We start from the raw sequence: 230,686 nt of genomic DNA on the forward strand, positions 1-230,686 counted from the left end.
CGGCTTGTGCAGGTGGTGGTTGGTCTGATCCATGGTCAGGGTGAAGCCGTCCGGCGCGGCAAAGGTCTGCCCGGCCATCGCCGCACGCACTTTATCCACGTCGGTGGTGCCCGCTTTTTCGACCGCCTGCGCCCACATATGGATGCCGACATAGGTGGCTTCCATTGGGTCGTTGGTCACCACGGTATCGGCGTTCGGCAGCTTGTGCGCTTTGGCGTAAGCACGGTAGGCAGCGACGAACTGCTTGTTGGTTGGGTTATCCACCGACTCGAAGTAGTTCCACGCGGCGAGGTTGCCGACCAGCGGTTTAGTGTCGATGCCGCGCAGCTCCTCTTCGCCCACCGAGAAGGCGACGACCGGAACATCGGTGGCTTTGATGCCCTGGTTAGCCAGCTCTTTATAGAACGGCACGTTGGAGTCACCGTTGATGGTGGAGACCACCGCCGTTTTACCGCCCGCCGAGAATTTCTTAATGTTGGCGACGATAGTCTGATAGTCGCTGTAGCCAAACGGCGTATAGACCTCTTCGATGTCGCTATCCTTCACGCCTTTTGAGTGCAGGAAGGCGCGCAGGATTTTGTTGGTGGTGCGCGGGTAGACGTAGTCAGTGCCGAGCAGGAAGAAGCGCTTAGCGGAACCGCCATCCTCGCTCATCAGATATTCCACCGCCGGGATCGCCTGCTGGTTTGGCGCGGCGCCGGTGTAGAACACGTTGGGCGACATCTCTTCGCCTTCATACTGCACTGGGTAGAACAGCAGGCCGTTCAGCTCCTCAAACACCGGCAGCACGGACTTGCGCGACACCGAGGTCCAGCAGCCGAACACCACGGCGGCTTTATCCTGAGTCAGCAGCTGGCGCGCCTTTTCGGCAAACAGTGGCCAGTTAGAAGCCGGGTCAACCACCACCGGCTCCAGTTTTTTCCCCAGCACGCCGCCTTTGGCGTTGATCTCATCAATGGTCATCAGCGCCACATCCTTCAGCGGTGATTCGGAAATCGCCATAGTGCCGGACAGGGAATGCATAATCCCCACTTTGATGGTGTCAGCCGCCTGCACGCTCCACGACAGACCCATTGCCACAACGCTGGCAGACAGCGCGAATGCCTTGATCAACGAACGTCTCTTCATCAGTAAACCCCTAAAAGTAGTGAAAGATTATGTGGGTGAAACAGGGTGTAGCCTTGCCTGCTGTAACATATGGAGAGTGATTTTTCTGACCTCGGCCCGACTGACGGCAATGTGATCGGTCAGGATGCGCTGAGCCTCCTCGCTGTGCTGATGCAATATCGCGCGTAAAATGCGCGCGTGTTCGTGATAGGTGGCGCTAATGCGATCCGCGCGGGTGAAGTCGAGGCGGCGAATAATGCGGATTTTCTCCGTCAGTTCGGCGTGAATACGCGCCATTTCGCTGTTGCCTGCGCTGGCGACCAGCGCCAGATGAAACGCCTCGTCGTGCAGCGACACGGCGTTGCCGTCTGCCAAAGGCGCTTCGTCGATCCAGAAGCAGGTCAGCCGGGTCAGCAGCTGGGCGCAGTCAGCGCCAGGCAGGCGGCACAGGCGTTTCACCGCTTCGCACTCCAGCACGATGCGCAGGTCGTACAGCTCTTCGAAGTAGGCGAAGTCGAACTGCCGCACCTGCCAGCCGCTGCGGAACCACACCTCGACATAGCCTTCGCGCTCCAGGCGAAACAGGGCCTGGCGCACCGGCGTGCGGCTGACCTCCATGCGCTCCGCCACTTCGCTTTCGCTGAAGCGGTCGCCCGGCATCAGGCGAAAGTCGAAGATGTCGTTTTTCAGCTGCTGGTAAACGCGATCGGCCAGCGCTTCCGGCCGATCTTTACTGCGTTTGGCCTCCATGACTATTCCAGCCATAGCAGGGCATCGCCGGGGCTGACCGGGCGGCCTGGCTGGCAGCCGATGCGCTTCACGCGCCCGGCCTGTGGGGCGTTGATCGCCAGCTCCATTTTCATCGCTTCTACGATGATCAATGGCTGCCCGGCTGCCACTTCGTCGCCCGGCTGCACCAGCACTTTCCAGATATTGCCGTTCATGTCGGCGCTGACCTGCAGCGCGCCGTCATCCTCTGGCGCCGGGCACAGCGTCTCTTCGCTGGTCACCGGAGCGCCTTCCTCCTCCTGCGCCCACAGCGCCACTTCGGTCTCAAAGGCGCTGGCCTGCCTGCGGCGGAATTCAGCGATAGAGTGCGCATTTTCGTTAAGAAACTGCGTATGTTCGGCGAAATCAAACAGCGACGGCTCGATGCGAATGGTGGCGCGCCCCTCGCGGAAGTCGTCGCGCAGCACGTCCAGCTCGGCTTCGCTCACCGGGTAGAAACGGACCTGGTCGAAGAAGCGCAGCAGCCACGGCTCGCTGGCGGCGAACTGTTCGTTCTTAAGGAACTTGTTCCAGATTGGCAGCGTGCGCCCGACCAGCTGGTAGCCGCCCGGTGAGTCCATGCCGTAGATGCACATGTACATGCCGCCGATGCCGACGGTACCTTCGGCGGTAAAGGTGCGCGCCGGGTTGTATTTCGAGCTCAGCAGGCGGTGGCGCGGGTCGATCGGCACGGCGCACGGTGCGCCGAGGTAAACGTCGCCGAGGCCGAGGATCAGGTAGCTGGCATCAAAAAGGGTGCTGCTGACCTCTTCACGGCTGCTGAGGCCGTTAATACGCTGGATGAAATCAACGTTGTTGGGCAGCCACGGCGCGCTGGCGCGCACGGTTTCGGCATAGCGCTCAACCGCGCCCAGCGTGGCGCTATCCTCAAAGGCCATCGGCAGGTGAACGATGCGCGACGGCACTTTCATCTGCGTGACGTCGCCGAGATTTTTTTCCAGCTGAAGCAGCAGGGTCATCAGCTGTTTCTGGCTGAGGATCTGGCTGTCGTAGCGAATTTGCAGCGAGCGCACGCCCGGAGACAGCTCCTCCACCCCCGGCTGGCCGGACTCGCGCAGCGCGGTCATCAGCAGGTGAACGCGCAGGCGCAGCGCCAGATCCAGCACGTTGTCGCCATACTCCAGCAGGATGTAGTTGTCGCCCGCCTGGCGATAAATCGCGGTTGGCGTGCTGGTAGTGGCTTTGATCGCCGCCAGAACCGTGGCCGAGCCCTGTGCGGTTTGCGCCAGTGACGGCACGGCAAAGGGGGCGCAGTGCAGGGCGCTCAGGCTGTCGACGCTGCGGTCCTGCGCCTGCTCCAGCGCGTGCGCCTCGTCGAAACCGATCGGATGGAAGCGGATGCGGTCACCCGGTTTCACCTGGCCAACCTTCCACAGCTCGGCTTTGGCGATGGTCACCGGGCAGACGAAGCCGCCGAGGCTCGGTCCGTCACGGGTGAGGATCACCGGGAAGTCGCCGGTAAAGTTGACCGCACCGATGGCGTATTCACAGTCGTGGACGTTGGACGGATGCAGACCGGCTTCGCCGCCGTTGGCGCGTGCCCACCCCGGTTTTGGGCCGACTAAGCGCACCCCGAGGCGGTTTGAGTTGTAGTGCACCTGCCACTCGGCGGCGAAGAACTCGTCAATCGACTGCTGGGTGAAGAAGTCCGGGGCGCCGTGCGGGCCGTACAGCACGCCGATGCGCCACTCGTCGCCATACACAGGCTGCTGCGCCGGGGCCAGCGCGGCGGGTTCAGTCTGCGGGGCGGGCGTGGTGCAGGCGGCCAGCTCAGGCTGGGAGATCGCCAGCATATCGGCGACGCGCAGGGTGCGCCCGGCGTGGCCGCCAAACTGACCCAGGGCGAAGGTCGAGCGGCTGCAGAGGTATTCCGGCACGTCGAAACCGTTGCGCACCGCCAGATAGGTGCGGCAACCCTGCTGAGCACGGCCGAGGGTCAGCGTCTGCCCGGCTTTAACCTTTAGCGGCTGCCAGTACGCCACTTCTTCGCCGTCCAGCGCTGCCGGGCAGGCGGCACCGGTCAGGGCAATCAGCGCGTCGCTGTGAAAACGCAGGGTTGGCCCCTGAAGAGTGAACTCCAGCCCGGCGGCCTCTTTGGCATTGCCGACGATGCGGTTGGCCAGGCGAAAAGCGTAATCATCCATCGGGCCGGACGGCGGCACGCCGATGTCCCAGTAGCCGAGGCGGCCCGGATAGTCCTGAATGCTGCTCCAGGTGCCGGGCTGGATCACCTCGATCACCGGCGCTTTGGGCGTGAAGCCGTCGAGCAGGCGCGTCCAGACGTTGCCGGTGCGGAAGGCCTCGGTGGCGACGATCTGGCGCAGGTAGTCGAGGTTGGTGGCGATGCCGTGCAGGCGGGTTTCACTGAGCGCCGCCTGCATTTTTTCCAGCGCCGCCGCGCGGCTGTCGGCATGGACAATCAGCTTGGCGATCATCGGATCGTAGAACGGCGAAACTTCGGTGCCGGTACTAATCCAGCTGTCGACGCGCACCCCCTCCGGGAAGCAGACTTCGGTCAATACGCCGGGGCTGGGCTGGAAATTTTTCAGCGGATCTTCAGCGTAAATACGCACTTCGATCGAGGCGCCCTGCGGCATCCGGGCCATCTTCGCCCAGTCCGGCTGTTCCCCGGCGGCGACCTGCAGCATACACTCCACCAGATCCAGCCCGGTCACGCACTCGGTGACCGGGTGCTCCACCTGTAAGCGGGTGTTCACTTCGAGGAAAAAGAATTCGTCGCGCGCCGCGTCATAGATATATTCCACCGTCCCGGCGCTGCGATAGTTGACCAGTTCGCCGAGCTTAACGGCGGATGCCAGCAGGGCAGCGCGGGTGGCGGCAGGCAGGTTCGGCGCTGGGGTCTCTTCCACCACTTTCTGATTACGGCGCTGCAGCGAGCAGTCGCGTTCGCCGAGGGCCACAACCTTGCCTTTACCGTCACCGAAGATCTGTACTTCGACGTGGCGCGCCTGGTCGATGCAGCGCTCCAGAAACACCCCTGCGTCGCTGAAGAACTGTTCGCCGAGGCGGCGCACGCTCTCCCAGGCGCTGATGAGTGCGGCCTCATCCGCGCAGCGCGTCAGGCCGATGCCGCCACCGCCCGCGGTGCTTTTCAGCATCACCGGGTAGCCGATGCGGGTGGCGGCTGCGATGGCATCGTCCAGTGAGGCCAGCAGCGGGGTGCCGGGCGTCATCGGCACGCCAGCGGCGGCGGCCAGCTCGCGCGCGCGGTGCTTGAGGCCAAACTCGCCAATCTGCTGCGCGGTCGGGCCGACAAATTCAATCCCGGCCGCTTCACAGGCGACGGCGAAGGCCAGGCTCTCGGAGAGAAAGCCGTAGCCCGGCCAGATCGCTTCGGCACCGCTCTGTTTGGCGGCGGTGAGGATCTTGTCGATTGCCAGGTAGCTGTCGCTGGCTTTATCCCCGCCGAGGGCGATAGCGATGTCGGCATCTTTGACGTGCTGTGCGTTTTTATCGGCGTCGGAGTAGACCGCCACGCTGGTCACGCCGAGGCGCTTCAGGGTGCGGATGGCGCGGCAGGCAATTTCGCCGCGGTTAGCGATCAGAACAGTGCTAAACATGTGATTTCTCCTCGCGGCTCAGCCAGCGACGCCAGCCGCCGAATTCGGTAATGTCAGTGGCCTGCGTCAGCGCCGCAGGTTCGCAGATAAAGCCTTTCACCGTGCGGCCATCGGCCAGTTCCAGCGTACCGATGCCGAGCGGGGCGGGGATCTCCGCCACGAACTCGCCAAAGCGCGCCAGCGGGATATCCCACAGCTCAACGATAATGGCGCTGCCTGCGCTATCGCGTGCCAGGCCCGGCTTTGGCGGGGTAGTGTTGGCCAGCGCGTACAGGCGGTAGCAGGCGGCGGTGGTGGTCTCTTCAACCCGCACCGCATCGCGGCGCGTCAGCTGGTGGTTGAGCGGCATTCCGCTAAGGTGCGCGCCGACCACCGCCACGCGCACGTGCAGCGCGGAGGCAGGCAGATCGTTGGCGAACGGCAGCGGCCTGCCGGTGGCGCCGAGGCTCAGGGCCTGGCGCTTCTGCCAGCGGCTGCCAAAGGTCGCCAGCGCCCGGTCATACCAGGCTGGGGCGATCAGCGTAATGCCCGCAGGCAGGCCGTCGGCGCGGAACGGGCCCGGCAGCGCAAGGGCTGACAGGTCGGCGAGGTTGGTGAAGTTGGTGTAAGTGCCGAACTGCGAGTTGTAGCGCACCGGCTCCTGCTTCATCTCTTCCAGGGTGTGAATGGTCGGCGAGGTGGGCACCACTAAGGCGTCGAACTGGCTCAGCGTCTGTTGGATCTGACGGGTCAGTTCGGCCCGCAGGTACTCAGCCTTAAAGGCATCCACCGCGCTGTAGCTGTTGCCGCTGGCAACGATGCCATACACCACCGGGTCCATCTCTTCCGGGCGCGACAGCATTTCGCCCACCGCCACGGTGCGCTCTGCCACCCACGGGCCGTAGTAGAGCTGCTCGGCGAGTTGAGTGAAGGGGGTGAAGTCGATCGGATGCAGCGTGGCTCCGCCAGCGATTAATTTGTCCAGGGCGGCCTGCCACGCATCCTGCGCCTGTTGGTCACCGAAGAACTCCGGGCTGGCCGGAATCGCGAAACGCGCCGCTTCCGGCAGCGAGGCCGGGGCAAGGCCTGGGTTAACACGCGAGTAGGCGTCGAGGCTGTCATAACCCCCGGCGCAGCTGGCGGCGAGGAAGGCATCTTCCACCGTCAGGGCAAAAATTGAGAGGGTGTCATTCAGGCGGCAGGCGGGCACCACGCCGGTGGCGGAGAGCCAGCCTTTGGTGGGCTTCAGGCCAACGATATTGTTAAACCCGGCCGGAACGCGCCCGGAGCCGGCCGTGTCGGTGCCAAGGGCGAAGCACACCAGGCCGCGCGCGGTGACGGAGGCAGAGCCAGAGCTGGACCCGCCGCTGACGTAGTCAGGATTAAAGGTGTTACACACCGCGCCAAACGGCGAGCGCGTGCCGACCAGCCCGGTGGCGTATTGATCGAGATTGGTTTTGCCGATGGCAATCGCGCCTGCGGCCTTGAGATTCGCGACTGCCACGGCATCGCTTTCCGCGGTGTAGGTAAATGCCGGGCAGGCGGCGCTGGTCGGCCAGCCGGCAATATCAATATTGTCTTTCACCGCAAAGGGGACGCCAAACAGCGGCAGCGAGGCGGGATCCTGCTGCCAGGCGACCAGCAGCGGTTCCAGCTGCGCACGCAGCTGCGCCTTCGTCGCCAGGTAGAGCCAGGCGTTGTCATCGATAGAGAGCGAGGCCAGCAGCGCCTCCAGCGTGGAGAGCACCTCCTGTGGATGCTGCTGATGGTGCTGCTGCCACTGCTGGAGCGTAAACCCGGTGGTCAAAGCCATATGTTGAATTCCGTCTGGTATACAAGATGGAATTCAACAAAGCAAACGATGTGCCAGTTTTTAATATATTGATTTAAAGCGATATTTTAAAAGTCAGAGTGACCGCATGCACGCTCAGTGCGCAGGCTTTGTACAAAGTTGGGGCAAGGGTTGAACCGTTGCAGGGGGCGACCGCTTTTTTGTGGCGCCCCGTGTCTTCAATGCCGGGTCGATCGAAAAAGAAGATCGACCCCTACAAAGGAATGCGAACGTGCCGAGCGAAAAAATGGCGTAGGGGGCGACCGCTTTTTTTGGTCGCCCCGTGTTTTCAATGCCGGGTCGATCGAAAAAGAGGATCGACCCCTACAATGGAATGCGGGCGTGCCGAGCGAAAAAAATGGCGTAGGGGGCGACCGCTTTTTTTGGTCGCCCCGTGTTTGCAATGCCGGGCCGATCGAAAAAGAGGATCGATCCCTACAATGGAATGCGAACGTGCCGAGCGAAAAAATGGCGTAGGGGGCGACCGCTTTTTTTGGTCGCCCCGTGTTTGCAATACCGGGTCGTTCGAAAAAGAGGATCGACCCCTACAATGGAATGCGAGCGTGCCGAGCGAAAAAATGGCGTAGGGGGCGACCGCTTTTTTTGGTCGCTCCGTGTTTTCAATGCCGGGTCGATCGAAAAAGAAGATCGACCCCTACAATGGAATGCGAGCGGGCCGGGCGAAAAAATGGCGTAGGGGGCGACCGCTTTTTTTGGTCGCCCCGTGTCTTCAAAACCGGGTCGATCGAAAAAGAAGATCGGCCCCTGCAGTGGAATGCGAGCGTGCCGAGCGAAAAAATGGCGTAGGGGTCGACCGCTTTTTTTGGTCGCCCCGTGTTTTCAATGCCGGGTCGATCGAAAAAGAGGATCGACCCCTACAGAGGGGTGGGTGTCATTCCGTAAATATTTGTTCAGTTCATGGCACGTTGGGCCGCTCCTGGTTAGCATGAAGGGGATACATTTCGCGGTTCAGGATAATTAAGGCGGTAACGTGGGGAAAGTCATGGCGGACAAGTGGCAGTTATGGGTAGTAGCGGCGTGCTTAACGGCAGCCACCGGCAGTGCCTGGGCGGATTCACTGGATGAACAGCGTACCCGCTACCTGCAAATTAAGCAGGCGTGGGACAGCAAGCAGATGGATACCGTCGACCAGCTGATGCCGACGCTGCGCGATTATCCGCTCTATCCCTATCTGGAGTATCGCCAGCTGGCGCAGAACCTCGATCAGGAGACCGGGCTGGCGGTGAACGCATTTATCCAACGTTACCCGACGCTGCCGCCGGTGCGCTCGCTCTCCTCACGCTTTGTTAATGAACTGGCCCGCCGCGAAGACTGGCGCGGGCTGCTGGTGTTCAGCCCGCAGGCGCCGAAGCCGGTGGCGGCGCGCTGCAACTGGTATTACGCCAAATGGGCAACCGGCGAGCAGCAGGTGGCCTGGGAGGGAGCCAAGTCGATCTGGCTGACCGGAACCTCGCTGCCCGCTACCTGCGACAAGCTGTTTACCGTCTGGCAGCAGGCCGGGCAGCAAAACCCGATCACCACGCTGGAGCGTATCCGCCTGGCGATGAAGGCGGGCAACTCGAGCCTGGTGAATTTCCTTGCTAAGCAGCTGCCGCAGGATTATCAGACCATTGCCAATGCGGTGATGGATCTGCAAAACAATCCGGGCACCATTGAGAGCTTCGCACGCAGCGTGGGGCCGACCGACTTTACCCGCCAGGCCACGGTGATTGCCTTTGCCAGCGTGGCGCGCAGCGATGTGGAAAATGCGCGCCAGATGATCCCGACGCTGGTGCAGCTGCAAAAGCTCGACGAGCAGCAGGCGCAGGAGCTGAAAGAGACGGTGGCCTGGCGTCTGATGGGCAACGATATCACCAGCGAACAGGCGCGCTGGCGCGACGATGTGGTGATGCGCAGCGATTCAACGTCGCTGATTGAGCGGCGGGTGCGCATGTCGCTCGGCAATAACGATCGCCGCGGTATGAATACCTGGATCGCCCGTCTGCCGGTGGAAGCAAAAGAGAAAGACGAGTGGCAGTACTGGCAGGCCGACCTGCTGCTGGAGCAGGGGCGCAAGGATGAAGCGCAAGGCATTCTGCGCAAGCTGATGCAGGAGCGCGGCTTCTACCCGATGGCCGCTGCGCAAAAGCTGGGCGTGGACTATCCGCTGCAGGTCGATAAAGCCCCGGCGGTCGACAGCAGCCTGACCAGCGGCCCTGAGATTGCCCGCGTGCGCGAGCTGATGTACTGGGGGATGGATAACCTGGCGCGCAGCGAGTGGAGCTACCTGGTCTCCAGCCGCACCACCTCGCAGCAGCAGATGCTGGCCAGCTACGCGCGCCAGCAGAACTGGTGGGATCTCAGCGTGCAGGCGACGATCACCGGCAAACTGTGGAACAGCCTGCAGGAGCGTTTCCCCATCGCCTGGCAGCCGCAGTTTGAACGCAATATCAGCGGCAAGAGCATCCCGATCAGCTATGCCATGGCGATCGCACGCCAGGAGAGCGCCTGGAACCCGAAAGCGCGATCTCCGGTGGGCGCAGCGGGCCTGATGCAGGTGATGCCCGCCACGGCGCAGCACACCGTGACTAAATTTGCTATTCCGGGCTACAGCAACAGCAGCCAGCTGCTGGATGCGGAAACCAATATCCAGATTGGTACGCAGTATCTGGAATCGGTCTATCAGCAGTTTGGTCAGAACCGTATCTTTGCCTCGGCGGCGTACAACGCGGGTCCGTCACGGGTGCGCACCTGGCAGGGCAACAGCGCCGGGCGCATTGACGTGGTGGCGTTTGTCGAGACGATCCCGTTTTCAGAAACCCGTGGCTACGTGAAGAACGTGCTGGCGTATGACGCTTACTACCGCCACTTCCTGAATAAATCCGATAAGCTGTTTGCCGACAGCGAGTGGCAGCAGCGCTACTGATCGCTGCTTCAAGTCTGTAGGTGATGATGATATGCTTCCGTACTAGTTAAATAGTATGGCGGCCTATCATGAACGAACATGCACCCATTCCCGTTACCGCAGAGCCAGCCAATGAAGACTGGCTGCGCTTTGTCACGCTGCTACAGCGCGCCTATCAGGGTGAGCTGCATCTGCCGCTGCTGCAGCTGATGCTGACCCCGGACGAGCGTGAAGCGCTGGGAACCCGGCTACGGATTATTGAAGAGCTGATGCGCGGCAAGATGAGCCAGCGTGAGCTGAAGAATGAGCTGGGTGCGGGGATTGCCACGATTACCCGTGGCTCGAACAGCCTGAAAAGTGCGCCGCCAGCCCTGAAGCAGTGGCTGGAGGCGCAGCTGCTAAATGGCTCAGATAAGGTCTGAGCCATCATCGGCTTTGCGCTGATAGATGTCGTTATGGAACGGGCACAGCGCGAGGATCAGCGCCTGATGGTAAACGCTGGTGCGCGTCAGATGGCCTGCGGTAAACGCCCCGATAGCACCACCTTTGTGCTTAATATTCTCAACACCGGTCAGGCGCGCCATCTCATCACCCAGCTCGCGCCCGGCGTGAATGCCCTTCATCACAATCGCCGGCAGGGTGAAGCTGGCAGAGCGTGATTCACCACGCAGCTTATGGTTTTCTATCACCATCCACGCGAAGGCGCTGTCATCTTCAATACCGGCTTCAATCGCGACCCAAAAGTCGGCTTCTGGTCTGACCTGGCGAGCATTCATCACGCGCTGACGTGCGCCAGTTCGCGTTTCTGTGTTTGTGATCGGCTGTGCGGCCACGCCGCTATCGACCTCGACACCTTCAATATGGCAGGATCCCTCGCCAAATATATCGCTGAACGCTTGAGAAATTGCCTTAATTTTGGCGGGATTGATGGTAGCAGCGACAACATGGTACATAATTGTTTGAACCCTCTACGCAAATTTGTCGCAGTATAACGGAAAAAAGCATGTTACAGGTCTATCTTGTTCGCCACGGAGAAACGCTATGGAATGCGGCTCGTCGCATTCAGGGCCAGTCAGACAGCGCGCTGACTGAAAAAGGAGAGCAGCAGGCTCATCAGGTGGGGGAGCGAGTGAAGCAGCTCGGAATTACCCATGTGATCGCCAGCGATCTGGGCCGTACCCGCCGTACCGCCGAGATCATTGCCGATGCCTGCGGTTGTGAAGTGACACTCGACCCACGCCTGCGTGAGCTGAATATGGGCGTGCTGGAACAGCGCCAGCTGGATTCACTCAGCGCTGAGGAAGAGGGCTGGCGCAAAACGCTGGTGGATGGCACCGTCAATGGCCGCATCCCGCAAGGGGAGTCGATGAGCGAAATGGCGGCGCGCATGCATCAGGCGCTCAATGCCTGCCTCGAACTGCCCGAGGGGAGCCGTCCGCTGATTGTCAGCCACGGCATGGCGCTGGGCGTGCTGCTGAGCACCATTCTGGGGCTGCCAGCGAATGCTGAACGCCGTCTGCGCCTGCGCAACTGTTCCCTCTCTCGGGTTGATCATCAACAGAGCGCGTGGCTGGCTTCTGGCTGGGTGGTGGAAACGGCCGGGGATGTGGCGCATCTTGAACAGACGTCACTCGACGAACTGCAGCGCTAATGGAATGCCTGAGATAAACAGGGCCGCAGTGAGCGGCCCTTTTGACATCTGTCTGCTTAATCCTGATTGTGACGGATCGGGATCAGATATTCACAGCGAATATCGACCGGAGGTTCAGCGCGCTTCTTACCGCCGTGGGTGTAGAAACGCTCAATATCCTGACCGTGGCGACGTGTCAGTTTCAGTGTCGGCATACAGGTTCCGTAGATTTGCAGGACAAACTCCTGAAGACCGCTACGCGGCCCTTCATAGGTAAACTGTACGTAATCCCCGCCTTCCAACATCACCCGCTGAGTGGCATGAAGCTGGCTGGACATCTGATCGGACGTCACGGCGGTGGTATACAGGATCTCCTGCTCATCATCTTTTTCCGCACTCGGTCGCGACTGGTGCAGGCCATACAGCACCGGCGGAACCGTATCGGTCTCAGTCAGGAACTGGCGCCAGAAATGCAGGCGCATCTCATCGCGAAAGCGAGAAATCTGTTCCAGAGTGCAGGTGTAGCTTTGGGTTTGCCCTATCAGCTCGGTTTCCGGCAAACTGACCCACGTAGGTTCAGGCAGTTTGCTATCGCCAAGGCGAATAGGAGGCCGCAGGCCATAGGCATTCCAGTCTGATATCCGGCGATACCAGGCAGGGGTCTGGGTAAACTGTTTCTTGAAGGCCCGGGTGAAGGTCTGCTGGGAATCAAAACGATACTGTAAAGCGATGTCCAGAATTGGCCGGCTGGTCAGGCGTAGTGCCACTGCCGCTTTTGACAGGCGGCGGGCGCGAATATAAGCGCCAATCGCATGACCGGTGACGTCCTTAAACATTCTTTGCAGATGCCATTTTGAATATCCTGCCTTCGCCGCCACGTTATCCAGCGATAACGGTTGGTCCAGGTGGCTCTCCAGCCAGACAAGCAAATCTCGAATGATACCGGCTTGGTCCATAAATCGTCCTCATATTACTCAGTGTTGGTGCAGATAAGCAAAGCCGACGAATATTAGCATTAATTGCAAAGCAAGGTGTTGAATTTTAGCGGTAAGAATCCGCTTAATCACTGCAGGTTAACGACAAATCAAGAAATAGTTATAGGTAGGCGTTTGCGTTTAAGTTAACTTACAATGGCATCTATTTTCTTTGAAATGGTAACGTGATGACAATTAAAAAAGTGTTAGTAGCCGCGTCAGTGATAGCCACATCCTGGGCCGCACAGGCTGAACAGGTGGGTTCTGTGGACACCGTTTTTAAGATATTCGGTCCCGATCATAAAATAGTGGTCGAAGCCTTTGATGACCCTGATGTGAAAAATGTGACCTGCTATATCAGCCGGGCAAAAACCGGCGGAATCAAAGGGGGGCTGGGTTTGGCTGAGGATACCTCTGATGCCGCCATCTCCTGTCAGCAGGTTGGCCCAGTAGAGATCAGCGATAAGATTGCCAAAGGCAAAGCGGAAGGGGAGGTGGTATTCCGTCAGCGGACATCGCTTATTTTCAAGAAGCTGCAAGTTGTGCGTTTTTACGATCGGAAGCGCAACGCGCTGGTCTACCTGAGCTATTCAGACAAGGTTGTCGACGGTTCACCTAAGAATGCACTTAGCGCGGTACCGATTATACCGTGGGGAAATAAATAACGTACCTGACGGGATTGACGCGGGTCGAGCGGACCTTTGATACAGGTCGACCGGACCTTTGATACGGGTCGACCGGAAAAGAAGGTCGACCCCTACGGCAGAATGTCAATTTACAGGTGGCCCCTGCAATTAATCCTGCAAATCGCCGCAGAAGCGGTAACCTTCGCCGTGGATGGTGGCGATGATTTCCGGGGTGTCCGGAGTCGATTCGAAATGCTTACGGATGCGGCGAATCGTCACGTCGACGGTACGGTCGTGCGGTTTCAGCTCGCGGCCGGTCATTTTCTTCAGCAGATCGGCACGGGTCTGGATCTTGCCAGGGTTTTCGCAGAAGTGCAGCATGGCGCGGAATTCGCTACGCGGCAGCTTGTACTGCTCGCCCTGTGGGCTGACCAGTGAACGGCTGTTAATATCCAGCTCCCAGCCGTTAAAGCGGTAGGCTTCAACCAGCTTACGTTCTTCACTCACTGCCGCCAGGTTCATGGTGCGTGACAGCAGGTTGCGTGCGCGAATGGTTAATTCACGCGGATTGAACGGTTTGGTGATGTAATCATCTGCACCGATTTCAAGGCCGAGGATCTTGTCCACCTCATTATCGCGACCGGTGAGGAACATCAGGGCAACATTGGCCTGCTCGCGCAGCTCACGCGCCAGCAACAGGCCATTTTTACCCGGCAGGTTGATGTCCATAATCACCAGATTGACGTCGTTTTCAGTCAGGATCTGGTGCATTTCAGCGCCGTCTGTAGCTTCATAAACCATGTAGCCTTCGGCTTCAAAAATACTTTTGAGCGTATTACGAGTGACTAATTCGTCTTCAACGATAAGTATGTGCGGGGTCTGCATGTGTTCGCTACCTAAAATTGCCAACAATATCGAAACAGGGCATACCGCTGTTGGCGCTGGCAAAACCCAGTGTTCAGAGCCAGAAGCATAACAACAGCAGTACAGAATTATGTTCTTGATACACCATCCATTACCGTCAACAACATATGTAGCGCAGCCATTAGGATGAATCCTGCATGCCCCGGCAGTGCTCAAAACGGTGTATATCCTAACTGCATTAACAGCAACATAACAGCAAAGGCAACAACCATTACGCAACAAAACAACGCTTAGTTGACTTATATCAAACCAATTGTAGCACGTTAACACTTTTGTGAAAAACTCTTCCCAGATTGCCAGCTTAGCTCACAAACCCGTAGAGAAGGTCACCTTTTAGCGTGAATAGTTAACAGCAGGTTTACGTTGTTTTTAACAAATGTTAATTGATTGATAGATAATGTTTTTGTCTGTGAAAAAACCAATTTTATAAGTTAATCAATAAAGAATGAGTATAACACTGCATCCAACGAATTTAAATCGGCGGGAAATAGCGTTGCTTTACTGTTAATTAATGCCGTTTGGATTTTTAAGGGCGGGCATGGCAAAGTAGGCGCCGTCATTTTTCTATATTGGGATATCTATGCGTTTTCCTCTGATCCTGGTTGCCCCTGCGCGTGCTGAAAATGTGGGTGCTGCCGCCCGTGCCATGAAAACCATGGGGTTTAGCGAATTACGCATCGTCGATAGTCAGGCGCATCTCGACCCGGCAGCAAAACGGGTGGCCCACGGCGCGGGCGAGATTCTGGAAAATGCCACCCAGTGGGGATCGCTAAGCGCGGCGCTGGCGGATATCGATTTCAGCATTGCGACGACCGCCCGCGCACGGGCGAAGTTCCGCTATTACGCGACGCCGCAGCAGGTACAGACAGTACTGGAAGAGAAGCAGCAGTGGGTCAAAAGCGCCGCGCTGGTGTTTGGCCGCGAGGACAGCGGGCTGACCAACGAGGAGCTGGCACAGGTTGACCTGCTGACCGGCATCCCGATGGCGTCTGACTACCCGTCACTGAATCTGGGCCAGGCGGTGATGGTTTACTGCTATCAGCTCTCCGCGCTGCGCCAGGTGAGTGCGCAAACGGCCGCTGCGGCAGAAGTGCCACAGCTGGATGCACTGCGCCAGCGTGCTGAGAATCTGCTGCATCAGCTGGACGTGGCCGCAGACGAAAAGCTGGCGGACTGGATGCAGCAGCGACTGGGCCTGCTGCAGCAGCGCGATACCGCTATGCTGCACCGACTGCTGCATGACGTAGAAAAAAAACTTATAGATAAAAACGCTGGCAAAAAGTAAAAAATTAGCGCGTTTTACTGCCTTTTTTTCTCTGCGTAACAGAACAGATCGGCGACGAAGCGAAAAAGGCTGAGCGGGCATCGCGGCACGAAAAGTGCCGTTTGATAAAAAAATTGACTTGGCCGACCGTTTGCTTTACTTCTGAAGGCCGACAGATTTTACAGACAGAATAAATCCAAAATGCGTAAACACAGCCTGATTGCCACAATCATTATTACCACCACCATTACCACAGGTAACGGTGCGGGCTGACGCATACAGGAAAAATCAAAAAAAAGCCCGCACCTAACCAGTGCGGGCTTTTTTTTCGGCAAAAATTCAGGAGAGCTTGAACATGCGAGTGCTGAAATTCGGTGGAACCTCGGTAGCCAATGCGGAACGTTTTCTGCGTGTGGCTGACATTCTGGAAAGCAATGCAAAGCAGGGACAGGTCGCTACCGTATTGTCCGCGCCAGCGAAGATTACCAATCACCTGGTGGCAATGATTGAGAAAACCATCAGCGGCCAGGACGCCACGCCGAACATCACTGATGCCGAGCGCATTTTTGCCGAACTGCTGCAGGGGCTGGCTGAAGCCCAGCCTGGCTTTAACGGCGACAAGCTGAAAGCGGTAGTCGACCAGGAGTTTGCCCAGCTTAAGCAGGTGCTGCACGGTATCGCGCTGCTGGGTCAGTGCCCGGACAGTGTCAATGCCGCCATCATCTGTCGCGGTGAAAAGCTCTCTATCGCCATCATGGAAGGGTTGCTGCAGGCGCGCGGTTATGGCGTCAGCGTGATTAACCCGGTTGAGCAGCTGCTGGCCGTCGGCCACTATCTGGAATCCACCGTTGATATTGCCGAATCCACCCGCCGCATCGCCGCACGCCTGATCCCGGCCAGCAATATGGTGCTGATGGCGGGCTTTACGGCCGGTAACGAACGCGGTGAGCTGGTGGTGCTGGGCCGTAACGGTTCTGACTACTCAGCCGCCGTGCTGGCTGCCTGCCTGCGTGCGGACTGCTGTGAGATCTGGACCGACGTTGACGGCGTGTATACCTGCGATCCGCGCCAGGTACCGGACGCCCGTCTGTTAAAATCAATGTCTTATCAGGAGGCGATGGAGCTCTCCTACTTCGGCGCCAAAGTGCTGCACCCGCGCACTATCTCACCTATTGCCCAGTTTCAAATCCCCTGCCTGATCAAAAATACCGCCAACCCACAGGCCCCCGGCACGCTGATCGGCGGCGACGGTAGTGATGAAGATAACCCGGTGAAAGGCATCACCAACCTGAATAATATGGCGATGTTCAACGTTTCTGGCCCGGGAATGAAGGGCATGGTCGGCATGGCGGCACGCGTGTTTGCGGCAATGTCGCGCAGCGGGATCTCGGTGGTGCTGATCACCCAGTCGTCGTCCGAATACAGCATCAGCTTCTGCGTGTCGCAGAGCGAGCTGGCGCGTGCGCGCCGCGTGCTGGAAGATGAGTTCTATCTGGAGCTGAAAGATGGCCTGCTGGAGCCGCTGGACGTGATGGAGCATCTGGCGGTGATATCGGTGGTGGGTGACGGCATGCGCACGCTGCGCGGCATCTCTGCCAAGTTCTTCTCCGCGCTGGCGCGCGCCAACATCAATATTGTGGCGATTGCACAGGGCTCCTCCGAGCGCTCCATTTCGGTGGTGGTGAATAATGACGAAGCAACCACTGGCGTGCGCGTGGTGCATCAGATGCTGTTTGCTACCGATCAGGTGATTGAAGTGTTCGTTATCGGCGTGGGTGGCGTGGGTGCTGCGCTAATCGACCAGCTACATCGTCAGCAGAGCTGGCTGAAGAACAAGCATATTGACCTGCGCGTCTGCGGTATCGCCAATTCACGCGCGCTGCTGACCAACGTGCACGGCATTCCGCTGGAGAACTGGCAGGAACAGCTGAAGGCGGCGAAGGAGCCGTTTGATCTGGGCCGTCTGAATCGTCTGGTGAAAGAGTATCACCTGCTGAATCCGGTGATTGTCGACTGTACCTCCAGCCAGCAGGTCGCCGACCAGTACGCTGATTTTCTCGCCGACGGTTTCCACGTGGTGACGCCGAATAAAAAGGCCAACACCTCAAGCTGGAATTACTATCAGCAGATGCGTGCGGCGGCGGCAAAATCGCGCCGTAAGTTCCTTTATGACACCAACGTCGGTGCCGGTCTGCCGGTGATTGAGAACCTGCAAAATCTGCTGAATGCCGGCGATGAGCTGATCAGCTTCTCGGGTATTCTTTCTGGCTCGCTGTCGTTTATTTTCGGCAAGCTGGATGAGGGCGTATCGCTCTCTGACGCGACGAAAATGGCGCGTGAGATGGGCTTTACCGAGCCGGATCCGCGGGAAGATCTCTCCGGCCTCGACGTGGCGCGTAAGCTGCTGATCCTCGCCCGCGAAGCGGGGCATCAGCTGGAGCTGAGCGACATTGAGATTGAAGCGCTGCTGCCGCCAGAACTGACCGCGATTGCCGATGTGGAAGCGTTTATGGCGCGCCTGCCGGAGCTGGATGACAGCATGGCGGCAAAAGTCGCCAGCGCCCGCGATGCGGGTAAAGTGCTGCGCTTTGTCGGTGCCATTGAAGAGGGCGGCATCTGTAAAGTGAAGATCGATGCGGTTGACGGCAACGATCCGCTGTATAAAGTGAAAAACGGTGAAAACGCGCTGGCCTTCTACAGCCGCTATTATCAGCCAATCCCACTGGTGCTGCGCGGTTATGGCGCCGGTAATGATGTGACCGCGGCAGGGGTGTTTGCCGATCTGTTACGTACTCTGTCGTGGAAGTTGGGAGTTTAATCATGGTTAAAATTCATGCCCCTGCCTCAATTGGCAATGTCAGCGTTGGTTTTGACGTGCTCGGGGCTGCGGTGTCGCCGGTTGATGGCACCCTGCTGGGGGACTCCGTGACCGTGGAAGCGGCCAGCGAGTTCAGCCTGCACAATGAAGGCAGCTTTGTCAGCAAACTGCCTGCCGACCCCAAAGAGAATATTGTCTATCAGTGCTGGGACCGCTTCTGTGAGGCGATCGGCAAGCGCGTACCGGTGAAGATGACGCTGGAAAAAAACATGCCGATTGGTTCCGGCCTTGGCTCCAGCGCCTGCTCGGTAGTGGCGGGCCTGATGGCGATGAACGAACACTGCGGCAAACCGCTGAACGACACGGAGCTGCTGGCGCTGATGGGCGAGTTAGAAGGGCGTATTTCCGGCAGCGTTCACTATGATAACGTGGCGCCTTGCTTCCTCGGCGGCATGCAGCTGATGCTGGAAGAGAACGGCATCATCAGCCAGCAGGTGCCAGGCTTTAGTGACTGGCTGTGGGTAATGGCCTATCCGGGGATTAAGGTTTCTACCGCCGAAGCCCGTGCGATCCTGCCTGCGCAGTATCGCAAAGAGGAGATTATTCGCCACGGTCGCTATCTCGGCGGTTTTATCCACGCCTGCCATACGCAGCAGCCGTTGCTGGCCGCGAAGCTGATGCAGGATGTGATTGCCGAACCGTACCGCACCAAATTGTTACCGGGCTTCGCACAAGCTCGCCAGGCCGCCGCCGATATCGGTGCGCTGGCCTGCGGTATTTCCGGCTCCGGCCCGACGCTGTTTGCCGTGTGCAACCAGCCGGATACCGCACAACGCATGGCAGAGTGGCTGCGTCAGCACTATCTGCAAAATGATGAAGGCTTCGTCCATATTTGCCGTTTAGACACGGCAGGCGCACGTAAACTGGGATAACGCATGAAACTGTACAATCTTAAGGATCACAACGAGCAGGTGAGCTTCGCACAAGCGGTGAAGCAGGGGCTGGGCACACAGCAGGGCCTGTTCTTTCCACTGGAGCTGCCTGAGTTCGAACTGACCGACATCGATGAGATGCTCGAGATGGATTTCGTGACCCGCAGCAGCAAAATTCTCTCGGCTTTTATCGGCGATGAAATTGCCCCGCACCAGCTGAACGAGCGCCTGAAAACGGCGTTTACCTTCCCGGCTCCGGTGGTGAAAGTGACTGAGGATATCTCGGCGCTGGAGCTGTTCCACGGCCCGACGCTGGCATTTAAAGACTTCGGCGGCCGCTTTATGGCGCAGATGCTCGCCTACGTTAGCGATGCCGATGAGCAGATCACCATTCTGACCGCCACCTCCGGCGACACCGGTGCAGCGGTTGCCCATGCCTTCTACGGCATGGATAACGTGCGCGTGGTGATCCTCTACCCGCAGGGCAAAATCAGCCCGCTGCAGGAGAAGCTGTTCTGCACCCTCGGTGGCAATATTGAAACGATTGCCATCGACGGCGATTTTGATGCCTGCCAGGCCCTGGTGAAACAGGCGTTTGACGATGAAGCGCTGAAAAAAGCCATTGGCCTGAACTCGGCGAATTCGATCAACATCAGCCGCCTGCTGGCGCAGATCTGCTACTACTTCGAGGCGGTCGCACAGCTGCCGCAGGAGAAGCGTAATCAGCTGGTCATCTCAGTGCCAAGCGGTAACTTCGGCGACCTGACCGCGGGCCTGCTGGCGAAATCGCTCGGCCTGCCGGTGAAGCGCTTTATCGCCGCCACCAATGCCAACGATACCGTGCCGCGCTTCCTGGAAAAGGGTGAGTGGACGCCAAACGTGACGGTTGCCACGCTGTCGAACGCGATGGATGTGTCGCAGCCAAACAACTGGCCGCGCGTGGAAGAGATTTTCCGCCGCAAAACCTGGCGCTTGCAGGATCTTGGCTACGGTGCCGTCAGTGATGAGACAACCAAAGCCACCATGCGCGAGCTGGCGGATATCGGTTACCTGTCTGAGCCACACGCGGCGATCGCTTACCGCCTGCTGCGCGATCAGCTGCAGGAAGGGGAGTTCGGTCTGTTCCTCGGCACCGCGCATCCGGCGAAGTTTAAGGAGAGCGTGGAAGCAATCCTTGAGCAGCAGCTGCCGCTGCCGGAAGCCCTGGCCGAACGCGCCGACATGGAACTGCTGTCGCATAATATGAAAGCGGACTTTGCCGATCTGCGTGCTTTTTTACTGAAAAAGTAACCTGATGCACAGGGGCTGGCCCTTATTGTGGTCAGCCCTCCCTCCTGGCACCCAAAGCTTCAGCGTAGCGGTTTAAAACCCGCAGCCAGCACGATGCTAACGGGGGGATGAGCTCAGACCGGTTAACAGACGTTTAGCGATAGCAGTCATTTCTGGGGAACCCGCAGGGGCGCCCCTGCGCTCAAACGGCTTCGTGACGTTTAAACACCAGCTCGTTGCCCTTGCTGGCATCCGCATCAAAGAAGTAGCCATCGACATCGAACGTCTTCAGCTGTGCCGGTTTACTCAGTTTATTCTCAATGATATAGCGGCTCATCAGGCCACGCGCTTTCTTGGCGTAGAAGCTGATCACCTTAAATTTGCCGTTCTTCTCATCTAAAAATACCGGTTTGATAATCTCGCCGTTCAGCAGTTTCGGCTTCACCGCTTTGAAATACTCATCCGAGGCAAGATTAATCAGCACGTTATCGCCCTGTTCCGCCAGCGCAGCGTTTAGCGCTTCAGTAAGCTTGTCGCCCCAGAAGCTGTAGAGGTCCTTACCGACCGGATTCGCCAGTTTAATCCCCATTTCCAGGCGGTACGGCATCATCAGGTCGAGCGGGCGCAGCAGGCCGTATAAGCCGGAGAGCATGCGCAGATGCTGCTGGGCAAAATCGAACTGCTTCTCGCTGAAGGTTTCGGCCTGCAGGCCGGTATAGACATCGCCTTTAAACGCGAGGATCGCCTGGCGGGCGTTGTCCGGGGTGAAATCCGGCTGCCAGTCGTTGAAGCGCTCGGCATTCAGTACGGCCAGTTTATCGCTGATATGCATCAGCGAACTGATATCGGCAGGGGAGAGCTTACGGGCGACGTTAATCAGCTTTTGTGACTCATCCAGCAGCGCGGGCTGAGTGTAGCGTTTGGTCGCCAGCGGACTTTCAAAATCCAGCGTTTTGGCCGGAGAAATTACCATCAACATGCGCGCGTCCTTTTAAAATTTTTAGTCGCTCTGATTTCGGATAACAGTGTGCAGCTATGTTAGCAAAAAAGCGCCTTCGCGTGACGAATCGCTGCTATTGGTGAAGGTTTATCACCGAATCTGGCCGTTGTTGCCCGCAGAGCATGCAGGGAAAAATGTGATTTTGTGCGCTGGCATTCTCCTGCTGTGTTACGGGGAACGGCACTGCTTGCATGGCGGGGTGCGCGTGCTATCATCCGGGACAGACATTTTCAACACCCTGACAAATCAACTTTGATGAGAATGACAACTATGACGGACAAATTATCTTCCCTGCGTCAACTCACTACCGTTGTTGCTGATACCGGCGACATTGCGGCGATGAAACTCTACAAACCTCAGGATGCCACCACTAACCCTTCTCTGATCCTCAGCGCTGCACAGATCCCGGAATACCGTAAGCTGATCGACGAAGCGGTGAGCTGGGCGCGTGAGCAGACCAGTGACAAAGAAGAGCAGATCTCCTACGCTGCCGACAAGCTGGCTGTGAACATCGGTCTGGAAATCCTCAAGCTGGTCCCTGGCCGTATCTCTACCGAAGTTGATGCGCGCCTCTCTTACGACACCGAAGGCAGCATCGCTAAAGCGCATAGCCTGATCAAACTGTATAACGATGCCGGCATCAGCAATGACCGCATCCTGATCAAGCTGGCTTCCACCTGGCAGGGCATCCGTGCCGCTGAGCAGCTGGAAAAAGAGGGCATCAACTGTAACCTGACGCTGCTGTTCTCCTTCGCCCAGGCGCGTGCTTGTGCTGAAGCTGGCGTGTTCCTGATCTCCCCGTTTGTTGGCCGTATCCTCGACTGGTACAAGGCGAACACCGATAAGAAAGAGTACGCACCTAACGAAGATCCAGGCGTGATTTCCGTGACTGAAATCTACGAATACTACAAGCAGCACGGTTACGAGACCGTGGTGATGGGCGCCAGCTTCCGTAACGTGGGCGAAATCATCGAACTGGCCGGCTGCGACCGCCTGACCATCTCTCCGGGCCTGCTGAAAGAGCTGTCTGAAACCGAAGGCACTCTGGAGCGTAAGCTCTCTTACCAGGGCGAAGTGAAAGCGCGCCCGGCTAAAATGACAGAGTCCGAGTTCCTGTGGCAGCACAACCAGGACCCAATGGCGGTCCAGAAACTGGCTGAAGGCATCCGTAACTTTGCCATCGACCAGGGCAAGCTCGATAAGATGATTGCTGACCTGCTGTAATAGCCCGCAGTCTTAAACTGTAGCGGGGTGAGCGCATTTGCCGCCTTGCTACAGTTCCCATTGTTTTGGCTATTCCTGAATTCTAATCTCTCTCCCCTCGCTATACATCCTGCTTTGCTATGGTTTATCCTTGCTTCAATCTCCCTTTATCTCACGGCAAAAACCTATGAATACACTACGCATTGGCCTGATCTCCGTTTCCGATCGTGCCGCTAATGGCATCTATCAGGATCAGGGCTTACCGGCGCTGGAAGCGTGGCTGGGGAAGGCGCTGACCACATCGTTTGAAATTGAAAAACGTCTGGTGCCCGATGAGCAGCCGATGATTGAGCAGGCGATCTGTGAACTGGTCGATGAGCTGTTCTGTCATCTGGTGCTCACCACCGGCGGCACCGGCCCGGCGCGGCGCGATGTGACGCCGGACGCGACGCTGGCGATTGCCGACCGTGAGATGCCGGGCTTTGGCGAGCAGATGCGCCAGATTAGCCTGAACTTTGTCCCGACGGCCATCCTGTCGCGTCAGGTTGGCGTGATCCGCAAGCAGTCGCTGGTCATCAACCTGCCGGGCCAGCCGAAGTCAATTACAGAGACGCTGGAAGGATTGAAAGATGAGCAGAGTAATAGCCTTGTCCACGGAATCTTTGCCAGCGTGCCTTACTGCATCCAGCTGCTGGAAGGGCCGTATATCGAGACGGACCCGCAGGTGGTAGCAGCATTTCGCCCGAAAAGCGCCCGACGCGAGACAAATAGCTAAAAATTCATTTTTTCAGGCATAAGATCCAGTGCTCGCTGCTGTGGCAGAAAATTGACGGTATAGTAAGCTCAGCTTTACAGCGGCAACGATACTGTTTTCTTCTGACTCTGGGCCATTCTGACAACATATGCAGACCGATCACGCACGCCGTCTTAACCGACAGGATTACAAAACTCTGGCGCTGGCTGCCCTTGGTGGCGCGCTGGAGTTCTACGACTTTATCATCTTCGTCTTCTTCGCTGCGGTCATCGGCGAGCTGTTCTTCCCCGCGGATATTCCCGAGTGGCTGCGCCAGCTGCAAACCTTTGGCATCTTTGCCGCCGGTTATCTGGCGCGCCCGCTGGGCGGGCTTATCATGGCGCATTTTGGCGACAGTAAAGGGCGCAAGAAGATGTTCAGCCTGAGCATTTTACTGATGGCCCTGCCGACGCTGGCCATGGGCCTGCTGCCGACTTATGACGCTATTGGCATTACTGCACCGCTGTTACTGCTGCTGCTGCGCGTATTGCAGGGGGCGGCGATAGGCGGAGAAGTGCCGGGCGCCTGGGTGTTCGTTGCCGAACACGTGCCGGAAAAACGCATCGGCTTCGCCTGCGGCACGCTGACCGCCGGGCTGACCTTCGGCATCTTACTGGGTTCGCTGGTGGCAACGCTGATTACCACGACCATGAGCCAGCAAAGCATCCATGATACCGGCTGGCGCATCCCATTCCTGCTGGGCGGCGGGTTTGGACTGCTGGCGATGTATCTGCGCCGCTGGCTGCATGAAACGCCGGTGTTTACCCGGATGCAGCAGCGCAAAGCGCTGTCGAGCGAGCTGCCGTTGAAAACGGTGGTGCTGCGCCACACGCATGGCGTGGTGGTCTCGATGCTGCTCACGTGGCTACTGTCGGCCTGTATTGTGGTGGTATTGCTGATGGCCCCCGCGCTGCTGCAGAAACTGCACGGCCTGCCCGCGGCGCTGACGCTGCAGGCCAACAGCGTTGCCACCGTGATGCTGATCTTTGGCTGCATCATTGCCGGGGCGCTGGTCGATCGCATTGGGGCCGGCGTAACGCTGATTGTCGGCAGTGTGCTGATGGCCGCGACCAGCTATACCTTTTTCCACGTCGCGGCCACGGCACCGGCTTATCTGTTTAGCGCCTATGCGCTGGCCGGGCTGTGCGTTGGCGTGGTGGGCGTGGTGCCCTTTGTGATGGTGCGCGCCTTTCCGGCAGAGGTACGGTTTACCGGCATCTCCTTCTCTTACAATATCGCCTACGCCATTTTTGGCGGCCTGACGCCGATCGCGCTGACGCTGGTGATGAAGCTGACGCCAATGGCCCCGGCATACTACGTTCTGCTGCTGGCGGTGATTGGCGTGCTGGTCGGCTGCTGGCTGCAGCGCGATGCCGGCAGACAATCGCTGTTAAAACAGGTCAGTATTCAGTAACTCTCCCAATCGCGTCAAAAAGTGGGTCAGCTTCAGCTGGCCCACTTTTTTGCGGCAAAGTGAAAATTTTTTTACCTTCCCCCCTTGATGCCGCGCTGCGCGGCCCCATCTTATTTGGCATCCGAGGCTACGGACCTGGAAAAAAAGCGCAGGGCGAGCAGTTGAAACTGTAAAAAATGCCCGCATTTATTGGTTCATAACCTGATTTGACATGAATTTAAGTGGGAGACGTTTCAATGGGTAAGATTATTGGTATTGACCTGGGCACAACTAACTCTTGTGTAGCTATCATGGATGGCGGCAAAGCGCGTGTACTGGAGAATGCAGAAGGCGATCGCACTACGCCATCGATCATCGCTTACACTCAGGATGGTGAAACACTGGTCGGTCAGCCTGCTAAACGTCAGGCGGTGACTAACCCGCAGAATACCCTGTTTGCGATTAAGCGCCTGATTGGCCGTCGCTTCCAGGACGAAGAAGTACAGCGTGATATTAAAATCATGCCGTTCAAAATCGTCGGCGCTGATAATGGCGACGCATGGCTTGACGTGAAAGGCCAGCGTGTTGCACCTCCGCAGATCTCTGCTGAAGTGCTGAAGAAAATGAAGAAAACGGCGGAAGATTACCTGGGCGAGCCAGTGACTGAAGCGGTTATCACTGTACCGGCTTACTTCAACGATGCGCAGCGTCAGGCAACGAAAGATGCCGGTCGTATCGCCGGTCTGGAAGTAAAACGTATCATCAACGAACCAACCGCTGCGGCACTGGCCTACGGTCTGGATAAAGGTCAGGGCAACCGCACTATCGCGGTATATGACCTGGGTGGTGGTACTTTCGATATCTCTATTATCGAAATCGACGAAGTTGACGGCGAAAAAACCTTCGAAGTTCTGGCAACCAACGGTGATACCCACCTGGGTGGTGAAGACTTCGACAGCCGTATGATCAACTATCTGGTGGCTGAATTTAAGAAAGATCAGGGCATCGATCTGCACAACGATCCGCTGGCAATGCAGCGTCTGAAAGAAGCCGCAGAGAAAGCGAAAATTGAGCTCTCTTCTGCACAGCAGACCGACGTGAACCTGCCGTACATCACCGCTGATGCAACAGGTCCTAAGCACCTGAACATCAAAGTGACCCGTGCGAAGCTGGAATCACTGGTAGAAGACCTGGTTGCACGCTCTATCGAGCCGCTGAAAGTGGCTCTGCAGGATGCTGGCCTGTCGGTTTCTGACATCAACGACGTGATCCTGGTCGGTGGTCAGACGCGTATGCCAATGGTGCAGGCGAAGGTTGCTGAGTTCTTTGGTAAAGAGCCACGTAAAGACGTTAACCCGGACGAAGCGGTTGCTGTAGGTGCTGCGGTTCAGGGCGGCGTGCTGGCCGGTGAAGTGAAAGACGTTCTGCTGCTGGACGTTACCCCGCTGTCGCTGGGTATCGAAACCATGGGCGGCGTGATGACTTCACTGATCGCTAAGAACACCACCATCCCAACTAAGCACAGCCAGGTGTTCTCTACCGCTGAAGACAACCAGTCTGCGGTAACCATTCACGTGGTGCAGGGTGAGCGTAAGCGTGCAGCGGATAACAAATCGCTGGGCCAGTTCAACCTCGACGGTATTCAGGCGGCGCCGCGCGGTATGCCACAGATCGAAGTGACCTTCGACATCGATGCTGACGGTATTCTGCACGTGTCTGCAAAAGACAAAAATAGCGGTAAAGAGCAGAAGATCACCATCAAAGCCTCTTCCGGTCTGAATGACGAAGAGATCGAAAAAATGGTGCGTGATGCCGAAGCTAACGCTGAGTCTGACCGTAAGTTCGAAGAGCTGGTACAGACCCGTAACCAGGGTGACCAGGTCTCGCACAGCACGCGTAAGCAGCTGGACGAAGCGGGCGACAAACTGCCAGCAGACGACAAAGCGCCAATCGAAGCCGCACTGGCTGAGCTGAACACCGCGCTGAAAGGCGAGGACAAAGCGGAAATCGAAGCCAAAATGCAGGCTCTGATGGAAGTGTCCGGCAAGCTGATGGAGTTCGCCCAGCAGCAGCAGGCCGCTGGCGGCGCAGCTGATGCCACCGACGGTGCGAAGAAAGACGATGATGTTGTCGACGCTGAATTCGAAGAAGTGAAAGACAACAAAAAATAATCGCCCTTGAGCGGGCACGGTGGCAGTCATTGCCACCGGTGATAACCAGCACGGGCGTTGGAGAAATCCTACGCCCGTGCACGCATGTTAAGGGCAGGAACAACAACAATGGCGAAAAGAGACTATTACGAGGTTTTAGGCGTATCCAAATCTGCGGATGAGCGTGAGATCAAAAAGGCTTACAAACGCCTGGCAATGAAATTCCACCCTGACCGCAACCAGGGCGAAGGTGCCGAAGAGCAGTTTAAAGAGGTAAAAGAAGCCTACGAAATTCTGACCGATGCGCAGAAACGTGCGGCTTACGATCAGTACGGCCATGCAGCCTTTGAACAGGGTGGTGGCGGCGGTGGCTACGGCGGCGGCTTTGGCGGCGGCGGTGGTGCTGACTTCAGCGATATCTTTGGCGACGTATTCGGCGATATCTTTGGCGGAGGCCGCCGTCAGCAGCGCGCCGCTCGCGGTGCTGATTTACGCTACAACATGGAGCTGTCGCTGGAAGAAGCGGTACGCGGCGTGACCAAAGAGATCCGCATTCCAACCCTGGAAGAGTGTGACGTTTGCCACGGTAGCGGCGCGAAAGCGGGGACGAAACCGCAAACCTGCCAGACCTGTCACGGGGCAGGCCAGGTACAGATGCGCCAGGGCTTCTTTACCGTGCAGCAGGCGTGTCCAACCTGTCACGGCCGCGGTTCGGTGATTAAAGATCCGTGCAACGCCTGCCACGGTCATGGCCGGGTTGAGAAGTCGAAAACCCTGTCGGTAAAAATCCCGGCCGGTGTGGATACCGGCGACCGCATCCGCCTGACCGGCGAAGGCGAAGCGGGTGAGCAGGGTGCGCCAGCGGGCGATCTCTACGTTCAGGTGCAGGTGCGTAAGCACAACATCTTCGAGCGAGAAGAGAACAACCTGTATTGCGAAGTGCCAATCAACTTTGTGATGGCCGCACTGGGCGGTGAAATTGAAGTGCCGACCCTTGATGGCCGCGTCAAGCTGAAGGTGCCTGCGGAAACGCAGACCGGCAAGCTGTTCCGCATGCGTGGTAAAGGTGTGAAATCGGTGCGCGGTGGTGCTCAGGGTGACCTGCTGTGCCGCGTGGTGGTCGAAACCCCGGTCAGCCTGAACGAGAAACAGAAAGCGCTGCTGCGTGAACTGGAAGAGAGCTTTGGCGGTCCTTCCGGCGAACATAACAGCCCGCGTTCTAAAAGTTTCTTCGACGGCGTGAAGAAATTCTTCGACGATTTAACCCGCTAATCTGCCAGCCTCAGGGCCGATCGATATAAAAAGATCGGCCCTTATCCCTTAATCCTCGTAAATACCGAACCTTTCGCGCTGTATAAACTGTTTTTTTCGAGCGGTTTAACGGCGTATGCTATCCGCTATCTGATTGACAACATCTGGATATTCAGCGGAGTCTGTAATGAATCTCTTTCTCAAAAAACTGTTAAAAAATGACGCCACCGGCGGCGTGGTGCTGATCGTTGCTGCGGCAGTGGCGATGTTTCTCGCCAATAACGCCAGCACGCAGCAGGCTTACCAGGCCATTCTGGCCATGCCGGTGCAGTTCCGCTTCGGCGCGCTGGACATCAATAAAGACCTGCTGCTGTGGATCAACGATGCCCTGATGGCGCTGTTCTTCCTGATGATCGGTCTGGAAGTGAAGCGCGAGCTGTTGATGGGCTCGCTGAAAGGGCGTGAGAAAGCGATGTTCCCGCTGATTGCCGCCCTGGGCGGCATGGTAGCCCCAGGGTTGATTTATGCGGCGCTGAACCACAGCGATGAGCTGGCGATCCACGGTTGGGCAATCCCGGCCGCGACGGATATCGCTTTCGCGCTGGGTATCCTCGCCCTGCTGGGCAGCCGCGTACCTCCGGCGCTGAAAATGTTCCTGATGGCGCTGGCGGTGATCGATGACCTTGGCGCCATTGTGATTATCGCCTTCTTCTATACCCACGATTTATCGCTGGTCTCACTCGGCGTCGCGGCGGCGTCGATCGCGGTGCTGGTGATACTCAACCTGTGCGGCGTGCGGAAAACTTCGGTGTATCTGCTGGTCGGCATGGTGCTGTGGGTGGCGGTGCTGAAGTCGGGTGTGCACGCTACGCTGGCCGGTGTGATTGTCGGGCTGTTAATCCCGCTGAAAAAGCAGGATGGGCATTCACCTTCTATCGAGCTGGAACACGGCCTGCACCCGTGGGTCAGCTGGCTGATCCTGCCGCTGTTCGCCTTTGCTAATGCCGGTGTTTCACTGACTGGCGTCTCCATTGACGGCCTGTTCTCGATGGTACCGCTGGGGATTATCCTTGGTCTGCTGGTCGGTAAGCCGCTGGGGATCACGCTGATTTGCTGGCTGTCGGTGAAGTTAAAAATTGCGGCGCTGCCGGAAAATACCAAGATGGTGGATATTGCCGCGGTGGGTGTGCTGTGTGGGATTGGCTTTACCATGTCGATCTTTATCGCCTCGCTGGCGTTTGACGCCGCACATGAAGAGATGGTGACGCTGGCCAAGCTGGGCATTCTTAGCGGGTCGGTGCTGTCGGCGGTACTGGGCTATGTGCTGCTGTACTTCAAACTGCGCCCAGCCCCGCAGAAGCACGCTTAACGGTTTGGCCCAGCTATGGCGCAGATGAACTACAACCACCTCTACTATTTCTGGCAGGTGTGTAAAACCGGCTCGGTGGCGGGCGCGGCGGAGGTTCTCAACCTCACTTCGCAGACCGTCACCGGCCAGCTAAAAACGCTGGAAGAGCGCCTGCAGGGTAAGCTGTTCAAGCGCCAGGGGCGGGGGCTGGTGCCGTCGGAGCTGGGCCAGCTGGTGTTTCGCTATGCTGACCGCATGTTTACGCTTAGCCATGAGATGCTGGATATCGTCAACTACCGCAAGGAGGCTAACCTGCTGTTCGACGTGGGCGTGGCGGATGCGCTCTCCAAGCGGCTGGTGAGTAAAGTGCTGGAAACGGCGGTGGTGGCGGAAGAGCCGATCCATCTGCGCTGTTTTGAATCGACCCATGAACTGCTGCTGGAGCAGCTCAGCCAGCATAAGCTGGATATGATCCTCTCCGACTGCCCGGTCGACTCCTCGCAGCAGGAAGGGCTGTTCTCGGTAAAACTCGGCGAGTGCAGCGTCAGCTTCTGGTGCCACGCGCCGCTGCCGGAAACGGCATTTCCGCACTGCCTCAGCACGCGCAAGCTGCTGATCCCCGGGCGGCGTTCAATGCTCGGCCGCAAGCTGCTCAACTGGTTTCAAACGCAGGGGCTGGAGGTGGATATCCTTGGCGAGTTTGACGATGCCGCCCTGATGAAAGCCTTTGGCGCGGCGAACCGGGCGATCTTTGTTGCGCCAACGCTGTACGGGCAGGAGAGTTTTCAGCACGAGGGAATTGTTGAACTGGGGCGGCTTGATACGGTAATGGAAGAGTACCATGTTATTTTTGCCGAGCGGATGATCCAGCATCCGGCGGTGCAGCGTATTTGCAATAAAGATTTTTCTCAGCTTTTTACCCAGCCCGATTAATATTCAGGCGGCAATCACTCCTTCGCTAATAATAAGCCTGCTCTTTTATTTCACTGCCATTAATTACTGGAATCAGGCGACTTTTCTGCGGGTAAATAATAGCGAAATTCTCAAATTAATCCCGGCTATTTACCGCGCTATCATCCTTGAATACTCTGTTACGTGAAGTTAACTGAACCTGCTCAGGTTTATTTTTCACTATATTTGAATGACATTCCCGGCGGAACGCTGTTTCTGCCGAGGGATGCGTTCGGGAGAGTCGCCTTGGAAGAGACCAACAATACGCTGCCAGAAGCGGGCAGCGCGGCGCTGCTCCCCATTCCCGCGCTGGCCAGCCACAAAAGTCGTCGGCTAGTGCTCAGCCACTATCAGTATTTGTTCCTGCTGGTCGCGCTGGTGAACCTCAGTCTGTTCAGCTATGGATTAACGGGTGGGCACTGGTGGTCAGAAAAAGGCATTCATCTGATTGAAATCGGCAACATGGTTATTATTAATCTGACGGTGGCGGTGCTTATTCGTCAGCAATATATCATCAACTTTTTATTTCGTCTGGTCTGGCATACCCCGCTGCACTGGCCCTTATCAGTACGCAGGCAGCTGGCGAAAGTGTATCATTTTGGCGGTCTGCACTCCGGCTGTGCACTGTTTGCCTGCCTGTGGCTGATGGTTTTCAGCGCGGCGGTCTATTACCATCACTGCCACGCGCTGCCCAATGCTTCCCTGATGCTGCTGACGGTCACGGCGATGCTGGCCGCGCTGCTGCTGACCATTGTGATTCTGGCGCTGCCGGCTGTGCGTGCGCGCTACCATAATCTGTTTGAGCATGCCCACCGCTACGTTGGCTGGCTGGCCCTGCTGCTGTCATGGCTACAGGTAACCTGCTTTATTCGCGACTGCCACGGCGGGCAGTGGTCATGGCAGGCGTTGATTGAAACACCCGCATTCTGGGCACTGCTGACCATCACCGCCAGCATCATCCTGCCCTGGCTGCGCCTGCGTAAAGTTGCGGTGCAGGTTGAGCGCCCTTCATCGCACGCGGCCATCGTCACTTTCTCGCTGCCGCGGGATCCTTTCCCCGGCTCGTCATTTGCGATTAGTCGGGCGCCGCTGGATGAGTGGCACGCCTTTGCCAACATTCCCCTCGGCAGCGGGTCGGGCTGCCGCATGCTGATCTCGCGCGCCGGTGACTGGACCGGGCGCTTTATCGACTCGCCGCCGGATCACGTGTGGTTTAAAGGTTTGCCGACGCCGGGCGTGGGCAGCGTAGGAAAAATTTTTCACTCAGTGGTGTACGTTGCCACCGGCAGCGGCATTGGCCCGCTGCTGCCGCATCTGATGGCGCCAGGCAAACCCCGGCGCTTAATCTGGTCGACGCGTAATCCGCGTCTGACCTACGGCGACAGTTTTGTGGATGAAATCATTCGCCTTCAGCCCGACGTGCTGATCTGGGATACCGATGCACACGGTAAACATGATTTGCTGCAGTTGGCGTTACAGAAGGTAGAAGAGAGCGGGGCGGAGGCGGTGATCTGCATCGCTAATCGTAAGCTGACGGACTATGTTGTCGGGGGCTGTGAGGCGCGCAGGGTGGCGGCCTATGGCGCGATTTGGGATTCCTGAGCGGTTTGCCAAATTTTGGGCATAAAAAAACCGGCCAGGCCGGTTTCTTTATCAAAGCTCGATTAACACGCTGACATTAAGCCAGTTTGCTGATCTGTGCAGCCAGGTTAGCTTTATGGCGTGCAGCTTTGTTCTTGTGGATCAGGCCTTTAGCTGCCTGACGGTCCACAATTGGTTGCATATCGTTAAATGCGTTCTGCGCAGCTGCTTTATCGCCAGTAGCGATTGCCGCGTAAACTTTCTTGATAAAAGTACGCAGCATTGAACGACGGCTAGCGTTGTGCTTACGACGCTTCTCAGACGTTACAGCGCGTTTCTTAGCTGATTTGATATTAGCCAAGGTCCAACTCCCAAATAGTTCTATGAGGACAATTCAAAGGCCGAGGAATATGCCCTTTTCGCCTTCGGTTGTCAATGGATTTGTGCAAATAAGCGCCGATGAAACAATGGCACTTGGTTACGTTTCGATGGCGCAAGATTCTATCAGCTTCGGCATGGCGAATACAGCTCAATCACAAGAAAAATATCAATACGCTCAGGATCAGCACCATACAGAACGAAATGGCGCGGGTATAGCATGAAAGTGATGAATCGCGGGTTAACCTTCCTGGCTGTACAAGGTATAATCCGCCGATTTCCACAAATTTGAGCCAGCCATGAAGTTTATCCGCGGCATACATAACCTTAGAGAGCAGCATCGCGGCTGCGTACTGACCATCGGCAACTTCGATGGCGTACATCGCGGCCATCAGGCGCTGCTGGCACAACTGTGCGAAGAGGGGCGTCAGCGCAACTTGCCGGTAATGGTAATGCTGTTTGAACCTCAACCGCTGGAGCTGTTTGCAGCGGATAAAGCCCCGGCACGCCTGACGCGCCTGCGCGAGAAAGTGCGCTACCTCCAGCAGGCGGGCGTTGATGCCGTGCTGTGCGTGCGCTTTGACCGCCGCTTTGCTGCCCATACGGCACAAAGTTTTGTCACCGACCTGCTGGTCGATAAGTTGGATGTAAAGTTCCTGGCCGTCGGAGATGATTTCCGCTTTGGCGCTGGTCGCCAGGGTGATTTCCTGTTATTACAGAAGGCTGGCGTCGAGTATGGCTTTGATGTCATCAGTACCCAGACCTTTTGCGATGATGGTAAGCGCATCAGCAGTACTGCAATTCGCCAGGCGCTGTCAGATGACAATCTGGCACTGGCTAACGTCCTGCTGGGGCGTCCCTTCAGCATTTCAGGCCGTGTCGTGCATGGCGATGCGCTGGGCCGCACCATCGGTTTTCCTACCGCTAATCTGCCGCTTAAGCGCACGGTCTCCCCGGTGAAAGGGGTGTATGCCGTTGAAGTGCTGGGGCTGGGGGATAAACCGCTTCCCGGCGTGGCCAATATCGGCACGCGTCCCACGATAGGCGGGCTACGTCAGCAGCTGGAAGTGCACCTGCTGGACGTATCGATGGACCTGTACGGGCGCCATATTGAAGTGGTGCTGCGTGACAAACTGCGTAACGAGCAGCGTTTTGCCTCGTTTGACGCGCTGAAAGAACAAATTGCTAACGATGTGCTCACTGCCCGCCGCTTTTTTGGGCTGAACGCATCGGTTTAAGTGTAAACAGAACCGACATACGGAACCGAGAATCTGATGAGTGACTATAAATCTACCCTGAATTTGCCGGAAACGGGGTTCCCAATGCGTGGCGATCTGGCCAAACGCGAACCGGGCATGCTGCAACGTTGGTATGATGACAAGCTGTACGGCATCATCCGCGAAGCCAAAAAAGGGAAAAAAACCTTTATCCTGCACGATGGCCCTCCTTACGCCAACGGCAGTATTCATATTGGTCACTCGGTTAACAAGATTCTGAAAGACATTATCGTTAAGTCGAAAGGCATGGCGGGCTATGACTCCCCTTATGTTCCCGGCTGGGACTGCCATGGTCTGCCTATCGAGCACAAAGTTGAGCAGATGATCGGTAAGCCGGGCGAGAAAGTCAGCGCCGCTGAGTTCCGCGCTGCCTGCCGTGCCTATGCCGCAGAGCAGGTTGAAGGGCAGAAAGCCGACTTCATCCGTCTTGGCGTGCTGGGTGACTGGGATCGCCCATACCTGACGATGAACTTCCAAACCGAAGCGAACATCATCCGTGCGCTGGGTAAAATTATCGGTAACGGCCATCTGCACAAAGGCGCTAAGCCGGTGCACTGGTGCCTGGACTGCCGCTCCGCGCTGGCGGAAGCGGAAGTGGAGTATTACGACAAAACTTCACCGTCTATCGACGTGATGTTTAACGCCGTTGATAAAGACGCGGTTGCCGCCAAATTTGGCGCTGCTGCGGTCAATGGCCCGATTGCCCTGGTGATCTGGACCACCACCCCGTGGACCATGCCGGCCAACCGCGCTATCTCTCTGCACCCTGAGTTTGACTATCAGCTGGTACAGATCGACGGTCGTGCGCTGATCCTGGCGAAAGACCTGGTCGATAGCGTCATGAAGCGTGCAGGTGTTGCCGAGTGGAACGTGCTGGGCGAAGTGAAAGGCGCCGAGCTGGAGCTGATGGGCTTCCAGCACCCGTTCCTCGGCCACGTTTCCCCGGTGGTGTTGGGTGAGCACGTGACGCTGGATGCGGGTACCGGTGCGGTACATACGGCGCCAGGCCACGGCCCGGATGACTTTGTCATCGGGCAGAAATACGGTATCGAAGTCGCTAATCCGGTCGGCCCGGACGGCAGCTTCCTGCCGGGCACTTACCCTGGCCTTGATGGGGTTAACGTCTTTAAAGCCAACGACCTGATTGTTGAGCTGCTGCGTGAAAAGGGTGCGCTGCTGCATGTGGAAAAACTGCATCACAGCTACCCACACTGCTGGCGCCACAAGACCCCGATCATCTTCCGTGCTACCCCGCAGTGGTTTATCAGCATGGATCAGAAAGGCCTGCGTGCGCAGTCGCTGAAAGAGATTAAAGGCGTGCAGTGGATCCCAGACTGGGGCCAGGCGCGTATCGAGTCGATGGTCGCCAACCGTCCAGACTGGTGCATCTCGCGTCAGCGTACCTGGGGCGTGCCGATGTCGCTGTTTGTGCATAAAGACACCGAGCAGCTGCACCCGGACTCGCTGGCGCTGATGGAGAAAGTCGCGAAGCGGGTTGAGCAGGACGGCATTCAGGCGTGGTGGGACCTCGATCCGCGCGATCTGATGGGCGCCGACGCCGATCACTACGTCAAAGTGCAGGATACGCTGGACGTGTGGTTCGACTCCGGTTCAACCAGCTACTCGGTAGTGGATGCTCGCCCAGAGTTTGGTGGCCATACCCCGGACATGTATCTGGAAGGTTCTGACCAGCACCGCGGCTGGTTTATGTCCTCGCTGATGATCTCCACCGCGATGAAGGGCAAAGCGCCTTATCGCCAGGTACTGACCCACGGCTTCACCGTTGACGGCCAGGGCCGCAAGATGTCCAAATCGCTGGGCAACACCGTGAGCCCGCAGGATGTGATGAACAAGCTCGGCGCTGACATTCTGCGCCTGTGGGTAGCATCCACCGACTACTCCGGCGAGATCGCGGTGTCCGACGAGATCCTCAAGCGCTCTGCCGACAGCTATCGCCGTATCCGTAACACTGCGCGCTTCCTGCTGGCCAACCTCGCGGGCTTCAACCCGGAAACCGACATGGTGAAACCGGAAGAAATGGTGGTGGTTGACCGCTGGGCAGTTGGCCGTGCGCTGGCAGCACAGAACGACATCGTTGCCTCCTATGAAGCGTATGACTTCCATGAAGTGGTCCAGCGCCTGATGCAGTTCTGCTCGGTCGAAATGGGCTCCTTCTACCTGGATATCATTAAAGATCGCCAGTACACCGCCAAAGCCGATGGCCTGGCGCGCCGCAGCTGCCAGACCGCGCTGTGGTACATCGTGGAAGCGCTGGTGCGCTGGATGGCGCCGATCATGTCCTTCACTGCGGATGAGATCTGGGGCTACCTGCCGGGTAAACGCAGCCAGTATGTGTTCACCGAAGAGTGGTTCGACGGGCTGTTCAGCCTGGCGGATAACGAACCGATGAACGATGCCTACTGGGCGGAGCTGCTGAAAGTGCGCGGCGAAGTGAACAAGGTGATCGAGCAGGCGCGTGCCGATAAGCGTATCGGCGGCTCGCTGGAAGCCAGCGTCACGCTGTATGCCGATGCCGCGCTGGCTGCTAAGTTGACCAGCCTGGGCGAAGAGCTGCGCTTTGTGCTGCTGACCTCCGGTGCGCAGGTAGCGGATTACGCGCTGGCAACGGATGAAGCGCAGCAGAGCGACGTGGTGAAAGGTCTGAAAATTGCCCTGCATAAAGCAGAAGGCGAGAAATGCCCACGCTGCTGGCATTACACTAGCGATATCGGCCAGAACGCTGAACACGCTGACGTCTGTGGCCGCTGTGCCTCTAACGTCGCGGGCAGCGGCGAACAGCGTAAGTTTGCATGATGAAAAGACCTGTTCTCTCAAGCGGATTACGCTGGCTGTGGCTGGTATTGGTGGTGATTGGCATCGATTTCGCCAGTAAGCAGTGGATTATGAATAATCTGATGCTGCACGAATCGATGTCCGTGATGCCGTTCTTCAACTTCTTTTATGCTCACAACTACGGCGCGGCGTTCAGCTTCCTCGCCGATAAAGGTGGCTGGCAGCGCTGGTTCTTCGCCGGAATTGCCATTGCCATTGTGGTGGTGCTGCTGGTGATGATGTACCGCACGGCGGCGAGCAATAAACTGAATAACATCGCCTATGCGCTGATTGTCGGTGGCGCATTGGGCAACCTGTTCGACAGGGCATATCATGGCTTTGTGGTGGATTTTATCGACTTCTACGTCGGTGACTGGCACTTCGCCACGTTTAATATTGCCGACTGCGGTATCTGTATTGGTGCCGCGCTGATCGTGCTGGAAGGGTTTATCACCCCGGCCAGCAAGCAGGCTAAGAATAAAGGGTAAGGCATGACTGATTCTGTACAGCATGACAGCGCAGTGCTGGTGCATTTCACCTTAAAGCTGGCGGATGGTTCCACGGCGGAGTCAACGCGCAGCAACGGTAAGCCTGCGCTGTTTTGCCTCGGCGATGGCAGCCTGTCAGAGGGGCTGGAAAGCCATCTGCTGGGCCTGCCGGTTGGCGGGAAAGCGGCGTTCGCGCTGGAAGCGGCCGACGCGTTTGGCGGTATCAGCCCGGATCTGGTGCAGTACTTCTCGCGCCGCGATTTTGTCGAGGCCGGGGAGCCGGAAATCGGCGCCATCATGCTGTTCAGCGGCATGGACGGTAACGAAATGCCGGGGGTGATCCGCGAGATCTCCGGGGATTCCATTACCGTGGATTTCAACCACCCGCTGGCCGGGCAGACCATTCACTTTGACGTAGAAGTGCTGGAGATTGATCCGGTACTGGAGACCAGCAATGCAGATCCTGTTGGCTAACCCGCGCGGTTTCTGCGCAGGCGTTGATCGTGCTATCAGTATTGTCGAGCGAGCGCTGGAAATGTACGGTGCGCCGATCTACGTGCGTCACGAAGTGGTGCATAACCGTTACGTGGTGAACAGCCTGCGCGAGCGCGGGGCGATCTTTATTGAAGATATCGGTGAAGTGCCGGACGCGTCGATCCTGATCTTCTCTGCGCACGGGGTCTCTCAGGCGGTGCGTGCGGAAGCCAAAGCGCGCGACTTGACGATGCTGTTCGATGCCACCTGTCCGCTGGTGACCAAAGTGCATATGGAAGTGGCGCGTGCCAGCCGTAAAGGCACCGAGGCTATCCTGATTGGTCATGCCGGTCACCCGGAAGTGGAAGGCACCATGGGCCAGTACAGTAACCCGAAGGGCGGCATGTATCTGGTTGAAGCCCCTGCGGATGTCTGGAAGTTACAGGTTAAGGATGAAAATAACCTGTGCTTTATGACGCAGACCACGCTGTCGGTGGATGACACCTACGAGGTGATTGACGCCCTGCGTGAGCGCTTCCCGAAGATTGTTGGCCCGCGCAAGGACGATATCTGCTACGCCACCACCAACCGTCAGGAAGCGGTGCGCACGCTGGCACGCGATGCGGACGTGGTGCTGGTGGTGGGGTCGAAGAACTCTTCAAACTCTAACCGCCTGGCGGAGCTGGCACAGCGTGCTGGTAAGCTGGCGCGCCTGATCGACTCGGCTGATGATATTCAGGAAGAGTGGGTGCGCGGCGTCGGCTGTGTTGGCGTGACTGCCGGTGCCTCCGCGCCGGATATTCTGGTGCAGCAGGTGATCCAGCGTCTCAATGAGCTGGGCGGCGTCGATGCTGTCGAGCTGATTGGCCGTGAAGAGAATATCGTGTTTGAAGTGCCGAAAGAGCTGCGCGTTGACGTCCGTCAGGTCGACTAACCGCTAACGGGCGGACCGAAAAAGAGGGTCCGCCCCTACATTGATCGCGATTCTTCCGTAGGGGGCGACCTTGTTTTCCGGTCGCCCCGTGCCGATGATTTCCACCGGCCATGATGAAGACCTTGTTTTCTGGTCGCCCCCGTGCTGCTCATTTAATATCATAGGTTCCGCCATTGGGGTCATGCCACTGGTTGTGATCGTAGAAGAGGTTTACTGAGCGTTCATCGTTGAGAACCAGCAGCGCAATACCACTGGAAAATAACATCCATTTCCCTGGCAGTTGATCGCCATACTTAACATCCCCCTGGGCATAACATGAAGAGTAGCGAGTATCGTCAGCGAAATGGCTTTCAACGGGGTAGGCATGGTTAAAGAAGTTGATCACCTGTTCTTTTGTCGGCCTGAATTTTTTACAGGCTCTGATTTCATAAGGATTTGTTACCTCCTTTAGCGTTTGCCCGATGCTGACAATGTTCACGGACGAAACCGATTGGGCCTCGCTGAAGCCAGTGAGAAACAATAAACTCAGAAGTATGTAGCTTTTAAAATCACAGTTCTTCATTCCCATTTCACTGTGCTCGCTTCCGTTTTGTTTTTTCTGGCTATTTCAGGATGCCTGAAAATTTCGCTGGTATTAATCTTAAGTGTGTCTTTTAATTCGGCAATTAACCATTTTAGTGATTCAGACTGTGGCTGATTTACCGTCACATAAATTTTCCCATCAGGATAGTTTTTCAAATCATCGGTCGGGTAAGTCTCTCCGACAATCTCTATACCAATAGAATCCGTATTTGCTGGAAAACGGTCAGGCCACTCTTTCTTCCTTTCACGATCTGATATTGCCTTTACTTGCCAGGCATTCTCTAACTGAATAGCTTTTTTGAGTTCGGCAGGGGCACCTTTGTGGGTGATCAGGCAGCGTGAGCGCATCCTCCCCACGTGATAAGTCACCCTGAACAGCGACGCGGTTTGATAGATGGTGCCGTCTTTATCAATGATAACGTATATTCATATCTGACCCGCGAGAACGACAGGCTGATGTTTTCGGGTGGCATATCCAGCCTGTAAGTAAAAATTCAGTTTTACTGATAATCCTCACGCGCTGGCGTAAAATTCTTATTATGTGGTTTTAGTTGTGGCGCAGGGGTTAACCCGTGGTTAATCTGGGTGCGCTTTGCATGCATAGACATCTGTCAGGAATGAATAATTATGAGTAATGCAGAAATCCGTATCGCCATTGTGGGAGCCGCAGGGCGTATGGGGCGTCAGCTGATTCAGGCAACTGAACAGGCTGAGGGGGCGCGTCTGGGCGCAGCCATTGTCCGTGCTGGCTCATCGCTGGTTGGCGCCGATGCCGGTGAACTGGCGGGCTGTGGCGCACTGGGTATCAAGGTCAGCGACAATCTGGATGCCGTGGTTAATGACTTCGACGTACTGATCGACTTCACCCGCCCGGAAGGCACGCTGCACTATATGGCATTTTGCCGTCAGCATAAGAAAGCGATGGTGATTGGCACCACCGGTTTTGATGAGGCAGGCAAAGCGGCGATCAAAGCCGCAGCGCAAGAGATTGGTATCGTATTTGCGGCTAATTTCAGCGTTGGCGTCAATCTGGTGCTGAAGCTGTTGGAGAAGGCGGCAAAAGTGATGGGTGACTATGCGGATATCGAAATTATCGAAGCGCACCACCGTCATAAGGTTGATGCACCATCAGGGACGGCGCTGGCAATGGGGGAAGCCATTGCTGATGCGATGAACTGGAACCTGAACGAGCATGCGGTCTATGCGCGTGAAGGTCACACCGGTGAGCGTGAAGCGCAGACTATCGGTTTCGCCACCGTGCGCGCCGGGGATATCGTCGGCGAGCACACCGCGATGTTTGCTGATGTTGGCGAGCGAGTAGAGATTACCCACAAGGCTTCAAGCCGCATGACCTTCGCTAATGGCGCAGTTCGTGCAGCTGTCTGGTTAAAGGCACATAAAAGTGGTCTTCATGACATGAGAAGCGTGCTTAACCTGGATGATTTATAAGTGTTGTGCACCATCGTGATGTGGTTATTTCAATCATAACGTTTTGATTGGATGGGCAATAATTTTATTGCCCTTTTTATTTTTAAGGAAAATAGCTGTTTGTCATTAATATTTAATCATTGCTGCTATAAAGTTATATTACCCTTCTTTTTTACTCACTCATGACGCTAATTTTGACCATTTGGTCCACTTTTTTACTCTGTCACACCAGAAATAATGCAGAAGCTGGCAGGCAACCGTTTTTATTGCCAGGATATGTGCTGTTTTCAGGGTAAATCATCCGACTTTCCACTCAGTGAGTTAAAAAACGCAGAAAAAGTGGCGCGCAGGGTAGACTTTCGCCAGGGCTATCATTAGAATGCGCCCAATTTGCCAAAAACTGGGCAGTCAGGCAGTTTTTGCATTGATTTTGGGGTCATACCTGAATTAATATGCAGATATTGTGACTGTTTATTCCCTGGAGGATGTTTTGATTAAGTCAGCGCTCTTGGTTCTGGAAGACGGAACCCAATTCCACGGTCGGGCCATCGGGGCAACCGGATCGGCAGTGGGAGAAGTTGTTTTCAACACTTCAATGACCGGTTATCAAGAAATCCTCACTGATCCTTCCTATTCCCGCCAGATCGTCACTCTCACTTATCCCCATATCGGCAATGTCGGCACTAACGCCGCTGACGCAGAATCCACTCAGGTACACGCTCAGGGATTAGTTATCCGCGACCTGCCGTTGATTGCCAGCAACTACCGCAATGAAGAAGGCCTGTCTGACTATCTGACGCGCAACAACATTGTCGCGATTGCCGATATCGATACGCGTAAGCTGACCCGTCTGCTGCGTGAGAAAGGGGCGCAGAACGGCTGCATCATCGCCGGAGACGCACTGGACGCCGCCGAAGCCCTGGCAAAAGCCAAAGCTTTCCCGGGCCTGAAGGGGATGGATCTGGCGAAAGAAGTGACTGTGGCACAGCCTTACAGCTGGCAGCAGGGCAGCTGGACGCTGGAAGGCGAACTGCCGGCCGAGAAAGCCGCTGCTGACCTGCCATTCCACGTGGTGGCCTACGACTACGGCGTGAAGCGCAACATTTTGCGTATGCTGGTTGATCGCGGCTGCCGCCTGACGGTGGTGCCGGCGCAGACCCCGGCAGAAGAGGTGCTGAAGCTCAACCCGGACGGGGTGTTCCTCTCCAACGGTCCTGGCGATCCGGAGCCTTGCGACTACGCCATTACCGCGATTAAACGCCTGCTGGAAACCGAGATCCCGATCTTCGGCATATGCCTCGGCCATCAGCTGCTGGCGCTGGCAAGCGGTGCGAAAACCGTGAAGATGAAGCTTGGCCACCACGGCGGTAACCACCCGGTGAAAGATCACGACAATAACACCGTGATGATCACCGCACAGAACCACGGCTTCGCCGTTGATGACAGCAACCTGCCGGCCAACCTGCGCGTGACGCACACCTCGCTGTTTGACCACACGGTGCAGGGCATCCACCGCACCGATAAAGCGGCGTTCAGCTTCCAGGGTCACCCGGAAGCCAGCCCGGGGCCGCACGATGCCGCACCGTTGTTCGATCACTTTATCGAACTGATTAAAGCCTCTAAATAAGATCAGGAGAGAAAGACAATGCCAAAACGTACAGACATACAAAGCATCCTGATCCTTGGCGCTGGCCCGATCGTAATCGGCCAGGCCTGTGAATTCGACTACTCCGGTGCGCAGGCGTGTAAAGCGCTGCGTGAAGAGGGTTACCGCGTTATCCTGGTGAACTCTAACCCGGCTACCATTATGACCGACCCGGATATGGCCGATGCCACCTACATCGAGCCGATTAACTGGGAAGTGGTACGCAAAATCATTGAGAAAGAGCGTCCGGATGCGGTGCTGCCCACCATGGGCGGCCAGACCGCGCTGAACTGTGCGCTGGAGTTAGAGCGCCAGGGCGTGCTGGAAGAGTTCGGCGTGACCATGATCGGCGCCACCGCGGACGCGATTGATAAAGCTGAAGACCGTCGTCGTTTCGACGTGGCGATGAAGAAAATTGGCCTCGACACCGCGCGTTCCGGTATTGCGCACACCATGGAAGAAGCGCTGGCGGTTGCCGCTGACGTCGGCTTCCCGTGCATCATCCGTCCTTCCTTTACCATGGGCGGAACCGGTGGCGGTATCGCATACAACCGTGAAGAGTTCGAAGAGATTTGCGAGCGCGGCCTCGATCTGTCGCCGACCAATGAGCTGCTGATTGACGAGTCGCTGATTGGCTGGAAAGAGTACGAGATGGAAGTGGTGCGTGATAAAAACGACAACTGCATCATCGTCTGTTCAATTGAAAACTTTGATGCCATGGGCATCCACACCGGTGACTCGATTACCGTTGCGCCAGCGCAGACGCTGACCGACAAAGAGTACCAGATCATGCGTAACGCCTCGCTGGCGGTACTGCGTGAAATCGGCGTGGAAACCGGCGGATCAAACGTGCAGTTCTCGGTGAACCCGGAGAATGGCCGTTTGATCGTCATTGAGATGAACCCACGCGTGTCGCGCTCCTCCGCGCTGGCCTCGAAAGCGACCGGCTTCCCGATTGCTAAAATCGCCGCCAAGCTGGCAGTGGGCTTCACCCTCGATGAGCTGACCAACGACATCACCGGCGGCCTGACCCCGGCGTCGTTTGAACCGTCTATCGACTACGTGGTCACCAAAATTCCACGCTTCAACTTTGAAAAATTTGCCGGTGCTAACGACCGTCTGACCACGCAGATGAAATCTGTCGGGGAAGTGATGGCGATTGGCCGCACCTTACAGGAGTCGATGCAGAAAGCGCTGCGCGGCCTGGAAGTGGGCGCGCACGGCTTTGATCCGAAGGTGGATCTTAACGACCCGGAAGCGCTGACCACTATCCGTCGCGAGCTGAAAGATGCGGGCTGTGACCGCATCTGGTACATCGCGGACGCCTTCCGCGCCGGAATGAGCGTGGAAGATGTCTTCGCGCTGACCAATGTTGACCGCTGGTTCCTGGTACAGATCGAAGAGCTGGTACAGCTGGAGCAGCAGGTAGCAGAGCAGGGCGTTAAAGGCCTGAGCTATGACTTCCTGCGCACGCTGAAGCGTAAAGGCTTTGCCGATGCGCGCCTGGCCGATGTCGCGGGCGTGTCTGAAGCGGAGATCCGTGCCCTGCGCGAGCAGCACAACCTGCACCCGGTCTACAAGCGTGTGGATACCTGTGCGGCGGAGTTCTCTACGGACACCGCCTACATGTACTCAACCTATGAAGAAGAGTGCGAAGCCAATCCGAATCAGGACCGTGACAAAATCATGGTGCTGGGCGGCGGTCCAAACCGTATCGGCCAGGGTATCGAGTTCGACTACTGCTGCGTACACGCCTCGCTGGCGCTGCGCGAAGACGGTTTCGAGACCATTATGGTCAACTGCAACCCGGAAACCGTGTCGACCGATTACGACACCTCTGACCGCCTTTACTTTGAGCCGGTCACGCTGGAAGACGTGCTGGAAATCGTGCGCATTGAGAAGCCAAAAGGGGTGATCGTGCAGTACGGCGGGCAGACTCCGCTGAAGCTGGCGCGTGCGCTGGAAGCCGCAGGCGTGCCGGTTATCGGCACCAGCCCGGATGCGATTGACCGTGCAGAAGACCGTGAACGTTTCCAGCAGGCGGTTGAGCGCCTGGGCCTGAAGCAGCCGGCCAACGCCACCGTCACCGCCATCGATATGGCCGTGGAAAAGGCGGCGCTGATTGGCTATCCGCTGGTGGTGCGCCCGTCCTATGTCCTGGGCGGCCGCGCGATGGAAATCGTCTATGACGAAATCGACCTGAAGCGCTACTTCAATACCGCGGTTTCGGTGTCTAACGACGCACCGGTGCTGCTGGACCGCTTCCTTGATGATGCGGTAGAAGTTGACGTTGACGCGATCTGCGACGGTGAGCAGGTGCTGATTGGCGGCATCATGGAGCACATCGAACAGGCGGGCGTTCACTCCGGTGACTCTGCCTGCTCCCTGCCAGCCTACACGCTGAGCCAGGAGATTCAGGATGTGATGCGTGACCAGGTGAAGAAGCTGGCCTTTGAGCTGGGCGTGCGTGGCCTGATGAACGTGCAGTTTGCGGTTAAGGACAATGAAGTTTACCTGATTGAGGTCAACCCACGCGCTGCGCGTACCGTACCGTTTGTCTCCAAGGCAACCGGCATGCCGCTGGCGAAAGTGGCCGCGCGCGTGATGGCGGGTAAAACTCTCGCCGCGCAGGGCGTGACCAAAGAGATCATCCCACCGTACTACTCGGTGAAAGAGGTGGTGCTGCCGTTTAACAAGTTCCAGGGCGTCGACCCTATCCTCGGGCCGGAAATGCGTTCTACCGGTGAAGTGATGGGCGTGGGCCGCACCTTTGCAGAAGCGTTCTGCAAGGCGATGCTCGGCGCGCAGAGCAACATGAAGAAAACCGGTCGTGCGCTGCTGTCCGTGCGTGAAGGTGATAAGAAGCGTATTGCTGAGCTGGCGCGCCGCCTGCAGGCTTACGGCTTCGAGCTGGATGCTACCGCGGGTACTGCTGCGGTGCTGAAAGCTGCCGGTATTGAAGTGCGCCAGGTAAACAAAGTGCACGAAGGCCGCCCGCACATTCAGGACCGCCTGAAAAACGGTGAGTACGCCTACATCGTTAACACCACCGCAGGCCGCCAGGCGATTGAAGATTCCAAACTGATCCGCCGCAGCGCGCTGCAGTATAAGGTGCATTACGATACTACGCTGAACGGCGGTTTCGCCACCGTGACGTCGCTGAACTCCAGCGCCACGGACCAGGTGATTTCCGTGCAGGAGATGCACGCGCAGATTACCGCGTAATTCTCAGGACAACGGGCGGACCGAAACAAAGGGTCCGCCCCTACTTCTGAAGGGGGCAACCGTCTTTTCCGGTCGCCCCTTTTTTATTGTGATCTCAACAGAAGGCTGGCTCCGGCAGAAGCAGGCGAGCGCCTTTTACGACAATGCCACTTTAATCCCCAGCGCGATCAGCACGCCGCCGAGCATCTTGTCCACGACGCGCTGCGCTTTTGCCAGCCCGCGACGTACCGGACCGCTCTGGATCAGGACCACCAGTAGCGGCCACCACAGCGTGGAGAGGCCGAGGATAATCCCGGCGTACAGCAGCTTCTCGTGCACGTCCGAGTTGACGTTCAGCACCTGGGTGAAGATCGACAGAAAGAACAGCGTCGCTTTCGGGTTCAGCAGGTTGCACAGATAGCCCTGCAAAAAGGCTTTCTTCAGCGAGGTCTGCTCCTGCACCACATTGCTCAGATCCATTTTGCTGTTGCCGCGCGAGCGCAGCGCCTGGATACCGATATAGATCAGGTAGCCCGCACCGGCATATTTCAGCAGCATAAACAGCCATGGCGTGGTGGTGATCACCACGGCCAGCCCGGCCACGCAGTAGGCCATATGAGTGGCAACGGCACAGTTTACCCCCATGGCGGTCATCAGCGCGGCGCTGCGACGGTAGCGGGCGGCATTTTTAATAATCAGGAAAAAGTCAGGGCCGGGAGAGATCATCCCGAGTGCCGCAATAGTGGCGACAAATAAGCTGGTTTCTAACATGGCGGCGGTCTGTGGCTGAATGAACGGCGGATTCTACCACGGCCGTTGTTTTTTGCATGGTGAAAAACAGCGGGAAGGTGACGCAATCGATACCCTGATAAACCTTTACCGAATAACCCGGGCTTTCCTATCGACGAAAGTTTCGCCTTTCCGTATGATGGCGCCAATTTTACACCCTGTTGAGTTGATATGATGATTAGCCTGATTGCGGCCCTGGCGGCCGACCGCGTCATTGGGATGGAAAACGCCATGCCGTGGCACCTGCCGGCTGACCTGGCGTGGTTTAAAAAGCAGACGCTGAATAAACCGGTAATTATGGGGCGCCGTACCTGGGAATCTATCGGTCGCCCACTGCCGGGCCGCCTGAATATCGTGATCAGCAGCCAGAAGGGCGATGCTGAAGGCGTCACCTGGGTAACCTCAATTGAAGATGCGCTGAAAGCGGCGGGCGAAGTCGAAGAGCTGATGGTGATTGGCGGTGGACGCATCTATGAGCAGATGCTGACGCGCGCCGATCGTCTGTATCTGACGCACATCGATGCGGAAGTGGAAGGGGATACCCATTTCCCGGACTACGAGCCGGATGAGTGGCAGTCAACCTTCAGCGAGTTTCATGACGCTGACGACAAGAATTCGCACAGCTTCTGCTTCGAGATTTTAGACCGCCGTTAAACATAAAACGGGTCGGGCGTGCCCGTAAAAATACGGGTCGGGCATGCCCGTAAAAACACGGGTCGGACATGCGCATAAAAACACGGGTCGGGCATGCCCGACCCCTACGGGGCGCTGCGATTCGATACCTGAGTAAATACCCGCTTATCCTCCCAGCGCAGCATGGTTAAGGTGCCACCCCAGCAGCAGCCGGTGTCCAGCGCAATTATCCCTTCCGGCGTTCCTTTACCTTCCAGCGAAGCCCAGTGACCGAAGGCAATGGTGTAGTCGCGTGATACCGGGCCGGGAATGGAAAACCACGGTTTCAACGGTGGTGGCGCGCTGTCCGGCGCTTCTTTGGCGATCATATCCAGCTGCCCGTTCGGGAAGCAGAAACGCATACGCGTCAGGGCATTGGTGCTGAAGCGCAGGCGCGCCAGCCCGGTCAGTTCCGGTACCCAGTTGTTAGGCATATCGCCATACATCGCATCAAGGAACAGCGGATAGGTGTCGCTGCTCAGCACCGCTTCCACTTCACGCGCGCAGCTGATGGCGGTGTCGATGTCCCACTGCGGGGTAATACCGGCGTGCGCCATCACCAGCTTTTTCTCTTCATCCACCTGCAGCAGCGGCTGGCGACGTAGCCAGTTGATCAGCAGGTCGGCATCTGGGGCTTCCAGCAGCGGGGTAATACGGTCTTTCGGCTTGTTGCGGCTGATCCCGGCGTAGACGGCCAGCAGGTGCAGGTCGTGATTACCCAACACCATTTTTACGCAGTCGCCCAGATAGCGCACAAAACGCAGAACTTCCAGTGAGTCAGGCCCGCGCGCCACCAGATCGCCGGTTAGCCACAGCTGATCGACCTGCGGGTCAAAAGCCACCTGGTCAAGAAGTGAACGTAGCTCGTCGTGGCAACCGTGGACATCGCCGATTAAATAAGTGCTCATGCAGTAACGCCGGATTTAGTGAATATGGGTGGCAATCGCCAGGCGGAAAACCGGGATATCGACAAGGAACAGAGAGCCATCAGGTTCGGCCATCTGATAGTGGCCCTGCATGGTGCCCATTGGGGTTTCCAGAATGGCGCCGCTGGTGTACTGAAACTCGCCGCCGGGTTCGATGTGCGGCTGCTCACCGACCACACCTTCCCCCTGTACTTCGGTTTCACGCCCGTTGCCGTTGGTGATCAGCCAGTAGCGGCCAATCAGCTGAACCGGGATACGCCCCAGATTACGAATTGTGATGGTGTAGGCGAAGACATAACGCTCATCTTCGGGCGCTGACTGCGATGCAATATAGCTGCTCTGCACCTGGACACAAACTCGGGGCGTATCGATCATGATCAGTTCTCCTGCGGCTGTTCCTGTGACTGTGGGTGCGCAGTCAACCAGTTTGCCAGCTGGCAATATTGCTTCACGCTGATGTTCTCAGCGCGCAGCGTCGGGTCGATGTTTAGCTCCGCCAGCACTTCAGCAGAGAACAGGTGACCAAGGCTGTTGCGCAGCGTTTTGCGGCGCTTGCCAAAGGCTTCAGTGGTGATACGGCTTAGCGCGCGGATATCCTCAACGGGATGCGGGATTGTCTGGTACGGCATCAGTCGCACCACGGCAGAGTCCACTTTTGGCGCCGGAGTAAAGGATTCTGGCGGCACTTCCAGCACCGGAATAACCTGGCAATAGTACTGTGCCATTACGCTCAGGCGGCCATAGGCTTTACTGCCCGGTCCGGCAACCAGACGGTTAACCACTTCTTTCTGCAGCATAAAGTGCATATCTTTGATAGCACCCATGTAGCTGAAGAGGTGGAACATCAGCGGCGTAGAGATATTGTAGGGCAGGTTGCCGAACACACGTATCGGCTGGCCTTTCTCCGCAGCGTAGGCGGCGAAATCAAAGGTCATCGCATCCTGCTGGAAAATGGTCAGCTTAGGGCCAAGGAACGGATGGGTTTGCAGGCGTGCGGCAAGATCGCGGTCAATCTCGATCACCGTCATGGCATCCAGACGATCGCCTACCGGCTCCGTCAGAGCAGCAAGACCAGGGCCGATCTCAACGACCACTTCACCTTTTTGCGGGTGGATGGCGTTGACAATACTTTCGATAATGTAGGGATCGTTAAGGAAGTTCTGTCCAAAACGTTTGCGGGCAAAGTGACCCTGGTGAACGCGACTATTCATTACTGCTCTTAATCATGGTAATGGCGAGGTTAAGCGCCGTCTTAAAGCTGCCCGCATCGGCCTGACCACTGGCGGCCAGCTCTAAAGCTGTCCCGTGATCTACTGACGTGCGGATAAATGGCAGACCGAGGGTGATATTCACCGCCCGACCAAAGCCCTGATATTTTAGCACCGGAAGCCCCTGATCGTGATACATCGCCAGCACCGCATCGGCATGCTGCAGATATTTCGGCTGGAACAGGGTATCCGCAGGTAGCGGTCCGGTTAACTGCATGCCGCGCTGGCGCAGCTCATCCAGCGCCGGAATGATCACATCGATCTCTTCCCGGCCCATATGGCCGCCTTCCCCTGCATGCGGGTTAAGGCCACAAACGTAGATGTGCGGCTGCTCCAGCCCGAACTTGCTTTGCAGGTCGGCGTGCAGAATGGTGATCGTTTCATGCAGGCTGTCGCGGGTGATACTGGCGGCAACGTCTTTCAGCGGCAGATGGGTGGTGGCCAGCGCCACGCGCAGCTCCTCCGTTGCCAGCATCATCACCACGCGTTCGCGATGAGCGCGCTCAGCGAAGAATTCGGTATGGCCGCTGAACGGGATCCCGGCATCGTTGATCACCCCTTTATGTACCGGCCCGGTGATCAGCGCGGCAAATTCTCCGCTCAGACAGCCGTCGCAGGCGCGGGCGAGAGACGCCAGCACGTAGCCGCTGTTCTCCACGCACAGCTGCCCGGCGACCACGGGCTGGGCAAGAGGAAGCGGCAGCACGGTCAGCGTGCCCGCCTGCTGCGGCTGGGCTGGGCTGTCTGGCTGATACTCGCGCAGCGTAAGGGGTAAATGCAAAGCTGCCGCGCGGGTGCGCAGCAGCTCGGGGTTAGCACAGACAACCAGTTCAACCGGCCAGTCCTGCTGGGCCAGCTGAACGATTAAATCGGGACCAATCCCGGCGGGTTCGCCGGGAGTGATCGCGACACGTTGATTACTGAGCATTCGCATCCAGAATCTTCACATAGGCAGAAGCACGCTGTTCCTGCATCCAGGTCTGGGCTTCTTCAGAGAACTTACGGTTGAACAGCAGACGGTAAGCGCGCTCTTTCTTCGCCGCGTCGGTTTTATCCACCTGGCGGGTATCGATCAGCTGAATCAGGTGCCAGCCGAAGGAGGAGTGAACCGGTGCGCTCATCTGGCCTTTGTTCAGGCGCAGCAGGGCATCACGGAACGCCGGATCGAACACTTCCGGTGAGCTCCAGCCAAGATCGCCGCCCTGGTTCGCGGATCCCGGATCCTGAGACAGCTGTTTCGCGGCGTCGGCAAAGGTCAGCTTGCCGCTGTTGATCTGCGCTGCCACTTCCTGCAGCTTCTGACGCGCCTGGTCATCGGTCATGATCGGGGACGGCTTCAGCAGGATGTGACGGGCATGAACTTCAGTAACGGAAATACTTTTGTTATCACCGCGCACGTCGTTCACTTTCAGGATATGGAAGCCAACACCTGAGCGGATTGGGCCGACGATATCGCCTTTCTGTGCGGTGACCAGCGCCTGAGCAAACAGCGATGGCAGCTCCTGGAGACGGCCCCAGCCCATGTTGCCGCCTTTCAGCGCCTGTGGGTCAGCCGAGTAGGTGATCGCCAGCTTGCCGAAGTCAGCGCCGCCTTTGGCTTCGCTCACCAGCTGTTTTGCCAGCGCTTCCTGATCGTCAACCTGCTGCTGCGTTGGGTTTTCCGGCAGTGGCAGCAGGATATGGCTGATGTTCAGTTCGGTGCCGGCATCGTTCTGCGAGGCCATCTGCGTGGCTAACTGGTCCACTTCCTGCGGCAGAATGGTCACGCGACGACGCACTTCGTTATTACGCACTTCTGAGGTCAGCATCTCTTTGCGGATCTGCTCACGATAAGTGGCGTAGTTCATGCCGTCGTAGGCCAGGCGGCTGCGCAGCTGATCGACAGACATTTTGTTCTGTGCGGCGATGTTGGCAATCGCCTGGTCCAGCTGCTGGTCGCTAACCTGAATACCGGCCTGTTTTGCCATTTGCAGCAGGATATTGTCCATCACCAGACGCTCAACAATCTGATGGCGCAGGGTTTTATCATCGGGCAGCTGCTGACCAGCCTGCTGAGCCTGGCCCTTTACTGACTGCATCATGCCGTCAACATCACTTTCTAATACCACGCCGTTATTGACGACGGCGGCGACTTTATCAACGACCTGCGGGGCTGCAAACGCGGTGCTGGCTGTCAGGGCTGCACCGAGGATCAGCATTCTCCAGTTCTTCATACTTTTTCCATTCTTCTATCCGCACTGCGGGTTGGCATACCAAACATTACAACATCAGAAAGCGCGCTGATAAGGCAGGATGCCCTGACGCAGCATTTGACCGGTGCCTAAGCCATAACTCGGGCTGAGACCACGCAGTTCAATGTTGAACGAGATTTTGTTGTCGTACTTACTGTTGTCGTTTTCCCAACCGTTGATTTTGCGCTCGTAGCCAAGGCGGACCGCATAGCAGCAGGAGCTGTACTGCACGCCCAGTAGCTGGTCAGCAGCCTGGTTAGCTTTGGTATCGTAATACCAGGCACCCACCACGGACCACGCATCGGCGATTGGCCAGCTGGCGGTTGCACCCACCTGTGAAATCTCCTGCTGCCACAGCGGGTTGTTATACCCGGTAAGCGTCTGCTGGACATATTCTTTGCTGGTATAACGGTAGTTCAGCTGCACCATACGGTCCGCATCACGGCGATATTCCAGCACGGCGTTGCCCTGCGAAACATCATTCAAACGGGTGTCATACTGCACTCCGCCGCGTGCTGCCCAGCGGTCGCTGATCTTCCAGTAGCTGTCACCTGCCCAAATCAGGCTGCCGCGATCGTCTTCACCAACGGTGTTCACTCCGGTACGAGACGGGGTGAACGAGTAGATTTGACCAATGGAAGCGTTAAAACGTTCAACCAGATCGTTATCAAAAATTCGCGTGGTCACGCCGGTGCTGACCTGGTTGTTCGACGCAATGCGATCCAGGCCGCTGTAGGTGCGGTCGCGGAACAGGCCGGTGTAGTCACTCTGCAGCAGCGTGGAGTCATAGGCACGAATGTCGCTCTGGTCGCGATACGGCGTGTAAAGGTACTGCACGCGCGGTTCCAGCGTCTGGGTGTAACCCGGTGACCAGTCCATGTCGCGGTCGAAGACCATCTTGCCGTCAACCTTGAACTGCGGCATGACGCGGTTAACCGTGCCCTTGAGCTGGTTATCAGCGCTGCTGCTCAGCGAGTTGTAATACTCAATGTCATCCTGCTGATAGTGGGTCGCCAGCAGTTTGGCTTCGGTATTCAGGCTGCCCCAGCCGTTCGACATCGGCAGATCCAGCGTTGGCTCCAGGTGCAGACGCGTGGCATCCGGCAGCCTTTGGTTCACGTTGGTAAACTTCACCGCCTGCGCGTAAACGTGAGTATCGAACGGGCCAACATCATTCTGGTACCAGTTCATATCGAGCTGAGGTTCAGCGCGATAGACATCGTTGTTCGCATTGGTTGAGAAGATCTGGAACTGCTTGGTCGACAGCGTGGCATCCCAGTTGGTATCGGCGTAGCCAATGCTGAACTTCTGCGTCACATAGCCGTCGGTAGTCGATCCATAAACCGAGTCGAGATCGGTAAAGTAGTAGGGATCGCTGACTTTGGTGTAGTCAGCGCTGAAGCGCCAGTGCTGATCGTAGACACCGGCATGGCGCCAGTAGAACAGCCAGCGGTTCGAGTCTTCATCCGTCGGATGCTTATCTTCATAGGTGCGGTCAGAGCCGAGGTAGTCGAACTGCAACAGACCGGCACCGGCGGTGGTCAGGTAGCGGAACTCATTCTGCCACTGCATGCCGCGGCGGCTGATATAGTGCGGCGTAATGGTGGCATCGGCCTGCGGCGCGATGTTCCAGTAGTACGGCAGCATAAACTCGAAGCCGCTGTTACTACCGTATTTAGCATTAGGGATCAGGAAACCTGAACGGCGCTTATCCCCGACCGGCAGCTGCAGGTACGGGCTGTAAAACACCGGCACCGGGCCGAGTTTGAAGCGGGCGTTCCAGATTTCGACCAGCTGCTCGTCGCTATCGTGGATCACTTCTGAACCCGCCACGCTCCAGCTGTTCTGGCCCGGCAGGCAGGAGGTAAAGGTGCCGTTTTCCAGAATGGTGTAGCGGTTATCGTCGCGCAGCTTCATCTGGTCTGCCTTACCACGGCCCTGACGTCCCACCATCTGGTAGTCGCCGTTCCAGACGTTGGTGTCTTTAGTATCCAGATTCGACCAGGCTTTCGGACCTTTCAGGATGACCTGATTGTCGTCATAGTGCACATTACCCAGTGCATCAACCGTGCGGGTCGGGGTAGTTTGTCCGCTGAGCATCCTTTGATGCAGCTGAACTTCGTCGGACTGCAGGCGACTGTTGCCCTGACGAATGTCGACATTGCCGGTAAAGACCGCATCATCGGGATAGTTGCCTTTGGCTTTATCCGCGTCAATGGTGACCGGCAGTTCGTTGGTTTTACCCTGTACTAAAGGACGGTCGTAACTGGGCACCCCAAGCATACATTGAGATGCGAGGTCATCGGCCAGGCCCTGCTGGCTGTAAAGCGCTGAACCGATTAGGGTGGCCAGCAACGTAGGTAGTCTTTTTTTCATACGCGGTATCGAGAATTCCGTGATCACTGGCATCATGCCGACAAACGGTCAGAGACTAACTTACTCAACTGCGTTGCGCTAGTCTTTATCCTGGTTGTTTGACCGCGTACCAATAGGCTATGGGATAAATGACAGGTATGATAATGCAATTTTTAGCCTTCAGCATGGCGAATTGAGGAGTATATGCGCTATTGGGGAAAAGTATTGGGTCTTGTGCTGGGATTATTGTCCGGTGCAGGCTTTTGGGGCGTCGTTTTTGGCCTGTTGGCCGGCCATTTGATTGATAAAGCGCGTGCGCCAAATCGACAGGGCTATTTTGCTAACCAGCAGACGCGGCAAATGCTGTTTTTCCGCACCACGTTCCAGGTGATGGGCCATTTAACCAAATCCAAAGGGCGGGTGACGGACGCGGATATCCAGATGGCAACGCTGCTGATGGACCGCATGCAGCTGCATGGCGAAGCGCGCACCTCGGCACAGCGCGCGTTCCGTGAAGGCAAAGAGGGCGATTATCCGCTGCGCGATAAACTGCGTGAGCTGCGCAGCGCCTGCTTTGGCCGTTTCGATCTGATTCGCATGTTCCTGGAAATTCAGATTCAGGCGGCCTTTGCCGACGGTTCACTGCACCCTAACGAACGCCAGGTGCTGTATGTGATTGCCGAAGAGCTGGGCATATCCCGCACCCAGTTCGATCAGTTTCTGCGCATGATGGAGAGCGGCCAGCAGTTTGGCGGCGGCTATCAGGGCGGCGGTGGCTCTTCGCAGGGCGGCTTTGCCGGTGCACGGCGTGGTCCCACGCTGGAGGACGCCTGCAGCGTGCTTGGGGTAAAAAGCAGCGACGATGGCACTACCATCAAGCGCGCCTATCGCAAGCTGATGAGCGAGCATCACCCGGATAAGCTGGTGGCGAAAGGGTTACCGCCGCAGATGATGGAGATGGCGAAGCAGAAAGCGCAGGAGATTCAGTCAGCGTATGACCTGATCAAGCGCGAGAAGGGATTTAAATAAGGCTGAAAAAAGGGCGGACCGAAAAATAACGTCCGCCCCTACCGTAGGGGCCGATCATCTGTTCCGATCGGCCCGTATCACTGGGTCAATAAATTAAAACTCCGCCGGCTGCCGGAACGTCATTGGCGTGCCGTACTGCGGGTGGCTGATGCTCAGGCTTTCGGCATGCAGCTGCAGCCGGGGTGCCATCGCTTTCGCCGCGTCGTGCGCGTAAAAGTTATCGCCGAGGATCGGGTGGCCGAGCGCCAGCATATGCACGCGCAGCTGGTGGGAACGCCCGGTAATTGGCTTCAGCTGTACGCGCGCGCTGTTATCACTGGCGTAGTCCAGCACCTGATACTCCGTCTGCGCCGACTTACCCGTATCAAAACAGACCTTCTGCTTTGGCCGGTTCGGCCAGTCACAGATCAGCGGTAAATCGACCAGCCCTTTCTCCGGCTGCGGATGGCCCCAGACGCGCGCCACGTAAGTTTTCTGCGGCTCGCGCTCGCGGAACTGCCGTTTCAGCTCGCGCTCGGCGGCTTTGGTTAGCGCCACCACCATCACGCCGCTGGTGGCCATATCCAGCCGGTGCACCGACTCCGCCGCCGGGTAATCACGCTGGACGCGGGTCATGATGCTGTCCTTGTGATCGTCCAGGCGGCCGGGAACCGACAGCAGCCCGCTGGGTTTATTGACCACCATGATGTGCTCATCCTGATACAGGATATGCAGCCACGGCTCCAGCGGCGGATTGTAGGGTGCCATCATCATTTACTGGTGCGTCACAACAATCAGACGCAGCGCATCAAGACGCCAGCCTGCTTCATCAAGATTGGCCAGCACCTGCTCGCGGTTGCTTTCCAGCGCGTCAATCTCATCCTGACGGATGTTAGGATTGACCGCGCTCAGCGCCTGCAGGCGTGACAGCTCGGCGCTCAGCTTTTCATTAGCTTCCACGCGTGCTGCATCAATCACTTTACGCGCTTCCAGCGCGGCCGGCTCTTCTGACAGCTTAATGATCTCATGTACGTCCTGTTGCACCGCATTGACCAGCTTGCTGCCGGTGTGGCGGTTAACCGCATTCAGCTGGCGGTTGAAGCTTTCAAACTCCACTTTGGCCGCCAGGTTGGTGCCTTTGCGGTCTACCAGCATGCGGATAGGCGTTGGCGGCAGGAAGCGGGTCAGCTGCAGGTGCTTCGGCGCCTGAGCTTCCACCACGTAGATCAGCTCCAGCAGCAGCGTGCCGACCGGCAGGGCTTTGTTCTTCAGCAGCGACAGCGCGCAGCTACCGGTGTCGCCGGAGAGGATCAGATCCAGCCCGTTACGGATGATCGGGTGCTCCCAGCTGACGTACTGCGCATCTTCACGCGACAGCGCCTGGTTGCGGTCAAAGGTGATGGTGCAGCCATCTTCCGGCAGACCCGGGAAGTCCGGCACCAGCATATGGTCGCCCGGCGTCAGGATGATCAGGTTATCGCTGCGATCTTCCTGATTAATACCGACGATATCGAACAGGTTGAGGGCAAAGTTGACCAGCTCAATATCGTTATCCTGCTCGGAGATCAGGTTAGCCAGCGCCTGGGCTTTTTCGCCGCCGTTGGAGTTCAGCTCCAGCAGACGGTCACGGCCCTGTTCCAGCTGGGCTTTCAGGCCGTCGTGCTGCTTGCGGCACTGGCGGATAAACTCATCCAGCCCTTCCGGGTTCTCCGGCGCGGCGAGATACTCAATCAGCTGGCTGTAGGCGCTGTCATACACGGTACGGCCGGTCGGGCAGGTGTGCTCGAATGCATCCAGCCCTTCGTGATACCACTGCACCAGCACCGACTGTGCGGTTCTTTCCAGATAAGGCACGTGGATCTGAATATCGTGCGCCTGACCGATACGGTCGAGACGGCCAATACGCTGCTCCAGCAGGTCCGGGTTAAACGGCAGGTCGAACATCACCATCTGGCTGGCGAACTGGAAGTTTCGCCCTTCAGAGCCGATTTCAGAACAGAGCAGCACCTGCGCGCCATCCTCTTCCGAGGCGAACCAGGCCGCCGCGCGATCGCGTTCAATAATTGACAGCCCTTCATGGAATACGGCGGCACGAATACCTTCGCGCTCGCGCAGGACCTGCTCCAGCTGCAGTGCTGTGGCGGCTTTAGCGCAGATCACCAGCACTTTTTTATCGCGGTTGCTGGTGAGGAAGCCCATCAGCCACTCAACGCGCGGGTCGAAGTTCCACCAGGTGCCGCTGTCGCCTTCAAATTCCTGATAAATCTGCTCCGGGTAGAGCATGTCGCGGGCGCGTTCGTCGGCTGACTTACGCGCGCCCATAATGCCGGAGACTTTGATTGCCGTCTGATACTGCGTCGGCAGCGGCAGACGGATCTGATGCAGTTCGCGTTTCGGGAAGCCTTTGACGCCGTTACGCGTGTTGCGGAACAGCACGCGGCTGGTGCCGTGACGGTCCATCAGCATGCTAATCAGCTCCTGGCGCGCTTCCAGCTTGCCTTCGCGATCGCTGTTGGCGGTTTGCAGCAGCGGTTCGATATCCTGCTCGCCCATCAGGTCATTCAGCAGGTTCAGCTCATCGTTGCCGATGGTTTTATCGGCCAGCAGCAGAGAGACCGCGTCGGCAATCGGGCGGAAGTGCTTCTGCTCTTCCACAAATTGCGCAAAGTCGTGGAAGCGATTCGGGTCCAGCAGGCGCAGGCGGGCGAAGTGGCTCTCCATTCCCAGCTGTTCCGGGGTGGCGGTCAGCAGCAGGATGCCGGGGATCTGCTCGGCGAGCTGTTCGATCACCTGATATTCGCGGCTTGGTGCCTCTTCGGACCACACCAGGTGATGAGCTTCATCCACCACCATCAGGTCCCATTCGGCATCGGCCAGTTTTTCCAGGCGCTGTTTGTTGCGGCGCACAAAGTCGAGCGAACAGATAATCATCTGCTCGGTTTCAAATGGGTTATCGCTGTCGAGCTGCGCCTGAGCGTAGCGGTCATCGTCGAACAGCGCAAAGCGCAGGTTAAAGCGGCGCAGCATTTCCACCAGCCACTGATGCTGCAGCGTTTCCGGTACCACGATCAGAATACGCTCGGCACGACCGGCCAGCAGCTGCTGGTGGATGATCATCCCGGCTTCGATGGTTTTACCCAGGCCTACTTCATCGGCCAGCAGCACGCGCGGCGCGTGGCGGCGGCCAACATCGTGCGCGATATGCAACTGGTGCGGGATCAGGCTGGTGCGCATGCCGCGCAGGCCGCTGGTGGCAAGGCGATATTGCTCACTCTGATATTTACGCGCGCGAAAGCGCAGCGCGAAGCGGTCCATGCGGTCCAGCTGGCCGGCAAACAGGCGGTCCTGAGGTTTACCGAACACCAGCTTGCTGTCGAGCATTACCTCGCGCAGCACCACATCGCTTTCCTCAGTATCAAGGCGGGTGCCGACGTAGCTGACGACGCCGTTGACCGTGTTGACTTCGGTAACTTCCATCTCCCAGCCTTCGTGACTGGTAATGGTGTCGCCCGGGTTGAACACCACGCGGGTGATCGGAGAATCATTTCTGGCGTAGAGACGGTTTTCGCCCGTAGCAGGAAAGAGCAGGGTGACCATGCGTGTATCGACGGCAACCACAGTTCCCAATCCCAGTTCGCTTTCCGTATCGCTTATCCAGCGTTGACCAAGTGTAAAAGGCATAAATATTCGGCTCGATTCTCGTCTGGTGTGTTTCAGGTGTTAGCATTCCGCCCGGCGATAATAAGGCCCGGCAGTGAATTCAATCTGAGTGAAAACAGGAAGGGCGCTATGGTACTGGAAGGCTGCCCGTTCGTCACCTGTCAAAAAAGCCCCATTTGTCCGGTCACCAGTGTAGCAAAGTCATCATGCATGAAGGGCAGAATGCCATCGGCCACCGGCTGCAGCTGGCGCTCAAGGTAGTGATCGTAGTCCAGCGGCGTAATGCGCGCTTCCAGCGGTTCCGGTCCGCTGGTGGCAATCACATAGCGGATCTTGCCGCCGTTCTGATACAGCAGCGGGCGGCCAAGCTTTTGATTCTGCTCATCGGCGATGCGCGCAGCGCGCACGTGCGGCGGCACGTTGCGCTGATATTCCCCCAGCGGGCGGCGCAGGCGCTTGCTATAGGTGAGCTGATCGTCCAGCTCGCCATCCAGCAGCTGGCGCACGGTTTCGCGAATGTAGTCCTGATAGGGCTGGCCGGTGAAAATTTTCAGGTACAGCTCCTGCTGGAACTTCTGCGCCAGCGGCGTCCAGTCGGTACGTACCGTTTCCAGCCCTTTAAATACCATGCGCTGATTTTCACCCTTGCGGATCAGGCCCGCATAACGTTTTTTACTGCCCTGTTCGGCGCCGCGAATGGTCGGCATTAAAAAGCGGCTGAAGTGGGTTTCATACTCCAGCTCCAGCGCACTCTCGACGCCGTACTCCGCCTGCAGATGCTGTTGCCACCAGCGGTTCACTTTCTCCACCAGCTGATGACCGATTTCAGCGGCGCGGGTTTCGTCGTGCGCCGATTTTAGCCAGACGAAGGTGGAGTCGGTATCACCATAAATCACGTCATAGCCTTCGGCCTCAATCAGCTCGCGCGTCTGGCGCATGATGTCATGGCCGCGCATGGTAATTGACGAGGCCAGCCGCGGGTCGAAGAAGCGGCAGGCGCTGGTGCCGAGCACGCCATAAAAGGCGTTCATGATAATTTTCAGCGCCTGCGACAGCGGCTTGTTACCCTGTTTTTTTGCCGCTTCGCGCCCCTGCCAGATCTGGTTAACGATCTCCGGCAGGCAGTGGGTGGTGCGCGAAAAGCGGGCGCCCAGGTAGCCGCCAACGGAATCGGCCTCGTCAGGGTGCGCCATTCCTTCCACCAGCCCGACCGGGTCAATCAGGAAGGTGCGGATAATCGACGGATACAGGCTTTTATAATCCAGCACCAGCACCGAATCATACAGGCCGGGGCGTGAGTCCATCACGTAGCCGCCGGGGCTGGCCTGCGGGGCGACTTCACCCATATTTGGCGCGACAAATCCGGCGCGATGCATGCGCGGCAGGTAAAGATGGCTGAACGCCGCCACCGATCCGCCGTGACGATCGACCGCCAGGCCATTGACGGAGGCGCGCTCCAGCAGGAATGGCATCAGCTCGGTGTGCTGGAAGATGCGCGTTACCAGCTCGCAGTCTTTCAGGTTATAAAGCGCCAGCGCGGGCTTGTCCTCGGCGAAGCGCTGGTTGATCTCCTCCATGCGCTGCCACGGATTATTGATCGCTTTCCCTTCGCCGAGCAGCTCGCGCGATACCGCTTCCAGACTGAAAGAGTCAAAGTTCCAGAAGGCGGACTTCAGCGCTTCAATACCGTCTATTATCAGCCGCCCGCTGGCCTGGGCGAAGAAGACGCCGGGCTTAAACCCGTGCTCGCGCCACTCAAGCGCGCCGTTGTGTCCGCGCCCAAGCTGAAGAGGAATGCCGTAGCGGTCGGCGTGCTTTTGCAGCACGCGCAGGTCGAACTGCACCACGTTCCAGCCAATCAGCACGTCGGGGTCATGGCGGGCAAACCAGGCATTGAGTTTTTCCAGCAGCTGCGGGCGGGTATCAACGTACTCAAGGTTGAAGTTCAGCTGGCTGGCATCGCCGTTTTCCGGGCCGAGCATATAGACATCACGCTGGCCGCAGCCCTCCAGCCCGATGCAATAAAGCTCGCCGTGGCGGGTGGTCTCGATATCCAGCGACACCCACTTTAGCGGTGGGCGATAGTCGGGGTGGGGTTTCAGCCGGGTATTGACCAGGCGATCGCCGGAAGGCTGACCGCTGAACCACACCGGGGCGGTGATAAAGCGCTCCATCAGATAGCGCTCGGGCGGGCGCACGTCGGCCTCATACACGGCGATGCCGTTTTCGCGCAGCAGCTTTTCCAGCTTCTGCAGCTGACGGTTTTGCTTGCAGTAGAGGCCGACCACCGGGCGCTGGCGGAAATCCTTCAGCTCAAGCGCGGCAAAGCGCCAGTGCCGCTCACCAGCCAGTAAGGCCGCGGCATCCGCCTGCTGCTCTGCGGGGATAAACGCCACGGACTCCTGCGGCGGTAACACCACCTGCTGTGGCCCGCTGTCGGTTGCCAGCCACAGCACCACCTCACTGCCGGCGGGCGTATCGCGCCAGTGGCGGCTTAACAGGAATCCTGCACGTGCGTCGTTCACCCAAATTCTCCTGCATCATAATTCATCAATGATAGCATGTTTATTTATACAGTGATTGTGTTGTTCACTCGCCGCCATACGTTCCCATACAAATCAGGCCTTGACGCTTTCCAGCTGCCTCTGGAGAATCCAGGGTTCTTCTTACCGTTTTGGAATGATATGGAAGCCTGGCTGCAACATTTAATTACCCAATCACTGGCCTGGTCGCTACTGGCGATCGGCCTGGTGACTTTCTTTGAATCGTTGGCGCTGGTCGGGCTGCTGCTGCCGGGAACGGTGTTAATGGCTTCCTTTGGCGCGCTGATCGGCAGCGGGCAGATTGGGCTCTATCCTGCGTGGGCGGTGGGGACGATAGGTTGCCTGCTCGGTGACTGGATCTCCTATTTTATCGGCTGGCAGTTTAAAGGGCCGCTGCACCGCTGGTCGTTTATCAAAAAACACCAGAAGCTGATGGATAAAACCGAACATGCGCTGCACGCGCACAGCATGTTTACCATTATCGTCGGGCGCTTTGTCGGGCCTACGCGGCCGCTGATCCCGCTGGTGGCAGGGATGCTGGAGCTGCCGGTGCGCAAATTTATTCCGCCGAACCTGATTGGCTGCATTCTGTGGCCGCCGCTCTATCTGCTGCCGGGGATCCTGGCGGGCGTGGCGATTGACGTGCCGAAAGACGCCAGCAGCGGGATGTTTAAGTGGCTGCTGCTCGGCGTGGCGCTGCTGGTGTGGTTCGGCTGCTGGCTGTGCTGGCGCTGGCTGCGGGCGAAAAAGCAGAACGACTGGGCCACGCCGTTTCTGCCGGTTGCGCGCCTGCGCTGGTTAGCGCCGCTGGTGGCGGTGCTGGCGATAGCCAGCTTTACCGCGATTCAGTTCCACCCGATGATGCCGATTTTCCGCCATCTGTTATGGGAGGTGTTTTTCTAAAGTCACCCCGAGTACCGCCGCCTCCGGCACGGCACCGCGCTGCAACAGCGCGGTGCTGCCATCCCAGTAAACCCTTCCGTCAACGATCAGCAGGCTGCGCGGTGCGATGGTCGCGGCATCTTCAATGCTGTGCGACACCATCAGCAGCGTGATATTGCGCTCGGCACAGACCTCATCCACCAGCGCCAGCATCTCTTTACGCAGGGCCGGATCGAGGGCGGAGAACGGCTCGTCGAGCAGCAGGATCGGCTGTTGTCTCACCAGGCAGCGGGCGAGGGCCGCACGCTGGCGCTGGCCGCCGGAGAGCTGATGCGGCAGGCGCTGTAGCTCATCCGTCAGCCCGACGCGCTGGGCGATGTTCTGTAACTCATGCTTGTGCTGGTGGCTGAGCTTCAGCCCGGGGTGCAGGCCAAGGCCAATATTCTGCGCCACCGTCAGGTGCGGAAACAGGTTGTTCTCCTGAAACAGCATCGACACCGGGCGCTGCGCCGGAGGCGTCGCACGATGATCGCAGCCGTTTAGCCGCAGATCGCCGCCGCTGATCGGCAGAAAGCCGGCCAGCAGGCTCAGCAGGGTGCTTTTGCCCGCGCCGCTCGGGCCGAGGATCGCCAGCCGCTCGCCCGCCTGCGCGCTGAAGGTGAAGCGCATCGGCAGGTGGTTGTACAGATAGGTGAGATTAGTCAGGCTTAACATGGCGCCCCGGCAGTTTTTCAATCACGGTGAACAGCAGGAAGCAGAGCAGCAGCAGCAGCAGGGCCGTTACTGCGCCGTCGCTGCTGCGGTACGAACCTATCTGCTGATAGAGGTAGAACGGCAGCGTGCGGAAGTGCTCGTTGCCAAACAGCGCCACCGCGCCGAAATCCCCAATCGACAGTACGCAGGCAAAGGCCAGCGCCTGCGCCAGCGGGCGTTTCAGGGCGCGTAGCTCAATCAGCCGCAGGCGGTTCCAGCCGCGAATATCCAGCGATAAGCAGAGGCGGTTGTAGCGCTCGGCGATGTCGCGCAGCGGGTTTTCCAGCACCTTCATGGCATAGGGCACCGCCATCAGCGCATTGGTGAAAATAACGATGCCGTCCGCGGAGTCCGGTAGCCCGACGCTCTGGTTGAGCAGCAGGAAAAAGCCGGTCGCCAGGACAATACCGGGCATGGCGAGGATCAGCATGCCGCTTAGCTCCAGCGCCTGGCTCCACAGCCAATGCTGACGCAGGCGCAGTTCGCGGCTGCTCCACAGCAGCATCACCGTCAGCAGCACGCTCAACAGCCCGGCCCCGAGGGCGATGCGCAGCGAGGTAAACGTCGCCTGCCACAGCGCGGTCTGCTGCAATACGCCGCTAAAGCCCTGATTGAGCCCGTCAGCGACCACCGCCAGCAGCGGTGGCAGGATCAGCAGCAGCGCCAGCGCGATCAGCACGCCGTCAAGCAGGCGTGCGCGCCAGCTGTCCTGCGGATTACGCCAGCCGCCCAGGCTGTCGCTGCCCGCCGGAATCGCCTTGCTCAGACGCTGGCTCAGCACGACCAGCCCCAGGCAGCAGACCATCTGCAATAGCGCCAGCAGAGCGGCGCGGCCCGGGTCGTAGTCAAAGCTCAGCGCCTGAAAAATCGCCAGCTCGATGGTGGTGGCCTGCGGTCCGCCGCCAAGCGACAGCACCGTCGCGAAGCTGGCGAAACAGAGCATAAAGATCAGCGCGCCTGCCGGCAGGATCTGCCGCCGCAGCCACGGCCATTCGACAAGGCAAAAATGCGCCCAGCCGCCCAGGCCCAGCTGGGCAGCAAGCTGGCGCTGTTCGCCGGGGATCTGCTGCAAGGCCTGCAACAGCAGGCGCGTGGCCAGCGGCAGATTAAAGAAGACGTGCGCCAGCAGGATGCCCTGCAGGCCGTAAGGCGTGAACGAATAGTGGATGCCGAGCAGGGCGCAGAGCTGCGCCAGCCAGCCGCTGCGGCCATAGACGCTGAGAATGCCAAACACGGCGACCAGCACCGGCAGCACCATCGTCATGGCGCACAGCCGCAGCAGGGTGGCGCGCCCGGGAAAGCGGCGGCGATACAGCGCCCGCGCCAGCAGAATCGCCGGTAACACCGACAGCAGCGCCGACAGCAGCGCCTGGCCGAAGGAGAAGCGCAGCACGTGCCACAGATAGCTGTCATGCCAGAGTGCGCGCCAGTCGGTTGCGGGTGCATTCTGCCACAGGGCAAAAAACGCCAGCAGCGCCACGCCGATCAGCAGCAGTGCGGCAATCGCGCCGGGCAGCAGCCAGCCGGGGATTACTGGCTGACGGCGCGTTGCCATGCACTAATCCAGCTGCTGCGCTGGCTCGCTACGTCCCCGGCGCTGTACTGCAAAGAGGTGGCGGGCACGGTCAGGGTGTCGAAACCGGCAGGCAGGGTGGTTTTGATCGCCGGGTACATCCAGTTGCCGGTGGCGATAGTGTCCTGGAAGGCAGGCGTCAGAATGAACTGCATAAACTGCTGTGCCAGTTCAGGCTGCTTGCTGGCCTTCAGCTGCCCGGCCACCTCTACCTGTAGATAGTGGCCTTCGCTGAAGTTAGCGGCGGCGTACTGGTCTTTCTTCTCGGCAATCAGGTGATAAGCCGGGGAGGTGGTGTAACTCAGCACCATATCGCTCTCCCCTTTCAGAAACAGGCCATAGGCTTCGCTCCAGCCTTTGGTGACGGTGACGGTTTTCTTCGCCAGCTTCTGCCACGCCTGCGGGCTGTCAGCGCCGAACACTTTCTGCATCCACAGCAGCAGGCCGAGTCCCGGCGTGCTGGTGCGCGGATCCTGGTAAATGATCTTCAGCGGTCGGTCGCTCTCCACCAGCTCTTTCAGGCTTTTTGGCGGATTTTGCAGTTTGGTTTTATCATAAACGAAGGCGAACCAGCCGTAATCGAACGGCACGAAGGTGCTGTTGTGCCAGCCGCCCGGCACCGTGCTGCCGTGGGTGTCGACAGTGGCCGGGGCAAACAGCCCGGTCTTTTCGGCGGCATCCAGCAGGTTGTTATCCAGCCCCAGCACCACGTCGGCCTTGCTGTTTTTGCCTTCCATGCGCAGCCGGTTGAGCAGCGATACGCCATCCTCCAGCGCCACGTATTTCAGCTCGCAGTTGCACTGCGCTTCGAACGCTTTTTTTATCGCCGGGCCGGGGCCCCAGTCGGCGGAGAAAGAGTCATAGGTGTAAACCGTCAGGGTCTCTTTCGCCGCGAAGGCAGGCAGGGAAAACAGCACCAGCAGAGGCAGTATTCTTTTCAACACGTGGCGTTCCTTGAGTGGGGTGGGCCGCTAATCGCGGCTTAGAACCTATCCCATTAGGCTATTTTACTTGCCATTTTGAACCTGGGCAGTGCTCAAAATCCTCACGTACTGCGTGTACGCTCCGGTTTTTCCGCGCTGTCCGTGTCCAAACTGCCTGCGACAATAACGCCTACTGGAAAGGTTCATATTCTAAATGCTTCATCTTAGTTACGAAAGCGTCATGATTCCGGCGGCGCGAACCAGGCAGACTTGAAGTCAAACCAGCCGAGGGTGTTCATGCGTACGCCGCGCATACTGCGCTGCCCGTGCAGCAGCAGCCAGTGGTGGAACAGCGGATGCAGGAAGTTGCTCTCAATCAGCTGCTTGCTCCAGTCGGCGAGCGGCAGCTTCTGCTGGCGCCACTGCTCCGCATCGCTTTCCCAGTCGATCGGCACGCAGTGGTGCATCAGCGGGATCTCATACAGCAGGGCAAACAGCGAGAACTCCAGCGGCAGGGTAAAGTTGGCGCTGCCGAGCCAGATATCGCTTTCGGCTTCGCCGCGATACCAGCTCTCATAGTCGATCTCCTGAGTGATGAGCTCGACGCCGTGCGCGGCCAGGATTGGCCCGAGCGCGTTGGCGATGCCCTGGTGCTCAATGTGGTCGCTATACCAGGTGATGGTCAGCGAAGTCAGCCCCGGCGGCTTCCCGGCAATCGCCATATCGCGCCGGTGGTGCCAGCGCGGCAGCAGGCCGTAGGCCGGGAACCAGTAGCGCTGATAGGCGATGCCGCTGTGGTTAAGCAGCGCGATCGGGTTGAAGATGGTGCTGATCCAGCGGCGCAGCTGCTCGTTGCGGCCGTGTGCGGAGCGCTGGTCAAACATCAGGAAGTAGCAGCCCTCCTCAAGGCGGCTCTCCTCTGATTTCTCATCGGTATTTTCGCTTTGCAGCTTCACGCCGGAGTAGACCAGCTCGTCGCTGATCTCAGGCAGCACCCAGATGTTGACCTCGTCAATCAGCGCCCGGTAGCCAAAGTAGTCGTCAAACGCCGAGATGCGCAGCTGGCTGTGCTGGTTGCGCTCGACCGCGTAGGCTCCGGTGCCCACCGGCTGGCGGGCAAAGTTGCGCATGTGCGGCCACTCCTTTGGCAGGATCATCGCGCTGACGCTGCCCAGCAGCCAGGGTAGCCAGGCATCAGGGTGGCTGAGATGGATATCCAGCGTCCAGGGCGTATGGCTTTCAATCTGCGCGAAGTGGCTGAACAGCTGCTGCTGTTTCAGGCGCTCCAGGGTGGCGATGACATCGTCCATCTCCAGCTCGCGGCCGTGGTGGAAATGAATCGCCGGGCGCAGAAAGAAGCGCCAGTGCAGCGGGGCGATCTGCTGCCAGTGGTGGGCAATGTCCGGCTCGATTTCCCCGTTTTCCTCATTTATCCGCGCCAGCCCGTTAAAGATCTGGCGGGCGAGGTGGGTTTCGGAGCGGCGCAGCGGCGTGCCGGGCAGCAGATTGAGCAGCGGGCGGTAGTAGAGCACGCGCAGGATATGTTTCCCCTGGCGGAAGCTGCGCCCGAGGTGCGACAGCAGCATCTGGCGCACGCGGTTTTTGTCGCCGACCAGCTGCACCAGCTGATCGATGCGGTCCTGCTCCAGCAGGTCCTCCGCCCGCTGCTGCTGCAGGGCCAGCCCGGTGTAGCGGAAGGTCAGGCGTGAGCGCTTACCGCGCCCGGCTTCCGCCTGCCACTCCAGCCAGCCCTGATCCTGCATGGCGTTCAGCAGGTTGCGCATATGGCGGCGTGAACAGCTGAGCTGGACCGCCAGATCGCTCAGCGTGGTTTCCTGTGACTGACCCTCGCAGCACTGCCAGAGCCGGATAAACTGCTGCTGCAAACGCGGTGAAGACATAAAAGGGGAACCCTGTGTTAAAAGCCGTCTGTTTTTGCTGCCCTATATTACGGTGATAATGCTGGCAGATGAAAGAGTGGGAGGCATTCTTCGGAATGGCACTTGATCATCCAGACCCCGCTGGGGTCATTCTGAGTATGGTGCTTTTCACCGGCCAGCTGGCGTCTACGCCGCTGGCTTTTTTCATGCTTTCTCTTCTAAGCTATTGGTTTAGCACTCTCTCCATTTTTGCAGGTCGAGGCACCCGTAATGAAATCGCTCCTTCGCAATCGCCGTATTCATCCGGTGTACCTGGCTTTTATGGCTGTCTCATTTATGGTCGGCGTCGCCGGGGCGCTCCAGGCACCGACGCTGAGCCTGTTCCTCAGCCGTGAAGTCGCAGTGCGGCCGTTCTGGGTCGGGCTGTTTTATACGGTGAATGCGGTGGCGGGGATTGTGGTCAGCCTGCTGCTGGCGAAGCGCTCCGACAATCGCGGCGACCGGCGCATGCTGATCCTGTTCTGCTGCGTGATGGCGGTGGCGAACGCGCTGCTGTTTGCCTTCAACCGCCACTATCTGACGCTGATCACCGCCGGGGTGCTGCTGTCGGCGATTGCCAGCGTGGCGATGCCGCAGATATTTGCCCTGGCGCGGGAATATGCCGACAGCTCGGCGCGTGAGGCGGTGATGTTCAGCTCGGTGATGCGTGCCCAGCTGTCGCTGGCGTGGGTGATTGGCCCGCCGCTGTCGTTTGCTATTGCCCTGAATTATGGCTTTACCACCATGTTTATCGTTGCCGCAGCGCTGTTCGTTGCCTGCGTGGCGCTGGTGTGGTTTACCCTGCCGTCGGTGCCGCGTGCGGAGAGTAGCGGGGCAGTTCCTATCACCGAGATGAGCGCCTGGAAAAGTGCGGACGTGCGCATGCTGTTTATCGCCTCGGTGATCATGTGGACCTGCAATACCATGTATATCATTGATATGCCGCTGTATATCAGCGGCGTGCTGGGGCTGCCGGAGAAACTGGCCGGGCTGCTGATGGGCACCGCGGCCGGGCTGGAGATCCCGGTAATGCTGCTGGCCGGGCACTCTGTGAAACGCTTTGGTAAACGCACCATGATGCTATTGGCGATCGGCTGCGGCGTGCTGTTTTATCTCGGGCTGGTGCTGTTTCACAGCCGCACGGCGCTGATGATACTGCAGCTGTTTAATGCGGTGTTTATCGGCATTATTGCCGGGATTGGCATGATCTGGTTCCAGGATTTAATGCCTGGGCGCCCCGGCGCGGCCACCACGCTGTTTACCAACAGTATTTCGACCGGGGTCATTCTGGCGGGGGTGCTGCAGGGGGCGCTGGCGGAGACCTTCGGGCATGACGCGGTTTACTGGCTGGCGTTGCTGCTGGCGATAGTGTCGTTTGCGCTGTCGTGGCGGGTGCGGGAGAAAAGAGCGGAGTGATAGATAGGGGTCGACCGGAAAAAAAGGTCGAACCCTACCGTATTTGTAGCGGCTGACCCTCTTTTTCGGTCAGCCCGCCGCCGCATCAACGCAAAAACGCGGGTTGTTTCTGTTCCCAGGCGCTGATATCGGCATCGTGCTGCAACGTCAGGCCAATGGAGTCCAGACCGTTGATCAGGCAGTGGCGGCGGAAGCTGTCGATCTCAAACGGCCAGGCTTTATCCCCGACCAGCACCTGCTGATTGACCAGATCAACGGTAAAACGCATGCCCGGCTCAGCGGCGACCATCCGGAACATCTCATCCACTTCTGCTTCACTCAGCGTCACCAGCAGCAGCTGATTATTGAACGAGTTATTAGCAAAGATATCGGCAAAGCCGGAGCCAATAATCGCCTGGATGCCATAATCGGTCAGCGCCCAAGGTGCATGTTCACGCGAGGAGCCGCAGCCGAAGTTTTCACGGGTCAGCATAATGCTGGCACCGCTGAACGCCGGCTGGTTAAGGATAAAGTCCGGGTTAGGGATTTGCCCCTCAGCGTCGCTGTAGCGCCAGTCATAAAACAGATTGCGGCCAAAACCGGTGCGCGTCACCATCTGCAAAAACTGCTTGGGGATAATCGCATCGGTGTCGACGTTGGCTGCATCCAGCGGCACCACGATACCGCTGTGTTGGGTAAATTTTTTCGCCATAATAATTCCTTACGCCAGCTCACGAATGTCGGCAAAATGGCCGGCTACGGCTGCTGCGGCTGCCATCGCCGGGCTGACCAGATGAGTGCGTCCGCCGCGCCCCTGGCGACCTTCAAAGTTACGGTTGCTGGTGGAAGCGCAGCGTTCACCCGGGCTGAGGCGGTCGTTGTTCATGGCCAGGCACATCGAGCAGCCTGGCAGGCGCCATTCAAAACCCGCATCAATAAAGATCTTATCCAGACCTTCCGCTTCCGCCTGAGCTTTCACCGGGCCGGAACCGGGCACCACATACCCCTGCACGCCAGCAGCGATCTTATGGCCTTTTACCACCGCCGCCGCCGCGCGCAGATCTTCAATGCGCGAGTTGGTACAGGAGCCGATAAACACTTTGTCGATGCGCACATCGGTCAGGCGAATACCGGGTTTGAGATCCATATAGGCCAGCGCTTTTTCCGCAGAGGCGCGTTCCACCGGGTCGCTGAACGACGCCGGGTCCGGGATGAGATCGCTGACGGCGATCACCTGGCCGGGATTGGTGCCCCAGGTTACCTGCGGCGCAATATCGGCGGCATCCAGCGTCACCACTTTGTCGAACTGCACGCCATCATCGGATTTTAGCGTGCGCCAGTAATCTACCGCCTGCTGCCACTCAGCCTCTTTCGGGGCAAAGCGACGGCCCTTAACGTAGTTAAAGGTGGTGTCATCAGGCGCAATCAGCCCGGCCTTCGCGCCCAGCTCAATCGCCATGTTGCACAGGGTCATGCGGCCTTCCATGCTCAGGGCTTCCACCGCTTCGCCGCAGAATTCGACCACGTGACCGTTGCCGCCGCCGCTGCCGGTTTTACCGATAATCGCCAGCGCGATATCTTTCGCGGTAATGCCCGCCGCCGTTTTGCCGCGCACTTCCACCTTCATGGTTTTCGCCCGCGACTGTTTCAGCGTCTGCGTGGCCAGCACGTGTTCGACCTCGGAGGTGCCGATACCAAACGCCAGCGCGCCTAACGCGCCGTGGGTGGAGGTATGGGAATCACCACAAACGATAGTCATGCCCGGCAGCGACAGGCCCTGCTCCGGCCCCATCACGTGTACGATGCCCTGAAACTGATGGTTCAGGTCAAACAGCTGCACGCCGAACGCCTCACAGTTTTTCATCAGCATCGACATCTGGATACGCGCCATCTCGCCGCTGGCGTTGATGTCCCGCGACTGGGTGGAGACGTTATGATCCATGGTGGCAAAGGTTTTTGACGGCTGGCGCACCGGGCGGCCGTGCGCGCGCAGGCCGTCAAATGCCTGCGCTGAGGTCACCTCATGGACGAGGTGACGGTCAATATAGATCAGCGGTGTTTCATTGGGTGCTTCGTGCACGACGTGCGCATCAAACAGCTTCTCGTACAGTGTTTTCATCATTATGCTTCGCGAATAAACCGGGCAATCACGCTGCCCATTTCATCGGTGCCGATCGCTTTACCGTTACCGGCCAGGTCGCCGGTGCGATAACCCTCTTCCAGCGCGCGGTTAATGGCGTGCTCAATTGCGTCGGCGGCGTTTGCCGCATTCAGGCTGTAGCGCAGCAGCAGGGCCAGTGACAGGATCTGCGCCACCGGGTTAGCGATATTTTTCCCGGCGATATCCGGCGCGGAACCGCCCGCCGGTTCGAACAGACCAAAGCCTTTCTCATTCAGGCTGGCGGAGGGCAGCATGCCCATCGAGCCGGTGATCATCGCGCATTCGTCCGACAGGATGTCGCCAAACAGATTTGAGCACAGCATCACGTCAAACTGCGACGGCGCCTTGATCAGCTGCATGGTGGCATTGTCGATATACATATGGCTCAGCTCAACGTCCGGGTAGTCCTGCGCCACTTCGTTAACAATCTGACGCCACAAAATAGAGGACTGCAGCACGTTAGCTTTATCGATCGAGGTTACCTTGTTGCGGCGTTTGCGCGCTGACTCAAAAGCGATACGCGCAATGCGTTCAATTTCGAAACGGTGATAAACCTCGGTGTCGAAAGCGCGCTCATGCATTCCGCTGCCTTCACGCCCCTTTGGCTGGCCAAAATAGATGCCGCCGGTCAGTTCACGCACCACCAGAATGTCGAAACCCTGGTCGGCAATGTCGCGGCGCAGCGGGCAGAAATCTTCCAGCCCCTGATACAGGCTGGCCGGGCGCAGGTTGCTGAACAGCTGGAAGTGCTTACGCAGCGGCAACAGTGCGCCGCGCTCCGGCTGTTCTGCAGGCGGAAGGTGTTCCCATTTTGGGCCACCGACCGAGCCGAACAGAATCGCATCCGCCTGCTCACAGCCTTTAATCGTTGCCTGCGGTAACGGCTCACCGTGGCGGTCAATAGCGATGCCGCCGACGTCATATTCGCTGGTGGAGATGCGCATGTTGAAGCGCTCGCGTACTGCGTCCAGCACTTTGCTGGCCTGAGCCATCACTTCCGGGCCGATGCCATCACCGGGTAATACTGCAATATGGTAGCTGCTGGACATTTATACGGCTTCCTTCTGATCTTTCATCTGCGACTTACGCTGCAATTCCTGCTCGACCTGGCGTGCGCGCCAGATGTTATTCAGTGCGTTAACCATGGCTTTTGCTGAAGACTCAACGATATCGGTCGCCAGACCGACGCCGTGGAATTTACGCTCGTTGTACTGCACCACGATATCTACCTGGCCCAGCGCATCTTTACCGTGGCCTTTGGCGGTCAGCTGATAGTTGATCAGCTCAGCATCGAAATCGGTGATGCGGTTGATCGCCTGATAGACCGCATCAACCGGACCGTTACCGGTAGCGGCTTCGGTTTTCTGCTCATCACCGCAGCCCAGCTGCACGGTGGCGGTAGCAATTACGGTAGAACCGGACTGCACGTTGAAGGTGTCCAGCTTGAAGTATTCCGGCTCTTCAGACTGCTTGTTGATAAACGCCAGCGCTTCCAGGTCGTAATCGAAGACCTGGCCTTTCTTATCGGCCAGTGCTTTGAAGGCCTCGTACAGCGTATCCATGTTGTACTCGGCTTCGGTGTAGCCCATCTCTTCCATGCGGTGCTTCACGGCAGCGCGGCCGGAGCGCGAAGTCAGGTTCAGCTGTACCTGCTTCAGACCGATAGATTCCGGGGTCAGGATTTCATAGTTTTCGCGGTTCTTCAGCACGCCATCCTGGTGGATACCGGAGGAGTGGGCGAATGCGTTGGAACCGATAATCGCTTTATGTGCCGGGATAGGCATATTGCAGATTTTGCTGACGGTCTGGCAGGTACGGTAAATCTCCTGATGATTAATGCGCGTGTGCACATTCATCAGCTGGCTGCGGGTTTTAATCGCCATGATCACCTCTTCCAGCGCGCAGTTACCGGCACGCTCGCCCAGGCCGTTCATGGCGCCTTCAACCTGGCGCGCACCGGCATTTACCGCGGCCAGCGCGTTGCCGACCGCCATGCCCAGGTCATCATGGGTATGGACGGACAGGATCGCTTTATCGATATTGGGTACGCGTTCGCGCAGGGCGCTAAAGATGTTGGCGTATTCGTAAGGCAGGGTGTAACCGACGGTATCCGGGATGTTGATGGTGGTGGCACCGGCATTAATCGCGGCTTCTACCACGCGGCACAGGTCATCGATTGGCGTTCGGCCGCCGTCTTCGCAGGAGAACTCCACATCGTCGGTGTAGTTACGGGCGCGCTTCACCATCTTCACCGCACGCTCAATCACTTCTGGCAGGGTACTGCGCAGTTTGGTGGTAATGTGCATCGGCGAGGTCGCCAGGAAAGTGTGGATGCGGTAGACCTCCGCCACGCGCAGCGCTTCGTAGGCTGCGTCGATATCTTTTTCCACACAGCGTGCCAGACCGCAAACCCGGCTGTTCTTAATCTGGCGGGCGATGGTCTGCACCGATTCAAAATCACCCGGGGAGGAGACCGGGAAGCCGACCTCCATGACGTCGACGCCCATACGTTCCAGTGCCAGGGCAATTTGCAGCTTTTCTTTCACACTCAGGCTGGCCTGTAATGCCTGCTCGCCATCGCGCAGAGTGGTATCGAAAATAATGACTTGTTGGCTCATTGGGTTGTTCCTTGTCGTGTTTACGTCGCCGGTTGCCGCGAGCATAAAAAAACCCGCGCATTGGCGCGGGTTTCTTAGTTTTGCAAGCCTGAATCAGTGATTGATTCCGCCCACAAGTCTACCGCGCAATGAGGATGCGTTTAGTAGTAGACCGAGTAGGCGGGTGGAACGAATCATTGAATCAGACCCCATAAATTGTAAAGTGGCTTTATTGATACCCGATCAAACCTAGGGCTGTCAACCATCAATAACAATCCGCTGCGCATGGTCATTATTCAGCCGACCGGGCATTCGATGCCACAGAGTTTTAATAACAAAACGATCACAATGCAAATAACCGGGCAGCAGTATATTCCGCTTTTGGAATGCCTTATTTTCAGTGTAATTGTCGCTGGCAAGGGTAGGGCGGCAGAGCCTTAATTAACGCTTTGCGCACTCGTGGTGTGGTTTGCCGTTTGCCTGCCAACTTTTCTACGGTTATGGTATTTGCGATAAACGCCCACAAGAATTCATAACTCAATAACGTTTATCCAACGAGTGGGGCTGCGCCCTGTACCTGGATGTTGGAAATGATTTCCAATTTCTGAGCATAAAAAACAGGTTTTGACCTTATCTGTCCGCAGATAAATCAGCACCTTAAAGCCTGGAGGCAAAAATGGAGATGTTGTCAGGAGCCGAGATGGTGGTCCGATCGTTAATCGATCAGGGCGTAAAACATGTATTCGGCTATCCCGGTGGAGCGGTCCTCGATATCTATGACGCTCTGCAAACCGTCGGCGGTGTAGATCACATCCTGGTCCGTCACGAACAGGGCGCTGTGCATATGGCGGATGGTTACGCCCGTGCCACCGGTGATGTCGGCGTGGTGCTGGTCACCTCCGGTCCCGGTGCCACCAATGCCATTACCGGTATTGCCACGGCCTATATGGACTCGATCCCGATGGTGGTGCTCTCCGGTCAGGTGATGTCCTCGCTTATCGGTTATGACGCCTTCCAGGAGTGCGACATGGTCGGGATCTCCCGTCCTGTGGTGAAACACAGCTTTATGGTGAAGCGGGTTGAAGATATCCCGACCATCATGAAGAAAGCTTTCTGGCTGGCTGCCAGCGGTCGTCCTGGCCCGGTGGTGGTTGACCTGCCAAAAGATATGATGAACCCGGCGAACAAACTGCCTTACGTCTGGCCGGATGAAGTGAGCATGCGCTCTTACAATCCGACGACGCAGGGTCACAAAGGTCAGATTAAGCGTGCATTGCAGACGCTGCTGGCGGCGAAAAAGCCGGTGATCTATGCCGGTGGCGGTGTGATTAATGCAGCCTGCCACGAAGAGCTGCTGACGCTTGCCGAGAAACTGAATGTTCCGGTGACCACCTCGCTGATGGGGCTGGGCGCCTTCCCGGGCACGCACCGTCAGTGCGTGGGGATGCTCGGCATGCACGGTACCTACGAAGCCAACATGACGATGCATCACTCCGATGTGATCTTCGCCGTTGGCGTGCGCTTCGATGACCGTACCACCAACAATCTGGCAAAATACTGCCCGAATGCCACCGTGCTGCACATCGATATCGACCCAACATCGATCTCGAAAACCGTGGCCGCCGATGTGCCGATCGTGGGTGATGCGAAGCAGGTGCTGCAACAGATGCTGGAGCTGCTGGGCCAGAGCGACGTGCAGCAGAATTATGACAGCGTGCGCGACTGGTGGCAGAGCATTGAGCAGTGGCGTTCCCGTCAGTGCCTGGAGTTCGACCGCACCAGCGATAAGATTAAGCCGCAGGCGGTGATCGAAACCATCTGCCGTCTGACCAAAGGTGAAGCCTATGTCACCTCTGACGTGGGTCAGCATCAGATGTTTGCCGCGCTTTACTATCAGTTCGACAAGCCGCGCCGTTGGATCAACTCCGGCGGTCTCGGCACCATGGGCTTCGGCCTGCCGGCTGCGCTGGGCGTCAAGCTGGCGCTGCCGCAAGAAACCGTAGTCTGTGTGACCGGTGACGGCAGTATTCAGATGAATATTCAGGAGCTGTCTACCGCGCTGCAGTACGGCATTCCGGTGCTGGTGCTAAACCTCAACAACCGTTTCCTCGGCATGGTGAAGCAGTGGCAGGATATGATCTACTCCGGTCGCCATTCACAATCTTATATGGAATCACTGCCTGACTTCGTGCGCCTGGCGGAAGCCTATGGCCATGTTGGTATCTCGATCAATCGCCCTGACGAGCTGGAATCGAAGCTGACAGAAGCACTGGAACAGTTAGGCAAAGAGCGCCTGGTGTTTGTTGACGTCAACGTTGATGGCACCGAGCACGTCTACCCGATGCATATTCGCGGTGGCGGTATGGACGAAATGTGGCTGAGCAAAACGGAGAGGACTTAATTATGCGTCGTGTATTATCGGTTCTGCTGGAAAACGAATCCGGCGCATTGTCCCGCGTGGTGGGTCTCTTCTCCCAGCGTGGCTACAACATTGAAAGCCTGACCGTGGCGCCAACGGACGACCCGACGCTGTCACGCATGACCATTCAGACCGTCGGTGACGAGAAGGTGATTGAGCAGATCGAAAAGCAGCTGCACAAGCTGGTGGACGTGCTGCGCGTCAGTGAGCTGGGCCAGGGCGCTTTCGTCGAGCGTGAGATCATGCTGGTGAAGATTCAGGCCAGCGGCTACGGTCGCGAAGAGGTGAAACGCTCGGCGGAGATCTTCCGTGGGCAGATCGTTGACGTCACGCCATCGCTTTACACGGTTCAGCTTGCGGGTACCAGCGATAAGCTGGATGCCTTCCTCAGCACCGTGCGCGAAGTGGCGGAAATCGTTGAAGTTGCGCGCTCCGGCATTGTTGGCGTGTCGCGCGGCGATCGTATCATGCGGTAATTTCACCAGGTGACGATCAGAATTGTTTGCTAACCCGGCGTAATGCCGGGTTTTTTTATTTGTCACAAAGCGCCTGCTGCGGATGAAAAGCGGTTGCTCGCCACACTTTTCTGCGGTTAGATGTGACAAATGCTAATCCATAAAGAAGTGTGGGGTTATTGTGAAACTGGATGAAATTGCGCGCCTCGCGGGTGTTTCGCGCACGACGGCCAGCTATGTGATTAATGGCAAGGCTAAGCAGTATCGTGTCAGCGATAAAACCGTCGAGAAAGTGATGGCGGTGGTGCGTGAACATAATTACCACCCTAACGCGGTGGCGGCAGGGCTTCGCGCCGGTCGTACGCGCTCAATAGGGCTGGTGATCCCCGATTTGGAAAATACCAGCTACACCCGAATTGCTAACTATCTGGAACGCCAGGCGCGCCAGCGCGGCTATCAGCTGCTGATCGCCTGTTCAGAAGATCAGCCCGATAACGAAATGCGCTGCGTTGAGCATCTGCTACAGCGCCAGGTCGATGCAATTATCGTCTCGACCTCACTGCCGCCGGAACATCCGTTTTATCAGCGCTGGGTCAATGATCCGCTGCCGATCATTGCGCTGGACCGGGCGCTGGATCGTGAGCACTTCACCAGCGTGGTCGGTGCCGATCAGGACGATGCAGAAGCGCTCGGTGCTGAACTGCGTAAGCTGCCGGCGAAATCGGTGCTGTTCCTTGGCGCGCTGCCGGAGCTGTCCGTCAGCTTCCTGCGCGAGCTGGGCTTCCGCGATGCGTGGAAGGGCGATGAACGACCGATCGACTTTATCTATGCCAACAGCTTTGAGCGCAGCGCAGCGGCGGCCCTGTTCGAAAATTATCTCGACACCCACGAGATGCCGGAAGCACTGTTCACCACCTCTTTCGGCCTGCTGCAGGGCGTGATGGACGTGACGCTGAAACGTGAAGGGCGTTTACCACAGGACCTGGCGATTGCCACCTTTGGCGACCACGAACTGCTGGATTTCCTTGAGTGCCCGGTGCTGGCAGTGGGCCAGCGTCATCGCGATGTGGCAGAGCGCGTGCTGGAACTGGTGCTGGCCAGTCTTGATGAGCCGCGCAAGCCAAAGCCGGGGCTGACGCGTATTCGCCGTAATCTTTATCGCCGTGGGCGTCTGAACCGCAAAGCAAACTAAGACAGTGGGCGCGCAACGTCGCGCCCATTATTTCCGCCCCCGTTTGTCCAGAACCAATCTGAGCCACCTTTGGCCCCCTCCTCACATTTAAGCGTCCGCGCTCAGCCAGACAGGTAAATAAAAGTAAAGCCCAGCCGTCGGCGTCAGCTTTTGATTATAAAACTTAACGTTTATAAATAAGTTGTTGCACCTGTCGCCACGCGCCTGCCGCAGAGAATCTGCATCACGCTGGGAAAGTGTTAGGAAATGCCTTAAAATGCCGCCGGTGTCGCAAAGCGGGCAGTTTATTTTTTACGGTCAAAATGTGGTATTTTTTTGAGCAGCTTAAAGGTGTGTGAGAATTTCCTGCCACTATTCATTAGTTTATTTTTGAATTCTCTCCTCAGGCGGTTTGTTTCTAACTTCCCTACGTTTTATCTCACGAAGAAATAATGCCAATCCGCTATTACTGCGGCTTGACAATGTTTTCCTCTGCTCCGTACACTCTTTTGGTGGGAATTTGTGGAGTAAAGTGGTGATTTTGGGTATCTGGGGGGTGAGGCTGACATGTTCCGGGGAGCAACGTTAGTCAATCTCGACAGCAAAGGCCGGCTTGCCGTGCCAACGCGCTATCGCGAAACGCTGATCGGGGAATCACAGGGGCAAATGGTCTGTACCATTGACCTCCACCAGCCATGCCTGTTGCTTTACACCTTACCCGAATGGGAAATCATTGAACAAAAGCTGTCGCGTTTATCCAGCATGAACCCCGCAGAGCGCCGTGTACAACGCCTCCTGCTGGGGCACGCCAGTGAATGTCAGATGGATAATGCAGGCCGTTTACTGCTGGCGAATACGCTTCGTCAACATGCGAGCCTGACTAAAGAAGTGATGCTGGTTGGGCAGTTCAACAAGTTTGAACTGTGGGATGAACAGACCTGGTATCAACAAGTCAAGGATGATATTGACGCAGAGCAGTCCTCACAGGAACCCCTGTCTGAGCGGCTGCAGGATTTGTCGTTATAGCTATGCAGGATACTTACAAACACAGAACGGTGCTGTTAGACGAGGCGGTAAGCGGCCTCAATATCAAACCTGACGGCATCTACATTGATGGCACTTTTGGCCGCGGCGGACATTCACGCCTGATCCTCTCCCAGCTGGGCGAGCAGGGTCGTTTATATGCTATCGACCGCGATCCGCAAGCTATCGCAGCCGCTGCTGAGATTAACGATCCTCGTTTCAGCATCATCCACGGTCCGTTTTCTGCACTGGCAGAGTATGCCGAAGAGCGCGGCCTGCAGGGGAAGATTGATGGGATCCTGCTGGATCTGGGCGTCTCCTCACCGCAGCTGGATGATGCCGAACGTGGATTCTCCTTTATGCGTGACGGGCCGCTGGATATGCGTATGGACCCGACGCGCGGCCAGTCAGCTGCCGAATGGCTGCTGAAAGCGGAAGAGGCGGATATCGCCTTCGTGCTGAAAACCTTCGGTGAAGAGCGTTTCGCTAAGCGCATTGCCCGCGCCATCGTTGAGCGCAATCGTGAACAGCCGATGACGCGCACCAAAGAGCTGGCCGAGGTGATTTATGTCGCCACGCCGGTGAAAGACAAATTCAAACACCCGGCCACGCGCAGCTTCCAGGCAATCCGTATCTGGGTAAACAGCGAACTCGAAGAGATTGAACAGGCGCTGAAGGGCGCACTGAGCGCGCTGGCCCCGGGTGGTCGACTGTCGATTATTAGCTTCCACTCGCTGGAAGACCGCATTGTGAAACGCTTTATGCGCGAGCAGAGCCGCGGACCGCAGGTGCCACATGGCCTGCCGATGACCGAAGCCCAGCTCAGCAGCCTGGGCGGTCGCCAGCTGAAAGCGCTGGGCAAAATGATGCCGGGCGACAGCGAAGTGGCCGATAATCCGCGCGCGCGCAGTTCCGTATTACGCATCGCGGAGCGAACGGCATCATGATCGGTAACGAGCGCCACAATTTACCCGGCGTCATCGGTGGTGACCTGTTACGCCACGGCAAGATCGCTCTGATTTTGCTGATTGCGGTGCTGGTAACTGCCGTGACGGTGGTGACCACCGCGCATAAAACCCGCTTGCTAACCGCACAGCGTGAACAGCTGGTACTGGAGCGGGATGCGCTGGATATCGAATGGCGCAACCTGATCCTCGAAGAGAATGCGCTTGGCGATCACAGCCGGGTGGAACGTACAGCTACGGAGAAACTTCAGATGCAGCATGTTGATCCTTCGCAGGAAAATATTGTGGTACAGCAATAAGGACGCCCGGACTCAATGAGAGCCGCAAATAAGACGCAGAAGTCGAAACGCACGGAAGATCAGGCCAGCTTTGTCAGCTGGCGTTTTGCGTTGTTGTGTGGCTGTATTTTCCTTGCGCTGGCAGGGTTGCTGCTGCGCGTGGCCTATCTGCAGGTGATCAATCCTGACCGCCTGGTGCGTGAAGGGGACATGCGCTCCCTGCGCGTGCAGGCTGTACCGACCTCACGCGGCATGATCAGCGACCGCGCTGGCCGCCCGCTGGCCGTCAGCGTACCGGTCAACGCCATCTGGGCCGATCCGAAAGAGTTGCACGACAAGGGTGGCATTACGCTCGACAGCCGCTGGAAGGCGTTGTCTGACGCGTTGTCGATTCCGCTCGACCAGTTAGCCGCACGCGTGAATGCCAATCCTAACGGCCGCTTCGTTTATCTGGCGCGTCAGGTCAACCCGGCTATTGGCGACTATGTGAAAAAACTCAAGCTGCCGGGCATCTTTCTGCGCGAAGAGTCACGCCGCTACTATCCTGCCGGGCAGGTCACTTCTCACCTGATTGGCTTCACTAATATCGACGGCCAGGGTATTGAAGGCGTTGAAAAAAGTTTTGATAAGTGGTTAACCGGCCAGCCGGGCGAACGTACCGTGCGTAAAGACCGTAACGGCCGCGTGATTGAAGATATCTCCTCGGTGGACAGCCAGGCGGCGCATAACCTCGCGCTGAGCATCGACGAACGCCTGCAGGCACAGGTTTACCGCGAGCTGAACAACGCCGTGGCGTTTAACAAAGCGGAGTCGGGCACCGCGGTGCTGGTGGATGTCAACACCGGCGAAGTGCTGGCAATGGCTAACAGCCCGGCCTACAACCCGAACAACCTCTCCGGCACGACAAAAGATGTGATGCGTAACCGCGCGATTACCGACATCTTCGAGCCTGGTTCCACCGTGAAGCCAATGGTGGTAATGACCGCACTGCAGCGCGGCGTGGTACGTGAAGGCAGCGTGCTGAACACCGTGCCTTACCGTATTAACGGCCACGAAATTAAAGACGTGGCGCGCTATAGCGAACTGACCCTGACCGGGGTGCTCCAGAAATCGTCCAACGTCGGTGTTTCTCGACTGGCGCTGGCGATGCCTTCCAACGCGTTAGTAGATACTTACTCACGTTTTGGTTTCGGCAAAGCGACCAATTTGGGGTTGGTCGGAGAAAGCAGTGGCATATACCCTCAAAAACAACGGTGGTCTGACATAGAGAGGGCCACCTTCTCTTTCGGCTACGGGCTAATGGTAACGCCGTTACAGCTAGCGCGAGTCTACGCAACGATGGGCAGCTATGGCATTTATCGCCCGCTGTCGATTACCAAAGTTGACCCGCCGGTGGCGGGTCAGCGCGTCTTCCCTGAACCGCTGGTGCGCACCGTGCTGCACATGATGGAAAGCGTTGCCCTGCCGGGCGGCGGTGGCGTTAAAGCGGCGATCAAGGGTTACCGCATCGCGATTAAAACCGGTACGGCGAAGAAAGTTGGGCCGGACGGGAAATACGTCAATAAATACATTGCTTATACCGCAGGTGTTGCACCTGCAAGCAACCCTCGTTTTGCGCTGGTGGTGGTGATTAACGACCCGCAGGCCGGCAAATATTACGGTGGTGCGGTATCCGCGCCGGTATTTGGCGCCATCATGGGCAGCGTGCTGCGCACCATGAACGTTGAACCGGATGCCATACCCACCAGTGACAAAAGCGAGATGGTAACTAACAAGAATGAGGGATCGAGTGACCGATCGTAATCTGCGCGACTTACTGGCTCCATGGGTGCCTGCTGCGCCCGATCGCCCGCTGCGTGAAATGACGCTGGACAGCCGTGAAGTGGCCTCCGGCGATCTGTTTGTGGCAGTGAAAGGCCATGCGGCTGACGGCCGTCGTTTTATTCCCCAGGCCATTGCTCAGGGCGTGGCGGCGGTCATCGCGGATGCCGAAGGTGAAGCGGAAGATGGGCAAATTGTAGAGATGCACGGCGTGCCGGTTATCTACCTTGCCCAGCTCTCACAGCGTTTATCAGCCCTGGCCGGGCGCTTCTATCAGCAGCCAGGCGAAAAGCTCAAGCTCATTGGCGTGACCGGCACTAACGGCAAAACCACCACTACGCAGCTGCTGGCGCAGTGGGCGCAGCTGCTGGGTGAAACCGGCGCGGTGATGGGGACCGTCGGCAACGGCGTGTATGGCCAGCTGGCCCCGGCGGAAAATACCACCGGCTCAGCGGTTGACGTTCAGCATCTGCTGGCATCGCTGGTCAACAAAGGCGCCACGCTGGCGGCGATGGAGATCTCCTCGCACGGCCTGGTGCAGCATCGCGTAGCGGCCCTGCCGTTTGCGGCTGCCGCCTTTACCAATCTCAGCCGCGACCACCTCGACTACCACGGCGATATGGCGCGCTATGAAGCCGCGAAATGGCTGCTGTTCTCTGAGCATCAGGTCGGCCAGGCGATTATCAACGCCGATGATGAAGTCGGCCGCCGCTGGCTGCAGCAGCTGCCTGACGCCGTTGCCGTCACCATGGAAAACAATTTACAGCCTGGCTGTCACGGCCGCTGGCTGAAAGCCACTGACGTTCGCTATCACGACGGCGGGGCTTCCGTGCGCTTTGAGTCAAGCTGGGGCAACGGTGAAATTGACAGCCGCCTGATGGGCGCATTCAACGTCAGCAACCTGCTGGTGGCGCTGGCGACGCTGCTGTCTCTGGATTATCCACTGATGGCGCTGGTCGCTACGGCAAGCCAGCTGTTGCCGGTTACCGGGCGCATGGAAGTGTTTAGCGCGCCGGGAAAACCGACGGTAGTGGTGGATTATGCGCACACGCCAGACGCGCTGGAAAAAGCGCTGAGCGCCGCGCGACTGCACTGTAAAGGGCAGCTGTGGTGCCTGTTTGGCTGCGGCGGCGATCGCGATAAAGGCAAGCGCCCGCTAATGGGGGCGATTGCCGAGCAGTTCGCCGATGTGGTGGTGATCACCGATGATAACCCGCGCAGTGAAGATCCGGCGGCGATTGTGGCCGATGTGCTGACTGGCCTGCTGGACCCCGGCCGCGCCCGCGTGGTAATGGGGCGTGCGCAAGCGGTCACTAACGCGGTGATGCAGGCGCAGGAAGGCGACATTGTAGTGGTGGCTGGCAAAGGCCACGAAGATTACCAGATTATCGGCAGCCAGCGCCTTGATTACTCTGACCGCGTGACCGTGGCGCGTCTGCTGGGGGTGATAGCATGATCGCCTTCACTCTGCAGCAGCTGGCTGAGATCACCGGCGGCACGCTGTACGGCGCTGACCGCAGCATCACCGAAGTGACCACCGACACGCGTAAGGTGAGCGCAGGCTGCCTGTTTATCGCCCTGAAAGGCGAACGCTTCGATGCCCATGACTTCGTCGGTGACGCTATCAGCGCTGGCTGTTTAGCGCTGCTTGTGAGTAAGCACTTACCTGTCGCGGTAGCGCAGGTTGTGGTCGCTGACACCCGCATTGCCCTCGGCCAGATCGCGGGTTGGGTGCGTCAGCAGTCCACTGCCCGCGTCGTCGCGCTCACCGGTTCCTCCGGCAAAACCTCGGTTAAAGAGATGACCGCCGCCATTCTGCGTGAATGTGGCGAGACGCTTTACACCGCGGGTAACCTGAATAACGACATCGGCGTGCCGCTGACGCTGCTGCGCCTGACCGAAGCTCACCAGTATGCGGTGATCGAACTGGGGGCTAACCACCAGGGTGAGATCGCCTATACCACCGAACTGACGCGCCCGGAGACGGCGCTGGTCAATAACCTGGCCGCAGCGCACCTGGAAGGGTTCGGGTCGCTGGCGGGCGTGGCGAAAGCCAAAGGTGAGATTTTCAACGGTCTGCCGCTGCACGGCACCGCTATTATCAACAGCGACAGCAACGACTGGCCGCACTGGCAGCAGACGCTGCACGGCAAAACCGTCTGGCGCTTCTCACCGGAGCCGCAGGCTGACTGTGATTTCAGCGTCTCTGAGGTGAAGTTCAGCGCTAAGGGTACCCATTTCACGCTGCACAGCCCGCAGGGCGACATCGCGATTACCCTGCCGCTGCCGGGCCGTCACAACATTGCTAACGCGCTGGCCGCGGCGGCGCTGGCCCTCTCTGTCGGAGCGCCGCTCACGGCGGTGCAGCAGGGGCTGAGCCAGCTTAAAGCCGTGCCGGGGCGCCTGTTCCCGATCGCACTGGGTGAAAACAAGCTGCTGCTGGATGACAGCTACAACGCCAACGTCGGTTCAATGACCGCCGCCGCGCAGGTGCTGGCTGAAATGCCGGGCTACCGCGTAATGATCGTCGGCGACATGGGCGAACTGGGGGCAGAAGCCGCCGAGTGTCATCGTCAGGTCGGCGAAGCGGCTCGCCTGGCCGGCATCGATAAAGTTTTAAGCGTGGGCACGCTCAGCCAGGGTATCTCTGATGCCAGCGGCGTGGGTGAGCACTTTACGGAGAAGGCAGCCCTGAGCGCGCGTGCGCTGGCGCTGCTGTCACAGCATTCACACATTACCGTATTGGTTAAAGGTTCACGTAGTACCGCGATGGAGCAGGTAGTGCAAACCTTACAGGAGAAAGGCACATGTTAGTCTGGCTGGCCGAGCATCTGGTCTCTTTATATTCTGGCTTTAACGTCTTCTCCTACCTGACGTTTCGCGCCATTGTCAGCCTGCTGACCGCGCTGTTTATTTCATTGTGGATGGGCCCGCGCATGATCGCCCGCCTGCAGGAAATGTCGTTTGGCCAGGTGGTACGTAACGACGGTCCTGAGTCGCACTTCAGCAAGCGCGGTACGCCGACCATGGGCGGGATTATGATCCTCACCTCCATCACCATTTCGGTGCTGCTGTGGGCTTATCCATCAAACCCTTACGTCTGGTGCGTACTGTTCGTGCTGGTCGGTTATGGCATTGTCGGCTTCGTCGATGACTACCGCAAAGTGGTGCGCAAGGACACTAAAGGCCTGATCGCCCGCTGGAAATATTTCTGGCAGTCGGTGATCGCCCTCGGTGCCGCTTTTGTCATGTATATGATTGGCAAAGACACCCCGGCGACCGAGCTGGTGGTGCCGTTCTTTAAAGACGTGATGCCGCAGCTTGGCCTGCTGTATCTGCTGCTGGCTTACTTCGTGATTGTCGGCACCAGTAATGCGGTCAACCTGACCGACGGGCTGGATGGCCTGGCGATTATGCCAACCGTGTTTGTCGCCGCCGGTTTCGCGCTGGTGGCGTGGGCGACCGGTAACGTGAAGTTTGCCGAGTATCTGCATATCCCTTATCTGCGTCACGCGGGTGAGCTGGTGATCGTCTGTACCGCCATTGTCGGTGCGGGTCTTGGTTTCCTGTGGTTCAACACTTACCCGGCGCAGGTCTTTATGGGGGATGTCGGTTCCCTGGCGCTGGGCGGCGCGCTCGGCACTATCGCCGTGCTGCTGCGTCAGGAGTTTCTGCTGGTGATTATGGGCGGCGTATTCGTGGTGGAGACGCTATCGGTGATCCTGCAGGTCGGTTCCTTCAAACTGCGCGGGCAGCGTATTTTCCGCATGGCACCCATTCACCACCACTATGAATTGAAAGGCTGGCCGGAACCGCGCGTGATTGTGCGCTTCTGGATTATTTCACTGATGCTGGTGCTGATTGGCCTGGCCACGCTGAAGGTGCGGTAATCATGGCTGACTATCAGGGTAAAAAAGTCGTCATCATCGGGTTGGGGCTGACCGGCCTCTCCTGTGTTGATTTCTTTGTCGCACGTGGCGTGACGCCGCGCGTGATGGATACCCGTGTCGTGCCGCCGGGGCTGGAAAAGCTGCCAAAAGAGGTTGAGCGCTGGTTAGGTTCGTTAAACGAAGACTGGCTGCTGGCTGCCGACCTGATCGTGGCCAGCCCGGGAATGGCGCTGGCTCATCCGTCGCTGATGGCGGCGGCGGATGCCGGAGTAGAGATCGTCGGCGATATCGAGCTGTTCTGCCGCGAAGCGCAGGCGCCCATCGTGGCGATCACCGGCTCTAACGGCAAAAGCACCGTCACCACGCTGGTGGGCGAGATGGCGAAAGCCGCAGGCTGGCAGGTTGGCGTGGGCGGCAATATCGGCCTGCCAGCACTGATGCTGCTGGCGCAACCGGCGCAGCTTTACGTGCTGGAACTCTCCAGCTTCCAGCTGGAAACCACCACCAGCCTGCGCGCCGCCGCTGCCACCATCCTTAACGTGACAGAAGATCATATGGATCGCTATCCGCTGGGGATGCAGCAGTACCGTGCGGCCAAGCTGCGCATTTATGAGAATGCCGCCGTCTGCGTGGTCAATGCCGATGATGCGATGACCATGCCGGTGCGTGGTGCCGACACGCGCTGCGTCAGTTTTGGCGCCGACGTCGGCGATTATCATCTCAATCACCAGCAGGGCAGTATCTGGCTGCGGGTGAAAGGCGAGAAAGTGCTGAACACCGATGAGATGCATCTGGTCGGTAAGCACAATTACACCAACGCGCTGGCCGCGCTGGCGCTGGCGGACGCCGTCGCCCTGCCGCGTGCCAGCAGCCTGAAAGCGTTAACCACCTTCGCCGGTCTGCCGCACCGTTTCCAGCTGGTGCATGAGCGCAACGGCGTGCGCTGGATAAATGATTCCAAAGCCACCAACGTCGGCAGCACCGAAGCGGCGCTGAAGGGGTTACAGGTAAAGGGAACGCTGCATCTGCTGCTCGGCGGTGACGGTAAATCCGCCGACTTCAGCGCGCTGGCACCCTACCTGCAGGGGGAGCGAATCCGCATCTGGTGCTTTGGTCGTGACGGTGCGGAGCTGGCTGAGCTGCGCCCGGAAATTGCCGTGCAGACGGAAACCCTGGCTGAAGCGGTGCAGCAGATTAAAACCGTACTGCAGCCTGGCGATCTGGTGCTGCTGTCTCCGGCCTGCGCCAGCCTCGATCAGTTTAAAAACTTTGAGCAGCGCGGCGACGTGTTTGCCCAACTGGCGCGGGAGGCTGACTGATGCGCGTTCCTGGTCTGAGCCTTGCCAGCGGTATTTCTGACCTGCTGAGAAACTGGGTCATGGGGTCGCGCGAAAGCGATACCAACTCGATGGTGCTGTATGACCGCACCCTGCTATGGCTGACGTTTGGCCTGGCGATTATAGGTTTTGTGATGGTGACATCGGCGTCGATGCCGGTTGGCCAGCGTCTTAACGATGACCCGTTCTACTTTGCCAAGCGCGATGCGTTTTACATCCTGCTGGCAATGGGGATGGCGCTGGTGACCCTGCGCGTGCCGATGGATTTCTGGCAGCGCTACAGCAATATCATGCTGCTGGGCACCGTTGCCATGCTGCTGGTGGTGCTGGTGGTGGGTAGCTCGGTTAACGGGGCATCGCGCTGGATCGCCCTCGGCCCGTTGCGTATCCAGCCTGCCGAGCTGTCAAAACTGTCGCTGTTCTGCTATCTCGCCAGCTATCTGGTGCGTAAGGTCGAAGAGGTTCGTAACAACTTTTGGGGATTCTGCAAGCCGATGGGCGTGATGGTGGTGCTGGCGGTACTGCTGCTGGCGCAGCCGGACCTCGGTACGGTGGTAGTGCTGTTTGTCACCACGCTGGCGATGCTGTTCCTTGCCGGGGCAAAACTGTGGCAGTTCCTTGCGATTATCGGCTCCGGGATTTTCGCCGTCTGCCTGCTGATTGTGGCCGAACCCTATCGTATGCGCCGCGTCACCTCCTTCTGGAACCCGTGGGAAGATCCGTTTGGCAGTGGCTACCAGCTGACCCAGTCCCTGATGGCGTTTGGCCGTGGGGAATTCTGGGGCCAGGGCTTAGGTAACTCCGTGCAAAAACTGGAATATTTACCGGAAGCGCACACCGACTTTATCTTCTCGATTATCGGAGAAGAACTGGGTTATATCGGTGTGGTTTTAGCCCTGTTAATGGTATTCTTCGTCGCTTTTCGCGCGATGTCCATCGGGCGAAAAGCTTTAGAGATCGATCAGCGCTTTTCCGGCTTCCTCGCCTGTTCAATTGGCGTCTGGTTTAGCTTCCAGGCACTGGTTAACGTCGGGGCCGCAGCGGGCATGTTACCGACCAAAGGTCTGACGCTGCCGCTGATCAGTTACGGTGGTTCGAGTCTGATTATTATGTCGACCGCCATCGTGTTCCTGTTACGCATAGATTATGAAACGCGTCTGGCGAAAGCCCAGGCGTTCACCAGAGGGTAGTTGATGACTGGAAAGCGACTGATGGTGATGGCTGGCGGAACCGGTGGGCATGTTTTCCCCGGGCTGGCGGTGGCACACCATCTGATGGCGCAGGGCTGGCAGGTACGCTGGCTCGGAACCGCTGACCGTATGGAAGCGGACCTGGTGCCGAAGCACGGCATCGAAATTGATTTTATTCGCATCAGCGGACTGCGTGGCAAAGGCATCAAAGCATTACTGGCGGCGCCACTGCGCATCTTCAACGCCTGGCGTCAGGCGCGGGCGATTATGAAAGCCTGGCAGCCAGATGTGGTTCTGGGAATGGGCGGTTACGTTTCCGGCCCCGGCGGTCTGGCCGCGTGGAGCTGCGGTATTCCGGTGGTGCTGCATGAGCAGAACGGTATTGCGGGTCTGACTAACAAATGGCTGGCGAAGATTGCCAGCAAAGTGATGCAGGCCTTCCCAGGTGCCTTCCCTAAGGCGGAAGTGGTGGGGAACCCGGTGCGAACCGACGTGTTGGCACTGCCTCTGCCGGCGGTACGCTTAGCCGGGCGTGAAGGCCCGACGCGCGTGCTGGTGATCGGTGGCAGTCAGGGCGCCCGCGTACTGAACCAGACCATGCCGCAGGTAGCGGCCAGGCTGGGTGACAGCATTACGCTGTGGCACCAGGTGGGCAAAGGCGCGCTGGACGAAGTGAATCAGGCTTACATTCAGGTGAACCAGACGCAGCATAAGGTGTCCGAGTTCATCGACGATATGGCCGCCGCCTACGCCTGGGCTGATGTGGTGGTGTGCCGTTCCGGCGCGCTGACCGTCAGCGAAGTGGCTGCGGCAGGATTACCGGCGATATTTGTGCCGTTTCAGCATAAAGATCGTCAGCAGTACTGGAATGCCCTGCCGCTGGAGCAGGCCGGTGCCGCCAAAATTTACGAGCAGCCGCAGTTCACCAGTGAGGTGGTGGCGGCAACGCTGGCAGGATGGGATCGCGCAACGCTGCTGAAGATGGCAGAAAAAGCCCGCGCGGTGGCGATCCCGGATGCAACCGAACGTGTCGCAGCTGAAGTCAGTAAAGCGGCCAAATGATTTTTGTAGGGGCAGGCAGGTCTGACCCGCAGCAACACAGGTAACAGATGAATACACAGCAACTGGCAAAACTGCGTTCTATCGTGCCCGAGATGCGTCGCGTCCGGCACATCCACTTTGTTGGCATCGGTGGTGCCGGCATGGGCGGTATTGCCGAAGTGTTAGCGAATGAAGGCTATGAAATCAGCGGTTCAGACCTGGCGCCGAATGCGGTGACTCAGCATCTGAGCGCGTTGGGCGCAACGATCTATTTTAACCATCGCCCGGAGAACGTCAGCGATGCCAGCGTGGTGGTGGTCTCTACCGCTGTCTCGCAGGACAACCCTGAAGTGGTTGCCGCACGCGAAGCGCGTATCCCGGTGATCCGCCGTGCAGAGATGCTGGCTGAACTGATGCGCTTCCGCCACGGTATTGCCGTCGCCGGTACGCACGGCAAAACCACCACCACGGCGATGGTCTCAAGCATTTATGCGGAAGGCGGCCTCGACCCGACTTTCGTTAACGGTGGGCTGGTGAAAGCGGCGGGAACCCACGCGCGCCTTGGCAGCAGCCGTTACCTGATTGCGGAAGCGGACGAGAGCGATGCCTCATTCCTGCATCTGCAGCCGATGGTGGCGATTGTCACCAATATCGAAGCCGACCACATGGATACCTACCAGGGCGACTTCGAAAATCTGAAGCAGACGTTTATCAACTTCCTGCACAACCTGCCGTTTTATGGCCGTGCGGTGATGTGCGTGGATGACGCGGTGATCCGCGATTTGATCCCGCGCGTCGGGCGCCAGATCACCACCTATGGCTTTAGCGATGACGCCGATGTGCGGGTGGAAAATTACCAACAGCGCGGCGCACAGGGCTTCTTTACCCTGGTACGCCACGACAAACCGCTGATGCACGTAACATTGAACGCCCCGGGTCGCCATAACGCGCTTAACGCCGCCGCTGCGGTTGCCGTGGCGACGGAAGAGGGCATTGAGGATGATGAAATCCTCAGCGCGCTACTGAGTTTCCAGGGCACCGGGCGCCGCTTCGACTTCTTGGGTGAATATCCGCTGGCAGAAGTGAACGGCCAGGCAGGCAGCGCGATGCTGGTGGACGATTACGGCCATCATCCGACCGAAGTTGACGTGACGATTAAAGCCGCGCGTGCCGGCTGGCCGGATAAAAATCTGGTGATGATCTTCCAGCCACACCGCTACACGCGCACCCGCGATCTGTATGACGATTTTGCCAACGTGCTGTCACAGGTCGATGTGCTGCTGATGCTGGATGTTTACGCCGCCGGTGAGGCACCGATCCCCGGCGCCGACAGCCGCTCTCTGTGCCGCACCATTCGTGGTCGTGGCAAAGTCGACCCGATTCTGGTGTCTGACCATGATGCCGTGCTGGAAATGCTGTTACCGAAGCTGACCGGTAACGACCTTATTTTAGTGCAGGGCGCCGGCAACGTTGGCCGTATCGCCCGCACGCTGGCTGAGCTTAAGTTACAACCGCAGACGATTAAAGAGGAACATCATGGCTGAGAAAGTAGCGGTATTGCTGGGTGGAACCTCCGCAGAACGTGACGTATCGCTGTTATCGGGCGCTGCCGTTCTGCAAGGCCTGCAGGATGCAGGCATTGATGCACATCCGGTCGACATCCGTGATTTCCCGGTGATGCGACTGAAAGAGGAAGGGTTTGCCAAAGCCTTTATTGCCCTGCACGGTCGCGGCGGTGAAGATGGCACCTTACAGGGCGTGCTGGAATTTCTGCAGATCCCTTACACCGGCAGCGGCGTAATGGCCTCGGCCATCACGATGGACAAACTGCGCAGTAAGTATCTGTGGCAGGGCTGTGGGCTGCCGGTGGCGCCATTTGTCGCGCTGACGCGCGCCCAGATGGATGAAGGCCTGACGGCGGATGAGCTGGCCAGCATTGATGCCCTTGGCCTGCCGCTGTTCGTCAAGCCGAGCCGTGAAGGTTCAAGCGTGGGGATCTCGCGGGTGAACGAGGCGTATCAGTTCCCTGCTGCGCTGGATGAAGCCTTCCGCCACGACGATGAAGTGCTGGTGGAAGCCTTTTTAAGCGGCCCTGAGTACACCGTTGGCGTGATTGGCGATCAAATTCTGCCGTCAATCAGAATAAAAACCGCCAGCGAGTTCTATGACTATGAAGCTAAATACATTTCTGACGATACTCAATACTTCTGCCCGTCAGGATTGAGTGCCGAACAGGAAGCGGAACTGAGCGAACTGACCCTCGCCGCCTGGCGCGCGCTGGGTTGCAGCGGCTGGGGCCGCGTAGACGTGATGATGGGCGGTGATGGCCGTTTCTATCTGCTGGAAGTCAACACGTCACCGGGTATGACCAGCCATAGCCTGGTGCCAATGGCGGCAAAACAGGCCGGGATGACCTTCTCGCAGCTGGTGGCGCGCATTCTGGAGCTGGCGGACTGATATGTCCCAGGCTGCTCTGAATGTCCGTAACCGCGAAGCGCAGGAAAAAGCGCGCACCGGGCGCAGTAACGGTTCACGCCTTGCCGGGATGATCTTTCTGGCGATGGTACTGGGCGTGATGCTGGCCGGTGGGTTTGTGGTGCTGAAATGGATGAACGATGCCTCGCAGCTGCCGCTGTCAAAGCTGGTAGTGACCGGGCAGACGCACTACACCACCAATGATGACATCCGCCAGGCGATTTTGTCGCTTGGCGAACCTGGCACTTTTATGTCGCAGGATGTGGATGTTATTCAGCAGCAGATTGAGCGCTTGCCGTGGATCCAGCAGGTGAGCGTGCGCAAGCAGTGGCCGGACGAATTAAAGATTCATCTGGTTGAGTACGTTCCGGTTGCACGCTGGAATGATGTGCATATGGTTGATGCAGAAGGCAAATCGTTCAGCGTCCCGGCCAGTCATCTCGGTAAAGAAAATATGCCGATGCTGTATGGCCCGGAAGGCAGCGAATCTGAAGTGTTAGCCGGCTACCACCAGATGAGTAACGCGCTGGCGGCCAGCAAATTGAAATTGAAGGCGGCGTCCATGACCGCAAGGCGTTCATGGCAGCTGGTGTTAGAAGATGACACCCGTTCTGGAGTTAGGGCGTAACGAGGATATGAAACGTCTGCAGCGTTTCATCGAGTTACTGCCTACCCTGCAACGTCAGGGCCAGGCGGAGAACAAACGTATCAGCTACGTAGACCTGCGTTACGACTCTGGCGCGGCAGTAGGATGGGCACCGGCGCCGATGGCGGCCGCTGACAGTAATCAGCAACAGCAACAGAATCAGGCACAGGCTAAACAACAATGATCAAGTCGACGGACAGAAAACTGGTAGTTGGACTCGAGATAGGCACCGCGAAGGTTGCCGCCCTGGTAGGGGAAGTTCTGCCTGATGGCATGGTTAATATTATCGGGGTGGGCAGCTGCCCGTCTCGCGGGATGGATAAAGGCGGCGTTAACGACCTGGAGTCGGTAGTGAAATGCGTTCAGCGCGCTATCGATCAGGCCGAACTGATGGCGGACTGTCAGATTTCGTCGGTTTACCTTGCATTATCGGGCAAACATATCAGCTGCCAGAACGAAATAGGGATGGTTCCTATTTCCGAAGAGGAAGTGACGCAGGAAGATGTGGAGAATGTGGTACATACCGCTAAATCCGTCCGTGTTCGCGATGAACACCGCATCCTCCATGTTATTCCGCAAGAATATGCGATCGACTATCAGGAAGGGATCAAAAACCCGGTCGGATTATCGGGCGTGCGCATGCAGGCGAAAGTGCACCTGATCACCTGCCACAACGATATGGCGAAAAACATCGTCAAAGCGGTTGAACGTTGCGGCCTGAAAGTTGACCAACTGATTTTCGCCGGTCTGGCATCGAGCTTTGCCGTGCTGACCGAAGATGAGCGCGAGCTGGGCGTCTGCGTAGTCGATGTCGGCGGCGGTACCATGGATATCGCGGTTTACACCGGCGGCGCACTGCGCCACACCAAGGTTATCCCGTACGCGGGCAACGTGGTGACCAGCGATATCGCTTACGCCTTCGGCACTCCGCCAACCGACGCGGAAGCGATCAAAGTGCGTCACGGTTGTGCGCTGGGTTCGATTGTTGGCAAAGACGAAAACGTCGAAGTGCCAAGCGTAGGTGGGCGTCCACCGCGCAGCCTGCAGCGCCAGACGCTGGCTGAAGTGATTGAACCGCGTTACACCGAGCTGCTGAACCTGGTGAATGACGAAATCCTGCAGCTGCAGGAGCAGCTTCGCCAGCAGGGCGTGAAACATCACCTCGCGGCCGGAATTGTGTTGACCGGCGGCGCGGCACAGATTGAAGGATTGGCGGCTTGCGCCCAGCGTGTCTTCCACACGCAGGTGCGTATCGGACAGCCGCTGAACATTACAGGATTAACGGATTACGCGCAGGAGCCTTACTACTCAACGGCGGTGGGCTTACTGCACTACGGAAAAGAGTCTCACCTTAACGGTGAAGCAGAAGTAGAAAAAAGAGCCTCAGTGGGTAACTGGTTCAAGAAAATCAACAGCTGGCTGAGAAAAGAGTTTTAATTTTTACCATAGGGGATCATGCTAGACTTATTTAGTGATCTCCAGGCGAACAGGCACATAACGGAGAGAAATTATGTTTGAACCAATGGAATTAACCAATGACGCGGTGATTAAAGTCATCGGCGTCGGCGGCGGCGGCGGTAACGCCGTAGAGCATATGGTGCGTGAGCGTATCGAAGGCGTTGAGTTCTTCGCGGTGAATACCGATGCTCAGGCATTGCGTAAAACTGCGGTAGGCCAGACGATTCAGATCGGTAACGGAATTACTAAAGGTCTGGGCGCTGGGGCAAACCCGGAAGTCGGCCGTAACTCCGCCGAAGAAGATCGCGAAGCACTGCGTCAGGCACTGGAAGGTGCAGACATGGTATTTATCGCTGCGGGTATGGGCGGTGGTACCGGTACGGGCGCTGCGCCAGTCGTGGCTGAAGTGGCCAAAGACCTCGGTATTCTGACCGTTGCAGTGGTGACTAAGCCATTTAACTTTGAAGGCAAAAAGCGCATGGCTTTTGCCGAGCAGGGGATTGCCGAGCTGTCTAAGCACGTCGACTCACTGATCACCATTCCAAACGACAAGCTGCTGAAGGTGCTGGGTCGCGGTATCTCTCTGCTGGACGCGTTCGGCGCGGCTAATGACGTGCTGAAAGGCGCGGTACAGGGTATCGCAGAGCTGATCACCCGTCCGGGACTGATGAACGTCGACTTTGCCGACGTGCGCACCGTAATGTCCGAAATGGGCTACGCGATGATGGGTTCTGGCGTGGCCTGTGGCGAAGACCGTGCGGAAGAAGCGGCAGAAATGGCGATCTCCAGCCCACTGTTGGAAGATATCGACCTGTCTGGCGCACGCGGCGTGCTGGTTAACATCACCGCTGGCTTCGACCTGCGTCTGGATGAGTTCGAAACCGTGGGTAACACCATCCGCGCCTTCGCTTCTGACAACGCAACCGTGGTTATCGGTACTTCCCTTGACCCGGAAATGAACGACGAACTGCGTGTGACCGTGGTGGCTACCGGTATCGGCATGGACAAACGTCCAGAAATTACGCTGGTGACCAATAAGCAGACCACTCAGCCAGTGATGGATCACCGTTACCAGCAGCACGGTATGGCCCCGCTGCCACAGGAGCAGAAACCTGCGGCGAAAGTGGTCAACGATCCGGGCACACAGACTAACAAAGAGCCTGACTATCTGGACATTCCAGCCTTCCTGCGCAAGCAGGCAGACTAGGAATAACCCGAGAAATTGGGATTCTTCGCTCTTTGTGTTAAACTGTTCGCCCGCCAGTGAAGTAAACTGGCGGTCGGATGGCTAATTTTTGCGAGATAATGCGATGATCAAACAACGGACATTAAAACGTATTGTTCAGACGACTGGCGTCGGGTTACATACCGGCAAGAAAGTCACGCTGACGTTACGCCCTGCGCCGGCTAATACCGGGGTCATCTATCGTCGCACTGACTTGAATCCACCGGTTGATTTCCCGGCTGATGCCAAATCCGTGCGTGATACCATGCTCTGTACTTGCCTGGTTAATGAGCATGACGTACGTATTTCGACAGTCGAACACCTGAATGCAGCCCTTGCAGGCCTTGGCATTGATAATATTGTGGTGGAAGTGAACGCGCCTGAAATTCCAATTATGGATGGCAGCGCCGCACCCTTTATCTATCTGCTGATGGACGCAGGTATTGAAGAGCTGAATAGCGCTAAGAAGTTTGTGCGCATCAAACAGCCTGTCCGGGTTGAAGATGGCGACAAATGGGCTGAGTTTACGCCGTACAATGGTTTCTCACTGGATTTCACCATTGATTTTAACCATCCGGCGATTGACTCCAGCTCCCAGCGCTACCGCATGGAATTCTCTGCGGAAGCCTTCGCGCGTCAGATCAGTCGTGCTCGTACTTTCGGCTTCATGCGTGACATCGAAGCACTGCAGTCCCGTGGCCTGTGCCTCGGCGGCAGCTTTGACTGCGCAATCGTGGTAGATGACTACCGTGTATTGAACGAAGATGGCCTGCGTTTCGAAGATGAATTTGTGCGTCATAAAATGCTCGATGCTATCGGTGACCTGTACATGTGTGGCCATAACATCATTGGTGCGTTTACCGCATTCAAATCTGGCCATGCCCTGAACAATAAGCTGTTGCAGGCTGTTCTGGCTAAGCAGGAAGCATGGGAATGGGCAACGTTTGAAGACGAAGCAACACTCCCGGTGACATTCAAGGCACCCAATCTGGTTCTGGCGTAAGCCTGAACCTACTTATTACGACTGGTTGAGCTGGTACCCTCTCCGGCCAGTGAGGCCAGTCGTTCTAATATTTTCTTCAGCTTTTCCGGGCTTTGGCTCGCGACACTCCGTAAAATCTCCGCGCTATGCTCACTCAGCTGCCTCAAAGGCGGTTTCTCCGCGTCTTTCGCTCGAGTGCTGTTTTCTTGCACAGATTCCTGGCCTTTTGCCGCCAGCGATGGATTTATCCTGATGTCGATTGACGTCAATGATGGTAATATTTGCGCACGTAAAGCTGACAGCAAGCTGGACTGTTCGTAGCGTAAGCGCATCAGCCAGTTAGCATTAGCCGTTTCGATCACCAGAACGCCCTGACGAAAGTTTGCCACGCGGCACCAGGGATGCAGTTGGGCAGGAAGAATGCCCTGCACTGCGCGGTTCAGTTTGTTCAGAGCAATAGCTCGCTGCTGCACGTTTTGCAGCGCGCTCTTCTCCTGAGCATGGTCGAAAAAACTCTCAATTGATTGTGGGCGACTATCGCGCATAGCAAGCTCCGGCGGAACACAGTGATCGGTATTCTTAATCGTTGGCGACAATTTGGCAGACGTTATTTCTGGCCGCATCTCCTGTTGGGGATGGTCGCGGCGAGTCTTGGCCTGCCGCACGCGTCAGCGCACGATCGCCCTACCTTAGCAGAAACCTCGTCGCGAAGCCTGAATATTGGCACGGCGGTGCGTTTTGAGAGCCTGGCGCTGCTGGAGAGTGCGCGTCGCCCTTCATTCAGCGTAGATTACTGGCATCAGCACGCGATCCGCACGGTTATCCGCCACCTGTCATTTACGCTTACGCCATCGGTTTCCCCGGTGGCGGAAGAGACCCAGCCGCTTGAAGCCCATAAGCTGGCGCTGCTCGACACCCTTAACGCGCTGCTGACCCATGAAGCGAAACCGCCGGTCATCATTCGCACGACGGCCCAACGTCAGGTTGAAGCCGTTCCCCGCCATCAAACCGGCCTGTGGCTGGCACAGGTTCACGGCATTCGCGCCGGACCGCTATCTGCACTTAATTCATAACAACCAATCTGTTTAAAATTAAACGTTAAGTGTCCATCGTAAACGCGGTGGCTGAGAGAATTATTTACTATGTTAATCAAATTATTAACCAAAGTTTTTGGTAGCAGTAACGACCGCACGCTGCGTCGTATGCGCAAAGCGGTAGACCTGATCAACAAGATGGAACCCGATTTCGTTAAGCTGTCTGACGACGAGCTGAAAGCGAAAACCGTTGAGTTCCGCGCACGCCTGGAGAAAGGCGAAGAGCTGGAAAACCTGATCCCGGAAGCGTTCGCCACCGTTCGTGAAGCGAGTAAACGCGTATTCGGCATGCGCCACTTTGACGTGCAGCTGCTGGGCGGTATGGTGCTGAACGATCGCTGCATCGCCGAGATGCGTACCGGTGAAGGTAAAACCCTGACGGCAACGCTGCCAGCCTACCTTAATGCGCTGAGCGGCAAGGGCGTCCACGTGGTTACCGTGAATGACTACCTGGCCCAGCGTGACGCCGAAAACAACCGTGCGCTGTTTGAATTCCTCGGCCTGAGCATTGGTATCAACCTGCCGGGCATGCCGGCTCCGGCCAAGCGTGCCGCCTATGCCGCCGATATCACCTACGGCACCAACAACGAATACGGTTTTGACTACCTGCGCGACAACATGGCCTTCAGCCCGGAAGACCGCGTGCAGCGCAAACTGAACTATGCGCTGGTGGATGAGGTTGACTCCATTCTGATTGATGAAGCGCGTACGCCGCTGATCATCTCCGGCCCGGCGGAAGACAGCTCTGAACTTTACATCCAGGTGAACAAAATCATTCCGCGCCTGATCCGTCAGGAGAAAGAGGATTCCGATACCTTCCAGGGCGAAGGCCACTTCTCCGTTGATGAGAAAGCGCGCCAGGTTCACCTGACCGAACGTGGTCTGGTCGCCGTTGAAGAGCTGATGGTCAGCGAAGGCATTATGCAGGAGGGTGAATCCCTCTACTCGCCGGGCAACATCATGATGATGCACCACGTCACCGCCGCACTGCGCGCGCACGTGCTGTTTACCCGCGACGTTGACTACATCGTTAAAGATGGCGAAGTGATTATCGTTGATGAGCACACCGGTCGTACCATGCAGGGGCGTCGCTGGTCTGACGGCCTGCATCAGGCGGTGGAAGCCAAAGAGGGTGTGGAAATTCAGAACGAGAACCAGACGCTGGCCTCGATTACCTTCCAGAACTACTTCCGTCTGTATAACAAACTGGCCGGGATGACCGGTACCGCCGATACCGAAGCGTTTGAATTCAGTTCAATCTACAAGCTGGATACCATTGTCGTACCGACTAACCGCCCAATGGTGCGTAAGGATCTGCCGGATCTGGTCTACATGACCGAAATGGAGAAGATCGGCGCGATCATCGAAGATATCCGCGAGCGTACCGCTAACGGTCAGCCGGTGCTGGTCGGTACTATTTCGATTGAAAAATCCGAAGTGGTGTCCCATGAGCTAAACAAAGCGGGCATTAAACACGAAGTGCTTAACGCCAAATTCCACGCCCGCGAAGCGGATATCGTGGCGCAGGCGGGTCAGCCTTCAGCCGTGACCATCGCCACCAACATGGCCGGTCGCGGTACCGACATCGTGCTGGGCGGCAGCTGGCAGGCAGAGATTGCGGCGCTTGAAAATCCAACCGAAGAGCAGATCGAAGCGATCAAGAGCGCGTGGAAAGTTCGCCACGACGCGGTGCTGGCGTCAGGCGGTCTGCATATCATTGGTACGGAACGCCATGAATCACGCCGTATCGATAACCAGCTGCGCGGCCGTTCAGGTCGTCAGGGCGATAACGGTTCATCCCGTTTCTACCTGTCGATGGAAGATGCCCTGATGCGTATTTTCGCCTCGGACCGCGTCACCAACATGATGCGTAAACTGGGGATGAAACCGGGCGAAGCGATTGAGCACCCGTGGGTGACCAAAGCGATTGCTAACGCCCAGCGCAAAGTGGAAAGCCGCAACTTTGATATCCGTAAGCAGCTGCTGGAGTACGATGACGTTGCCAGCGACCAGCGCCGTGCCATCTATACCCAGCGTAACGAACTGCTCGACGTCTCTGACGTGTCAGAAACTATCGCCAGCATTCGTGAAGACGTGTTCAAAGCCACCATTGATGGCTATATCCCACCGCAGTCTCTGGAAGAGATGTGGGATGTTGCTGGCCTGCAGGAGCGCCTGAGCAACGACTTCGACCTCAATCTGCCGATTGCCGAGTGGCTGGATAAAGAGCCGGATCTGCATGAAGAAACGCTGCGTGAGCGCATCATGGAAGAGGCAAAAGCCCAGTATCAGCGCAAAGAAGAAGTGGTTGGCGTGGAAATGATGCGCAACTTCGAAAAAGGCGTGATGCTGCAAACGCTGGACTCGCTGTGGAAAGAGCACCTGGCGGCGATGGATTACCTGCGTCAGGGCATCCATTTGCGTGGCTACGCGCAGAAAGATCCGAAGCAGGAGTACAAGCGAGAGTCCTTCGCGATGTTTGCCGCAATGCTGGAGTCACTGAAATACGAAGTGATTAGCACCCTGAGCAAGGTTCAGGTGCGCATGCCGGAAGAGATTGAGCAGATGGAAGAGCAGCGCCGTCAGGAAGCTGAACATCTGGCGCAGCAGCAGCAGCTGAGCCACGCTGATGCCGACACGGAAGCCGCGCAGTCACTCTCTGAGCAGACTGGCGAGCGTAAAGTGGGGCGCAATGACCTGTGCCCATGCGGTTCCGGTAAGAAATATAAGCAGTGTCACGGCCGTCTGGCTTAACCCAGCAGCACGGTAACATCGAGAGGCGGCGATGCCGACCTGATGTCAGCCAGTGAAGCGAATAAAATTGCCGCAGCGGATAACGCTGCGGCTTTTTTTTTGCCGCGACTGAGGCAGGGCTCCGCCCCCTCTGCCCCCGCGCTATTGCGGCGGCAGGAAGAAATAAAAAAACGCCCCCGGCCATTCAGGCCGGGGGCGTCAGGGTATTAAAGACCTGCTTTCCGCTACATGGATTCAGGTATTAGTGCTTATGAGACTTAGCCGCAGTGCCCACTTCGCTCCACGCATCTTTCCAGTAGCCGCCTACGCCCGGCTCGTAGTGGTTAGCGCTGGCAGCGTAGATGGTGCACCAGCCGCTGGTCTGGCCTTTATTACACTCATACACTTTGCCATCTTTTGGCTGCAGAACTTTGGTGCCGCCTACGTACTGCTTGATGTTTTCCGGGTAGGTGAACTGATAATCACCGCCGCCAGCCGCTTCGCTCAGGGTCAGATCGAAGCTCTGCTGCAGCATCTGCTGATCGCGGGTGATACCCACTACGGTCAGGGTGTAGTTGCCTGGCTTCAGGTTCTTATTTTGCAGCGCCACGTTAACGCTACCGTCTTTCACCGTTTCGCTGCCAAAGCCGAGCAGGGTGTTATGTTTATCGAACAGCTTGGCGTTAATCACCATCTCACCGGTTACGGTAGCGGTCAGCTCAATAGGTGCGTGGCCATCGGTAATGGTGTACTGATTTTTTACCCCGCCGATCTCCATCACCGGTTTAACTTCTTCGTGCGTGTCCAGCTCAATTTCCACGCGCGTCAGGCCGCTGCCATCGCGGGTATAAATGGTATTCATCCCCTCAACCGGGTTAACTTCGCCCTGGTTATTTTTCTGGCCGGCGCGCAGGTCAGGCTGTTGCGCATTGATACGTGCAGCCAGTGCTTTTGACCAGATGTTGATATCGCCTTCGGCGTCGCTGTTAATGGTGAGGGTGGTGCTCAGCTCAGGGCGCTCATCAGGACCAAATACGCGGGTTTTCACGCTGTCGCCCGCTTTCAGCGCCACTTTTGGCGAGATGGTACCGATGGTTTTTTTCCACTCGGAAGGGACGGTATCTTCAAACTCGACGTCGATCATCTTATAGAAGGTGTTCGCGGTGTTAGATACTTCCCAGTTAGCGTAAATCACGTGGTAACCGCTGCGCTCCGGGATAGTACAGCTGTGGGTGATATCGTTCGGCGGAACAATCTCTTTACCGTCATGCACGCAGAATGGCGTTAATTCAAACGAGTCGCGCGTCAGGACTTTATTTGGGTTCCAGCCTGGCTTGGTGATGAAGTATTTCCAGTTTTGCGTGGCATGTACCGCGGTAAAGTGCCATGAGAAGTTATGTTCACCGGCCTGAATCTTATTTTTTGCCCAGCGTTCGCTGGTCTGCTCATTCAGCCTTGCAGCCAAACTCTCGCTATTGTCGTTATTACCGCTAGCCAGTTTGCCATCCGGCGGGGTGCCCGCACCCGGGAAGCCTTTGTGAGACTCACCCACGCTCTGCGGCTCGTAGGCGGCATTGCCGCAGTCGGTGTTCACCCCTTTCTGGCACAGCAGGTCGCGTGAAGGCGGCTCGGTGACATAACCGTGGGCCAAAGCGCCACCGCTGACTAACAGTGAAGATAATGCCAGGGCGACTTTGTTCAGTTTCATCATTTTCTATTCCATAATTCCAGATATAAAGTGGATACCTGCCACAGGTCAGGTGCTCGTAGCCTAGGGAAAAAATGCAGGTGGGGTTACTTATTGAAACTTAAACAGCGTTAACGCCGCTGGCGGGGAATGGCTCAGGGCTGAAAACGGCTTAAATGACCTTAGCAAAACGGAGAGGTGAAACAGGGGATGTATAATTTCCCCTCTTTATGTCTCCCAAAAGATGACCTTAATGATGAAGATAGTGTTTCCCGCTCTGCTGCTCAGCACGCTGGCGCTCAGCGCCTGCCAGCATCACCAGCCTGCGGCAGCCGTGCCGGTTGCCAGCCAGCTCTCTCAGCTCTCTGCCGTTGTGGCTTCCGCCAGCTGGCTGCGCCAAAACTGCAACCGTAGCGATATTGCGGCGGACGATCGCCTGGCCGCCAGCGCACTCTTGCTGGCCGCAGAGCGGGGATGGGCGACGCCGCCAGACTTTCGTCAGCAGCTGGCGGCGCAGGTTGCCAGCCGCATGAGCGCGCTGGATGCGGATGCTCCCACGCTGGCCGACAAATGTGCGGCGCTGAACCAGTCCAGCGCGCCCTTTATTCACTTTACTCAGAAAAAAGAGTCAGCGGTTGCCGCTCAGCCACAGTAACCAGCCGGCAACGGCCAGAAAAGGGCCAAAGGGCAAAGCGGCGCTGAGGGGGCGCTGCCACAGCAGGCGCGCCATCAGCGCCCAGCCAATCCCGCCAATCGAAGCCAGCAGCAGCAGCTGGGGCAACGGTTGCCATCCCAGCCACGCACCCAGCGCCGCCAGCAGCTTGGCATCCCCCAAACCCAACGCCTCTTTCCCGCGCAGCCAGTACCAGCCATGTGCCAGCAGCGCCAGCACGCCATAGCCCGTAATGGCCCCGGCAACGCTGGCATGGAGCGTAACGGCGGGCAGCCACGCCAGCAGGTTAGCCAGCAGACCAAGCCACAGCAATCCCAGCGTCAGCAGATCGGGCAGTAGCTGATGTTCGGCATCAATTACCATTAGCGGCAGCAGCAGCCAGCTCAGCAGCAGCGCCGCCAGCAGCAGCGGGCCACAGGGGAAGATGGCGCTGACCGCCAGCGTCAGTAGCAGGGTGACCCCCTCCATCAGCGGATAGCGCACGGCAATCCGCTGCCGGCAATGACGGCAGCGGCCCTGTAACCGCAACCAGCTGATGAGCGGAATATTGTCGCGCCACTTCAGCGGCGTTTGACACTGTGGGCAGTGTGAAGCGGGTAGCCACAGGCTGAAACCTGCGGGCGCCTGCGCGGTGATCATCAGCGGCAGTCGCCAGCAGACGACATTCAGCAGGCTACCTACCGTCAGACCCAGCGCGGCCAGCAGCAGCCAGTAAGCGGCATCAGCGAACATCGTTCAGCTCCAGCAGCGTCAGGCGCAGCCGTGTTTCCTGCCGTTCCAGCCGCAGGCGGGTAGCCTGCAGGCGCTGCTGCTGCTCCAGCGATATCAACACATTGATCAGCGGCTTAAACTCCACGGAATCGGCACTGGCAATCAGTCCGCCATTTGCCGCCGGCTGCAGCGACAGGCCGGTGAGCTGATTAAGGGTGGCAATGTCGGGCCGCGCGGGTAATACCGCCTGCATACGCGCCTCAAGCTGCTGCATCTGCTGCCATGCCCGCTGCTGCTGTTGCAGGCGTGCTGCCGCCTGCTGCTGCCACGCAACGGCACCCTGCCGGGCGCTGTAAAGCAGGGTAACGCAGGCCACGACCAGGCACAGCAGCAGCAGAGCCTGCTCGCGCGGCTGTCGAGACTGCCAGAAATGGTGTACGCGTTGCTTCATGGTTTCCTTCCTATAATCAGCTCATTACGTTCCTGCAGATTGACAGTGATGCCCGCGGGTGCAGCCTGCAGGGCTGTCGCTGCCAGCGGTGTGGCGAAGTGTAAGTGCAACTGCTGGCGTGCTGCATCCCATTCCAGCCGCTGCAGGGCAGTTGTATCCAGATTTGCGAGCAGTGCCTGAGATGCCGTCATCAGCGACAACAGCCCTGAGGTGGAAGGGGCGGTTTCCAGCCGCTGCAGCTGGTGGCGAAATGCTGCGCCCGCATCGGTCGGCGACTGTCCGTTAAAATAGTGCTGGTAACGCTGCAGCGCCTGCTGGTTTATCTGCCCGGCGGCGCGGTTTAACTGCCAGCCCTGCCACAGCGGTACGGCAGGCAGGGCCGCAAGCGAAAGCAGCAGCGCGGCAGCCAGGCAGTGCAGGCTTTTACCCCAGCGGATGGCCGGAGAAAATGCGCCATGCAGTAGAGAGAAGCAGGGTGGTTTAGCGGGCAGCGCTGGCCACGCCACCTGGGGTAAACCCGCCAGCGTAGGGTCAAGCGTCTGCAAATGCGCAACATCGCCAGAGGGCAGGCTGACGCCAGCAAAGGGCGCATGATGTGCCAGCCACTGTTCGCCAGCCTGGCTGGCATGCCCCTGTGGCAGGCACATGACGTCCGGCAGCGCGTAACTTACCCTGAGGCCACTTTGTGCGATGTGCGCCAGCGTGGTACGTAACCACTCTGCGTCAATGGCCACCAGATGCTGCTGCCCGGCCTCTTTTGCCAGCACGGTGATATGCAAGGCTTCGATATCGCCCAGCGCAAACCCCTCCAGCTGCCAGCGCAGGGCCTGCGGCGAGATCCTGCCGCCGCCGCCGCTGGCGGTATAAAACAGACAGCGTTCCGAGGGGACCGCAAGCCACACCTGGTCGCCCTCAAGCGCCGGGCAAGGGGCATCCTCCACGCCCGTGCTGCATTCGCCAGAGGCGGAGCGATAGTGCCAGTGCCGCTGGTTTCGCCCGGCACCGCTGAAATAAAGACAAAGTAATCCGCTTTGCCTGCGTGCAAATGTGATCATGTCGTTCACTCACTTAATCCATAAAGCCGGGCAGTGACCCGATAGCTTTCATCCTGCTGTTCAACCCGGCTACGTAATGCACTAAAAATTGTCGGATGATCGCCCCAAATCAGCAGTTCAAAGTAGCGGCTCTCGGTTACCACCACGCTTTGCAGGGTGGCGATAGCAGGTTCGAGCGTCCGGCTGCTTATCCCGCTAACCAGAGCATGAATGTCTTTCCACCCCTCAGGTGGACGGGCATCAAGCAGCGATTGCAGCTGCGTGGAGGAGAGCTGCCCGGCAAACAGCGCGCTGAATAACGGCATCTGGCGTGCAGTCAGGCCATTCACGTTGATGTTGAGGCGGGTTTCCGGCGTCACGCACAGCAGCGGCTGCAGTTTTTGCCATAGGGTGGGGGTGACCGCAGGCAGCGTTCTCAGCTGGCTGACTTCATCAAACAGCCGCCATTTGTTGACCTGCGGGTCGGGTTTAACCGAGGCAATAAGCTGCTGCATCAGGCGGTCGGCTTCTTCTTTCTTCAGGCCAAGCTGGCCCAGCATGCGCAGAAAAAGCTGGCGCGCGAGGGAGGGTAAAGCAGGCTGCTGGTCTTCCGCCACCCTCTGCATCAGCAGCGCATTCAAATTGAAACAGGCCTGACGATCGCGCAGCCTGAAGTGCAGCAGCTGTTCACCAAACTGCTGCTGGCGCACCGCATTAAACGGCTGCTGCAGCGGCTGAGTGGTGAGAAACCACTGCTCTGCACCCAGCAGGTCCCATTTCGCCTGCAGCATAGCCTGCCGGTTGCCCGCCTGGGCCACAGCCAGGTTGCCATACTGATTGCTGGTGGTTGCCAGCAGCGTCATCATGGCGATCATTAGCAGAACCACCAGCAGCGCCATTCCGCGCTGTTGCCGCTGCATTATTGCCCGCCGCTCAGCAGAATGATGGTGGAAAGCAGGCCGTAATCCGGGGTGTGCAGCGTGACCTCTATCGCCTCGGGCAGGTTAAACGCTGCGGGCCAGCCAGCCTGCCAGCTCCCCGCCGACCAGAAGCGTAGCTGCACCCGATCGATCCTCTGAAAGCGGGCTGTGATCTCATTCGACTCAAGATTTTCACGCAGCAGGCCGCTATCAGCCAGCCGCCAGCGCACCCTCTGTAATGAGGATCGTGGTGCGATGCTGACGGGAAGGGTACTGTTACGCCGGGTAAACTGCAGCAGCGCAGCCGGCGTATTACTGATAAATGCCGGGTGCGCGTGAGAGCGCTTTTCATCCTGTGACGGGATCATTGCCTGTGAGAGATCGCGATCGAGCAGTGCAAACAGGCGGCCAATCTCTTCCCGCCTGGTGACGTTCTGGCGGATCTGTTCGTCGCTGCGCATAACCGCCTGCAGGATCTGATAGCCCGTCAGGCTGAGAACGGCAAAAATTGCCAGCGCCAGCATCATTTCAATCAGGGTAAACCCTTGCTGACTGCGCATCATGATTTGCCCTGCCAGCCGTGCAGCGTAGCCAGTGCGGCCTGCTGAGAAGGGTCGAGACGCACCTCAATTTCCAGCGCCCTGATTTGCGCATGACGGGTGCTGACGCCGCGCCAGCGCCAGTACCAGCGCCGCTGCGCCATCGACGTGTTGCCATACTGCCAGCTTTGCGGCGGCCAGACCTGCTGCAGCTGTAGCTGTGCGAGTTGATTATCCGCCACCAGATAAGCGAACTGTTTCTCCTCCAGCCGCGACAGATTACGTACCTGCTCACCGCTGGTTTTCATCAGTGCCAGACCGGCAATCGCCAGCAGCGCCAGCGCGACCATCACCTCCAGCAGCGTCATCCCCCGTTGCTTCATGGTGACTCCGATAACACAGCCTCACCGCTGCGCGCGGTGATGCGGGTGGCGCGCAGCCCAGGGCTGCTAATCCGCAAAGTAAAAGCGGGTTGACTGCCGTCCGCCAGAAACAGCAGTGATGCTGGCAGTGCCACCATTTTGCCCTCCACGATTAAACTCAGCTGCCCGGGCTCAGGCAGGTCGAGCTGCCCCAGGCGCGTGCCAAGTGGCTGCCAGTGGTGTCCAGGAAACGGCGTTTCGCCCTCAGAGTGGCCAGCCGCCAGGCGGAAAAGCGTGGCCTGCTGCTGGCTCACCTGAAGCCGTATCACGCCACCATCGAGCTGCGGCTGGCCGATCGCCTGGCGAATCATCACCAGCAGTTTCTCCGCCTGGGGTCTGGTGCTGGCCGCAGGCAGGGTGGCGATAGTTCCCAGGGCAATGATGCTTAACAGCAGCAGCACCATCATCATTTCCAGCAGCGTAAATCCGTTCTGGCGCGGCATCAGTCGCTTTCGGTCTGCCAGTTAGTTATATCGTCCTCAGTGCCGGCGATACCATCCGCCCCCGCAGAGAAAATATCCACGCTGCTCTGTTTCCCGGGGCTGACCAACTGATAATCATTTCCCCACGGGTCCTGCGGCAGGCGGCGAATATAGCCATCGCTGCGGTAATTATGCGGTACGGGCGGCAGGGCCGGTTTACTCACCAGCGCTTTCAGCCCCTGCTCGCTGCTGGGATAGCGGCTGTTGTCCAGCCGGTACATATCCAGCGCATTTTCCAGCGTCACGATATCGCTGATGGCTTTCTGACGATCGGCACGATCTTTATTGCCCATCAGACTGGGGATCACCAGGCTGGCAAGAATGCCGAGTATCACGATCACCACCATCATTTCGAGCAGGGTGAAGCCCCGCTGCCTCTGTTGATTAACGCCTTGTTCCATAATGATTTATCCTACCAGGTTGTTGAGTTGTAAAATGGGTTGCAGGATCGCCAGCACGATAAACAGCACCACGGCGGCCATCACCACCACCAGCAGCGGTTCGAACAGGCTGACCGCCAGCGTCATCTGGCTGAGAAACGCGCTATCCTGCATATCTGCGCAGCGCGCCAGCATGCTGTCCAGCTCGCCGCTGCTCTCTCCACTGGCGACCATATGACGCATCATTGGTGACAGTAGCTGCGTCTGATCAAGCGCCAGCGTCAGGCTGCTGCCTTCGCGTACCTGCGTGGCGGCCTGTTCAAGCTGCTGGCGAATAAACTGATTGGTCAGCACCGTGGCACCGATGCTCATCCCCTCCAGCAGCGGCACGGCGCTGTTGCTGAGAATGCTGAGGGTGCGCGCATAGCGGGCGAGGTTGAGATTGAGAACAATACGTCCCACTATCGGCAGCCGCAGTGTCGCCTGATGCCAGCGCAGGCGGTGTCGTGGCTGGCGCAGCAGCAGATGGGCAGCGCCAGCCGCCAGCAGAAGCAGCACCAGCAGTGGAAATCCAGTGCGACGCACCAGATCGCTGAGCGCCATCAGCAGGCGGGTCGACAGCGGGAGCGCCTGCTTCATGTGCACAAACTGTTCCACCACGGTAGGAACCACGGCGGCCAGCAGCACAGAGATCACGCCAATAGCCACCAGCGTCAGCAGCAGGGGATAGATCAGTGCCTGAGTCAGCTTACTTTTGAGCTGCGCACTCTTTTCGCTGTAGTCTGCCAGCTGCTCCAGCACGCTATCGAGCTTGCCCGAGGCTTCGCCGGCAGCGATCATCGCCTGATAGAGTGGGGGAAAGATGGCGGGGTAGAGCGCGACCGCGTACGCCAGCGTCGCCCCCTCCAGCACCTTCTGGCGCAGGGTATGCAGCATGGCGCGGCCCGCAGGGCGGGTGGTCTGATTTTCCAGGGCCAGCAGCGCCTGTTCCAGCGGCAGTGCGGCAGCGATCAGCGTGGCCAGCTGGCGTATCAGCAGCACGCGTTCCCCGGCGGAGAGCGCGCTGCGTTGGAGGCTCAGGCCTGCCCGCTGTACACGCAACTGCAACGGCTGCAGCTGCTGTTCGCGCAGCCGCTGGCGTGCCAGCTGCGCAGTGTCGGCTTCCAGCACCCCGCGCACGCGCTGTCCCTGGCGGTTAACGGCCTGATAACGAAAACGCATCTTAGCTTTCATTCCTTGTCACGCGCAGGATCTCTTCCAGCGTGGTGACCCCCTCCTGCGCTTTTTGCAGTCCATCCTGCTGCAGGCTCTGATAGTCAGCGCTGACCAGTTGATGCAGCGGCTGCTCGCTATGCGGGTGGCTTATCGCCCGACGCAGGCTGTCATCAATGATTAACAGTTCGTGAATGCCGATACGGCCACGATAGCCGCTGTGATGGCAGCGTTCGCAGCCCACCGCCTGCCAGAGCGTCAGCCCGCTGGAGGCGGAGGGGAAGTAGCTGAGCTGGGCCGCCGTCGCCGCCACCGGCTGGCGACAGGCCTGGCAGAGCCGGCGTACCAGGCGCTGAGAAAGCACACCCAGCAGCGAGCTGGCCAGGAGAAAGGGTTCAACGCCCATATCTCGCAGGCGTTCAATGGCGCCAAGCGCGCTGTTGGTGTGTAGCGTTGACAGCACCAGATGGCCGGTCAGCGAGGCCTGCACGGCAATCTGCGCGGTTTCGCTATCGCGGATCTCACCGATCATCACCACGTCGGGGTCCTGGCGCAGGATCGCCCGCAGCCCGCGCGCAAAGGTCATATCGATTTTGCTATTAACCTGAGTCTGCCCGATCCCTTCCAGCTCGTACTCGACCGGATCCTCAATGGTCATAATATTTTTATCATCGCCGTGGATCAGCTTCAGTCCGGCGTACAGCGTGGTGCTTTTACCTGAACCCGTAGGTCCGGTAACCAGTAAAATGCCGTGCGGGCTGTGCAGCAGACGGGCCATTTCCCGCTGCGCTGCAGCCGTCATGCCAATCGCCGCCAGACTCAGCGTCAGCCCATTTTTATCCAGCACGCGCAGTACAATACGTTCGCCATGCTGGGCGGGCAGGGTTGAGACGCGGACATCAATATTTCGCCCGCCGAGGCGCAGCGAAATACGGCCATCCTGCGGCACCCGCTTTTCGGCAATATCCAGCCGGGCCATCACTTTAATGCGCGACAGCAGATAGCGGCTGAGCTGCACCGGTGGCGATAAAACCGGGCGCAGCATGCCATCAATGCGAAAGCGTACCGACAATACTTTTTCAAACGGCTCAATATGAATATCGGAAGCCCCCTGCTTGATCGCCTCGGTGAGAATGGCATTGATCAGGCGGATCACCGGCGCACCGTCATCGCTGTCCAGCAGATCGTTATCCTCCGGCAGGTGCTGGACCGCCTGATCGAGGTCAAACTCACTGCCCAGTGATTCAAACAGCTCGGCAGAGCGGCTGTTCTGCTGGTAAACCTCCGCCACTTTCTCACGGAAGGCGGCCTCATCAAGCGGCATCAGCGAGCTTTGCGGCAGATAGCGCCGTGCTTCGAACAGCGCGGATGTGCTGCTTTTGGGATGAAAGCACAGGGTCGCGTCAGGCAGCAGCAGCACCTGGTACTGCTGTACCCAGTTAAACGGCAACAGCGGCTGAGTCATGATGCATCCGCCCGCCAGAAGGTCGCGACATCCTGCTGCAGCTGCTGGAGCGCGTGGTTACTCTGGCGCACGTTAAGCTGCTGCTTCAGCGCTTTCTTGAGCGGCAGGTCTTCATTTCCCTCATCAAGCTGCTGACGAAAGGTGTTCAGCTTATCTGAGCTGGTGCGGTCAAAGGCGTGCTGCTGACGAATGATGGTGGGGCGAATAAACAGCATCAGATTACGCTTGCTCTGCTTGTCGGAGCTGTAGCGAAACAGGTGGCCAATCAGTGGGATATCACCCAGTAACGGTACGCGACTTTCGCTACGGTTGTGCGCAGTATCGAGCAGGCCGCCGACCACGACGGTATTACCGCTGTCCACCAGCACCGCGTTTTTGACCATGCGCGTATTAAACGTCATGCCAAGCGGGTCACCGCTGCTTTGATCGGCCACGCTGGAAACCTCCTGCTCGATCTCCATCAGCACCGAATCGCCTTTGTTAATCTGCGGCTTCACCTTCAGCTTGATGCCGACACTTTTGCGCGCCACCGAGTTGAATACCCCGTCGCCGCTGGTGGTTTGTGAACCGGTGAGAATGGGGACATCCTGACCGACGGTGAATTCTGCTTCCATATTATCCAGCGTCACGATGCTGGGGGTGGCGAGAATATTATTCTGTCCATTGGTTTGCAGGGCGCTGAACAGCCCGGCCCAGTTACCACGATAAAACCCGGCGGCCAGCCCGCTGGTCTTGCTCAGCGCACTGGCAAACCCTTTATCCGGCAGCGTGGTAATAGGGGCATCAGTGCCCGGGAACTGCGTGCCGCCAGCGTGACGGTTAAACCACTGTACGCCCAGCGCCAGGCCATCGGCGTCCTGAACCTCCACGATAATCGCCTCCACCTGAACCTGCGGGCGACTGATATCCAGCCGTTTGATAATCTCTTCAAGGTCGTCCATCACGTCAGGCGGCGCGTTAATAATCAGCGAGTTAGTGTGCGCATCGGCTTTCACCACGATATCTTTCATCATGGTGACGCCGCTGGCGGCCTTACCTTCGGCTTTGTCCTGCAGCGAACCGCTGACGCCGGTCAGAACCTCCAGCAGATTGTCAGCCTTGGCATGCTGCAGGTAAAACACGCGCGAGTTGCTGTGGCTGTCATTCTTCGTATCCAGATCGTGCGCCGCGTCAATCATCTGCTGACGCGCCTGCTCCTCGCCGGTAATTAACACGGCGTTGGTCCGGGTGTCTGCCACCGCTTTGGCGCGCAGTTTGCTGCTGCTACCGGGCTGAGTGCCGCTATTTAACTGATTAAGGATTTCGGCAACCTGCGCGGCGGAAGCCCAGCGCAGTTTGACACTGTCAACGCTGTTGTCTTCCGGCTGGTCGATACTCTCGACTATGGCTGACAGCTGCTGGATAACTGCGGCTCGGCCGGTCATCAGCAGCACGTTTGAAGGGTCGTAATGCACGACGCTGCCAGCCGCAGCGTCATTGAGCTGGCGCAGCAGCGGGGCCAGCTCTTTGGCGGTAATATAATGCAGCGGGAGCACGCGGCTAATCATTTCATCCCCGCTGGCCTGACCGTCAGCGGAAACCAGCGGGAGCGCAGCACCTTTGGCATTTTTAGCCGGGATAACCTTGACCACCCCATTGTCCATGCTGATGGCGGCAAAGCCATGCACGTCGAGCACGCTGAGGAAAAACTGGTAATACTGCTGGTCATTCAGCGTTTCGTAACTGCGCACGCTGATTTTCCCTTTTACCGTCGGGTCGATGATGATGGTTTTGTTCAAAGCCTTACTGACCGTGGTAATAAACTCGTCAATATCGGTATTTTTGAAATTAGCCTGGTAGCCCTCTGCATGAGCGCTGAGGGAAAACAGAAAGCTGGCCAGTAACAGCAGCATGCCACGGCCCGCCGGACGACATGGGGAGAAAATCATCGGCATAAATGTTCCAGAGTAAAGCGACTCATTTGATATAAAAGGCTTCATAGCGACCGTTATGGCGAATCACCACGCGGTCGGGAAAAATGCGTACCACAGAGGCTGGCGTGCCCGGCAACTGCTCTGCGATGCTCACGACCAGCTGCTGATTGCCGTGCTGGAAGACGGCCATCGAGAGCCGGGCATCGCTGTTGCTAAGCAATCCGCTTAACCTGAACGGCAGGGAACTTGGCACGGCGTGCACTATTTGCTGCTCTTCATCCCCCGCCGGCGCGGCAGCCGTGCTGGCCTGGGTGGCGAACCACGCCAGCGCCTGCAGCGTCGCATAAGGTTGTGCTGGCGGCGGCGGTGGGGCCGGCGCATGACGCTGCGCCACCGGTGAAGGTTTGCCTTCGTAGTGAAGCGCAGCGGTGAAAGAGGTTAGCGGTAATAGCAGACTGAAAATAATGATCCTGCCTGGTGTTAACACCCGACGACCCAAAAAAAGAAGATCCTGACCAACCGGTAATATCATGATTAATAGTGTAAAACCTTAAAGATTAAATTAGCGAATAGCATTTAAAAACCACTGCCTTAGGGAAGGTCGATTAAGCTTATCTTTCTTTTCTACGGCTTTTACAGCACTGCTTTCGCAAAAGTCATTGTGCCTGGATTCTGCTGCGATCTTCATCAATAAAGGTTTGTTAAGCTTTAATCCATAGTAAGGGACGGTGATCAAAATATCTCCCGGCAGTTGATGGCGTTGTAGCAGCGCCCGTAGTTGAAAAACTAACTGGTGATAGTTATTATCCCGAATGTATTGATGGTTCTCGTACCAGACGATATTGATAATTTCTCTTTTGTTATTGATGTTGGTCAACATGCAGATTAACAACCGCTTTTGCGTTTCACTTAACGGGATGCTGAGCTTTTTGCTGGGAATATTAAGCATATTGAGCTGGCAATCCACCGTTAAAACGTTATCGAAATGAATGTGATCAATATCGAGAATCTTTTCGCATTGCTGAACACTTAGCATTGTAGATATTCCTTGGTAATTTCCACGTCACCTGATTTTTTTAGTAGATCTGACCAGGGCAAATGTTCATGCAAAATGTTCTGATTAACGGACACTTTGATGTTGAAATGCAATTGACCTGAATCGCCATCTGATTTGAAGGATATAGATAACTCTCATCACCCTGCAATACAAGCTGTAGAGGTTAATTTGTAAAGTTATCTATATATATGATTTATATGATTTTTGTATGTTTTATTAATGAATTAATTAAAGTTTAAAACTCATTATTACCTTGCGCAAAGGACTTTTTTTTCATTATGTTTTCCTGTGAAGTTTATGAGGGTGCCAGAGAGTACGCTACCAACTCATTTTCTTCAGGATAGGGTTTCCTGCAAGGTGGTGAAAAAAAACAGCCAGCACATGCATGACAATCAGTATAGACAGCGTCACGCAGGAGATAATATGCAGCTGATGAAATGCGCTGGTCAGAGCTCCGCCCTGCAGCGGATGGGGAAGCTGGATGAAATTAAATATGTTGATATCCCGTTCCATCATCATCACACCGGTAAAAAGCACCAAAGCGGTATTGATGTAGATAATGATATGCACTGCATTGGCTAAAGCATGGTTGCCGGATTTTCTTTTAATATTGGCTGATTTTCCTGATTTGATTGCGTAAAATATACGAACAGCAAAGAAAGGAATAAACAGTGTTGTCACGGATACATTGATAAACCCTACGAACTCTTTTACATGATCTGAAGTATTTCCCAAGAAAATATAAAAGCCACTTGCCATCGCCCATATAATAACGATGGCGGAAATCCAGTGTAATAACACTTGCACCGGTGAGTACTTAGTCATTGTTTTTCCTTCTGCTATGGTGTTCAGCACCATTCATTTTACTGATGCCAGGATGATTTATAGTGGAATACACTAAGCAAATACTCGCTGCGGGATAAAATTAAACTCTCTTATTCAACTTATTGTCCGGGCTGTTTACACCTGCATCCTGTAAAGATGTGTATGTGCGGCGGCAGGACAGTACTGTCAATCGATGATAAAGTGGCGCGGTTCGAATTAAACCCTGGCAGAGTGAATAAGCATGAAACATTTACAGGTAGCAGTAGGCATTATCCGTAACGGCGCTCGGCAGATTTTTCTGGCTCAGCGCGCCGCCAGTTCGCATATGGCAAACATGTGGGAATTTCCGGGCGGTAAAATCGAGAGCGGTGAAACGCCAGAGCTGGCGTTGAAACGTGAGCTGCAGGAAGAGACCGGCATTGAGGTGCTGAGCGCCAGCGCATACGGGATTGCCGACCATACTTACGCTGACCTGCGCGTGACGCTGCACTTCTTTCTGGTTGAACAGTGGAATGGCGAGCCGTATGGGCGGGAAGGGCAGCCGTCACGCTGGGTGGATCAGGCAGAGTTGCAGGCCGATGAGTTTCCACCGGCCAATGCGGAGCTGGTGGTGCGCCTGAAAGCTGAAGCGCATCAGGCCACGCCGTAACCTTAACAGCTAGTCGCGATCGAGCAGTTGCTCACTCCAGCTTTCGTTGTCATTCAGACCGTCGCTGCTGGGAATACGCTTCTCTTCAGCGGCCCATTCGCCAAGATCGATCAGCTGGCAGCGCTTGCTACAAAACGGACGCCAGCTGCTAAGTTCATCCCAAATGACCTGCTTGCCGCAGGTCGGGCAGTTCACCATGGTTACATCACTCATACAATTACCTCAACAACAGGCCAGCTCAAAATCGAGACGGGCGGGAACTTCACCCCGTTCGCTATCCAGCGGCAGAAAACGGATGGCATAACGGCTTTTATGACCGGAAACCTGCGGATAAAGAGAGTCGTCCAGCTTTAACTGCAGGCGCAACAGGTCAGCACCCTCGGCGTTATCCTGGAAGAAACCATTCAGGCTGGTGTGGTTGCGGAAAATCCCGGACTGACGGATCAGGTCGAGGATCATCGTCAGTGCATCGCGCATTGGCGCCAGGGAGTTCACCCAGATGGCCACCTGCTGGTCACGTAGCGGTTGTTCAATATGAAGCCAGATATGCAGCGTCGGCAGATCAAAGCTACAGCAGCCACCCGGAATGCTTAAACGCTGACGCACCAGAGCAATTAAACGGTCTTCGCGCAGCTGCTGGCCCATGCGCGGGGCGGCCATCAGCGCCGCACCGCGGGTTTTCAGGTCGGCACGCAGGGCATCAATCGTGGCGGTATCGACGCCGGGAACTTCAGACCATGACTGCAGTTTTTGCTGCTGACGCTCCAGCTCTTTAAGGATTTCGGTGCGCAGTTCACCACGCTCAAACACGTCCAGCAGCTCGGCGGCATTGCGGAAAAATGTCAGCGCGCCCAGGTGATCAACAATGTTCTGGCTGGCGCTAAGTTGCTTGAGTAAAAATTCGATACGCAGCCAGGTACGCATTTTTTCGTTCAGTGGATGTTCAAAAAGAACCGTTGTGCTCATGCTGTTAATCCCGATCGGTTGCTGCTGCCAGCGCCAGATAGCGCTGATGGAGTTCAGCAACGCGCGCGATCGCCGTCTCGGGCGATCCGCTGTTATCAATAATGTCATCCGCCACTGCCAGACGCGCTTCACGCGAGGCCTGAGCAGCAAGAATATTTTCCGCCTGTTCACGGCTGATACCGTCGCGGCGTAGGGTGCGCGCCAGCTGGGTTTCACGGTCTACGTCGACCACCAGCACCCGGTCAGCGAGGTGTTGCAAATGGTTCTCTACCAGCAGCGGAACCACCCACAGGCACCAGGCCGAGCGGGTCAATGCTAACTGCTTACGCGTCTCTGCATGGATAAGAGGATGTAACAGTTTGTTAATCCAGCTTTTATCCTGCGGCGAACTAAAGATTTTCTGCCGCAGCACGCCCCGGTTCAGCGAACCGTCCGGGTGCAGAATCTCATCACCAAAGCGTTGAGAAATGGCCGCCAGTGCCGGCTGCCCAGGCGCTACCACCTGGCGCGCAATCACGTCGGCATCAACAATATCAATGTCCAGTGCGGCAAAAGCGTTAGCAATGGTACTTTTTCCACTGCCGATGCCGCCGGTTAGCGCAACGATATAAGGCATGCTTTCAAGTTCTCGCTGCTTTGTTGACCTGATTTTACACCGCCCAGCTCAATTTTGAGGCGCAGATCACAAAGCAGTTTTACAGGTAAATTTAACGGATTGTAGCGTAAATAAAGCAAATTTCGCAGTCTTGTCGGCGCGTTTTTAGCGCGTATGATAGCGTCACTGGAACAGGCATTCAGCTTTATCCGCGTCGCGTAACCCTGAAGGGAGCGCGCCCGGATCACCGCCATCAACCAGGATAATCGTTATGCGTATCGAAGAAGATATTAAGTTAGGCTTTAAGGATGTTTTAATCCGTCCAAAGCGTTCCACCCTGCAAAGCCGTTCTCAGGTTGAGCTGGAACGTCAGTTCACCTTCAAACACTCCGCTATCAGCTGGTCCGGCGTTCCTGTCATTGCCGCCAATATGGATACGGTGGGCACGTTCAGCATGGCGACTGCGCTGGCTTCCTTCAATATTCTTACTGCCGTCCACAAGCATTACAGCGTTGAGCAGTGGCGTGAGTTTGTCATCCGTAGCACCCCCGAGGTATTGCGCCATGTTATGGTCTCAACCGGGACGTCAGATGCAGACTTTACCAAGCTGCAGCAGATCCTGGCCTTGTCTCCGGCGCTAAATTTTATCTGTATCGACGTGGCAAACGGCTATTCCGAACACTTCGTGCAGTTCCTGCAGCGTGCGCGTGAGGCCTGCCCGGGGAAAACGATCTGCGCCGGGAATGTGGTGACGGGTGAGATGGTGGAGGAGCTGATCCTCTCCGGGGCCGATATTGTTAAGGTGGGCATTGGTCCGGGTTCCGTCTGCACCACGCGGGTGAAAACCGGCGTCGGCTATCCGCAGCTTTCCGCCGTGATTGAGTGCGCCGATGCGGCACACGGCCTGGGTGGGCAGATCGTCAGCGATGGCGGTTGTTCCGTGCCGGGTGATGTGGCGAAGGCCTTTGGCGGCGGCGCTGATTTCGTCATGCTGGGCGGCATGCTCGCCGCCCACGACGAATGCGAAGGCACGCTGGTTGAGGAGAACGGCGAACAGTTTATGCTGTTCTACGGCATGAGCTCCGAATCCGCCATGAAACGCCACGTCGGCGGAGTGGCGCAGTACCGTGCTGCCGAGGGAAAAACCGTTAAGCTGCCGCTGCGTGGGCCGGTTGATCAGACCGCGCGTGACATCCTTGGCGGGCTGCGCTCAGCCTGTACCTATGTAGGCGCAGAGCGTTTAAAAGAGCTGACCAAGCGCACCACGTTTATCCGCGTTAACGAGCAGGAAAACCGCGTCTTTAATCGTTAAAGATTGCTGTTGACCAGGGGGCCGTCGTGCATCCAGCGCGACGGCCTAACCCAGCGCATCACCGAGGCGGAACACCGGCAGATACATGGCAACCACCAGCGTGCCGACAATCGCGCCAATCACCACCATCATTAGCGGCTCCAGCGCGGCTGCCAGCGCATCCGCCAGCTGATGAGTTCGCTGTTCATGCCAGCCCGCCAGCCTTGCCAGCAGCGCATCCAGTGAACCTGACTCTTCCCCCACTTTCACCAGCTGATAGCACAGCGGCGTAAACAGCTGATGCGTCTTTAACGCCTGGTGCAGCGGATTGCCGTTTTCGATATGCCGCTGCAGCGCAGCAATAGCTTCGCGCCACAGTAGCGGGGACAGCGTCTTCTCTACCGCCTGCAAACTTTGCAGCAGCGTCAGCCCGGCGCGCTGGGTGAGCGACAGGGTGGTAAAGATCTGGCTCAGCAGGCTGCCACGATACAGGGCGGCGATCAGCGGCAGCCGCATCAGCAGCCGCTGCTCGCGGCGCTGCCAGCCAGGGGACTTTTTATGCAGCCTGCGCCAGAGCAGAACAACCGCGATAACCAGCGTAATGCCCGGCAAGGCCTGCTGCTGGATGAGCTGCGAAAAGGCGATCACCGCGGCGGTAAACGCCGGCAGTGGGGCATTAAATGTCTGATAAATCGCGACAAACTCCGGCAGAACAAAGACCAGCATACCGATGCTAATCAGTAGCGCCACCGCGAGGATAAACAGCGGATAGCGCAGCGCCTTTTTCACCTTCTGCTGCAGCTGCTGCTGCTGTTCCTGTTGCAACGCCAGCTGCAGGCAGCACTCATCCAGCTCTCCGGTCAGTTCACCGATGTGGATCAGTGCGGCGTACAGCGGCGGAAATACATCAGGCCAGGCCGCCAGCGCGTCTGAAAAAGGGATACCTGATGTAATCCGCTGCTGGAGTTCCAGCAGCAGGGCCTGCCAGCAGGGTTCAGGATGCCCCTCACCCAGCAGCTGCAGGCTGGATGCCAGCGGCATTCCCGCCTTGAGTAAGGTTGCCAGCTGGCGCACCAGCGCGGTTTTTTGCGCCCCCTTCCACTGACGTTGCCCACAGCGCTGGCGCGGGGATATCTTCAGGGGCAGCTGGTGATGCGCGGCAAGGTCGGCCGCAATCTGCCCGGCGCTGGGGGCAAAACTGCAGCCGTGATGCAGGTTGCCGCTATCGTCCATGGCCTGCCAGCGAAAGAGGTAGCGCTTACTCATCACAGCCTCCGGCAACGCGTGTCAGCTCCTCGAGGGTGGTATCGCCCCGATTCACGCAGTGAAGTCCCTCAACAAACAGTGAATTCAGCCCCTGCTCACGCGCGATTTTCTCCAGCTCTTCAGGCATGGCCGAGCTGGCCAGCGCATTTTGCAGCCGTGCAGATATCGGCAGCATTTCGAACAGCGCCAGGCGGCCGTAAAAACCGGAAAAGCAGCGATCGCACCCTACGGCGTGCCAGTTCTGAATGGTTCCCGGCCAGATATGTGATGGCAGGTGAGCGGTAGCCTCGGCGGGCTGACGGCAGTGCGGGCACAGTCTTCGCACCAGACGCTGGGCAATCACCAGTTTCAATGCTGAAGCCAGCAGATAACCGGGTACGCCCATCTGTCCCAGCCTGACCAGCGTTTCGGTAGTTGAGTTAGTGTGCAGCGTCGACAGCACCAGGTGACCAGTCTGCGCCGCTTTCACCGCAATTTCAGCCGTTTCACCATCGCGGATCTCGCCGATCATAATCACGTCGGGATCCTGGCGTAGCAGCGCGCGCAGCACCCGATGGAAATCGAGCCCCGAGCGGGGGTGGATCTGGGTTTGGTTGATCCCCGCCAGCGGGATCTCCACCGGGTCCTCCACGCTGCACAGATTACGCGTGGCGATATTCAGCCAGCTCAGCCCGCTGTAAAGCGTGAACGTTTTGCCACTGCCGGTCGGGCCTGTCACCAGAATCATGCCCTGCGGGCGTGAGAGGGCTTCGCGGTAACGCTTAAGTTGGGGGGCGGGCATCTTGAGATTCTCCAGTGCCACCGACTGGGAATCACTCTGCAGCAGGCGCACCACGGCTTTCTCACCGCCGCGCACCGGCAGCGTCGACAGGCGGAATGAGTGGGTTTGCTGGCCAAGCTGCAGGGAAAACTGCCCATCCTGCGGCACCCGGCGCTCAGCGATATCGAGGCTGGCGAGGATTTTCAGGCGCGCAATCAGCGGGGCGCTGTTCTCCGCCCAGCTGCCCGGCAATTGCTGTAGTACGCCATCGACGCGTAAGCGGACGCGCAGCCCCTTTTCCTGGGGTTCAAGGTGAATATCCGACGCGCGCTTCTGCAAAGCCTGGGTCAGCAGTTCGTTAATCTTCACAACGGCCGCACCGCTGTACTCTTCGGCGCTCTCCTGTGCTGATGCGGTGGCGCTATTTCCCTCGCGCTGAATAAATTGTTCAAGCCTGGCCTGAGGCCAGCACTCCACTTCGATGGCACTTTGTGTGGCAAAGCGCAGTTCTGTCATCATTTCGTGACCCGGAGTAGCGGCCAGTGCAATGTGCAGCCGCTGGGCATTGAATCCGACAATCACCGCCTGATAGCGCTGGCAGATGGCCTCTACCGCGCGCTGCGTCTCTGGGTTCATGGCGCCTGCTCCTCATCAAAGCGGAACACATCCTGACAAGCCTCTTGCAATCCGGAAGACTCGCTTTTACAGCTGCGCTGCCAGTCCATCTGTCCGTTATCGCTGTTCCATTGCGGTGTCAGTTTGACGTCCAGCCCTTTAAGGCTCTCCTTGCCGCTTAGGGCAATCACGCCGGCTTTAACGCTGAGTGCCGACACATAGCGAGAAGTGCGCTCCATCGGCACACCGTTGCTGCCTGCGCTGCAGTTGCCGCTACCGCCGTGCTCGATAGCGCAGAGCTCAACGGCGGTTTTGAACGGCATCGCCGTTTGCAGCATATCGGTCAGCGCGGCTTTTTGCAGATAGCCCTGGTAAGCGGGCAGCCCGATAGCGCTGAGAATGGCAATAATGGCGATAACGATCATCAGTTCGATCAGGGTGAATCCCTGCTGGTTCATGGCAAACCTCCTTGTGGTTAAGAGGTGAGCAACATAATTCGCCACTGCAGGCTGGCGCCAGCAGCGATCCCGAGTTTTCAGAGCGGGGCCGTAAACAATTTTTGTCTGTTACATCAGCGGATTAATGTGGCGGAAGGCGGCTCGCAAAAATAAAACCTGGGCAGAAAAAAGGCCACTGTATGAAGTGGCCTGAATCGTCAGAGGATAAGTTGTTCGGGGCGGCATTGGTAAAGTCTGGCAAGTTTCTCACGGGTTTTCTTATGCGGTTTACTGTCAACGCGCTCCCACTGCGAAACGGCGGACTGGGTGGTACCCAGCTTTTCCGCCACGTCATATTGCGACAGGCCGCGATGAATGCGCCAGGCTGCCTGCAGGCTGACCTCCTGCCCGACCATGATCCCGACAATTTCCTGCGGAACGGTTTCATTATCATGTTCGTCAGCCTCATAGGGCAGGCTGGCCCATTCACTGCTGGCATTGGACAGCAGCTTTTCATACTCGGCCACAGGCAGTACTACAAACTGCGCCGTGCCGTTTTCATCATAAATAACCTGTTTTGGCACTGGGTATCCTCCAGTCTGAGAGCCATGTTCCGTATCTGGTTGCGTTAGCAAGTGTGGGTTGCCCGACGCTTTACTTCCTGAATAACCACAACCACAGGCTCGCCGTTAATCAGTTGAAAAATGACTCTGTAGTTCCCTACTCGCAGCCGGAAAAGAGTGTCATTTCCCTCTATTTTTTTCACGTCCAGCGGCACCACCGGAAAAGCGACCAGCTGTCGACTCTTTTCAGCGATGGCTCTGCGATAGCGGCTGTCAATTTTGCTGAGCTGCTTTAACGCCCGCCTTGTCCACATAACTTCAACCATTGCTCCCCCATTTCCCTGGCATAGCCACACGAGGTTGATTAGATAATAGGTCTAAAATTTGGCTTATACAATGACTTTACTAATTATCTAATCCCTGTGTGGGCTGGTGCTGTGTAACACATTCCGCTGTTAATCTCATTAACCCTCCCTCTGTTGCCAGCGGTAGCCATGATTTTTCAGAGCGGGGCCGTAAACAATTTTTGTCTGTTACATCAGCGGATTAATGTGGCGGAAGGCGGCTCGCAAAAACAAAACCTGGGCAGAAAAAAGGCCAGCACATGTAGCTGGCCTGAGGTACAAACAGGTGAAGAGCAGGGATGATTAGCGCTTAGCGAAAGCGCATCGACAAATCGAGGGCACGCACATGTTTGGTCAATGCACCAACGGAGATATAGTCCACGCCGGTTTCGGCAAAGGTTCGCAGGGTCTCGTCGGTGACATTCCCGGAGACTTCCAGCAGGGCGCGGTTGTCACTCAGCTTGACGGCATCGCGCATCTGCTCGACGGTAAAGTTATCGAGCATCACGATATCTGCGCCAGCCTGCAGCGCTTGCTCAAGCTCTTCCATGGTTTCGACTTCGACCTCTACCGGCACATCAGGGTGCATCCAGAAGGCTTTCTCCACCGCTTTGGTGATCGAACCGCAGGCAATAATGTGGTTCTCTTTGATCAAAAAGGCATCCGACAGGCCGAGACGATGGTTGGCGCCACCGCCGCACAGCACGGCGTACTTCAGCGCGGTACGCAACCCGGGCAGGGTTTTACGCGTATCCAGCAGCTGGGTGCGGGTACCTTCCAGAATAGCCACATAGCGGCTGACTTCAGTCGCTACGCCGGACAACGTCTGCACAAAATTCAGCGCGGTGCGCTCTGCGGTAAGAATAAGCTTCGCCGGACCGATAGCTTCGAACAGCGTCTGGTCGGCAGCGATCTTATCGCCGTCATCCACATGCCAGGTAAGCTGTACTTTGTCACCCAGCTGGATAAACACTTCCTCCACCCAACGTTTACCGCAAAAAATACCGGGTTCACGGGTAATGACAACAGCGTGCGAGGCCGTATCGTCAGAGAGCAGGCTGGCGGTGATGTCCCGGCAGGGGTCCACTTCGCCACCCAGATCTTCACGCAGCGCCTGCGCGACGGCAGGGGGAATATCGTCCTCAATACGGTCCATCAGTTCAGCACGGCGGCTGTCGGGATCGTAACGGCGAGATGTCATGATCAAACTCCGAAAGGTCGGGTAACAGAGGCTGACATGCTAGCGTGTTTAATCCGGCCTTGCCAGCCACCTCAGCGCACGAAAGGCGTGTCATGATGGCGCCGTTGAAACCGATAACCTTCGACCTGGAAGCCGTGCGAACCTTCGTGCGGGCAGTGGAGTTGGGCAGTTTTGTGCAAACAGCAGGCCAGCTGCAGCAATCGGCCTCTGCGGTCAATGCTCAGCTGAAGAGGCTGGAGCGGCAGTGCGGGCTGCCGCTGTTACAGGCGTCCGGCGAACAGCTGACATTAACCGCAGGCGGGGAGGTGATGATTGCCTATGGCCGACGGCTGCTGGCGTTGAACGATGAAGCTGTCAGCACCTTACACTGCGCCTACCCTGAACGGGTGGTTAAAGCTGAATGACCTTGCCGCTAAACAGGACTGGTCCGGTGGGTTGCCCGGTGGGGGAGCCACCGCGAGGCTCCAGGCTGATCGCCAGCGTTGGCAGGCTGGCAAGCTGAACGGGCCTGATGCTCACCTGCTGGCTGGCGGAGGTGGCAATCAGCCCCAGCGACTGCGGTTTTTCACCCGGCGGGATCAGCCAGAGTTGCAGGCTGCGGTCTGGCTGAATGGCTGCAGCATTGATAGCCTGCACTGTCAGCCGGTCTTTGGCCGCATTAAGGCTGACCACCCACGACCCCTGCTGTGCGCTGCCGTTGAGAACAGCCACGGCCTGTGGAGCAGCAGGCGGGGGCGTAAGCTGCGTGTAGATTAGCGCACCGGCAAAAGAGGCCGCCAGCGCCCAGCCCAGCCACGGCCAGCGCACGCTGCGGGCTGGCGTTTTGTCCGCTGGCAGGCTGTGTGCCAGCCGTTGCCAAACCGCTTGCGGAGGCGTAACCGGCTTAACGTTGTGGTCCAGCTCCGCCAGCGCGTGCTGCCAGCGGCCGACTTCGGCCGCCAGTTCAGGCTCCTGCAGCAGGCGGCGGGCGAAACGCTGGCGCGCCGCGCCGCGCAGCGTGCCAAGGGCATATTCTGCGGCCAGGGCTGAGTCGTAATCGCGTCTGCTGTTCATAGGCCCACACACTCTTTCAATTGCGCTAATGCCCGGCGGATCCAGCTTTTTACCGTGCCGTCCGGTTGCTGTAGGTGCTGCGCTATTTCACGGTGCGACAGCCCCTGATAATAAGCCAGACGGATGCTTTGCCGCTGTTCCGGCTGCAGCTGGTCCATACAGTCAGCCAGCCTGCGCGATTCCGAGCGGAACGGCGAATCCTGAGTGGGGTCGTCAGCGTCTGACAACGCTTCCTCTTCCAGTTCGATAACGCGGTTATCCTGCAGGCGTAAATAATCGATTGCGCGGTTGCGCACGATGTTCGTTAACCAGGTTTTAGGGGCGCTGAGCGCCGGATCGAAGCTGGCGGCACGCTGCCAGACGGTGAGAAAGCTGTCGTGCAACACCTCTTCAGCCCAGCCACGTCGACGCAGCATGCGCAGTGCAATGGCGAAAAGGTAAGGGGAATAACGGCGGTAAAGCGCTTCGAAAGCGCGCTTGTCCCCTGCGGCTATTGCCTGCATCAGCACAACCTGGCTATCAATTACGTCGTCCGTCATGAACCATCCTGAAAAAAGGTGCAGAGGGGTTAAAAATCCTGCTGCACCAAGTGTATACCCTTATTTTTAACCTCTGCGGGTATTTTTAATATTTTCCCTGGTGTTACCGGGTAAATCTTTATGGCATCAGGACGGTATCAATCACGTCAATCACGCCATTTTTCTGCTGCACATCATAGGTACTGATATTGGCGACATTGCCTTTGTCATCTTTCAGCTGAATATTGTGCGGGCCGTTCATCATCAGCCACAGCGGTGCGCCGTTTACGGTCTTCAGCTCTGTGCTGCCGTGGCCCTGTTTGATTTTTTTCATCAGCGCCTGCATATCATATTTCCCGGCAACCACATGGTAGGTCAGCACGCTGGTGAGCATGGCTTTATTTTCCGGTTTTAGCAGATTATCAACGGTGCCGGCAGGCAGTTTGGCAAAGGCCGCATTGGTCGGGGCAAAGACGGTGAACGGGCCCGGGCCCTGTAGCGTGTCTGCCAGTCCAGCCGCTTTAACCGCAGCCACCAGCGTGGTGTGATCTTTAGAATTAAGGGCATTCTCAACGATATTATGGGAAGGGTACATAGCAGCCCCGCCTACCATCACGGTATTCTGCGCCATCTCAGCCATTGACGCGGCGCTAAACAGCAGTGATGCACACAGAGCAGAGCGGATGAATGTTTTCATGATGAATTCCTCAGGGTAAGAGAAGGCGTTTTTGCCTCACACTGCTATCTACGGTTGAGGAGATAAATTGGATGCAGAATCAGAAAAATATTTTTCTTCGGCGCTAAACAGCGGGCAGAGAAGTTTGAAAAAGCGAAAAAAAATCATGTTAATCTGAAGGGAATTGAACACAGGAGAGCAGGGTATGCAGTTGCAAGAGGGTTGGATAGCTGGCGTCCGGCGCGTGCCGTCCCCCCATTTTAACCCGCGGCCGGATGATGAAACGCCTTCGCTGCTGGTGGTCCACAATATCAGTCTGCCCCCGGGTGAGTTTGGTGGCCCGTGGATTGACGCGCTGTTTACCGGCCAGCTCGATCCTGAAGCCCATCCCTATTTTGCTGATATCCACCATCTGCGGGTGTCAGCCCACTGCCTGATCCGTCGTGACGGAGAAATTGTGCAGTATGTTCCGTTTCATCTGCGCGCCTGGCACGCGGGCATCTCTCTTTATCAGGGGCGGGAAGCCTGCAACGATTTCTCTATCGGCATTGAGCTGGAGGGGACCGATACGCTGCCCTACACCGATGCCCAGTACGCTGCGCTGCAGGCCATTACCGAACTGCTGGTGCAGCACTATCCCCTGATTGCGCAAAATATTACCGGGCACAGTGATATTGCCCCGCAGCGTAAGACCGACCCTGGCCCGTCCTTCGACTGGCCTCGTTTTCGCGCCGGGCTGGCGCACCTCACCCAGACTACTGTTAATGGGAGTAAGGCATGACGTTATTTAGCCTGTTGCTGGTTCTCGGATGGGAACGCTTGTTTAAAATGGGGGAGCACTGGCAGCTTGACCACCACCTGATGCCGCTGTTCCGCGGTCGTCAGCGTTTTTCGCTAATGCGCACGCTGCTGATGATGCTGCTGGCAATGGCGGTGGTTGCCCTGTGCCTGCTGGCGCTGAACGGGCTATTTTTTGGCGTACCGAAGCTGCTGTTCTGGATTTTAGTCGGGCTGCTGTGCATCGGGGCGGGGTCGGTGCGCCTGCACTATCACGCCTATTTGCAGGCGGCCAGCCATAACGATGCCGACGCGCATAATGCGATGGTGGAGGAGCTGACGCTGATCCACGGCGTGCCGGGCGAATGTAACGAACGCGAATTCCTCTGCGAACTGCAAAATGCGCTGCTGTGGATCAACTACCGCTTCTACCTCGCGCCGCTGTTCTGGTTTGTGGTGGGTGGCCCGTGGGGGCCGGCGCTGCTGGTGGGTTACGCTTTCCTGCGCGCCTGGCAGAGTTGGCTGGCGCGCAGGCAGGATGCGCTGGCGCGTGCGCAGTCGGGCGTGGATGCCATTCTGCACTGGGTGGACTGGATCCCGGTTCGGCTGGTGGGCGTGGCCTATGCGCTGCTGGGTCACGGTGAGCGCGCACTGCCCGCCTGGTTCGCCTCCCTGGGCGACCGTCATACGCCGCAGTATCAGGTGCTGACCCGCCTGGCGCAGTATTCGCTGGCGCGCGATCCGCACCTTGATAAGGTAGAGACCCCGCGCGTGGCGGTGGCACTGGCGAAAAAGGTGTCGCTGGTGCTGGTGGTAGTAGTTGCGTTACTGACTATTTACGGCACGCTGGTGTAACACCGTGTCGGCCGGTGGTGTGCCAAACTGCGGCATGCCATCGGCGCCCCAGCTGAAGGTTTTGATGCGCGTATGGCGGTTAGGGTCATACAGCGGGTCCCCCTCAATTTCCGTGTAATTGCGCGCGTGATAAACCAGCACATCCTCGCCATTTTCCCCCTGTGTAAAGCTGTTATGCCCCGGGCCATACTGACGGTTCTCCCAGCTGGTGGTGAACACCGGTGCGGCGGATTTTTGCCAGTTAGCCGCTTCCAGCGGATCGGCATCCGCGTCAATCCACAGCAGCCCCATGCAGTAGTTCTCATCGGTAGCGCTGGAAGAGTAGCTGACAAACAGCCGCTGGCCATGGCGAATAGCCGCGGGCCCCTCATTGACGCTGAACCCCGCGCACTCCCACTCATACTGCGGGCGGCTGATCATCACCGTCGGGCCGCTGAGCTGCCACGGCGTCGCCAGCTCACTGAGATAGAGGTTGGAGTTGCCGGGGATCGCCGGATCTTTCTGCGCCCACAAATACCAGTGTTTGCCCTGATGTATGAAGTGGGTGGCATCCAGCGCGAAGCTGTCGATGGGGGTAACGACCTGGCCGCGCTCCTGCCAGCTTCCACTCTGGGGATCGGCATCATCGCAGGTAAGGGCAAACATGCGGTGCTGGAACAGGCCGTTTTTAATCTCCTTTGACGGCGCGGCGGCAAAATAGATCACCCACTGCCCGTCAATATGGTGCAGCTCCGGCGCCCAGATCAGTGCGCTCAGCGGGCCGCGATCGGGTTTACGCCACACGACGGTCGCCGGGGCATCTGCCAGTTGGGCCAGCGTCTCAGCACGGCGGATCTCCAGCCGATCATATTCGGGTACGGAGGCAATAAACCAGTAGCTGTCCTGATGGCGCAGGATGAACGGGTCGGCGCGTTGTTCAATTAATGGATTAGGCCAGTGGCTCATCGGCGGCTCCTTTAAGTTTGGTTTTCAGCGGTTTGCTGTGGTGATAGTCATTGAGTTCCTGGTAATTGACCCGGCGCTGTTCCAGCTCCCGCTGGATCTGCTGCATCAGCGTGCGGTCCACCTTCAGCAGGCGCACTACGCCCGCAGTAATCAGATAGCCCACGCCGGGGATCACGGTGAACAGCAGCACAATACCGTTCAGCGCCGCCGGGCTTTGCTGCTTAGCACCCGCGTCGTAGCCGTACCATGACAGCAGGAAACCGACCATCGCTCCGGCAACCGCCAGCCCGACTTTGAGGAAGAACAGGTTGCCGGAGAAGCTAATCCCGGTTATGCGCTTGCCGGTTTTCCACTCGCCGTAGTCATCCACGTCTGCCATCAGCGACCAGTGCAGCGGTGATGGGATCTGATGCAGAATATTCAGCAGGAAGTACATCACCAGCACCAGTACGGTGGCCTGCGGGTTAAGGAAGTAAAAGCCGCTGGAGAAGATCGCCAGCGCGATGTTGGTCCAGAAAAACACCTTCAGTTTGCACCAGCGGTCGGTCAGCACTTTCGCCAGCGTACTGCCGAGCATCATGCCCACTACGCCAAGGCTGATAAACAGCGTGGCGAAGTGGGTCGACTGCTGCATCACCCAGGTGACGTAATACATGGTGGCCGCCATGCGGATAAAGCCAGGGCAGACGTTGCACAGCGTCAGCAGCAGGATGCGCACCCACTGATCGTTTTTCCACACGTCGCGCAGGTCGGCTTTCAGATCGTCATTGCTCGGCACCGCCGGTCGGATACGTTCGCGCACCGTAGCGAAGCAGAACAGGAACATCAGCAGCGCCACCAGGGCCATCACGCCCATCGCCATCTGGTAGCCGCGCGCTTTATCTGCGCCGCCGAACCACTCCGCCAGCGGCAGCAGCGTCAGTGACAGGATCAGGGTGGCAATCCCCACCATGACAAAGCGGTAAGACTGGCAGGAGACGCGTTCCCCCGGGTCATTGGTGATCACTCCACCGAGCGAGCAGTAGGGAATATTGATGGCGGTATAGGTGAGCGACATCAGGAAATAGGTGACAAACGCCCAGATGACTTTGCTCTGGTAGCTCCAGTCCGGGGTGGTGAACATCAGCACGCTAAACAGGACATAGGGCAGGGAGATCCACAGCAGCCACGGGCGAAAGCGCCCCCAGCGGCTCTGAGTACGGTCGGCAATCGCGCCCATAATCGGGTCGGTTACCGCATCCAGCACCCTGACCGACAGCAGTAAAATGCCCACCAGCGCCGGAGCCAGGCCAAAGACATCGGTGTAGAAATAGTTAAGAAAAAGCATAATGGCGCCGCCGATCATATTGCACCCGGCATCGCCCATTCCGTAGCCAATCTTCTCTCTGACAGAGAGTGCTGTGCCCTTCATGGATAATTCTCCCGCTTGTCGTTAGTGCTCGAGAGTATTCACGCTTAACGTACGGCGTGCGCAGGTGTAAAACGTTGCAGAGATGGACAAAACGCCTGGGAGGGGGAAAGTGTGAGGCAGATAACAATTCGGCCAGCGGGTGCTGGCCGAATCAAAAGCGCGAGTAATGTTTACGCGCGCTGTGCGCGGTTCTTCACCCAGTAGCCGACGCCGAGGATAGCCACCCAGACCGGGATCAGCCACACCGAGATCGCCATACCCGGGGTCATGGCCATCAGCACCAGAATACCGGCAAGGAACAGCAGGCAGATCCAGTTGCCCAGTGGGTAAAGCAGCGCCGGGAAGCGGGTTTTTACCCCCTGCTGGTCTTTCTTACGGCGAAACTTCATGTGCGCCAGGCTGATCATCGCCCAGTTAATCACCAGTGCAGAAACCACCAGCGCCATCAGCAGGCCAAAGGCCTCGCCCGGCATCAGATAGTTGAGCAGTACGCACAGGCCGGTGGCTAGCGCAGAGAACAGGATTGAGATCACCGGCACGCCACGGCTGTCGACTTTCAGCAGCGCTTTCGGGGCATTGCCCTGCTGCGCCAGGCCGAACAGCATGCGGCTGTTACAGTAAACGCAGCTGTTGTACACCGACAGGGCAGCGGTGAGGATCACCACATTGAGCGCATTGGCTACCAGCGCATCGCCCAGCTCGTGGAAGATCAGTACAAACGGGCTGGTGTCAGCGGTGACGCGGGTCCAGGGCAGCAGAGAAAGCAGCACCGCCAGCGAGCCGATATAGAAGATCAAAATGCGGTAGATCACCTGATTGGTGGCTTTTGGAATGCTGGTTTCCGGGTTATCAGCTTCTGCTGCCGTAATGCCAACCAGTTCCAGACCGCCGAAGGAGAACATGATAATCGCCATCATCATAATCAGCCCGGTGAAACCGTGCGGCAGGAAGCCACCCTGTTGCCACAGGTTGCGCACCGTGGCTTGCGGACCGGCGGTGTCGCTGAACAGCAGCCATGCGCCGAACAGGATCATGGCGACAACGGCCACCACTTTGACAATCGCGAACCAGAACTCCATCTCACCGAACACTTTGACGTTCGTCAGGTTGATGGCGTTGATAAGGATAAAGAACACTGCAGCCGACATCCACGTCGGGATATCCGGATACCAGAACTGGATGTATTTGCCGACGGCGGTCAGTTCCGCCATCGCCACCAGCACATACAGCACCCAGTAGTTCCAGCCAGAGGCGAAACCGGCGAAATTACCCCAGTATTTATAAGCGAAGTGGCTGAAGCTACCTGCAACAGGTTCTTCCACTACCATTTCGCCCAACTGGCGCATAATCAGGAAGGCGATAAAACCCGCGATAGCGTAGCCGAGAATAACCCCCGGACCCGCAGATTGAATAACCGATGCACTACCCAGAAACAGGCCGGTGCCGACGGCGCCGCCTAATGCAATCAGCTGAATGTGACGGTTTTTTAACCCGCGCTTCAGCGTTTCGCCCTGCTGTTGTTCCATAGAGACCTCGTTCTTATAATTCTTGAAAATGTATTAAAATCTTTACGCTGTGGTGTAAGCGAAAATAGGGCAAAACCTATCCTGGCGAAGAGAATAGTGTTAAGTGCCCCCTAATGCACTCGCTTTTGCTTTCCGTGCGAAAGAATGCCCAAAAAATCAACGTTCGCTCTCACTTTTCACATTCCATTATTTGGCATAAACCGGAGCGAATGACGAATAACATTCTCTTATAGTGCTTTCAGATTTTATCTACTAAGCCGCTGCCGCCTTTCGAAAAAGTGACCAAATTTAACATTTGCCGCGCTGCTTCAGGTGGGGAATACGGGGGCCTGTTGCCTGATGAGGAACGAGACGACGGTCTGCTTTCAGTCGGTTGCCATATGGACATCAGGTGAATACTTTGTTACTTTACGGGCTCCTTTTGGAAATTGGTATTACCAATTTACTTTGGCAAATCGTAGAAGAAGGGATAATGGCATACAGTAAGATCCGCCAACCAAAGCTCTCTGATGCCATCGAGCAACAGCTCGAGTCCCTGATTATGGAAGGGACACTGCGTCCCGGAGAGAAACTGCTGCCCGAGCGTGAGCTGGCCGTGCAGTTTGATGTCTCCCGTCCCTCCCTGCGTGAAGCTATCCAGCGTCTGGAAGCCAAAGGGTTGCTGCTGCGCCGTCAGGGCGGGGGCACCTTCGTCCAGAACAGCCTGTGGAAAAGCCTGAGCGACCCGCTCGTTGAATTACTTGCCGGCCATCCTGAATCCCAGTTCGACCTGCTGGAAACGCGTCACGCGCTGGAAGGGATTGCCGCCTATTACGCCGCACTGCGCGGCACTGACGAAGACCTGGTGCGCATCCGCGACTGCCACGTGCAGATCCAGACCGCCCAGCAGAGCGGCGACCTGGACGCTGAAGCCAATGCGGTGATGCAATATCAGATTGCTGTCACAGAAGCCGCCCATAATGTCGTGCTTTTGCATCTATTACGCAGCATGGGGCCGATGCTGCAACAGAACGTCAGACAGAACTTCGAAATGCTTTACTTGCGCCGTGAAATACTGGCGCAGGTGAGTGAACACCGCGCCAGTATTTTTGAGGCGATTGTGGCACGCGAGCCGGAACAGGCGCGCGAAGCTTCACACCGCCATCTGGCGTTTATCGAGGAAATATTGCTGGACAGGAGTCGGGAGCAAAGTCGTAGAGAGCGCTCCTTGCGACGTTTACAGCAACGTAAGGACTAACGCGTAAAAATAACGCGGCAGATACCGATAAAGGTATAAACGACGGGCCTGTCTCTCTGTGTTTTGCAATGAGTCAGAGGACAGAGAGACAGGCTCCAGACAATTCAACGTAATTAGACACAGATAAGGAATACCCCCCATGTCAGAACGTTTAAACAATGACGTGGATCCGATCGAAACTCGCGACTGGCTAGAAGCGATCGAATCGGTCATCCGTGAAGAAGGTGTTGAGCGCGCACAGTACCTTATCGACCAGGTCCTGAGCGAAGCACGTAAAGGCGGCGTTAAAGTGGCAGCCGGTGCTGGAGCCAATAACTACGTCAACTCTATTGCTGTTGAAGATGAGCCGGAATACCCGGGCAACACCTCTTTAGAGCGCCGTATCCGTTCCGCGATTCGCTGGAACGCCATCATGACCGTGCTGCGTGCTTCCAAGAAAGATCTGGAACTGGGTGGCCATATGTCCTCCTTCCAGTCTTCCGCAACCGTGTATGAAGTGTGCTTTAACCACTTCTTCCGCGCGCGTACCGAAAAAGACGGCGGCGATCTGGTTTACTTCCAGGGCCACATCTCTCCAGGCGTTTACGCACGTGCGTTCCTTGAAGGTCGCCTGACCGAAGAGCAGATGAACAACTTCCGTCAGGAAGTGCATGGTAAAGGCCTCTCCTCTTACCCGCACCCGAAACTGATGCCTGACTTCTGGCAGTTCCCGACCGTTTCCATGGGCCTGGGTCCACTGGGTGCGATCTACCAGGCGAAGTTCCTGAAATATCTGGAACACCGCGGCCTGAAAGATACCTCTCAGCAGACCGTTTACGCCTTCCTCGGTGACGGTGAGATGGATGAGCCGGAATCCAAAGGTGCGATCACCATCGCCACCCGTGAAAAACTGGATAACCTGGTCTTCATCATCAACTGTAACCTGCAGCGCCTGGATGGCCCGGTCACCGGTAACGGCAAGATCATCAACGAACTGGACGGCATCTTCGGTGGCGCCGGCTGGGAAGTGATCAAAGTGATCTGGGGCGATCGTTGGGATGCGCTGCTGCGTAAAGATACCAGCGGTAAACTGGTCCAGCTGATGAACGAAACCGTTGACGGTGACTACCAGACCTTCAAATCGAAAAACGGCGCTTACGTGCGTGAGCACTTCTTCGGTAAATATCCGGAAACCGCAGAGCTGGTGAAAGATATGACCGACGACGAGATCTGGTCACTGAACCGTGGCGGCCACGATCCGAAGAAAGTCTATGCCGCGCTGAAAAAAGCGCAGGATACCAAAGGCAAACCTGTGGTGATCCTGGCTCATACCGTTAAAGGTTACGGTATGGGTGAGACTGCGGAAGGCAAAAACATCGCGCACCAGGTTAAGAAGATGAACCACGAAGGCGTGCGTTACATCCGCGACCGCTTCAACGTGCCAGTCAGCGATGAAGAGATCGAAAACCTGCCTTACGTGACCTTCGCTGAAGGCTCGGAAGAGCACACTTACCTGCACGGCCAGCGTCAGAAGCTGGGTGGCTACCTGCCAACCCGCGAAGCAAAATTCAGCGAGAAGCTGGAAATGCCTGCGCTGGAAGATTTCCGTCAGCTGCTGGATGAGCAGAACAAAGAGATCTCCACCACTATCGCCTTCGTGCGTGCCCTGAACGTGATGCTGAAGAACCCGTCGATCAAAGATCGCCTGGTGCCAATCATCGCCGATGAAGCGCGTACCTTCGGTATGGAAGGTCTGTTCCGTCAGATCGGTATCTACAGCCCGAACGGCCAGCAGTACACCCCGCAGGACCGTGAGCAGGTTGCATACTATAAAGAAGACGAGAAAGGTCAGATCCTGCAGGAAGGCATTAACGAACTGGGTGCAGGCGCATCGTGGCTGGCGGCGGCAACGTCTTACAGCACCAACAACCTGCCAATGATCCCGTTCTACATCTACTACTCCATGTTCGGTTTCCAGCGTATCGGCGACCTGTGCTGGGCAGCAGGTGACCAGCAGGCGCGTGGCTTCCTGGTGGGCGGTACTTCCGGTCGTACCACGCTGAACGGCGAAGGTCTGCAGCACGAAGATGGTCACAGCCACATTCAGTCGCTGACTATCCCGAACTGTATCTCTTACGATCCAGCGTACGCCTATGAAGTCGCGGTCATCATGCATGACGGTCTGGTACGCATGTACGGTGACGCGCAGGAAAACGTCTACTACTACATCACCACGCTGAACGAAAACTACCACATGCCAGCCATGCCGGCCGGTGCCGAAGAGGGTATCCGTAAAGGTATCTACAAACTCGACACCATCGCGGGTAGCAAAGGTAAAGTTCAGCTGCTGGGTTCAGGCTCTATCCTGCGTCACGTGCGTGAAGCGGCTGAGATCCTGGCGAAAGACTACGGTGTGGGTTCTGACGTCTACAGCGTGACCTCCTTCACCGAACTGGCCCGTGACGGTCAGGACTGTGAGCGCTGGAACATGCTGCACCCAACAGAAGAAGCACGCGTACCGTACATCGCTCAGGTGATGAACGATGCACCGGCCGTGGCGTCAACTGACTACATGAAACTGTTCGCCGAGCAGGTGCGCAGCTATGTGCCTGCCAGCGATTACCGCGTGCTGGGTACGGACGGCTTTGGTCGTTCAGACAGCCGTGAGAACCTGCGTCACCACTTCGAAGTGGACGCGTCTTACGTGGTCGTAGCGGCCCTGGGTGAACTGGCTAAACGTGGCGAAATCGACAAGAAAGTGGTGGCAGATGCCATCGCCAAGTTCGAGATCGATGCAGATAAAGTTAACCCGCGTCTGGCATAAGAGGTAAGAGAGTAATGGCTATCGAAATTAATGTACCGGACATCGGCGCGGACGAAGTTGAAGTCACCGAGATCCTGGTCAAGGTTGGCGACAAGGTTGAAGTTGAGCAGTCGCTGATTGTCGTAGAAGGCGATAAAGCCTCTATGGAAGTCCCATCTCCGCAGGCTGGCGTGGTAAAAGAGATCAAAATCTCTACCGGCGACAAAGTTGAGACTGGCAAACTGATCATGATCTTCGAAGCGGAAGGCGGTGCTGCGGCACCGGCTCCGGCCGAAGAGAAGAAAGAAGAAGCGGCCCCGGCGGCTGCGCCTGCTGCGGCCAGCGGTGCAAAAGACGTTAACGTACCGGACATCGGCGGCGACGAAGTTGAAGTCACCGAGATCATGGTTAAAGTTGGCGACAAGGTTGAAGCTGAGCAGTCGATCCTCACCGTTGAAGGCGACAAAGCCTCAATGGAAGTTCCGGCGCCGTTCGCGGGTACCGTGAAAGAGATCAAAATTGCCACCGGCGACAAAGTCAGCACCGGCTCTCTGGTGATGGTGTTCGAAGTGGAAGGCGCTGCTCCAGCCGCCGCCGCTCCGGCTGCCAAAACAGAAGATGCCCCAGCTGCGCCTAAGCAGGAAGAGAAAGCGGCCCCGGCTGCGGCGCCTGCTAAAGCGGAAGCGAAGTCTGATTTCGCAGAAAACGATGCCTACGTGCACGCCACCCCGGTGATCCGCCGTCTGGCACGCGAATTCGGTGTAAACCTGGCGAAAGTCAAAGGCACCGGACGTAAAGGCCGTATTCTGAAAGAAGACGTGCAGAGCTACGTGAAAGACGCGGTGAAACGCGCTGAAGCTCCTGCTGCCGCTGGCGGCGGTCTGCCTGGCATGCTGCCATGGCCGAAAGTGGACTTCAGCAAGTTCGGCGAAATCGAAGAAGTCGAGCTGGGCCGCATCCAGAAAATTTCTGGTGCTAACCTGAGCCGCAACTGGGTGATGATCCCACACGTGACTCACTTCGATAAAACCGACATCACCGAACTGGAAGCGTTCCGCAAGCAGCAGAACGCCGAAGCCGAGAAGCGCAAGCTGGACGTGAAGTTCACCCCGGTGGTGTTCATCATGAAAGCAGTCGCGGCTGCGCTTGAGCAGATGCCTCGCTTCAACAGCTCGCTGTCTGAAGATGGTCAGAAACTGACGCTGAAAAAATACATCAACATCGGTGTGGCGGTTGATACGCCAAACGGTCTGGTGGTTCCGGTGTTCAAAGACGTGAACAAGAAAGGCATTACCGAGCTTTCGCGTGAACTGATGGCTATCTCCAAAAAAGCGCGTGATGGCAAGCTGACCGCGGGCGAAATGCAGGGCGGTTGCTTCACCATCTCCAGCCTGGGCGGTATCGGGACAACTCACTTCGCGCCAATCGTTAACGCGCCGGAAGTGGCTATCCTGGGCGTTTCCAAGTCTGCGATGGAGCCGGTCTGGAACGGTAAAGAGTTCACGCCGCGTCTGATGATGCCGATGTCGCTCTCCTTCGACCACCGCGTCATCGACGGTGCTGACGGTGCGCGTTTCATCACCATCATCAACAATGCACTGGCCGACATTCGCCGTCTGGTGATGTAACCCTTAACAAGGCCGGCGAAAGCCGGCCTTGTCGTAAGATGTTGTAGTGATTCGTGGCACCGCGGTTTGCAGTTTATTAACAATTCTGTAAACTCTTGCGGTGAACGCGTCCCGGTGGAAGAAGGACGTTCAAATTCAAAGCCCTGACCCGCCGGACAATCAATTAAGAGGTCATGATGAGTACAGAAATTAAAACTCAGGTCGTGGTACTTGGGGCAGGTCCTGCAGGCTACTCTGCAGCCTTCCGTGCAGCGGATTTAGGTCTGGAGACCGTGATCGTTGAGCGTTACAGCACCTTGGGTGGTGTCTGTCTGAATGTCGGCTGTATCCCTTCTAAAGCCCTGCTGCACGTGGCGAAGGTGATTGAAGAAGCCAAAGCGCTGGAAGCTCACGGTATCGTCTTCGGCAAGCCGCAGACCGATGTTGATAAAATCCGCAGCTGGAAAGAGAAAGTGATCGGTCAGCTGACCGGTGGCCTGGCCGGCATGGCAAAAGGCCGTAAAGTGAACGTGGTCAACGGCCTGGGTAAATTTACCGGTGCAAATACTCTGGTTGTGGAAAATGAGAAGGGTGAAACCACCACGATCACTTTCGACAACGCAATTATCGCGGCGGGTTCCCGTCCCATTCAGCTGCCATTCATTCCGCACGAAGACCCACGCGTTTGGGACTCTACCGATGCGCTGGAGCTGAAAGAAGTGCCAGAGCGTCTGCTGGTCATGGGCGGCGGTATCATCGGTCTGGAGATGGGCACCGTGTATCACGCGCTCGGCTCACAGATTGACGTGGTAGAAATGTTTGATCAGGTGATCCCGGCTGCCGACAAAGACGTGGTGAAAGTCTTCACTAAGCGTATCGGTAAGCAGTTCAACCTGATGCTGGAAACCAAAGTCACCGCGGTAGAAGCGAAAGAAGACGGCATCTACGTGACCATGGAAGGCAAAAAAGCCCCTGCAGAACCACAGCGTTACGACGCGGTGCTGGTGGCGATTGGCCGCGTACCGAACGGTAAAGGTCTGGATGCTGGCAAAGCGGGCGTGGAAGTGGACGACCGTGGTTTCATCCGCGTCGACAAGCAGATGCGTACCAACGTGCCGCACATCTTTGCTATCGGCGACATCGTCGGTCAGCCAATGCTGGCACACAAAGGCGTGCATGAAGGCCACGTGGCGGCAGAAGTGATTTCTGGTAAGAAACACTACTTCGACCCGAAAGTGATCCCATCGATTGCTTACACTGAGCCAGAAGTTGCCTGGGTCGGTCTGACCGAGAAAGAAGCGAAAGAGAAAGGCATCAGCTATGAAACCGCCACCTTCCCGTGGGCAGCTTCAGGCCGTGCTATCGCTTCCGATTGTGCAAACGGCATGACCAAACTGATCTTCGACAAAGAGACTCACCGCGTGATCGGTGGTGCGATTGTCGGCACCAACGGCGGCGAGCTGCTGGGTGAAATCGGTCTGGCTATCGAGATGGGTTGTGACGCTGAAGATCTGGCGCTGACCATCCACGCTCACCCAACCCTGCACGAATCGGTTGGTCTGGCGGCGGAAATCTTCGAAGGCAGCATCACCGACCTGCCAAACCCGAAAGCGAAAAAGAAATAATTCGCTGACGCGTTAGAAACGGCTCCTGCGGGAGCCGTTTTGCTTACTGTACCCCGCTAAAAATCCGCGCAGGGCGACGAAAATTCGCGTATCTTTGCAGGCAATTTCTGCCCAGCTAAAAGGCGTGTTGTGCTAAACAAAGTCGCACTGATTACCGGTGCCTCCCGCGGTATCGGTCACCATCTTGCCCGCCATTTCTATGAGCAGGGCTATCATCTGATTCTACTGGCGCGTGATGCGCAGGCGCTGGCAAGCTTTGCCGCTACGCGCGACCCCGCACGTTTACAGACGCTGGCGCTCGACGTCTGTGACTATCCTGCCGTTGCACAGCAGGTGCAGCAGGCACTCAGCCAGCATCCGCAGCTGGACGTGCTGATCAACGCCGCCGGGATTTTCCGCGCCGGGTCGACCTGCACCCCGGTCGATGACTTCAGCGCGATGCTGGCCACCAACGTCACCGCCATTCATCACCTGTGCCAGCTCTGTACGCCGTGGCTGCTGCGTGCGCCGGACGCGCGCATCTTTAATCTGGCTTCGGTCAGCGGCGTGCAGCCTTACGGCAGCGTCGCCAGCTATGCCGCCAGCAAACATGCACTGGTCGGCTACAGCCGCTCGATTGCCCGCGAGCTGGGCGCACAGGGGATTAAAGTCACCACCCTGTGCCCGGACGTGGTGGATACCGATATGGCGCAGGGTTCAGGACTGACACCGGACGAGATGCTGAGCAGCGAAGATATCTGCCGCGCCGTCGATTTCGTTGTGTCGCTGTCGCCTGCCGCGGTGGTCGAGCAGCTGACCATTGGCCGCCAGTATCGCCCGCGCAAACCCGCCTGAGCCAGGAGACTTCATGCTGGAACTGAAAGGGGTATCGCACGCTTACGGTGAGCGCACGGTACTCGACAATATCAATCTGCAGCTGACGGAAAAACGCATCGGCATCGTCGGCAGCAACGGCTGCGGTAAAAGCACCTTTGTCCGCCTGCTGAATGGCCTGCTGCTGCCGAAGCAGGGCGAAGTGCTGGTCGACGGCCTCAACACCCGTCAGCACGGTAAAGCGGTGCGGCGCAAAGTCGGCTTTGTTTTCCAGAACCCGGATAATCAGATTGTTTTTCCGGTGGTGGAGGAAGATCTCGCCTTCGGGATGAAAAATCTTGGCCTGTCGAAGGCGGTGATCCGCGAGCGCAGCGATGCCGCACTGGCGCGCTACGATATGCAGGCGTTTCGCCAGCATCCGGCGCACCTGCTGAGCGGCGGTCAGAAACAGCTGCTGGCGATCTCCGGCGTGCTGGTGATGGCGCCGGAGTACATCGTGTTTGATGAGCCGACCACGCTGCTGGATCTACGCAACAAGCGCCGGATTGCCCAGGCGATTGCCGACCTCGAGCAGACCGCTATTGTGGTCTCGCACGATCTGGAGTTTTTGCAGGATTTCGAGCGCGTGCTGGTGTTCGATCACGGCAAAGTGGTGATTGACGATGTGCCCGCCGTGGCGCTGAAAGAGTACGTCAGGATGATGTCATGACGCTGAGCGACTATATTCCGGGTCATTCCCCGCTGCACCGTTTGCCGCCGGGCATCAAGATCCTCACGCTGGCGATCCTCGGCACGCTGCTGTTTGTCTTCCCGCGCCTGGATGCGACGCTTGGCGCGCTGCTGGTGGTGATGCTGCTCTATCCGCTGGCACGCATCAGCCTGCGTATTATGCTGCTGCAGCTGAAGCCGCTGCTGTGGGTGCTGGTGCTGCTGTTTTCCGTCCAGTGGTGGATGGTCAGCTGGCAGTCCGGGGTGCTGGTGATTGCCCGCCTGGCGGCGCTGATGCTGATGGCGGCGCTGGTGACGCTCACCACCCGCACTTCAGAGATGATCGACGCGCTGGAGAAAGGGCTGTTCTGGCTGCGCTTCCTGCGCATCAACCCGGCCAAAGTCAGCCTGGCGCTGTCGCTGGCGCTGCGTTTTATTCCGGTGCTGGCGGGGATCACCGCCGAAGTGCGCGAAGCGCAAAAGGCGCGCGGGCTGGATCGCAGCGTGCTGGCGGTGGCGATCCCGGTGATTGTGCGTACCCTGAAGATGGCCGATGATATTGCCGCCGCGCTGGAAGCCCGCGCCTGGGACCCCCAGCTGCGCCGTGAGCGCAGCGATGCTGAAAAAGTGAGAGAGTAATGTCGACCCGAGATATTGTGTATATCGCGCTGTTTGCCGCGATCACCGCCGCGCTGGGCCTGTTCCCGGCCTTCAGCCTGCCGGTGATTGCGGTACCGATCACCGCCCAGACGCTAGGCCCGATGCTGGCCGGAGCGATTGCCGGGGCGAAACGCGGTGCGCTGGCGCTGGTGCTGTTTGTGCTGCTGGTGGCAATTGGCCTGCCGCTGCTGGCCGGCGGGCGGGGGGGCTTGGGGATTTTCCTTGGCCCCAGCGGTGGATTTATCCTCGCGTGGCCGCTGGCGGCACTGCTGATTGGCTGGCTGTATCAGCGTAATTTGCGATCGCTAACGCTGGTGAAAGAGCTGCTGTTCCTGACGCTGGGCGGCGTGGTGCTGATCTACTCGGCGGGTATTCCGTGGATAGCGCTGGTGGCGGGGCTGCCGCTTAAGCAGGCGGCGCTGGGTTCTCTCGGCTTCCTGCCGGGGGATATCGTTAAAGTGGTGCTGGCGGTGCTGATTGTGCGCGCCGTGCGCCGGGCCTATCCGACCCTGGAATAAGCCCGACACCTGCGTAGGGGCCGACCCTCTTGTTCGGTCGGCCCGTTTCTGACGCTACATGCGCAATAAAATCTTGCCCTGCAACTCCCCCGACTGCACCGCTTTTACCGCTTGATCAATCTCTTCCAGCGCGAACTCCGCCACAATGTCGGTGGCGATCACCCCGTCGCGGATAAACGCCATCACCTCGTTGATCCGGCGCTGCACCAGCGCTTTCTCATGGTTATGCACCCACAGGCGCAGATGGAAATTGGAAAAGCGAATGTCCGGGCGACTGCGCCAGAACGCAGGGGGAATGGGCTGGCCGGAGAGCAGGCCGTAATGGATAAACTGCCCGCCGGGTGCCAGCGCCTGCGCCAGCGTCAGCGACTCGTCGCCGCCAATGCAGTCGAGGATCGCCGCCGCGCCGCCGCTGCGGGCAATGGCCGCCAGCCTCTGCGCATAATCCGCCGCGCTGCTGTTGATCGCCTGCTCAGTGGCACAGCCCGCGAACAGCCCGAGGTTCTGCGCCCGGCGTACGATAACAATCGGCTCCAGCCCCATATGGTTGGCGATGCGGATCAGCATTTTGCCAATCGCGGAGTTGGCGGCGTTAATGATGATGCGCATCCCCGGGGTAAACTGCAGCTCCTCGGTCAGCATCAGCAGCGCGGTCATCGGGTTGACGTAGCTGGTCGCCGCCTGCTGGTCAGTGACGTAGTCCGGCAGGGTGAAGCACCACTGCGGCTCGCTCTCTTTAAAGGTCTGCCACGCGCCCATACTGCCGACCGGCAGCACGCGCTGACCGACGACCAGCCCGTCGTCATGGCTCTCACAGACAGTGCCGGTGCCTTCAAACCCCGGCACGAACGGCAGGGCGATGCGTGAACGGTATGCACCGGAAATGGTAATAATATCGGAGGGATTAATCGTGGCGTAGCGCATTCTGACCCGCACGCTGCCCGCCGCTAACGGGGCTAATGCGCACTGCTCCAGCTGCACAACGTCGCTGATGTTGCCGAACTCCCGGACCACCGCTCTGGTGAATAAAGTCTCTTTCATGGTATATTTTCTTCAGTGTTGTCCGGTTTACAGGTTAATGATTTTTATGCAGGATCAGTATAATAGCGAAACATTTCGCGTATCAATGCGCGACATTGATTTCAACGGCCACGTGCATAATTCCGTCTATCTGGACTACTGCGAAGACGCGGTAGTGAATGCTTTTCGCCGTGCGGATATTCTGCCGCTGTTTCGCCCCGACAGTGCGGGCGTGGTGTATCACGTTAAAAAATGCGAAGCCACTTTTCTGCATCCGCTGTCGGTGGATGATGTGGTAGCGCCGCAGGTGGCGATTGAGCAGCTCGGCAACAGCAGCCTGACGTTTAGCATCCAGCTGATGCTGCAGGGGAAAAACATTCCCGCCGCGCTCGGCAAGTTAGTCTGGGTCTGCGTCGATCTCACCGACCATAAACCCTGCCGCATTCCCGATGAAACGCGCCAGGCGTTAACCCGCTATTTCCCCGTCAGCGAGGCCTGAGGCAGATGCCGGTCCACGACAGGGTTAAGCTGCACGCGAACAACACCCCGAATAAAACCGCCGTCAGCATCGACGGCCAGACGCTGAGCTGGCAGCAGCTGTGGCAGCGCGGCCTCGCACTGTATCAGCATCTGCGCCAGCAGCCGAATGCATCCGGCACTGTGGCGATTGCCACCGGTAACCACCTTGCTTTTCCCGTCGCCTGGCTTGCCGCCACCGCGCATCCCTACACCGCCGCGATTATCGACCCGCAGGCTCCGCTTGAGCAGCTGCGCGATATGCTGAGCCGCCTGGCGCCCGGCCTGCTGCTGCTGAAACAGCAGGACCATCAGCTGATCGCCGTGGCGGAGCAGCTTGCGATCCGCTGGCTGGCGGTGGACGGCTGGCAGCCAGCCGACCCACTGCGGGAGGAGGGAGAGTTTTGTGCCCAGATGCAGGCGCCAACGCCGTTTCTGATCAACTTCACCTCCGGCACCACCAGCCTGCCAAAAGCCTTTATCCGCTCGCGCCGCTCGTGGCGCTGCAGCTTTGAAAACGGCGAGGCGATTTTCCAGCTGGCCGCAGCGCCGTCAACCCTTTTTCCCGGCCCGCTATCGCACGGCATTGGCCTCTACTGCCTGAACGAGACGCTGTATGCCGGGGGCACCTTTTACAGCCTCGGGCAGTGGCAGCCTGCGGCGGCGCTGGCCCTGATCGCTGCGGAAAAAATTGCGCGCATCGTGCTGGTGCCGACGATGATCGCCGGTTTCGCCCGCGTCAGCGCCGGGGCAGAATTCCCCGAGCTGCGCAGCCTGCTGAGCGCCGGGGCCAAGCTGGAGCTAAACCACTATCGCCAGGCGCGCGCGCTGTTTCCGGCGGCGCGCATGCAGGAGTATTACGGCGCTTCCGAGCTGGGATTTATTGCGGTCTCGACGCTGGATGACGACAACATCAGCGACTCGCTGGCCAACGTCGGGTCTGCTTTTCCCGGCACCGAAATCACCATCCGTGATGACGACGGTAAATTACTGCCCGCCGGCCAGCCCGGCACCATCTGGCTCAGCAGCGAGCAGCTGATCGAAGGGTATTTATGGGGCGATGACGGCACTGCTTTTGTAAAGCAGGGTCATATGGCGACGGTGGCCGATATCGGTTATCTCGACCAGCGTCAGCGCTTAACGGTGATTGGCCGCCGGGGAAATATGATCCTCAGCGGCGGCAATAACATCTATCTCTCCGAAATCGAGTCGGTGATTAAATCGCTGCCGGGAATGATTGAAGCGGTGGTGATCGCCGTTGATGATGACTACCTCGGCAAAAAGCTGGTAGCGGTTGTTGAAGCCGATGACGACGCCTGCCGCCAGCTGGCAGTCAAGTGCCGCGAGCTTCTGGCAAAATATAAGCGCCCGCGCCACTATTACCGCATTAGCCGCTGGCCGCTGACGCCAAGCGGCAAGATAAAACGTAACGAGCTGGAAAAGAGGATTGCAGGCCATGCCGCAGAGCTTACTGAACTATCAGCCGCCGAGTGACAGCCAGCCGGTGATTGTCGCCGCCTGCCGCACGCCGGTAGGCAGAGCTTATGGCGCACTGGCCAGCCTGCCAATGGAAGCGCTGCTGGCACCGCTGTTTACCCATCTTCTGGCGACGCTGCCGGAAAATTTCAGCGCCATCGACGAGGTGATTATCGGCAATGCTACCGGCGGCGGTGGCAACATTGCCCGCCTGGCGGCGCTGGCGGCAGGGCTTCCGCTGGCGGTTCCGGCGGTAACGGTTGACCGCCAGTGCGGCTCGGGGCTGGAGGCGGTGATCAACGCCTGCCGTCTGGTGCAGGCGCAGGCCGGGGAGTGCTACCTGGCCGGTGGCGTTGAGAGCGTCAGCAGCGCGCCGTGGCGGGTGGAGAAACCCGGCTCTCTGAAGCAGATGCCGCGCTTTTATGGCCGTGCGCGCTTCTCGCCGGAGGAGGTGGGAGACCCTGAAATGGGCATCGCCGCCGAAAATGTCGCGCAGCACTGCGGCATCGGCCGCCAGCGCCAGGACCAGTTTGCCCTGCGCAGCCATCAGCGCGCCATCGCCGCGCAGCAGCAGGGCGCGTTTGCCGCCGAAATCGTGGCGCTCAGCGTGAACGGCCAGCAGATTGCCAGCGATGAGTGCCCGCGCCCCGGTACCTCCCTTGAACGACTGGCGGCACTTCCTCCGGTTTTCGCCGCCAACGGCACGGTGACCGCAGGCAACTGCTGCCCGCTAAATGACGGCGCTTCGCTGCTGCTGGTGATGAGCCGCCGCAAAGCGCGCGAGTGCGGTTTTAGCGAGGGGCTGCTATTTGCCGATGCCTGTAGTGCGGGCGTTGACCCGAACCTGCTGGGCCTCGGCCCGGTGCCCGCCACGCAAAAGCTACTGGCGCGCCAGCCGCAGCTGACGCTGGATGCTATACCCGTGATTGAGTTTAACGAGGCTTTCGCCGCGCAGGTGCTGGGTTCGGTGGACGCGCTGGGCATTGATGAGCAGCGCATTAATTTGCAGGGCGGGGCGATCGCTCTCGGCCACCCTTACGGCGCTTCCGGTGCCATTATGGTGACGCGCCTGTTCAACCAGCTGGTCGGCAAACAGCAGGGGAGTGGCTACGGGCTGGCGATGCTCGGCATCGCCGGAGGATTAGGGCTAAGCGCGCTGTTTCAGGCGGTGCGGCTGTAATCCTACTTTCCGCGCCACTGCGGGGCGCGCCGCTCAGCAAAGGCGTGCAGGCCTTCCTGATAGTCGAGGCTGCTTTGCAGCTGCTGTAACTCTTCAGCGCTGCGCTGGCGCAGATCCTCAGCGAGAGTCTCTCTCAATAGCGCGTTGCAGGCCTGAACCGCCAGCGGCGCGTTGCGGTTTAGGCGGGCCGCTAGCGCCAGCGCGCTCTCCATCAGCTCTTCCGCCTCCGCCAGCTGATAAAACAGCCCCAGCGCCAGCGCCCGCTGTGCGTCCATCGGTTCGCCGATCAGCAGCATCTCACGCGCCACGCTGGCAGGCAGCCGCGTGGCCAGCTGGCCGATCGCGCCCCCGAGCGGCAGCAGCCCGTGCTTCACTTCCGGCAGTGCGATTTTCACCTGCGGCGCCGCGATAATAAAATCGCACTCCAGCGCCAGCTCCAGCCCGCCGCCGAAGGCATGACCGTTAAGCGCGGCAATCCAGATTTTGCGCCGCGGCAGGTGCTGCAACGGGTTATAGCCACCGTGAGAGTTCATCAGCCCTTTGCCGCCATCGGTGAATGCCTCCTGCAAATCGGCACCCCCGCAGAATACCGTACCGCTGCCGGTGAGGATCACCGTGCGGATATCCGGCTGCTGCTCGCACCAGCTCAGGCACTCTTCCAGCTCGGCGACCATCACCGCGTTGTAGGCATTGCTGGCGGCGGGGCGGTTAAGCGTCAGGCGCGCCACGTGGGCAATCGGGCGGTCGCAGCGCACCAGCTGCGTGTTCGGTTGTTGGCTATTCATCATGGCTTACCGTGACTGTCTGAGGGCGAAGAGTGTAGCTTTATGCCTATCCATTTATTTAGCAAGCTTACGACGCGCGAGTTCGTGAGGTTAAAGTTTTAAAGCAAAAAGATCCTTCTGCTGAAAAAAGCTAAGTATTTACAGTCGAGGGTAGGGTCGAGGCATGCCTCGACCTGGTGTTTAGAGGCTTATCTCATCCACTGTCACTCTTAATGATCTGTACGTTATTGAAAACCGCACGCCCCTCTTTTTTGTCACCTCGATAACCTTTTGATTTAAACGATCTAATCGAACAGCTTTAAAAAAGGGTTTTTTACCAGGAGTGCGGCAATTGAATAATGTTTATAACGAGTTAGAGTGGTTTGTTAGCCGTTCACTGCCGAGCAGGCAGCTTAGAAAATCATGCACGTGAATTTTCAGCTGTGCAGGGGGGATCAACTGCTGGATGAAACGTTGTCAAAGTATCCCCTTCACACCAGTAATCATTAAATAATGCAATTGCATTAATTTAACCCGCGTCGTATAATTTGCTCAGAAGTTAATCAGATTTTTAAGGTGAGAAATATGAGTGCTAACGCGCGTCCCGATACTGCTCTGACTGTCGATTCAAAAGTGACGGCCCGCTGTCAAACGACAATACCAGCACCGGTACGTGAAGCGCTGAAGCTTCGGCCGGGCAAAGACCATATTCAGTATGAGATCCTTTCCGGTGGGAAAGTACTACTGAGCCGTCAAGAAATAGCGCAAGAAGATGATGTCATGGACGCATTCCTACATTTTCTCGCTGCTGACATCAAAAGTGCTCCTCAGAATGTTCAACCTTTCGACATGTCGCGAGGCCGCGAACTGGTTGCTGGCATGAACGTTAACATTGACGATGATATCTGCGACGAGGACTGATGGGCTAATGGACAAAGGATTGCCGGAAGAAGTTAATGGGTGGAAAATTTATGCGCATCCATGTTTTAAGCAAGCCTACGACGCGCTAGTTAGCGAGGTTGAGGTTTTAAAGCAAAAAGATCCTCAAGGATACCAGAAGAAAGCATCAGCAAAGCTCCTGGCCGTTGTCCATAAAGTTATTGAGGAAGGAATTGCTGTCGACCCTTCTGCTGCAGCGTATCGTCAGGGGACTACCCTGGGGAGCAATTTTAAGGATTGGTCCAGGGCGAAGTTTGGTAATGCACGTTATCGATTATTTTTTCGCTACAGCTCAGCGGAAAAGGTGATAATCCTGGCGTGGATGAACGACAGTAGTACCCTTCGCACCTATGACAGCAAAACCGATTCTTACAGGGTTTTCGAAAAAATGCTTAGAAAAGGGAAACCGCCGAAGGATTGGGGGCAGCTCTTTCATGAATCGAAGAAAAATAAATAAAAATCCGTATTAATACAGCTTCATATCCCGCATAGAATTTTATTCCCGCGCTAGCGTGGGATAGAAGTTCCTGCCTGGAGCCGCAGACAGCGCTAACCAGTTATTCCCGACAGTCAAATTAGGCATGTATGTAAAGTCAGCCGGGTTGATGGCGGTGTTTAATGTCATAGAGCTTGTTCCGAAATCCGCTGAAAAAAAAGCTTAAAGTATTTACCGTCCAGTGTAGGGTCGAGGCATGCCTCGACCTGGTGTTTAGATGCTTATCTCATCCACTGTCACTCTTAATGTTCTGTACGTTATTGAAAACCGCGCGAACCTCTTTTTTGTCACCTCGATAACTTTTTGATTTTAAACGACCTAATCGAACGGCTTTAAAAAAGGGTTTTTACCAAGCGTGCAGCAATTGAATAATGTTTATAACGAGTTAGAGTGGTTTGTTAACCGTTCACTGCCGAGCAGGCAGCTTAGAAAACCACAACGCAGCACAGTAGTCGCCAGGCTTAGTTCACTGCCGTACAGGCAGCTTAGAAAAGTTAAAACGTAGCCAGCAGCTGTGGCTGGACGTTCACTGCCGAGCAGGCAGCTTAGAAAATTCTGTCGTAGAGTCTGCAGTTCACTGCCGTACAGGCAGCTTAGAAAACAGAGTTGCTCCCGCCTGGATGCATACTGCACTGGCATCGAAGGGCGGTTGATGTCACCACAGATATTAAGATGCTAGTGAGTACCGCCGGTACGCCGATTGATCCTAACGATACGGCCATTGCCGTCGGTGCTATTCTGGTGACTAATAACATGCGGGAGTTTAAGCGAGTGCCAGGCATTAAGTTGGAGGACTGATAAAAATAATTTTAGCAATAATGAGCTTTGCGCATTGATGGAAAAACGTATGCTGAAAACACTGCTAATATACTTTTCTTAATATTCTTTTGACTGGTTTTTCGTCATCATAATACCGCGATGGCCAGATTTTTTCTGGCGGAATCCCGATTTTCATAGCAATAATTAACTCACCCTTCAGCCATGGTTTTGATAAAGCATTTGCCAGCGTTCCGGATGATAAACCGTACTCGCGAGATAACTGTGCTAAAGAATAGCCTTTCATTCTGAGTGCGCACTGGATCTGCGCCCTGTGCCAGTCTGGAGCGTTAATGCTAGTTTTGGTTTTATTTCGATTCATGATCTCAACCTTTTTTCTTTGGGTTTATTAGATTTTATGTTTTTCATGTAATCATGTGTTAGAAGGTTTTTTGGTTCATTTCCCCACTTTTGATTCAGGCTTTTGAAAGAAATTCTGTGGGATGTAACTGTTGAAATTATGCTGAAAGCAGTAGTCCAGGAATGCGCGCTTATTATTTACATTGGCTTTGCTATGGATGACCCGCATTCTGTTTTCTATGGTTCTTTTGGACAGACATAGTTTGTTTGATATCTCTTTACCTGTAAAACCATGGATGACATAAAAAATCAAATCCCATTCACTGGTTGTAAACAGCTCTGATGGGGGAGTAAATACGAGCGATGTTGGGATTTGAATGCTTTCAAGACTGGTTAACACCAGTGCATCTACGGGGCGGCCATGAAAAATAGTCCCACAGCACAATCCCACATCATCAAACAAGGGATATTTGTCAAAATACCAGGGTTGCAGCCAGTCATGTTTTTCAAATGGATGAATTTCTATCGATGTGACGCGATCCTGCATTGCTTCAACTTTACGGTCATGCGCCTGGAATTGTTCCTGAAAGCGCGCTGTTGATGCCGGCAATTCGCCATCCAGTCTTCCAGACACGTCGTAGCCTGCAGGCAGCCCCAGTAATCTGCAATAAGCACCATTTGCATAGATAAACGTTGATGTGGCATCTTTCGCTCCCCATGGTTCCTGGCTAACCTCCCAGAATCTAATCATATTATTGATGCTGGTTCTCAGTTTGAACATGTCTTTCATTCTGTTTTCCTTGTAGTAATGCATCCATTTTAATGAAGCGTAATTATTTTCTTTTACATGTTTGTATTATGAGTGTAGGTAATTAGATTGTTTGTAGTGCCGATTTTATAGGGTAAAAGTTACTCTAAATTGTAAACAAAGGAGCCAAACGTGATTTCAATATCAGATTTTAATATTGAACGTGCAGAAAAGGATCAGCTGGCAGGGATTTCAATCACTGAGATGGTCATTAAGAACGGGCTATGTGCCTACGGCACCTCGCTGGCCAAAGGAAAACGGGTGACGTGCCACAGTCATGGCGAAGGGGAAGAGTGGTATATTATCCTGTCAGGCAGGGGGACGATTTGGACGGGGGACAGTGACAATGATACGGTGAAAAATACCCGTTCGGATCCGATAAAGTCAGGTTCGGTATTTTGCATATATCCAGGTACTGCGCATCAGCTGATAGCGCTCACCGACATGGAATTTATCTTTTTGTGCCCGCCTACACATATCACCACCGATAGAACCTTTTTTGACGATATAGCCAGCTGAGTAAATTCACGGGGCGGCGAAATGCTGCCCACCGCGCGCATTCAGCAATTGAATCATGTTTATAACGGGTTAGAGTAGTTTGCTAAAGGTTCACTGCCCGGCATGCAGCTTAGAAAATTCCGCTAGAAAGTTCTCATTTATTGCCGCGCAGGTAGCTTAAAAAATTCATTGATATATTGATATAAGGCGTGATTGAAAGGAACGTTTAAAAGTGCACCTTCAGCCTGATCGCCCCTGACTAACCCATTAATCCCACCCCATAAGTTATCAAACCCATCTGATAAATAAGCTGAAATTATTTCCACAGGCTCTGATGGGAGATGACTGTGCGGGAGATATGCGGTTTTTTAATCGCTGTCGCAGTGTGATTGCCAAAACAAGCCTGAAAAGGTAGTGAAAAGCGCTGCAAAAGGCCGTTTACTGCCGCGTGAATCAGCAGCAAGCTGATGTTGCTTTTTTGTAAACAGATTAACATGCAGGCCGAATCCTGCTATGCTGCCACTCGCGAAACCGGGCACCTTACCCTACACACGGATTGTTTTCACTTCGCGGTGACTTAGGTAGCCCGGGATGCCAAATACAATGAGAGTGAGGAGAACGTCGTGCTAGAAGAATACCGTAAGCACGTTGCCGAGCGTGCTGCCCAGGGGATTGTTCCTAAACCGTTAGATGCTTCCCAAATGGCCGCGCTGGTTGAACTGCTAAAAGCCCCTCCAGCGGGTGAAGAAGAGTTTCTGTTAGACCTGTTAATTAACCGAGTGCCGCCGGGCGTAGATGAAGCGGCGTATGTCAAAGCCGGTTTCCTGGCTGCTGTCGCGAAAGGCGAAGCGACTTCTCCTCTGGTTACTCCTGAAAAAGCCGTTGAGCTGCTGGGCACCATGCAGGGCGGTTATAACATCCATGCGCTGATCGAAGCGCTTGACGATGAAAAGCTGGCGCCAATTGCCGCTGAAGCCCTGTCCCACACGCTGCTGATGTTCGACAACTTCTATGACGTTGAAGAAAAATCCAAAGCGGGCAACCCTCACGCGAAGAAAATTATTCAGTCCTGGGCTGACGCCGAGTGGTTCCTGAAGCGTCCGAAACTGGCAGAAAAAATCACCGTAACCGTGTTCAAAGTGACCGGCGAAACCAATACCGACGACCTCTCTCCGGCGCCGGATGCCTGGTCGCGCCCGGATATTCCACTGCACGCGTTAGCGATGTTGAAAAACGCCCGCGAAGGCATCGAACCCGATGATGCCGGTAACGTTGGCCCGATCAAACAGATTGAAGCCCTGCAGCAAAAAGGCTTCCCGCTGACTTACGTAGGTGACGTGGTCGGTACCGGTTCTTCACGTAAATCCGCCACCAACTCGGTGCTGTGGTTTATGGGCGACGATATCCCTTACGTGCCAAACAAGAAGGGCGGCGGTGTCTGCCTCGGCGGTAAAATCGCGCCGATCTTCTTCAACACCATGGAAGATGCCGGCGCACTGCCGATCGAAGTGGACGTTGACCGTCTGAATATGGGCGATGTGATCGACATCTATCCCTACAAAGGCGAAGTGCGTCATCACGAAACCGGTGAAGTGCTGGCTAATTTCGAACTGAAAACCAACGTGCTGCTGGATGAAGTGCGTGCGGGTGGCCGTATTCCACTGATTATCGGCCGTGGCCTGACCACCAAAGCGCGTGAATCTCTCGGTCTGCCGCACAGCGACGTGTTTGAGCAGGCGAAAGACGTGGCGGCCAGCACCCGTGGCTTCTCCCTGGCGCAGAAAATGGTTGGCCGCGCCTGTGGCGTTGACGGCGTGCGCCCTGGTGCTTACTGCGAACCGAAAATGACCTCGGTTGGCTCGCAGGATACCACCGGTCCAATGACCCGTGATGAGCTGAAAGATCTTGCCTGCCTGGGCTTCTCTGCGGACCTGGTGATGCAGTCCTTCTGCCACACCGCGGCCTATCCGAAGCCGGTGGACGTGACCACGCACCATACTCTGCCTGACTTCATTATGAACCGTGGTGGCGTATCGCTGCGCCCTGGCGACGGCATTATCCACAGCTGGCTGAACCGTATGCTGCTGCCGGATACCGTCGGTACTGGCGGTGACTCGCACACCCGTTTCCCGATCGGCATCTCCTTCCCGGCGGGTTCTGGCCTGGTGGCGTTTGCTGCGGCAACCGGCGTTATGCCGCTGGATATGCCAGAGTCGGTGCTGGTGCGCTTCAAAGGCAAAATGCAGCCTGGCATCACCCTGCGCGATCTGGTACACGCGATCCCGCTGTATGCGATCAAAGCTGGCCTGCTGACCGTTGAGAAGAAAGGTAAGAAAAACATCTTCTCTGGCCGCATCCTCGAAATTGAAGGTCTGCCTGACCTGAAAGTTGAGCAGGCATTCGAACTGTCCGATGCTTCGGCAGAGCGCTCTGCAGCGGGCTGTAGCATCAAGCTGGGCAAAGACCCGATCATCGAGTATCTCAACTCGAACATCGTGCTGCTGAAGTGGATGATCTCTGAAGGTTACGGCGACCGTCGTACCATCGAGCGCCGTATCCAGGGCATGGAGAAATGGCTTGCGGATCCTCAGCTGATGGAAGGCGATGCTGACGCGGAATACGCGGCAGTCATCGAAATCGATCTGGCCGACATCAAAGAGCCAATTCTCTGTGCGCCAAACGACCCGGACGATGCCCGCCTGCTGTCCGACGTGCAGGGCACCAAGATTGACGAAGTGTTTATTGGCTCCTGCATGACCAACATCGGTCACTTCCGTGCGGCTGGTAAGCTGCTGGATGCGCACAAAGGCCAGCTGCCAACCCGTCTGTGGGTGGCTCCGCCAACCAAGATGGACGCGGCGCAGCTGACTGAAGAGGGCTACTACAGCGTGTTCGGTAAGAGCGGTGCGCGCATCGAGATCCCCGGCTGTTCCCTGTGCATGGGTAACCAGGCGCGTGTGGCAGATGGCGCAACGGTGGTGTCGACCTCCACGCGTAACTTCCCGAACCGTCTGGGTACCGGTGCCAACGTCTTCCTGGCGTCTGCCGAGCTGTCTGCGGTAGCGTCTCTGCTGGGCAAACTGCCAACGCCGGAAGAGTACCTGAAGTTCATGGACCAGGTGGACAAAACCGCGGTGGATACCTACCGTTACCTGAACTTTGACCAGCTGAGCCAGTACACCGACAAAGCTGACGGCGTGATTTTCCAGACTGCGGTTTAACCCCCAGTCAGCGCTGACAAACCGGGCCTCGTGCCCGGTTTTTTTATGCCTGACGTAAAAGCGCTGCTTTTGTGCAGGCGGGCTGCGATAATGCGCGCTCAAGCTCAGATTTGTCGGGGCAGACGCGCAACAGTAAGCCGTCTGTGCTGGAGGAAAGTATCATGGAATACGAATTTTTAAGGGACATCACCGGCGTGGTGAAAGTCCGCATGACGATGGGCCACGAGGCCGTCGGCCACTGGTTTAATGATGAGGTGAATGAAAACCTCGCGTTGCTGGATGAAGTGGAAGCGGCAGTGGCTGAAGTGAAAGGCAGCGTGCGCCAGTGGCAGCGGGTGGGGAAAGAGTACACGCTGCTGCTGGATGAAGAAGAGGTGATGATCCGCGCCAATCAGCTCGGTTTTGACGGCGACGAGATGGAAGACGGCATGAGCTATTACGACGAAGAGAGCCTGGCGTTCTGCGGCGTGGAGGATTTTCTCGCGGTGATCGCCGCCTATCGCGCGTTTTTGCAGGGGCGATGAGCAGCGGATGCGGGCCGATCAAAACAAAAGATCGCCCCTGGGATGGGGGCAACCTCATCCCGTAGGGGCTGGTCATGGCCCTGCGCTGTTAAGACTCGGGCTTCATTTTCACGCTGAGAAACTGCGTGCCGTCTTTGGTGGTAATCACTTCTACGGTGCCATTTTTACGTGCCTCTGCCAGAGCAGCCTGGGCCCGTTCAATTAATTTAACCTGAGTTGCACGCGCTCGGTCATAATTCTTCAGGGAAGCTGTTTGGTGTTCTAATGACATATTCCTTATCTCCTGTAGCTCGTTGCAAAGAAAATCCCTTATGTTGCCTGAGCAGTATACTCGAAATTGAGTGATAAACTTGATTCAGTTTTTCATCGCTGGCGATAAAACAGTATATCTCAGGATGATGTTCCTCATAGTGGGATAAGATGGTTTCAATAACCCTTCTAAATACAATAACTGCTTTACTTCCGATATTTTGTCTGGCCAAATGGGTATTATTAATCTGGTTTTCGATGCAGTCGAACGCAATTTCGAACATACCGTTAGTTGGAAAAGTAAAATCATCGGGTAAGGTTAATGCAGTGTTTTGTTGTTCTCTGATCTCTGAAAAATAAACCTCATAGGGTTTGTCCCCTAATGAAAAAAAACCAATATGTAGTGTATTTTCAATATTAATCACCTTGAAATCATTCATCGCATTTATCCTTATGCCAGTGCAGCTATCGTGCCTCATGCAGCAAGGGGAGAGCAACAGGCTGGCAGCGGATTTATTGCGTAGCGTTACGCAAATTAGGATGTAATTAAATGAAAATGGCAGAAATAAAAAACGGCCCGCAGGCCGTTTATTTATACGAATAACTTAAAGCGATAAGTTAAGCGGTTAAGGCGCTTTTAATCCAATGGCTGGAATGTTGCGGCCATAGTAAATTTCACGCATCTCTTTCCACAGCAGATCGGTGATGCGCTTATGTTCCTGCGGGCTGAGGTCGGCAGGGTCGGTATTAAACAGATAATGTTTAAGATCGAACTCCTTCAGCAGCATTTTGCTATGGAACATATTTTCCTGATAGACATTCACATCCATCATGTCATACATCGACTTCATATCGTCCGACATAAAGTTCTGGATCGAATTGATCTCGTGGTCGATAAAGTGTTTCACCCCGTTGACGTCGCGCGTAAAGCCGCGCACGCGATAGTCGATGGTGACAATATCGGACTCCAGCTGGTGAATTAAGTAGTTCAGCGCTTTCAGGGGCGAAATCACGCCGCAGGTTGATACTTCAATATCGGCACGGAAAGTACAGAGCCCGCCTTCGGGATGGCTTTCCGGGTAGGTATGCACGCAGATATGGCTCTTATCAAGGTGCGCAACCACGGAGTTTGGCAGCGGGCCGGGGTGCTCGGAGGTATCGATATCGCGCGGATCGACAGGCTCTTCGCTCACCAGAATCGTCACGCTGGCACCCTGTGGTTCATAGTCCTGGCGTGCGATATTCAGCACGTTCGCCCCGATAATCGAGCAGGTTTCGCTCAGAATTTCGGTCAGGCGGTTAGCATTATACTGCTCATCAATGTACGCAATGTATCCGTCGCGTTCAGCCTCAGTGTTCGCGTAACAGATATCGTAGATACAAAAACTCAGGCTTTTCGTCAGGTTGTTGAAGCCATGTAGTTTCAGCTTTTGCAATTTCACTCACCCCCTAAGAATGCCCGGCTAGTCAGCCAGCGCATTCAACAGATATTGCGGCAGGGCAAAACTGCCCGTATGGATTGCCGGATTATAGTAACGGCAGGTCAGTCCTGCTGCGTCAAAGCGCGATGCGATAGTGGCCGCATCCAGCTGGCGTAGCGCCGGGTTGTCGCTGGCCCAGGCAAAGGTCATGATGCCGCCGTAATAGGTCGGCACCGCCGCCTGATAGAAGCTGACATCCGCAAAGTAGTGGCCGAGCTTGCGGTGGCTGTTGACGGCTTCGTCCTGCTGCAGGAAACAGACGCCATTCTGCGCCACGAAGATGCCGCCAGGATTAAGGCAGCGGTGGCATCCCTGATAGAAGTCTGAGGTAAACAGGCTTTCCCCCGGTCCAATCGGATCGGTACAGTCAGAGATAATGACATCAAACTTTTCACCGGTCTGGCTCACGAAGTTCACGCCATCGTCGATCACCAGCGTAAAGCGCGGATCGTCATAAGCGCCCTGGCTGTGGTTCGGCAGGTACTGTTTGCAGAACGTCACCACGCCCGCATCAATTTCGACCATGGTGATTTTTTCGATGTTCTGATGACGGCTGACTTCACGCAGCATGGCACCATCGCCACCGCCGATAATCAGCACGTGTTTTGCCGCGCCGTGAGCCAGCAGCGGAACGTGGGTCATCATCTCATGATAGATAAACTCATCGCGCTCGGTGGTTTGTACCACACCGTCCAGCGCCATGACGCGACCTAACGCGGAGTTTTCAAAAATGACCAGATCCTGATGCCCGGTTGGTTCGCGATACAGTACTTTATCGACAGAAAAATACTGTCCGAATCCGGCATGAAGCGTTTCATACCACATTTCTTTATCGGTCATGGTGGGGACTCCTCCTGACGAAAAATGGGCCAATATCATAGCCATTTATGACCGTGGTTGCACGGTCAAATGATCGGCAGCAGGAAGGATATCAGAGGTTTATTTCACGTAGGCGAGCAGGCTCAGCGAGTCCCGTGCGAGAGATTTGCACTTGGTATCATTAGGAACGGCAATACCGCTCAGATCGCGATAGCTGTCTTCACCCAGCGCTTTCATGTTGAAACTGTTGTAATTGGTTAAATCCCAACGGTTTTGCTGTGCAAAAAAGACCAGTGCCCGGCGAATTTGCCCGTCCGGTAAATCCTGATAGCCACAGTCGTTCTTCAAATAAACAAATACGGCGGTTAAATCTGCCAAATCTTCTGCTTCCGATTCGCTCAGGGCGAAACTGGTGGAGGAGAAGCCAAACAGCCCTAACAGCAACAGAGCCTTGATGCTTTTCTTCATAGTTATTCTCATACGTGTGCAATAACCTGACGTTAGCACAGTTCAGGCCAGGTGCCAGCCAAAATTAGCGTAGAAAATTCCTGAAGCGCCCAATCCGCACAAAGTAAACGGGCTTGACCTTACCGCTGGGGCAGGGTTTATGCTGCCCGCATTATTCACGTTTGACGCAAGGAATGGACGATGCAACGCCGTGATTTTCTCAAATTAAGCGCCGCGCTGGGCGCTGCCAGCGCACTGCCGCTGTGGAGCTGCTCGCTGATGGCGGCGGAACAGCGGCCGCTGTTGCCGATCCCCTCATTACTCACTGCCGATGCACGCAGTGAAATTAGCCTGATCGCGCAGGCGGGCAGCAGCAGCTGGCGCGGAAAAAATGTCCCTACCTGGGGCTATAACGGCGCTCTGCTTGGCCCGGCAATCCAGCTGGAGCGTGGCAAAGAGGTCAACATCACCGTGTATAACCGCCTGCCGGAAGCGACGACGGTGCACTGGCACGGTCTGGAGCTGCCCGGCCAGGTCGATGGCGGACCCCAGGCGCGCATTGCGCCTAACCAGAGCCGCCGCGTGACCTTTACCCCGGACCAACCTGCCGCGACCTGCTGGTTCCACCCGCACCAGCATGGCCGTACCGGTTATCAGGTGGCGCAAGGGCTGGCCGGGCTGGTGCTGATTAACGACCCGGAGAGCGGCAAGCTGCTGCTGCCAAAGCAGTGGGGCATTGATGATATTCCGGTGATCCTGCAGGACAAGCGGCTAACCGCTGACGGCAGCCAGATCGACTATCAGCTGGATATCATGAGTGCCGCCGTCGGCTGGTTTGGCGACACCATGCTGACTAACGGGGCGATTTACCCGCAGGCGGGCGTGCCGCGCGGCTGGTTGCGCCTGCGCCTGCTCAACGGCTGTAACGCCCGCTCGCTGAATATCACCACCAGCGATAAGCGCCCGATGTATGTCATTGCCAGCGATGGCGGGCTGCTGGGTGAACCCGTGCAGGTTAGCGAGCTGCCGATGATGCCGGGCGAGCGCTTCGAAGTGCTGGTCGATACCACCGATGGCAAGCCGTTCGACCTGCAAACGCTGCCGGTGCGCCAGATGGGGATGACGCTACCGCCGTTTAACCAGCCGCTGCCGGTACTGTCGATTGCGCCGCTGCAGGTGCAGGCCAGCGGCACGCTGCCGGATAGGCTGGTTGAGATGCCTGCCGTGCCCGCGGCGCAGGGCGCCAATACGCGCTGGCTACAGCTGATGATGGACCCTGAGCTGGACCGTCGCGGCATGCAGGCGCTGATGGAGAAGTACGGCCATGCGTCGATGGCAGGCATGAGTATGGATGCGCACGACAGCGGCAAGGCGGACGCTAAGCCGCAGATGGCGATGTCGGGGATGGATCACGGCGAGATGGCGGGAATGGATCATGCCAAAGCGCCGAAAGCTTGGGACTTCCACCAGGGAAATCAGATCAACGGCGTGGCGTTCAACATGGATAAACCCGCGTTCGAAGTGAAGCAGGGCGCGTATGAGAAGTGGACTATCTCGGGCGAAGGCGATGAGATGCTGCATCCGTTCCACATTCACGGTACCCAGTTTCGCATTTTGTCAGAAAACGGTAAACCGCCCGCACCGCACCGCAGCGGCTGGAAGGACACGGTGCGCGTTGAGGGCTGGCGCAGCGAAGTGCTGGTCCGGTTTAACCATCAGGCCACGCCAGACCAGGCCTATATGGCGCACTGCCATCTGCTGGAGCACGAAGACACCGGGATGATGCTCGGGTTTACCGTGGCATAAGCCCGAGGGTGCCAGCTAAACGGGACGACCGGAAAAAAGGTCGTCCCCTACGAAAACATCTCCTTGCCTTTGTAGGGGCGAGGCATGCCTCGCCCGCCTCTATCCCAGTGCCAGGCGAGGCATGCCTCGCCCGCCTCTATCCCAGTGCCAGGCGCAAATCCTCGATCAAATCATCTTTGTTCTCAATACCGATCGATAAACGGATGGTAGAGGATTTTATGCCAATGCGGTCGCGCACCTCCAGCGGCACGCCGGAGTGGGTGGTGCTGGCCGGATGGCTGGCGAGAGATTCGGTGCCGCCGAGGCTGACCGCCAGCTTGAACAGCTGCACCGCATTGAGGAACTTAAATGCCGCCTCCTGACCGCCCCGAATATCGAACGAGAAGGTCGAACCGGCACCGCTGCACTGGGCGCGCCAGGTTTTCCCAGCCGCAGAGTCCGCCGCCAGGAATGGCAGATAGTGAATCTGCTCGACCGCCGGATGACTACGCAGAAACTCCGCCACGGCGGCGGCATTATCGTTCGCCCGCTCCATGCGCAGTGCCAGCGTCTCCAGCGAGCGGCCAATCATCCAGCTGGAGTGCGGATCGAGCTGCGTGCCGATTGCGCTGCGCAGCGCCTTCACCTGGCGGATGAGGGTCTTATTGCCCATCGCTGCCCCGGCGATCAGATCCGAGTGGCCGCCGACATATTTGGTCAGGGAATAGAGCGAAATATCCGCCCCGTGCTCCGTCGGGCGGGAAAACACCGGGCCGAGCAGGGTGTTATCGCAGGCAATCACCGGGCGGTGCTGCTGCTGCTGTTCAATTTTGTCGGCCACGCGCTTAATCAGCGCGATATCCACCAGGCTGTTAGTCGGGTTCGCCGGGGATTCAATCAGGATCACCGATACCCGCCCCTGCGCCATCGCGGCATCCGCCGCCGCCTGTACCGATGCTTCATTAACACCATCGCTAAAGCCCACCGAGGTCACGCCAAGATTGTGGAAGGTTTTGCTTAGCAGCGTTTCGGTGCCGCCATACAGCGGCTGTGAGTGCAGGATAACATCACCCGGTTTCACAAAGGTCAGTAGGGTGGTGGAGATCGCCGACATCCCCGACGAGAAAAGCGCCGCGCTGTCGGTACGCTCGTAGATCGCCAGCCGATCCTCGACGATTTCACTGTTGGGGTGGTTGAAGCGGGAATAGACCAGCCCGTTGCCTTCGCCCGCAGGGGGTTCACGGCGGCCCGAGACGTAATCAAAAAAATCCCGCCCCTCTTCCGCGCTGTTAAACACGAAGGTCGAGGTGAGAAACACCGGGGGTTTAACCGCGCCTTCAGAGAGCGCCGGGTCATAACCGTAGTTCAGCATCTGCGTTTCGGGCTGCAGCTCGCGCGTGCCGATATGCGTCTTTTTGGAATGTGATGAAGCCATGTGCTCTCCTGCCCGTTGGCATGATGTTTTATCATTGTGGACGCTAAGCTAGCATGTGGCAGGTTGTGCTGATAAATGAATAAACGCTCTATGGTTAAATCATTATGCGATATGAAATGTGGCTATCTGAACGTACAGCAGTCTATATGTCTGTCACGCGCGAATGAAAACCACGTTGCGCAACAGCGAGCGTCGGGCGTGAGAAGTGTGATAAACTGCGGCGCTTTCCCTGAGCAATCGACGAAGAGCTATGAAACACACCGTTGAAGTTATGATCTCCGAAGCGGAGATCAAATCCCGCGTTGCCGCACTCGGCCAGCAAATCACTGAACATTACCGTGACAGCGGTAGTGAAATGGTGCTGGTTGGCCTGCTGCGCGGTTCATTTATGTTTATGGCCGATCTGTGTCGCGCCATTGATGTCCCCCACGAAGTCGACTTTATGACGGCGTCGAGCTACGGAAATGGCACCTCGAGCACCCGTGATGTGAAAATCCTTAAAGATCTGGATGAGGATATTCGCGGTAAAGACGTGCTGATCGTCGAAGATATTATCGATTCAGGTAATACGCTGAGCAAAGTGCGTGAGCTTTTCAACCTGCGCGGCCCGAAATCCGTGGCGATCTGCACCCTGCTGGATAAGCCTTCCCGCCGCGAAGTGGACGTGCCGGTAGAGTATGTCGGTTTCGCCATTCCTGACGAGTTTGTGGTGGGCTACGGCATTGACTATGCCCAGCGCTATCGCCACCTGCCGTACGTGGGCAAAGTGGTGATGCTGGACGAGTAATCGCAGGTTTATCCACAGCACAATCGACTAAGGCCGGAGTTTCCGGCCTGTAATACCATACTGCGCTTGCTCGTCATTCTTCAAGCTGGCTGTGCGTTGGCTTCTCCTGTTCACCCCAGTCACATAGTTACCTATGCTCCTGGGGATTCGCAGGCTTGCCGCGTTACTCGGCCCAAGTTTGGGCCTCGCCCCTTACGGGGCCAGCACTGGTGCTGTTCAAAAACGCATGGCGTTTTTGTCATCCAGCGTGAATTATTTAGAGCAAGGTTATAAATGTGGATTACGGATTGAGATCCGGGTCGTTCAGCAGGTTGGCGATACCGTGGCGATAGCGCTGTTCGAGGATTTCACGACTGGTTGCGGAGACTTCCAGATCGCGCAGGTAACCGTCCTGAATACCGTAAACCCAACCGTGAATGTTGACCTTCTGCCCGCGTTTCCACGCTGACTGCATGATGGTGGAGTGGCCGAGGTTGTAAACTTGCTCAATCACGTTGATTTCACAAAGTTTATCAAAGCGCTTTTCCGGCGGCAGTTCACCGAGTAACGCGCTATGCTTGTACCACAAATCACGGATATGCAGCAGCCAGTTGTCAATCAGGCCGAGTTCCGGGTTATCCACCGCCGCCTGAACGCCGCCGCAGCCGTAGTGACCACAGATAATAATGTGTTCCACTTCCAGCACTTCAACCGCGTACTGCACCACCGACAGGCAGTTGAGATCGGTGTGCACCACCAGGTTGGCGACGTTGCGGTGAACAAACAGTTCACCCGGCTCCAGCCCGGTCAGGCGCTCGGCAGGTACCCGGCTGTCAGAACAGCCAATCCACAGGAAGCGCGGCTTCTGCGCCAGAGACAGGCGTTCAAAGAAACCGGGATCTTCCTCTTTCAGTAATTTGGACCACTGGCGATTGTTGCTGATAAGGGTGTTAATGTCTTTCATAATGATGTCTGCCACTACCTCGAAATGCGTACCGTAATATAGGGCAACGCTCCGTGATTGGAAATGACAAACAAGAAACCTATACAAATACAGGGCTCTCTCTTACCTATGACATATGCACTGGAACTTGAAAAGCTGACCAAAACCTACGCAGGCGGGGTTCAGGCGCTCAAGGGCATCGATCTCGCTGTCGAGGCCGGTGATTTCTATGCGCTGCTCGGCCCTAACGGCGCCGGTAAATCTACCACCATCGGCATTATCAGCTCGCTGGTTAACAAAACCGGCGGCAAAGTCCGGGTGTTTGGCTATGACCTGCAGCAGGACGTGGTCAACGCCAAGCGTCAGCTCGGGCTGGTGCCGCAGGAGTTCAACTTTAACCAGTTTGAAACCGTGATGCAGATTGTGGTCAGCCAGGCCGGACTGTACGGCGTGGAGAAACCAGACGCGTTAAAGCGTGCGGAAAAATACCTGAAGCAGCTGGATTTATGGGATAAACGCAACGAACGTGCGCGCATGCTTTCCGGCGGGATGAAGCGCCGCCTGATGATCGCCCGCGCGCTGATGCACGAGCCAAAGCTGCTGATCCTCGATGAGCCAACCGCCGGGGTGGATATCGAACTGCGCCGCTCAATGTGGACCTTCCTGCAGGAGCTGAATGCGCAGGGCACCACCATTATCCTGACCACCCACTATCTGGAAGAAGCCGAAATGCTGTGCCGCAATATCGGCATTATCCAGCGCGGTGAGCTGGTGGAAAACACCTCAATGAAGGGCCTGCTTTCTAAGCTGAAATCGGAAACCTTTATTCTCGACCTCGCGGCTAAAAGCCCGCTGCCGAAGCTGGAAGGCTTCCAGTACCGGCTGATTGATACCTCGACGCTGGAAGTGGAAGTGCTGCGTGAGCAGGGGCTGAACAGCGTGTTTAGCCAGCTCAGCCATCAGGGCGTGCAGGTATTGAGTATGCGCAACAAGGCCAACCGCCTTGAGGAGCTGTTTGTCGACCTGGTTAACGGGCGCACAGGAGAAAAAGCATGACACATTTATACTGGGTCGCCCTGAAGAGCATCTGGGGTAAAGAGATTAACCGTTTCGCCCGCATCTGGATCCAGACGCTGGTGCCGCCGGTGATCACCATGACGCTCTACTTTATTATTTTCGGCAACCTGATTGGCTCGCGCATCGGTGAGATGCACGGCTTCAGCTATATGCAGTTTATTGTGCCGGGCCTGATTATGATGGCGGTGATCACCAATGCCTATGCCAACGTGGCCTCGTCGTTCTTCAGCGCCAAGTTCCAGCGCAATATCGAAGAGCTGCTGGTGGCACCGGTACCGACGCACGTGATTATCGCCGGTTATGTCGGCGGCGGCGTGGCGCGCGGGATCTGCGTGGGCGTGCTGGTGACGGCGATTTCGCTGTTCTTCGTGCCGTTCCAGGTGCATTCGTGGCTGATGGTGGCGGTGACGCTGCTGCTGACGGCGGTGCTGTTCTCGCTGGCGGGCCTGTTGAATGCGGTATTTGCCCGGACTTTCGATGATATCAGCCTGATCCCGACCTTCGTGCTGACGCCGCTGACCTACCTTGGCGGGGTGTTCTATTCGCTGACGCTGCTGCCGCCGGTGTGGCAGATGGTGTCGAAGCTGAACCCGATCGTCTACATGATCAGCGGATTCCGCTACGGTTTCCTCGGGATTAACGATGTGCCGCTGGCGTTTACGCTGGGCGTGCTGGTGGCGTTTATCGCGGTGTTTTATATTCTGGTGTGGGTGCTGATCCAGCGCGGTCGCGGATTACGTACCTGATGGATAGGGGCCGATCATTTTCCGATCGGCCCCTACATGTTTGGCTTTTACGCCACCTGAACCGGCACCGCTTTCGCCACGCGCTTCATCTGGTTTTTACCTTCGAAATAGGCCACCTTCGGCTGCCACTCGCGGGCCTCTGCGTCCGACATCTGCACGTACGAACAGATAATCAGCAGGTCCCCTTCGCAGGCACAGCGCGCTGCCGCACCGTTGACCGAGATGATTTTCGAACCGCGTTCGGCGGCGATAGCGTAGGTTGAGAAACGCTGGCCGTTGTTGATGTTATAGATATCGATCGCTTCGTATTGCAGAATGCCGGAAGCATCGAGGAAATCCTGATCGATGGCGCAGGAACCTTCGTAATTCAGGTCAGCCTGGGTCACGGTGACCCGGTGGAGTTTGCCCTGCAACATAGTACGATTCATAACTCATCACTCTACAGTCAATGCAAAAAACGGACGCCAGTATTACCCGGCGCCGCACGTCTGTCTACTGGGTCAGATCAACCTGTTGGTTATCAATCAGGCGAGCCTTGCCGAGCCAGGCCGCCATCAGGATCACCGCACGCTGGCTGTCGACATTGAGCGGCAGCAGCGTATCGGCATCCACAATCGCCAGCCCATCGGCCTGTAAGCCCTGCGCTGCCAGCTCACTTTCCGCCGCCGCAATCATCTCTTCCACGTGGCGCTCGCCGCTTGCCAGTTTTGCAGCGATGCTGTGCATCACCTGGCTCAGCACCGGGGCGATTTTACGCTCATCGCTGCTCAGATAGCCGTTACGTGAGCTGAGTGCCAGGCCATCTTTGGCACGCACGGTGGGCACGCCGACGATATCAATATCGTAGCCCATATCCGCCACCATTTTGCGGATCAGCGCCAGCTGCTGGTAATCCTTTTCGCCAAAGCAGGCGAGGTCGGGCTGCACCAGGTTAAACAGCTTGCTGACGATGGTGGAAACGCCGCGGAAGTGCCCCGGGCGGCTGGCGCCTTCCAGCAGGGTGGAAAGGCCGGGGACGTCAACAAACGTCTGCTCGCTCAGCCCTTTGGGATAGACATCGCCCGGTGCCGGGGAGAACACCAGATCAACGCCACGGCGGTTCAGCTTTTCACAATCCTGCTGCAGCGTGCGCGGATAGCGCGCCAGATCGTCCGCGCGCTCAAACTGCATCGGGTTAACGAAGATCGACACCACCACGATATCGGCACGCGCGCGCGCTTCATCCACCAGGGTCATATGCCCGTCATGCAGGTTGCCCATGGTTGGCACCAGCGCAATGCGCTTGCCGTCCTGGCGCCAGCGGCGAATTTCGCGGCGCAGCATCGGCAGGGTTTCAATAATCAGCACGGTGTTTCTCCTGGTTTACTGGAAACTGTGTTCAGCGGCCGGATAGCTTCCGGCTTCAACTTCTGCCACATACTGACGCACTGCGGCGCGGATCTCTCCGGCCTCAGCGAGGAAGTTTTTGGCAAATTTAGGAATGTGACCGCCGGTAATGCCAAAGGCGTCGTGCATCACCAGTATCTGACCGTCGGTGACGCTGCCCGCGCCAATGCCAATCACCGGGATGGCCAGCGCCTCGGTCACGCGTTTTGCCAGCGAAACCGGCACGCACTCCAGCACCAGCAGCTGTATGCCTGCTGCTTCCAGCGCCAGTGCATCTTCCAGCAGGCGCTCGGCATCGGCGCTTTCACGACCCTGCACTTTGTACCCGCCAAAAACATTCACCGACTGCGGCGTCAGCCCGAGGTGGCCACACACCGGCACCGCGCGTTCGGTTAACTGTTGCACCGTTTCCGCCAGCCACTTGCCGCCCTCCAGCTTCACCATGTTGGCCCCGGCGCGCATCAGCGTCGCGGCGCTGTCAAAGGTCTGCTGTGGCGTGGCGTAGCTCATAAACGGCAGGTCAGCGAGCAGCAGCGCAGCGGGGGCGCCACGGCGCACGGTTTGCGTGTGGTATGCGATATCGGCAACCGTGACCGGCAGCGTGGAGTCGTGGCCCTGAACCACCATGCCAAGAGAATCACCCACCAGCATGACCTGAATACCCTCATCGGCAAACAGGCGGGCAAAGCTGTAATCATAGGCGGTGATGGTGGCGAATTTGTGCCCCTGCTGCTTCCACTGGCGTAAGGTCGAGACGGTAGTCGGTTTCATCAGATCCCCGTTAGGCATTTTCTGTTGGGCGTATCTTAATGGAAGGGGAGAGGGATGTCAGCATTGTCACGGAGCAGGTCACGAGACAGGTCGCGGGTGAGGTCGCGGGCGAGGCATGCTTCGCCCCTACGTAGGGGCCGGGCATGCCCGGCCCGCGGTTTGCCGATTACCAGTGCCGGATGCTGCTGCTGTCGAGCGTCGCCAGCAAATCCGCGATGCGGGTGCCGTTAGGCAAGGTCAGGTCGGGGGCGATCTCCAGCAGTGGCAGCAGCATAAAGGCGCGATTGTGCATATCGTAGTGGGGGACCGTCAGGCGTGGCGTGCTCAGCGTCTGCTCACCAAACAGCATGATGTCGAGGTCAAGCGTGCGCGGCCCCCAGCGATGCGCTTTGCGCACGCGCCCCTGCTCCAGCTCAATGCGCTGGGTATGGTCGAGCAGGGTTTCGGCCGCAAGTGCCGTATCCAGCGCCACGGCAGCATTGAGAAAATCAGGCTGGTCCGGCGGGCCGTAAGGTGGGGTGCGGTAAAGAGAAGAGGTGGCAACCAGCGTGGTATCAGGCAGGGCCGCCAGCGCATTCAGGGCAGATTGCACCTGATGCAGCGGGTCGGCCAGATTACTGCCCAGCGCCAGATAAACGCGGATCATGCGTCGTTGTTATGGTCGCGGCGCTGGCCGCCGGGAACGCGCTTGCGCGGGCGGCGGGTGCGGCGGCGTGGCACCGGATCATCGCCCAGGGTGTTGAGCATGGTTTTCTGCTGCGGTGGCGCAGAAACCTGGAACTCGCCCCACCAGGTGGTCAGACGCTGCAGTTCGTGGTTGTTTTCCACTTCGGCACGCAGTGCCAGCAGGTCGTAAGCGGCGCGGAATTTCGGATGCTCCATCAGCTTCCACGCACGCTTACCGTGGCGGCGCGACAGGCGCAGCTGCAGCTGCCAGATATCCCGCACCAGCGTGGTAATGCGTTTTGGAATAGCCAGCGAGCGGCACGCCTCATCCAGCACGTCATTCATCGACAGCGCGAAGGCATCGTAATAGACCAGCCCGCTCTCCTGGGCAATTTTCTGCGCGGCTTCCAGCTGTGGATACCAGAACATCGCCGCAAACAGGAACGCCGGGTTAACACGCATCTGGTTGTGGATGCGGTTATCGGTATTTTTCAGCACCTGCAGGATCATCTTCTCCATATTACTGTCACCCTGTTCGGTGAAGTAGCGGGTGATGATCGGGAACAGCGGCTGGAACAGCTGATATTCACGCAGTTTCAGATAAGTTTGATGACCGTAACCCGCCTGCAGCAGCTTCAGCGTCTCTTCGAACAGGCGTGCCGGTGGGATATCGTTCAGTAGCGTAGCGAGACGCGGGATGGGCTCACCGGTTTCGGGCGCGATGCTCATGTCCAGCTTGGCGGCGAAGCGCACCACGCGCAGCATACGCACCGGGTCTTCACGGTAGCGGGTTTCCGGGTCACCGATCATCCGGATGATGCCCTGCTGCAGGTCGCTCAGGCCACCCACGTAATCACGCACGGTGAAGTCGGCCACGCTGTAATAGAGGCTGTTAATCGTCAGATCGCGGCGCTGGGCGTCATCTTCAATCGAACCGAAAATATTATCGCGCAGCAGCATACCATTCTGGCCGCGCTGCGAGCTGTTGCGGTCATCAGCAACCGGCTGCTCCGCTTCATGGTGACCACGGAAGGTGGCGACCTCGATAATTTCCGGGCCAAACATCACGTGCGCGAGGCGGAAGCGACGACCGACCAGACGGCAGTTGCGGAACAGTTTACGCATCTGATCCGGCGTGGCGTTGGTGGTCACATCGAAGTCTTTCGGTTTTTTACCCAGCAGCAAATCGCGCACGCCGCCGCCTACCAGGTAGGCTTCGAATCCGGCTTTGTTCAGGCGATACAGTACCTTGAGGGCATTTTCACTGATGTCCTTGCGCGAGATGTTATGACTATCGCGCGGAATGACGGTCATCTGACGCACTTCCTCGACCTCGGCTGGCGCCACGTCATCGCGACTGAGGACTTTCCGGCAAAAATTAGCAACTCGGGTAAAAATGGGACACCTCGATAGTGACAATGAAATTTGGTCGGTAAAAACAGCGGCTAATCATAGCTCAGAGTGAAGCGTTTGAGAATGCCGAAGTCGGTGTATGCTACTGCTGCGCGTCGTTTATTGGGATATTTTTGCACTTCCAGTCACCGATTGCGTGCTGTAACAGCGCGGCAACGCTCAGATCGCGCCAGCTTTCTGCCACCGGCTGACCGAGAAAACGCAGCGCTGCTGCCAGCGCCGGGCGCGGATCGCCTTCCGGCAGCGGCGGCGCATGATTCTGCTTGGAGAGCTTATTGCCGTCATGGTTTAACACCAGCGGCAGGTGCAGATAGCGCGGCGCAGGCCAGCCAAACTGATGGTAGAGCGTGATTTGACGCACGGTCGGCTCAATCAGATCCGCGCCGCGCACCACTTCCGTCACGCCCTGGAAATGGTCATCCACCACCACCGCAAGGTTATAGGCAAACAGCCCATCGCGGCGATGAATAATAAAGTCTTCCTGCGCCAGCCTGGCATCGGCCTTGACGCTGCCACGCAGCTGGTCGTGAAATTCGCTCAGCGGACGATCAACCTTAAGGCGCAGCGCGGCGTTTTCCGGCCCGAGCCCCAGCGCCCGGCAGTGGCCGTCGTACAGCCCGCCAACCTGCTGAATACGGCTGCGCGTGCAGGTGCAGTAGTAGCTGTGCCCGTCACGCTGCAGTCGATCGAGCGCGGCGCGGTAGACTTCATGGCGCTGCGACTGCCACAGGACTTCTCCATCCCACTCCAGTCCGTACTGCTCCAGCTGCTGCAGGATACGCGTTGCCGCACCGGGGACTTCACGCGGCGGGTCAATATCTTCAATGCGTACGTACCACGCGCCATGCTGTGCGCGAGCCTGGAGATAACTGCCTAAAGCAGCAATCAGAGAGCCAAAGTGAAGTTCACCGGAGGGGGAGGGGGCGAAGCGCCCGATATAGTCTGAGGTCATCATCTTGAAGATGGGCAGTGAAGCGACTGCGGGAGAGATTCCCCGCTTCACTGCACAATCATATGCCGTTAACCGGCCATTTGTTTTTCGCGGATTTCTGCCAGCGTTTTACAGTCGATGCAAAGATCGGCGGTAGGACGCGCTTCCAGACGACGGATACCGATTTCAACGCCACAGGAGTCACAGTAGCCGAAATCATCGTCTTCAACTTTCTTCAGCGTCTTTTCGATCTTTTTAATCAGCTTGCGCTCGCGATCGCGGTTACGCAATTCAAGACTGAACTCTTCTTCCTGAGCGGCACGATCGACCGGGTCCGGGAAGTTAGCGGCTTCGTCCTGCATGTGTGTGACCGTACGATCGACTTCATCCCGGAGTTGATTACGCCACGCCCCAAGAATTTTCTTGAAGTGCTCCAGCTGGGCTTCATTCATATACTCTTCGCCCGGCTTCTCTTGGTATGGCTCCACCCCAGCGATGGCGAGAATACTCAGGGACGATGTTTTACGGTTTTGCCCTTCTTGCATGTTGCTTCTCCTGGATAACACGCACTACACCCTTCATCTTTAAGCTGCAGGGGCGTTGGTCGCTATCCCGCAACCCGAAATCTTCGGGTATCGATCCCACATGGGGAAAAAAACAGGCCGCTATAAATACCAGAAGCGGTTAAGGTAAGCAATTATTCCTGATCACGCCTTGACAAGCATGTGAGGAAAAGCGTATTTGCGCGATCGGCAGTATAAAAGCAAATTGCGCTAAATTTTACAACTCCACTTTCAGGGCTTTTCTGAGAACCATCCCCTCCGGTGATAACTGCGCCTTATAACATAGCACCTCTACACCATTCTGCCGGGCCTGCGACAGGAGTTCTGCGTAGCGAGCATCAATGTGTCGCGCCGGGGCAACGTCCTCAATCCCCGAGTGCAGAACGGCGAAGAACAGTACCGCCCGCTGGCCCGATTGCGCAATCTGACTAAGCTCGCGCAGGTGTTTCTGGCCACGCACGGTCACCGCATCCGGAAAATACCCTTTACCCTGCTGTAATAGCGTCACGGATTTGACTTCAATATAGCAGTTACGGCGATCGCTTGCCTGTAACAGGAAGTCTATCCGGCTGTTTTCTGCGCCATATTTAACTTCAGGCAGCAGCGTATCGTAACCGGATAATTCCGCAATCTGGCCTGCATTAAGTGCCTCGCGCACTAACCCATTGGCGCGTAAGGTATTGACGCAAATCCAGTCGCCCTGCTGCGTTTCGGTTAGCTCCCAGCTGTGCGGATATTTTCGCGTCAGGCTGGCCGATGTCGAATACCACACCGTGTCGCCCGGCGTGGCGCAGCCCGTCATTGCCCCGGTATTAGCACAGTGGATTGTCAGCTCTTCACCCTGCGGGGTGACCACATCAGCCAGAAAGCGTTTATAGCGTTTAACCAGCCGCGCGGGTTGCAGGTCCGGGCTAAATTCCATAGGAATTCCTTATCGTAATTTCCATTCCGCCACTTCTTCATAGCGGGTGCGACCGCGCGTAAAATGTGACTGAAACAGGACAAAGCGCTCGACCGGCACTGACCAGTGAAAATTGCGCGGCGGCAACGACACCGGGTGCAGAGCGTGGCGCAGTAATGTGACATGCGGATGAAAAGGCAGAGCAGGTTGCATACAGCCGCTGCGTGCCGCCTGCGATCGCAGCAGCTCTGCCAGCTGCAGCAGCCCGCGCGGCGCCTGGCGCGGCCCCAGCCACACCACGCCGGAGCGCGGCCAGTGCCCGGCATCATCCAGCGTCAGCGTAAAAGCGGGCTGCGTAATGCGGCCGGCGAGCTGCATCAGCGCCCGCTGCTTCTGCGCACTGATTTCGCCGAGGAACGCCAGCGTCAGGTGCAGGCTGTCGGCGGCTACCGGGCGGCCCGCTTCCGCCGGGAAGGTCGCGGCGCGCCACTGGATCAGGCTCTGCTTACACTCATCCGGCAGTTCGAGGCCGAAAAACAGCCGTTTTTGTGCGCTCATCGCGTCCTCCGGTAAATCAAACCCGGGAATGCTACAATGCGCCGCAGATTATGACCATGGCGTTCTGGAGTAAATACGTGAGTTCATTACCGGTCAGTGCCGTCCTACCCGAACTGCTGGCGGCACTGCAATCCGCCCCGCAGGTGCTGCTGGCTGCCCCGACCGGCGCCGGAAAATCCACCTGGCTGCCGCTCCAGATCCTGCAGCAGGCGGGATTCAGCGGGCGCATCCTGCTGCTGGAACCGCGCAGGCTGGCGGCGCGCAACGTTGCACAGCGGCTGGCCGAGCTGCTGGGCCAGCCGCCGGGCGAGATCGTGGGCTACCGCATGCGTGGCGAGTCGCGCTGCGGGCCTGACACACGCTTAGAGGTGGTGACGGAAGGGATCCTGACGCGCATGCTGCAGCAGGATCCGATGCTGGAGGGCGTGTCGCTGGTGATCCTTGATGAGTTTCACGAGCGTAGTTTACAGGGCGATCTGGCGCTGGCGCTGCTGCTGGACGTGCAGGGCGGGCTGCGTGACGATCTGAAAGTGCTGATCATGTCGGCAACGCTGGACAACTCGCGGCTGCGCGAGTGGCTGCCGGATGCACCGCTGATCGCCTCCGAGGGGCGATCCTTCCCGGTAGATCGCCGCTACCAGCCGCTCTCCCCCACGCTGCGCTTTGACGATGCGGTGGCACGGCAGGTGAGCCAGCTATTACGCGAGGAGAGCGGCTCGCTGCTACTGTTTCTGCCCGGCGTGGCGGAGATCCAGCGTGTGCAGAGTGCGCTTAGCGACCTTGTCGCCAGCGATGTTGACCTCTGCCCGCTGTACGGTGCGCTGTCGCTGGCGGATCAGCGCCGGGCTATCCTGCCTGCCGCGGCCGGGCGGCGCAAAGTGGTGCTGGCAACCAACATCGCCGAAACCAGCTTAACCATCGAGGGCATCCGTCTGGTGGTGGACTGCGCGCTGGAGCGCAGCGCGTTTTTCGACCTGCGCAGCGGGCTGACCAGCCTGCAAACCCGGCGCGTCAGCCAGGCCTCGATGACCCAGCGTGCCGGGCGCGCCGGGCGCCTCGAACCCGGCATCTGCCTGCATCTGATAGCAAAGGAGCAGGCGGAGCGCGCTGCCGCCCACAGCGACCCGGAAATACTCACCAGCGATCTCGCGGCGCTGTGGCTCGATCTGCTGCAGTGGGGCTGCCACGATATCAACCAGCTTAACTGGCTGGACGTGCCGCCCGCCGCGGGTATCGAGGCGGCGCGTCAGCTGCTGCAAAAGCTGGGGGCGACCGACGGTGACGGGCGTTTGAATGCGCAGGGGCGCAAAATGGCCGCGCTCGGCAGCGAACCGCGCTTTGCCGCGATGCTGATTGCCGCCGGCAGCGATGCCGATGCGGTCGCCACCGCCGCTCAGCTGGTGGCGATGCTGGAGGATCCGCAGCGCGGCAGCCCCGACCTGCGCGACAGCTTCCAGCGCCGCCTGCCGCAGTGGCAGCGCCGCGCCCGTCAGCTGCAGCAGCGGCTGAAGGTCAGTGGTGGAACGCTGGATGAAGATCGCCTTCCGGCGCTGCTGGCGGTAGCCTTCCCGGACCGCATCGCGCGGCGGCGCGGTGCCGAGGGGCGCTATCAGCTGGCGAACGGCAGCGGGGCCGCGCTCGATCGTGAAGAGGGCTTAACCCGCTACGAGTGGCTGATTGCGCCACAGCTGCTGCAGAGCCATAGCCAACCCGACGCGCGTATTTTGCAGGCGCTGCCGCTGGATATCGACCAGCTGGTGCGCCAGCTTCCTGTTCTGCTGACGCAGCAAACTGAAGTGGAGTGGGATGAAGAGAAAGGCACGCTGCGCGCCTGGCGCCGTGAGCAGGTCGGCCAGCTGGTGCTGAAGTCGCAGCCGCTGGCGAAACCGGACGAGCAGGAGCTGCACGCGGCGATGCTGCGCTGGGTGCGCAGCAAAGGTTTATCGGTGCTGAACTGGACGCCACAGGCAGAGCAGCTAAGATTGCGGCTGGTCTGTGCCGCGCAGTGGCTGCCGGAAGAGGAGTGGCCCGCCGCCGATGAGCCCGCGCTGCTGGAGCGCCTGGAGCGCTGGCTGCTGCCCGCGATGAATGGCGTGCGCGATGCGCGTGGCCTGCGCCAGCTCGACTGTGCCGCTGCGTTATTACAATTGCTCACATGGTCACAGCGACAGCAACTGGATACTGCATTGCCAACTCATTACACTGTGCCGACCGGAAGCCGCCTGCCGATCCAGTACTCTGCTGATAAACCGCCCGCCCTGGCGGTGCGTCTGCAGGAGATGTACGGCGAAGCGCACAATCCCAGCGTTGCCGCAGGGCGCATTCCGCTGGTTCTGGAGCTGCTATCCCCGGCGCAGCGCCCGCTGCAGATCACCCGCGATCTGGCGGCGTTCTGGAACGGGGCTTACCGGGAAGTGCAAAAAGAGATGAAAGGGCGCTACCCCAAACATCTGTGGCCGGATGACCCGGCAAATACATTACCGACGCGGCGCGTGAAAAAGTTTTCCGCGACGTGATTTTTCTGTACTGAATCGTGGCCCGAATATTCGGAAGGTTCCACTTCCGTAACGGCCCCTGTGCGACGAGAGTAGTCGGCCTGGCCGACGCGTGCCCCTGGAGAAATGAAACACATGTCTGACGATCGCGAACCTATCGGGCGTAAAGGAAAGCAGCCCAAGCCGCCGCGTAACAAAGCGGGGCGAGGTCGCCGCAGGGAAGAGGAAGAATATGATGAGTATGACGATCAGGATGAAGACCTGGATGACGAGGAGGTAACCCCGGTGCCACGTAAAGGAAAAGGACGCTCACCGCGTAAGAAAAGAGGCTGGATTGGCTTACTGATTAAGCTGTTCCTGCTGTTTGCCGTGGTGATGGCCATCTATGGTGTCTATCTGGATTCCCAGATCCGCAGCCGCATTGACGGCAAAGTCTGGCAGCTGCCGGCGACGGTTTATGGCCGCATGGTCAGCCTTGAGCCGGGTATGTCGTACAACAAGAAAGAGATGATCGCCCTGCTGGAAGGCACGCAGTACCGCGAAGTGACGCGTATGACGCGGCCCGGTGAATTTACCGTGCAGGGTAATAGCATTGAGATGATCCGCCGCCCGTTTGATTTCCCCGACAGCAAAGAGGGGCAGATCCGCGCGCGCCTGAGCTTTAGCGGCGACCAGCTGAGCGACATCAAAAACCTCGACAGCGGCCGCAGCTTTGGCTTCTTCCGCCTCGATCCGCGCCTGATCACTATGCTGCAGTCGCCGAACGGCGAACAGCGCCTGTTTGTGCCGCGTGCCGGCTTCCCTGACCTGCTGGTGGATACGCTGGTGGCAACCGAAGACCGCCACTTCTATCAGCATGACGGCATCAGCTTCTACTCGATTGGCCGTGCTTTCCTCGCCAACATTACCGCCGGGCGTGCGGTGCAGGGCGGCAGTACGCTGACCCAGCAGCTGGTGAAGAACCTGTTCCTGACCAACGAGCGCTCGCTGTGGCGTAAAGCCAACGAAGCCTATATGGCGCTGATCATGGATGCGCGCTACAGCAAGGACCGCATCCTCGAGCTGTATCTGAATGAGGTGTACCTCGGACAGGCCGGTAACGATCAGATCCGCGGCTTCCCGCTGGCCAGCCTCTACTACTTTGGCCGCCCGGTGGACGAGCTGAGCCTCGACCAGCAGGCGCTTTTGGTGGGGATGGTGAAAGGCGCGTCGCTCTATAACCCATGGCGTAATCCGAAGCTGGCGCTGGAGCGCCGCAACCTGGTGCTGCGCCTGCTGCAGCAGCAGAAGGTAATCGACCAGGAGCTGTACGACATGCTGAGCGCCCGCCCGCTGGGGGTGCAGCCGAAAGGGGGGGTGATCACGCCGCAGCCGGCGTTTATGCAGATGGTGCGTAACGAACTGCAGGCGAAGCTCGGCGATAAAATCAAAGATCTCTCCGGGGTGAAAATCTTCACCACCCTTGACCCGGTGTCGCAGGATGCGGCCGAGAAGTCGGTGGAAGAGGGGATGCCGGCGCTGCGCAAACAGCGTGGCCTGAACGATCTGGAAACGGCCATGGTGATCGTTGACCGCTTCAGCGGTGAAGTGCGTGCCATGGTGGGCGGTGCCGATCCGCAGTTTGCCGGTTACAACCGTGCGCTGCAGGCGCGCCGTTCGATTGGTTCTCTGGCAAAACCAGCGACTTATCTGACCGCCCTCAGCCAGCCGGATACCTATCGCCTGAATACCTGGATTGCCGATAACCCGATTGCGCTGAAGCAGCCGAATGGCCAGGTATGGAAACCGCAGAACGACGATCGTCGATTCAGCGGCCAGGTGATGCTGGTGGATGCGCTGACCCGCTCAATGAACGTGCCGACGGTTAACCTTGGCATGACGCTGGGGCTGCCGCAGGTGGTGGATACCTGGACTAAACTGGGCGTGCCGAAAGATCAGCTCAACCCGGTACCCGCGATGCTGCTGGGGGCGCTTAACCTGACCCCGATTGAAGTGGCGCAGGCGTTCCAGACCATTGCCAGCGGCGGCAGCCGTGCCCCGCTCTCTGCGGTGCGCTCGGTGATTGCTGAAGATGGTAGCGTGCTGTATCAGAGTTTCCCACAGGCGGAACGTGCAGTACCTGCTCAGGCCGCCTACCTGACGCTTTACACCATGCAGCAGGTGGTCGATCACGGTACCGCGCGCGCGCTGGGTGCCAAATATCCTCGCGCCAGCCTGGCGGGTAAAACCGGTACCACCAATAACCTGGTGGACAGCTGGTTTGCCGGTATTGATGGCAAAGAGGTGGCGATCACCTGGATTGGCCGTGATAACAACCAGCCGACCAAGGTCTATGGCTCAAGCGGTGCCATGCAGCTCTACCAGCGCTATCTGGCTAACCAGGCGCCGATGCCGCTGCAGCTGACGCCGCCGGAAGATATCGCGCCGATGAGCGTTGATTCTGCCGGCAACTTTGTCTGCGGCAGTGCCAGCAGCAGCTGGCGTACCCTGCCGGTCTGGACCACCGATGCTGAGGCGCTGTGTCAGCAACAGCAGCAGCAGATTCAGCAGCAGCAGCAGATGTTGCAGCAGCAGAATAGCCAGCAGCAACCGCAGCAGGGTCAGCCACAGCAGCAAAATGAGCAGAAGGACAGCGATGGCGTAGCGGGCTGGATTAAAGATATGTTCGGCAAGTAACAGCGATTGTTGATTGTAAAAAAAGCCGGGAAACCGGCTTTTTTTATCTCTGTTATTCAGAATTTGTGTCGAATAGCGGCTATTTTAGTTAATTGATTACGTTACTGTTTTTGATTTTGAGTGCCAAAAGAGTCCAAATAGATCTAATAAAAAATAAAATGAGATCTGCATATCTTTTTTTGCATTGCCTTTCAGTGAGGATAAGCCTGCTTTTACTCATAAAAAGGAATTTCAATGAAACTTAATGCGTTATATTCCAGCCTGATGTTAGGCGGTGCTTTACTCACCGCACTCTCCGCACAGGCTGACAACACCAGCGTTACTCCTTTCCACACCGCAGCTCAGGCTGTCGACAGCCAGTACTACCTGCCACCACCGCCAAAAGAGGGCAGCTCCGCGTATTCCTATGACAAGGCGGCTTATGAAAAAGGCTACGCGATGAAGGGCTCGCCGCGCTGGCAGCAAGCCACTCAGGATGCCAACCTGCACGTCGAGAATATTGCCAAAATCTTCTCGCCAGTGCTTGGGGTCACTATCAGTCCAGATGAAACCCCTGCGACCTGGAGCATGCTGCAGAAGCTGCTGATCCTCGGCGGTGCTTACGCGCCGGACGGGGCGAAAAACTACTATATGCGCACCCGTCCTTTTGTGGTGTTCAACCATCACACCTGCCAGCCCGCCGATGAACCGGCGCTGCGTAAAAATGGCTCATACCCCTCCGGCCACACCACCTACGGCACGCTGCTGGCGCTGGTGCTGTCGCAGGCAAAACCCGAGCGGGCGAAGGAGCTGGCGGAGCGCGCCTGGGAATTCGGGCAGAGCCGGGTGATTTGTGGCGCGCACTGGCAAAGCGATGTCAATGCCGGGCGTTACGTCGGGGCGATCGAGTATGCTCGTCTGCAAACGATTCCTGCTTTTCTCCAGCAGGAAAAACTGGTCAAAGCTGAGCTGAACGCGGGCTCCGGCCAGTAAACTGCACGCAGTAAAACAGGCAAAGCGGCTCAGGGTAGCCGCTTTTTAGATCAACTTTTCTTTTGCTTCATCCTGCATTATCTGCCCGACATGGAACTTGCCATGGATAAAGGATGAGCGAAACGACAATGAATGTTTATGCGGTTTCCAGAACGATCAGCCGTTATTTTCCTCTGTTGCTGGCCGCAAACTGCTTTGCCACCACCACCACGCTTACCGTCAATGCGCATGATGCGCCGCCACAGGAGGATGCGTGGGGCCCTGCCGCAACCATCGCCGCAAAACGCAGTGCCAGCGGCAGTAAAACCGATACGGCGCTAGAAAAAATTCCTCAGTCGGTTTCGGTGGTGACCGCTGCAGAGCTGCAGCGCATGCAGCCACAGTCGGTCAAAGAAGCCCTCAGCTACACCCCCGGTGTGACGGTGAACGCCAGCGGCAGTGCCAATCTGTTTGATAATGTCGCGATCCGCGGCTTTGGTGGGCAGCAAAATATCAACGAGTATCTGGACGGCATCAAATTGCAGGGCGACAGTTATTCACTGGCCGCCATTGACCCTTACATGCTGGAGCGCGTCGAAGTCCTGCACGGGCCTGCCTCAGTGCTGTATGGCAAGAGCAGCCCCGGCGGGCTAATTTCGCTGGTCAGCAAACAGCCGCTGGGAGAGCGCCTGCGCGAGATCCAGTTTCAGATGGGTAACCAGAATCTGTATGAGACCGGCTTCGATTTTAGCGATACTGTCGATGATGACCCGCGCTATAGCTGGCGGTTGACCGGGCTGGCCCGCAGTAACGATGCGCAGCAGGTGAATGCGCGCGAGAAGCGCTATGCGGTTGCGCCTTCCTTTCGCTGGCAGCCAAATGCGCACACCAGCCTGACGCTGTTAACCCAATTTCAGCACGAACCCGAATCAGGCTATAACGGCTGGCTGCCCCGTCAGGGCACGGTGGACCCGTTTGTCACTGCGGATGGTAAGCAGCATAAACTGTCGACCCGGTTTAGCGATGGCGAGCGCAGCGGGCGCTATCAGCATACGCAGAACCTGGCTGGCTATCGCCTGATACACGATCTCAGCGATAACTGGCAGGTGCGGCAGAATGTGCGCTATATGCATCTTGACTCGCACAGCACCGGCTTCAACGGCATCGGGTATATTGCGCCGCAAACCCTGATGCGCTCTTCAGCGCATTTTGACGAGCGGCTGAGCAATATCGATGTCGATACCCAGATGGAAGGGAAAGTCGCCAGCGGTCCGCTGGATCACCGCCTGCTGTTTGGCGTCGACTATATGCACATGCGCGATGATATAAACGGCTTTTATGGTTTCGCCGATCCGCTGGATCTGCTCGACCCGCATTATGGCAATGACAGCATCCCGGAATTGGGGCGGATGCCGCAAAAAATGCTGGATCGCCAGCAGCAAACCGGGATCTACGCGCAGGATCAGGCGCAGTGGCGGCGGTGGGTGGTGACGTTAGGCGGACGTTATGACTGGGCGATGACCTCCGCCTTTGACCGGGTTGCGCACAGCACCAACCGTCGTCACGATCGGCAGTTTAGCTGGCGCGGCGGGGTAAATTATCCGTTTGATAACGGTATTGCACCTTACTTTAGCTTCAGCGAATCTTTTCAACCGACATCCGGCAGCGATGTCCATCATCAGACCTTTTCACCTTCACGCGGCAAGCAGTATGAGCTCGGCCTGAAGTTTGTGCCGCAGGATCGCCCGATTGTGCTGACGGCGGCGCTGTTTCAGCTGGTGAAAAATAAAAATCTGGTGGTGGATACCAGCGTCGGTGCCGGAATGGGGATGGGGTCTTTCAGCAAGCAGGCGGGTAAAACGCGATCGCGCGGCCTGGAGCTTGAGGCTAAAGCGGCGGTAAACCTCAACCTCAATTTGAGCGCCTCCTATACCTTTACTGACGTGCGCTACGCGCGAGACGGCAGCGAGCAGTCAGACCGCCGCCCGTATCAGATACCCGCCAATATGGCCTCTTTATGGGCTGACTATACCTTCCACCAGACGGCGTTGAGCGGCCTGACGCTGGGCAGCGGCGTGCGCTATGTCGGCAGCAGCTGGGGCGATACGGCCAACAGCTTCAAGGTTAAACCCTATACGCTGGTGGATGCGGTAATGCGTTACGATCTGGCGCGTGTTGGCTTACCCGGTTCAAATGTAGCGTTAAATATTAATAACTTACTCGATCGTCATTATGTGGCGAGCTGCATGTCCGGCTATGCCTGCTACTGGGGGCGAGACCGCCGTATCATCGCCACCATGACCTTCCGCTATTAAATAATTCCTGACCTTGCGCAAAATTCCGCGTGCCGCTGACGGGTAAACTCTGCCCGCAGCCGCGCCGGGCGTGGCTTTTCCCTTGCGAAAGCTGCTTCGTTTCGCATATTATCCGAGCGTTATAATAATAATTATCGTTTCGTTTCACATTCAACAATCCTTGTTCAGAGAAAGCTCAATGGCCAACACGCGCAATTTTTCCACTGATTTCAATACCGTAAAGACGGCGAAACGCCAGCTGGCAGTCTTGGTTGCCTTGTCCCTGACCAGCGGCGCTGCCTTTGCCGCTGACGACACCATTACCGTAAACGCTAATGCCAGCAGCGCGCCGCAGGAGAGTCCGTGGGGGCCAGCGCCAACCATCGCCGCTAAAACCAGCGCCACCGCTACCAAAACTGCGACGCCAATTGAGAAAAACCCACAGTCGGTTTCCGTGGTCACCAGCCAGGAGATGCAGACGCATCAGCCGCTGTCGGTGAAAGAAGCGCTGGGCTACACCACCGGCGTAATGGTGGGCAACCGCGGTGCCTCCAACGTGATTGATGCGCTCTCTATTCGCGGCTTTAGCGAAACCAATACCAACCAGTATCTTAACGGCCTGAAATTGCAGGGTGATAACTACTCTGAATTTGCCATTGACCCTTACTTCCTTGAGCGCGTCGAGCTGATGCGCGGACCGACCTCGGTGCTGTACGGAAAAAGTAACCCGGGCGGTATCGTGGCAATGGTCAGCAAGCGGCCAACCACGGAGACCCTGCGTGAAGTGCAGTTCCAGATGGGTAGCGATAACCTGTTTTCCACCGGCTTTGACTTCGGCGGTGCGCTGGATGATAACGAAGCGTTTTCTTACCGCCTGACCGGCCTGGCGCGCAGCGCCGATGCGCAGCAGCAGATGAACAAAGAGAAGCGCTACACCATTGCGCCATCGTTCAGCTGGCAGCCGGATGAAAACACCCATTTCACCTTCCTGAGCTATTTCCAGAACGAGCCGGAAACCGGCTACTACGGCTGGCTGCCGCGTGAAGGCACGGTAGTGCCCATTACCGATGCCAACGGCAATCAGCATAAGCTGCCAACCGATTTTGATGAGGGTGAAGCGAGCAATAAAATCTCGCGCAACACTAAAATGGTGGGCTACAGCTTTGACCACGCGTTCAACGATACCTGGACCGTGCGCCAGAACCTGCGTTACGCACAGATGCGTACTGATTACCTCAGCATCTATGGCAACGGCCTGAATACGGCAAACAACACTATCGATCGCGGTTACGCACATTCGCAGGAAAAGCTGAACCAGTTTGCCGTGGATACTCAGGCACAGGCGAAGTTTGCTACCGCGCAGCTGGACCATACGCTGCTGATGGGCGTGGATTACCAGCGTTCGCGTAACGATATCGATGCCATCTTTGGCGCTGCTGCTCCGCTGGATGCACTCAATCCGGTGTATGGTAACGACCAGCCAACGGCGCTGTATAACCCGTACCAGTATCTGAATAAGCAGGAACAGACCGGTCTGTACGCGCAGGATCAGATGGAGTGGGACCGCTGGGTGCTGACGCTGGGCGGGCGCTACGATTACCTCACCATGTCTGCCTTTGACCGTAACGGCAGCGAGAATAAAACCCACGACCAGGCCTTCACCTGGCGCGGCGGCGTTAACTACGTCTTCGATAACGGTATCGCCCCTTACTTCAGCTACAGCGAGTCGTTTATCCCGAATACCGGCACCACGCTCGGCGGCGAAACTTTCCAGCCATCGCGCGCCAAACAGTATGAAGCCGGGGTGAAATACGTACCGAAAGATCGTCCCATCGTGCTGACCGGGGCAATCTACCAGCTGACCAAAAACAACAATCTGATGGGTGACCCGACGGCACCGCTGTTCAGCGTGCAGGGCGGCGAAATCCGCTCACGCGGCTTTGAATTTGAAGCCAAGGCCGCCGTCAATGCCAACGTCAACGTGACGGCTTCTTACAGCTATACCGATGCGCAATACACCGAAGACAACTATCTGCGTGGTAAAACCCCGGTGCAGGTGCCGAAGCATATGGCTTCACTGTGGGGGGATTACACCTTCCACGAAACGGCGCTCTCCGGCCTGACGCTGGGTACCGGTCTGCGTTACGTCGGTGAGAGCAAAGGTCTGTATCGCCACCAGGACAGCAACGGTGCTAACCAGGATCAGAACTTCGACGTCGCGGGCTATACGCTGGTGGATGCGGTCGTGAAATACGATCTGGCACGCTTTGGCCTGCCGGGTTCATCGGTGGGGGTTAACGTCAATAACCTGTTTGACCGCGAGTATGTGGCCAGCTGCTACCGCGAGCACGCCTGCTACTGGGGCGCGGAACGTCAGATTGTGGGTACCGCCACCTTCCGTTTCTAACTCTCTTATCGGGCGCGGTACGCTGCGCCCGCCAATCAGAAGAAAACCATGCCACATCAGTCTGCTACAGAAACCACCTTCACCCTGGATAACGTCAGCTTTGCCGTACCGGGCAGAACCCTGTTACAGCCCTTGTCGCTGGCCTTTCCCGCCGGAAAAGTGTGTGGCCTGATCGGCCATAACGGCTCCGGAAAATCGACGCTGTTGAAAATGCTCGGTCGCCACCATGCGGCATCAGCAGGGCAGGTGCGACTTAACCAGCAGCCGCTCGACAGCTGGAGCAGCAAAGCCTTTGCCCGCGAAGTGGCGTATCTGCCGCAGCAGCTTCCCGCTGCGGAAGGGATGACGGTACGCGAGCTGGTGGCGATTGGACGTTATCCGTGGCACGGCGCGCTAGGGCGCTATGGCGCGGAGGATCGTCAGCGTGTTGATGAAGCGATTGCGCTGGTCGGCCTGAAACCGTTGGCCAGCCGTTTGGTCGACAGCCTCTCCGGCGGCGAGCGTCAGCGCGCATGGATTGCCATGCTGGTTGCACAGAACAGCCGCTGTCTGCTGCTGGATGAACCGACCTCGGCTCTGGACATCGCCCATCAGGTTGACGTGCTGGCGCTGATCCAGCGTCTCAGCCGTGAACGGGGCCTGACGGTGATCGCGGTGCTGCACGATCTCAATATGGCGGCCCGCTACTGCGATCATATGGTGGCGCTGCGCCACGGTGAGATGATCGCCCAGGGCGAGCCGCAGGCGATCATGCAGGGTGACGTGCTGGGGGAAATTTATGGTATCCCGATGGGTATTTTACCGCACCCGAATGGCGGCGCGCCGGTGAGTTTTGTTTACTAAGGGTTGGATGTTGTGATGCCGGATATTTCGCGTCGCCGTCTGCTGACGGCACTGGCCTGTTCCCCGCTGCTGGCCCAGCTTCCCCGCTCTGCATATGCTGCTGATGAGCAGCGCATTATTGCGCTGGAGTGGCTCCCGCTCGAACTGCTGATGGCGCTTGGCGTGACGCCCACTGGCGCGTCTGAACTGCACGGTTATCGCAACTGGGTGGGGGAGCCGGTCCTGCCGCCGTCGGTGGTGGATGTGGGGCTGCGTAGCGAACCGAACCTTGAACTCATCACCCAGCTGAAGCCCTCGCTGATCCTCTTTTCACAAGGTTATGGCCCGGACCCGACACGTTTTCAGCGCATCGCGCCGGGCATGGGCTTCACCTTTAACGACGGTAACGGCAAGCCGCTGACCAGCGCCCGTCAGTCGCTGATGGCGCTGGCGCAGCGCATCAACCGCGTGCCGCAGGCTGAAGCCCATCTGGCCGAACTGGATGCACTGATCGCGCGCGTGAAGGCCCGCCTGGCCCGCCGCCAGCAGCGGCCTCTGCTGCTGATGTCTATTCTCGACCCGCGTCATGCGATTGTCTTCACCGCCAACGGCCTGTTCCAGCAGGTGATGGATGCGCTGGGGCTGGTGAATGCATGGCAGGGGGAGACCACCTTTTGGGGAAGTGCGGTGATTGGAATTGAACGACTGGCAGATCGGCACGATGTTGAGGCGATCTGCTTCGAGCACGGCAATGCAAATTTGATGAAACAGGTCACTGCCTCCGACCTGTGGCGTTCGATGCCCTTTGTGCGCGCGCAGCGCTTCACCGAAGTGCCGCGCGTCTGGTTCTATGGGGCGACGCTCTCGGCGATGCAGCTGCTCTACACGCTTGACCGCGTGCTGGGAGGGGAGTGATGCGCCAGTACCGTTTACCGATCGCGCTGCTGCTGCTGCTGTTTATCGCCGCGCTGGCGCTAACGCTCACCAACCTGCAACACCAGCTGCCTGCCGAACAGTGGCTGACGGCGCTGCGCGCGCCGGATATGAACAATATCGAGCAGATGGTATTCCACTACAGCCTGCTGCCGCGCCTGTCGCTGTCGCTGCTGGCCGGCGCCGGGCTGGGGCTGGTGGGGCTGCTGTTCCAGCAGGTGCTGCGCAATCCGCTGGCGGAACCGGCGACGCTGGGCGTGGCGAGCGGGGCGCAATTGGGCATTACCGTGGTGACGCTGTGGAGCGTGCCGGGCGGCATGCTGACGCAGCAGCTGGCGGCGACCTTTGGTGCCATCGCGGTTGGCGTGGTGGTGTTTGGCGTGGCGTGGGGCAAACGGATGTCGCCGGTAACGCTGATCCTCGCCGGGCTGGTGCTGTCGCTCTACTGCGGCGCGGTGAATCAGATCTTCGCTATCTTCAATCATGACCAGCTGCAAAACATGTTTCTGTGGAGCACCGGATCGCTGAACCAGATGGACTGGAGCAACGTCGAGTTCCTCTGGCCGCGCCTGCTGGGCGGTGTCCTGCTGACGCTGCTGCTGCTGCGCCCGATGACCCTGATGGGGCTGGACGACGGCGTGGCGAAAAATCTTGGCCTGGGGATTTCGCTGGCGCGCTTTGCGGTGCTGGCGCTGGCTATTCTGATCAGTGCCTCGCTGGTTAATGCCACCGGGATTATCGGCTTTATCGGCCTTTTCTCGCCGCTGCTGGCGAAAATGCTCGGCTTCCGCCGTCTGTTTGGTCGCCTGCTGGTGGCGCCGCTGATTGGTGCGCTGCTGCTGTGGCTGGCGGACCAGAGCGTGCTGTGGCTGGCGGATAAAATGGGCGAGATCTCCACCGGCACGGTGACGGCGGTGATCGGGGCGCCGCTGCTGCTGTGGCTATTGCCGCGCCTGCGCACCGGTTCGCTGCCGCCGGCGATGAATCAGGGTGATAACGTTCCTGCCGAGCGCCACCGCGTGCTGTGGTGGGCGCTGCTGGGCGGCGGCGTACTGCTGCTGCTGAGTGCGGTGGCGCTGAGCTTTGGCCGCGACGCGCACGGCTGGGTGTGGGCGAGCGGGGATCTGTGGCATCAGCTGCTGCCGTGGCGCGCGCCGCGTATGCTGGCGGCGCTGGCCACCGGGATGATGCTGGGCGTGGCGGGCTGCGTGGTGCAGCGCCTGACCGGTAATCCAATGGCCAGCCCGGAAGTGCTGGGCATCAGCTCCGGCGCGGCGTTTGGCGTGGTGATTATGCTGTTTATCGTGCCGGGTGATGCCTTTGGCTGGCTGCTGCCGGCCGGTAGCCTCGGCGCGGCGGTGACGCTGCTGATTATCTCGATTGCCGCCGGACGCGGCGGTTTCTCCCCCGAGCGCATGCTGCTGGCCGGGATGGCGTTGAGCACGGCGTTTGCCACGCTGCTGATGCTGCTGCTGGCGAGCGGCGACCCGCGGATGGCTGGCCTGCTGACGTGGATTTCCGGTTCGACCTATCAAATCGATGCGCTGCAGGCGAAGCGAACGCTGATCATTGCCGCCATCCTGCTGGCGCTGGTGCCGCTGTGCCGCCGCTGGCTGACCATTCTGCCGCTGGGGGGCGCGACGGCACGTGCCGTCGGCGTGGCGCTGACGCCATCGCGCCTGGCGCTGCTGCTGCTGGCGGCCTGCCTGACGGCGGCGGCCACGCTGACTATCGGCCCGCTGAGTTTTGTCGGCCTGATGGCCCCGCATATTGCGCGCATGCTCGGCTTCCGCCGGGCGCTGCCGCAGCAGGTGATGGCGGCGCTGTTGGGAGGTGGACTGATGGTGGCGGCAGACTGGTGCGGCAGGATGCTCTCCTTCCCGGATCAGATCCCGGCCGGATTGCTGGCGACCTTTATTGGCGCACCGTACTTTATCTATCTGTTGCGCAAGGTATAAAAAAAGGTCAGGCATGCCTGACCTTCTCGGATGTTGTCCGGGCGGGGCATGCCCCGCCCGGAGATTACCGTTTGAGCCCCGCGGCCCATGGCATGGTGGTTTACAGTTTCGCGAAGCTACGACGTGCCGCGTCGATGGTGCGCTGAATATCTTCCGGGCTGTGCGCCAGCGACATAAAGCCGGCCTCAAATGCGGACGGGGCCAGATAAACTCCCTCCTCCAGCATCAGATGGAAGAAACGCTTAAAGCGCTCAACGTCGCACTGCTGCACGTCGGCATAATGAGTCACGCTGTCGGCGTCGGTGAAGAACAGGCCGAACATGCCGCCAACGTGGTTAATCACCAGCGGGACATTCTCCTCTTTCGCTGCCGCCAGCAGGCCGTCAGCCAACCGGGTGGTCAGCTCGGTCAGGGTTTGATGCGTACCGGTGCGCGCCACTTCGGTCAGACAGGCGAAGCCTGCGGCCATGGCGATCGGGTTGCCGGACAGCGTACCCGCCTGGTAAACCGGGCCTGTAGGCGCCAGCGCTTCCATCACTTCACGACGGCCGCCAAAGGCACCTACCGGCATGCCGCCGCCGATGATTTTGCCGAGGCAGGTCAGGTCCGGCTCCACGCCGTAATAAGCCTGCGCCCCCGCCAGCGCTACGCGGAAGCCGGTCATGACTTCATCGATGATCAGCAGCGCACCAAACTCATCGCACAGCGCACGCAGGCCCGGCAGGAACTCCGGCAGCGGCGGAATGCAGTTCATGTTGCCGGCGACCGGCTCAACGATGATGCAGGCCACTTCCTGCGGATACTGCTCAAAGGCCGCGCGTACGGAGTCGAGGTCGTTGTAAGTGCAGGTCAGCGTATGTTTGGCAAAGTCCGCCGGCACGCCAGGGGAGTTAGGCTGGCCGAGAGTCAGGGCGCCGGAACCCGCCTTTACCAGCAGGCAGTCAGCGTGGCCGTGGTAGCAGCCTTCGAACTTGATGATTTTATCGCGATGGGTAAAGCCGCGCGCCAGACGAATCGCACTCATGGTGGCTTCAGTCCCGGAGTTCACCATGCGCACCATATCCATGGTCGGCACCAGCTCGGTGACCAGCGCCGCCATTTTCACTTCCATCTCGGTGGGAGCGCCGAAGCTCAGGCCGCGTTCAGCCGCTTCAATCACCGCGTTGCGGATGGCGGGGTGGTTGTGCCCCAGTACCATCGGGCCCCAGGAGCCGACATAGTCGATATAGGCTTTACCGTCTGCATCGAACAGATAAGCCCCGTCAGCGCGTTCGATAAACAGCGGTACGCCACCCACGCCGTTAAAGGCTCGCACTGGCGAGTTGACGCCGCCGGGAATTAACTGCTGCGCCTGAGCGTACAGGTTTTCAGACTTACTCATGGAACCGCTCCTGATCATTCATTAAAAAACCCGTCTATTCTAAGGTAACTTCGCGAGTCAGCCAAAGGCTGTTGCTGATTCTGACACGATTAGAGAGAAATTAAGCGCGGGCTTTACTGGCGAGAACAGGTAAGATATTGACCAATCTTTACAATAAAATGAATGGCCTATGACTCAGCACTCCACCTCAACTGATGATTTGCACGTGGTGCCTGCCCGGCGCGGCGACTTTCTGCGCCTGCTGCTGCGGCGCGATAAAACGCCGCTGGCGGTGCTGGTGATGGCCGGAATTGCCGGAACCCTGACCGGCCTGGTCGGCGTTGGTTTTGAACACGCGGTGAACTGGATTATCGGCCAGCGCGTCGGGCTGCTGGCGTCATTCAGCCAGCATCCGCTGGTGATGTACCCGCTGGCGTTTATCATTTCCGCCCTGCTGGCGGCGGTTGGCTATGGTCTGGTGCGCGCGTTCGCCCCTGAAGCCGCAGGTTCCGGGATCCCGGAAATCGAAGGTGCGCTGGAGGAGCTGCGCCCGGTGCGCTGGTGGCGGGTCATTCCAGTGAAGTTTATCGGCGGGATGGGGACGCTCGGCGCCGGGATGGTGCTGGGCCGGGAAGGCCCGACGGTGCAGTTGGGTGGCAATATCGGCCGTATGCTGCTGGATATCTTCCGCATGAAGAGTACCGAAGCGCGGCACTCGCTGCTGGCGACGGGGGCGGCGGCGGGGCTGTCGGCGGCGTTTAACGCACCGCTGGCCGGTATCCTGTTTATTATCGAAGAGATGCGCCTGCAGTTTCGCTATAGCCTGATCTCGATTAAGGCGGTGTTTATCGGGGTGATTATGTCGAGCATCGTGTTCCGGGTGTTTAACGGCGACCGGGCGGTGATCGAAGTGGGGCGGCTGTCGGATGCGCCGGTGAATACGCTGTGGCTCTACCTGCTGCTGGGGATGGTCATTGGCGTGGTGGGCGTGACGTTTAATCAGCTGATCTTTCGCATTCAGGATCTGTTTCAACGCCTGCACGGTGGCAGGATGAGTAAGGTGCTGCTGATCGGGGCGCTGCTGGGGGGCATCTGCGGCGTGCTGGGGCTGGTCATGCCTGCGGCTTCCGGCGGCGGCTCCGGGCTGATCCCGCTGGTGGCGGCAGGAAATTACACCGCCGGAACGCTGCTGTTTATTTTTATCATTCGTCTGGCGACCACGCTGCTCTGTTTCTGCTCCGGCGCGCCCGGCGGGATTTTTGCCCCGATGCTGGCGCTCGGCACGGTGCTTGGCACGGCGTTTGGCCTTGTCAGCGCGGCCCTGCTGCCGGAGTATCACTTGCAGGCGGCGACCTTCGCTATTGCCGGAATGGGGGCGCTATTTGCTGCGTCGGTGCGCGCACCGCTGACCGGCATTGTGCTGGTGCTGGAGATGACCGACAACTACCAGCTGATCCTGCCGATGATTATTACCTGCCTGGGGGCGACGCTGCTGGCGCAGTTTCTTGGCGGCCAGCCCTTGTATTCCTCCCTGCTTGCCCGCACTCTGGCTAAGCAGCAGAAACAGGAAGCGGCCGATGCCACCGCACAGGGTGGTACAGCCTGAGCTTGATTGCTCTACCCGTGTGTAAGATAATGACAACAATTATGGTCGATTTGTGACCTGTCAGGCACCCGGCCTGAAAGCATACTGGAGTATCACATGAGCGACGATGTAGCACTGCCCCTGCAATTTACCGATGCGGCGGCCAGTAAAGTCAAAAACCTGATTTCCGATGAGGACAACCCGGAGCTGAAACTGCGTGTGTATATCACCGGCGGTGGCTGCAGCGGTTTCCAGTACGGATTTACCTTTGACGACAAGATTAACGACGGTGACATGACGATTGAGAAATCGGGCGTGGCGCTGGTGGTGGACCCGATGAGCCTGCAATATCTGGTGGGCGGCTCGGTGGATTACACCGAAGGGCTGGAGGGTTCACGCTTTATCGTGACCAACCCCAATGCGAAAACCACCTGTGGTTGTGGTTCTTCCTTCAGCATCTGATCCCGCTTAAAAAAAAAGCCTCCCATCCGGGAGGCTTTTTTTTACATTGGATAATTTTACCATTCGACGGTAACTAACCTTACTTTCTGAGCCGCACTGTCTTCAACAACGTTTTGCGTAATTTTCGGCTGGGCATCAGGCTGTACTCCACAGGCAATATCCGGCTGGCGGCTGGCAGAAACAGCGCTGCCATCGACGCGGCACTGCGTGTAGATGGTTAATTTCACGCCAATGCTGCCGGTTGTTGAAGCGGCAAAGGCATGACCCGTCATCATCAGCCCGAGAGCCAGATAAACGGATTTCATATGACGATTTCCTGGTGGTGTAAACCGGGGAATTAACTCAAAGCAATAAAACGGGCGGCGGATTATGTACGGATTTCGCTGCCTCGTTATTTAGTTAACGGCCAATATTGCCGGAGCTTTAATCACGCATAGCGGTGATTTTTCGTTCTCCGGGCTTGCCGGCTAGCGATAGCTGGCTGCACAGTTTTTGCGCAGCCAGAATCATACGCGGTCCGGCGCGGCTTAGCCAGTCATCATTGATAGCAATCACCGTTGCCGCAAGCTGCGGGCGCCAGAACTGCGCCACCTGCTGCGCCTGAGCGTCATCGCCGGGGATGACAATTGCCCGTGGCTGGCGAACTAAAACCTGTTCGCGGCTGACCTGCGGCCACGGCACTCGTGCATCGGCAAAGATATTCTCCCCGCCGCACAGCTGCAGTACTTCATTTTGCAAAGTATGGCCCGCTGCCGTAAACAGCGGTCGCATGCCAAACTGCATGAAAACCGGCTTTGGCTGCTGCCGGGCATAGCGCAGGCGTAGATCGGCAAACTGCTGCTGCAGGCGATCTGCCGCCTGTTCGGCCTGCTGTGGCTGCGGGCTGTAAACCGACAGCTGGCGCAGGCTGGAGACCAGCTCAGCGATAGAGTCCGGCGCCAGCCACACCACCTTCACCCCCAGCGACTGCAGCTGGTCAGCCTGGCGCTGCGGCGTGCCGCCGCGCCAGGCGAGCACCACGTCCGGCTTCAGCGCCAGCAGCTTCTCCGTATTGATCCCCTGCCAGTTTGCCACTTCGCGGATCTGCTGCGCCGCAGGCGGATAATCAGAGAATGCGCTGACGCCAACCGGGGTAATGCCCGCTGCAAAGGCCAGCTCGGTCAGGTTAGGGGCCAGCGTAACCACGCGCGGCGCTGCCGTGGCGGCACAGGCCAGCCACAGCAGCAGCAGGGGGAGAAAGCGTTTAGCCACGAGCCAGCTGGGCTAGCAGGGTTTCTACCATTAATGAAGACTGCTTAGCGGCGACCACCAGGAACTCGTCAAAGCTGAGGTGGGATTCCTGATCGGCTACGTCAGAGATGGCGCGTACCACGACGAACGGCGTGCTGAACTGATGGCAGACGTGGGCGATGGCGGTCGCTTCCATTTCCACGGCCACCGCCTGCGGGAAGGTGCTGCGTATGCGTGCCAGCGGGGCAGCGCCGTTGATAAAGGCATCACCGCTCACCACCAGGCCGCGCACGGCGTTGAGGCCCAGCTGAGCAATGCACTGCTCTGCGGCGGCAATCAGCTTGTCGTCAGCTTTAAACGCCGCCGGGCAGCCGGCCATCTGGCCTGGCTCGTAACCGAAGGCGGTCACGTCGGCATCGTGATAGCGCACTTCGTCTGACACCACGATATCGCCCACTTTCAGCGTGGAGGCGAGACCACCGGCGGAACCGGTATTGATTACCACGTCCGGCTTGCACAGCTGCAGCAGCAGGGTAGTGCCAAGTGCGGCAGAGACTTTACCAATGCCGGATTTCAGCAGGGCCACGTCAACACCGTTCAGCGTTCCGGTATAAATTTCACAGCCCGCCAGGGTCAGAGTCTGACGGTTTTCAATTTTGTCACGCAGCAGCGTAACTTCCTGTTCCATCGCACCAATAATGCCTGCTTTCATAGGGATACCCGCTAAAATTGTAGAATTTGCCAATGATTTCGGCGCATAGTCTATCATGGCAGCATCAGGCTGTGTCCCGTGATTGGTCGTGGCCCCGTCGCAGCGCCAAAATGCCGTTATCAAGGCGGAGGGTGCAGGCCATAGTGAACTATGGCCAAACCTGACAACACAGAGAGCGGCATTTTGGGGCGCGACCCGTAGGGCTGGGGCCAAATCTGCTTGCAACCGCGTTGTTCGCCGGCTTATTGGGTTCACCCAATGGCGCGACTCACGCCTTGCCGCAAGCAGATTTGACCTCCAGCGGGGCTCACGCACAATTACGGGACACAGCCTGGCGTGATAATCCGTCTGACGGTGATGCGTACCGTTAACCCGAGGGAACAGGCATGAGCGCGATAGACTTTCGCACGAAAATTAACTGGCAGCGTCGCTTTCGTCCGTATCAGGGGCCGAAGGATGAGCATGAAATTCTGCGCATATTTGAGAGCGATCGCGGGCGGATTATCAACTCTGCGGCGATCCGCCGCCTGCAGCAGAAAACCCAGGTTTTCCCGCTGGAGCGCAATGCCGCCGTGCGTACCCGGCTGACGCATTCGCTTGAAGTGCAGCAGGTTGGGCGCTATATCGCCAAAGAGGTGCTGACGCGCCTGCAGGAGCAGGGCCAGCTGGCCGCGCTGGGGCTGGCGCAGCTGACCGCGCCGTTTGAAAGCATCGTCGAGATGGCCTGCCTGATGCACGATATCGGCAATCCGCCGTTTGGTCATTTCGGCGAGTCGGCGATCAACGACTGGTTCCGTCAGCAGCTGGATGCGGGCTGGCAGCCGGAGAGCCAGCGCCCCGACCGCTGTGTGCCCGAGGTGCTGCGTCACTGCGACGATGGGCTGAACGAGCTGCGTGCAAATATTCGTCAGGATTTGTCGCACTTCGAGGGCAATGCGCAGGCGATCCGCATGGTGCACACGCTGATGAAGATGAATCTGACCTGGGCGCAGGTGGGCTGTATTTTGAAATACACTCGCCCGGCCTGGCACAGCGGTCCGGTTCCGGACAGCCACAGCTATTTAATGAAAAAGCCCGGCTACTATCTGGCGGAAGAGGAGTACGTCAGCCGCCTGCGCGAGCAGCTGGATCTGCAGCCGCACAGCCGTTTTCCGCTGACCTATATCATGGAAGCGGCCGACGATATCTCCTACTGCGTGGCGGATCTGGAAGATGCCGTGGAGAAAAAAATCTTCAGCGTTGAGCAGCTGTATGAACATCTGTTCCAGCTCTGGCCGAATCATCAGCAGGGCGATCTGTTTGCCACGGTGGTGACCACCGCGCTGGAGAAATCACGCAGCCGCCAGACCAACCTGAGTCGCGAGGATCAGTTCTTTATGTATCTGCGCGTCAATACTGTCGCGGAGCTCGTGCCGCACGCCGCCAGCCGTTTCATCGATCATCTGCCCGCGGTCTATCATGGTGATTTCAACGAGGCGCTGCTGGAAGATGGCAGTCCTCACAGCCTGCTGCTGGATATTTTCAAAAAAGTCGCCTTCCGCCACGTATTTAATCATCCGGAAGTCGAGCAGCTGGAATTGCAGGGGTATCGGGTTATCAGCGGCCTGCTGGATATATACCGCCCGCTGCTGCTGTTAACGCGCGAAGAATTTAGCGAGTTGAATGAGAAGGATTATCTGAAAGGGTATCCGATTGAAACCCGGCTGTTTCACAAACTCTCAACGCGTTTTCGCCTCGCCTACAGTGAAGCCGTGGAAAACTTGGATAAAACGCCAAACGAAGAGGCTATCTGGGAATACTATTATCGCGCGCGCCTGTTACAGGATTACATTAGCGGGATGACCGATCTGTACGCCTGGGATGAGTATCGGCGTCTGATGGCCGTGGAATAAGCTGTGCTGAGTTTTGTAAAGGGAGACAATACTTTTTTACCTTTCCCTAATATTTAAACATGAACTTAGCGCTAAAAAGTTAATCTCATCATCACAACCACAGCAATGGTTATTTAACTGAATACTTGAGAATCCATCTAATGAAAAAAACCACGTTAGTATTAAGTGCCCTTGCCATGAGCATTGGGCTGGCAATGAGCCCGTTATCTGCCAGCGCTGCTGAAACCGCCTCATCTTCTACGCCCACTCAGCAGTTGCCAAGCCTGGCACCGATGCTGGAAAAAGTGATGCCGTCGGTGGTCAGTATCAATGTTGAAGGCAGCACCACGGTGCGCACGCAGCGTATGCCGCAGCAGTTCCAGCAGTTCTTCGGCGACAACTCGCCATTCTGTCAGGACGGTTCGCCGTTCCAGTCCTCACCAATGTGTCAGGGCGGCGGGGCGGAAGGCAACGGCGGAGCAGATACCCAGCAGCAGAAATTCAAAGCGCTCGGCTCTGGCGTAGTGATTGATGCCGCTAAAGGCTATGTGGTCACCAATAACCACGTGGTAGATAACGCCACCAAAATTCAGGTGCAGCTGAGCGACGGGCGTAAATTTGACGCCAAAGTGATTGGTAAAGATCCGCGTTCCGATATCGCACTGATTCAGCTGAAAGATGCCAAAGGTCTCACCGCGATTAAAATTGCCGATTCAGATGCGCTGCGCGTGGGTGACTACACCGTGGCGATCGGTAACCCGTACGGCCTGGGTGAAACGGTCACCTCGGGGATCGTCTCTGCGCTTGGCCGCAGCGGCCTGAATGTGGAAAACTACGAAAACTTTATCCAGACCGATGCGGCGATCAACCGCGGTAACTCCGGCGGTGCGCTGGTGAACCTGAACGGTGAGCTGATCGGGATTAATACCGCGATCCTGGCGCCAAACGGCGGCAACATCGGTATCGGCTTTGCTATCCCAAGTAACATGGTGAAAAACCTGACCGGTCAGATGGTTGAATATGGCCAGGTGAAACGCGGCGAGCTGGGGATTATGGGCACCGAGCTGAACTCTGAGCTGGCGAAAGCGATGAAGGTCGACGCGCAGCGCGGTGCATTTGTCAGCCAGGTGCTGCCTAAATCTTCCGCTGCGGAAGCGGGCATTAAAGCCGGGGACGTGATCGTTTCTCTCAACAACAAGCCAATTTCCAGCTTTGCGGCGCTGCGTGCTGAAGTCGGCTCGCTGCCGGTTGGCACCAAAATGGAGCTGGGCCTGATCCGCGACGGTAAGCCGATGAAGGTTAACGTGGCGCTGCAGCAGAGCACCGCAGCCAAGGTCGATTCCGGTACTATCTACACCGGTATTGAAGGCGCTAACCTGAGCAACTACGATGCGAAGGGAACCAAAGGCGTGAAGGTGGATAGCGTGAAGGCCGGTTCTGCGGCGGCGCGCATCGGTCTGAAGAAAGACGATGTGATCCTGGGCGTTAACCAGCAGGCAATTGCTAATCTGGGTGAGCTGCGCAAAATCCTTGATACTAAGCCATCGGTACTGGCGCTGAATATTCAGCGTGGTGACAGCAGCATTTACCTGCTGATGCAGTAAATGATGTCGAAAAGGGCGGACCGAAAAAGAGGGGCCGCCCCTACACAGGATTGTAAATATGATAAGGGCGGACCGAAAAAGAGGGTCCGCCCTTACAATGGACTATAAACGTAGGGGGTGACCTTCTTTTCCGGTCACCCCTTATTTATTTTAACGACCGTTGCGGGTCAGTTTATCCAGGTCTGATTCAATTTCTGCGATCTTATTAGAAACAACGCTTTCCAGATGACGCAGGTCGTCGAGAATTTTACGTTTCAGATCGACTTCTACCTGATCGCGCTGGCAAATCTGATCCAGTTCGTCAATCACATAGCGCAGATTAGGGCTAATTTCCTGCACTTCTTTGTAACCCTGGCTGGCATTATCAGCCACCACAGTTTTACGCTGACGCGGATATTTAAATTTCACGCTTTTGGCAAAGAACTCGCCTTTGTCTTTGCGGAAATAGATTTTCAGGATGTCGTTGTTCGCTTCCTGACGCAGGCTGTAACGGTCGATATCTTCCGGCGTTGCAATGCCCAGACCTTTCAAATTATCGTACATAGCATTTTCCTTTAAGGAGACACTCGATCCAGATGCGATCAATGTAGTCGCTATCCGAAAAACGGAAAAGGATCGGTTAATTTAAGAACAGGATTTTTCTGGCGCGGATTATGGCTCAGATTGTGCGCAATAGCATCACTTGTTTCGCGGCGTGAAAGAGGTAGTTCGCAGAAGAAACGTAAAGTTAACGTTACAGGAGAGGGCGGGCCGCCGTGGCAGCCCGCAGACGAGATTAGTCGATGGTACGCAGCAGTTCGTTGATGCCGGTTTTGCCGAGGGTTTTGGCGTCAACCTTTTTCACAATCACCGCACAGTACAGGCTGTAGGTACCGTCTTTGGATGGCAGGTTGCCGGAAACCACTACTGAACCCGCCGGAACGCGACCGAAGTGGACTTCGCCGGTTTCGCGGTCAAAGATTTTGGTGCTCTGGCCGATATAAACGCCCATTGAGATCACCGAGCCTTCTTCCACGATCACGCCTTCTACGATCTCAGAACGGGCGCCGATAAAGCAGTTGTCTTCGATGATTGTCGGGTTGGCCTGCAGAGGTTCCAGTACGCCACCGATGCCCACGCCGCCGGACAGGTGCACGTTTTTACCAATCTGCGCACAGGAGCCCACGGTCGCCCAGGTATCCACCATCGAGCCTTCATCAACATAGGCACCAATGTTGACGTAAGAAGGCATCAGCACGGTGTTACGGGCGATAAATGCACCCTGACGCACCGCGGCAGGTGGCACCACGCGGAAGCCCTCTTTCTTAAAGCGCGCTTCGTCATAGTCGGCGAATTTCATCGGGACTTTGTCGTAGTAGCGGCTTTCAGCGCCTTCCATTACCTGATTGTCATTGATGCGGAAAGAGAGCAGCACCGCTTTCTTCAGCCACTGGTGAGTCACCCACTGACCGTCGATCTTCTCAGCCACGCGCAGGGCACCGCTGTCGAGCAGGGCAATAACCTGGTTAACCGCTTCACGGGTAACGGTATCCGCGTTGGCTGGGGTAATGTCCGCACGGCGCTCGAAAGCAGCCTCAATAACACTCTGTAACTGTTGCATAGTTAGTCTCTTCCTGGTTTTGCCGACGCATATTCAACGAAAACGATTCCGCTGCGGCAGAATCACGCGCTGGCACTGATAAAAAGTAAATCTGGGTCACACTTTATCGTTTGGATTAAGGGCCTCTGTCAACCGTTGTTGCAGCACTTCGCGCAAATCTGCGTCTAATGCCCGACGATCGCTGTTGGCGAGGATAAATAAATCCTCGACGCGTTCACCGATGGTGCTGATGCGCGCGCCGTGCAGCGACACGTTTAAGTCGGCAAACACTTCGCCAACGCGTGCCAGTAACCCGGGCTGATCGAGCGCCACTAATTCCAGATACGTTCGTCTGTCAGTGTGTGTGGGTAAGAAATTCACCGCGGTATCAACGCTAAAATGCTTCAACCTTGCCGACTGTCGGCGCATGCGCGGCGGCTGCCAGTGAGTTTGACAGATCGCCTGCTCCAGCGCCTGGCGGATCATCTCATGGCGATCCGGCGCCAGCGGGCTACCGTCCGGCTCCAGCACGATAAAGGTATCCATTGCCATGCCGTCGCGGCTGGTAAAGATCTGCGCATCGTGGACGCTGAGGTTACGGCGATCCAGCTCCCCGGCTACGGTGGCAAACAGGTAGGGACGATCCGGGCTCCAGATAAAGATCTCGGTGCCGCCGCGTGTCGCCTGCGGGCTGACGAGCATCAGCGGCTTGCTGAGGTCGTGATTCATCAGGTGGCGCGCATGCCAGGCCAGCTGGTTAGGCGTGTGGCGCAGGAAATAGTCTGCGCGGCAGCGGCCCCAGATACGGTGCAGGGCCTCTTCATCGATGTTGTCCATACGCAGCAGCGCCAGCGCCTGCAGGCGGTGATGGCGCACGCGCTCGCGCAGGTCGGGGCTGTTCTCCATGCCGCGCCGCAGCTGCTTCTCGGTGGCGAAGAACAGTTCGCGTATCAGGCTCTGCTTCCAGCTGTTCCACAGCGTTTCATTGGTGGCGCAGATATCGGCCACCGTCAGGCACACCAGGTAACGCAGGCGACTTTCGTTCTGCATCACTTCGGCGAACTGCTGGATCTCGGTCGGGTCCTGAATATCGCGGCGCTGGGCGGTCACCGACATCAGCAGGTGGTGGCGCACCAGCCAGGCAACCAGCTGGGTTTCGCGTGAGTTGAGGCCGTGCATTTCGGCGAACTCCAGCGCGTCCTGCGCGCCGAGGATCGAGTGGTCGCCGCCGCGCCCTTTGGCGATATCGTGGAACAGTGCCGCCATCAGCAGCAGCTCCAGCTGCGGCAGGCGCGGCCACAGCTCCACGCACAGCGGATGGCGCGGGCGGGTGCGTTCGTCGGCAAAGCTTTCCAGCTTTTGCAGCACGCGAATGGTATGTTCATCAACGGTATAGGCATGGAACAGGTCAAACTGCATCTGGCCGACGATGTTGCTCCACTGCGGCATATAGGCCCACAGCACGCTGTGGCGATGCATCGGCACCAGTGCCCGGCTCACCGCGCCTGGGTGCCGCAGGATCGACAGGAACAGCTCGCGCGCCTGCGGGATGGTACAGAGCGGCTGCTTCAGATTGCGGCGCGCGTGGCGCAGATGGCGCAGGGTGGTGGAGTAAATACCGGTAATTTTTGGCGTGCGCACCATCGCCCAGAACATGCGCATGATCGCTTCCGGCTGCCGGGCGAACAGGGTCTCATCCCGCAGGTCAATCAGGGTGCCGCGCAGCTGGAACTCTTCATCCATCGGCCGCGGTTTCTCGTCGGTGCCAAGCGCGAGGATCGCCTCATCAAACAGCTGCAGCAGCATCTGGTTGAGCTCACCCACGCGGCGCGTGACGCGGAAAAAGTCCTTCATCATGTGCTCGACCGGTTCGTTGACGTCACCCTGATAGTTCAGACGCTGGGCCACGTTGAGCTGGCGGTCGAACAGCAGGCGGTTGTCGTAGCGGGTGAGGGTGAGGTGCAGGGCGAAGCGAATACGCCACAGCATGCTCTGGCATTCGTTGAGTTCATTGCGCTCGGCTTCGGTCAGGAAACCAAAGCCGACCATATCGTCCATCGACGTGGCGCCGAAGTGGCGGCGGGCGACCCATAACAGCGTGTGGATATCGCGCAGGCCACCGGGGCTGCTTTTGATATCCGGCTCCAGGTTGTAGCTGGTGCCGTGGTAGCGCTGGTGGCGATCCTGCTGCTCTTCGATTTTGGCGGCGAAGAAGCGGTCAGAAGGCCAGAAGCCATCGCTGAAAATGTTCTTCTGCAGCTCAAGGAATAGCGCGAGGTCGCCGGTCAGCATGCGCGATTCAATCAGGTTGGTGGCGACGGTAAGGTCGGATAACCCCTCCAGCAGGCACTCTTCCAGCGTGCGCACGCTGTGGCCAACTTCCAGCTTCAGGTCCCACATCAGGGTGAGCAGATCGCTGGTGCGCTGGGCATCTTCATCGGACAGCGGTTTGCGGCTGAGGATCAGCACGTCAATATCGGAGAGCGGGTGCAGCTCGCCACGGCCATAGCCGCCAACGGCGACCAGCGCGACGCCCTCTTTTTCCGGGAAGCCATAGAAGCGCCACAGCCGCCGCAGCAGGCGGTCAATAAACAGGGTGCGCGCATCGATCAGGCTCTCCACATCCTGCCCGGCGTCGAACGCGGCGGCCAGATGCTGCTGGAAAACATCAAGGTGATGCTTCAGCGTGTCGCGATTCAGCTCGCGGTCTTCCCAGCGTCGCGGCGCTTTGGTGAGCTTTTTCAGGATGCTGGCTTCAGTTACATCTTTATTCATTTCACCGCCCCTAAGACATAAAAAAACCGGCTTGCGCCGGCCTGGTACTCTGCATGCGGGCTGACCAAAAAATAAGATCAGCCCCTACACCGAATCAATCCTCGTGCGTCAGTATCGCCGGGATGGTGTCGTCTTTGCGCAGCGTCATTATTTCGCAGCCGTTTTCCGTTACCACAATAGTGTGTTCGTACTGTGCGGACAAGCTGCGATCTTTGGTTTTTACGGTCCAGCCATCTTTCATGCTGCGGATGCGGTAATCACCGGCGTTGACCATCGGTTCGATGGTAAAGGCCATACCGGCCTGCAGCACCACACCGCCGTCATCCGCGTCGTAGTGCAGTACCTGCGGCTCTTCGTGGAAGCCTTTACCGATGCCGTGGCCGCAGTACTCACGCACCACCGAGAAGTCCTGCGCCTCTACAAACTTCTGGATCTCACGACCGATGGTGCGCAGGCGGATACCCGGCTTCACCATACGCAGGGCCAGGTAGAGGCTCTCCTGGGTGACGCGGCACAGGCGCTCGCCCTGAATCGTGGGTTTACCCACGATAAACATGGTTGAGGTATCGCCGTGATACTCATCTTTGATCACGGTGACGTCGATATTGACGATGTCGCCGTCCTTGAGAATTTTGTCGTCGCTCGGAATACCGTGGCACACCACTTCATTGACCGAAATGCAGACGGATTTCGGGAAGCCGTGATAGCCGAGGCTGGCGGAGACCGCATGCTGTTTATTAACGATGTGATCGTGGCAGATACGGTCCAGCTCACCGGTGCTGACGCCAGGCTTGACGTGCTCTTCAATCATCTCAAGCACTTCAGCCGCCAGGCGACCGGCAACGCGCATTTTTTCGATTTCTTCAGGGGTTTTAATTGAGATAGCCATTCATTCGGTCCACATTTGTCGTCATTGTCGACAATAATATAAAGAAAGTGCTGCAATGGTATCAGCCTGCCCCGACGCTGCCAATTGCAGTTTGTGGTCTCAGCCATGCTGTGGCCTGCGGCAGTCATTTAATTCGGGCCGCAAGGGTAACAATTGTTGGCTACAGCTGCGGCTTTATGGTATAAAGCGCGCCGACGATTCTCTGTTCGGTGAGTCTCTTCGCCAGATTGAGAAACGCATAAATCTCACTATGTGTAAATAACACACACGTATCGACACCTACGCCGGGGTGCCTTGCTGGTTCGAAAGAGCCGATGGGTCGGTTGTACGGGATACGTGGAGGCTTAACCCCAAACTATATCTATAGAGGTAATCATGGCAACTGTTTCCATGCGCGACATGCTCAAGGCCGGTGTACACTTCGGTCACCAGACCCGTTACTGGAACCCGAAAATGAAGCCATTCATCTTCGGCGCGCGTAACAAAGTTCACATCATCAACCTTGAGAAAACTGTACCAATGTTCAACGAAGCCCTGGCTGAGCTGAGCAAGATCTCTTCCCGTAAAGGTAAGATTCTGTTTGTTGGTACTAAGCGCGCTGCAAGCGAAGCGGTAAAAGAGCACGCTCTGAGCTGCGACCAGTTCTTCGTTAATCACCGCTGGTTGGGTGGTATGCTGACTAACTGGAAAACCGTTCGTCAGTCAATCAAACGTCTGAAAGATCTGGAAACTCAGTCTCAGGATGGCACCTTCGACAAACTGACTAAGAAAGAAGCGCTGATGCGCGCTCGTGAACTGGCCAAGCTGGAAAACAGCCTGGGCGGTATCAAAGACATGGGCGGCCTGCCAGACGCACTGTTTGTTGTCGATGCAGACCACGAACACATTGCTATCAAAGAAGCAAACAACCTGGGTATCCCAGTGTTTGCTATCGTTGATACCAACTCTGATCCAGACGGTGTTGACTACATTATCCCAGGTAATGACGATGCAATCCGTGCTGTTAGCCTGTACCTGACTGCAGTGGCTACCACTGTACGTGAAGGTCGCTCTCAGGACCTGGCTCAGCAGGCAGAAGAAACCTTCGCCGAAGCTGAGTAATAAGGCTTGCTCTGTTAAGAGCCCTTAAAAATCAGATGTGAATCTGTAAGGGGCCTTTGTGGCCCCTTTATTTTTTCGAGTTCGCTTTGCTGAAAGAAAATTCAGCGGGGCAGAATGTTTCCCGTTAAGGCTTCTGTAATTGCAGATGCTGAGCTAACCGAGGATTAGAGAATGGCTGATATTACCGCTGCTCTGGTAAAAGAACTGCGCGAGCGCACTGGCGCTGGCATGATGGATTGTAAGAAAGCGCTGACTGAAGCCAATGGCGACATCGAGCTGGCCATTGAGAACATGCGTAAATCTGGCGCAATCAAAGCGGCTAAGAAAGCAGGCAACGTGGCTGCTGACGGCGTGATCAAAACCAAAATCGAAGGCAACTACGGTGTGATTCTGGAAGTTAACTGCCAGACTGACTTCGTTGCTAAAGATGCTGGTTTCCAGGCATTCGCTGACAAAGTGCTGGACGCGGCTGTTGCCGGTAAAATCACTGATGTTGAAGTGCTGAAAGCCCAGTTCGAAGAAGAGCGTGTTGCACTGGTTGCTAAAATCGGTGAGAACATCAACATTCGTCGCGTTGCAAGCCTGGAAGGCGACCTGCTGGGTACCTACCTGCACGGCGCGCGTATCGGCGTTCTGATTGCCGCTACCAATGCTGATGAAGAGCTGGTTAAGCAGCTGGCTATGCACGTTGCCGCGAGCAAGCCAGAATTCGTTAAGCCAGAAGACGTGTCTGCTGAAGTGGTAGAGAAAGAGTACCAGGTTCAGCTGGACATCGCGATGCAGTCTGGTAAGCCAAAAGAGATCGCAGAGAAAATGGTTGAAGGCCGCATGAAGAAATTCACCGGTGAAGTTTCTCTGACTGGCCAGCCTTTCGTTATTGACCCATCAAAAACTGTGGGTCAGGCACTGAAAGAGAAAAATGCAGACGTCACTAACTTCATCCGCTTCGAAGTGGGTGAAGGCATTGAGAAAGCTGAGACCGATTTCGCAGCAGAAGTTGCGGCGATGTCCAAGCAGTCTTAATTGCTCTAAAAGAACCGCCAAACGGCGGTTCTTTTTTGCCTGTCTTTCGACAGCGCATTTTCAGTCTCATCCCAATAGCATTTCTCTGGCGCTTTTAGGATGATACCGCACACAGTCAACACCCCTTTTCGACATAGCTTCCAGGAAAAAAACCATGGCGACCAATGCAAAACCTGTATATCAACGTATTCTTCTGAAACTGAGTGGCGAAGCCCTGCAAGGCGCTGAAGGCTTTGGCATCGATGCCAGCGTGCTGGATCGCATGGCTCAGGAAGTCAAAGAACTGGTAGAGCTGGGCATTCAGGTAGGTGTGGTGATCGGTGGTGGTAATCTGTTCCGTGGTGCTGGCTTGGCTCAGGCAGGCATGAACCGCGTTGTCGGTGACCACATGGGTATGCTGGCAACCGTGATGAATGGCCTGGCGATGCGTGATGCACTGCACCGTGCCTACGTCAATGCCCGTTTGATGTCCGCTATTCCACTGAACGGCGTGTGCGACAACTACAGCTGGGCTGAAGCCATTAGCCTGCTGCGCAACAACCGCGTGGTGATTTTCTCCGCCGGTACCGGTAACCCATTCTTTACCACTGACTCCGCAGCCTGCCTGCGCGGCATCGAAATCGAAGCCGATGTGGTGCTGAAAGCGACCAAGGTTGACGGCGTGTACTCTGCCGACCCGGTGAAGAACCCGGATGCAACCCTGCACGAACAGCTGACCTACAGCGAAGTGCTGGAAAAAGAGCTGAAAGTGATGGATCTGGCCGCCTTTACGCTGGCTCGCGACCATTCACTGCCTATCCGCGTGTTCAATATGAACAAGCCGGGCGCACTGCGTCGCGTTGTGATGGGTGAAAAAGAAGGCACGCTGATTACGCATTGATATCAGTCTGCGGTTAAAATAAGGTATATTCTGCCTGTCAGAACTATCTTTAAATGTATTTGAACGGCTTTCGGCACTGTCGAAAGCTGGTGGATCAAACAGAATCCAAGGGTTTCAACGTGATTAACGACATCAAGAAAGATGCAGAAGTACGCATGGAAAAATGCGTAGAAGCATTCAAAAACAATATCAGCAAGATCCGTACTGGCCGTGCATCTCCGGCTATCCTCGACGGTATCATGGTTGATTACTACGGTTCTGCTACTCCGCTGCGCCAGCTGGCAAGCGTCACGGTAGAAGACTCCCGCACGCTGAAAATCAACGTGTTTGACCGTTCTATCAGCAACGCAGTTGAAAAAGCGATCATGTCTTCCGACCTGGGCCTGAACCCAATGTCAGCGGGCACCGATATTCGCGTTCCGCTGCCAGCGCTGACCGAAGAGCGTCGTAAAGATCTGATCAAGATCGTGCGCGGCGAAGCCGAGCAGGGCCGCGTATCCGTGCGTAACGTGCGTCGTGATGCTAACGACAAAGTGAAAGCGCTGCTGAAAGACAAAGAGATCAGTGAAGACGACGATCGTCGCTCACAGGAAGAGATCCAGAAAATGACCGACGTCGGTATCAAGAAAATTGATGCTGCGCTGGCAGAGAAAGAAGCGGAGCTGATGGACTTCTGATCCCATCATAATCCGATGAAACGCCGCACAGATTACCGTTCGTATGAAGGGTCAGTCTGGCGGCGTTTTGCGTTTGTTAACTTTCCCGGCAGAGGGTGATTCTTCTCCTGAGCGGGTTTATACAGAGCAACCTCATGAAGCAATTGACCATCCTCGGTTCAACCGGATCTATTGGTACCAGTACGCTTGGCGTCGTGCGCGCTAACCCCCATCTGTTCGCCATTAAAGCACTGGTTGCCGGGCGTAACGTCGAACTGATGGTTGAACAGTGCGTTGAATTTCGCCCGACTTATGCCGCGATGTCAGACAGCGGGGCGGCCGCCGCTCTGCGACTTCGTCTGAAAGAGCTCAATCTGGCGACCGAAGTCATGAGCGGCGAGCAGGCGATCTGCGATCTGGCCGCGCTGGATGATGTTGACCAGGTGATGGCGGCAATTGTCGGCGCGGCAGGATTATTGCCTACCCTGGCCGCAATCCGCGCGGGAAAACAGGTGCTGCTGGCGAATAAAGAGTCGCTTGTCACCTGCGGCCGCCTTTTTCTGGAGGCGGTGAGCGCTTCGGGCGCCCAGCTGTTGCCCATCGACAGCGAGCACAACGCCATTTTTCAGAGTTTGCCTGCTTCCCTCCAGCAGCAGTTAGGGTACGCTTCTCTGGAGGATAATGGCATTGATAGCATTATCCTCACGGGGTCAGGTGGCCCGTTTCGTGACACGCCGCTGGCTGAATTAAGCCATATGACGCCCGACCAGGCGTGTGCGCATCCTAACTGGACGATGGGGAGAAAAATCTCCGTTGATTCGGCCACCATGATGAATAAAGGCCTGGAATATATCGAAGCCCGCTGGCTGTTTAATGCCACAGACGCCCAGATGGAAGTCATTCTGCATCCGCAGTCGGTGATCCATTCGATGGTGCGCTACCGTGATGGCAGCGTCATTGCCCAGCTCGGTTCGCCGGATATGCGTACGCCAATCGCTCATGCCATGGCCTGGCCGCAGCGCGTAAACTCAGGTGCCCAACCACTCGATTTTACGCGCATGTCGGCAATGACCTTTGCTGAACCTGATTACGCACGTTACCCCTGCCTGAAGCTGGCGATTGATGCCAGTATCACCGGGCAGGCGGCGACCACCACGCTGAATGCGGCAAATGAGATTGCGGTGGCCGCTTTCCTCGCGTCTGAAATCCGCTTTACCGATATCGCCGCGCTGAATGTGGCGGTGCTGGAAACGCTGCAGTGTCATGAACCGCAAAGCGTTGAGGCGGTGATTGCCATTGACGGCGAGGCACGCGCAGCAGCGACAGCGCTGCTGCCACGTTTTGCGGCAGGGCGAGTCAGCGCGTTTTAACGCGCCGCCATTTGTGAGCGCTGGGCGGAGGTGGTATAGTCTTGCCCCACCGTCCAGAGCCAGCGACGTGATAAAGCGGATAAGCGAATCGTATTTGTACGGTTCATTTGCGCCGGGCGGGTGAGATATTTCAGAAGCCGTTGTATTTCTGAATAAGGAAATAGTTACGCGTTATGTCGTCCGAAAATCAATTAAAAACCGATGACCAGCAGGGGAACGGTCCCCGCCATGTGGCCATCATTATGGATGGCAATGGCCGCTGGGCTAAAAACCAGGGCAAGCTGCGTATTTCTGGTCATAAAGCGGGAGTGAAATCCGTGCGCCGCGCCGTGAGTTTTGCCGTCAGCAATAAGCTGGATGCGCTCACGCTTTATGCCTTCAGTAGCGAAAACTGGAATCGTCCACAGCAGGAAGTTTTAGCGCTGATGGAGTTGTTCGTCTGGGCACTCGACAGCGAAGTTAAAAGTCTGCACAAGCACAATGTCCGGTTGAAAATTATCGGCGATATCGGCCGATTTAATGCTCGTTTACAGGAGCGTATTCGCCGTGCTGAGGAACTTACTCAACAAAATAATGGACTAACGCTCAACATAGCCGCAAATTATGGCGGTCGTTGGGATATTATCCATGGCGTCAGAAAAATTGCAGAGCAGGTCCAGGAAGGGCTTCTTCGACCGGATCAGATCGAAGAAGAGAGCCTGGCACCGCATCTCTGCCTGAATGAACTGGCGCCTGTGGATCTGGTAATAAGGACCGGGGGAGAGCATCGGATCAGTAACTTCCTGCTGTGGCAAGTCGCCTATGCAGAGTTTTGGTTTACCGATACTCTTTGGCCTGATTTTGATGAACAAGTTTTTGAAGGTGCACTGAATGCGTTTGCACAACGAGAGCGCCGGTTTGGCGGCGCAGCACCCGGCGGCGCATAAGCGCACTGGGGGTAATCTTTGTTAAAGTCTCGCCTGATTACCGCGTTTATACTGATTCCCATCGTCATTGCAGCGCTGTTCTTGCTGCCGCCGTTAGGGTTTGCCATCACCCTGTTAGCGATCTGCATGCTGGCCGCATGGGAATGGGGCCAGCTGGCAGGCTTTGCAGCGCGCTCACAGCGCGTCTGGCTGGCGCTGCTGTGCGGACTGCTGCTGGCCTTTATGCTGTTCACACTGCCTGCTTACCAGCACTCCGTGCATCTGCCACAGATTGGCGGCCCACTTTGGGCTTCCCTCGGCTGGTGGATCGTCGCGCTGGCGCTGGTGCTGTTCTATCCCCATTCTGCTACCTTCTGGCGCCATTCACGCGCCATTCGCCTGATATTCGGTCTGCTGACTATCGTGCCGTTCTTCTGGGGCATGCTGGCGCTGCGCCAGTATCACTACCAGGAAGACCACTTTGCCGGCGCCTGGTGGCTGCTGTACGTGATGGTTCTCGTATGGGGAGCGGACTCCGGTGCTTATATGTTTGGCAAGCTGTTCGGCAAGCACAAACTCGCACCAAAAGTCTCACCGGGCAAAACCTGGGAAGGCTTCCTCGGCGGGTTGGCGACGTCGGCACTGATCTCCTGGCTGTTCAGCGTGTTTGCCCCGCTGCAGGTATCGCTTGCAACACTGCTGATTTGCTCGATTATCGCCGCGCTGGCCTCGGTGCTGGGTGACCTGACCGAGAGTATGTTCAAGCGTGAAGCGGGCATCAAAGATAGCGGGAGCCTGATCCCCGGGCATGGCGGCATTCTCGACCGTATCGACAGCCTCACCGCTGCGGTACCGGTATTTGCCTGCCTGCTGTTGCTGGTCTTTGGGACGCTGTAGGGAAACACTATGCTGAGCGTACTCTGGAGTTTTGCTGCATTTATCGTTGCGCTGGGGATTTTAATCACCGTGCATGAGTTCGGCCACTTTTGGGTGGCCCGTCGCTGTGGCGTAAAAGTCGAACGTTTTTCGATTGGCTTTGGTAAAGCGCTGTGGTGGCGCACTGACAAGCAGGGTACCGAGTATGTTATCGCGCTGATCCCGCTCGGCGGCTATGTCAAGATGCTGGATGAGCGCGTCGAGAGCGTGCCGCCGGAACTGCGCCATCAGGCCTTCAACAATAAAACCATTTTGCAACGTGCCGCGATTATCAGCGCTGGCCCGATAGCGAATTTCATCTTTGCCATTTTTGCTTACTGGCTGGTGTTTATCATCGGCGTACCTGGCGTGCGCCCGGTGGTTGGCGAAATAGTGAGCGGTTCACCTGCCGCAGAAGCTCAAATTGCGCCAGGAACGGAACTTAAAGCCGTTGACGGTATCGAAACGCCTGATTGGGATGCTGTGCGCATGGCGCTGGTGGCGAGAATTGGCGACGAGAGTACCGTCGTTACCGTCGCCCCATTTGGCAGCGAGCAGACCCGTGATAAAACCGTGAACCTGCGCAACTGGCACTTTGAGCCAGACAAGCAGGATCCGGTGGCTTCACTGGGCATCCAGCCGCGCGGCCCGCAGATCGAATCGGTGCTGGCGCAGGTGCAGAAGAACTCCGCTGCCAGCAAGGCAGGTTTGCAAGCGGGCGACAGGATCGTTAAAGTCGATGGTCAGCCTTTGGACCAGTGGCAAAGTTTTGTTGCCACCGTGCGTGACAATCCAGGTACAGAAATTGCGCTGGAGGTAGAACGTCAGGGCAGCACCGTCGATTTGACGCTGACGCCGGACGTAAATCCTCGTAACAAAGCAGAAGGGTTTGCCGGCGTTATCCCGCGCATTGTCCCTCTGCCAGATGAGTACAAAACGGTGCGTCAGTATGGCCCGTTTGCAGCAATCGGTGAGGCCAGTGAAAAAACCTGGCAGCTGATGAAGCTTACGGTAAGCATGCTAGGCAAACTGATTGTCGGTGATGTGAAGTTGAACAATCTCAGCGGCCCGATTTCGATCGCGCAGGGAGCTGGGATGTCAGCGGAATATGGTTTGATTTACTACCTGATGTTCCTCGCTCTGATTAGCGTGAACCTGGGGATTATCAATCTGTTCCCACTGCCGGTGTTAGATGGTGGTCATTTGCTGTTCCTGCTGATCGAAAAGATCAAGGGAGGGCCGGTGTCCGAGCGAGTTCAGGACTTCAGTTATCGTATCGGCTCGATTGTGCTGGTGCTGTTAATGGGGCTTGCGCTATTCAATGATTTCTCAAGGCTATAGTCTGCCAGCAGGCAAACTATTCGCGAGAACCAGTTAGGAAGAATGCATAAACACGATGGCGATGAAAAAGTTGCTCATAGCGTCGCTGCTGCTTAGCAGCGCTACCGTATACGGTGCAGACGGATTCGTAGTGAAGGATATTCATTTCGAAGGCCTGCAGCGAGTCGCCGTCGGTGCGGCATTGCTCAGTATGCCCGTCCGCGTTGGGGACACTGTCTCCGATGAAGATCTCAGTAACACCATTCGCGCACTGTTTGCGACCGGGAATTTTGAGGATGTTCAGGTCCTGCGCGACGGCGGCACGCTGATCGTTCAGGTGAAAGAGCGCCCAACGATTGCCAGCATCACTTTCTCCGGCAACAAAGCGGTGAAAGAAGATATGCTCAAGCAGAACCTCGAAGCCTCTGGCGTGCGCGTGGGTGAAGCACTGGATCGCACCACGATCTCCTCCATTGAGAAAGGCCTGGAAGACTTCTACTACAGCGTGGGTAAATACAGCGCCAGCGTCAAAGCCGTTGTGACTCCGCTGCCGCGTAACCGTGTTGACCTGAAACTGGTGTTTACCGAAGGGGTTTCTGCGAAGATCCAGCAGATCAATATCGTCGGTAACAAGGCCTACAGCTCTGATGAACTGATCTCCCGCTTCCAGCTGCGTGATGAGGTGCCATGGTGGAACGTGGTGGGTGACCGTAAGTACCAGAAGCAAAAACTGGCCGGTGACCTTGAAACCCTGCGCAGCTTCTATCTGGACCGCGGTTATGCCCGTTTCAACATTGATTCGACGCAGGTCAGCCTGACGCCGGACAAAAAGGGTATCTACATCACGGTGAACATCAACGAAGGCGATCAGTACAAGCTTTCAGGTGTGACCGTTAGCGGTAACCTGGCGGGGCACTCTGCCGAAATCGAAACGTTGAGCAAAATCACCCCGGGTGAGCTGTACAACGGCTCGAAAGTGACGCGCATTGAAGACGATATCAAGAAGCTGCTGGGCCGTTACGGCTACGCGTATCCACGCGTACAGACGCAGCCTGAAATCGACGACGCGAACAAGACCGTTAAACTGCGTATTAACGTGGACGCCGGTAACCGTTACTACGTGCGTAAAGTGCGCTTTGAGGGCAACGATACCTCGAAAGATTCCGTGCTGCGCCGTGAAATGCGCCAGATGGAAGGTGCCTGGTTAGGCAGCAATCTGGTTGAGCAGGGTAAAGAACGTCTGAATCGCCTCGGCTACTTCGAAACCGTTGATACCGAAACCCAGCGTGTGCCGGGTTCACCTGACCAGGTTGACGTGGTCTACAAGGTGAAAGAGCGTAACACCGGTACGCTGAACTTCGGCGTCGGTTACGGTACCGAAAGCGGCGTCAGCTTCCAGGCTGGCGTGACCCAGGATAACTGGCTCGGCACCGGTAATACCGTTGGCATCAGCGGAACCAAGAATGACTATCAGACCTATGCTGAATTCTCACTGACCGACCCGTACTTCACGGTCGACGGTGTCAGCCTGGGCGGTCGTGTTTTCTATAACGACTTTAAAGCGGATGATGCCGATCTGTCTGACTATACCAACAAGAGTTACGGTGTAGACGGCACGCTGGGCTTCCCGGTCAATGAAAATAACACCCTGCGTGTGGGTCTGGGCTATGTGCATAACAGCCTCTCCAACATGCAGCCGCAGATCGCCATGTGGCGTTACCTGCGCTCTGTCGGTAAAAACCCATCGCTGACCGGCGATGAAGATTTCTCGGCGGATGACTTCACCTTTAACTACGGCTGGACGTACAACACCCTTGACCGCGGATTCTTCCCAACGTCAGGTAACCGTACTAACCTGAATGGTAAAGTGACTATTCCGGGTTCTGATAATGCCTTCTACAAGGCTACGCTGGATACACAACAGTATCTGCCGTTGAATCAGGATCGTACCTGGGTGCTGTTGGGACGTGGTCGCGTAGGCTATGGCGATGGTCTGAACGGTAAAGAGATGCCGTTCTACGAGAACTTCTACGCCGGTGGTTCCAGCTCCGTACGTGGGTTCCGTTCTAACAACATCGGCCCGAAAGCGGCTTACCTGAACAACGGTTCTTCCGATTGTTCTGGCAGCAGCCCGGTATGTAATTCCGATGATGCTATCGGCGGTAACGCGATGGCTGTCGCCAGCGCCGAGCTGATTACACCAACGCCGTTCCTGAGTGAGAAGTATGCTAACTCAGTCCGTACCTCGCTGTTTGTTGATGCGGGTACCGTTTGGGATACCAAATGGGAAAACACTGCCGAAACTCGTGCGGCGGGTATCCCAGACTATAGCGATCCAAGCAACATCCGTATGTCAGCCGGTCTGGCACTGCAATGGATGTCGCCGCTGGGGCCGCTGGTGTTCTCATACGCTCAGCCATTCAAAAAGTATGACGGAGATAAGGCCGAACAGTTCCAGTTTAACATTGGTAAAACCTGGTAATTCGCCTTTGCACGGAAGCGTAGCAAGAGAGTATCGCGCTGTTTAATCCTGGCCCGTACGCGGGCCACGATAAAGCGCAACACATGTGTCCGTGACGCAAACGTTGATGGTAAGGAGTTTTATAGTGAAAAAGTTGTTGTGTGCCGCAGGTCTGGGTATTGCTCTGGCGGTTTCCGCCGGTGCTCAGGCTGCTGATAAAATTGCAGTGGTGAACGTTTCCAGCATTTTCCAACAGTTACCAGCGCGTGCGACCGTTGCGAAACAGTTGGAAAACGAGTTCAAAGGCCGTGCAACCGAATTGCAGGGTATGGAACGCGATCTGCAAGCCAAAATGCAGCGTCTGCAGCGTGACGGCTCGACCATGAAGGCGAGCGATCGCAGCAAGATGGAAAAAGACGTGATGGCACAGCGTGAAGCCTTCTCCACGAAAGCTCAGGCTTTCGAGCAGGACAACCGCCGTCGTCAGATGGAAGAGCGTAATAAAATCCTGAGCCGTATCCAGGACGCCGTGCAGAAAGTTGCTGATGACGAAGGTTATGACGTTGTTATCGATCAGAACGCGGTTGCTTATGCTGCTAAATCTAAAGACATCACTGCTGATGTTCTGAAACAGGTTAAATAAGCCATGCCTTCAATTCGACTGGCTGATTTAGCCCAGCAGTTGGATGCAGAATTGCACGGAGATGGCGATATCGCCATCTCCGGCATTGCTTCTATGCAATCCGCCCAAACCGGTCAGATCACGTTTCTCTCAAACAGCCGTTACCGTGAGCAGCTCGCAGCCTGTCAGGCTTCCGCTGTGGTGCTCTCTGAAGCGGACCGTGAATTTTTCCCTGGCGCAGCGCTGGTGGTTAAAAACCCGTATCTGACCTACGCCCGTATGGCGCAACTGCTGGACACCACGCCGCAGCCAGCCCAAAACATTGCCCCAAGTGCCGTGATTGATGCGAGCGCAAAATTGGGGAGTAACGTCTCGATTGGCGCTAACGCGGTGATCGAATCTGATGTAGTACTCGCTGATAACGTGGTTATTGGCCCGGGCTGCTTCATCGGTAAAAAGACGCAGATTGGCGCAGGCAGCCGCCTGTGGGCCAACGTCTCGGTCTATCATGAAGTGCAGATTGGTCGCGACTGTCTGATCCAGTCAGGCACAGTGATCGGCGCTGATGGCTTCGGTTACGCTAACGATCGTGGCAATTGGGTGAAGATCCCGCAGCTTGGCACCGTCATCATTGGTGACCGCGTTGAGATTGGCGCCTGCACGACCATCGATCGCGGTGCGCTGGATAACACCCAAATCGGGAATGGTGTTATCATAGATAACCAATGCCAGATTGCACACAACGTCGTGATTGGTGACAATACCGCGGTTGCGGGTGGCGTCATCATGGCGGGCAGTCTTAAAATTGGCCGCTACTGCATGATTGGTGGGGCCAGCGTGATTAATGGCCACATGGAAATTTGTGACAAAGTTACCGTCACAGGGATGGGAATGGTGATGCGACCTATCACTGAACCTGGAGTATACTCCTCCGGCATTCCGTTACAGCCCAACAAAACCTGGCGCAAAACTGCAGCTCTGGTGCTGAGCATCGATGAAATAAGCAAACGCTTAAAAGCCATCGAGCGTAAAGTCGGTAAAGACTAAGCGATCGCACCACGCTGCCCGGCTTTCATAAATACAATATGCTAGCAGGGAAAGCTAAAGCTAAGCGTACAGAACATGATTTGCGGCCTGCAGACGATCGACAGATTGTTGCAGGCCGTGTTATTGATGCCATCAGAATTTTTAGGACAGGAAGAGTATTTTGACTACTGAAACTCATACTCTGCAGATTGAAGAGATTATTGAACTTTTACCGCACCGTTACCCGTTCTTGCTGGTCGACCGCGTACTTGATTTCGAAGAAAACAAGTTTCTGCGTGCAGTCAAGAACGTCTCGGTTAACGAACCGTTTTTCCAGGGCCATTTCCCTGGTAAACCGATTTTCCCGGGCGTGCTGATTCTGGAAGCAATGGCACAGGCTACGGGTATTCTGGCGTTTAAAAGCGTTGGAAAACTGGAACCGGGCGAACTTTATTACTTTGCCGGTATCGACGAAGCGCGCTTCAAGCGCCCGGTGGTACCTGGCGACCAGATGATCATGGAAGTCACCTTCGAGAAAACCCGCCGTGGTGTAACCCGCTTTAAAGGCGTGGCCACCGTTGACGGAAAAATTGTCTGCGAAGCAACGATGATGTGTGCCCGCAGCCGGGAGGCTTAATTCGTGATTGATAGCACCGCCGTAATTCATCCCAGCTCGATCGTAGAAGAAGGCGCCATTATTGGTGCGGGTGTCCAGATTGGTCCGTTTTGTACCGTGGGTGCGAACGTCTCGATCGGTGAAGGCACCGTTCTGAAATCTCATGTAGTGGTCAATGGTCACACCTCAATAGGTAAAGACAACACCATCTACCAGTTTGCTTCGATCGGTGAAGCTAATCAGGATCTGAAATACGCGGGTGAACCTACCCGGGTTGAGATTGGCGACCGTAACCGCATTCGTGAAAGCGTGACCATTCATCGTGGCACCTCACAGGCTGAAGGGCTGACGAAAGTCGGCAACGACAATCTGCTGATGGTGAACGCGCACGTGGCGCACGACTGCGTGGTGGGTAATCACTGTATTCTGGCCAACAACGCGACGCTGGCGGGCCATGTTTCAGTGGACGATCATGCCATCATTGGTGGTATGACGGCGGTGCATCAATTCTGCGTTATCGGCGCGCACGTGATGGTCGGCGGCTGCTCCGGTGTGGCGCAGGACGTTCCTCCTTACGTCATTGCTCAGGGCAACCATGCCACGCCGTTCGGCGTTAACCTGGTGGGCCTGAAGCGCCGTGGCTTCAGCAAAGAGGCACTGCATGCGATTACTGCAGCGTATAAGCTGCTGTACCGCAGCGGCAAGACGCTGGATGAAGTGAAGCCGGAGATTGCTGAAATCGCCAAAGCGCATCCGGAAGTTCAGCCGTTTTATGACTTCTTTGCCCGCTCCACAAGGGGTCTGATTCGTTAACTCATGCCAAAGCATCCCTTAACGATTGCCCTTGTCGCCGGAGAAACCTCCGGCGATATTCTTGGTGCCGGTCTTATCCGCGCGCTGAAAGAGAAGCATCCTGACGCACGTTTTGTCGGCGTTGCCGGCCCGCTGATGCAGGCCGAAGGGTGTGAAGCCTGGTATGAGATGGAAGAGCTGGCGGTTATGGGCATCGTTGAGGTGCTGGGCCGTCTGCGTCGCCTGCTGCACATCCGCCGCGACCTGACCCGCCGCTTTACCGCCCTGAAGCCGGATGTTTTCGTCGGCATTGATGCCCCTGATTTCAATATCACTCTCGAAGGGAAGCTGAAACAGCAGGGTATTCGTACCATTCATTACGTCAGCCCTTCGGTCTGGGCGTGGCGCCAGAAGCGCGTGTACAAAATTGGCCGCTCCACCGATCTGGTGCTGGCGTTCCTGCCGTTTGAAAAAGCCTTCTACGATCGCTTCAACGTTCCCTGTCGTTTTATCGGCCATACCATGGCTGATGCGATGCCGATTGAACCGGATAAACAGGCGGCACGCCGCGAGCTGGGTATTGCGTCAGATGCAGTATGCCTGGCTCTGCTGCCGGGCAGTCGCGGGGCAGAAGTTGAAATGCTCAGCGCTGACTTCCTGCGGACGGCGATGCTGCTGCGGGCGAAATATCCGCAGCTGGAGATCGTCGTGCCGCTGGTGAACCCCAAGCGGCGCGAACAGTTTGAAGCGATTAAAGCCGAAGTTGCCCCCGATCTGCCGATGCACCTGCTGGACGGCAAAGGCCGCGCCGCAATGGTGGCCAGCGATGCCGCACTGCTGGCTTCCGGCACTGCCGCGCTGGAGTGCATGCTGGCAAAATGCCCGATGGTGGTGGGGTATCGCATGAAGCCATTTACCTTCTGGCTGGCGAAACGTCTGGTGAAAACCGATTATGTCTCGTTGCCGAACCTGCTGGCCGGGCGAGAACTGGTGAAAGAGCTGCTGCAGGATGAGTGCCAGCCTGAGCAGCTGGCCGCTGCGTTAGAGCCATTGCTGGCTGCCGGTGAAACGCGCGATCGGCTGCTGGCAACCTTTGCCGAGCTGCACCACCAGATCCGCTGGAATGCCGACGAACAGGCCGCCGCTGCCGTACTGGAGTTATGCCCGTGAGTGAATTTATTTACCCTAATGCTGCGCTGATTGCCGGCGTTGATGAGGTAGGGCGTGGTCCGCTGGTGGGCGCCGTGGTCACCGCCGCGGTGATCCTCGATCCGGCTCGTCCGATTATCGGGCTCGCCGATTCGAAAAAGCTGTCGGAAAAACGCCGTCTGGCGCTGTTTGATGAGATCGTCGAGAAAGCGTTAAGCTGGAGTCTGGGCCGTGCCGAGCCGGAAGAGATTGACCAGCTCAATATCCTGCACGCCACCATGCTGGCAATGCAGCGTGCGGTTGCCGGTCTGCACCTGACGCCGGACTTTGTGCTGATTGACGGCAATCGCTGCCCGCCGCTGCCGATGCCGAGCCAGGCCGTGGTGAAGGGCGACAGTCTGGTGCGCGAAATCAGCGCCGCCTCGATTATTGCAAAAGTGACGCGCGACCGTGAGATGGCACAGCTCGATCTGCTGTATCCTGAATATGGCTTCGCTCAGCACAAAGGTTATCCAACCGCGCTGCATATGGAAAAACTGACGCAGCATGGCGTGACTCCGCAGCATCGCCGCAGTTTTGCCCCGGTGCGCAATGCGCTGCTGGATGCCGAAGTCAGCGCGTCGGTAGTCCGCACGCTGTAATTTTCATCCCTAGTTTTAACGGAATCCCAGATGGCCGAACCTCGTTTTATTCATTTACGCGTTCACAGCGACTACTCCATGATCGATGGGCTAGCCAAAACGGGCCCGTTGGTGAAAAACGCGGCGAAACTGGGAATGCCGGCGATTGCGATTACCGACTTCACCAACCTGTGCGGCCTGGTGAAGTTTTACGGCACGGCTCACGGTCAGGGCATGAAGCCGATTATCGGCGCTGATTTTAATGTTGCCAGTGAAGCCATGGGGGACGAGCTGTCGCATATCACCGTGCTGGCAGCGGATAACGAAGGCTACCAAAACCTGACGCTGCTGATCTCGCGCGCCTACCAGCGCGGCTATGGTCCGGCAGGCCCAACGATCGATCGCGACTGGCTGGTTGAACATCAGCAGGGGATTATTCTGTTGTCCGGCGGGCGTCGTGGCGATGTTGGCAAAATGCTGTTGCGCGGCAACACGGCGCTGGTTGCCGACTGTCTGGCGTTTTATCAGCAACATTTTGCCGATCGCTACTACCTTGAGCTGATCCGTACCGGTCGTCAGGACGAAGAGACCTATTTGCACGCCGCGGTGGAGCTGGCGATTGCCAACGGCATCCCGGTGGTGGCCACCAACGAGGTCTGCTTCCTGCAGGAGTCAGACTTTGACGCGCATGAAATACGCGTTGCCATTCATGATGGTTTCACTCTGGACGACCCGAAACGCCCGCGCAGCTACAGCCCGCAGCAGTATATGCGCACGGAAGAGGAGATGTGCGAGCTGTTCTCGGACATCCCTGAAGCGCTGGAAAACAGCGTTGAGATAGCCCGCCGCTGCAATGTCACCATTCGCCTTGGCGAATACTTCCTGCCGCAGTTCCCGACCGGGGAAATGAGCACCGAAGATTTCCTCGTGATGAAATCGCGCGAGGGGCTGGAAGAGCGCCTCGCGTTCCTGTTCCCGGACGAGCAGGTACGCCGCGAAAAGCGGCCAGAATATGATGAACGTCTGGAAATTGAGCTTAACGTGATCAACCAGATGGGCTTCCCGGGCTACTTCCTGATCGTGATGGAATTCATCCAGTGGTCGAAGGATAACGACGTGCCCGTGGGGCCGGGACGTGGTTCCGGTGCCGGTTCTCTGGTGGCCTACGCACTGAAAATTACCGACCTCGACCCGCTGGAGTTTGACCTGCTGTTCGAACGTTTCCTCAACCCGGAACGTGTTTCGATGCCCGACTTTGACGTCGACTTCTGCATGGAGAAGCGCGATCTGGTGATTGAGCACGTGGCCGATATGTACGGTCGCCAGGCGGTATCGCAGATTATTACCTTCGGGACCATGGCGGCGAAAGCGGTCATCCGCGACGTAGGGCGCGTGCTGGGGCACCCGTACGGATTCGTCGACCGCATTTCGAAACTGGTGCCGCCTGACCCGGGCATGACGCTGGAAAAAGCCTTTGCTGCTGAACCACAGCTGCCGGAAATCTATGAGGCAGATGAAGAGGTTAAGGCGCTGATCGACATGGCGCGCAAGCTGGAAGGCGTGACGCGCAACGCCGGTAAACACGCCGGCGGCGTGGTGATCGCGCCGACTAAAATTACCGATTTTGCCCCGCTTTACTGTGACGAAAACGGTAATCATCCGGTTACCCAGTTTGATAAAAATGATGTGGAATATGCCGGGCTGGTGAAGTTCGACTTCCTCGGTCTGCGAACGCTGACCATCATTGACTGGGCGCTGGCGATGATTAACGCCAGGCGTGAAAAAGAGGGCGAGCCGCCGATCGATATCGCGGCGATTCCGCTTGAAGATAAAAAAAGTTTCGATATGCTGCAACGCTCGGAAACCACAGCGGTGTTCCAGCTCGAATCACGCGGCATGAAAGATCTGATCAAACGCCTGAAGCCCGACTGCTTCGAGGATATGATCGCGCTGGTCGCCCTGTTCCGCCCCGGTCCGCTGCAATCGGGCATGGTAGATAACTTTATTGACCGTAAGCACGGCCGTGAAGAGATCTCCTACCCGGACATTCAGTGGCAGCATGAGTCGCTGAAACCGGTGCTGGAGCCGACCTACGGCATTATCCTGTATCAGGAACAGGTGATGCAGATTGCTCAGGTGCTGGCGGGTTACAGCCTGGGCGGCGCGGACATGCTGCGCCGTGCGATGGGTAAAAAGAACCCGGTCGAGATGGCTAAGCAGCGTGGCGGCTTTGAAGACGGTGCGAAAGCGCGCGGCATCGACGGTGAGCTGGCGATCAAGATTTTCGACCTGGTGGAGAAATTCGCCGGTTATGGTTTTAACAAATCGCACTCCGCCGCCTATGCGCTGGTCTCTTATCAGACGCTGTGGCTGAAAGCGCACTACCCGGCCGAGTTTATGGCAGCGGTAATGACCGCCGACATGGACAACACCGAGAAGGTGGTCGGGCTGGTGGATGAGTGCTGGCGCATGGGGCTGAAGGTCCTGCCGCCGGATATTAACTCCGGGCAGTATCAGTTCCACGTCAACGAGAACGGCGAAATTGTTTACGGCATCGGCGCAATTAAAGGCGTCGGTGAAGGCCCGATCGAGGCGATAATCGAAGCGCGTAACGAAGGCGGTTATTTCCGCGAGCTGTTTGACCTTTGTGCGCGTACCGACACCAAAAAGCTGAATAAGCGGGTGCTGGAAAAGCTGATTATGTCCGGGGCGTTTGACCGCTTAGGCCCGCACCGTGCGGCGCTGATGAGCGCGCTGCCCGATGCGCTGAAAGCCGCCGATCAGCACGCGAAAGCGGAAGCGATTGGCCAGGCCGATATGTTCGGCGTGCTGGCCGAAGCGCCAGAGCAGGTCGAGAAATCCTATTCCGACGTCACGCCGTGGCCGGAACAGATTCAGCTGGATGGGGAGCGTGAGACGTTAGGGCTTTACCTGACCGGCCACCCCATCAACCAGTATCTGAAAGAGATTGAGCGCTATGTCGGTGGACAGCGCCTGAAAGACATGCACCCGACCGAGCGTGGTAAAATGACCACCGCAGCCGGTCTGGTGGTGGCGGCCCGCGTGATGGTGACAAAGCGCGGCAACCGTATTGGCATCTGCACGCTGGATGACCGTTCCGGTCGTCTGGAAGTGATGTTATTTACAGATGCGTTAGATAAGTTCCAGCATATGCTGGAGAAGGACCGTATCCTGATCGTTAGCGGGCAGGTCAGCTTCGATGACTTCAACGGCGGGCTTAAAATGATGGCCCGCGATATGATGGACATTGATGAAGCACGCGAAAAATATGCGCGCGGGCTTGCTATCTCGCTGACGGACAGGCAAATTGATGACCAGCTTTTGAACCGTCTCCGTCAATCCCTGGAACCCCATCGTTCGGGGACAATTCCGGTACATCTCTACTATCAGAGAGAGGATGCGCGGGCGAAGTTGCGCTTCGGTGCAACCTGGCGCGTGTCGCCGAGCGATCGTTTGCTGAACGATCTTCGGTCGTTGATAGGATCGGAGCAGGTGGAACTGGAGTTTGACTAAAACAGGATTATTATGAGTCTTAATTACCTGGATTTCGAACAGCCAATCGCAGAACTTGAAGCGAAGATCGATTCGCTTAAGTCGGTTGGCCGTCACGATGAAAAACTGGATATTAATCTGGATGAAGAAGTTCAGCGTCTGCGCGATAAAAGCGTGGAGCTGACACGTAAAATCTTCTCCGATTTAGGTGCCTGGCAGATCGCGCAGCTCGCGCGTCATCCGCTGCGCCCGTATACGCTGGACTATGTCCGCAATGTGTTTACCGACTTTGACGAACTGGCGGGCGACCGTGCCTACGCTGATGATAAAGCTATCGTCGGGGGTATTGCGCGTCTGGAAGGCCGTCCGGTGATGATCATTGGTCATCAGAAAGGGCGTGAAACTAAAGAGAAGATCCGTCGTAACTTCGGTATGCCAGCGCCAGAAGGCTACCGTAAAGCGCTGCGTCTGATGGAGATGGCCGAGCGTTTTAACATGCCGATCATCACCTTTATCGACACCCCGGGTGCTTACCCTGGCGTCGGTGCAGAAGAGCGCGGTCAGTCTGAAGCCATCGCCCGTAACCTGCGTGAGATGTCTGGCCTGACGGTTCCGGTGATCTGTACCGTTATCGGTGAAGGCGGCTCCGGTGGTGCACTGGCTATCGGCGTGGGTGACAAAGTCAACATGCTGCAGTACAGCACCTACTCGGTGATCTCGCCGGAAGGCTGTGCCTCTATTCTGTGGAAAAGCGCAGATAAAGCACCGCTGGCGGCGGAAGCGATGGGCATTATCGCCCCGCGCCTGAAAGAGCTGAAGCTGATCGACACCGTGCTGCCTGAACCATTGGGTGGCGCGCATCGCGACCCGCTGGCGATTGGCGCAACGATGAAGGCTCAGCTGCTGTCCGACCTGGCCGAGCTGGATAAGTTGACCAAAGCGGAACTGCTGGACCGTCGTTATCAGCGTCTGATGAGCTACGGTTACGCTTGATTCTGTGGGGCGCGGCACACCGCGCCCCTGCTTTACGTTGTGCCATCTCCTGGCGCGTGGTCGCCTGCCCCTCCTTACTTTAGTCTTAGGTTTCCTCTCAACCACAGGAAGAAACATAAGATGGAAAATCAACCTCTCACCCATTGTGCCTCTCAGTGCGCTAACTTTGAACACGAGGCCATCCATAAGCTCAGCGAGCAGCTGTGCGATCGCCGTACCGCAGAGATTCTGGCGCCGTTTATCACCGATGCCGGTTTTAATATGACCCCGCCTTCAGGCTTTATTCATGAGGCCAGCCTGTTGATTGCTTTTGCCTTTGGTAACCGTCCAAACGCCGAGCATGATCCTGACAAGCTGGCGCTGCCGGGGCCGATGAATAGAGAGCTGGCGCGCTGCTGTGCTGCCGTCTGGCATAAAAAACACCTGCCGATGTTTGTGCAGTGGGAAATTGCCCGCTGCCTGTATGAGCCGGAGTTTTCGTACATCCCGCGTAAAGATATTATCTCGATCGAACCCTACTGGGATGACACAGGCAAGCTGGTGTACCTGAGCACTGACGGCGTGGTGCAGGAGATCGTCGAGAAGTATTACCACAACGATCCGGCTTCGATGGGCAAGGCCGCAGTGATCGGTCATCGCGACCACGTCAAGCGCTGCATTCTCACCTGTGCCGGGCGCAAGGTGAAGGGATTTGCTCCGAGGGGCATTGGCCTGCCAGCCTGGTACGATGTGCACTCTGACCAGAGCTGGACGCGTCGCCGCGACCTCTATGTGCTGCAGGATGTCGCCGCCCAGCTGGCGATGAGTGCGCAGGCAAACATTGCGAAGGCTTACCCGCAGGGCTAAATCCGCTATGCTTATGTTTTGATTATGTATCGGACGAGGCGTGCCTCGTCCCTACAGCAGGAGATAAGCATTGAATATTATCGCGATCGTGGGACCGCAAAACGCCTTTTATAAAGATGAACCCATCCGAGAGCTTGACGCCGCATTAAAACTCCAGGGCTTTCAGACCATCTATCCGCACGATGCCAGCGACCTGCTAAAACTGATTGAGCATAATCCGCGTATCTGCGGCGTGGTGTTCGACTGGGACGAGCACAGCCTCGAACTGTGCAGCGAAATCAACCAGCTAAATGAATACCTGCCGCTGTATGCCTTTATCAATACTCATTCGACGATGGACGTCAGCATTAACGAAATGCGCATGACCCTGTGGTTCTTCGAGTATGCGCTGAGCGCCGCCGAAGAGATCTCGCAGCGCATCCGCCACTATACCGATGAATATATCGATACCATTACGCCACCGCTGACCAAAGCGCTATTTACCTATGTCAAAGAGGGCAAGTACACCTTCTGTACCCCGGGGCATATGGCGGGAACGGCCTTCCAGAAAAGCCCGGTTGGCAGCCTGTTTTATGACTTTTTTGGCGCGAACACGCTGAAAGCAGATATCTCTATTTCCGTCACCGAGCTGGGTTCGCTGCTCGATCATACCGGCCCGCATCTTGAGGCTGAGGAGTATGTTGCCCGTACCTTCGGCGCGGAGCAGAGCTATATGGTGACAAATGGTACCTCAACGTCGAACAAAATCGTCGGCATGTACGCTGCTCCGGCGGGCAGCACGATGCTGGTGGATCGCAACTGCCACAAATCACTGACTCATCTGCTGATGATGAGCGACATTATTCCTATCTGGCTAAAACCGACGCGTAACGCGCTCGGTATCCTCGGCGGCATCCCTAAACGCGAATTCACCAAAGAGAGTATCGCGCTGAAAGTGGCGCAAACGCCGCGCGCCAGCTGGCCGGTGCATGCGGTGATCACTAACTCCACCTATGACGGGCTGCTGTACAGCACGCAGTACATTAAAGAGACGCTGGACGTGCCGTCGATCCACTTCGATTCTGCGTGGGTGCCGTACACCAACTTCCACCCGATCTATCAGGGGCTGAGCGGCATGAGCGGCGAGCGCACGCCGGGCAAGGTGATCTACGAAACGCAGTCGACGCATAAGCTGCTGGCGGCGTTCTCGCAGGCTTCGCTGATCCACATTAAAGGCGAGTACGACGAACAGACCTTTAATGAAGCCTACATGATGCACACCACCACCTCGCCAAACTATGCGATTGTCGCCTCGATAGAGACTGCCGCCGCGATGCTGCGCGGCAATCCCGGCAAGCGCCTGATTAACCGTTCCGTGGAGCGGGCGCTGCATTTCCGCCGCGAAGTACAGCGCCTGCGTGAAGAGTCGGACGGCTGGTTCTTTGATATCTGGCAGCCGGAAGGGGTTGATGAACCGGAGTGCTGGCCTATTCAGCCCGGTGAAGAGGATTGGCACGGCTTCCGCGATGCTGATGCCGACCATATGTACCTCGACCCGATCAAGGTGACGATCCTGACGCCGGGTATGAGCGAGCTGGGCGAGATGGCGGAACAGGGGATCCCGGCGGCGCTGGTGGCGAAGTTCCTCGATGAGCGCGGCGTGGTGGTGGAGAAAACCGGGCCGTACAATCTGCTGTTCCTGTTCAGCATCGGCATTGATAAAACCAAGGCAATGAGCGTACTGCGCGGGCTGACCGAGTTCAAACGCGCGTACGATCTCAACCTGCGGGTAAAGAATATGCTGCCGGATCTGTATGCTGAGGATCCGGACTTCTACCGCCATACGCGCATTCAGGATCTGGCGCAGGGGATCCATAGCCTGATCCGCCAGCACGATCTGCCGCGCCTGATGCTGCAGGCCTTTGCCACGCTGCCGGAGATGAAGCTGACGCCGCATCAGGCTTTCCAGCAGCAGGTGAAGGGCAATGTTGAGACCGTGCCGCTGAGCGAAATGGTTGGGCGCATCTCGGCCAATATGATCCTGCCTTACCCGCCGGGCGTGCCTGTGGTAATGCCAGGGGAGGTGATTACCGAACAGAGCCGGGCGGTGCTCGATTTCCTGCTGATGCTCTGTACCATTGGGCAGCACTATCCGGGCTTTGAAACCGATATTCACGGCGCGACGCTGACCGATGAGGGGCAGTATCTGGTGCGGGTGCTGAAAGCGGACGCCATTATCTGATATCGCTTTCCAGAATCATGCCATTGCGCTATCGAAGGGGGCCGGATAACGTGACGGAGAAGTGTTTAACAGGAGCAGGTATGTCAGGTTTACAGTTAAAAAAAGTGCACCACATCGCGATTATTGCGCGGGATTATCCGGCCAGCCGCGATTTTTACTGCAATATCCTCGGTTTTACCCTGATGGAAGAAGTCTACCGTGAGGCGCGTGATTCGTGGAAAGGGGATCTGGCGCTGAACGGTGACTATACGATTGAGCTGTTCTCCTTCCCGCAGCCGCCCGCGCGCCCGACGCAGCCGGAAGCCTGTGGTCTACGCCATCTGGCCTTCAGCGTCGATGATATTGACGCCGCAAAGCAGTATCTGGAAACCCACGGCGTGCGCTGTGAGGAGATTCGCGTCGACCCACTGACCGGTAAGCGTTTTACCTTTTTTAACGATCCGGATGGGTTGCCGCTGGAGCTCTACCAGGCTTAAAATAGCCGTCATTTATTCGGCAATTTAAGCCTTTTCATTATTGCAGGAACGCCCATGTCTGCCATCGCCCATCTTGAACGCGCACTTGCGTCACAGCCTGCTGTGCTGCTGGCCTACAGCGGTGGGTTGGATTCCAGCGTGCTGCTGCATCAGCTGGTGCTGCTGAGAAGCCAGCGGCCGGAGCTGCAGCTGCGGGCGGTTCATATCCATCACGGGCTGAATCCGTTGGCGGATAGCTGGGTGGCACACTGTGAGCAGCAGTGCGCGCAGTGGCAGGTGCCGCTTGAGGTGGTGAGAGTGCAGATTGATGCGCGCGCAGGCGGGATCGAAGCCGCGGCCCGCACCGCGCGCTACGACGCGTTCAGCCAGCTGCTGCTGCCGGACGAGGCGCTGCTGACCGCCCAGCACCTTGATGACCAAAGTGAAACGGTGCTGCTGGCCCTGAAGCGCGGTAGCGGCCCGGCGGGTCTGGCCGCGATGCCCCAGCAGCACTGGTTGGGGCAACATCGCCATCTGCGGCCGCTGCTGGCAGTAAGCCGCAGCCAGCTGGAAGCGTGGGCGCAGCATCACCAGCTGTCATGGATTGAGGATGACAGCAATCAGGACCCGCGCTATGACCGCAACTTTCTGCGTTTAAAGGTGCTGCCGTTACTCAATGACCGCTGGCCGCATTTTGCCAGCGCCGTGGCACGCAGCGCCGCGCTGTGCGGCGAGCAGGAGCAGCTGCTTGACGAGCTGTTGGCCGAATCGCTGGCCCTGCTGGTGGACGAGCAGGGGGCATTGTCGATTGCACCGCTGCTGGAGATGAGCGATGCACGGCGGGCAGCGCTGCTGCGGCGCTGGATCGCCACTCATGATGCCAGCATGCCGTCGCGCGAGGCATTACAGCGGCTCTGGCAGGAAGTGGCATGCAGCCGTGAGGATGCAGAGCCGCGCCTGCGGTTGGGCAGCCATCAAATCCGCCGCTTCCGCGATCGCCTCTACTGGCTACCGCTTTACCCGCCGCTGCGTGAGATCCGCCTGAACTGGCCGCCACCGTGGCAGCCATTAGCGCTGCCCGACGGGCTGGGTCAGCTGCAGCTGGGGGCGCATGGCATTGCGCTGCGTGCGCCGCAGCCCGCTGAAGCGGTCACTATTCGTTTTCAGGCGCAGGGGGCTTTTCACATCCAGGGGCGTGCAGGCAGCCGCCCGCTGAAAAAGCTGTGGCAGGAGCTGGCCGTTGCGCCCTGGCTGCGTGAGCGCACCCCGTTACTTTTTTATGGCGATCGTTTGATTGCCGCCATTGGCGTGTTTGTCACCCGCGAGGGCGCGCCGCTGGAAAATGAAGCCTGCTGGCATCTGCACTGGTGCCGCTAAAATAACTGACTGGAGATCAATGATGAGTACCCGACTTTTGGCGCTGATGCTGCTGGCGTGCAGCCTGCCTGCGCTCGGCGCGGGCAACAGCAGCGCCGGGCAGGAGAAATCAGCCCGCTGCATGGCGTGCCACGGCGCCGACGGCAAAGCGGCTGCGCCAGTCTATCCCAACCTTGCCGGGCAGCATGAGGCGTATCTTGAACAGGCTTTACAGGCGTACAAAAGCGGTGCGCGCAGCGGCGGGCAGGCGGAAGTCATGAAGGCCTTCGTTGCCGGGCTAAGCGATAAGGATATAGCCGATCTGGCGGCGTATTACGCGGGGTTGAAACCTTAGGATGAAGAGGCGGATCGTCGATCCGCCAGGCTAAAACGGGGCTTAATCGGACTCGCTGACCTTTACAGTACCCAGGTCAGGGTGGCTAAAGGTGTCGATATGGTCGAGGCGCAGCTGGCGCTCCTCGCCATTGATCTCAATGCTGAGGTATTCAACGTTTTTGCGCGACACCATATCTTTAGCTTTGGCCGTCAGCTGTTCGCCATTTTTCAGCGTCAGCGACAGGGGCCAGCTGTTCTGGCAGGCGAGTTCCAGATTGTCGTAGTCATCACAGTTGATCGGTTTATACGCTTCGTTCGTCAACATAGTCGCTCACCAATAAGTTTGCGGCAGCAAAGGCTGCCTGTTCCCTGATGGAAGAGTGTAGCTCAGGATTACCCGCTACCTCATCAAGTGCTTTCAACACGCACGCTAATGCGTCCGGCACGTATCCCAGATCGCCACTGCCTATCTCGGCATATTTTTGGCGAACTAACTCACAATACTTTGGCACATGCACCTCCTTCAGAGTTTTCTCTGGCGATTATCCGACTATAGCACAGCCATTTATCGGAAATCAGCCCGCAAGCGGGTGATTTGCTCACTCATCAGGTTACAATAGGCGCGAATTGAAATAAGGAACCTCATGGCACTTAAAGCTACGATTTATAAAGCTACCGTCAATGTCGCCGACATGGACCGTAACGTGTTTATCGACAACACGCTGACGCTGGCACGTCACCCTTCGGAAACGGAAGAGCGGCTGATGCTGCGCCTGCTGGCATGGCTGGTTCATGCCAACGAACGCCTGACCTTCACCCGCGGCCTGAGCGCGGAAGATGAGCCGGAAATCTGGCAGCTGAACGACCATAACGGCATTGATGTTTGGGTTGATCTCGGCCTGCCGGAAGAGCGCCGAATCAAAAAGGCCTGTAGCCGCTCGCAGCACGTCTGGCTGTATACCTACAACGGTCGCGCCGCTCAGCCGTGGTGGCAGCAGAACCAGAATAAGCTGACCCAGCATGATAACCTGACCATTCGCTATATCAGCGACGAGCAGCTCAGCGCCCTGGTGCAGCTGGCCTCGCGTTCGATGACGCTGCAGGCCACTATTCAGGATGGCACTATCTGGTTGTCAGATAACAGTCATCATCTGGAAATTCAGTTCGAGCAGTGGCTGGATGCCGGAAAGCGCATATGATTGTTTTATCACGTAACGTCACTATTCCGGATGCCGAAATCGAGATCACCGCGATCAGAGCGCAGGGCAACGGTGGCCAGAACGTGAATAAGAGTTCGACGGCGATCCACCTGCGCTTCGATATTCGCTCTTCCAGCCTGCCTGAGTTTTATCAGCAGCGTATGCTGGCGGTTAGCCACCATTCTGATCACCCCGGAAGGGGTGGTGATTATTAAGGCCCAGGAGTATCGCAGCCAGGAGATGAATCGTGAAGCCGCGCTGAAAAGGCTGGAAAATCTGATTGTTGAACTCACCGTGGTGGAGAAGACCCGCCGGGCAACGCGCCCGACGATGGCGTCCAAAAAACGTCGGCTGGAAGGTAAAGCACGCAAAGCGTCGACCAAATCGCTGCGCGGTAAAGTGCGCGGCGACTAATTTTTAGCCGGAGAAACCACGAAGGCTGTTTTTCTGACTCTGTTTGCCAGGCTGGCACCTGGCTCGCTGTTCATCAATTCTCCTCAACATCACGAAGCTTCCCAATGAAAAAGCCCCCGACAGAGGGCAGCGCCACTGTCGGGGGCTCGTCAGCATCCGTGCTGAAATGAAGAGGCCTGGCGAACTTATGGCGCCAGCTCGCTCACCAGGAAATCAACGATTTCATTGGTTTTGATCATACGCTTCTCACCTTCACGGCGTGATTTGTACTCCACTTCTTCACTGTCGAGATTACGGTCGCCGATGACGATGGTGTGCGGTACGCCAATCAGTTCCATATCGGCAAACATCACGCCCGGACGCTCTTTGCGGTCATCCAGAATCACATCAATGCCTTTGGCACGCAGCGTGCTGTACAGCTCTTCCGCCAGCTCTTTGACGCGGAACGACTTCTGCATGTTCATTGGCAGGATAGCCACCTGGAAAGGTGCCAGCGCCGGGGACCAGATGATGCCGCGCTCATCGTGATTCTGCTCAATGGCAGCGGCCACGATGCGGGTAATACCAATACCGTAGCAGCCCATGGTCATAATCTGGTTACGGCCATCTTCACCCTGTACCGAGGCTTTCATCGCTTCGGAATACTTCGTCCCGAGCTGGAAGATATGGCCCACTTCGATGCCGCGTTTGATCAGCAGCGTGCCTTTTCCGTCCGGGCTGGCATCGCCTTCAACCACGTTACGCAGATCGGCCACGCGTGGTAATGGCAGGTCGCGTTCCCAGTTGATGCCTTTCAGGTGCTGACCGTCAATATTGGCACCCGCGCTGAAGTCGCTCATTGCCGCAACGGTACGGTCCGCAACGATCGGCATATTCAGACCGACCGGGCCGAGTGAACCTGGACCTGCATTGACCAGCGCACGGATCTCTTCTTCCGTGGCGAAAGTCAGCGGCGCGTCAACGATATCAATCTTCTCAGCTTTAATTTCATTCAGCTCGTGGTCGCCGCGCAGCAGCAGGGCAACCAGCGTATGGCCGCTCTCTTTGGTGGCTTTTACCATCAGCGTTTTCACGGTTTTTTCGATCGGCAGATTAAACTGCTCAACCAGCTCAGCGATGGTTTTGGCGTTCGGCGTAGCGAACTGCGTCATCTCCTGAGTCGCAGCAGCGCGGCCAGCAGCAGGAGCAACGGCCTCCGCTTTTTCCATATTTGCCGCGTAGTCTGACTCGGTAGAGAACACCACATCATCCTCACCGCTCTGTGCCAGCACCTGGAACTCGTGAGAAGCGCTGCCGCCGATCGAACCGGTGTCGGCATCCACCGCACGGAAATTCAGACCCATGCGGGTGAAGATCTGGCTGTAGGCGCGATACATGGCGTCGTAGGTTTCCTGCAGCGACTCCTGGGTCGTGTGGAACGAGTAGGCATCCTTCATGATGAATTCACGTGAACGCATCACGCCAAAGCGCGGGCGCACTTCATCACGGAATTTAGTCTGGATCTGGAACAGGTTCAGCGGCAGCTGCTTATAAGAGCTCAGCTCGTTGCGGATCAGGTCGGTGATCACCTCTTCGTGCGTTGGGCCGAGAACAAACGGACGCTCGCCACGATCAACAAAACGCAGCAGTTCCGGGCCGTACTGCTCCCAGCGTCCACTCTCCTGCCACAAATCCGCTGGCTGCACCACCGGCATGGAAATCTCAATCGCACCGGCGTTATTCATCTCTTCGCGCACGATATTTTCGACTTTTTTCAGCACGCGCAAACCCGTCGGCAGCCAGGTATACAGGCCGGAAGCCAGTTTACGGATCATCCCGGCGCGCAGCATCAGCTGGTGGCTGATCACTTCAGCGTCGGCAGGTGTCTCCTTAAGTGTGGAGAGCAGATATTGAGTAGTACGCATGAGTTACGATTCCATATGAACGCAGAGAGCCAAAAAAAACGTGGACGCTAGTGTACCAGCGTGACAGGTGACTCAAAAGATGCCGGAAGAAATTAACGTGGGTCGATGGCAATTACTTCGGTGCCGCTAAGCGTAACGCGCCAGCGCACGTTGAACTCCAGCAGCCAGGCGGCGTATTCGCGATCGGGCTCTTCCCCTTTACGATAGGCCGGACGTGGGTCCTGCGCCAGTACCTGCTGAATAAAACGCTCAAGGTGGGGATAGTGGCGCAGATGCAGAGCCAGCTGCTGCTGCGCTTCAGGCGTAAAGCTCACCGGCATGTCTGCCTGCGGAGCCTGCTGGGCAAATCCGGCGCGAGCATCGGGCAGCGCCTCAGCGAAGGGGAGGTACGGCTTGATATCGACGATCGGCGTGCCGTCGACCAGGTCCAGACTGCCGAGTTCGAGGATCACCTGCTGCTTGTCAACGCGAATACCTTTTAACTCGACCAGCGACATGCCGATGGGGTTAGGGCGGAAGGTCGAACGGGTGGCAAACACGCCCATGCGGGCATTACCGCCCAGGCGCGGGGGCCTGACCGTTGGGCGCCAGCCGCCTTCCATCGTTTGATGGAAGACAAAAAGCAGCCACAGATGGCTGAACGCTTCCAGGCCGCGCACGGCTTCCGGGTGGTTATACGGCGCTGCGAAGTGGAGTTCTCCACCGCCATCCTGAATCAAACCAGGCTGACGGGGAACGGCGAACTTTTCCTTCCACGGAGAGTGGATCACACCAATCTGGGAGAAGGAGAATCCACTCATTGATTGCTGACTTTCAGTGCGGAGCCCTGGCAAATCGCTTGACGATAGCAGCCCTGCGCAGCGGTGACGATCTCACATTTATGCACCAGCACAGCGTTGGCTTTCATAGCGGATGCCCGAATCTGCATACGTTTACGCGCGGTGGCGAGATTCGGCGGTGAGTCCTGTGAGCTGCTCTGGCAATCGTCGCCATACACTTCACCCAGGTCACGGAAAGGCTTGCTCACCAGGTCAGCAGCATCGGTATACAGTTTTACCGGGGCAGGGCGCGCGGCAGGTTTCGCCTGGGAAGCATCGGTCTGCGTTGACTGCGGAAAAGGTTTAACAGGCTCATAGGGCTTAGGGAATAACGAACACCCTGTCAGCGTCAGCGCTAACAAACAGAGCGGTAAAAAACGCATGGGAAAATCCTCATGATCGATAAAGTGGCGTTATTGAAGCAAGCTGGAACGGAAATAACAAGCGGAGAGCATCAGGCAGGCACATCTGGCAATATCTAATGAGCTGCGGGCAGCTGGCGCTGCCCGCATGCGGCTGGTTACCAGCCTTTTACTGCGCCACCGTTAAACACTTTATTAGCGGCGTCGTTGACTTCGTCAGACTGGTAAGCCTGCACGAATTTCTTCACGTTTTCCGCGTCTTTGTTGTCTTCGCGCGCCACGATCAGGTTAACGTAAGGGGAGTCTTTGTCTTCAACAAAGATGCCGTCTTTCGCTGGAGTCAGGTTGATCTGGCTGGCGTAAGTGGTATTGATCACTGCCAGTGCAATCTGCTGATCGTCCAGTGAACGTGGCAGCTGCGGTGCTTCCAGCTCTACCAGCTTCAGGTTTTTCGGGTTCTCAACCACATCCAGTGAGGTTGGCAGCAGGCCAACACCCTCTTTCAGTTTGATCAGACCCACTTTCTGTAGCAGCAGCAGGGAACGACCGAGGTTAGTGGGGTCATTCGGGATAGCAACCTGTGCGCCGTTCTGCAGTTCGTCCAGAGATTTGATCTTCTTAGAGTAACCCGCGATTGGGTAAACAAAGGTGCTACCCACGGAAACCAGCTTGTAGCCACGATCTTTAATCTGCTGATCGAGGTAAGGTTTATGCTGGAAGGCATTGGCGTCAATATCGCCTTTGCTCAGCGCTTCGTTCGGCAGTACGTAGTCATTGAAGGTCACCAGCTCAACATCCAGACCGTATTTCTCTTTCGCCACTTTGGCTGCCACTTCGGCAACCTGCTGCTCAGAACCAACGATCACACCAACCTTGATGTGGTTTGGATCTTTCTCTTTCTGATCGCATCCAACTAACGCCAGGCTACCAATCAGAGCGCCTACTGCGGCAAACGTTTTAAGATTAAAAGACATATCCCTTCCTTAAATAGAGAGAAATTACTGTTGTGTTTACTTGTGGGTGACCGCACGAACAATGCGATCGCCACAGAACTGAATCAAATACACCAAAACAACCAGCAGGACTAATACCGTGTTCATCACGGTGGCGTTATAGCCGATATAGCCATACTGATAGCCAATCTGACCCAGACCGCCTGCGCCGACGGCGCCACCCATTGCTGAGTAGCCGACCAGGGTAATCAGAGTAATAGTAGCGGCATTCACCAGACCCGGCAGTGCTTCCGGCAGCAGAACCTTGCGGATGATCTGTAATGGGGTGGCCCCCATTGCGCGGGAAGCTTCGATCAGTCCGGTTGGCAGCTCAAGCAGCGCATTTTCCACCATGCGGGCAATAAAGGGGGCAGCGCCAACGGTCAGCGGCACGATAGCGGCCTGCAAACCAATGGAGGTGCCGACGATAATGCGCGTGAACGGGATCATCCAGACCAGCAGGATAATGAACGGAATCGAGCGGAAGATATTTACCGCAGCGGAGAGCACGCGATAGAGTTTGGCATTCGCCACAATCTGACCCGGGCGAGTGACATAGAGAAGAACGCCTGTTGGCAGGCCCAGCACGAAGCCGAAAAAGCCAGAGACAAAGGTCATCATCAGCGTTTCCCAAATGCCCCGGCCCAGTAACCACATCATTGCCTCAGACATAACCTAATACCTCTACCTTTACATGATGCTCGTGCAGGAAAGCGATGGCGGCCTGGGTGTCGGCTGCCTCACCGTGGATCTCCGCCAGCATGATGCCGAACTTCACACCACCGGCGTAATCCATCTGCGCGCTAATAATGTTGTTGTTAACGTTAAAACGGCGTGCTGACTCAGAAAGCAGCGGCGCATCGACAGACTGACCGGTAAACTCCAGGCGCAGCAGAGGGACGGTGGTCGCACTCGCTTCTGGCGACAGGCGCTTGAGGTAGTCCTCGGGGATGTCCAGATGCAACGTTGACTGAATAAACTGCTGAGCCAGTGGCGTCTTCGGATGGGAGAACACTTCACTGACGGTATCCTGCTCAATCAGTTCGCCATTGCTGATGACGGCTACGCAGTCGCAGATGCGTTTCACCACATCCATTTCATGGGTGATCAGCAGGATGGTAATGCCCAGACGACGGTTGATATCTTTCAGCAGTTCGAGAATTGAGCGCGTGGTTGCCGGATCCAGCGCGCTGGTGGCTTCATCGCACAGCAGCACTTTGGGATTGGTGGCCAGCGCACGAGCAATGGCCACGCGCTGTTTCTGGCCGCCGGAAAGATTGGCTGGCCAGGTGTCATGCTTGTCTGACAGGCCGACCAGCTCCAGCAGCTCACTGACGCGCACTTTAATTTCGGTTCTGGACAGATTTCCCAGCTCAAGCGGCAGCGCGACGTTGCCGGCTACGGTGCGTGAGTTCAGCAGATTGAAGTGCTGGAAGATCATACCAATCTGGCGGCGTGCCAGCGTGAGCTGCCCTTCTGAAAGGGTAGTCAGGTCCTGACCATCAACCAGCACGCTACCGGAAGTGGGGCGCTCCAGCAGATTAACGCAGCGGATCAGGGTACTTTTACCCGCACCGGATGCGCCGATCACGCCATAAATTTGTCCGGCGGGAACGTGCAGGCTGACATCCGACAGCGCTGTGATAGTCCGTGAACCCTGCTGGAACACTTTGGTGATATTTGAAAGTTTTATCATTGAGTTATTTATTATCGTGATGGGAATTATCCGTGGCGTAAATGATCAATCCATCCCGCGCTTCCGGGATTGCGAGTGGATGTTAAGGCATCCAGACGTCTAAATCAATCGAAGTCATTCAAACTGCCATTCTCTCTTTTCAGGCAATCATGCGATACTCTACGGCAAATTTTGTAGCAGGAGTTACTACGTGGCTGACAAGGTCCCCGCAATTTTCCTCGATCGAGACGGCACTATTAATGTCGATCACGGTTATGTCTCTGAAATCGATAACTTCGAGTTTATCGATGGCGTCATTGATGCCATGCGTGAACTGAAGAGGATGGGCTTTGCGCTGGTGCTGGTGACTAACCAGTCCGGTATTGCCCGTGGCATGTTTAGTGAAGATCAGTTTATGCAGCTGACCGAATGGATGGACTGGTCACTGGCCGACCGCGATGTCGACCTCGACGGTATCTA

The 230,686-nt window shown here is 57.2% G+C and carries 209 protein-coding genes, 3 pseudogenes and 1 other annotated feature (2 of these 213 only partly in view); of the genes and pseudogenes, 115 read left to right on the forward strand and 97 right to left on the reverse strand.

The annotated features are described in order from the left end of the window. The 4 genes in view from urtA to atzF are tightly spaced (at most 27 nt apart) and all read right to left on the reverse strand, a layout consistent with a single transcriptional unit that may run on beyond the window. Window positions 1-1,128: the 5' portion of an urea ABC transporter substrate-binding protein gene (urtA, locus tag ACLI4M_RS13355; RefSeq protein WP_048914769.1), read on the reverse strand. The gene continues 141 nt to the left of window position 1, outside the view; 1,128 of the gene's 1,269 nt are visible here — the first part of the coding sequence; it begins with the start codon at window positions 1,126-1,128; the stop codon falls past the left edge of the window. 27 nt (window positions 1,129-1,155) lie between these two features. Next, window positions 1,156-1,857: a GntR family transcriptional regulator gene (locus ACLI4M_RS13360; protein ID WP_208864895.1), complete on the reverse strand. Its 702-nt coding sequence runs from the start codon at window positions 1,855-1,857 to the stop codon at window positions 1,156-1,158. Between the two features lie 2 nt (window positions 1,858-1,859). Then, window positions 1,860-5,477, reverse strand: coding sequence for an urea carboxylase (uca, locus tag ACLI4M_RS13365; RefSeq protein WP_133624593.1), 3,618 nt, complete (start codon window positions 5,475-5,477; stop codon window positions 1,860-1,862). Then, a complete protein-coding gene (gene atzF / locus ACLI4M_RS13370; RefSeq protein WP_133624591.1) occupies window positions 5,470-7,269 on the reverse strand; it encodes an allophanate hydrolase in 1,800 nt (599 codons plus the stop codon). Before atzF ends, uca begins: the two co-directional genes overlap by 8 nt. Before the next feature lie 1,021 nt (window positions 7,270-8,290). Here atzF and sltY point away from each other — a divergent pair. Then, entirely contained in the window at window positions 8,291-10,213 is a 1,923-nt protein-coding gene (sltY, locus tag ACLI4M_RS13375) for a murein transglycosylase (protein ID WP_133624589.1), read from the forward strand. A 68-nt stretch (window positions 10,214-10,281) separates the two neighbouring features. Further along, window positions 10,282-10,614: a trp operon repressor gene (gene trpR, locus ACLI4M_RS13380; protein WP_048914775.1), complete on the forward strand. Its 333-nt coding sequence runs from the start codon at window positions 10,282-10,284 to the stop codon at window positions 10,612-10,614. Here the strand turns inward: trpR and yjjX are convergent. Beyond that, entirely contained in the window at window positions 10,600-11,145 is a 546-nt protein-coding gene (yjjX, locus tag ACLI4M_RS13385) for an inosine/xanthosine triphosphatase (protein WP_048914776.1), read from the reverse strand. The genes trpR and yjjX overlap by 15 nt on opposite strands. Window positions 11,146-11,195: 50 nt before the next feature. Between yjjX and gpmB the strand changes: the two genes are divergently transcribed. Beyond that, entirely contained in the window at window positions 11,196-11,843 is a 648-nt protein-coding gene (gene gpmB, locus ACLI4M_RS13390; RefSeq protein ID WP_062818081.1) for a 2,3-diphosphoglycerate-dependent phosphoglycerate mutase GpmB, read from the forward strand. A gap of 56 nt (window positions 11,844-11,899) precedes the next feature. On the opposite strand, the gene robA is transcribed toward gpmB, so the two are convergent. Then, window positions 11,900-12,778 carry an MDR efflux pump AcrAB transcriptional activator RobA gene (gene robA / locus ACLI4M_RS13395; protein ID WP_048914778.1) on the reverse strand — a complete coding sequence of 293 codons (879 nt, stop codon included), beginning with the start codon at window positions 12,776-12,778 and terminating at the stop codon, window positions 11,900-11,902. 206 nt (window positions 12,779-12,984) lie between these two features. Between robA and creA the strand changes: the two genes are divergently transcribed. Then, the gene (gene creA, locus ACLI4M_RS13400; protein WP_133624587.1) at window positions 12,985-13,461 is read left to right on the forward strand and encodes a protein CreA; all 477 of its coding nucleotides are present in this window, start codon (window positions 12,985-12,987) and stop codon (window positions 13,459-13,461) included. 129 nt (window positions 13,462-13,590) lie between these two features. On the opposite strand, the gene arcA is transcribed toward creA, so the two are convergent. Continuing rightward, window positions 13,591-14,307 (reverse strand): two-component system response regulator ArcA, encoded by a 717-nt coding sequence (gene arcA, locus ACLI4M_RS13405; protein ID WP_048914780.1) that lies wholly within the window; start codon window positions 14,305-14,307, stop codon window positions 13,591-13,593. Window positions 14,308-14,926: 619 nt separating this feature from the next. Here arcA and ACLI4M_RS13410 point away from each other — a divergent pair. The 5 genes from ACLI4M_RS13410 to thrC all read left to right on the forward strand — a co-directional run bounded on the left by ACLI4M_RS13410 (window position 14,927) and on the right by thrC (window position 20,650). Beyond that, window positions 14,927-15,631 carry a tRNA/rRNA methyltransferase gene (locus tag ACLI4M_RS13410; protein WP_133624585.1) on the forward strand — a complete coding sequence of 235 codons (705 nt, stop codon included), beginning with the start codon at window positions 14,927-14,929 and terminating at the stop codon, window positions 15,629-15,631. A 180-nt stretch (window positions 15,632-15,811) separates the two neighbouring features. Further along, window positions 15,812-15,883, forward strand: a complete 72-nt coding sequence (gene thrL / locus ACLI4M_RS13415; protein ID WP_133625123.1) for a thr operon leader peptide — start codon at window positions 15,812-15,814, stop codon at window positions 15,881-15,883. Further along, window positions 15,819-15,940: a sequence feature (Thr leader region), on the forward strand. It overlaps the preceding gene by 65 nt. A 25-nt stretch (window positions 15,941-15,965) precedes the next feature. Continuing rightward, entirely contained in the window at window positions 15,966-18,428 is a 2,463-nt protein-coding gene (gene thrA, locus ACLI4M_RS13420; protein WP_048914782.1) for a bifunctional aspartate kinase/homoserine dehydrogenase I, read from the forward strand. Window positions 18,429-18,430: 2 nt separating this feature from the next. Beyond that, on the forward strand, window positions 18,431-19,360 hold the full coding sequence (thrB, locus tag ACLI4M_RS13425; RefSeq protein ID WP_133624583.1) for a homoserine kinase: 930 nt from the start codon (window positions 18,431-18,433) through the stop codon (window positions 19,358-19,360). Window positions 19,361-19,363: 3 nt separating this feature from the next. After that, a complete protein-coding gene (gene thrC, locus ACLI4M_RS13430; RefSeq protein ID WP_048914784.1) occupies window positions 19,364-20,650 on the forward strand; it encodes a threonine synthase in 1,287 nt (428 codons plus the stop codon). Between the two features lie 181 nt (window positions 20,651-20,831). Here thrC and yaaA read toward each other — a convergent pair whose 3' ends face one another. Beyond that, the gene (gene yaaA / locus ACLI4M_RS13435; RefSeq protein ID WP_099753895.1) at window positions 20,832-21,608 is read right to left on the reverse strand and encodes a peroxide stress protein YaaA; all 777 of its coding nucleotides are present in this window, start codon (window positions 21,606-21,608) and stop codon (window positions 20,832-20,834) included. A 291-nt stretch (window positions 21,609-21,899) separates the two neighbouring features. Here yaaA and tal point away from each other — a divergent pair, with 291 nt between their 5' ends. From tal to ACLI4M_RS13475, 8 genes are all read left to right on the forward strand, one after another. Next, window positions 21,900-22,853, forward strand: coding sequence for a transaldolase (gene tal / locus ACLI4M_RS13440; protein ID WP_133624581.1), 954 nt, complete (start codon window positions 21,900-21,902; stop codon window positions 22,851-22,853). Between the two features lie 166 nt (window positions 22,854-23,019). Continuing rightward, window positions 23,020-23,607, forward strand: coding sequence for a molybdopterin adenylyltransferase (mog, locus tag ACLI4M_RS13445; RefSeq protein ID WP_133624579.1), 588 nt, complete (start codon window positions 23,020-23,022; stop codon window positions 23,605-23,607). Window positions 23,608-23,734: 127 nt separating this feature from the next. Further along, complete coding sequence (locus ACLI4M_RS13450) at window positions 23,735-25,039, forward strand: MFS transporter (RefSeq protein ID WP_099753894.1); 1,305 nt, start codon at window positions 23,735-23,737, stop codon at window positions 25,037-25,039. Window positions 25,040-25,275: 236 nt separating this feature from the next. Next, on the forward strand, window positions 25,276-27,189 hold the full coding sequence (dnaK, locus tag ACLI4M_RS13455; RefSeq protein ID WP_048914789.1) for a molecular chaperone DnaK: 1,914 nt from the start codon (window positions 25,276-25,278) through the stop codon (window positions 27,187-27,189). 108 nt (window positions 27,190-27,297) lie between these two features. Then, the gene (gene dnaJ, locus ACLI4M_RS13460) at window positions 27,298-28,440 is read left to right on the forward strand and encodes a molecular chaperone DnaJ (protein WP_133624577.1); all 1,143 of its coding nucleotides are present in this window, start codon (window positions 27,298-27,300) and stop codon (window positions 28,438-28,440) included. A gap of 166 nt (window positions 28,441-28,606) precedes the next feature. Continuing rightward, window positions 28,607-29,788 carry a Na+/H+ antiporter NhaA gene (nhaA, locus tag ACLI4M_RS13465; RefSeq protein ID WP_133624575.1) on the forward strand — a complete coding sequence of 394 codons (1,182 nt, stop codon included), beginning with the start codon at window positions 28,607-28,609 and terminating at the stop codon, window positions 29,786-29,788. 15 nt (window positions 29,789-29,803) lie between these two features. Next, window positions 29,804-30,700, forward strand: a complete 897-nt coding sequence (nhaR, locus tag ACLI4M_RS13470) for a transcriptional activator NhaR (RefSeq protein WP_133624573.1) — start codon at window positions 29,804-29,806, stop codon at window positions 30,698-30,700. 264 nt (window positions 30,701-30,964) lie between these two features. Next, complete coding sequence (locus ACLI4M_RS13475) at window positions 30,965-32,320, forward strand: hypothetical protein (RefSeq protein ID WP_208864894.1); 1,356 nt, start codon at window positions 30,965-30,967, stop codon at window positions 32,318-32,320. Between the two features lie 76 nt (window positions 32,321-32,396). Here ACLI4M_RS13475 and rpsT read toward each other — a convergent pair whose 3' ends face one another. Continuing rightward, window positions 32,397-32,660 carry a 30S ribosomal protein S20 gene (gene rpsT / locus ACLI4M_RS13480; RefSeq protein ID WP_048914793.1) on the reverse strand — a complete coding sequence of 88 codons (264 nt, stop codon included), beginning with the start codon at window positions 32,658-32,660 and terminating at the stop codon, window positions 32,397-32,399. A 49-nt stretch (window positions 32,661-32,709) separates the two neighbouring features. Between rpsT and ACLI4M_RS13485 the strand changes: the two genes are divergently transcribed. From ACLI4M_RS13485 to ispH, 6 genes are all read left to right on the forward strand, one after another. Continuing rightward, window positions 32,710-32,901, forward strand: coding sequence for a hypothetical protein (locus ACLI4M_RS13485; protein WP_099753893.1), 192 nt, complete (start codon window positions 32,710-32,712; stop codon window positions 32,899-32,901). Between the two features lie 75 nt (window positions 32,902-32,976). Then, window positions 32,977-33,915 (forward strand): bifunctional riboflavin kinase/FAD synthetase, encoded by a 939-nt coding sequence (ribF, locus tag ACLI4M_RS13490; RefSeq protein WP_048914794.1) that lies wholly within the window; start codon window positions 32,977-32,979, stop codon window positions 33,913-33,915. Between the two features lie 36 nt (window positions 33,916-33,951). Further along, entirely contained in the window at window positions 33,952-36,768 is a 2,817-nt protein-coding gene (ileS, locus tag ACLI4M_RS13495; protein ID WP_133624571.1) for an isoleucine--tRNA ligase, read from the forward strand. After that, on the forward strand, window positions 36,765-37,274 hold the full coding sequence (lspA, locus tag ACLI4M_RS13500) for a signal peptidase II (protein WP_099753891.1): 510 nt from the start codon (window positions 36,765-36,767) through the stop codon (window positions 37,272-37,274). The genes ileS and lspA overlap by 4 nt, the downstream gene beginning before the upstream one ends. Window positions 37,275-37,277: 3 nt before the next feature. Beyond that, window positions 37,278-37,748 (forward strand): FKBP-type peptidyl-prolyl cis-trans isomerase, encoded by a 471-nt coding sequence (gene fkpB / locus ACLI4M_RS13505; protein WP_048914797.1) that lies wholly within the window; start codon window positions 37,278-37,280, stop codon window positions 37,746-37,748. After that, the gene (ispH, locus tag ACLI4M_RS13510; protein WP_133624569.1) at window positions 37,729-38,682 is read left to right on the forward strand and encodes a 4-hydroxy-3-methylbut-2-enyl diphosphate reductase; all 954 of its coding nucleotides are present in this window, start codon (window positions 37,729-37,731) and stop codon (window positions 38,680-38,682) included. Before fkpB ends, ispH begins: the two co-directional genes overlap by 20 nt. A gap of 148 nt (window positions 38,683-38,830) precedes the next feature. Here ispH and ACLI4M_RS13515 read toward each other — a convergent pair whose 3' ends face one another. Together ACLI4M_RS13515 and ACLI4M_RS13520 are read right to left on the reverse strand one after the other, a co-directional pair. Beyond that, complete coding sequence (locus ACLI4M_RS13515; RefSeq protein ID WP_133624567.1) at window positions 38,831-39,244, reverse strand: hypothetical protein; 414 nt, start codon at window positions 39,242-39,244, stop codon at window positions 38,831-38,833. After that, window positions 39,241-39,690: a peptidoglycan recognition protein family protein gene (locus ACLI4M_RS13520; protein WP_133624564.1), complete on the reverse strand. Its 450-nt coding sequence runs from the start codon at window positions 39,688-39,690 to the stop codon at window positions 39,241-39,243. Before ACLI4M_RS13520 ends, ACLI4M_RS13515 begins: the two co-directional genes overlap by 4 nt. Window positions 39,691-39,891: 201 nt before the next feature. Between ACLI4M_RS13520 and dapB the strand changes: the two genes are divergently transcribed. From dapB to carB, 3 genes are all read left to right on the forward strand, one after another. Further along, entirely contained in the window at window positions 39,892-40,713 is an 822-nt protein-coding gene (gene dapB / locus ACLI4M_RS13525) for a 4-hydroxy-tetrahydrodipicolinate reductase (RefSeq protein WP_133624562.1), read from the forward strand. Window positions 40,714-41,182: 469 nt separating this feature from the next. After that, entirely contained in the window at window positions 41,183-42,319 is a 1,137-nt protein-coding gene (gene carA / locus ACLI4M_RS13530; protein ID WP_048914800.1) for a glutamine-hydrolyzing carbamoyl-phosphate synthase small subunit, read from the forward strand. Window positions 42,320-42,337: 18 nt separating this feature from the next. After that, window positions 42,338-45,562 carry a carbamoyl-phosphate synthase large subunit gene (carB, locus tag ACLI4M_RS13535; protein ID WP_133624560.1) on the forward strand — a complete coding sequence of 1,075 codons (3,225 nt, stop codon included), beginning with the start codon at window positions 42,338-42,340 and terminating at the stop codon, window positions 45,560-45,562. Between the two features lie 135 nt (window positions 45,563-45,697). Here carB and ACLI4M_RS13540 read toward each other — a convergent pair whose 3' ends face one another. Further along, a complete protein-coding gene (locus ACLI4M_RS13540) occupies window positions 45,698-46,312 on the reverse strand; it encodes a LysE family translocator (protein WP_133624558.1) in 615 nt (204 codons plus the stop codon). A gap of 189 nt (window positions 46,313-46,501) precedes the next feature. Between ACLI4M_RS13540 and folA the strand changes: the two genes are divergently transcribed. Then, a complete protein-coding gene (gene folA, locus ACLI4M_RS13545; RefSeq protein WP_180276736.1) occupies window positions 46,502-46,984 on the forward strand; it encodes a type 3 dihydrofolate reductase in 483 nt (160 codons plus the stop codon). A gap of 104 nt (window positions 46,985-47,088) precedes the next feature. Here folA and apaH read toward each other — a convergent pair whose 3' ends face one another. Genes apaH through lptD form a run of 6 tightly spaced genes read right to left on the reverse strand, consistent with a single transcriptional unit; the run spans window position 47,089 to window position 53,839 of the window. Then, window positions 47,089-47,910 (reverse strand): bis(5'-nucleosyl)-tetraphosphatase (symmetrical) ApaH, encoded by an 822-nt coding sequence (apaH, locus tag ACLI4M_RS13550; protein ID WP_048914808.1) that lies wholly within the window; start codon window positions 47,908-47,910, stop codon window positions 47,089-47,091. Between the two features lie 15 nt (window positions 47,911-47,925). Beyond that, window positions 47,926-48,303, reverse strand: coding sequence for a Co2+/Mg2+ efflux protein ApaG (gene apaG / locus ACLI4M_RS13555; protein ID WP_048914809.1), 378 nt, complete (start codon window positions 48,301-48,303; stop codon window positions 47,926-47,928). 2 nt (window positions 48,304-48,305) lie between these two features. Further along, on the reverse strand, window positions 48,306-49,139 hold the full coding sequence (gene rsmA, locus ACLI4M_RS13560) for a 16S rRNA (adenine(1518)-N(6)/adenine(1519)-N(6))-dimethyltransferase RsmA (RefSeq protein WP_048914810.1): 834 nt from the start codon (window positions 49,137-49,139) through the stop codon (window positions 48,306-48,308). Then, a complete protein-coding gene (gene pdxA / locus ACLI4M_RS13565) occupies window positions 49,132-50,124 on the reverse strand; it encodes a 4-hydroxythreonine-4-phosphate dehydrogenase PdxA (RefSeq protein WP_133624556.1) in 993 nt (330 codons plus the stop codon). Before pdxA ends, rsmA begins: the two co-directional genes overlap by 8 nt. Beyond that, window positions 50,114-51,409, reverse strand: a complete 1,296-nt coding sequence (gene surA, locus ACLI4M_RS13570; RefSeq protein WP_133624554.1) for a peptidylprolyl isomerase SurA — start codon at window positions 51,407-51,409, stop codon at window positions 50,114-50,116. The genes pdxA and surA overlap by 11 nt, the downstream gene beginning before the upstream one ends. Before the next feature lie 54 nt (window positions 51,410-51,463). Beyond that, entirely contained in the window at window positions 51,464-53,839 is a 2,376-nt protein-coding gene (gene lptD / locus ACLI4M_RS13575) for an LPS assembly protein LptD (protein ID WP_133624552.1), read from the reverse strand. Window positions 53,840-53,986: 147 nt separating this feature from the next. On the opposite strand from lptD, the gene djlA reads away from it, so the two are divergent. Beyond that, window positions 53,987-54,811 carry a co-chaperone DjlA gene (gene djlA / locus ACLI4M_RS13580; protein ID WP_048914814.1) on the forward strand — a complete coding sequence of 275 codons (825 nt, stop codon included), beginning with the start codon at window positions 53,987-53,989 and terminating at the stop codon, window positions 54,809-54,811. 93 nt (window positions 54,812-54,904) lie between these two features. On the opposite strand, the gene rluA is transcribed toward djlA, so the two are convergent. The 3 genes from rluA to polB form a co-directional block, all read right to left on the reverse strand. Further along, window positions 54,905-55,558: a bifunctional tRNA pseudouridine(32) synthase/23S rRNA pseudouridine(746) synthase RluA gene (gene rluA, locus ACLI4M_RS13585; RefSeq protein WP_133625121.1), complete on the reverse strand. Its 654-nt coding sequence runs from the start codon at window positions 55,556-55,558 to the stop codon at window positions 54,905-54,907. Between the two features lie 6 nt (window positions 55,559-55,564). Then, complete coding sequence (rapA, locus tag ACLI4M_RS13590; RefSeq protein ID WP_048914816.1) at window positions 55,565-58,471, reverse strand: RNA polymerase-associated protein RapA; 2,907 nt, start codon at window positions 58,469-58,471, stop codon at window positions 55,565-55,567. A 140-nt stretch (window positions 58,472-58,611) separates the two neighbouring features. Next, complete coding sequence (gene polB, locus ACLI4M_RS13595) at window positions 58,612-60,975, reverse strand: DNA polymerase II (RefSeq protein ID WP_133624549.1); 2,364 nt, start codon at window positions 60,973-60,975, stop codon at window positions 58,612-58,614. Window positions 60,976-61,134: 159 nt separating this feature from the next. Here polB and ACLI4M_RS13600 point away from each other — a divergent pair, with 159 nt between their 5' ends. Further along, window positions 61,135-61,896, forward strand: a complete 762-nt coding sequence (locus ACLI4M_RS13600) for a DedA family protein (RefSeq protein WP_133624547.1) — start codon at window positions 61,135-61,137, stop codon at window positions 61,894-61,896. Here the strand turns inward: ACLI4M_RS13600 and thiQ are convergent. From thiQ to sgrR, 4 genes are all read right to left on the reverse strand, one after another. Further along, the gene (thiQ, locus tag ACLI4M_RS13605) at window positions 61,876-62,589 is read right to left on the reverse strand and encodes a thiamine ABC transporter ATP-binding protein ThiQ (RefSeq protein WP_133624545.1); all 714 of its coding nucleotides are present in this window, start codon (window positions 62,587-62,589) and stop codon (window positions 61,876-61,878) included. The genes ACLI4M_RS13600 and thiQ overlap by 21 nt on opposite strands. Continuing rightward, a complete protein-coding gene (gene thiP, locus ACLI4M_RS13610) occupies window positions 62,573-64,183 on the reverse strand; it encodes a thiamine/thiamine pyrophosphate ABC transporter permease ThiP (protein ID WP_133624543.1) in 1,611 nt (536 codons plus the stop codon). Before thiP ends, thiQ begins: the two co-directional genes overlap by 17 nt. Next, entirely contained in the window at window positions 64,159-65,145 is a 987-nt protein-coding gene (gene thiB, locus ACLI4M_RS13615) for a thiamine ABC transporter substrate binding subunit (protein WP_099753880.1), read from the reverse strand. The genes thiP and thiB overlap by 25 nt, the downstream gene beginning before the upstream one ends. A gap of 218 nt (window positions 65,146-65,363) precedes the next feature. Continuing rightward, window positions 65,364-67,025 carry an HTH-type transcriptional regulator SgrR gene (gene sgrR, locus ACLI4M_RS13620; protein ID WP_133624541.1) on the reverse strand — a complete coding sequence of 554 codons (1,662 nt, stop codon included), beginning with the start codon at window positions 67,023-67,025 and terminating at the stop codon, window positions 65,364-65,366. A 249-nt stretch (window positions 67,026-67,274) separates the two neighbouring features. On the opposite strand from sgrR, the gene ACLI4M_RS13625 reads away from it, so the two are divergent. Next, window positions 67,275-68,459, forward strand: a complete 1,185-nt coding sequence (locus ACLI4M_RS13625) for an MFS transporter (protein ID WP_133624539.1) — start codon at window positions 67,275-67,277, stop codon at window positions 68,457-68,459. 85 nt (window positions 68,460-68,544) lie between these two features. Here the strand turns inward: ACLI4M_RS13625 and leuD are convergent, their stop codons facing one another. The 5 genes from leuD to leuL all read right to left on the reverse strand — a co-directional run bounded on the left by leuD (window position 68,545) and on the right by leuL (window position 73,409). Further along, a complete protein-coding gene (gene leuD / locus ACLI4M_RS13630; RefSeq protein WP_048914824.1) occupies window positions 68,545-69,150 on the reverse strand; it encodes a 3-isopropylmalate dehydratase small subunit in 606 nt (201 codons plus the stop codon). Between the two features lie 9 nt (window positions 69,151-69,159). Beyond that, complete coding sequence (leuC, locus tag ACLI4M_RS13635; protein WP_048914825.1) at window positions 69,160-70,560, reverse strand: 3-isopropylmalate dehydratase large subunit; 1,401 nt, start codon at window positions 70,558-70,560, stop codon at window positions 69,160-69,162. Next, window positions 70,560-71,648 carry a 3-isopropylmalate dehydrogenase gene (gene leuB, locus ACLI4M_RS13640; protein ID WP_048914826.1) on the reverse strand — a complete coding sequence of 363 codons (1,089 nt, stop codon included), beginning with the start codon at window positions 71,646-71,648 and terminating at the stop codon, window positions 70,560-70,562. Before leuB ends, leuC begins: the two co-directional genes overlap by 1 nt. Then, window positions 71,649-73,217: a 2-isopropylmalate synthase gene (gene leuA, locus ACLI4M_RS13645; protein WP_133624537.1), complete on the reverse strand. Its 1,569-nt coding sequence runs from the start codon at window positions 73,215-73,217 to the stop codon at window positions 71,649-71,651. It lies immediately after the preceding gene. 93 nt (window positions 73,218-73,310) lie between these two features. Then, the gene (leuL, locus tag ACLI4M_RS13650; RefSeq protein ID WP_208864893.1) at window positions 73,311-73,409 is read right to left on the reverse strand and encodes a leu operon leader peptide; all 99 of its coding nucleotides are present in this window, start codon (window positions 73,407-73,409) and stop codon (window positions 73,311-73,313) included. Window positions 73,410-73,872: 463 nt separating this feature from the next. On the opposite strand from leuL, the gene ilvI reads away from it, so the two are divergent. The 19 genes and pseudogenes from ilvI (at window position 73,873) to lpxC (ending at window position 95,593) form a co-directional block, all read left to right on the forward strand. After that, window positions 73,873-75,597, forward strand: a complete 1,725-nt coding sequence (ilvI, locus tag ACLI4M_RS13655) for an acetolactate synthase 3 large subunit (RefSeq protein WP_048914828.1) — start codon at window positions 73,873-73,875, stop codon at window positions 75,595-75,597. A gap of 2 nt (window positions 75,598-75,599) precedes the next feature. After that, window positions 75,600-76,091, forward strand: coding sequence for an acetolactate synthase small subunit (gene ilvN, locus ACLI4M_RS13660; RefSeq protein WP_048914829.1), 492 nt, complete (start codon window positions 75,600-75,602; stop codon window positions 76,089-76,091). A 160-nt stretch (window positions 76,092-76,251) separates the two neighbouring features. Further along, on the forward strand, window positions 76,252-77,262 hold the full coding sequence (gene cra / locus ACLI4M_RS13665; protein WP_048914830.1) for a catabolite repressor/activator: 1,011 nt from the start codon (window positions 76,252-76,254) through the stop codon (window positions 77,260-77,262). Between the two features lie 546 nt (window positions 77,263-77,808). Then, a complete protein-coding gene (mraZ, locus tag ACLI4M_RS13670) occupies window positions 77,809-78,267 on the forward strand; it encodes a division/cell wall cluster transcriptional repressor MraZ (RefSeq protein WP_048914872.1) in 459 nt (152 codons plus the stop codon). Between the two features lie 2 nt (window positions 78,268-78,269). Continuing rightward, window positions 78,270-79,211, forward strand: a complete 942-nt coding sequence (gene rsmH / locus ACLI4M_RS13675) for a 16S rRNA (cytosine(1402)-N(4))-methyltransferase RsmH (RefSeq protein WP_048914873.1) — start codon at window positions 78,270-78,272, stop codon at window positions 79,209-79,211. Beyond that, window positions 79,208-79,528 (forward strand): cell division protein FtsL, encoded by a 321-nt coding sequence (gene ftsL / locus ACLI4M_RS13680; RefSeq protein WP_048914874.1) that lies wholly within the window; start codon window positions 79,208-79,210, stop codon window positions 79,526-79,528. Before rsmH ends, ftsL begins: the two co-directional genes overlap by 4 nt. 15 nt (window positions 79,529-79,543) lie before the next feature. Beyond that, window positions 79,544-81,310, forward strand: a complete 1,767-nt coding sequence (locus tag ACLI4M_RS13685; protein WP_048914875.1) for a peptidoglycan glycosyltransferase FtsI — start codon at window positions 79,544-79,546, stop codon at window positions 81,308-81,310. Then, window positions 81,297-82,784 carry a UDP-N-acetylmuramoyl-L-alanyl-D-glutamate--2,6-diaminopimelate ligase gene (gene murE / locus ACLI4M_RS13690; RefSeq protein ID WP_133624535.1) on the forward strand — a complete coding sequence of 496 codons (1,488 nt, stop codon included), beginning with the start codon at window positions 81,297-81,299 and terminating at the stop codon, window positions 82,782-82,784. The genes ACLI4M_RS13685 and murE overlap by 14 nt, the downstream gene beginning before the upstream one ends. Then, window positions 82,781-84,142, forward strand: coding sequence for a UDP-N-acetylmuramoyl-tripeptide--D-alanyl-D-alanine ligase (gene murF, locus ACLI4M_RS13695; protein WP_133624533.1), 1,362 nt, complete (start codon window positions 82,781-82,783; stop codon window positions 84,140-84,142). The genes murE and murF overlap by 4 nt, the downstream gene beginning before the upstream one ends. Further along, complete coding sequence (mraY, locus tag ACLI4M_RS13700) at window positions 84,136-85,218, forward strand: phospho-N-acetylmuramoyl-pentapeptide-transferase (RefSeq protein ID WP_048914878.1); 1,083 nt, start codon at window positions 84,136-84,138, stop codon at window positions 85,216-85,218. The genes murF and mraY overlap by 7 nt, the downstream gene beginning before the upstream one ends. Window positions 85,219-85,220: 2 nt before the next feature. Next, window positions 85,221-86,537: a UDP-N-acetylmuramoyl-L-alanine--D-glutamate ligase gene (murD, locus tag ACLI4M_RS13705; RefSeq protein ID WP_133624532.1), complete on the forward strand. Its 1,317-nt coding sequence runs from the start codon at window positions 85,221-85,223 to the stop codon at window positions 86,535-86,537. Beyond that, window positions 86,537-87,745, forward strand: coding sequence for a cell division protein FtsW (gene ftsW, locus ACLI4M_RS13710; protein ID WP_048914880.1), 1,209 nt, complete (start codon window positions 86,537-86,539; stop codon window positions 87,743-87,745). The genes murD and ftsW overlap by 1 nt, the downstream gene beginning before the upstream one ends. A 3-nt stretch (window positions 87,746-87,748) precedes the next feature. Continuing rightward, entirely contained in the window at window positions 87,749-88,807 is a 1,059-nt protein-coding gene (murG, locus tag ACLI4M_RS13715; protein WP_048914881.1) for an undecaprenyldiphospho-muramoylpentapeptide beta-N-acetylglucosaminyltransferase, read from the forward strand. Window positions 88,808-88,854: 47 nt separating this feature from the next. Continuing rightward, the gene (murC, locus tag ACLI4M_RS13720; RefSeq protein ID WP_133624530.1) at window positions 88,855-90,330 is read left to right on the forward strand and encodes a UDP-N-acetylmuramate--L-alanine ligase; all 1,476 of its coding nucleotides are present in this window, start codon (window positions 88,855-88,857) and stop codon (window positions 90,328-90,330) included. After that, the gene (locus ACLI4M_RS13725; protein ID WP_048914883.1) at window positions 90,323-91,243 is read left to right on the forward strand and encodes a D-alanine--D-alanine ligase; all 921 of its coding nucleotides are present in this window, start codon (window positions 90,323-90,325) and stop codon (window positions 91,241-91,243) included. Before murC ends, ACLI4M_RS13725 begins: the two co-directional genes overlap by 8 nt. Window position 91,244: 1 nt before the next feature. Next, window positions 91,245-92,091 (forward strand): annotated as a pseudogene (gene ftsQ / locus ACLI4M_RS13730) (cell division protein FtsQ). Next, entirely contained in the window at window positions 92,088-93,344 is a 1,257-nt protein-coding gene (ftsA, locus tag ACLI4M_RS13735) for a cell division protein FtsA (protein WP_048914885.1), read from the forward strand. The pseudogene ftsQ and the gene ftsA overlap by 4 nt, the downstream one beginning before the upstream one ends. A 73-nt stretch (window positions 93,345-93,417) precedes the next feature. Continuing rightward, on the forward strand, window positions 93,418-94,572 hold the full coding sequence (gene ftsZ, locus ACLI4M_RS13740; RefSeq protein ID WP_048914886.1) for a cell division protein FtsZ: 1,155 nt from the start codon (window positions 93,418-93,420) through the stop codon (window positions 94,570-94,572). Between the two features lie 103 nt (window positions 94,573-94,675). Continuing rightward, complete coding sequence (gene lpxC, locus ACLI4M_RS13745) at window positions 94,676-95,593, forward strand: UDP-3-O-acyl-N-acetylglucosamine deacetylase (protein WP_048914887.1); 918 nt, start codon at window positions 94,676-94,678, stop codon at window positions 95,591-95,593. Between the two features lie 8 nt (window positions 95,594-95,601). Here the strand turns inward: lpxC and ACLI4M_RS13750 are convergent, their stop codons facing one another. Next, the gene (locus ACLI4M_RS13750; RefSeq protein WP_133624528.1) at window positions 95,602-96,117 is read right to left on the reverse strand and encodes a DUF721 domain-containing protein; all 516 of its coding nucleotides are present in this window, start codon (window positions 96,115-96,117) and stop codon (window positions 95,602-95,604) included. A 21-nt stretch (window positions 96,118-96,138) separates the two neighbouring features. On the opposite strand from ACLI4M_RS13750, the gene secM reads away from it, so the two are divergent. Together secM and secA are read left to right on the forward strand one after the other, a co-directional pair. Then, window positions 96,139-96,645 (forward strand): secA translation cis-regulator SecM, encoded by a 507-nt coding sequence (secM, locus tag ACLI4M_RS13755; RefSeq protein ID WP_048914889.1) that lies wholly within the window; start codon window positions 96,139-96,141, stop codon window positions 96,643-96,645. Between the two features lie 69 nt (window positions 96,646-96,714). Continuing rightward, window positions 96,715-99,420, forward strand: a complete 2,706-nt coding sequence (gene secA, locus ACLI4M_RS13760; RefSeq protein WP_133624526.1) for a preprotein translocase subunit SecA — start codon at window positions 96,715-96,717, stop codon at window positions 99,418-99,420. A gap of 241 nt (window positions 99,421-99,661) precedes the next feature. Here the strand turns inward: secA and gbpA are convergent, their stop codons facing one another. Continuing rightward, window positions 99,662-101,110, reverse strand: a complete 1,449-nt coding sequence (gene gbpA, locus ACLI4M_RS13765) for an N-acetylglucosamine-binding protein GbpA (RefSeq protein WP_133624524.1) — start codon at window positions 101,108-101,110, stop codon at window positions 99,662-99,664. A 229-nt stretch (window positions 101,111-101,339) separates the two neighbouring features. Between gbpA and gspS the strand changes: the two genes are divergently transcribed. After that, window positions 101,340-101,741 carry a type II secretion system pilot lipoprotein GspS gene (gene gspS / locus ACLI4M_RS13770; RefSeq protein WP_253538450.1) on the forward strand — a complete coding sequence of 134 codons (402 nt, stop codon included), beginning with the start codon at window positions 101,340-101,342 and terminating at the stop codon, window positions 101,739-101,741. Here the strand turns inward: gspS and ACLI4M_RS13775 are convergent. From ACLI4M_RS13775 to ACLI4M_RS13840, 14 genes are all read right to left on the reverse strand, one after another. Next, window positions 101,715-102,491, reverse strand: a complete 777-nt coding sequence (locus tag ACLI4M_RS13775; RefSeq protein ID WP_048914894.1) for a prepilin peptidase — start codon at window positions 102,489-102,491, stop codon at window positions 101,715-101,717. The genes gspS and ACLI4M_RS13775 overlap by 27 nt on opposite strands. Continuing rightward, window positions 102,481-102,921 carry a type II secretion system protein GspM gene (gene gspM, locus ACLI4M_RS13780; protein ID WP_133624520.1) on the reverse strand — a complete coding sequence of 147 codons (441 nt, stop codon included), beginning with the start codon at window positions 102,919-102,921 and terminating at the stop codon, window positions 102,481-102,483. Before gspM ends, ACLI4M_RS13775 begins: the two co-directional genes overlap by 11 nt. Further along, a complete protein-coding gene (gene gspL, locus ACLI4M_RS13785; RefSeq protein WP_133624518.1) occupies window positions 102,918-103,976 on the reverse strand; it encodes a type II secretion system protein GspL in 1,059 nt (352 codons plus the stop codon). The genes gspM and gspL overlap by 4 nt, the downstream gene beginning before the upstream one ends. A gap of 5 nt (window positions 103,977-103,981) precedes the next feature. Beyond that, window positions 103,982-104,875: a type II secretion system minor pseudopilin GspK gene (gspK, locus tag ACLI4M_RS13790; protein WP_133624516.1), complete on the reverse strand. Its 894-nt coding sequence runs from the start codon at window positions 104,873-104,875 to the stop codon at window positions 103,982-103,984. Further along, complete coding sequence (gene gspJ / locus ACLI4M_RS13795; RefSeq protein WP_253538454.1) at window positions 104,875-105,438, reverse strand: type II secretion system minor pseudopilin GspJ; 564 nt, start codon at window positions 105,436-105,438, stop codon at window positions 104,875-104,877. Before gspJ ends, gspK begins: the two co-directional genes overlap by 1 nt. Further along, window positions 105,435-105,797 carry a type II secretion system minor pseudopilin GspI gene (gene gspI / locus ACLI4M_RS13800; protein WP_048914898.1) on the reverse strand — a complete coding sequence of 121 codons (363 nt, stop codon included), beginning with the start codon at window positions 105,795-105,797 and terminating at the stop codon, window positions 105,435-105,437. The genes gspJ and gspI overlap by 4 nt, the downstream gene beginning before the upstream one ends. Beyond that, entirely contained in the window at window positions 105,794-106,279 is a 486-nt protein-coding gene (locus ACLI4M_RS13805; protein WP_133624514.1) for a prepilin-type N-terminal cleavage/methylation domain-containing protein, read from the reverse strand. The genes gspI and ACLI4M_RS13805 overlap by 4 nt, the downstream gene beginning before the upstream one ends. Next, window positions 106,279-106,719 (reverse strand): type II secretion system major pseudopilin GspG, encoded by a 441-nt coding sequence (gene gspG, locus ACLI4M_RS13810; protein WP_133624513.1) that lies wholly within the window; start codon window positions 106,717-106,719, stop codon window positions 106,279-106,281. Before gspG ends, ACLI4M_RS13805 begins: the two co-directional genes overlap by 1 nt. Window positions 106,720-106,725: 6 nt before the next feature. Then, complete coding sequence (gspF, locus tag ACLI4M_RS13815; protein WP_133624511.1) at window positions 106,726-107,919, reverse strand: type II secretion system inner membrane protein GspF; 1,194 nt, start codon at window positions 107,917-107,919, stop codon at window positions 106,726-106,728. Window position 107,920: 1 nt separating this feature from the next. Then, the gene (gspE, locus tag ACLI4M_RS13820) at window positions 107,921-109,375 is read right to left on the reverse strand and encodes a type II secretion system ATPase GspE (RefSeq protein WP_133624509.1); all 1,455 of its coding nucleotides are present in this window, start codon (window positions 109,373-109,375) and stop codon (window positions 107,921-107,923) included. After that, window positions 109,372-111,303, reverse strand: coding sequence for a type II secretion system secretin GspD (gspD, locus tag ACLI4M_RS13825; RefSeq protein ID WP_166643217.1), 1,932 nt, complete (start codon window positions 111,301-111,303; stop codon window positions 109,372-109,374). The genes gspE (ACLI4M_RS13820) and gspD overlap by 4 nt, the downstream gene beginning before the upstream one ends. Window positions 111,304-111,331: 28 nt before the next feature. Further along, window positions 111,332-111,682, reverse strand: coding sequence for a type II secretion system protein N (locus tag ACLI4M_RS13830; RefSeq protein WP_166643196.1), 351 nt, complete (start codon window positions 111,680-111,682; stop codon window positions 111,332-111,334). Window positions 111,683-111,850: 168 nt separating this feature from the next. Beyond that, entirely contained in the window at window positions 111,851-112,324 is a 474-nt protein-coding gene (locus ACLI4M_RS13835) for a winged helix-turn-helix domain-containing protein (protein WP_133624503.1), read from the reverse strand. A gap of 339 nt (window positions 112,325-112,663) precedes the next feature. Then, entirely contained in the window at window positions 112,664-113,170 is a 507-nt protein-coding gene (locus ACLI4M_RS13840; RefSeq protein ID WP_166643195.1) for a cytochrome b, read from the reverse strand. A 241-nt stretch (window positions 113,171-113,411) separates the two neighbouring features. On the opposite strand from ACLI4M_RS13840, the gene mutT reads away from it, so the two are divergent. Further along, a complete protein-coding gene (gene mutT / locus ACLI4M_RS13845; protein WP_099754497.1) occupies window positions 113,412-113,819 on the forward strand; it encodes an 8-oxo-dGTP diphosphatase MutT in 408 nt (135 codons plus the stop codon). Window positions 113,820-113,828: 9 nt separating this feature from the next. Here mutT and yacG read toward each other — a convergent pair whose 3' ends face one another. From yacG to coaE, 3 genes are read right to left on the reverse strand one after another with little or no spacing between them, the layout of a single operon-like run. Next, complete coding sequence (gene yacG / locus ACLI4M_RS13850) at window positions 113,829-114,032, reverse strand: DNA gyrase inhibitor YacG (RefSeq protein ID WP_048914908.1); 204 nt, start codon at window positions 114,030-114,032, stop codon at window positions 113,829-113,831. A 9-nt stretch (window positions 114,033-114,041) separates the two neighbouring features. Continuing rightward, window positions 114,042-114,785 carry a cell division protein ZapD gene (gene zapD / locus ACLI4M_RS13855; protein ID WP_133624499.1) on the reverse strand — a complete coding sequence of 248 codons (744 nt, stop codon included), beginning with the start codon at window positions 114,783-114,785 and terminating at the stop codon, window positions 114,042-114,044. 4 nt (window positions 114,786-114,789) lie between these two features. After that, complete coding sequence (gene coaE / locus ACLI4M_RS13860; RefSeq protein WP_133624497.1) at window positions 114,790-115,401, reverse strand: dephospho-CoA kinase; 612 nt, start codon at window positions 115,399-115,401, stop codon at window positions 114,790-114,792. Between the two features lie 250 nt (window positions 115,402-115,651). Here coaE and ACLI4M_RS13865 point away from each other — a divergent pair, with 250 nt between their 5' ends. Next, window positions 115,652-116,692, forward strand: a complete 1,041-nt coding sequence (locus ACLI4M_RS13865) for a GMP reductase (RefSeq protein ID WP_048914910.1) — start codon at window positions 115,652-115,654, stop codon at window positions 116,690-116,692. A gap of 45 nt (window positions 116,693-116,737) precedes the next feature. Here ACLI4M_RS13865 and hofC read toward each other — a convergent pair whose 3' ends face one another. The 6 genes from hofC to nadC all read right to left on the reverse strand — a co-directional run bounded on the left by hofC (window position 116,738) and on the right by nadC (window position 121,857). Further along, window positions 116,738-117,937, reverse strand: a complete 1,200-nt coding sequence (gene hofC / locus ACLI4M_RS13870) for a protein transport protein HofC (RefSeq protein ID WP_133624495.1) — start codon at window positions 117,935-117,937, stop codon at window positions 116,738-116,740. Next, window positions 117,930-119,333: a type II secretion system protein GspE gene (gene gspE, locus ACLI4M_RS13875; protein ID WP_133624494.1), complete on the reverse strand. Its 1,404-nt coding sequence runs from the start codon at window positions 119,331-119,333 to the stop codon at window positions 117,930-117,932. The genes hofC and gspE (ACLI4M_RS13875) overlap by 8 nt, the downstream gene beginning before the upstream one ends. After that, on the reverse strand, window positions 119,330-119,770 hold the full coding sequence (gene ppdD, locus ACLI4M_RS13880; protein ID WP_099754493.1) for a prepilin peptidase-dependent pilin: 441 nt from the start codon (window positions 119,768-119,770) through the stop codon (window positions 119,330-119,332). The genes gspE (ACLI4M_RS13875) and ppdD overlap by 4 nt, the downstream gene beginning before the upstream one ends. Before the next feature lie 197 nt (window positions 119,771-119,967). Then, window positions 119,968-120,333, reverse strand: a complete 366-nt coding sequence (locus tag ACLI4M_RS13885) for a helix-turn-helix domain-containing protein (RefSeq protein WP_048914914.1) — start codon at window positions 120,331-120,333, stop codon at window positions 119,968-119,970. Between the two features lie 44 nt (window positions 120,334-120,377). Beyond that, the gene (locus ACLI4M_RS13890) at window positions 120,378-120,638 is read right to left on the reverse strand and encodes a type II toxin-antitoxin system RelE family toxin (RefSeq protein ID WP_133624492.1); all 261 of its coding nucleotides are present in this window, start codon (window positions 120,636-120,638) and stop codon (window positions 120,378-120,380) included. 328 nt (window positions 120,639-120,966) lie between these two features. After that, window positions 120,967-121,857, reverse strand: a complete 891-nt coding sequence (gene nadC / locus ACLI4M_RS13895) for a carboxylating nicotinate-nucleotide diphosphorylase (protein ID WP_048914916.1) — start codon at window positions 121,855-121,857, stop codon at window positions 120,967-120,969. Between the two features lie 92 nt (window positions 121,858-121,949). Here nadC and ACLI4M_RS13900 point away from each other — a divergent pair, with 92 nt between their 5' ends. Further along, window positions 121,950-122,261: a LysR family transcriptional regulator gene (locus tag ACLI4M_RS13900; protein ID WP_053110399.1), complete on the forward strand. Its 312-nt coding sequence runs from the start codon at window positions 121,950-121,952 to the stop codon at window positions 122,259-122,261. On the opposite strand, the gene ACLI4M_RS13905 is transcribed toward ACLI4M_RS13900, so the two are convergent. From ACLI4M_RS13905 to ACLI4M_RS13915, 3 genes are all read right to left on the reverse strand, one after another. Next, entirely contained in the window at window positions 122,248-122,910 is a 663-nt protein-coding gene (locus ACLI4M_RS13905; RefSeq protein WP_133624490.1) for an anti-sigma factor, read from the reverse strand. The two genes, ACLI4M_RS13900 and ACLI4M_RS13905, sit on opposite strands and share 14 nt — an antisense overlap. Then, complete coding sequence (locus ACLI4M_RS13910; protein ID WP_133624488.1) at window positions 122,907-123,449, reverse strand: sigma-70 family RNA polymerase sigma factor; 543 nt, start codon at window positions 123,447-123,449, stop codon at window positions 122,907-122,909. Before ACLI4M_RS13910 ends, ACLI4M_RS13905 begins: the two co-directional genes overlap by 4 nt. 118 nt (window positions 123,450-123,567) lie before the next feature. Continuing rightward, window positions 123,568-124,125, reverse strand: a complete 558-nt coding sequence (locus tag ACLI4M_RS13915) for a fasciclin domain-containing protein (RefSeq protein ID WP_048914919.1) — start codon at window positions 124,123-124,125, stop codon at window positions 123,568-123,570. 184 nt (window positions 124,126-124,309) lie between these two features. Between ACLI4M_RS13915 and ampD the strand changes: the two genes are divergently transcribed. Beyond that, a complete protein-coding gene (gene ampD / locus ACLI4M_RS13920; protein WP_048914920.1) occupies window positions 124,310-124,885 on the forward strand; it encodes a 1,6-anhydro-N-acetylmuramyl-L-alanine amidase AmpD in 576 nt (191 codons plus the stop codon). Continuing rightward, entirely contained in the window at window positions 124,882-125,736 is an 855-nt protein-coding gene (ampE, locus tag ACLI4M_RS13925; RefSeq protein ID WP_133624486.1) for a beta-lactamase regulator AmpE, read from the forward strand. Before ampD ends, ampE begins: the two co-directional genes overlap by 4 nt. Here ampE and ACLI4M_RS13930 read toward each other — a convergent pair. The 3 genes from ACLI4M_RS13930 to aroP form a co-directional block, all read right to left on the reverse strand. Next, a complete protein-coding gene (locus tag ACLI4M_RS13930) occupies window positions 125,707-126,681 on the reverse strand; it encodes a glycoside hydrolase family 43 protein (RefSeq protein WP_133624484.1) in 975 nt (324 codons plus the stop codon). The genes ampE and ACLI4M_RS13930 overlap by 30 nt on opposite strands. After that, the gene (locus ACLI4M_RS13935; RefSeq protein ID WP_048914923.1) at window positions 126,665-128,092 is read right to left on the reverse strand and encodes a glycoside-pentoside-hexuronide (GPH):cation symporter; all 1,428 of its coding nucleotides are present in this window, start codon (window positions 128,090-128,092) and stop codon (window positions 126,665-126,667) included. Before ACLI4M_RS13935 ends, ACLI4M_RS13930 begins: the two co-directional genes overlap by 17 nt. A 170-nt stretch (window positions 128,093-128,262) precedes the next feature. Beyond that, on the reverse strand, window positions 128,263-129,618 hold the full coding sequence (gene aroP, locus ACLI4M_RS13940; RefSeq protein ID WP_048914924.1) for an aromatic amino acid transporter AroP: 1,356 nt from the start codon (window positions 129,616-129,618) through the stop codon (window positions 128,263-128,265). A gap of 472 nt (window positions 129,619-130,090) precedes the next feature. On the opposite strand from aroP, the gene pdhR reads away from it, so the two are divergent. The 8 genes from pdhR (at window position 130,091) to ACLI4M_RS13980 (ending at window position 139,568) form a co-directional block, all read left to right on the forward strand. After that, window positions 130,091-130,855 carry a pyruvate dehydrogenase complex transcriptional repressor PdhR gene (gene pdhR / locus ACLI4M_RS13945; protein ID WP_048914925.1) on the forward strand — a complete coding sequence of 255 codons (765 nt, stop codon included), beginning with the start codon at window positions 130,091-130,093 and terminating at the stop codon, window positions 130,853-130,855. 139 nt (window positions 130,856-130,994) lie between these two features. Further along, the gene (gene aceE / locus ACLI4M_RS13950; RefSeq protein ID WP_048914926.1) at window positions 130,995-133,658 is read left to right on the forward strand and encodes a pyruvate dehydrogenase (acetyl-transferring), homodimeric type; all 2,664 of its coding nucleotides are present in this window, start codon (window positions 130,995-130,997) and stop codon (window positions 133,656-133,658) included. A gap of 14 nt (window positions 133,659-133,672) precedes the next feature. Next, on the forward strand, window positions 133,673-135,265 hold the full coding sequence (gene aceF / locus ACLI4M_RS13955) for a pyruvate dehydrogenase complex dihydrolipoyllysine-residue acetyltransferase (RefSeq protein WP_133624482.1): 1,593 nt from the start codon (window positions 133,673-133,675) through the stop codon (window positions 135,263-135,265). A 176-nt stretch (window positions 135,266-135,441) separates the two neighbouring features. Further along, on the forward strand, window positions 135,442-136,869 hold the full coding sequence (gene lpdA, locus ACLI4M_RS13960) for a dihydrolipoyl dehydrogenase (protein WP_413449797.1): 1,428 nt from the start codon (window positions 135,442-135,444) through the stop codon (window positions 136,867-136,869). Window positions 136,870-136,998: 129 nt separating this feature from the next. After that, a complete protein-coding gene (locus ACLI4M_RS13965; protein WP_133624478.1) occupies window positions 136,999-137,703 on the forward strand; it encodes an SDR family NAD(P)-dependent oxidoreductase in 705 nt (234 codons plus the stop codon). Between the two features lie 13 nt (window positions 137,704-137,716). Continuing rightward, the gene (locus tag ACLI4M_RS13970) at window positions 137,717-138,391 is read left to right on the forward strand and encodes an energy-coupling factor ABC transporter ATP-binding protein (protein ID WP_048914930.1); all 675 of its coding nucleotides are present in this window, start codon (window positions 137,717-137,719) and stop codon (window positions 138,389-138,391) included. Beyond that, complete coding sequence (locus ACLI4M_RS13975) at window positions 138,388-139,029, forward strand: energy-coupling factor transporter transmembrane component T family protein (RefSeq protein WP_133624476.1); 642 nt, start codon at window positions 138,388-138,390, stop codon at window positions 139,027-139,029. The genes ACLI4M_RS13970 and ACLI4M_RS13975 overlap by 4 nt, the downstream gene beginning before the upstream one ends. Then, window positions 139,029-139,568: a biotin transporter BioY gene (locus ACLI4M_RS13980; protein ID WP_133624474.1), complete on the forward strand. Its 540-nt coding sequence runs from the start codon at window positions 139,029-139,031 to the stop codon at window positions 139,566-139,568. The genes ACLI4M_RS13975 and ACLI4M_RS13980 overlap by 1 nt, the downstream gene beginning before the upstream one ends. A 54-nt stretch (window positions 139,569-139,622) precedes the next feature. Here ACLI4M_RS13980 and ACLI4M_RS13985 read toward each other — a convergent pair whose 3' ends face one another. Next, the gene (locus ACLI4M_RS13985) at window positions 139,623-140,609 is read right to left on the reverse strand and encodes a zinc-dependent alcohol dehydrogenase family protein (protein WP_133624472.1); all 987 of its coding nucleotides are present in this window, start codon (window positions 140,607-140,609) and stop codon (window positions 139,623-139,625) included. Between the two features lie 46 nt (window positions 140,610-140,655). Here ACLI4M_RS13985 and ACLI4M_RS13990 point away from each other — a divergent pair, with 46 nt between their 5' ends. Genes ACLI4M_RS13990 through ACLI4M_RS14000 form a run of 3 tightly spaced genes read left to right on the forward strand, consistent with a single transcriptional unit; the run spans window position 140,656 to window position 143,760 of the window. Then, on the forward strand, window positions 140,656-141,087 hold the full coding sequence (locus ACLI4M_RS13990) for an acyl-CoA thioesterase (RefSeq protein WP_413449724.1): 432 nt from the start codon (window positions 140,656-140,658) through the stop codon (window positions 141,085-141,087). 5 nt (window positions 141,088-141,092) lie between these two features. Continuing rightward, window positions 141,093-142,598, forward strand: a complete 1,506-nt coding sequence (locus ACLI4M_RS13995) for a class I adenylate-forming enzyme family protein (protein WP_133624468.1) — start codon at window positions 141,093-141,095, stop codon at window positions 142,596-142,598. Next, complete coding sequence (locus ACLI4M_RS14000; RefSeq protein WP_133624466.1) at window positions 142,561-143,760, forward strand: thiolase family protein; 1,200 nt, start codon at window positions 142,561-142,563, stop codon at window positions 143,758-143,760. The genes ACLI4M_RS13995 and ACLI4M_RS14000 overlap by 38 nt, the downstream gene beginning before the upstream one ends. 2 nt (window positions 143,761-143,762) lie before the next feature. On the opposite strand, the gene ACLI4M_RS14005 is transcribed toward ACLI4M_RS14000, so the two are convergent. After that, window positions 143,763-144,545, reverse strand: a complete 783-nt coding sequence (locus ACLI4M_RS14005) for an enoyl-CoA hydratase/isomerase family protein (RefSeq protein ID WP_133625119.1) — start codon at window positions 144,543-144,545, stop codon at window positions 143,763-143,765. A 564-nt stretch (window positions 144,546-145,109) separates the two neighbouring features. Between ACLI4M_RS14005 and ACLI4M_RS14010 the strand changes: the two genes are divergently transcribed. From ACLI4M_RS14010 to ACLI4M_RS14020, 3 genes and pseudogenes are all read left to right on the forward strand, one after another. After that, window positions 145,110-145,445, forward strand: coding sequence for a type II toxin-antitoxin system PrlF family antitoxin (locus ACLI4M_RS14010; protein ID WP_133624464.1), 336 nt, complete (start codon window positions 145,110-145,112; stop codon window positions 145,443-145,445). Between the two features lie 7 nt (window positions 145,446-145,452). Beyond that, window positions 145,453-145,920: a type II toxin-antitoxin system YhaV family toxin gene (locus ACLI4M_RS14015; protein ID WP_133624462.1), complete on the forward strand. Its 468-nt coding sequence runs from the start codon at window positions 145,453-145,455 to the stop codon at window positions 145,918-145,920. A gap of 646 nt (window positions 145,921-146,566) precedes the next feature. Beyond that, window positions 146,567-146,757 (forward strand): annotated as a pseudogene (locus ACLI4M_RS14020) (VapC toxin family PIN domain ribonuclease); the annotation flags it as partial. 64 nt (window positions 146,758-146,821) lie between these two features. On the opposite strand, the gene ACLI4M_RS14025 reads toward ACLI4M_RS14020, so the two are convergent. Together ACLI4M_RS14025 and ACLI4M_RS14030 are read right to left on the reverse strand one after the other, a co-directional pair. Further along, a complete protein-coding gene (locus ACLI4M_RS14025) occupies window positions 146,822-147,097 on the reverse strand; it encodes a helix-turn-helix domain-containing protein (protein WP_133624460.1) in 276 nt (91 codons plus the stop codon). Window positions 147,098-147,172: 75 nt separating this feature from the next. After that, the gene (locus ACLI4M_RS14030) at window positions 147,173-147,865 is read right to left on the reverse strand and encodes a helix-turn-helix transcriptional regulator (protein ID WP_253538463.1); all 693 of its coding nucleotides are present in this window, start codon (window positions 147,863-147,865) and stop codon (window positions 147,173-147,175) included. 150 nt (window positions 147,866-148,015) lie between these two features. Between ACLI4M_RS14030 and ACLI4M_RS14035 the strand changes: the two genes are divergently transcribed. The 3 genes from ACLI4M_RS14035 (at window position 148,016) to yacL (ending at window position 152,126) form a co-directional block, all read left to right on the forward strand. Then, a complete protein-coding gene (locus tag ACLI4M_RS14035) occupies window positions 148,016-148,402 on the forward strand; it encodes a cupin domain-containing protein (RefSeq protein WP_133624457.1) in 387 nt (128 codons plus the stop codon). A 602-nt stretch (window positions 148,403-149,004) separates the two neighbouring features. Beyond that, window positions 149,005-151,602 (forward strand): bifunctional aconitate hydratase 2/2-methylisocitrate dehydratase, encoded by a 2,598-nt coding sequence (gene acnB / locus ACLI4M_RS14040; RefSeq protein WP_099754541.1) that lies wholly within the window; start codon window positions 149,005-149,007, stop codon window positions 151,600-151,602. A 161-nt stretch (window positions 151,603-151,763) separates the two neighbouring features. Then, window positions 151,764-152,126 carry a protein YacL gene (gene yacL, locus ACLI4M_RS14045; protein WP_048914942.1) on the forward strand — a complete coding sequence of 121 codons (363 nt, stop codon included), beginning with the start codon at window positions 151,764-151,766 and terminating at the stop codon, window positions 152,124-152,126. 88 nt (window positions 152,127-152,214) lie between these two features. Here yacL and ACLI4M_RS14050 read toward each other — a convergent pair whose 3' ends face one another. From ACLI4M_RS14050 to ACLI4M_RS14070, 5 genes are all read right to left on the reverse strand, one after another. After that, the gene (locus tag ACLI4M_RS14050) at window positions 152,215-152,397 is read right to left on the reverse strand and encodes a hypothetical protein (RefSeq protein WP_133624455.1); all 183 of its coding nucleotides are present in this window, start codon (window positions 152,395-152,397) and stop codon (window positions 152,215-152,217) included. After that, the gene (locus ACLI4M_RS14055) at window positions 152,357-152,815 is read right to left on the reverse strand and encodes a hypothetical protein (RefSeq protein WP_133624453.1); all 459 of its coding nucleotides are present in this window, start codon (window positions 152,813-152,815) and stop codon (window positions 152,357-152,359) included. Before ACLI4M_RS14055 ends, ACLI4M_RS14050 begins: the two co-directional genes overlap by 41 nt. Window positions 152,816-153,001: 186 nt before the next feature. Then, on the reverse strand, window positions 153,002-153,811 hold the full coding sequence (gene speD, locus ACLI4M_RS14060) for an adenosylmethionine decarboxylase (protein WP_048914972.1): 810 nt from the start codon (window positions 153,809-153,811) through the stop codon (window positions 153,002-153,004). Window positions 153,812-153,838: 27 nt separating this feature from the next. After that, window positions 153,839-154,696: a polyamine aminopropyltransferase gene (speE, locus tag ACLI4M_RS14065; RefSeq protein ID WP_133624451.1), complete on the reverse strand. Its 858-nt coding sequence runs from the start codon at window positions 154,694-154,696 to the stop codon at window positions 153,839-153,841. A gap of 99 nt (window positions 154,697-154,795) precedes the next feature. Further along, window positions 154,796-155,143 (reverse strand): YacC family pilotin-like protein, encoded by a 348-nt coding sequence (locus tag ACLI4M_RS14070; protein ID WP_048914955.1) that lies wholly within the window; start codon window positions 155,141-155,143, stop codon window positions 154,796-154,798. 180 nt (window positions 155,144-155,323) lie between these two features. Between ACLI4M_RS14070 and cueO the strand changes: the two genes are divergently transcribed. Further along, window positions 155,324-156,928, forward strand: a complete 1,605-nt coding sequence (cueO, locus tag ACLI4M_RS14075; RefSeq protein ID WP_133624448.1) for a multicopper oxidase CueO — start codon at window positions 155,324-155,326, stop codon at window positions 156,926-156,928. Window positions 156,929-157,064: 136 nt separating this feature from the next. Here the strand turns inward: cueO and ACLI4M_RS14080 are convergent, their stop codons facing one another. After that, on the reverse strand, window positions 157,065-158,342 hold the full coding sequence (locus ACLI4M_RS14080; protein WP_133624446.1) for a cystathionine gamma-synthase family protein: 1,278 nt from the start codon (window positions 158,340-158,342) through the stop codon (window positions 157,065-157,067). 250 nt (window positions 158,343-158,592) lie between these two features. Between ACLI4M_RS14080 and hpt the strand changes: the two genes are divergently transcribed. Then, window positions 158,593-159,129: a hypoxanthine phosphoribosyltransferase gene (hpt, locus tag ACLI4M_RS14085; protein ID WP_048914958.1), complete on the forward strand. Its 537-nt coding sequence runs from the start codon at window positions 158,593-158,595 to the stop codon at window positions 159,127-159,129. A 280-nt stretch (window positions 159,130-159,409) separates the two neighbouring features. Here the strand turns inward: hpt and can are convergent, their stop codons facing one another. Next, window positions 159,410-160,072: a carbonate dehydratase gene (gene can / locus ACLI4M_RS14090; RefSeq protein WP_048914959.1), complete on the reverse strand. Its 663-nt coding sequence runs from the start codon at window positions 160,070-160,072 to the stop codon at window positions 159,410-159,412. 108 nt (window positions 160,073-160,180) lie between these two features. On the opposite strand from can, the gene ACLI4M_RS14095 reads away from it, so the two are divergent. Both ACLI4M_RS14095 and ACLI4M_RS14100 read left to right on the forward strand, forming a co-directional pair. Continuing rightward, window positions 160,181-161,107 carry an ABC transporter ATP-binding protein gene (locus ACLI4M_RS14095; RefSeq protein ID WP_133624443.1) on the forward strand — a complete coding sequence of 309 codons (927 nt, stop codon included), beginning with the start codon at window positions 160,181-160,183 and terminating at the stop codon, window positions 161,105-161,107. Further along, complete coding sequence (locus ACLI4M_RS14100) at window positions 161,104-161,874, forward strand: ABC transporter permease (RefSeq protein WP_048914961.1); 771 nt, start codon at window positions 161,104-161,106, stop codon at window positions 161,872-161,874. The genes ACLI4M_RS14095 and ACLI4M_RS14100 overlap by 4 nt, the downstream gene beginning before the upstream one ends. A 47-nt stretch (window positions 161,875-161,921) precedes the next feature. Here ACLI4M_RS14100 and panD read toward each other — a convergent pair whose 3' ends face one another. The 9 genes from panD to thpR form a co-directional block, all read right to left on the reverse strand. Then, window positions 161,922-162,302, reverse strand: coding sequence for an aspartate 1-decarboxylase (gene panD / locus ACLI4M_RS14105; RefSeq protein ID WP_099754623.1), 381 nt, complete (start codon window positions 162,300-162,302; stop codon window positions 161,922-161,924). Between the two features lie 64 nt (window positions 162,303-162,366). After that, window positions 162,367-163,221, reverse strand: a complete 855-nt coding sequence (gene panC / locus ACLI4M_RS14110) for a pantoate--beta-alanine ligase (protein WP_133624441.1) — start codon at window positions 163,219-163,221, stop codon at window positions 162,367-162,369. Window positions 163,222-163,236: 15 nt separating this feature from the next. Then, window positions 163,237-164,031: a 3-methyl-2-oxobutanoate hydroxymethyltransferase gene (panB, locus tag ACLI4M_RS14115; RefSeq protein WP_048914973.1), complete on the reverse strand. Its 795-nt coding sequence runs from the start codon at window positions 164,029-164,031 to the stop codon at window positions 163,237-163,239. Window positions 164,032-164,197: 166 nt separating this feature from the next. After that, window positions 164,198-164,677, reverse strand: a complete 480-nt coding sequence (gene folK, locus ACLI4M_RS14120; protein WP_133624439.1) for a 2-amino-4-hydroxy-6-hydroxymethyldihydropteridine diphosphokinase — start codon at window positions 164,675-164,677, stop codon at window positions 164,198-164,200. Next, window positions 164,674-166,095, reverse strand: coding sequence for a polynucleotide adenylyltransferase PcnB (gene pcnB, locus ACLI4M_RS14125; RefSeq protein ID WP_208864919.1), 1,422 nt, complete (start codon window positions 166,093-166,095; stop codon window positions 164,674-164,676). Before pcnB ends, folK begins: the two co-directional genes overlap by 4 nt. 97 nt (window positions 166,096-166,192) lie before the next feature. Next, the gene (gluQRS, locus tag ACLI4M_RS14130; protein WP_133625117.1) at window positions 166,193-167,062 is read right to left on the reverse strand and encodes a tRNA glutamyl-Q(34) synthetase GluQRS; all 870 of its coding nucleotides are present in this window, start codon (window positions 167,060-167,062) and stop codon (window positions 166,193-166,195) included. Window positions 167,063-167,130: 68 nt separating this feature from the next. Beyond that, window positions 167,131-167,586 (reverse strand): RNA polymerase-binding protein DksA, encoded by a 456-nt coding sequence (gene dksA / locus ACLI4M_RS14135; protein ID WP_048914966.1) that lies wholly within the window; start codon window positions 167,584-167,586, stop codon window positions 167,131-167,133. A gap of 235 nt (window positions 167,587-167,821) precedes the next feature. Continuing rightward, on the reverse strand, window positions 167,822-168,526 hold the full coding sequence (sfsA, locus tag ACLI4M_RS14140; protein WP_133624437.1) for a DNA/RNA nuclease SfsA: 705 nt from the start codon (window positions 168,524-168,526) through the stop codon (window positions 167,822-167,824). A gap of 9 nt (window positions 168,527-168,535) precedes the next feature. Further along, window positions 168,536-169,063, reverse strand: a complete 528-nt coding sequence (thpR, locus tag ACLI4M_RS14145; RefSeq protein WP_133624435.1) for an RNA 2',3'-cyclic phosphodiesterase — start codon at window positions 169,061-169,063, stop codon at window positions 168,536-168,538. Between the two features lie 77 nt (window positions 169,064-169,140). Between thpR and hrpB the strand changes: the two genes are divergently transcribed. The 8 genes from hrpB (at window position 169,141) to fhuB (ending at window position 183,599) form a co-directional block, all read left to right on the forward strand. Next, window positions 169,141-171,579 carry an ATP-dependent helicase HrpB gene (gene hrpB, locus ACLI4M_RS14150; RefSeq protein WP_133624433.1) on the forward strand — a complete coding sequence of 813 codons (2,439 nt, stop codon included), beginning with the start codon at window positions 169,141-169,143 and terminating at the stop codon, window positions 171,577-171,579. Window positions 171,580-171,693: 114 nt separating this feature from the next. After that, complete coding sequence (gene mrcB, locus ACLI4M_RS14155; RefSeq protein WP_133624431.1) at window positions 171,694-174,234, forward strand: bifunctional glycosyl transferase/transpeptidase; 2,541 nt, start codon at window positions 171,694-171,696, stop codon at window positions 174,232-174,234. Between the two features lie 264 nt (window positions 174,235-174,498). Then, on the forward strand, window positions 174,499-175,206 hold the full coding sequence (locus ACLI4M_RS14160) for an acid phosphatase (protein ID WP_133625116.1): 708 nt from the start codon (window positions 174,499-174,501) through the stop codon (window positions 175,204-175,206). Window positions 175,207-175,319: 113 nt separating this feature from the next. Next, on the forward strand, window positions 175,320-177,500 hold the full coding sequence (fhuA, locus tag ACLI4M_RS14165; protein ID WP_253538468.1) for a ferrichrome porin FhuA: 2,181 nt from the start codon (window positions 175,320-175,322) through the stop codon (window positions 177,498-177,500). A 178-nt stretch (window positions 177,501-177,678) separates the two neighbouring features. Then, on the forward strand, window positions 177,679-179,886 hold the full coding sequence (gene fhuA / locus ACLI4M_RS14170; RefSeq protein WP_133624429.1) for a ferrichrome porin FhuA: 2,208 nt from the start codon (window positions 177,679-177,681) through the stop codon (window positions 179,884-179,886). Between the two features lie 48 nt (window positions 179,887-179,934). Continuing rightward, on the forward strand, window positions 179,935-180,729 hold the full coding sequence (fhuC, locus tag ACLI4M_RS14175; RefSeq protein WP_048914976.1) for a Fe3+-hydroxamate ABC transporter ATP-binding protein FhuC: 795 nt from the start codon (window positions 179,935-179,937) through the stop codon (window positions 180,727-180,729). Between the two features lie 15 nt (window positions 180,730-180,744). Next, window positions 180,745-181,623, forward strand: coding sequence for a Fe(3+)-hydroxamate ABC transporter substrate-binding protein FhuD (gene fhuD, locus ACLI4M_RS14180; protein WP_133624427.1), 879 nt, complete (start codon window positions 180,745-180,747; stop codon window positions 181,621-181,623). Beyond that, on the forward strand, window positions 181,623-183,599 hold the full coding sequence (gene fhuB, locus ACLI4M_RS14185; RefSeq protein ID WP_133624426.1) for a Fe(3+)-hydroxamate ABC transporter permease FhuB: 1,977 nt from the start codon (window positions 181,623-181,625) through the stop codon (window positions 183,597-183,599). The genes fhuD and fhuB overlap by 1 nt, the downstream gene beginning before the upstream one ends. 100 nt (window positions 183,600-183,699) lie before the next feature. Here the strand turns inward: fhuB and hemL are convergent, their stop codons facing one another. Next, a complete protein-coding gene (hemL, locus tag ACLI4M_RS14190; protein WP_133624424.1) occupies window positions 183,700-184,980 on the reverse strand; it encodes a glutamate-1-semialdehyde 2,1-aminomutase in 1,281 nt (426 codons plus the stop codon). Between the two features lie 169 nt (window positions 184,981-185,149). Here hemL and clcA point away from each other — a divergent pair, with 169 nt between their 5' ends. Both clcA and erpA read left to right on the forward strand, forming a co-directional pair. After that, window positions 185,150-186,565 (forward strand): H(+)/Cl(-) exchange transporter ClcA, encoded by a 1,416-nt coding sequence (clcA, locus tag ACLI4M_RS14195; RefSeq protein WP_133624422.1) that lies wholly within the window; start codon window positions 185,150-185,152, stop codon window positions 186,563-186,565. Between the two features lie 96 nt (window positions 186,566-186,661). Continuing rightward, window positions 186,662-187,006 carry an iron-sulfur cluster insertion protein ErpA gene (gene erpA / locus ACLI4M_RS14200; RefSeq protein ID WP_048914981.1) on the forward strand — a complete coding sequence of 115 codons (345 nt, stop codon included), beginning with the start codon at window positions 186,662-186,664 and terminating at the stop codon, window positions 187,004-187,006. A 56-nt stretch (window positions 187,007-187,062) separates the two neighbouring features. Here erpA and ACLI4M_RS14205 read toward each other — a convergent pair whose 3' ends face one another. The 3 genes from ACLI4M_RS14205 to mtnN all read right to left on the reverse strand — a co-directional run bounded on the left by ACLI4M_RS14205 (window position 187,063) and on the right by mtnN (window position 188,948). Beyond that, window positions 187,063-187,311, reverse strand: a complete 249-nt coding sequence (locus ACLI4M_RS14205) for a hypothetical protein (RefSeq protein WP_048914982.1) — start codon at window positions 187,309-187,311, stop codon at window positions 187,063-187,065. 118 nt (window positions 187,312-187,429) lie between these two features. Continuing rightward, complete coding sequence (gene btuF, locus ACLI4M_RS14210; RefSeq protein ID WP_133624420.1) at window positions 187,430-188,257, reverse strand: vitamin B12 ABC transporter substrate-binding protein BtuF; 828 nt, start codon at window positions 188,255-188,257, stop codon at window positions 187,430-187,432. Next, entirely contained in the window at window positions 188,250-188,948 is a 699-nt protein-coding gene (gene mtnN, locus ACLI4M_RS14215; protein WP_133624418.1) for a 5'-methylthioadenosine/S-adenosylhomocysteine nucleosidase, read from the reverse strand. Before mtnN ends, btuF begins: the two co-directional genes overlap by 8 nt. Before the next feature lie 386 nt (window positions 188,949-189,334). Here mtnN and dgt point away from each other — a divergent pair, with 386 nt between their 5' ends. Next, window positions 189,335-190,840, forward strand: a complete 1,506-nt coding sequence (gene dgt, locus ACLI4M_RS14220) for a dGTPase (protein WP_133624416.1) — start codon at window positions 189,335-189,337, stop codon at window positions 190,838-190,840. Between the two features lie 140 nt (window positions 190,841-190,980). Next, window positions 190,981-192,423: a serine endoprotease DegP gene (degP, locus tag ACLI4M_RS14225; RefSeq protein WP_413449725.1), complete on the forward strand. Its 1,443-nt coding sequence runs from the start codon at window positions 190,981-190,983 to the stop codon at window positions 192,421-192,423. Window positions 192,424-192,573: 150 nt separating this feature from the next. On the opposite strand, the gene ACLI4M_RS14230 is transcribed toward degP, so the two are convergent. The 4 genes from ACLI4M_RS14230 to map all read right to left on the reverse strand — a co-directional run bounded on the left by ACLI4M_RS14230 (window position 192,574) and on the right by map (window position 197,666). Beyond that, entirely contained in the window at window positions 192,574-192,966 is a 393-nt protein-coding gene (locus ACLI4M_RS14230; protein WP_048914987.1) for a DUF3461 family protein, read from the reverse strand. Window positions 192,967-193,198: 232 nt separating this feature from the next. Continuing rightward, on the reverse strand, window positions 193,199-194,023 hold the full coding sequence (dapD, locus tag ACLI4M_RS14235) for a 2,3,4,5-tetrahydropyridine-2,6-dicarboxylate N-succinyltransferase (RefSeq protein WP_048914988.1): 825 nt from the start codon (window positions 194,021-194,023) through the stop codon (window positions 193,199-193,201). A 96-nt stretch (window positions 194,024-194,119) separates the two neighbouring features. Continuing rightward, entirely contained in the window at window positions 194,120-196,777 is a 2,658-nt protein-coding gene (gene glnD / locus ACLI4M_RS14240) for a bifunctional uridylyltransferase/uridylyl-removing protein GlnD (protein WP_133624414.1), read from the reverse strand. Window positions 196,778-196,871: 94 nt separating this feature from the next. Beyond that, entirely contained in the window at window positions 196,872-197,666 is a 795-nt protein-coding gene (map, locus tag ACLI4M_RS14245; protein WP_133624412.1) for a type I methionyl aminopeptidase, read from the reverse strand. A gap of 375 nt (window positions 197,667-198,041) precedes the next feature. Here map and rpsB point away from each other — a divergent pair, with 375 nt between their 5' ends. The 22 genes from rpsB (at window position 198,042) to ACLI4M_RS14355 (ending at window position 222,861) form a co-directional block, all read left to right on the forward strand. Beyond that, the gene (rpsB, locus tag ACLI4M_RS14250; RefSeq protein ID WP_048914991.1) at window positions 198,042-198,767 is read left to right on the forward strand and encodes a 30S ribosomal protein S2; all 726 of its coding nucleotides are present in this window, start codon (window positions 198,042-198,044) and stop codon (window positions 198,765-198,767) included. A gap of 171 nt (window positions 198,768-198,938) precedes the next feature. Further along, the gene (gene tsf / locus ACLI4M_RS14255; protein WP_048914992.1) at window positions 198,939-199,790 is read left to right on the forward strand and encodes a translation elongation factor Ts; all 852 of its coding nucleotides are present in this window, start codon (window positions 198,939-198,941) and stop codon (window positions 199,788-199,790) included. Between the two features lie 154 nt (window positions 199,791-199,944). Beyond that, window positions 199,945-200,670: a UMP kinase gene (gene pyrH / locus ACLI4M_RS14260; RefSeq protein ID WP_048914993.1), complete on the forward strand. Its 726-nt coding sequence runs from the start codon at window positions 199,945-199,947 to the stop codon at window positions 200,668-200,670. Window positions 200,671-200,789: 119 nt separating this feature from the next. Further along, the gene (gene frr / locus ACLI4M_RS14265; protein ID WP_048914994.1) at window positions 200,790-201,347 is read left to right on the forward strand and encodes a ribosome recycling factor; all 558 of its coding nucleotides are present in this window, start codon (window positions 200,790-200,792) and stop codon (window positions 201,345-201,347) included. Between the two features lie 134 nt (window positions 201,348-201,481). After that, entirely contained in the window at window positions 201,482-202,696 is a 1,215-nt protein-coding gene (gene ispC, locus ACLI4M_RS14270; protein ID WP_133624410.1) for a 1-deoxy-D-xylulose-5-phosphate reductoisomerase, read from the forward strand. A gap of 173 nt (window positions 202,697-202,869) precedes the next feature. Further along, window positions 202,870-203,622, forward strand: coding sequence for a (2E,6E)-farnesyl-diphosphate-specific ditrans,polycis-undecaprenyl-diphosphate synthase (ispU, locus tag ACLI4M_RS14275; RefSeq protein ID WP_048914996.1), 753 nt, complete (start codon window positions 202,870-202,872; stop codon window positions 203,620-203,622). 18 nt (window positions 203,623-203,640) lie between these two features. Next, entirely contained in the window at window positions 203,641-204,498 is an 858-nt protein-coding gene (gene cdsA, locus ACLI4M_RS14280) for a phosphatidate cytidylyltransferase (RefSeq protein WP_099754165.1), read from the forward strand. A gap of 9 nt (window positions 204,499-204,507) precedes the next feature. After that, the gene (gene rseP, locus ACLI4M_RS14285) at window positions 204,508-205,857 is read left to right on the forward strand and encodes a sigma E protease regulator RseP (RefSeq protein WP_133624408.1); all 1,350 of its coding nucleotides are present in this window, start codon (window positions 204,508-204,510) and stop codon (window positions 205,855-205,857) included. Window positions 205,858-205,912: 55 nt separating this feature from the next. Next, on the forward strand, window positions 205,913-208,318 hold the full coding sequence (gene bamA / locus ACLI4M_RS14290) for an outer membrane protein assembly factor BamA (protein ID WP_048914999.1): 2,406 nt from the start codon (window positions 205,913-205,915) through the stop codon (window positions 208,316-208,318). Window positions 208,319-208,442: 124 nt separating this feature from the next. Continuing rightward, a complete protein-coding gene (gene skp, locus ACLI4M_RS14295) occupies window positions 208,443-208,940 on the forward strand; it encodes a molecular chaperone Skp (protein WP_048915000.1) in 498 nt (165 codons plus the stop codon). Between the two features lie 3 nt (window positions 208,941-208,943). Further along, complete coding sequence (gene lpxD / locus ACLI4M_RS14300) at window positions 208,944-209,966, forward strand: UDP-3-O-(3-hydroxymyristoyl)glucosamine N-acyltransferase (protein ID WP_048915001.1); 1,023 nt, start codon at window positions 208,944-208,946, stop codon at window positions 209,964-209,966. Window positions 209,967-210,126: 160 nt separating this feature from the next. Further along, window positions 210,127-210,582 carry a 3-hydroxyacyl-ACP dehydratase FabZ gene (gene fabZ / locus ACLI4M_RS14305; protein WP_048915002.1) on the forward strand — a complete coding sequence of 152 codons (456 nt, stop codon included), beginning with the start codon at window positions 210,127-210,129 and terminating at the stop codon, window positions 210,580-210,582. A gap of 3 nt (window positions 210,583-210,585) precedes the next feature. Next, a complete protein-coding gene (gene lpxA / locus ACLI4M_RS14310) occupies window positions 210,586-211,374 on the forward strand; it encodes an acyl-ACP--UDP-N-acetylglucosamine O-acyltransferase (protein WP_048915003.1) in 789 nt (262 codons plus the stop codon). A gap of 3 nt (window positions 211,375-211,377) precedes the next feature. Further along, a complete protein-coding gene (gene lpxB / locus ACLI4M_RS14315) occupies window positions 211,378-212,523 on the forward strand; it encodes a lipid-A-disaccharide synthase (protein WP_133624406.1) in 1,146 nt (381 codons plus the stop codon). Continuing rightward, window positions 212,520-213,143 carry a ribonuclease HII gene (rnhB, locus tag ACLI4M_RS14320; RefSeq protein ID WP_099754172.1) on the forward strand — a complete coding sequence of 208 codons (624 nt, stop codon included), beginning with the start codon at window positions 212,520-212,522 and terminating at the stop codon, window positions 213,141-213,143. The genes lpxB and rnhB overlap by 4 nt, the downstream gene beginning before the upstream one ends. Window positions 213,144-213,173: 30 nt before the next feature. Then, window positions 213,174-216,656, forward strand: coding sequence for a DNA polymerase III subunit alpha (gene dnaE, locus ACLI4M_RS14325; RefSeq protein ID WP_062818111.1), 3,483 nt, complete (start codon window positions 213,174-213,176; stop codon window positions 216,654-216,656). A 12-nt stretch (window positions 216,657-216,668) separates the two neighbouring features. Further along, window positions 216,669-217,628 (forward strand): acetyl-CoA carboxylase carboxyl transferase subunit alpha, encoded by a 960-nt coding sequence (gene accA / locus ACLI4M_RS14330; RefSeq protein ID WP_048915006.1) that lies wholly within the window; start codon window positions 216,669-216,671, stop codon window positions 217,626-217,628. Window positions 217,629-217,748: 120 nt separating this feature from the next. Continuing rightward, window positions 217,749-218,474 (forward strand): hypothetical protein, encoded by a 726-nt coding sequence (locus ACLI4M_RS14335; protein ID WP_222941245.1) that lies wholly within the window; start codon window positions 217,749-217,751, stop codon window positions 218,472-218,474. A 70-nt stretch (window positions 218,475-218,544) separates the two neighbouring features. Beyond that, complete coding sequence (locus tag ACLI4M_RS14340; protein ID WP_133624404.1) at window positions 218,545-220,695, forward strand: lysine decarboxylase LdcC; 2,151 nt, start codon at window positions 218,545-218,547, stop codon at window positions 220,693-220,695. A gap of 80 nt (window positions 220,696-220,775) precedes the next feature. Further along, window positions 220,776-221,171 (forward strand): VOC family protein, encoded by a 396-nt coding sequence (locus ACLI4M_RS14345; protein WP_099754168.1) that lies wholly within the window; start codon window positions 220,776-220,778, stop codon window positions 221,169-221,171. A 54-nt stretch (window positions 221,172-221,225) separates the two neighbouring features. Further along, window positions 221,226-222,527 carry a tRNA lysidine(34) synthetase TilS gene (gene tilS, locus ACLI4M_RS14350; protein ID WP_133624402.1) on the forward strand — a complete coding sequence of 434 codons (1,302 nt, stop codon included), beginning with the start codon at window positions 221,226-221,228 and terminating at the stop codon, window positions 222,525-222,527. 19 nt (window positions 222,528-222,546) lie between these two features. Beyond that, window positions 222,547-222,861, forward strand: a complete 315-nt coding sequence (locus ACLI4M_RS14355; protein ID WP_048915010.1) for a c-type cytochrome — start codon at window positions 222,547-222,549, stop codon at window positions 222,859-222,861. 42 nt (window positions 222,862-222,903) lie between these two features. On the opposite strand, the gene rof is transcribed toward ACLI4M_RS14355, so the two are convergent. After that, the gene (rof, locus tag ACLI4M_RS14360) at window positions 222,904-223,167 is read right to left on the reverse strand and encodes a Rho-binding antiterminator (RefSeq protein ID WP_048915011.1); all 264 of its coding nucleotides are present in this window, start codon (window positions 223,165-223,167) and stop codon (window positions 222,904-222,906) included. Further along, a complete protein-coding gene (locus ACLI4M_RS14365; protein ID WP_099754171.1) occupies window positions 223,145-223,354 on the reverse strand; it encodes a YaeP family protein in 210 nt (69 codons plus the stop codon). The genes rof and ACLI4M_RS14365 overlap by 23 nt, the downstream gene beginning before the upstream one ends. Window positions 223,355-223,486: 132 nt before the next feature. On the opposite strand from ACLI4M_RS14365, the gene ACLI4M_RS14370 reads away from it, so the two are divergent. Both ACLI4M_RS14370 and arfB read left to right on the forward strand, forming a co-directional pair. Continuing rightward, window positions 223,487-224,041: a YaeQ family protein gene (locus tag ACLI4M_RS14370; protein ID WP_133624400.1), complete on the forward strand. Its 555-nt coding sequence runs from the start codon at window positions 223,487-223,489 to the stop codon at window positions 224,039-224,041. Then, a pseudogene (gene arfB / locus ACLI4M_RS14375) lies at window positions 224,038-224,455 on the forward strand (alternative ribosome rescue aminoacyl-tRNA hydrolase ArfB). Before ACLI4M_RS14370 ends, arfB begins: the two are co-directional and overlap by 4 nt. Window positions 224,456-224,640: 185 nt before the next feature. Here arfB and proS read toward each other — a convergent pair. The 6 genes from proS to metN form a co-directional block, all read right to left on the reverse strand. Further along, window positions 224,641-226,359, reverse strand: coding sequence for a proline--tRNA ligase (proS, locus tag ACLI4M_RS14380; RefSeq protein WP_133624399.1), 1,719 nt, complete (start codon window positions 226,357-226,359; stop codon window positions 224,641-224,643). A gap of 92 nt (window positions 226,360-226,451) precedes the next feature. Beyond that, entirely contained in the window at window positions 226,452-227,159 is a 708-nt protein-coding gene (gene tsaA / locus ACLI4M_RS14385) for a tRNA (N6-threonylcarbamoyladenosine(37)-N6)-methyltransferase TrmO (RefSeq protein ID WP_133624397.1), read from the reverse strand. Continuing rightward, window positions 227,156-227,560 (reverse strand): Rcs stress response system protein RcsF, encoded by a 405-nt coding sequence (gene rcsF / locus ACLI4M_RS14390; RefSeq protein WP_048915017.1) that lies wholly within the window; start codon window positions 227,558-227,560, stop codon window positions 227,156-227,158. Before rcsF ends, tsaA begins: the two co-directional genes overlap by 4 nt. 137 nt (window positions 227,561-227,697) lie before the next feature. Continuing rightward, on the reverse strand, window positions 227,698-228,513 hold the full coding sequence (locus ACLI4M_RS14395; protein ID WP_133624395.1) for a MetQ/NlpA family lipoprotein: 816 nt from the start codon (window positions 228,511-228,513) through the stop codon (window positions 227,698-227,700). Between the two features lie 36 nt (window positions 228,514-228,549). Further along, window positions 228,550-229,203 carry a methionine ABC transporter permease MetI gene (locus ACLI4M_RS14400; protein WP_048915019.1) on the reverse strand — a complete coding sequence of 218 codons (654 nt, stop codon included), beginning with the start codon at window positions 229,201-229,203 and terminating at the stop codon, window positions 228,550-228,552. Then, window positions 229,196-230,227 (reverse strand): methionine ABC transporter ATP-binding protein MetN, encoded by a 1,032-nt coding sequence (gene metN, locus ACLI4M_RS14405; protein WP_133624393.1) that lies wholly within the window; start codon window positions 230,225-230,227, stop codon window positions 229,196-229,198. The genes ACLI4M_RS14400 and metN overlap by 8 nt, the downstream gene beginning before the upstream one ends. Window positions 230,228-230,417: 190 nt before the next feature. On the opposite strand from metN, the gene gmhB reads away from it, so the two are divergent. Continuing rightward, window positions 230,418-230,686 carry the 5' portion of a D-glycero-beta-D-manno-heptose 1,7-bisphosphate 7-phosphatase gene (gene gmhB / locus ACLI4M_RS14410; protein WP_048915021.1) on the forward strand. 292 nt of this gene lie beyond the right edge of the window, so 269 of the gene's 561 nt are visible here — the first part of the coding sequence; the start codon lies at window positions 230,418-230,420; its stop codon lies off the right edge, out of view.

Origin of the sequence: Erwinia sp. LJJL01, assembly GCF_047300805.2 — a bacterium.
Taxonomy (GTDB): domain Bacteria; phylum Pseudomonadota; class Gammaproteobacteria; order Enterobacterales; family Enterobacteriaceae; genus Erwinia; species Erwinia aphidicola.

Coding starts and splice junctions, on each gene's coding strand:
- coaE (WP_133624497.1), bottom strand. CDS start 115,401: ATGCCTTATATCGTTGCGCTAACCGGCGGCATCGGCAGTGGAAAAAGT.
- yjjX (WP_048914776.1), bottom strand. CDS start 11,145: ATGTACCATGTTGTCGCTGCTACCATCAATCCCGCCAAAATTAAGGCA.
- gluQRS (WP_133625117.1), bottom strand. CDS start 167,062: ATGACCTCAGACTATATCGGGCGCTTCGCCCCCTCCCCCTCCGGTGAA.
- ACLI4M_RS14400 (WP_048915019.1), bottom strand. CDS start 229,203: ATGTCTGAGGCAATGATGTGGTTACTGGGCCGGGGCATTTGGGAAACG.
- mutT (WP_099754497.1), top strand. CDS start 113,412: ATGAAACATTTACAGGTAGCAGTAGGCATTATCCGTAACGGCGCTCGG.
- ispC (WP_133624410.1), top strand. CDS start 201,482: ATGAAGCAATTGACCATCCTCGGTTCAACCGGATCTATTGGTACCAGT.
- sfsA (WP_133624437.1), bottom strand. CDS start 168,526: ATGGAATTTAGCCCGGACCTGCAACCCGCGCGGCTGGTTAAACGCTAT.
- gspS (WP_253538450.1), top strand. CDS start 101,340: ATGATGAAGATAGTGTTTCCCGCTCTGCTGCTCAGCACGCTGGCGCTC.
- ACLI4M_RS13450 (WP_099753894.1), top strand. CDS start 23,735: ATGCAGACCGATCACGCACGCCGTCTTAACCGACAGGATTACAAAACT.
- fhuA (WP_133624429.1), top strand. CDS start 177,679: ATGGCCAACACGCGCAATTTTTCCACTGATTTCAATACCGTAAAGACG.
- nhaR (WP_133624573.1), top strand. CDS start 29,804: ATGGCGCAGATGAACTACAACCACCTCTACTATTTCTGGCAGGTGTGT.
- thrA (WP_048914782.1), top strand. CDS start 15,966: ATGCGAGTGCTGAAATTCGGTGGAACCTCGGTAGCCAATGCGGAACGT.
- aroP (WP_048914924.1), bottom strand. CDS start 129,618: ATGGAACAACAGCAGGGCGAAACGCTGAAGCGCGGGTTAAAAAACCGT.
- leuA (WP_133624537.1), bottom strand. CDS start 73,217: ATGAGCCAACAAGTCATTATTTTCGATACCACTCTGCGCGATGGCGAG.
- ACLI4M_RS14010 (WP_133624464.1), top strand. CDS start 145,110: ATGAGTGCTAACGCGCGTCCCGATACTGCTCTGACTGTCGATTCAAAA.
- ACLI4M_RS13685 (WP_048914875.1), top strand. CDS start 79,544: ATGAGAGCCGCAAATAAGACGCAGAAGTCGAAACGCACGGAAGATCAG.
- lpxD (WP_048915001.1), top strand. CDS start 208,944: ATGCCTTCAATTCGACTGGCTGATTTAGCCCAGCAGTTGGATGCAGAA.
- ACLI4M_RS14100 (WP_048914961.1), top strand. CDS start 161,104: ATGACACATTTATACTGGGTCGCCCTGAAGAGCATCTGGGGTAAAGAG.
- ACLI4M_RS14055 (WP_133624453.1), bottom strand. CDS start 152,815: ATGAATGATTTCAAGGTGATTAATATTGAAAATACACTACATATTGGT.
- hofC (WP_133624495.1), bottom strand. CDS start 117,937: ATGAGTAAGCGCTACCTCTTTCGCTGGCAGGCCATGGACGATAGCGGC.
- rluA (WP_133625121.1), bottom strand. CDS start 55,558: ATGGCACCCTACAATCCGCCGCTGGAGCCGTGGCTGCATATCCTGTAT.
- thiQ (WP_133624545.1), bottom strand. CDS start 62,589: ATGTTAAGCCTGACTAATCTCACCTATCTGTACAACCACCTGCCGATG.
- ACLI4M_RS13975 (WP_133624476.1), top strand. CDS start 138,388: ATGACGCTGAGCGACTATATTCCGGGTCATTCCCCGCTGCACCGTTTG.
- ACLI4M_RS14015 (WP_133624462.1), top strand. CDS start 145,453: ATGGACAAAGGATTGCCGGAAGAAGTTAATGGGTGGAAAATTTATGCG.
- leuL (WP_208864893.1), bottom strand. CDS start 73,409: ATGGGGTCTGATTCAATGATTCGTTCCACCCGCCTACTCGGTCTACTA.
- dnaJ (WP_133624577.1), top strand. CDS start 27,298: ATGGCGAAAAGAGACTATTACGAGGTTTTAGGCGTATCCAAATCTGCG.
- zapD (WP_133624499.1), bottom strand. CDS start 114,785: ATGAGCACAACGGTTCTTTTTGAACATCCACTGAACGAAAAAATGCGT.
- leuD (WP_048914824.1), bottom strand. CDS start 69,150: ATGGCGAAAAAATTTACCCAACACAGCGGTATCGTGGTGCCGCTGGAT.
- rpsB (WP_048914991.1), top strand. CDS start 198,042: ATGGCAACTGTTTCCATGCGCGACATGCTCAAGGCCGGTGTACACTTC.
- rsmH (WP_048914873.1), top strand. CDS start 78,270: ATGCAGGATACTTACAAACACAGAACGGTGCTGTTAGACGAGGCGGTA.
- gspF (WP_133624511.1), bottom strand. CDS start 107,919: ATGCGTTTTCGTTATCAGGCCGTTAACCGCCAGGGACAGCGCGTGCGC.
- ACLI4M_RS14095 (WP_133624443.1), top strand. CDS start 160,181: ATGACATATGCACTGGAACTTGAAAAGCTGACCAAAACCTACGCAGGC.
- map (WP_133624412.1), bottom strand. CDS start 197,666: ATGGCTATCTCAATTAAAACCCCTGAAGAAATCGAAAAAATGCGCGTT.
- ftsA (WP_048914885.1), top strand. CDS start 92,088: ATGATCAAGTCGACGGACAGAAAACTGGTAGTTGGACTCGAGATAGGC.
- metN (WP_133624393.1), bottom strand. CDS start 230,227: ATGATAAAACTTTCAAATATCACCAAAGTGTTCCAGCAGGGTTCACGG.
- leuB (WP_048914826.1), bottom strand. CDS start 71,648: ATGTCCAGCAGCTACCATATTGCAGTATTACCCGGTGATGGCATCGGC.
- fhuC (WP_048914976.1), top strand. CDS start 179,935: ATGCCACATCAGTCTGCTACAGAAACCACCTTCACCCTGGATAACGTC.
- ACLI4M_RS13725 (WP_048914883.1), top strand. CDS start 90,323: ATGGCTGAGAAAGTAGCGGTATTGCTGGGTGGAACCTCCGCAGAACGT.
- lptD (WP_133624552.1), bottom strand. CDS start 53,839: ATGATGCCAGTGATCACGGAATTCTCGATACCGCGTATGAAAAAAAGA.
- dksA (WP_048914966.1), bottom strand. CDS start 167,586: ATGCAAGAAGGGCAAAACCGTAAAACATCGTCCCTGAGTATTCTCGCC.
- dapB (WP_133624562.1), top strand. CDS start 39,892: ATGAGTAATGCAGAAATCCGTATCGCCATTGTGGGAGCCGCAGGGCGT.
- gspK (WP_133624516.1), bottom strand. CDS start 104,875: ATGCAGCGGCAACAGCGCGGAATGGCGCTGCTGGTGGTTCTGCTAATG.
- ACLI4M_RS13930 (WP_133624484.1), bottom strand. CDS start 126,681: ATGAGCCACTGGCCTAATCCATTAATTGAACAACGCGCCGACCCGTTC.
- ACLI4M_RS13980 (WP_133624474.1), top strand. CDS start 139,029: ATGTCGACCCGAGATATTGTGTATATCGCGCTGTTTGCCGCGATCACC.
- fhuA (WP_253538468.1), top strand. CDS start 175,320: ATGAGCGAAACGACAATGAATGTTTATGCGGTTTCCAGAACGATCAGC.
- ampE (WP_133624486.1), top strand. CDS start 124,882: ATGACGTTATTTAGCCTGTTGCTGGTTCTCGGATGGGAACGCTTGTTT.
- thrC (WP_048914784.1), top strand. CDS start 19,364: ATGAAACTGTACAATCTTAAGGATCACAACGAGCAGGTGAGCTTCGCA.
- mtnN (WP_133624418.1), bottom strand. CDS start 188,948: ATGAAAGCAGGCATTATTGGTGCGATGGAACAGGAAGTTACGCTGCTG.
- ACLI4M_RS14030 (WP_253538463.1), bottom strand. CDS start 147,865: ATGAAAGACATGTTCAAACTGAGAACCAGCATCAATAATATGATTAGA.
- ACLI4M_RS14395 (WP_133624395.1), bottom strand. CDS start 228,513: ATGTCTTTTAATCTTAAAACGTTTGCCGCAGTAGGCGCTCTGATTGGT.
- trpR (WP_048914775.1), top strand. CDS start 10,282: ATGAACGAACATGCACCCATTCCCGTTACCGCAGAGCCAGCCAATGAA.
- lspA (WP_099753891.1), top strand. CDS start 36,765: ATGATGAAAAGACCTGTTCTCTCAAGCGGATTACGCTGGCTGTGGCTG.
- ftsL (WP_048914874.1), top strand. CDS start 79,208: ATGATCGGTAACGAGCGCCACAATTTACCCGGCGTCATCGGTGGTGAC.
- ispU (WP_048914996.1), top strand. CDS start 202,870: ATGTCGTCCGAAAATCAATTAAAAACCGATGACCAGCAGGGGAACGGT.
- dnaK (WP_048914789.1), top strand. CDS start 25,276: ATGGGTAAGATTATTGGTATTGACCTGGGCACAACTAACTCTTGTGTA.
- rcsF (WP_048915017.1), bottom strand. CDS start 227,560: ATGCGTTTTTTACCGCTCTGTTTGTTAGCGCTGACGCTGACAGGGTGT.
- gspM (WP_133624520.1), bottom strand. CDS start 102,921: ATGAAGCAACGCGTACACCATTTCTGGCAGTCTCGACAGCCGCGCGAG.
- ribF (WP_048914794.1), top strand. CDS start 32,977: ATGAAGTTTATCCGCGGCATACATAACCTTAGAGAGCAGCATCGCGGC.
- apaH (WP_048914808.1), bottom strand. CDS start 47,910: ATGAGCACTTATTTAATCGGCGATGTCCACGGTTGCCACGACGAGCTA.
- ilvI (WP_048914828.1), top strand. CDS start 73,873: ATGGAGATGTTGTCAGGAGCCGAGATGGTGGTCCGATCGTTAATCGAT.
- lpxC (WP_048914887.1), top strand. CDS start 94,676: ATGATCAAACAACGGACATTAAAACGTATTGTTCAGACGACTGGCGTC.
- ftsW (WP_048914880.1), top strand. CDS start 86,537: ATGCGCGTTCCTGGTCTGAGCCTTGCCAGCGGTATTTCTGACCTGCTG.
- ACLI4M_RS13910 (WP_133624488.1), bottom strand. CDS start 123,449: ATGACGGACGACGTAATTGATAGCCAGGTTGTGCTGATGCAGGCAATA.
- rof (WP_048915011.1), bottom strand. CDS start 223,167: ATGTTGACGAACGAAGCGTATAAACCGATCAACTGTGATGACTACGAC.
- mog (WP_133624579.1), top strand. CDS start 23,020: ATGAATACACTACGCATTGGCCTGATCTCCGTTTCCGATCGTGCCGCT.
- ACLI4M_RS13360 (WP_208864895.1), bottom strand. CDS start 1,857: ATGGAGGCCAAACGCAGTAAAGATCGGCCGGAAGCGCTGGCCGATCGC.
- ACLI4M_RS13935 (WP_048914923.1), bottom strand. CDS start 128,092: ATGAAGGGCACAGCACTCTCTGTCAGAGAGAAGATTGGCTACGGAATG.
- erpA (WP_048914981.1), top strand. CDS start 186,662: ATGAGCGACGATGTAGCACTGCCCCTGCAATTTACCGATGCGGCGGCC.
- tsaA (WP_133624397.1), bottom strand. CDS start 227,159: ATGAGTGGATTCTCCTTCTCCCAGATTGGTGTGATCCACTCTCCGTGG.
- ACLI4M_RS13970 (WP_048914930.1), top strand. CDS start 137,717: ATGCTGGAACTGAAAGGGGTATCGCACGCTTACGGTGAGCGCACGGTA.
- gspJ (WP_253538454.1), bottom strand. CDS start 105,438: ATGATGCGCAGTCAGCAAGGGTTTACCCTGATTGAAATGATGCTGGCG.
- ACLI4M_RS13840 (WP_166643195.1), bottom strand. CDS start 113,170: ATGACTAAGTACTCACCGGTGCAAGTGTTATTACACTGGATTTCCGCC.
- djlA (WP_048914814.1), top strand. CDS start 53,987: ATGCGCTATTGGGGAAAAGTATTGGGTCTTGTGCTGGGATTATTGTCC.
- pdxA (WP_133624556.1), bottom strand. CDS start 50,124: ATGCTCAGTAATCAACGTGTCGCGATCACTCCCGGCGAACCCGCCGGG.
- panB (WP_048914973.1), bottom strand. CDS start 164,031: ATGAAACCGACTACCGTCTCGACCTTACGCCAGTGGAAGCAGCAGGGG.
- apaG (WP_048914809.1), bottom strand. CDS start 48,303: ATGATCGATACGCCCCGAGTTTGTGTCCAGGTGCAGAGCAGCTATATT.
- robA (WP_048914778.1), bottom strand. CDS start 12,778: ATGGACCAAGCCGGTATCATTCGAGATTTGCTTGTCTGGCTGGAGAGC.
- ppdD (WP_099754493.1), bottom strand. CDS start 119,770: ATGAACCAGCAGGGATTCACCCTGATCGAACTGATGATCGTTATCGCC.
- rsmA (WP_048914810.1), bottom strand. CDS start 49,139: ATGAATAGTCGCGTTCACCAGGGTCACTTTGCCCGCAAACGTTTTGGA.
- degP (WP_413449725.1), top strand. CDS start 190,981: ATGAAAAAAACCACGTTAGTATTAAGTGCCCTTGCCATGAGCATTGGG.
- can (WP_048914959.1), bottom strand. CDS start 160,072: ATGAAAGACATTAACACCCTTATCAGCAACAATCGCCAGTGGTCCAAA.
- tilS (WP_133624402.1), top strand. CDS start 221,226: ATGTCTGCCATCGCCCATCTTGAACGCGCACTTGCGTCACAGCCTGCT.
- ACLI4M_RS14205 (WP_048914982.1), bottom strand. CDS start 187,311: ATGAAATCCGTTTATCTGGCTCTCGGGCTGATGATGACGGGTCATGCC.
- arcA (WP_048914780.1), bottom strand. CDS start 14,307: ATGCAGACCCCGCACATACTTATCGTTGAAGACGAATTAGTCACTCGT.
- ACLI4M_RS13600 (WP_133624547.1), top strand. CDS start 61,135: ATGGAAGCCTGGCTGCAACATTTAATTACCCAATCACTGGCCTGGTCG.
- hpt (WP_048914958.1), top strand. CDS start 158,593: ATGAAACACACCGTTGAAGTTATGATCTCCGAAGCGGAGATCAAATCC.
- gspI (WP_048914898.1), bottom strand. CDS start 105,797: ATGAAGCAACGGGGGATGACGCTGCTGGAGGTGATGGTCGCGCTGGCG.
- thpR (WP_133624435.1), bottom strand. CDS start 169,063: ATGAGCGCACAAAAACGGCTGTTTTTCGGCCTCGAACTGCCGGATGAG.
- clcA (WP_133624422.1), top strand. CDS start 185,150: ATGACTCAGCACTCCACCTCAACTGATGATTTGCACGTGGTGCCTGCC.
- atzF (WP_133624591.1), bottom strand. CDS start 7,269: ATGGCTTTGACCACCGGGTTTACGCTCCAGCAGTGGCAGCAGCACCAT.
- ACLI4M_RS13905 (WP_133624490.1), bottom strand. CDS start 122,910: ATGAACAGCAGACGCGATTACGACTCAGCCCTGGCCGCAGAATATGCC.
- ACLI4M_RS13835 (WP_133624503.1), bottom strand. CDS start 112,324: ATGCTAAGTGTTCAGCAATGCGAAAAGATTCTCGATATTGATCACATT.
- sgrR (WP_133624541.1), bottom strand. CDS start 67,025: ATGTCTTCACCGCGTTTGCAGCAGCAGTTTATCCGGCTCTGGCAGTGC.
- thrB (WP_133624583.1), top strand. CDS start 18,431: ATGGTTAAAATTCATGCCCCTGCCTCAATTGGCAATGTCAGCGTTGGT.
- thiP (WP_133624543.1), bottom strand. CDS start 64,183: ATGGCAACGCGCCGTCAGCCAGTAATCCCCGGCTGGCTGCTGCCCGGC.
- lpdA (WP_413449797.1), top strand. CDS start 135,442: ATGAGTACAGAAATTAAAACTCAGGTCGTGGTACTTGGGGCAGGTCCT.
- surA (WP_133624554.1), bottom strand. CDS start 51,409: ATGAAGAACTGGAGAATGCTGATCCTCGGTGCAGCCCTGACAGCCAGC.
- ACLI4M_RS14070 (WP_048914955.1), bottom strand. CDS start 155,143: ATGAAGAAAAGCATCAAGGCTCTGTTGCTGTTAGGGCTGTTTGGCTTC.
- rseP (WP_133624408.1), top strand. CDS start 204,508: ATGCTGAGCGTACTCTGGAGTTTTGCTGCATTTATCGTTGCGCTGGGG.
- ACLI4M_RS14345 (WP_099754168.1), top strand. CDS start 220,776: ATGTCAGGTTTACAGTTAAAAAAAGTGCACCACATCGCGATTATTGCG.
- ACLI4M_RS14025 (WP_133624460.1), bottom strand. CDS start 147,097: ATGAATCGAAATAAAACCAAAACTAGCATTAACGCTCCAGACTGGCAC.
- ACLI4M_RS13900 (WP_053110399.1), top strand. CDS start 121,950: ATGATGGCGCCGTTGAAACCGATAACCTTCGACCTGGAAGCCGTGCGA.
- leuC (WP_048914825.1), bottom strand. CDS start 70,560: ATGATGAAAACACTGTACGAGAAGCTGTTTGATGCGCACGTCGTGCAC.
- ACLI4M_RS14160 (WP_133625116.1), top strand. CDS start 174,499: ATGTTAGGCGGTGCTTTACTCACCGCACTCTCCGCACAGGCTGACAAC.
- ACLI4M_RS13985 (WP_133624472.1), bottom strand. CDS start 140,609: ATGAAAGAGACTTTATTCACCAGAGCGGTGGTCCGGGAGTTCGGCAAC.
- gspE (WP_133624509.1), bottom strand. CDS start 109,375: ATGACTCAGCCGCTGTTGCCGTTTAACTGGGTACAGCAGTACCAGGTG.
- ACLI4M_RS13915 (WP_048914919.1), bottom strand. CDS start 124,125: ATGAAAACATTCATCCGCTCTGCTCTGTGTGCATCACTGCTGTTTAGC.
- yaaA (WP_099753895.1), bottom strand. CDS start 21,608: ATGTTGATGGTAATTTCTCCGGCCAAAACGCTGGATTTTGAAAGTCCG.
- bamA (WP_048914999.1), top strand. CDS start 205,913: ATGGCGATGAAAAAGTTGCTCATAGCGTCGCTGCTGCTTAGCAGCGCT.
- murG (WP_048914881.1), top strand. CDS start 87,749: ATGACTGGAAAGCGACTGATGGTGATGGCTGGCGGAACCGGTGGGCAT.
- ACLI4M_RS13410 (WP_133624585.1), top strand. CDS start 14,927: ATGCGTTTTCCTCTGATCCTGGTTGCCCCTGCGCGTGCTGAAAATGTG.
- carB (WP_133624560.1), top strand. CDS start 42,338: ATGCCAAAACGTACAGACATACAAAGCATCCTGATCCTTGGCGCTGGC.
- hemL (WP_133624424.1), bottom strand. CDS start 184,980: ATGAGTAAGTCTGAAAACCTGTACGCTCAGGCGCAGCAGTTAATTCCC.
- yacL (WP_048914942.1), top strand. CDS start 151,764: ATGGAATACGAATTTTTAAGGGACATCACCGGCGTGGTGAAAGTCCGC.
- ACLI4M_RS13995 (WP_133624468.1), top strand. CDS start 141,093: ATGCCGGTCCACGACAGGGTTAAGCTGCACGCGAACAACACCCCGAAT.
- ACLI4M_RS14050 (WP_133624455.1), bottom strand. CDS start 152,397: ATGTCATTAGAACACCAAACAGCTTCCCTGAAGAATTATGACCGAGCG.
- proS (WP_133624399.1), bottom strand. CDS start 226,359: ATGCGTACTACTCAATATCTGCTCTCCACACTTAAGGAGACACCTGCC.
- fhuD (WP_133624427.1), top strand. CDS start 180,745: ATGCCGGATATTTCGCGTCGCCGTCTGCTGACGGCACTGGCCTGTTCC.
- speE (WP_133624451.1), bottom strand. CDS start 154,696: ATGACCGATAAAGAAATGTGGTATGAAACGCTTCATGCCGGATTCGGA.
- yacG (WP_048914908.1), bottom strand. CDS start 114,032: ATGAGTGATGTAACCATGGTGAACTGCCCGACCTGCGGCAAGCAGGTC.
- aceE (WP_048914926.1), top strand. CDS start 130,995: ATGTCAGAACGTTTAAACAATGACGTGGATCCGATCGAAACTCGCGAC.
- ACLI4M_RS13625 (WP_133624539.1), top strand. CDS start 67,275: ATGAAATCGCTCCTTCGCAATCGCCGTATTCATCCGGTGTACCTGGCT.
- fkpB (WP_048914797.1), top strand. CDS start 37,278: ATGACTGATTCTGTACAGCATGACAGCGCAGTGCTGGTGCATTTCACC.
- gspG (WP_133624513.1), bottom strand. CDS start 106,719: ATGGAACAAGGCGTTAATCAACAGAGGCAGCGGGGCTTCACCCTGCTC.
- murC (WP_133624530.1), top strand. CDS start 88,855: ATGAATACACAGCAACTGGCAAAACTGCGTTCTATCGTGCCCGAGATG.
- ACLI4M_RS13515 (WP_133624567.1), bottom strand. CDS start 39,244: ATGAAGAACTGTGATTTTAAAAGCTACATACTTCTGAGTTTATTGTTT.
- uca (WP_133624593.1), bottom strand. CDS start 5,477: ATGTTTAGCACTGTTCTGATCGCTAACCGCGGCGAAATTGCCTGCCGC.
- murF (WP_133624533.1), top strand. CDS start 82,781: ATGATCGCCTTCACTCTGCAGCAGCTGGCTGAGATCACCGGCGGCACG.
- ileS (WP_133624571.1), top strand. CDS start 33,952: ATGAGTGACTATAAATCTACCCTGAATTTGCCGGAAACGGGGTTCCCA.
- ACLI4M_RS13750 (WP_133624528.1), bottom strand. CDS start 96,117: ATGCGCGATAGTCGCCCACAATCAATTGAGAGTTTTTTCGACCATGCT.
- dgt (WP_133624416.1), top strand. CDS start 189,335: ATGAGCGCGATAGACTTTCGCACGAAAATTAACTGGCAGCGTCGCTTT.
- pyrH (WP_048914993.1), top strand. CDS start 199,945: ATGGCGACCAATGCAAAACCTGTATATCAACGTATTCTTCTGAAACTG.
- ftsZ (WP_048914886.1), top strand. CDS start 93,418: ATGTTTGAACCAATGGAATTAACCAATGACGCGGTGATTAAAGTCATC.
- mraZ (WP_048914872.1), top strand. CDS start 77,809: ATGTTCCGGGGAGCAACGTTAGTCAATCTCGACAGCAAAGGCCGGCTT.
- ACLI4M_RS13805 (WP_133624514.1), bottom strand. CDS start 106,279: ATGCCGCGCCAGAACGGATTTACGCTGCTGGAAATGATGATGGTGCTG.
- ACLI4M_RS13865 (WP_048914910.1), top strand. CDS start 115,652: ATGCGTATCGAAGAAGATATTAAGTTAGGCTTTAAGGATGTTTTAATC.
- ACLI4M_RS14355 (WP_048915010.1), top strand. CDS start 222,547: ATGATGAGTACCCGACTTTTGGCGCTGATGCTGCTGGCGTGCAGCCTG.
- fhuB (WP_133624426.1), top strand. CDS start 181,623: ATGCGCCAGTACCGTTTACCGATCGCGCTGCTGCTGCTGCTGTTTATC.
- ACLI4M_RS14230 (WP_048914987.1), bottom strand. CDS start 192,966: ATGTACGATAATTTGAAAGGTCTGGGCATTGCAACGCCGGAAGATATC.
- gspD (WP_166643217.1), bottom strand. CDS start 111,303: ATGATTTTCTCCCCATGTCGTCCGGCGGGCCGTGGCATGCTGCTGTTA.
- ilvN (WP_048914829.1), top strand. CDS start 75,600: ATGCGTCGTGTATTATCGGTTCTGCTGGAAAACGAATCCGGCGCATTG.
- ACLI4M_RS14370 (WP_133624400.1), top strand. CDS start 223,487: ATGGCACTTAAAGCTACGATTTATAAAGCTACCGTCAATGTCGCCGAC.
- ACLI4M_RS14000 (WP_133624466.1), top strand. CDS start 142,561: ATGCCGCAGAGCTTACTGAACTATCAGCCGCCGAGTGACAGCCAGCCG.
- ACLI4M_RS13890 (WP_133624492.1), bottom strand. CDS start 120,638: ATGGTTGAAGTTATGTGGACAAGGCGGGCGTTAAAGCAGCTCAGCAAA.
- accA (WP_048915006.1), top strand. CDS start 216,669: ATGAGTCTTAATTACCTGGATTTCGAACAGCCAATCGCAGAACTTGAA.
- mrcB (WP_133624431.1), top strand. CDS start 171,694: ATGTCTGACGATCGCGAACCTATCGGGCGTAAAGGAAAGCAGCCCAAG.
- ACLI4M_RS14005 (WP_133625119.1), bottom strand. CDS start 144,545: ATGAATAGCCAACAACCGAACACGCAGCTGGTGCGCTGCGACCGCCCG.
- mraY (WP_048914878.1), top strand. CDS start 84,136: ATGTTAGTCTGGCTGGCCGAGCATCTGGTCTCTTTATATTCTGGCTTT.
- creA (WP_133624587.1), top strand. CDS start 12,985: ATGACAATTAAAAAAGTGTTAGTAGCCGCGTCAGTGATAGCCACATCC.
- dnaE (WP_062818111.1), top strand. CDS start 213,174: ATGGCCGAACCTCGTTTTATTCATTTACGCGTTCACAGCGACTACTCC.
- tsf (WP_048914992.1), top strand. CDS start 198,939: ATGGCTGATATTACCGCTGCTCTGGTAAAAGAACTGCGCGAGCGCACT.
- panD (WP_099754623.1), bottom strand. CDS start 162,302: ATGAATCGTACTATGTTGCAGGGCAAACTCCACCGGGTCACCGTGACC.
- ampD (WP_048914920.1), top strand. CDS start 124,310: ATGCAGTTGCAAGAGGGTTGGATAGCTGGCGTCCGGCGCGTGCCGTCC.
- ACLI4M_RS13485 (WP_099753893.1), top strand. CDS start 32,710: ATGCCCTTTTCGCCTTCGGTTGTCAATGGATTTGTGCAAATAAGCGCC.
- ACLI4M_RS14335 (WP_222941245.1), top strand. CDS start 217,749: ATGGAAAATCAACCTCTCACCCATTGTGCCTCTCAGTGCGCTAACTTT.
- ACLI4M_RS13775 (WP_048914894.1), bottom strand. CDS start 102,491: ATGTTCGCTGATGCCGCTTACTGGCTGCTGCTGGCCGCGCTGGGTCTG.
- gspE (WP_133624494.1), bottom strand. CDS start 119,333: ATGAACCCAGAGACGCAGCGCGCGGTAGAGGCCATCTGCCAGCGCTAT.
- ACLI4M_RS13540 (WP_133624558.1), bottom strand. CDS start 46,312: ATGTTAGAAACCAGCTTATTTGTCGCCACTATTGCGGCACTCGGGATG.
- nhaA (WP_133624575.1), top strand. CDS start 28,607: ATGAATCTCTTTCTCAAAAAACTGTTAAAAAATGACGCCACCGGCGGC.
- gspL (WP_133624518.1), bottom strand. CDS start 103,976: ATGATCACATTTGCACGCAGGCAAAGCGGATTACTTTGTCTTTATTTC.
- sltY (WP_133624589.1), top strand. CDS start 8,291: ATGGCGGACAAGTGGCAGTTATGGGTAGTAGCGGCGTGCTTAACGGCA.
- dapD (WP_048914988.1), bottom strand. CDS start 194,023: ATGCAACAGTTACAGAGTGTTATTGAGGCTGCTTTCGAGCGCCGTGCG.
- rapA (WP_048914816.1), bottom strand. CDS start 58,471: ATGCCTTTTACACTTGGTCAACGCTGGATAAGCGATACGGAAAGCGAA.
- nadC (WP_048914916.1), bottom strand. CDS start 121,857: ATGACATCTCGCCGTTACGATCCCGACAGCCGCCGTGCTGAACTGATG.
- aceF (WP_133624482.1), top strand. CDS start 133,673: ATGGCTATCGAAATTAATGTACCGGACATCGGCGCGGACGAAGTTGAA.
- folK (WP_133624439.1), bottom strand. CDS start 164,677: ATGATCCGCGTTTATCTGGCGCTGGGCAGTAATCTGGCCGACCCGCTG.
- glnD (WP_133624414.1), bottom strand. CDS start 196,777: ATGAATAAAGATGTAACTGAAGCCAGCATCCTGAAAAAGCTCACCAAA.
- ACLI4M_RS14080 (WP_133624446.1), bottom strand. CDS start 158,342: ATGGCTTCATCACATTCCAAAAAGACGCATATCGGCACGCGCGAGCTG.
- folA (WP_180276736.1), top strand. CDS start 46,502: ATGATGATTAGCCTGATTGCGGCCCTGGCGGCCGACCGCGTCATTGGG.
- ACLI4M_RS13990 (WP_413449724.1), top strand. CDS start 140,656: ATGCAGGATCAGTATAATAGCGAAACATTTCGCGTATCAATGCGCGAC.
- pdhR (WP_048914925.1), top strand. CDS start 130,091: ATGGCATACAGTAAGATCCGCCAACCAAAGCTCTCTGATGCCATCGAG.
- gbpA (WP_133624524.1), bottom strand. CDS start 101,110: ATGATGAAACTGAACAAAGTCGCCCTGGCATTATCTTCACTGTTAGTC.
- gpmB (WP_062818081.1), top strand. CDS start 11,196: ATGTTACAGGTCTATCTTGTTCGCCACGGAGAAACGCTATGGAATGCG.
- secA (WP_133624526.1), top strand. CDS start 96,715: ATGTTAATCAAATTATTAACCAAAGTTTTTGGTAGCAGTAACGACCGC.
- tal (WP_133624581.1), top strand. CDS start 21,900: ATGACGGACAAATTATCTTCCCTGCGTCAACTCACTACCGTTGTTGCT.
- ispH (WP_133624569.1), top strand. CDS start 37,729: ATGCAGATCCTGTTGGCTAACCCGCGCGGTTTCTGCGCAGGCGTTGAT.
- lpxB (WP_133624406.1), top strand. CDS start 211,378: ATGCCAAAGCATCCCTTAACGATTGCCCTTGTCGCCGGAGAAACCTCC.
- murD (WP_133624532.1), top strand. CDS start 85,221: ATGGCTGACTATCAGGGTAAAAAAGTCGTCATCATCGGGTTGGGGCTG.
- cueO (WP_133624448.1), top strand. CDS start 155,324: ATGCAACGCCGTGATTTTCTCAAATTAAGCGCCGCGCTGGGCGCTGCC.